The organism is Desulfotruncus arcticus DSM 17038 (genome assembly GCF_900113335.1).
GTDB classification, from domain to species: Bacteria; Bacillota; Desulfotomaculia; order Desulfotomaculales; family Desulfallaceae; genus Desulfotruncus; species Desulfotruncus arcticus.
The window spans coordinates 115,344-282,046 of record NZ_FOOX01000004.1; the positions used below are offsets into that span (position 1 = coordinate 115,344).

Annotated in this window: 171 protein-coding genes, 2 pseudogenes and 2 riboswitches (1 of these 175 only partly in view); of the genes and pseudogenes, 136 read left to right on the top strand and 37 right to left on the bottom strand. The window is 48.1% G+C overall.

Going from position 1 to position 166,703, the window contains the following annotated elements; translation table 11 throughout:
- The 3 genes in view from BM056_RS07140 to BM056_RS07150 are tightly spaced (at most 1 nt apart) and all read right to left on the bottom strand, a layout consistent with a single transcriptional unit that may run on beyond the window.
- Nucleotides 1-233, bottom strand: partial view of a glycine betaine ABC transporter substrate-binding protein gene (locus BM056_RS07140; RefSeq protein WP_092470159.1) — the beginning only. Its footprint begins 664 nt before the window's first position; 233 of the gene's 897 nt are visible here — the first part of the coding sequence; it begins with the start codon at nt 231-233; the stop codon falls past the left edge of the window.
- A 1-nt stretch (nt 234) separates the two neighbouring features.
- The gene (locus BM056_RS07145; RefSeq protein WP_092470161.1) at nt 235-1,077 is read right to left on the bottom strand and encodes an ABC transporter permease; all 843 of its coding nucleotides are present in this window, start codon (nt 1,075-1,077) and stop codon (nt 235-237) included.
- On the bottom strand, nt 1,067-2,269 hold the full coding sequence (locus BM056_RS07150; protein WP_092470163.1) for a quaternary amine ABC transporter ATP-binding protein: 1,203 nt from the start codon (nt 2,267-2,269) through the stop codon (nt 1,067-1,069). The genes BM056_RS07145 and BM056_RS07150 overlap by 11 nt, the downstream gene beginning before the upstream one ends.
- A gap of 223 nt (nt 2,270-2,492) precedes the next feature.
- Nucleotides 2,493-2,617, top strand: a riboswitch (FMN riboswitch).
- A 102-nt stretch (nt 2,618-2,719) separates the two neighbouring features.
- Here BM056_RS07150 and ribD point away from each other — a divergent pair.
- From ribD to BM056_RS07175, 5 genes are all read left to right on the top strand, one after another.
- On the top strand, nt 2,720-3,853 hold the full coding sequence (gene ribD, locus BM056_RS07155) for a bifunctional diaminohydroxyphosphoribosylaminopyrimidine deaminase/5-amino-6-(5-phosphoribosylamino)uracil reductase RibD (RefSeq protein ID WP_274377528.1): 1,134 nt from the start codon (nt 2,720-2,722) through the stop codon (nt 3,851-3,853).
- Nucleotides 3,834-4,502: a riboflavin synthase gene (locus tag BM056_RS07160; RefSeq protein ID WP_092470165.1), complete on the top strand. Its 669-nt coding sequence runs from the start codon at nt 3,834-3,836 to the stop codon at nt 4,500-4,502. The genes ribD and BM056_RS07160 overlap by 20 nt, the downstream gene beginning before the upstream one ends.
- A 140-nt stretch (nt 4,503-4,642) precedes the next feature.
- On the top strand, nt 4,643-5,848 hold the full coding sequence (locus BM056_RS07165; RefSeq protein WP_092470167.1) for a bifunctional 3,4-dihydroxy-2-butanone-4-phosphate synthase/GTP cyclohydrolase II: 1,206 nt from the start codon (nt 4,643-4,645) through the stop codon (nt 5,846-5,848).
- A 150-nt stretch (nt 5,849-5,998) separates the two neighbouring features.
- A complete protein-coding gene (gene ribH / locus BM056_RS07170) occupies nt 5,999-6,469 on the top strand; it encodes a 6,7-dimethyl-8-ribityllumazine synthase (protein ID WP_092470169.1) in 471 nt (156 codons plus the stop codon).
- 30 nt (nt 6,470-6,499) lie between these two features.
- On the top strand, nt 6,500-7,537 hold the full coding sequence (locus BM056_RS07175; RefSeq protein WP_092470171.1) for a nicotinate phosphoribosyltransferase: 1,038 nt from the start codon (nt 6,500-6,502) through the stop codon (nt 7,535-7,537).
- A 31-nt stretch (nt 7,538-7,568) separates the two neighbouring features.
- On the opposite strand, the gene rpmB is transcribed toward BM056_RS07175, so the two are convergent.
- Entirely contained in the window at nt 7,569-7,760 is a 192-nt protein-coding gene (rpmB, locus tag BM056_RS07180; protein WP_092470173.1) for a 50S ribosomal protein L28, read from the bottom strand.
- Nucleotides 7,761-7,853: 93 nt separating this feature from the next.
- Here rpmB and recG point away from each other — a divergent pair, with 93 nt between their 5' ends.
- Nucleotides 7,854-9,953: an ATP-dependent DNA helicase RecG gene (gene recG / locus BM056_RS07185; RefSeq protein ID WP_092470175.1), complete on the top strand. Its 2,100-nt coding sequence runs from the start codon at nt 7,854-7,856 to the stop codon at nt 9,951-9,953.
- Nucleotides 9,954-9,965: 12 nt separating this feature from the next.
- Nucleotides 9,966-10,124: a CRISPR-associated endonuclease Cas2 gene (locus BM056_RS27600; protein ID WP_353740144.1), complete on the top strand. Its 159-nt coding sequence runs from the start codon at nt 9,966-9,968 to the stop codon at nt 10,122-10,124.
- Between the two features lie 411 nt (nt 10,125-10,535).
- On the opposite strand, the gene BM056_RS27605 is transcribed toward BM056_RS27600, so the two are convergent.
- Nucleotides 10,536-10,610, bottom strand: coding sequence for a hypothetical protein (locus BM056_RS27605; RefSeq protein WP_353740145.1), 75 nt, complete (start codon nt 10,608-10,610; stop codon nt 10,536-10,538).
- Nucleotides 10,611-10,680: 70 nt separating this feature from the next.
- On the opposite strand from BM056_RS27605, the gene BM056_RS26810 reads away from it, so the two are divergent.
- On the top strand, nt 10,681-10,965 hold the full coding sequence (locus tag BM056_RS26810; protein WP_238456345.1) for a hypothetical protein: 285 nt from the start codon (nt 10,681-10,683) through the stop codon (nt 10,963-10,965).
- Nucleotides 10,966-10,989: 24 nt separating this feature from the next.
- On the opposite strand, the pseudogene BM056_RS27610 reads toward BM056_RS26810, so the two are convergent.
- Nucleotides 10,990-11,235 (bottom strand): annotated as a pseudogene (locus BM056_RS27610) (type II toxin-antitoxin system HicB family antitoxin); the annotation flags it as partial.
- Here BM056_RS27610 and BM056_RS07205 point away from each other — a divergent pair.
- The 8 genes and pseudogenes from BM056_RS07205 (at nt 11,205) to BM056_RS27615 (ending at nt 15,502) form a co-directional block, all read left to right on the top strand.
- On the top strand, nt 11,205-11,861 hold the full coding sequence (locus tag BM056_RS07205; RefSeq protein WP_435050954.1) for a TM1812 family CRISPR-associated protein: 657 nt from the start codon (nt 11,205-11,207) through the stop codon (nt 11,859-11,861). The pseudogene BM056_RS27610 and the gene BM056_RS07205 overlap by 31 nt on opposite strands.
- Nucleotides 11,862-12,426: 565 nt before the next feature.
- Complete coding sequence (locus tag BM056_RS07215) at nt 12,427-13,062, top strand: hypothetical protein (RefSeq protein WP_092470186.1); 636 nt, start codon at nt 12,427-12,429, stop codon at nt 13,060-13,062.
- 2 nt (nt 13,063-13,064) lie between these two features.
- Nucleotides 13,065-13,109, top strand: a pseudogene (locus BM056_RS27855) (hypothetical protein); the annotation flags it as partial.
- 96 nt (nt 13,110-13,205) lie between these two features.
- Nucleotides 13,206-13,550 carry a WCX domain-containing protein gene (locus BM056_RS27860; RefSeq protein ID WP_492207419.1) on the top strand — a complete coding sequence of 115 codons (345 nt, stop codon included), beginning with the start codon at nt 13,206-13,208 and terminating at the stop codon, nt 13,548-13,550.
- Entirely contained in the window at nt 13,543-14,058 is a 516-nt protein-coding gene (locus tag BM056_RS07225; RefSeq protein WP_092470190.1) for a hypothetical protein, read from the top strand. Before BM056_RS27860 ends, BM056_RS07225 begins: the two co-directional genes overlap by 8 nt.
- A gap of 3 nt (nt 14,059-14,061) precedes the next feature.
- Entirely contained in the window at nt 14,062-14,598 is a 537-nt protein-coding gene (locus BM056_RS07230; RefSeq protein WP_092470192.1) for a helix-turn-helix transcriptional regulator, read from the top strand.
- A 77-nt stretch (nt 14,599-14,675) separates the two neighbouring features.
- Entirely contained in the window at nt 14,676-15,254 is a 579-nt protein-coding gene (locus BM056_RS07235; protein ID WP_207648155.1) for an RNA-guided endonuclease InsQ/TnpB family protein, read from the top strand.
- 29 nt (nt 15,255-15,283) lie between these two features.
- Nucleotides 15,284-15,502 carry a transposase gene (locus BM056_RS27615; protein WP_353740146.1) on the top strand — a complete coding sequence of 73 codons (219 nt, stop codon included), beginning with the start codon at nt 15,284-15,286 and terminating at the stop codon, nt 15,500-15,502.
- Between the two features lie 121 nt (nt 15,503-15,623).
- On the opposite strand, the gene BM056_RS07240 is transcribed toward BM056_RS27615, so the two are convergent.
- Both BM056_RS07240 and BM056_RS27620 read right to left on the bottom strand, forming a co-directional pair.
- The gene (locus BM056_RS07240) at nt 15,624-16,091 is read right to left on the bottom strand and encodes a PIN domain-containing protein (protein ID WP_092470194.1); all 468 of its coding nucleotides are present in this window, start codon (nt 16,089-16,091) and stop codon (nt 15,624-15,626) included.
- Between the two features lie 292 nt (nt 16,092-16,383).
- The gene (locus tag BM056_RS27620) at nt 16,384-16,728 is read right to left on the bottom strand and encodes a helix-turn-helix domain-containing protein (protein ID WP_092470198.1); all 345 of its coding nucleotides are present in this window, start codon (nt 16,726-16,728) and stop codon (nt 16,384-16,386) included.
- Between the two features lie 329 nt (nt 16,729-17,057).
- Here BM056_RS27620 and BM056_RS07255 point away from each other — a divergent pair, with 329 nt between their 5' ends.
- Nucleotides 17,058-17,627 carry a hypothetical protein gene (locus BM056_RS07255; RefSeq protein WP_174549937.1) on the top strand — a complete coding sequence of 190 codons (570 nt, stop codon included), beginning with the start codon at nt 17,058-17,060 and terminating at the stop codon, nt 17,625-17,627.
- A gap of 604 nt (nt 17,628-18,231) precedes the next feature.
- Here the strand turns inward: BM056_RS07255 and BM056_RS07265 are convergent.
- Together BM056_RS07265 and BM056_RS07270 are read right to left on the bottom strand one after the other, a co-directional pair.
- Complete coding sequence (locus BM056_RS07265) at nt 18,232-19,641, bottom strand: solute carrier family 23 protein (RefSeq protein WP_092470204.1); 1,410 nt, start codon at nt 19,639-19,641, stop codon at nt 18,232-18,234.
- 487 nt (nt 19,642-20,128) lie between these two features.
- The gene (locus BM056_RS07270) at nt 20,129-21,937 is read right to left on the bottom strand and encodes a sigma 54-interacting transcriptional regulator (protein WP_114319276.1); all 1,809 of its coding nucleotides are present in this window, start codon (nt 21,935-21,937) and stop codon (nt 20,129-20,131) included.
- A 156-nt stretch (nt 21,938-22,093) separates the two neighbouring features.
- Between BM056_RS07270 and BM056_RS07275 the strand changes: the two genes are divergently transcribed.
- From BM056_RS07275 to BM056_RS07355, 19 genes are all read left to right on the top strand, one after another.
- Nucleotides 22,094-23,272, top strand: coding sequence for an iron-containing alcohol dehydrogenase (locus tag BM056_RS07275; RefSeq protein ID WP_238456346.1), 1,179 nt, complete (start codon nt 22,094-22,096; stop codon nt 23,270-23,272).
- Between the two features lie 111 nt (nt 23,273-23,383).
- On the top strand, nt 23,384-25,132 hold the full coding sequence (locus tag BM056_RS07280) for an aldehyde ferredoxin oxidoreductase family protein (RefSeq protein WP_092470205.1): 1,749 nt from the start codon (nt 23,384-23,386) through the stop codon (nt 25,130-25,132).
- 160 nt (nt 25,133-25,292) lie between these two features.
- Entirely contained in the window at nt 25,293-25,553 is a 261-nt protein-coding gene (locus BM056_RS07285) for a TIGR04076 family protein (protein WP_092470207.1), read from the top strand.
- A gap of 248 nt (nt 25,554-25,801) precedes the next feature.
- On the top strand, nt 25,802-25,951 hold the full coding sequence (locus BM056_RS26130; protein ID WP_165613411.1) for a hypothetical protein: 150 nt from the start codon (nt 25,802-25,804) through the stop codon (nt 25,949-25,951).
- Nucleotides 25,902-26,018: a cytochrome c biogenesis protein ResB gene (locus BM056_RS27625; RefSeq protein ID WP_165613420.1), complete on the top strand. Its 117-nt coding sequence runs from the start codon at nt 25,902-25,904 to the stop codon at nt 26,016-26,018. Before BM056_RS26130 ends, BM056_RS27625 begins: the two co-directional genes overlap by 50 nt.
- A gap of 206 nt (nt 26,019-26,224) precedes the next feature.
- The gene (locus tag BM056_RS07290; protein ID WP_092470210.1) at nt 26,225-27,097 is read left to right on the top strand and encodes a helix-turn-helix domain-containing protein; all 873 of its coding nucleotides are present in this window, start codon (nt 26,225-26,227) and stop codon (nt 27,095-27,097) included.
- Between the two features lie 587 nt (nt 27,098-27,684).
- Nucleotides 27,685-29,349 carry an ABC transporter substrate-binding protein gene (locus BM056_RS07295; protein ID WP_092470212.1) on the top strand — a complete coding sequence of 555 codons (1,665 nt, stop codon included), beginning with the start codon at nt 27,685-27,687 and terminating at the stop codon, nt 29,347-29,349.
- A 231-nt stretch (nt 29,350-29,580) separates the two neighbouring features.
- Nucleotides 29,581-30,603, top strand: coding sequence for an ABC transporter permease (locus BM056_RS07300; RefSeq protein WP_092470214.1), 1,023 nt, complete (start codon nt 29,581-29,583; stop codon nt 30,601-30,603).
- Nucleotides 30,600-31,520: an ABC transporter permease gene (locus BM056_RS07305; protein WP_238456347.1), complete on the top strand. Its 921-nt coding sequence runs from the start codon at nt 30,600-30,602 to the stop codon at nt 31,518-31,520. The genes BM056_RS07300 and BM056_RS07305 overlap by 4 nt, the downstream gene beginning before the upstream one ends.
- Nucleotides 31,507-32,487, top strand: coding sequence for an ABC transporter ATP-binding protein (locus tag BM056_RS07310; RefSeq protein WP_238456348.1), 981 nt, complete (start codon nt 31,507-31,509; stop codon nt 32,485-32,487). Before BM056_RS07305 ends, BM056_RS07310 begins: the two co-directional genes overlap by 14 nt.
- 18 nt (nt 32,488-32,505) lie before the next feature.
- A complete protein-coding gene (locus BM056_RS07315; protein WP_092470218.1) occupies nt 32,506-33,483 on the top strand; it encodes an ABC transporter ATP-binding protein in 978 nt (325 codons plus the stop codon).
- A gap of 20 nt (nt 33,484-33,503) precedes the next feature.
- A complete protein-coding gene (locus BM056_RS07320; protein ID WP_092470220.1) occupies nt 33,504-34,289 on the top strand; it encodes an aspartate/glutamate racemase family protein in 786 nt (261 codons plus the stop codon).
- A 19-nt stretch (nt 34,290-34,308) separates the two neighbouring features.
- A complete protein-coding gene (locus BM056_RS07325; protein WP_165613421.1) occupies nt 34,309-34,836 on the top strand; it encodes a nitroreductase family protein in 528 nt (175 codons plus the stop codon).
- Nucleotides 34,833-35,129, top strand: coding sequence for a DUF6092 family protein (locus tag BM056_RS07330; RefSeq protein ID WP_092470224.1), 297 nt, complete (start codon nt 34,833-34,835; stop codon nt 35,127-35,129). The genes BM056_RS07325 and BM056_RS07330 overlap by 4 nt, the downstream gene beginning before the upstream one ends.
- Nucleotides 35,130-35,358: 229 nt before the next feature.
- Nucleotides 35,359-36,450 (top strand): M24 family metallopeptidase, encoded by a 1,092-nt coding sequence (locus tag BM056_RS07335; RefSeq protein WP_092470226.1) that lies wholly within the window; start codon nt 35,359-35,361, stop codon nt 36,448-36,450.
- A gap of 163 nt (nt 36,451-36,613) precedes the next feature.
- Nucleotides 36,614-36,964 (top strand): cupin domain-containing protein, encoded by a 351-nt coding sequence (locus BM056_RS07340; protein ID WP_092470228.1) that lies wholly within the window; start codon nt 36,614-36,616, stop codon nt 36,962-36,964.
- A gap of 17 nt (nt 36,965-36,981) precedes the next feature.
- Complete coding sequence (locus BM056_RS07345) at nt 36,982-39,036, top strand: hydantoinase/oxoprolinase family protein (RefSeq protein ID WP_092470231.1); 2,055 nt, start codon at nt 36,982-36,984, stop codon at nt 39,034-39,036.
- A 2-nt stretch (nt 39,037-39,038) separates the two neighbouring features.
- On the top strand, nt 39,039-40,787 hold the full coding sequence (locus BM056_RS07350; RefSeq protein WP_092470234.1) for a hydantoinase B/oxoprolinase family protein: 1,749 nt from the start codon (nt 39,039-39,041) through the stop codon (nt 40,785-40,787).
- 238 nt (nt 40,788-41,025) lie between these two features.
- On the top strand, nt 41,026-42,747 hold the full coding sequence (locus BM056_RS07355) for a PucR family transcriptional regulator (RefSeq protein WP_092470236.1): 1,722 nt from the start codon (nt 41,026-41,028) through the stop codon (nt 42,745-42,747).
- A gap of 38 nt (nt 42,748-42,785) precedes the next feature.
- On the opposite strand, the gene BM056_RS07360 is transcribed toward BM056_RS07355, so the two are convergent.
- The 8 genes from BM056_RS07360 to BM056_RS07400 form a co-directional block, all read right to left on the bottom strand.
- Nucleotides 42,786-43,622, bottom strand: coding sequence for a hypothetical protein (locus BM056_RS07360; RefSeq protein WP_131820739.1), 837 nt, complete (start codon nt 43,620-43,622; stop codon nt 42,786-42,788).
- Between the two features lie 904 nt (nt 43,623-44,526).
- The gene (locus BM056_RS07370) at nt 44,527-45,441 is read right to left on the bottom strand and encodes a radical SAM protein (RefSeq protein ID WP_092470242.1); all 915 of its coding nucleotides are present in this window, start codon (nt 45,439-45,441) and stop codon (nt 44,527-44,529) included.
- A gap of 196 nt (nt 45,442-45,637) precedes the next feature.
- Nucleotides 45,638-47,590: a methyl-accepting chemotaxis protein gene (locus BM056_RS07375; protein WP_092470244.1), complete on the bottom strand. Its 1,953-nt coding sequence runs from the start codon at nt 47,588-47,590 to the stop codon at nt 45,638-45,640.
- Nucleotides 47,591-47,960: 370 nt separating this feature from the next.
- Nucleotides 47,961-48,593: a response regulator gene (locus tag BM056_RS07380; RefSeq protein ID WP_092470246.1), complete on the bottom strand. Its 633-nt coding sequence runs from the start codon at nt 48,591-48,593 to the stop codon at nt 47,961-47,963.
- Nucleotides 48,590-49,654, bottom strand: a complete 1,065-nt coding sequence (locus tag BM056_RS07385) for a sensor histidine kinase (protein WP_092470248.1) — start codon at nt 49,652-49,654, stop codon at nt 48,590-48,592. The genes BM056_RS07380 and BM056_RS07385 overlap by 4 nt, the downstream gene beginning before the upstream one ends.
- On the bottom strand, nt 49,654-50,724 hold the full coding sequence (gene liaF, locus BM056_RS07390; RefSeq protein ID WP_092470250.1) for a cell wall-active antibiotics response protein LiaF: 1,071 nt from the start codon (nt 50,722-50,724) through the stop codon (nt 49,654-49,656). Before liaF ends, BM056_RS07385 begins: the two co-directional genes overlap by 1 nt.
- A gap of 141 nt (nt 50,725-50,865) precedes the next feature.
- Complete coding sequence (locus BM056_RS07395; RefSeq protein WP_165613422.1) at nt 50,866-51,585, bottom strand: PspA/IM30 family protein; 720 nt, start codon at nt 51,583-51,585, stop codon at nt 50,866-50,868.
- Nucleotides 51,586-51,655: 70 nt separating this feature from the next.
- The gene (locus BM056_RS07400) at nt 51,656-52,054 is read right to left on the bottom strand and encodes a LiaF transmembrane domain-containing protein (RefSeq protein ID WP_092470254.1); all 399 of its coding nucleotides are present in this window, start codon (nt 52,052-52,054) and stop codon (nt 51,656-51,658) included.
- Nucleotides 52,055-52,248: 194 nt separating this feature from the next.
- Between BM056_RS07400 and BM056_RS07405 the strand changes: the two genes are divergently transcribed.
- Nucleotides 52,249-52,473, top strand: a complete 225-nt coding sequence (locus tag BM056_RS07405; RefSeq protein WP_092470256.1) for a hypothetical protein — start codon at nt 52,249-52,251, stop codon at nt 52,471-52,473.
- A 6-nt stretch (nt 52,474-52,479) separates the two neighbouring features.
- On the opposite strand, the gene BM056_RS07410 is transcribed toward BM056_RS07405, so the two are convergent.
- Nucleotides 52,480-54,111, bottom strand: a complete 1,632-nt coding sequence (locus tag BM056_RS07410) for an alkaline phosphatase (protein WP_092470258.1) — start codon at nt 54,109-54,111, stop codon at nt 52,480-52,482.
- Between the two features lie 233 nt (nt 54,112-54,344).
- Here BM056_RS07410 and trhA point away from each other — a divergent pair, with 233 nt between their 5' ends.
- From trhA to BM056_RS07425, 3 genes are all read left to right on the top strand, one after another.
- Nucleotides 54,345-54,995 (top strand): PAQR family membrane homeostasis protein TrhA, encoded by a 651-nt coding sequence (trhA, locus tag BM056_RS07415; protein WP_092470260.1) that lies wholly within the window; start codon nt 54,345-54,347, stop codon nt 54,993-54,995.
- A 101-nt stretch (nt 54,996-55,096) separates the two neighbouring features.
- Entirely contained in the window at nt 55,097-55,801 is a 705-nt protein-coding gene (locus BM056_RS07420) for a M15 family metallopeptidase (protein WP_238456349.1), read from the top strand.
- 79 nt (nt 55,802-55,880) lie between these two features.
- On the top strand, nt 55,881-56,732 hold the full coding sequence (locus BM056_RS07425) for a DUF6544 family protein (protein WP_092470263.1): 852 nt from the start codon (nt 55,881-55,883) through the stop codon (nt 56,730-56,732).
- A 978-nt stretch (nt 56,733-57,710) separates the two neighbouring features.
- Here the strand turns inward: BM056_RS07425 and BM056_RS26135 are convergent.
- Together BM056_RS26135 and BM056_RS27210 are read right to left on the bottom strand one after the other, a co-directional pair.
- The gene (locus BM056_RS26135) at nt 57,711-57,884 is read right to left on the bottom strand and encodes a hypothetical protein (RefSeq protein ID WP_165613423.1); all 174 of its coding nucleotides are present in this window, start codon (nt 57,882-57,884) and stop codon (nt 57,711-57,713) included.
- 124 nt (nt 57,885-58,008) lie between these two features.
- On the bottom strand, nt 58,009-58,143 hold the full coding sequence (locus BM056_RS27210) for a hypothetical protein (protein WP_274377529.1): 135 nt from the start codon (nt 58,141-58,143) through the stop codon (nt 58,009-58,011).
- Nucleotides 58,144-58,712: 569 nt separating this feature from the next.
- On the opposite strand from BM056_RS27210, the gene BM056_RS07435 reads away from it, so the two are divergent.
- The 3 genes from BM056_RS07435 to BM056_RS07445 all read left to right on the top strand — a co-directional run bounded on the left by BM056_RS07435 (nt 58,713) and on the right by BM056_RS07445 (nt 62,452).
- Nucleotides 58,713-60,263: an L-aspartate oxidase gene (locus tag BM056_RS07435; RefSeq protein ID WP_092470267.1), complete on the top strand. Its 1,551-nt coding sequence runs from the start codon at nt 58,713-58,715 to the stop codon at nt 60,261-60,263.
- Nucleotides 60,264-60,300: 37 nt separating this feature from the next.
- On the top strand, nt 60,301-60,648 hold the full coding sequence (locus BM056_RS07440) for a hypothetical protein (protein WP_092470269.1): 348 nt from the start codon (nt 60,301-60,303) through the stop codon (nt 60,646-60,648).
- Nucleotides 60,649-60,727: 79 nt separating this feature from the next.
- Nucleotides 60,728-62,452, top strand: a complete 1,725-nt coding sequence (locus BM056_RS07445) for a sigma-54 interaction domain-containing protein (protein ID WP_092470271.1) — start codon at nt 60,728-60,730, stop codon at nt 62,450-62,452.
- 14 nt (nt 62,453-62,466) lie between these two features.
- Here BM056_RS07445 and BM056_RS07450 read toward each other — a convergent pair whose 3' ends face one another.
- On the bottom strand, nt 62,467-62,688 hold the full coding sequence (locus tag BM056_RS07450; protein WP_092470273.1) for a hypothetical protein: 222 nt from the start codon (nt 62,686-62,688) through the stop codon (nt 62,467-62,469).
- A 330-nt stretch (nt 62,689-63,018) separates the two neighbouring features.
- Between BM056_RS07450 and BM056_RS07455 the strand changes: the two genes are divergently transcribed.
- The 5 genes from BM056_RS07455 to BM056_RS07475 all read left to right on the top strand — a co-directional run bounded on the left by BM056_RS07455 (nt 63,019) and on the right by BM056_RS07475 (nt 66,494).
- Nucleotides 63,019-64,098: a Glu/Leu/Phe/Val dehydrogenase dimerization domain-containing protein gene (locus BM056_RS07455; RefSeq protein WP_092470275.1), complete on the top strand. Its 1,080-nt coding sequence runs from the start codon at nt 63,019-63,021 to the stop codon at nt 64,096-64,098.
- Complete coding sequence (locus BM056_RS07460; RefSeq protein ID WP_238456350.1) at nt 64,091-64,315, top strand: 4Fe-4S binding protein; 225 nt, start codon at nt 64,091-64,093, stop codon at nt 64,313-64,315. The genes BM056_RS07455 and BM056_RS07460 overlap by 8 nt, the downstream gene beginning before the upstream one ends.
- Nucleotides 64,312-65,370, top strand: coding sequence for a 3-methyl-2-oxobutanoate dehydrogenase subunit VorB (locus tag BM056_RS07465; RefSeq protein ID WP_207648156.1), 1,059 nt, complete (start codon nt 64,312-64,314; stop codon nt 65,368-65,370). Before BM056_RS07460 ends, BM056_RS07465 begins: the two co-directional genes overlap by 4 nt.
- Complete coding sequence (locus tag BM056_RS07470; RefSeq protein WP_092470277.1) at nt 65,360-66,097, top strand: thiamine pyrophosphate-dependent enzyme; 738 nt, start codon at nt 65,360-65,362, stop codon at nt 66,095-66,097. The genes BM056_RS07465 and BM056_RS07470 overlap by 11 nt, the downstream gene beginning before the upstream one ends.
- 139 nt (nt 66,098-66,236) lie before the next feature.
- Nucleotides 66,237-66,494: an alpha/beta-type small acid-soluble spore protein gene (locus BM056_RS07475; RefSeq protein ID WP_092470279.1), complete on the top strand. Its 258-nt coding sequence runs from the start codon at nt 66,237-66,239 to the stop codon at nt 66,492-66,494.
- A 172-nt stretch (nt 66,495-66,666) separates the two neighbouring features.
- Here BM056_RS07475 and gpr read toward each other — a convergent pair whose 3' ends face one another.
- The gene (gpr, locus tag BM056_RS07480; protein ID WP_238456351.1) at nt 66,667-67,617 is read right to left on the bottom strand and encodes a GPR endopeptidase; all 951 of its coding nucleotides are present in this window, start codon (nt 67,615-67,617) and stop codon (nt 66,667-66,669) included.
- A gap of 265 nt (nt 67,618-67,882) precedes the next feature.
- Between gpr and rsmD the strand changes: the two genes are divergently transcribed.
- From rsmD to BM056_RS07495, 3 genes are read left to right on the top strand one after another with little or no spacing between them, the layout of a single operon-like run.
- Nucleotides 67,883-68,458, top strand: coding sequence for a 16S rRNA (guanine(966)-N(2))-methyltransferase RsmD (gene rsmD, locus BM056_RS07485; RefSeq protein WP_092470281.1), 576 nt, complete (start codon nt 67,883-67,885; stop codon nt 68,456-68,458).
- Nucleotides 68,449-68,931: a pantetheine-phosphate adenylyltransferase gene (gene coaD, locus BM056_RS07490; RefSeq protein WP_092470283.1), complete on the top strand. Its 483-nt coding sequence runs from the start codon at nt 68,449-68,451 to the stop codon at nt 68,929-68,931. The genes rsmD and coaD overlap by 10 nt, the downstream gene beginning before the upstream one ends.
- A gap of 20 nt (nt 68,932-68,951) precedes the next feature.
- The gene (locus BM056_RS07495; protein WP_092470286.1) at nt 68,952-69,416 is read left to right on the top strand and encodes an ATPase; all 465 of its coding nucleotides are present in this window, start codon (nt 68,952-68,954) and stop codon (nt 69,414-69,416) included.
- 27 nt (nt 69,417-69,443) lie between these two features.
- Here BM056_RS07495 and BM056_RS07500 read toward each other — a convergent pair whose 3' ends face one another.
- The 3 genes from BM056_RS07500 to BM056_RS07510 all read right to left on the bottom strand — a co-directional run bounded on the left by BM056_RS07500 (nt 69,444) and on the right by BM056_RS07510 (nt 73,237).
- Nucleotides 69,444-70,496 carry a phosphotransacetylase family protein gene (locus BM056_RS07500; protein WP_092470288.1) on the bottom strand — a complete coding sequence of 351 codons (1,053 nt, stop codon included), beginning with the start codon at nt 70,494-70,496 and terminating at the stop codon, nt 69,444-69,446.
- A 10-nt stretch (nt 70,497-70,506) separates the two neighbouring features.
- Entirely contained in the window at nt 70,507-72,609 is a 2,103-nt protein-coding gene (gene acs, locus BM056_RS07505) for an acetate--CoA ligase alpha subunit (protein ID WP_092470290.1), read from the bottom strand.
- A 247-nt stretch (nt 72,610-72,856) separates the two neighbouring features.
- Complete coding sequence (locus BM056_RS07510) at nt 72,857-73,237, bottom strand: hypothetical protein (protein ID WP_165613425.1); 381 nt, start codon at nt 73,235-73,237, stop codon at nt 72,857-72,859.
- 267 nt (nt 73,238-73,504) lie between these two features.
- Between BM056_RS07510 and BM056_RS07515 the strand changes: the two genes are divergently transcribed.
- Genes BM056_RS07515 through BM056_RS07530 form a run of 4 tightly spaced genes read left to right on the top strand, consistent with a single transcriptional unit; the run spans nt 73,505 to nt 76,053 of the window.
- A complete protein-coding gene (locus BM056_RS07515) occupies nt 73,505-74,041 on the top strand; it encodes an RNA polymerase sigma factor (protein ID WP_092470294.1) in 537 nt (178 codons plus the stop codon).
- A 13-nt stretch (nt 74,042-74,054) separates the two neighbouring features.
- Nucleotides 74,055-74,540 (top strand): anti-sigma factor family protein, encoded by a 486-nt coding sequence (locus BM056_RS07520; protein ID WP_092470296.1) that lies wholly within the window; start codon nt 74,055-74,057, stop codon nt 74,538-74,540.
- Between the two features lie 21 nt (nt 74,541-74,561).
- Complete coding sequence (locus BM056_RS07525) at nt 74,562-75,398, top strand: bactofilin family protein (protein ID WP_092470298.1); 837 nt, start codon at nt 74,562-74,564, stop codon at nt 75,396-75,398.
- A 52-nt stretch (nt 75,399-75,450) separates the two neighbouring features.
- Nucleotides 75,451-76,053 carry a DedA family protein gene (locus BM056_RS07530; protein WP_238456352.1) on the top strand — a complete coding sequence of 201 codons (603 nt, stop codon included), beginning with the start codon at nt 75,451-75,453 and terminating at the stop codon, nt 76,051-76,053.
- Nucleotides 76,054-76,287: 234 nt separating this feature from the next.
- On the opposite strand, the gene BM056_RS07535 is transcribed toward BM056_RS07530, so the two are convergent.
- From BM056_RS07535 to ylbJ, 6 genes are all read right to left on the bottom strand, one after another.
- Nucleotides 76,288-77,736, bottom strand: coding sequence for a carbon starvation CstA family protein (locus BM056_RS07535; RefSeq protein WP_092470299.1), 1,449 nt, complete (start codon nt 77,734-77,736; stop codon nt 76,288-76,290).
- 158 nt (nt 77,737-77,894) lie between these two features.
- Nucleotides 77,895-78,608 (bottom strand): LytR/AlgR family response regulator transcription factor, encoded by a 714-nt coding sequence (locus BM056_RS07540; RefSeq protein WP_092470300.1) that lies wholly within the window; start codon nt 78,606-78,608, stop codon nt 77,895-77,897.
- A gap of 1 nt (nt 78,609) precedes the next feature.
- Nucleotides 78,610-80,361, bottom strand: a complete 1,752-nt coding sequence (locus BM056_RS07545; protein WP_092470302.1) for a sensor histidine kinase — start codon at nt 80,359-80,361, stop codon at nt 78,610-78,612.
- A gap of 189 nt (nt 80,362-80,550) precedes the next feature.
- The gene (locus BM056_RS07550; RefSeq protein WP_092470304.1) at nt 80,551-81,258 is read right to left on the bottom strand and encodes a class I SAM-dependent methyltransferase; all 708 of its coding nucleotides are present in this window, start codon (nt 81,256-81,258) and stop codon (nt 80,551-80,553) included.
- 170 nt (nt 81,259-81,428) lie between these two features.
- Nucleotides 81,429-81,980 carry a helix-turn-helix domain-containing protein gene (locus BM056_RS07555; RefSeq protein WP_092470306.1) on the bottom strand — a complete coding sequence of 184 codons (552 nt, stop codon included), beginning with the start codon at nt 81,978-81,980 and terminating at the stop codon, nt 81,429-81,431.
- A 188-nt stretch (nt 81,981-82,168) separates the two neighbouring features.
- Nucleotides 82,169-83,431, bottom strand: a complete 1,263-nt coding sequence (gene ylbJ / locus BM056_RS07560) for a sporulation integral membrane protein YlbJ (RefSeq protein WP_092470308.1) — start codon at nt 83,429-83,431, stop codon at nt 82,169-82,171.
- Between the two features lie 165 nt (nt 83,432-83,596).
- Between ylbJ and BM056_RS07565 the strand changes: the two genes are divergently transcribed.
- From BM056_RS07565 to BM056_RS07650, 18 genes are all read left to right on the top strand, one after another.
- A complete protein-coding gene (locus tag BM056_RS07565) occupies nt 83,597-84,142 on the top strand; it encodes a YceD family protein (RefSeq protein WP_092470310.1) in 546 nt (181 codons plus the stop codon).
- Nucleotides 84,143-84,267: 125 nt separating this feature from the next.
- Entirely contained in the window at nt 84,268-84,444 is a 177-nt protein-coding gene (gene rpmF / locus BM056_RS07570) for a 50S ribosomal protein L32 (RefSeq protein WP_092470312.1), read from the top strand.
- A 218-nt stretch (nt 84,445-84,662) separates the two neighbouring features.
- Nucleotides 84,663-85,253, top strand: coding sequence for a transcription factor FapR (gene fapR, locus BM056_RS07575; RefSeq protein WP_092470314.1), 591 nt, complete (start codon nt 84,663-84,665; stop codon nt 85,251-85,253).
- Entirely contained in the window at nt 85,237-86,253 is a 1,017-nt protein-coding gene (plsX, locus tag BM056_RS07580) for a phosphate acyltransferase PlsX (RefSeq protein ID WP_092470316.1), read from the top strand. The genes fapR and plsX overlap by 17 nt, the downstream gene beginning before the upstream one ends.
- The gene (locus BM056_RS07585; protein WP_092470318.1) at nt 86,243-87,250 is read left to right on the top strand and encodes a beta-ketoacyl-ACP synthase III; all 1,008 of its coding nucleotides are present in this window, start codon (nt 86,243-86,245) and stop codon (nt 87,248-87,250) included. The genes plsX and BM056_RS07585 overlap by 11 nt, the downstream gene beginning before the upstream one ends.
- The gene (gene fabK, locus BM056_RS07590; protein WP_092470320.1) at nt 87,237-88,223 is read left to right on the top strand and encodes an enoyl-[acyl-carrier-protein] reductase FabK; all 987 of its coding nucleotides are present in this window, start codon (nt 87,237-87,239) and stop codon (nt 88,221-88,223) included. The genes BM056_RS07585 and fabK overlap by 14 nt, the downstream gene beginning before the upstream one ends.
- Before the next feature lie 2 nt (nt 88,224-88,225).
- Nucleotides 88,226-89,161 carry an ACP S-malonyltransferase gene (gene fabD / locus BM056_RS07595; RefSeq protein ID WP_092470322.1) on the top strand — a complete coding sequence of 312 codons (936 nt, stop codon included), beginning with the start codon at nt 88,226-88,228 and terminating at the stop codon, nt 89,159-89,161.
- Entirely contained in the window at nt 89,162-89,905 is a 744-nt protein-coding gene (fabG, locus tag BM056_RS07600; RefSeq protein WP_092470323.1) for a 3-oxoacyl-[acyl-carrier-protein] reductase, read from the top strand.
- Between the two features lie 97 nt (nt 89,906-90,002).
- Nucleotides 90,003-90,239, top strand: coding sequence for an acyl carrier protein (gene acpP / locus BM056_RS07605; RefSeq protein WP_092470325.1), 237 nt, complete (start codon nt 90,003-90,005; stop codon nt 90,237-90,239).
- Nucleotides 90,240-90,311: 72 nt separating this feature from the next.
- Complete coding sequence (gene fabF, locus BM056_RS07610) at nt 90,312-91,583, top strand: beta-ketoacyl-ACP synthase II (RefSeq protein WP_238456353.1); 1,272 nt, start codon at nt 90,312-90,314, stop codon at nt 91,581-91,583.
- Between the two features lies 1 nt (nt 91,584).
- Nucleotides 91,585-92,289, top strand: a complete 705-nt coding sequence (gene rnc, locus BM056_RS07615) for a ribonuclease III (protein ID WP_092470508.1) — start codon at nt 91,585-91,587, stop codon at nt 92,287-92,289.
- A 3-nt stretch (nt 92,290-92,292) separates the two neighbouring features.
- On the top strand, nt 92,293-93,234 hold the full coding sequence (gene ftsY / locus BM056_RS07620) for a signal recognition particle-docking protein FtsY (RefSeq protein ID WP_092470328.1): 942 nt from the start codon (nt 92,293-92,295) through the stop codon (nt 93,232-93,234).
- A gap of 192 nt (nt 93,235-93,426) precedes the next feature.
- Nucleotides 93,427-94,209 (top strand): S-methyl-5'-thioadenosine phosphorylase, encoded by a 783-nt coding sequence (gene mtnP / locus BM056_RS07625; protein ID WP_092470330.1) that lies wholly within the window; start codon nt 93,427-93,429, stop codon nt 94,207-94,209.
- A 123-nt stretch (nt 94,210-94,332) separates the two neighbouring features.
- Nucleotides 94,333-95,367 (top strand): S-methyl-5-thioribose-1-phosphate isomerase, encoded by a 1,035-nt coding sequence (gene mtnA / locus BM056_RS07630; RefSeq protein WP_092470331.1) that lies wholly within the window; start codon nt 94,333-94,335, stop codon nt 95,365-95,367.
- Between the two features lie 25 nt (nt 95,368-95,392).
- Nucleotides 95,393-96,646: an adenosylhomocysteinase gene (locus BM056_RS07635; protein WP_092470333.1), complete on the top strand. Its 1,254-nt coding sequence runs from the start codon at nt 95,393-95,395 to the stop codon at nt 96,644-96,646.
- Between the two features lie 20 nt (nt 96,647-96,666).
- Nucleotides 96,667-97,344 carry a class II aldolase/adducin family protein gene (locus BM056_RS07640; RefSeq protein WP_092470335.1) on the top strand — a complete coding sequence of 226 codons (678 nt, stop codon included), beginning with the start codon at nt 96,667-96,669 and terminating at the stop codon, nt 97,342-97,344.
- Nucleotides 97,345-97,670: 326 nt separating this feature from the next.
- On the top strand, nt 97,671-98,996 hold the full coding sequence (locus BM056_RS07645; RefSeq protein WP_092470336.1) for an amidohydrolase: 1,326 nt from the start codon (nt 97,671-97,673) through the stop codon (nt 98,994-98,996).
- 268 nt (nt 98,997-99,264) lie between these two features.
- The gene (locus tag BM056_RS07650; RefSeq protein WP_092470338.1) at nt 99,265-99,774 is read left to right on the top strand and encodes a CBS domain-containing protein; all 510 of its coding nucleotides are present in this window, start codon (nt 99,265-99,267) and stop codon (nt 99,772-99,774) included.
- A 102-nt stretch (nt 99,775-99,876) separates the two neighbouring features.
- Here the strand turns inward: BM056_RS07650 and BM056_RS07655 are convergent, their stop codons facing one another.
- Entirely contained in the window at nt 99,877-100,701 is an 825-nt protein-coding gene (locus BM056_RS07655; RefSeq protein WP_092470340.1) for a stalk domain-containing protein, read from the bottom strand.
- 455 nt (nt 100,702-101,156) lie between these two features.
- On the opposite strand from BM056_RS07655, the gene BM056_RS07660 reads away from it, so the two are divergent.
- On the top strand, nt 101,157-102,173 hold the full coding sequence (locus BM056_RS07660; RefSeq protein WP_092470341.1) for an aldo/keto reductase: 1,017 nt from the start codon (nt 101,157-101,159) through the stop codon (nt 102,171-102,173).
- A gap of 66 nt (nt 102,174-102,239) precedes the next feature.
- Here the strand turns inward: BM056_RS07660 and BM056_RS07665 are convergent, their stop codons facing one another.
- Both BM056_RS07665 and BM056_RS07670 read right to left on the bottom strand, forming a co-directional pair.
- Nucleotides 102,240-102,509, bottom strand: coding sequence for an FmdB family zinc ribbon protein (locus BM056_RS07665; RefSeq protein WP_092470343.1), 270 nt, complete (start codon nt 102,507-102,509; stop codon nt 102,240-102,242).
- A 331-nt stretch (nt 102,510-102,840) separates the two neighbouring features.
- A complete protein-coding gene (locus BM056_RS07670; RefSeq protein WP_092470345.1) occupies nt 102,841-104,253 on the bottom strand; it encodes an aspartate aminotransferase family protein in 1,413 nt (470 codons plus the stop codon).
- 268 nt (nt 104,254-104,521) lie between these two features.
- Between BM056_RS07670 and ylxM the strand changes: the two genes are divergently transcribed.
- From ylxM to BM056_RS07775, 21 genes are all read left to right on the top strand, one after another.
- Nucleotides 104,522-104,869 (top strand): YlxM family DNA-binding protein, encoded by a 348-nt coding sequence (ylxM, locus tag BM056_RS07675; protein ID WP_092470347.1) that lies wholly within the window; start codon nt 104,522-104,524, stop codon nt 104,867-104,869.
- 4 nt (nt 104,870-104,873) lie between these two features.
- Nucleotides 104,874-106,241, top strand: a complete 1,368-nt coding sequence (ffh, locus tag BM056_RS07680; RefSeq protein ID WP_092470349.1) for a signal recognition particle protein — start codon at nt 104,874-104,876, stop codon at nt 106,239-106,241.
- Nucleotides 106,242-106,279: 38 nt separating this feature from the next.
- Complete coding sequence (rpsP, locus tag BM056_RS07685) at nt 106,280-106,546, top strand: 30S ribosomal protein S16 (protein ID WP_092470351.1); 267 nt, start codon at nt 106,280-106,282, stop codon at nt 106,544-106,546.
- Nucleotides 106,547-106,563: 17 nt separating this feature from the next.
- Nucleotides 106,564-106,791: a KH domain-containing protein gene (locus BM056_RS07690; RefSeq protein WP_092470353.1), complete on the top strand. Its 228-nt coding sequence runs from the start codon at nt 106,564-106,566 to the stop codon at nt 106,789-106,791.
- Between the two features lie 94 nt (nt 106,792-106,885).
- Nucleotides 106,886-107,401, top strand: coding sequence for a ribosome maturation factor RimM (gene rimM / locus BM056_RS07695; protein ID WP_092470510.1), 516 nt, complete (start codon nt 106,886-106,888; stop codon nt 107,399-107,401).
- Between the two features lie 3 nt (nt 107,402-107,404).
- Nucleotides 107,405-108,157, top strand: a complete 753-nt coding sequence (gene trmD / locus BM056_RS07700; RefSeq protein ID WP_092470355.1) for a tRNA (guanosine(37)-N1)-methyltransferase TrmD — start codon at nt 107,405-107,407, stop codon at nt 108,155-108,157.
- A 350-nt stretch (nt 108,158-108,507) separates the two neighbouring features.
- Entirely contained in the window at nt 108,508-108,852 is a 345-nt protein-coding gene (gene rplS, locus BM056_RS07705; RefSeq protein ID WP_092470357.1) for a 50S ribosomal protein L19, read from the top strand.
- Nucleotides 108,853-108,907: 55 nt separating this feature from the next.
- Complete coding sequence (gene lepB, locus BM056_RS07710; RefSeq protein ID WP_092470359.1) at nt 108,908-109,453, top strand: signal peptidase I; 546 nt, start codon at nt 108,908-108,910, stop codon at nt 109,451-109,453.
- A 208-nt stretch (nt 109,454-109,661) separates the two neighbouring features.
- On the top strand, nt 109,662-110,507 hold the full coding sequence (gene ylqF, locus BM056_RS07715) for a ribosome biogenesis GTPase YlqF (protein ID WP_092470361.1): 846 nt from the start codon (nt 109,662-109,664) through the stop codon (nt 110,505-110,507).
- Nucleotides 110,508-110,642: 135 nt separating this feature from the next.
- The gene (gene rnhB, locus BM056_RS07720) at nt 110,643-111,455 is read left to right on the top strand and encodes a ribonuclease HII (RefSeq protein WP_092470363.1); all 813 of its coding nucleotides are present in this window, start codon (nt 110,643-110,645) and stop codon (nt 111,453-111,455) included.
- A 231-nt stretch (nt 111,456-111,686) separates the two neighbouring features.
- Complete coding sequence (locus tag BM056_RS07725) at nt 111,687-112,040, top strand: NADH-quinone oxidoreductase subunit A (protein WP_092470365.1); 354 nt, start codon at nt 111,687-111,689, stop codon at nt 112,038-112,040.
- Entirely contained in the window at nt 112,031-112,621 is a 591-nt protein-coding gene (locus tag BM056_RS07730; protein WP_092470367.1) for an NADH-quinone oxidoreductase subunit B, read from the top strand. Before BM056_RS07725 ends, BM056_RS07730 begins: the two co-directional genes overlap by 10 nt.
- Nucleotides 112,621-113,067, top strand: coding sequence for an NADH-quinone oxidoreductase subunit C (locus BM056_RS07735; protein ID WP_092470369.1), 447 nt, complete (start codon nt 112,621-112,623; stop codon nt 113,065-113,067). Before BM056_RS07730 ends, BM056_RS07735 begins: the two co-directional genes overlap by 1 nt.
- 28 nt (nt 113,068-113,095) lie before the next feature.
- Entirely contained in the window at nt 113,096-114,199 is a 1,104-nt protein-coding gene (locus tag BM056_RS07740; protein ID WP_092470371.1) for an NADH-quinone oxidoreductase subunit D, read from the top strand.
- 29 nt (nt 114,200-114,228) lie between these two features.
- Nucleotides 114,229-115,281, top strand: a complete 1,053-nt coding sequence (nuoH, locus tag BM056_RS07745; protein ID WP_092470373.1) for an NADH-quinone oxidoreductase subunit NuoH — start codon at nt 114,229-114,231, stop codon at nt 115,279-115,281.
- Nucleotides 115,282-115,285: 4 nt separating this feature from the next.
- A complete protein-coding gene (locus BM056_RS07750; protein ID WP_092470375.1) occupies nt 115,286-115,819 on the top strand; it encodes a 4Fe-4S dicluster domain-containing protein in 534 nt (177 codons plus the stop codon).
- Nucleotides 115,820-115,822: 3 nt separating this feature from the next.
- Nucleotides 115,823-116,353 (top strand): NADH-quinone oxidoreductase subunit J family protein, encoded by a 531-nt coding sequence (locus tag BM056_RS07755; RefSeq protein ID WP_092470377.1) that lies wholly within the window; start codon nt 115,823-115,825, stop codon nt 116,351-116,353.
- Nucleotides 116,340-116,654, top strand: a complete 315-nt coding sequence (nuoK, locus tag BM056_RS07760; RefSeq protein ID WP_092470379.1) for an NADH-quinone oxidoreductase subunit NuoK — start codon at nt 116,340-116,342, stop codon at nt 116,652-116,654. Before BM056_RS07755 ends, nuoK begins: the two co-directional genes overlap by 14 nt.
- 33 nt (nt 116,655-116,687) lie before the next feature.
- On the top strand, nt 116,688-118,625 hold the full coding sequence (gene nuoL, locus BM056_RS07765) for an NADH-quinone oxidoreductase subunit L (protein ID WP_092470380.1): 1,938 nt from the start codon (nt 116,688-116,690) through the stop codon (nt 118,623-118,625).
- The gene (locus BM056_RS07770) at nt 118,625-120,145 is read left to right on the top strand and encodes a complex I subunit 4 family protein (RefSeq protein ID WP_092470382.1); all 1,521 of its coding nucleotides are present in this window, start codon (nt 118,625-118,627) and stop codon (nt 120,143-120,145) included. The genes nuoL and BM056_RS07770 overlap by 1 nt, the downstream gene beginning before the upstream one ends.
- Nucleotides 120,146-121,573 (top strand): NADH-quinone oxidoreductase subunit N, encoded by a 1,428-nt coding sequence (locus BM056_RS07775; protein ID WP_092470384.1) that lies wholly within the window; start codon nt 120,146-120,148, stop codon nt 121,571-121,573.
- A 46-nt stretch (nt 121,574-121,619) separates the two neighbouring features.
- Here the strand turns inward: BM056_RS07775 and BM056_RS07780 are convergent, their stop codons facing one another.
- Nucleotides 121,620-122,408, bottom strand: coding sequence for an enoyl-CoA hydratase/isomerase family protein (locus BM056_RS07780; RefSeq protein ID WP_165613427.1), 789 nt, complete (start codon nt 122,406-122,408; stop codon nt 121,620-121,622).
- 278 nt (nt 122,409-122,686) lie between these two features.
- On the opposite strand from BM056_RS07780, the gene BM056_RS07785 reads away from it, so the two are divergent.
- From BM056_RS07785 to BM056_RS07860, 16 genes are all read left to right on the top strand, one after another.
- A complete protein-coding gene (locus tag BM056_RS07785; RefSeq protein WP_092470388.1) occupies nt 122,687-123,544 on the top strand; it encodes an AAA family ATPase in 858 nt (285 codons plus the stop codon).
- A gap of 3 nt (nt 123,545-123,547) precedes the next feature.
- A complete protein-coding gene (locus tag BM056_RS07790) occupies nt 123,548-124,744 on the top strand; it encodes a vWA domain-containing protein (protein ID WP_092470391.1) in 1,197 nt (398 codons plus the stop codon).
- Nucleotides 124,745-124,759: 15 nt separating this feature from the next.
- Complete coding sequence (locus BM056_RS07795) at nt 124,760-125,209, top strand: C-GCAxxG-C-C family protein (protein WP_092470393.1); 450 nt, start codon at nt 124,760-124,762, stop codon at nt 125,207-125,209.
- 9 nt (nt 125,210-125,218) lie between these two features.
- The gene (locus BM056_RS07800) at nt 125,219-125,572 is read left to right on the top strand and encodes a YraN family protein (protein WP_092470395.1); all 354 of its coding nucleotides are present in this window, start codon (nt 125,219-125,221) and stop codon (nt 125,570-125,572) included.
- Nucleotides 125,573-125,691: 119 nt separating this feature from the next.
- The gene (locus BM056_RS27215) at nt 125,692-125,820 is read left to right on the top strand and encodes a hypothetical protein (protein WP_274377530.1); all 129 of its coding nucleotides are present in this window, start codon (nt 125,692-125,694) and stop codon (nt 125,818-125,820) included.
- Nucleotides 125,821-126,262: 442 nt separating this feature from the next.
- Nucleotides 126,263-126,781, top strand: a complete 519-nt coding sequence (locus BM056_RS07805) for an Lrp/AsnC family transcriptional regulator (protein WP_092470397.1) — start codon at nt 126,263-126,265, stop codon at nt 126,779-126,781.
- A 622-nt stretch (nt 126,782-127,403) separates the two neighbouring features.
- Nucleotides 127,404-128,627 (top strand): FAD-dependent oxidoreductase, encoded by a 1,224-nt coding sequence (locus BM056_RS07815; RefSeq protein WP_092470401.1) that lies wholly within the window; start codon nt 127,404-127,406, stop codon nt 128,625-128,627.
- Nucleotides 128,628-128,677: 50 nt separating this feature from the next.
- Nucleotides 128,678-128,938, top strand: a complete 261-nt coding sequence (locus BM056_RS07820) for a sarcosine oxidase subunit delta (protein WP_092470403.1) — start codon at nt 128,678-128,680, stop codon at nt 128,936-128,938.
- Complete coding sequence (locus BM056_RS07825) at nt 128,935-131,853, top strand: 2Fe-2S iron-sulfur cluster-binding protein (RefSeq protein WP_092470405.1); 2,919 nt, start codon at nt 128,935-128,937, stop codon at nt 131,851-131,853. The genes BM056_RS07820 and BM056_RS07825 overlap by 4 nt, the downstream gene beginning before the upstream one ends.
- Before the next feature lie 10 nt (nt 131,854-131,863).
- Nucleotides 131,864-132,502, top strand: a complete 639-nt coding sequence (locus tag BM056_RS07830; RefSeq protein ID WP_092470407.1) for an aminomethyltransferase family protein — start codon at nt 131,864-131,866, stop codon at nt 132,500-132,502.
- A 23-nt stretch (nt 132,503-132,525) separates the two neighbouring features.
- The gene (gene glnT, locus BM056_RS07835) at nt 132,526-133,857 is read left to right on the top strand and encodes a type III glutamate--ammonia ligase (protein ID WP_092470409.1); all 1,332 of its coding nucleotides are present in this window, start codon (nt 132,526-132,528) and stop codon (nt 133,855-133,857) included.
- Between the two features lie 421 nt (nt 133,858-134,278).
- Nucleotides 134,279-135,247, top strand: coding sequence for a class II glutamine amidotransferase domain-containing protein (locus BM056_RS07840; protein WP_092470411.1), 969 nt, complete (start codon nt 134,279-134,281; stop codon nt 135,245-135,247).
- Nucleotides 135,244-135,918, top strand: coding sequence for a GltB/FmdC/FwdC-like GXGXG domain-containing protein (locus BM056_RS07845; protein ID WP_165613428.1), 675 nt, complete (start codon nt 135,244-135,246; stop codon nt 135,916-135,918). Before BM056_RS07840 ends, BM056_RS07845 begins: the two co-directional genes overlap by 4 nt.
- Nucleotides 135,905-137,137, top strand: a complete 1,233-nt coding sequence (locus BM056_RS07850; RefSeq protein ID WP_238456354.1) for an FMN-binding glutamate synthase family protein — start codon at nt 135,905-135,907, stop codon at nt 137,135-137,137. Before BM056_RS07845 ends, BM056_RS07850 begins: the two co-directional genes overlap by 14 nt.
- A 373-nt stretch (nt 137,138-137,510) precedes the next feature.
- Nucleotides 137,511-138,923, top strand: coding sequence for an ammonium transporter (locus BM056_RS07855; RefSeq protein ID WP_092470417.1), 1,413 nt, complete (start codon nt 137,511-137,513; stop codon nt 138,921-138,923).
- A 97-nt stretch (nt 138,924-139,020) separates the two neighbouring features.
- Nucleotides 139,021-139,359, top strand: coding sequence for a P-II family nitrogen regulator (locus BM056_RS07860; RefSeq protein WP_092470419.1), 339 nt, complete (start codon nt 139,021-139,023; stop codon nt 139,357-139,359).
- Between the two features lie 101 nt (nt 139,360-139,460).
- Here the strand turns inward: BM056_RS07860 and BM056_RS07865 are convergent, their stop codons facing one another.
- The gene (locus tag BM056_RS07865) at nt 139,461-140,153 is read right to left on the bottom strand and encodes a B3/B4 domain-containing protein (RefSeq protein WP_092470421.1); all 693 of its coding nucleotides are present in this window, start codon (nt 140,151-140,153) and stop codon (nt 139,461-139,463) included.
- Between the two features lie 321 nt (nt 140,154-140,474).
- Between BM056_RS07865 and BM056_RS07870 the strand changes: the two genes are divergently transcribed.
- From BM056_RS07870 to BM056_RS07995, 25 genes are all read left to right on the top strand, one after another.
- Entirely contained in the window at nt 140,475-141,413 is a 939-nt protein-coding gene (locus tag BM056_RS07870; RefSeq protein ID WP_092470423.1) for an AEC family transporter, read from the top strand.
- Nucleotides 141,414-141,759: 346 nt separating this feature from the next.
- Nucleotides 141,760-142,443: a response regulator transcription factor gene (locus tag BM056_RS07880; protein ID WP_092470427.1), complete on the top strand. Its 684-nt coding sequence runs from the start codon at nt 141,760-141,762 to the stop codon at nt 142,441-142,443.
- Nucleotides 142,440-143,999, top strand: coding sequence for a sensor histidine kinase (locus BM056_RS07885; protein ID WP_092470429.1), 1,560 nt, complete (start codon nt 142,440-142,442; stop codon nt 143,997-143,999). The genes BM056_RS07880 and BM056_RS07885 overlap by 4 nt, the downstream gene beginning before the upstream one ends.
- A gap of 207 nt (nt 144,000-144,206) precedes the next feature.
- Nucleotides 144,207-145,652 (top strand): HlyD family secretion protein, encoded by a 1,446-nt coding sequence (locus tag BM056_RS07890; RefSeq protein WP_238456355.1) that lies wholly within the window; start codon nt 144,207-144,209, stop codon nt 145,650-145,652.
- A gap of 211 nt (nt 145,653-145,863) precedes the next feature.
- Nucleotides 145,864-146,616, top strand: coding sequence for an ABC transporter ATP-binding protein (locus BM056_RS07895; RefSeq protein ID WP_092470431.1), 753 nt, complete (start codon nt 145,864-145,866; stop codon nt 146,614-146,616).
- The gene (locus BM056_RS07900) at nt 146,613-147,833 is read left to right on the top strand and encodes an ABC transporter permease (RefSeq protein WP_092470433.1); all 1,221 of its coding nucleotides are present in this window, start codon (nt 146,613-146,615) and stop codon (nt 147,831-147,833) included. The genes BM056_RS07895 and BM056_RS07900 overlap by 4 nt, the downstream gene beginning before the upstream one ends.
- A 36-nt stretch (nt 147,834-147,869) precedes the next feature.
- Complete coding sequence (locus tag BM056_RS07905) at nt 147,870-148,265, top strand: PepSY-associated TM helix domain-containing protein (RefSeq protein WP_092470435.1); 396 nt, start codon at nt 147,870-147,872, stop codon at nt 148,263-148,265.
- Nucleotides 148,266-148,497: 232 nt separating this feature from the next.
- Nucleotides 148,498-149,307, top strand: coding sequence for an undecaprenyl-diphosphate phosphatase (locus BM056_RS07910; protein WP_092470437.1), 810 nt, complete (start codon nt 148,498-148,500; stop codon nt 149,305-149,307).
- 232 nt (nt 149,308-149,539) lie between these two features.
- Entirely contained in the window at nt 149,540-150,040 is a 501-nt protein-coding gene (locus BM056_RS07915; RefSeq protein ID WP_092470439.1) for a hypothetical protein, read from the top strand.
- Between the two features lie 354 nt (nt 150,041-150,394).
- Nucleotides 150,395-150,838 carry a MarR family winged helix-turn-helix transcriptional regulator gene (locus tag BM056_RS07920; protein ID WP_092470441.1) on the top strand — a complete coding sequence of 148 codons (444 nt, stop codon included), beginning with the start codon at nt 150,395-150,397 and terminating at the stop codon, nt 150,836-150,838.
- A gap of 71 nt (nt 150,839-150,909) precedes the next feature.
- On the top strand, nt 150,910-152,637 hold the full coding sequence (locus tag BM056_RS07925) for an ABC transporter ATP-binding protein (RefSeq protein WP_092470443.1): 1,728 nt from the start codon (nt 150,910-150,912) through the stop codon (nt 152,635-152,637).
- Nucleotides 152,634-154,529 (top strand): ABC transporter ATP-binding protein, encoded by a 1,896-nt coding sequence (locus tag BM056_RS07930; protein ID WP_092470445.1) that lies wholly within the window; start codon nt 152,634-152,636, stop codon nt 154,527-154,529. The genes BM056_RS07925 and BM056_RS07930 overlap by 4 nt, the downstream gene beginning before the upstream one ends.
- 195 nt (nt 154,530-154,724) lie before the next feature.
- A riboswitch (TPP riboswitch) is annotated at nt 154,725-154,833 on the top strand.
- Nucleotides 154,834-154,909: 76 nt separating this feature from the next.
- Nucleotides 154,910-155,110: a sulfur carrier protein ThiS gene (gene thiS, locus BM056_RS07935; RefSeq protein WP_092470446.1), complete on the top strand. Its 201-nt coding sequence runs from the start codon at nt 154,910-154,912 to the stop codon at nt 155,108-155,110.
- Between the two features lie 5 nt (nt 155,111-155,115).
- Complete coding sequence (locus BM056_RS07940; RefSeq protein ID WP_092470448.1) at nt 155,116-155,886, top strand: thiazole synthase; 771 nt, start codon at nt 155,116-155,118, stop codon at nt 155,884-155,886.
- A 15-nt stretch (nt 155,887-155,901) separates the two neighbouring features.
- Nucleotides 155,902-157,005, top strand: a complete 1,104-nt coding sequence (gene thiH, locus BM056_RS07945; protein ID WP_092470450.1) for a 2-iminoacetate synthase ThiH — start codon at nt 155,902-155,904, stop codon at nt 157,003-157,005.
- A gap of 12 nt (nt 157,006-157,017) precedes the next feature.
- Complete coding sequence (gene thiE, locus BM056_RS07950; RefSeq protein WP_092470452.1) at nt 157,018-157,701, top strand: thiamine phosphate synthase; 684 nt, start codon at nt 157,018-157,020, stop codon at nt 157,699-157,701.
- 66 nt (nt 157,702-157,767) lie between these two features.
- Nucleotides 157,768-160,971 (top strand): DNA polymerase III subunit alpha, encoded by a 3,204-nt coding sequence (gene dnaE, locus BM056_RS07955; protein ID WP_092470454.1) that lies wholly within the window; start codon nt 157,768-157,770, stop codon nt 160,969-160,971.
- A gap of 54 nt (nt 160,972-161,025) precedes the next feature.
- Nucleotides 161,026-161,814 (top strand): DUF72 domain-containing protein, encoded by a 789-nt coding sequence (locus BM056_RS07960; protein ID WP_092470456.1) that lies wholly within the window; start codon nt 161,026-161,028, stop codon nt 161,812-161,814.
- 17 nt (nt 161,815-161,831) lie between these two features.
- The gene (locus BM056_RS07965) at nt 161,832-162,401 is read left to right on the top strand and encodes a uracil-DNA glycosylase (RefSeq protein ID WP_337833492.1); all 570 of its coding nucleotides are present in this window, start codon (nt 161,832-161,834) and stop codon (nt 162,399-162,401) included.
- Between the two features lie 257 nt (nt 162,402-162,658).
- Nucleotides 162,659-163,093: a hypothetical protein gene (locus BM056_RS07970; RefSeq protein WP_092470459.1), complete on the top strand. Its 435-nt coding sequence runs from the start codon at nt 162,659-162,661 to the stop codon at nt 163,091-163,093.
- 134 nt (nt 163,094-163,227) lie between these two features.
- Complete coding sequence (locus BM056_RS07975; RefSeq protein ID WP_092470461.1) at nt 163,228-163,527, top strand: GNAT family N-acetyltransferase; 300 nt, start codon at nt 163,228-163,230, stop codon at nt 163,525-163,527.
- Between the two features lie 18 nt (nt 163,528-163,545).
- Nucleotides 163,546-164,004, top strand: a complete 459-nt coding sequence (locus BM056_RS07980; protein WP_092470463.1) for a DUF5680 domain-containing protein — start codon at nt 163,546-163,548, stop codon at nt 164,002-164,004.
- Nucleotides 164,005-164,032: 28 nt separating this feature from the next.
- Nucleotides 164,033-164,563, top strand: a complete 531-nt coding sequence (locus BM056_RS07985) for a GNAT family N-acetyltransferase (RefSeq protein ID WP_092470465.1) — start codon at nt 164,033-164,035, stop codon at nt 164,561-164,563.
- 584 nt (nt 164,564-165,147) lie between these two features.
- Nucleotides 165,148-165,780, top strand: a complete 633-nt coding sequence (locus BM056_RS07990; RefSeq protein ID WP_092470466.1) for a hypothetical protein — start codon at nt 165,148-165,150, stop codon at nt 165,778-165,780.
- Nucleotides 165,781-165,973: 193 nt separating this feature from the next.
- Nucleotides 165,974-166,609, top strand: coding sequence for a hypothetical protein (locus BM056_RS07995; RefSeq protein ID WP_092470468.1), 636 nt, complete (start codon nt 165,974-165,976; stop codon nt 166,607-166,609).
- Nucleotides 166,610-166,703 lie beyond the last annotated feature (94 nt).

The window sequence follows — 166,703 nt, forward strand, 5'->3', positions numbered from 1 at the left end:
ACGGCTTGTGCGTCAACGTCATAGCCCATGTCCTGCAGAACATTTTTAACAACATGGGTGCTGGCAATTTCAGAATCCCATTCCACATAGCCCAGGGTTACCTTGTCTTTGCTTTCATTACCGCCGTTTTCATTGCCGCCGCTTTCGCTGCCGCCTTGCCCGCAGCCAAACAATACCGCTGCCGACATAACTAGCACAGCTGCCAGTGACAGCACCCGCAAAAATCTCTTCATGTTAGTCTCCTCCTTTTATTTTTCTTTTATTGGTAAAGTTTTGAGTTATTCGGTCCAGAATAATGGCAAGTACCACAATGGCCAGGCCGCCTTCAAAGCCGACAGGCACGTTCAGGCGCTGGAGGCCGCGCAGCACCTCGGAGCCCAGTCCGCCTGCGCCGATCATGGCAGCAATAACGACCATTGAAAGCGCCAGCATGATGCACTGGTTGACTCCGGCCATAATTGTCGGCATCGCGACCGGTAACTGAACTTTAATCAGCTTTTGAGTTTTGGTGGCGCCAAAAGCCTCGGCTGCCTCTACAAGTTCTTCGGGTACCTGCCTGATGCCCAGGCCGGTCAGTCGGATGGCCGGCGGCATGGCAAATACCACCGTTGAAATTAAGCCGGGCACCTGGCCGATGCCAAAGAAAAACACCGCGGGAATCAAGTAGACGAAAGGAGGCATGGTTTGCATAAAGTCAAGTGCAGGCATTACAACCTTGTGCACGGAATCATTGCGGGCTGTCCAAATCCCCAGGGGGATGCCGACAACCAGGGCCACGATGGTGGCGGATATAATCATGGCCAGCGTTTGCATGGACGGGCCCCAGATGTTTAAATCATAAATCAGCAGAAAGCCCAGCGCGGTGCCGATGGCTGTATTCCTGCCGGCGATGAACCAGACCAAAGGGATGGAAATGATGATAAAAATCCAGGGGGGCGGCGCCATTAATATAAATGACAGGCCGTCCATCATGTAATTGACAATAACTACAACGAAGTCAAACAGGGGCTTTAAGTTGTCGATGGACCATTGGATCAGCAAGTCAACCCAGTGCCCGATAGGTATTTTAGGCAACAATTTGTCCGTTATCCCCCTTTCTTACCATGCCGGCCAGAACCGAACCCCTTACAATTACGCCCAGTAAGGTGTTGTTTTCATTAACGACCGCAATGGGATATCTGGAATCCGCAACCAGGGGAATCAGGTCCACCAGTGGTGTGTCCGGCAGAACGCGCGGGGTATCTTTGATTATGATATCGTCCAGGTTTTCCTTGTGTTCCTCAATTGCTGTTAATGCATCTTCGGCCAAAACCAGACCGGTCAATTTTCTGTCCCGGGTTACGACAAAAATGCTTGATATACCGTTTTCCTTCATCCGGCGCATGGCCAGCCTGGGGCCGTCTTTTAAAGAAACAACGGCGTCCGCCTTTTTCATGACCCCTTCCGCAGTAAGTATCTTGGAAATATCAACGTCTTCCACGAATTTTTCCACGTAGTCATTGGCGGGGTTGGTCAGGATTTCCTCGGGGGTGCCCACCTGGATAATCGCCCCGTCCTTCATCAAGGCAATACGGTCACCAATTTTCAGGGCCTCGTCCAAATCGTGCGTAACAAAAATTATCGTTTTATTCAGAGTCGCCTGCAGGGACAGCAGTTCGTCCTGCATCCCTTTCCTGATCAGAGGGTCCAGCGCACTGAAGGCCTCGTCCATTAACAAAATGTCAGGGTCACTGGCCAGTGCTCTGGCCAGGCCAACCCTTTGCTGCATACCGCCGCTAAGCTGCGCGGGCAGGCTGGACTCCCATTCCTTAAGACCTACTACTTCCAGCGTTTTACGGGCTTTTTCCAGCCTTGCTTCCTTTTCCAGGCCTTGAATTTCAAGGCCGAAAGCAACATTGTCCAGCACCGTCCGGTGCGGAAACAGCGCAAACCGTTGAAAAACCATGCCCAGTTTGCTCCGCCTGGTTTCCCTCAATTGGTTCTCGTCCATTTCGGTGATATCCCGGTCATCGATCAGAACCTTGCCGCTGGTTGGCTCGATCAGCCTGTTTAAACAGCGTAAGAGAGTGGATTTACCACTCCCGGACAGTCCCATTAAGACAAAAGTCTCGCCTTCGTTTATCTCAAATGAAACATCATACACGCCAACCGTTGTTTTGGTGGCGGCAAAAATCTCCTCTTTACTTTTGCCGTCTTGAAGCATTTTTAAAGCGCGATTTGGATTATCGCCAAAAATTTTTATCAAGTGCTCTGCTTGGACTTTGATCATGTTTTATCAGCCTTTCCAATCTTATAAAATAATACAAAATATTACAGGCATACGGTATCGAATTTTACGATTGCAGGCACACTTAAGTTGTGCATTGAGTTGTTGCGCACCACTTTTATTGTAACAAACAGTCAATGAAGTTGTCCAGAAAAAATACAAAACCTATTTTAAAAACTATTAATATTGACACCTTTTTTACATGTAACTATAATTAACATAAAATATGAGCCTTCAGGGACAGGTGAAATTCCGTACCGGCGGTAAGGTGATCCGAGCCCGCGAGCCCTAAGGGGTTGATCCGGTGTGATTCCGGAGCCGACAGTATAGTCTGGATGGGAGAAGGTGGATGTAGGTGTATTGTCCGTAAGGTTGGTATGCCTCTATCTGTATGCTGCCCTGAAGATCTGTTGCTTCAGGGTTTTCTGATGTTTAAAACAAGAAGGTGAGCTATTGGAAGACAAAGATTTAAAATATATGGAGCTGGCGCTGGAGCTGGCCGGAAATGCCCTGGGACGCACGAGCCCCAATCCCATGGTGGGGGCTGTGGTGGTTAAAGACGGCCGGATTGTGGGTAAAGGGTATCATGCCCGGGCCGGCACTCCACACGCGGAAATTCATGCCCTGCGTGAGGCGGGGGAAGACGCCGTTGGCGCAACTTTGTATGTGACTTTGGAGCCCTGTTGTCATCACGGCCGCACCGGTCCCTGCACGGAAGCCGTGATCCGGGCGGGCATTAAAAAAGTGGTTATGGCCATGACCGACCCCAACCCGCTGGTGGCGGGCAAGGGGGCGCGAAAGCTGCGGGATTCCGGTATCGAAGTTGTCTGCGGGGTGCTGGAAGCGCAAGCGCGGCGGTTAAACGAGATTTTCATTAAATATATCTCCACCGGAATGCCTTACGTGGTGCTGAAAACGGCAATGAGCCTGGATGGTAAAATCGCCACTGCCGGCGGGGAATCAAAATGGATCACGGGGCCCCGGGCCAGGGAACATGTTCACCTGCTGAGGGATAGATATGATGCCATCTTGGTCGGGATAGGAACGGTGCTGGCCGACGACCCGTCCCTTACCACCAGGCTTCCGGACCGGGAGGGCCGTGATCCGGTGCGGGTGATTCTGGACTCCGGGGCAGCTACCCCGCCAGGCGCTAAAATATTAACCCAAAACTCACAGGCGCAAACTATCATCATCACCACCGGGGAGGCGCCGCCGGATAATGTAAAACAACTGGAGAGCGCCGGTGCCGTGGTAATTAAAGTACCGGGAAGTGACGAGGGCATAGCCCTGGCCGACATGCTGCGCGAGCTGGCCGGGCGCGAAATAACCAGCGTGCTGGTGGAGGGCGGCGCCCGGGTTAACGGGTCATTTGTCAGGGACAAGCTGGTGGACAAGGTAAACTGGTATATTGCGCCAAAAATAATCGGCGGCGGCAAGGCGCCGGGTCCGGTGGGCGGCCCGGGCATAAAGCTTTTAAACGACGCTTTGCAGATTGAAAACATTGAGGTGCACGATTTGGGAAATGATATTTGTATAGAAGGCTATGTTGCAGTTCGGGGTGGTTTGGATGTTTACAGGATTAGTTGAAGAAAAAGGCAAACTGGTTTCCATCCGCCGGGGAGCTGATTCAGCCAAGCTGAAAGTCAACGCCCGGGTGATTATTGACGGGCTTCAGCTGGGAGACAGTATCGCCGTTAACGGCGTCTGCCTTACAGTAACCTCCTTTGACCGGCAGCAGTTTGAAGCCGATGTAATGGCGGAAACGCTGGCTAAAACGAACCTTGGTGGATTGCAGCCGGGTGACCGGATTAATCTGGAACGGGCTTTAAAGCTCGGCGACCGCCTGGGCGGGCACCTTGTTTCAGGGCATATCGACGGAGTAGGCACCATACTCGGTATGGAAAAACACGATATTGCCACTATTGTAACCATTGGCGCGCCCCCGGAAGTGATGAGATACATCATTAAAAAGGGCTCCGTAGCCATAGATGGCACCAGCCTTACAGTTGTAGATTTTAATGAGGACAGTTTTCAGGTTTCACTGATTCCCCATACCGCCCATGCCACTGTTCTGGGTGAAAAAAAGCCGGGTGACCGGGTTAATTTGGAAGGAGATATGATCGGCAAATACGTGGAGCGGTGGCTGGGAATGAAAAGTGACGATATAAGTCAACCTAAAGCTAAAACCGGCGGTGGGGTAACCACAGACTTTTTAGCCCGGAACGGGTTTTTGTAAACAGTAATAAGTAAACAGTTGTAAATAGTATTAAAAATGACAGCATTGGCCAAAAGAGAGGCATATAATTGAAGCGTTAAATAGCAGCGGTAAAGCGTATGGTGATGTACAGCGATAAAATGAGGGAAGGATGAAATAATATGACATTCAGTACTATCGAGCAGGCCATCGAGGATATCAAGCAAGGTAAAATTCTGGTTGTAGTAGATGACGAGGACCGCGAAAACGAAGGTGACTTGATTATGGCTGCGGAATTGGTTAACCCTGAGGCGATCAATTTTATGGCCACGCATGGCAGAGGCCTGATTTGCATGCCTATCGTCGGCTCCAGGCTGGATGAACTTGACCTCCCTGCCATGGTTACCCATAACACCGACCCTCACGGTACAGCCTTCACCGTTTCTGTGGACCATAAGGACACTACCACGGGGATTTCGGCACATGAGCGGGCGGCAACTGTACGGGCTATCCTTGACCGCAATACCCGGCCCGAGGACATCAGGCGCCCGGGACACGTTTTCCCGTTGCGGGCCAAGGATGGCGGAGTACTGCGCCGCGCCGGCCACACCGAGGCTGCTGTTGATTTGACCCGCTTGGCGGGGATGTATCCCGCCGGTGTAATTTGCGAAATTATGAAGGACGACGGAACCATGGCCAGGGTGCCGGAATTAATTGAATTCTGCAAAACCCATGGTTTAAGTATGGTCACCATAGCCGATTTAATTGAATACCGCCGTCACCACGAAAAGTTGATCCGCAGGGTTGAAGCTGCCAAGCTGCCTACCAAATACGGTAATTTTACAGCCATCGCCTATGAGAGCCTGCTGGATAAAAAAGAGCATATCGCCCTGGTTAAGGGCGACCTGTCCGGTGTTGAGGCGCCGTTGGTCCGGGTGCACTCCGAGTGCCTGACCGGGGACGTATTCGGCTCGTCCCGCTGCGACTGCGGCGACCAGTTGGCCCGGGCTTTGGAAATTATTGAAAATGAAGGTGCGGGCGTGCTGCTGTATATGCGGCAGGAAGGCAGGGGTATCGGCCTGACGAACAAGATCCGGGCTTATAAATTGCAGGATGAAGGGAAAGATACCGTTGAAGCCAACGAAGCTCTGGGTTTCCCCGCTGACCTGCGTGACTATGGCATAGGCGCTCAGATCCTGGTGGACCTGGGACTGAAAAAGATCCGGCTGATGACCAATAACCCCAGAAAAATTGCCGGTCTGGAAGGACATGGCTTAATGGTTGTAGGCAGGGTTCCCATTGAAATCTGCCCCGGCAAAGACAATAAATTTTATCTTAGCACCAAGAAACGCAAACTTGGCCACCTTCTTTCAATTGCGGAGAAATAAACAAGGAGTCAGGAGACAGAAGTCAGGAGTTAGAATGAGGAAACCTGGAAAATAGGAATCGTCTATAAGATAATGGTTTCTCAGCCTGTATGATTCGGAATTCTGAATTCTGACTCCTGGATACTTGAATACAATAAGGAGAGGATTTAGTTGGTAAAGCACTACGAAGGAAATTTAATCGGGGAAGGCCTGAGGTTTGGTCTGGTTGTCGGGCGTTTCAATGAATTTATCACCCAAAAACTGTTGTCCGGCGCTATTGACGCACTGAGCCGTCACGGCGTGGCCGATCAGAACATTGAAGTGGCCTGGGTTCCCGGCGCCTTTGAAGTTCCCATGGTGGCCCGGCAAATGGTGGACAAGGCGAGCTATGATGCGGTGATTTGCCTGGGAGCAGTTATTCGCGGCGCCACACCTCATTTTGATTATGTGGCGGGAGAAGTTGCCAAGGGTATTGCCAAGGTCGGTTTGGATACCGGTAAACCTGTGATCTTTGGTGTAATAACAGCTGACACCATTGAACAGGCTATTGAAAGAGCCGGTACCAAGGCAGGGAATAAAGGCTGGGACGCGGCGGTTACGGCTATTGAAATGGCTAACTTGCTCCGGTCACTGGGTGCCTGATCTGCTGGAACGTAAATACGGGAGGAAGATATGAATAAAAGGACTGTGCAAGATTTGGCGGAGGTGGCGGCATTTCAAGTTTCCGATCAGCGACTATTTTCAGCCACCCATGAGGAAATCATCTCCGGCCTGACCACTGATATTTATTTTATTCGTACCAGAGAACTCTTACGTCATCTGGGACTGGATCGCACCCGGGTTACCGCTGAAATTTTTGCCGGCAAGCCCGGTGTTCTTGCGGGTATTGAAGAGGCGAAAGTATTACTTAAGGGGTTGCCGATAGAAGTTTGGGCGCTGCCTGAAGGGACAGAATTCAAGGAAAAACAAGTAATCATGCGAATAACCGGCGCTTACGATGATTTTGGCATTCATGAGACCTCCCTGCTGGGCATACTGGCCAGTTCCAGCGGTTGGGCCACCGCGGCCAGGAGATGTCAGGAAGCTGCCGGTAATCACAAAATGATTTGTTTCGGCGCCCGCCATGTGCATCCGGCCGTGGCTCCTGTGATGGAGAGGGCCGCCATAATCGGCGGGGCGGACGGCGCCAGCTGCATCCTGGGCGCCAAATTGGCCGGGCAAACCCCTTCCGGCACGGTTCCCCATGCCGTGATGCTGATCGTTGGAGACACTTTGGAAGTAGCGCAGACCTACCAGCGAATCATGCCCCCGGAAGCGCCTGTAATTGTTTTGGTGGATACATTTAAGGATGAGGCTGAAGAAGCATTGCGGGTGGCGGATCAAATGGGTGAGAAATTACAGGGGATCAGACTGGATACGCCCAGCGAGCGGGGTGGCGTAACACCGGGACTGGTTAGAGAAATTAAGGCCAGACTGCGACAGGCCGGCCATGCGCACGTGAAAATTTTTGTTTCCGGCGGCGTTACACCGGAACGGATTACTTTACTAATTGAAGCGGGTGCGGACGCTTTCGGTGTGGGCAGTTACATCTCCGGAGCTCCTGCTGTTGATATGACTATGGATATTAAAGAAATTGACGGCCACCCGATAGCTAAGCGGGGCAGGATCCCCGGGATAACCGAATCGGCCGGCCTGGAAAAAATACTGTAAAAAGCAAAAACGGCTTAAATGCCGTTTTGTTTTATATAGCCCTTTGCACTTTACCGCTCCGGAGGCATCTGGTGCAAACCATTATCCTGCGGGGTGTGCCGTCAACTAAAGCTTTTACCCTTTGCAGGTTGGGAGCCCATTTTTTCTTGGTACGGATATGAGAGTGGCTGACTTTCATTCCAACAACTACACCCTTACCGCAAATTTCGCATTTTCTGGCCAAGGTCAACACCTCCTTTTCAGCAACACTTTATTATTTTAGCAGATATCGTCAGGCAGTGCAACCGAAGGTTTGGATATATTGGAGTGTTCAACCATGAATAATAGATTAACCGGCGAGCCGGCGGCGGCGCCGATACAGAGTGTTAAGGGCATTGGTCCCCGCCGTGCCGGCGAGCTGGCCAAGCTGAATATTTTTACCGTCAAAGACATGTTTTATCACTTTCCCCGGGAATACCTGGACCGGAGCAGCCCGGTATCGCCTTTCGGGGTTGCCTCAGGCAAAGCGATTACTGCTGTGGGCAAAGTAAAGGCGGTTAAAAAAGGGCGTCCCGGGCAAAAGCCTGCAGTAACCAAAGTGGCGCTGGAAACGGAGGGAGGAGTTTTTTATGCCGTTTTATTCAACCGCCGGTATTTGGAAAAGTCACTCAAAACCGGTATGACGATGCTGGTCAGCGGGAAAATCGAAAACAGGTTTGGGATTGCAGAGCTTCAGGTGCAGGACTTTGATATTGTCAATGACCATATCACTAACAGCAGTGCCGCGGCTTTACATACCGGGCGGCTGGTTCCGGTTTACCCCGCCACTGCCGGCATTACCCAGCGCATCATCCGGAGCACGCTGCAGGTGCTGCTGGAGCAGCGGCTGGATGCTATTGTCGAATTTTTACCGGACCGGGTGATGGAAAAATACGGCTTAATGCCCATTAAACCCGCGCTCCGGCAGATCCATTTTCCCGATAGCCCGGAGCAGGCCCGGCAGGCTAAAAAAAGGTTTGCTTTTGAAGAATTGCTGCTGTTCCAGGTGCAGCTGGCTTATGCCAAAAGTAAAATAGCCCGGCTGGAAAAGCCCCATGTCTATAATAATGAAACCAAACTGAAAAATAAACTTATCGCCTGCCTGGGCTTTGCGCTTACAGGCGCGCAGCGGAGGGTGTTGGCTGAGATCATGTCCGACCTGGAGGGCAGCCGCCCCATGAACCGGCTGCTGCAGGGGGACGTTGGGTCGGGCAAAACGCTGGTCGCTGTGCTAACCTTGCTGCGCGCGGTGGAAAGCGGCCTGCAGGGGGCACTGATGGCGCCAACCGAAGTACTGGCGGAACAGCATTACCTGGCGCTGACGGAGTTGCTTGAACCGCTCGGGGTCCGACCGGGCTTTTTAAGCGGGGGCATGCCCGCCGCAAAGCGCAAGGCTTTGCTGGAAGAACTGGCTGCCGGCTCTGTCCGCCTGGTGGTGGGAACCCAGGCGCTGCTGCAGGAAGATGTGATTTTCAACCGGCTGGGCGTCGTTGTTATCGATGAACAGCACCGGTTTGGCGTAAAACAAAGGGCCGGGCTAAGGGAAAAAGGCCTGGCGCCCGATGTTCTGGTCATGACGGCCACGCCCATACCAAGGACTTTAACCCTGACCTTGTACGGTGATCTTGACATCTCGATCATTGACCAGCTGCCCCCCGGGAGGCAGCCCGCCCGAACTTATTATGTCAACCACAGGGAACTGCCCGGAGTATATGAATTCATCCGCAAACAGGTCAAGGCGGGCCGCCAGGCTTATGTGGTCTGCCCGCTGGTGGATGAGTCGGAAAAAATGGATTTGCAGGCGGCTGTTCAATTATATGAGCGCTTAAAAGCTGAAGAATTGCGGGAGTGCCGGCTGGCGCTGCTGACCGGCCGCATGGGCGGCGATGATAAGGAGTTGGTAATGCGCGGTTTTCGGGAGGGCTCTGTCGACGTTCTGGTAGCCACAACGGTGATCGAGGTAGGCGTAGATGTGCCCAATGCCAACGTAATGGTAATAATTGACGCCGAGCGGTTCGGCCTGTCCCAGCTGCACCAGCTGAGGGGCCGCGTCGGGCGGGGCGGCGGGCAGTCACACTGCATCCTGGCAGCCCGCCCCGGCACCAGGGAGGCCCTGCAGCGGATCAAGGCGATCAAAACCTGCCAGGACGGCTTTCAACTGGCGGAAAAAGATCTGGAAATCAGGGGCCCCGGAGACGTGGCCGGCGTCAGGCAATCCGGCCTGCCCGAATTTAAAGCGGCAGACCTACTGCGGGACATCAACCTGCTCAAAGCCGCCAAAGCATGCGCCGAACAACTAATCGCAGCCGATCCGGAATTAAAATCTCCCCAAAACGCCGGCCTGAAACGCCACCTACAACAAAACTGGCAGAAAACAAACTTATATCATATCGGTTAACCCTGAGTGCGAGTGCAATATAGTGCTTTTGAATGCAAATTGAGAAGAGAGTACTTTATAATATTAAGATATAAACTGGAAAGCCTAATAAAGAAGAATGAAGACAGCATAATTTTTTATCGCCAGTGTAAACAGTGCTTCGGAAGGTTGCTCGTGTCGGTAAAAGTTTAGATCCGTTTGGAGACGGTATATATAATTTGATAAATTGTCAGACATCGAAAACCTCTGGTGTGTAAAAAAACCGGGAGGTTTTCGGAAAATAGGTTTTTTAAAGGGAGAGAAGGAAAACCCGCGTGAGTAGCGAAATGTAGGGGTGGAAAAAGTTTCATGGATATTTGACCATATTTGATCAATACAATGAATCTGCTATTATATGGAAATTTCAAAGAGGTTTTCGGAAATCGCTTTCGGAGCCCTTGGGGCACAAGGCCTGAACACACCCGCAGTCAGAATAAAAATAATTCCCTCAGGGGAATTGAAACTTGAACAGGCAGCCTTCAGGGTTAATGGGCTCATTCTGTTCTTGCCAGAATAAAATAATTCCCATCAAGGGAATTGAAACGCTCATGATACCAGTACCTTTTAACGGACCCTTTTATGTCGTACCCACGGGTTACCTGAAAGGTTTAATTCACGTTTCTGAACTTCCATATTCACTTCAAGGTGATTATTATTGGTCTGCCATTCACCATTAATAAATGCCTGGCCAATGTGGTGGAATCCTTTTTTGAGTGCCTACCCGGGCATTTTCAGAATGCAGAAAGTTGGCAGGGAAATCAGCGTAAAGTATATTATTGTTGGAAATGGGAGAGCCGCCCGGGGAGGGGCGGCTTCTTTGACTGATAATTTATACGCCAAGCTTTTCTTTCAGTGCATCCTGGAGGACCTTGGACAAGCTAATACCAGCCTCGGCAGCTTTTACGTCCAACCATCCGGGGATACTGACCGTACGGCGTATTGCGCGATTGTTGCGTATTCCAGCCCGGACAAGATTTACGAATTGATTCTTTAGGGGTTTGAGGTTTTTTATATCGCTGGAATCCGGAATATTTTCTTTTTCCTCTAACAGATATTCAATCCATTGTGTTAAGGCACTTTGCGCCATATCCATTGCGTTACTCAGTGATTTACCTTCACTGATACAACCAGGTAGATCGGGAAAGGTAATCGTGTAACTGCCGTCGACACAGCTTCCGTTCGCTGCCGCTGAGTAGTTTTTTAAGTATAGCCTATTTAAAGTTTGTAAAAGACGTGGATATACAAGCGTTATATTACGGGGCATACGAGGCCAAGAATGAGTCAAATGAAAGCCCGGTGTTTGATCTTACGGGGTTTTGCTCGTTATTGGACTGGATAATTGGCGTCAACTCCTTTGTTAAGCACGGAAGTGCCCGGGAGATCAGCTCTTTGCTTGCTGAAGCCCAGCGTTTGGCAAAAGAAGAACAGGGTCCGGCGCGAAGGGAGCTTAATAAGTTTGGCAAAATCATAGAGGGCATCTCACGGGCCCTATTTACCAACCGGCCGTTTGAGGTTGTTAATGAAACTCGTAAATTAAGTTATTATGCCGATAAATCAGATCGGCGCGAGCTGTTGGAGCGGGATACCAGGGAGTGGGCAGCTCCTTTTGGTGTACTGATTGATTATATTATAGATAAACTATCTCTTTTTACCGGACCGGCTGAGAAAAGCAACCCCGAGAATTTGAAAAGTCATTTTGAAATGGTGCGCTGGTACATAGAGCAAAACTATGCTCCCCAGGCATTATCCATGATGCGTGAACTGGTAATATCTGAACTAATGTATAGAAACAATTTGTATGATCAGGTTTTTGACCGTGATATGCGGGAAACAGCGGCCTTCAAACTGCTCCGTTTAGGGGCGGATACTATATTGATAGGCGGCCAATAAACGAACAGCAGGAAAACCCCTATGTTATCGGAGAAATTATTAATGTGGAATGAAGTAAGATTGAAATTGTCAGATATCGAAAACCTCCGGTGTGTAAAAAAAACGGGAGGTTTTCGGAAAACATCTTTTTTATAAGAGAAAGTAGGAAAAGCCACATGAATAGAGAAGTATAGGGGTGGAAAAAGTTTCATGGCAGGTTTGACTATGTTTGACCAAAACAAAAAAATTAACATGATATGGTATCCTCAAAGGAGTTTTCGGAAAACGCTTTAAGCGGCCTTGGGGCACAAGGCCTAAGCACCCCCGCAGTCAAAACAAAAATAATTCCCTTAGGGGAATTGAAACCCAGCCTGGTGCCCATGGGTATCGTTAACCTTTTTAAAAGTCGAAACAAAAATAATTCCCTCAAGGGAATTGTGTAAGCAAAAATTAGCCTCGTTAATAGCGGAGTTTTTTTGTTTAAAACAAATTATCCAATTTATACCAATAGGTTTCTATTACGCAAAAACTAAATGAAGTCGGTTTCAATGTTGGAGAACGCACTATCCGTGGTGACTGCAAAGAATTGATTAAGCAAGGATTTGTGGTTAAGATTAATAAAGGTGTTGCCTTAACGGGAGAAGTTGGAATTACTGTTGATAATCAAGGTGCAGTTAAGGAAAAAGTTAAGGAAAAATACTTAAAGCAGTTGGCCGTGCTTAAGTCATTATACGATTGTGAAATGAGAGCCAACCTGAACCTGGTTAAGGGATTGTTACCGGAGGATATCGCAAAGTTAAAGGGCATTGGGGAAGTGGAAACAGTTATAGATATTCTGCAAAAAATGGCAACGGAAGGGCTGGTTCAACAAAATGGCGGGCGCTGGTCTTTAGGTTCCCAATTTCCACGTCCGGTTGTGGTAGAGGGCAAAGCAGCCGCCAGTTTATTATATGAATACCTAAGTATTTTCTCCGGCCTGGTGCCGCTCCCCCCGGATTTGGCAATACTGAAAAGTAAACTAGCCCCTTTACTAGTAATACCCAGGAGGGACCGTTGGCGGGAAGAGCTGGCAAAGCTAGCCGAACGGGTTATTGTTCACGGCAGGGGTGCCGGAGATCAACAGGATATTCATCAGGTCATGGATTTAGTAGAACAAGCTGTTTATAATTGCCGGGTAATTATTGCCAATACCGGAGACGTTCTCTGGAACTGCGACCTTTAGGTATTGTTTATCTCTGGGAAAAAGGGCAGTGGTACGTAATTGCCCAAAATCGAAAACAAAGGACAATTATGTCATTCCTCTTAAACCGTTTTTCACATATAAAAATTAGTAATGAAACATTTACCAGACCCGGAGATTTCAACATGGAAAAAGACCTGGAGAAACGGTGGGGAATTAGCAGTGACCAGGAATTAGATGTAGTTATTCATTTTAAAAGTACCACCTGGCATCGTACCGCATTGGAAAGATTAAGGGCTGATGTATCCCGCAGGCAAGTATGTAATAATAACTGTAAGCTTGCGAACCAGGAGGACGGCTCAATCATTTTGTATGATAAAGTTGAAGGTTTATCAGAATTTGCTCACTGGATAAGAAGTTACGGTGATGCTGCAGAAATAGTCAAGCCCGAATCATTGCGCGAGATAATGGCCGGAACGGGACGAAAAATGTTAGAGAGGTACGGTCAGGGGGGGCGGGGTAATGAATAATAAAGTATTACAGCGTCTTATTAACGTACCTACCACCCTGGAATCTAATCCCCAGGGGCTTAGCGCCTCAGAATTGGCCCGGATAACAGGTTACCCGGAAGGTCTTATTCTAGATGACTTAAACCGGGTGTCGCTATACACTGATTTGGGAAACCATTTTCTTTTATATGCTGAAGATGTAATGGATAATCAGGAAGAACCTTGGGAGAACGAAGTAGTAGATTCTCCAGTTGAATATTTAGTGAAAGATCCTCAGATTAAGTGGAATCTGTCCATAACTACTGACCCTTACCCAACACTGGGGCTAACACCGCGTGAAGCAATGACTATATTGTGGCTGTTTGCAGAATTTCCTCCGCCGAAGGCTTTAAAGCCATTGCAGGATAGTCTTATGGAAAAGCTGCTTCCGAGTAAAGAAATAGCTGCTGCTAAAGAAATGTCTGAAAAGCTTTATACCCGTGGTGGAGTTACTTTTGTGGAAACCGAATATTTGAATAAGTTACGTTGAGCGGTGCTGGGTGAATTTAAGATTGAGCTAAAGTATTACGCCAAAAACAACAATCGCGAAGTTAAATGGCTTGTTTGGCCTTTAGGATCAGTGTTTCATACCGGCAATGGTACCTGGTATTTCGTTGCAAGCAAAGAGGAAACGCGAGAAGTAGTTGCGTGCCACCTTGGTAGAATACGAGGGGTAAAGGTTTTAGATGAGCAGTTTGTTTATCCGGAGGACTTTTCGCTTCGTCATTACCTCCGGCTGCGCTGGGGTATGGACATTAGCCGTTCGGAAGTCGTAAAGGTACGTTTTTATAATGAAGCAAATGTTGTAGAAAAAGTCCAAAGAGAGTTAAAAGCAAGGGGATTGGCAGAGCCGGTACAGTTAGCAGACAGGTCACTGGAATACCAAGGTAAAATTTATGGTATCCATAACTTTGCCAAATGGGTGCTATCTTCTGGATCATCGGTAGAAGTATTGGAACCGGAATGGCTGCGGAATGAGATGATTAGTATTGCCCGGGGTTGGTGTGAAGTGTATGGTGATAAAAATTAGAGGCTTTATTGACCAACTGCCCCCCTGGGAGGAAGCCCGCCCGAACTTATTATGTCAACCACAGGGAACTGCCCGGAGTGTTCGAGTTCATCCGCAAACAGGTCAAGGCGGGCCGGAGCAATGCCTGGCACGAAAAATCAATATTAGACCCACCGCTAAGGTCATTTGGTACGCTCTGTCGATGGCTTTACAACGCCGCCTTGGAACAGAAGGAAATTTGCTACCGGCAAAGAGGCAGATCGCCTTCCTGTATGCAACAAAAGAACGAGATGCCGGCGTTAAAAAAAGAATTGCCGGAATACAAACAGGTCAACGCTCAGGTCCTACAGGACTGCCTTCAGAGGCTGGATGACGCATTTCAGCGGTTTTTTAGTGGCCTGGCCGGATATCCCCACTACAAAGATCGGGATCATTACCGCTCTTTCACCTACCCGCAGGCAGATAAGCAAGATCATTTTAAAAAGCGTGGTTATATTTACCTGCCGAAGATAGGCTATGTTAAAATAAATGCTCACTTTGTCTTTGACCCTTCAAAAGTTAGCCGGATAAATGTCAAGTATCATAACGGCAAATGGTATGTCAACTTAACTTCGGAAATAGCAGAAGCCGAAGCCGTAGAAATCGTTAACAAAGTTGGTATTGACGTTGGGCTTTAACCTTTGCCACGCTTTCCGACGGCATTAAAATTGACAACCCGAAATACTTTCGCAAATCTGAAAAGAAATTAACCCGGTTGCAAAGGCGGCTTTCCCGCAAGAAAAAAGGTTCAAACAACCGGAGGAAAGCCAAAACCAAAGTAACCTGGTTGCACGACAAAATAGCCAACCAGCGCAAGGACTTCTTGCATAAGGTTTCTTACGGCATAGTTAAAAAGTACGACTTTAAAACCACCCCCATAAAATAAACACCCTACAAATAAAGTAAGGTGTTAAGGCGAAAGTACTTTTTTGCTAAAAAGTTTCAGTCGTCAATTCTAATATTTTATCTCATCTTCTTGGCCAGACGCTTAAATATTAGCTTTTTTATCATATACCATTTGCCCGTCGATAATCGTAAGGCACAACAATGTTAAGTGAAGGATCTTTTACATATTCGAAGTCCTTTGGGTTTTTTGTATAAAGAGGTAGCCTATAAGCAGCTGCTGTGGCTGCTATATAACAGTCTTCAATATGCTTTTCCCGGTATTCTGCAGATTCTCTGGAATAGAGTGCTGCGATCCTGCCGATACGCTCGTCCAGAGGTAGAACGGTACTAAACATCGGTAAGATTTTGTTTATTCTTTCTTCTTCTTCGCATGAGATATAAGGGTACTGCAACAATTCTTTTAATGTTACTACTGAAAAGAGTATATCCCGATCATCCTGGATCAATTGTTCAATAAGGGTTACGGCAGATTGCTGGTCAAACACAGCTTTTTCATTTTTTGGTCGGGATTTTCGTTGGGATCTTAAAAAATCAACGGCTATGTTTGTATCTAATAATACCCCACTCACCTATTATCAAAGAACGATGTGTCCTTACCTTCCCACAGGCCCACAAGTGAACGGAAGGCTTTTAATCTCCTTTTAATTCGAGCCTCTTTAGTTTCACACTGGGTACCAATGCTATTTCCTTTAATTCTTATTACAATCTTTTTTCCGGATGATTTTCTTGAAACGATTCGCTTTGGCATAATACTTCACCTCTTACTACAAGTATAACTGATCTCTGACTCTTTAGACAGCCCTTAATTTTAGACATATAAGTCAAGCGAATACTTGAACAAGGTTTTTTTTAAAATATTAATCATATAAGAAGTTGCCGTGGATTTTGCTGGCCATTGTCCGTGAAGATACTTATTAACCGGTGTTTCTCAATAAAATCTTCCAAGTCGGACTCTCTGATCCGGATCTGTCCCCCAGGGAGCTGGTAAAAGTTTAATAGTTGGTTTTTTGACCACCGCCAAATCGTTGTCCGACTCACGCCTAACCTTTTTGCCGCTTCGGATGCTATTAAAAGCCTATCATCTTTTTCCGCTAAGGCAGTGGCCTTTCTCACCAGATCATTGAATGCTTCCGGCGGGATATATTCCTTAATATATTCAAGTTCTTTAAGAAAACAGATTAGTTTATTATTCATATCTTGTTTCATTCCTTTTCAAAGTGTTTCACAATGTTTCAAATGTTGCAGAAAATGAATGTAGCTTACACAACCATTGGTTTCACCCCCCCTCAAAAAAGAAAAAACCCCGTATTCTTACGGAGATTTAAGTCTTGTTGTTTTACAGTTTGGATGTTATACGGCAATAATTTCCACCTAGTTAACCCCTCATATACAGTCCAATTTTGTTTTATAAACAAAAAAGAAAAGACAATTATTATATAGAATAATTAATAATCATTAGAACATAATATAAAGCCACAAACTCTTCGTTAATAAGCAACAAATGCAGATAGGAATAAAATATAGGAGAAAGGCAAATGGCTATTTATTATATTTACCCCATTTACACATTTAGCTTGATCATAATCGCTTATGCATTGGTTCCAAGGGTAGAAATCAGACGGCTTATTTTTTTTGGGATTATATTTGGTACAGTTTTTGACATAAGTATAATTGTTTTAGGCTCCAAGATATTGGAAATTTTCAACTATATTAATTACGGGCCTTTTGAATGTATGGGAATTCCTTTCTTTCCTCCCATAGCATGGGCAGCGTATTTTATTATATTTTTATACCATTTACCTGAAGAAAAACCATGGAACTATCTATTCGTTTTTACAGCCGCAGGTTATAGTACGCTGTTCTCAAACGTTTTACGTAATCTTGGTCTTTTTCAATGGAACTATGGGACATTAATAATTCCATTTTTGATTTACTTCTCTTGGCATCTAACTATTACCTGGGTTTATTATAAATTGACAAGTGGGATGGAAAATAATGTCCTCGGAATTACAAATTCTTTGTTTGAAAAAGAAAAAGCTAAAAATTTATTTAAAAAACGAGGGTATGCTATTCTGCGGCTTTCTTTTCGGTCTAAATTAAGATAATAAGATGAAGGGATCAAGCAAAACGATGGTCTAAAGATTCTGTGTCAGATTTTTTAGCTATTTCGCCACACAAACATAGTGCTCATCAAGCTGTAAAGCCTTTTTACTTATGGTAATGCGGGCTTTTTTAATAACCATACAAATTGTAGCTTGCTTATTGCAGCATATGAATGTAGGCTGCATATTCCAGTCAGAATAAAAATAATTCCCTCAGGGGAATTGAAACTCTCTTCTGAAGTCGCCAGCCTTTTTGCCAACTAATAAGAGTAAACTTAAATGGACTTTAATGATTATGAAAACGGCAACCTGATTTTGTGACAAACGAACTATTTGAACGGGTAAGAGAACAGTTGGAAGTCAATAAAGGCGGGGAATATTATGGCAAACTTCGCTTTGAAGAATTGACGAGGGGTTATAAGTACAAATTTTACAGATCAATACATATGATGGGGAACCGGAACACTACAGATGCTGGAATAATTTATTTATTAAAAGGTAAATATAAATCCTTAATCCTGACCAAGTTAGCTAGGCCATTCCCGAACGAAATTAAAAGCACCTCCCGCCTTATTCAGCAGGAGGTGCTTTGCTATTACACTGCATCTTAGCACTTGCAGCGCAGGGCGGGTTGGAGTTGTTCTTCCGTTGCAACAATACTATTATCCGCAGGTTCGCCTTTGAAGAAGTTTTTGCCATAAACCAGCAGGCACAGGATGATACCGGCTGCGAAGGCGAAAGCCGCGCCCTTGGCTATTAGAATGCCGCCGACAATGCCGGCGATACCCAGGTCTTTGATGTTTTGTGTTTGCCGGACGCCCACATATACCGAAACGAATCCTTGAATCAGCATGGTCAGCGACAGGGCCACGGGCAAAATAGGTCTTACCAGGCTGACGATAGGCAACAGGAAATATCCTGTCAAAGTGCCGAAACGGAAGGCTGCCACGCCGCTGATGGAGGAGTCCATGTCGTTACGCCCGTTTTTATACCGTTCATAGGTAACCACTGTCATGGCCGCCCAGATGGGGCCGCACATGGTTACATCGGGTCCCATAAAGCTCATGAAGGTGTTCCGTATGCCTACGATCAAGTGCGCCCGGTTGGGGTTGTAATCCACCGGCTCGTCAGGCCGCTCTTTGTCGGCGTCGCTGATGATGGCCTGGCACTGTACGGCATCACCGAAGATAACGATATAAGCGGCCAGCACCAACGGGATGGAGGTTAGAAACATATTCAGCGAGGGCCAGCCCAGAGTACCCCAGGGCACCCAGTCGGTCCACAGGGCGCCGAAATCCGGGCGGGAGAAGCCCCATTCCAAAGCCGGCCAGCCGGTTTCCTTTACCAGCGCAGCTATGACCACGGCGGCAAGAATTGCAGGTAAAATACCCAGGTTATTTAGAATTTTGGCAATTTTATTGCGCCTGGCCAGCTCTTTAAAATAAGATGAATACATCATGAAGAAGGCCAGACCCACGGCCAGGGTAATGGTAATAGGGAAGCTTTCAAACCGGCCACCCTTTTGGAAAATCAGGTTGATGGCGGAGATGCCCGCGCCGATAATCACACCGGCCTTGATGGCCTGGGGAATGGCGGCTATCACCTTGTTGGCCAATCCGGTGAAGCCCAGGAATATACACCACAGTCCCAGCACCATTTCAAAAGCGATTAAAGCGTGCATCCGTGCCGGCCCTTCGGGAAAGGTGGAAACGTAGGCAATCAATAACGGTATGGCCGGGGTGATCCAACCGGGTACCACCGGGTCGCCCAGCATGCCGTGCAGGCAATATAAAATGCCGTTTAAAATCACAATGGCCAGTGCTACTTCAAAGGGCATGCCCAGGGTGTCCTGCAGAATTGGAATAGCGGATAAGCAAACCGCGCACATGATCAAACCCTGGATGTAATCCGCCCATTCCCAGCGGTAATGGATGCCGGGGAACCTGACTTTGAATGGCCCGGCCGGAATGTATGGTGTTTCTGTGCCGTCCGGTCTTTTTTGTGTCCAGTCCGTCATTTTTTCACTCCTCGTTAAAATTTCGACCTTCAGTAAAAAAGCTTGTCTCCGGCCCTTAATAAACTTAAACATAAAACTTGAAACTTTAAATTTAAAGCTGGATGAGTTAAATAAAAGTTCGAAAATATAATAATTTTCTTGAATAATTTTGGCTAACAGGCCTGTCCGGTATTAAAAAAGGGCCGGTTGTAAATGCCAAACCTCCTTTGCCATGGATGATATCGGTCACTTATAATAAATAAAGCAAGAGGGGTGCCAGCGCGCTAGTAAACCCATGAATTCTGCGATTCGTTGTTTCTTGACATTATTTGCTGTCAAAAAAAACAGGCCGGCAAGTGTCGGAAGGAAATGGGCCTGTTTGTTTGATTCGAATATGGATCAAAAACGTATAATATTTCTGAAAAAGCGTGCAATTCTAAATTATGCTCCGATTTGCACAGGCTGATTCAAGAACAAATCAGTGAATCGTTTTTGAATCAGCCTAAATTCACGCCCCGGATTTGATACAGTATTTGGCGGCTTTTCGCACCACTGAAGGTTGGCTGATTCCCAGCGCCCGGGCCACCCGCCTGGTGGTGCCGAATTCCGCAAAAGCCCTGGTAATGAGCTCCCTTTCCAAATTTTCCACCGCTTCGTTCAGGGGCACCAGCACGTCCCCGCCTGCAATCTTGGGGCGCATAGTTCCGGCTGCCGGTTCCTGCAGGTTAATGGGTAAGCTTTTAGCGGTAATCATTTCGCCGGGCGTAATTACAATGACCCGCTCCAGCAGGTTTTGTAATTCCCTGACATTTCCCGGCCAGTCGTAGTGCATAAATAACTCCATCACCCGGGGGGAAATTCTCTTATTCATATCGTACCTTTGGTTATACTTTTCCATAAAGTGGGCCACCAAAGGCGGTAGGTCTTCTTTTCTTTTCCTTAAAGGCGGGACATTGACCGGCACTACGTTAAGCCGGTAATATAAGTCCTCGCGAAACTTTTCCTCCTGCACCATTTTTTCCAGGTTGCGGTTGGTGGCGGCGATGATGCGGACATCTATCTTAACCGCCTTGATACCTCCAACGCGCATAATTTCCCTGCTTTGCAGCACGCGCAGCAGTTTTACCTGAAGGTTTAAGGGCATGTCGCCGATCTCGTCCAAAAAGATGGTGCCATTGCGGGCGATTTCGAAATGCCCTGGTTTACCGCCCTTTTTGGCTCCGGTAAAGGCACCGGACTCATATCCGAAAAGCTCCGATTCCATTAGTTCCTCGGGGATGGCCCCGCAGTTTATTCTAATGAACGGGCCGTCCTTGCGGTGGCTGTGACGGTGAATCAGCTCTGCCACCAGTTCCTTGCCCACTCCTGATTCCCCCTGGATAAGCACGGTAGTATCAACCTGGGCCAGGCGCATGACCAAGTCCACCACGGCTTCCATCTGATTTGATTTAAATATCAGCTGATGCTCTGCGCCGTACTTTATTTTATACCGGTTAAGCTGGGTTTCGTAGTGCCGGGTCAACAACTGCGCCTCTTCCAGCTGCTGTTTCAACTGGTTCAACTCCGTGATATCCCGGACGTTGGTAACTACCCGGAAAACTTCCCCGTTTTCGTCGAATATGGGTGTTCCGGTTACTAAAACGATTTTGCCGGTTTTCCTAATCTCCTGGATGATGGTCATTGGTTCTTTCTTTTCCAGCACCAGCAGGGTCACCGACTGGTCATAGTATCCCTCCCGTACCAGGCGGGCCATATTTTTGCCTATAACCTCGCCGGCCTTGATACCCGTTGTCCGCTCGTGAGCTTTGTTTACCCGGAGGGTGTTGCCCTGCCCGTCAGTGACGTAAATACCGTCAAAGGAGTATTCGATAATAGCGTTAAGTTCATCGGTCAGTTGTTTGTTGCTGTCCGCGTTGTGCAGGGAGTTCAAAATGTCGTTCAGCTTGGCTGCTTTTTTTCTATAATTAAGGAAGAGTTTTTCGGTTAGTATGCTCCGGGTTATGACTCCGGCCAGACGGCCCTTTTGTATTACGGGCCACGGCCCCCTTTCGTTGATCAGGTTTTCTGCTTCGCTGCCGGGGGATACGCAGGTAATGCCTTTTTCTCTGAATGCTATTGCCGATTTTCCCGGCCCGTCTTCTGACAACGCGCCCGCCATCAGCCCTTTAATGGTGACCACTCCTTGAAAGGAGCCATCCTTATCTAGAAGCACCGCGAAATCCGCTGCCGAGCCCGCGATGGCTTTTATGGCATCTCCGGTAATGGTTTCGGATGGCAGCGTGAGAGATGGGTTAATCATGATTTCCCCGGCTTTCATTGTTTAGCTCCCCTCCTTTGGAATCAGTTATATTAATTTTTCAATATTCTTTTATTCATATTTCGATTCCTTCCGCTAAGATTTGACATTCAGCTTGGTAAGGAATTTGCATTAGCTATCTTGCAATAATCAAATCCAACATGGGAGGTCTTGTTTGTGTCTTGCGAAATGAGTAATTACCATAAACCATTTAACATGAACGCGCCCGAAAAAATCATCTTTGGCAACGGTACTGCCGGACAAGTAGGAGAACTGGTAAAAGGCATGGGTGGAAAATCCATCCTGGTGGTGGCTGATCCTGTGGTAGCTAAAATTGAAGCCGGGCAAAGTGTAATTGAGACACTAAAAGCGGCCGGGCTTAAGGTTTCTTTGTTTGATCAGGTGGAAATGGAACCCTGCTTTGAGTCAGTGGCCAGCGGTGTAAATTTGGGCCGTTCTTGCGGCGCCGACGTGGTGGTGGGGGTTGGCGGCGGCAGTGCGCTGGATTCAGCCAAGGGTATTTCCGCCATGATTAACAATGACGGCAACCTGAAGGATTACGTGGGCATCGGCCTGATTCCCAGGCCGGCCTTGCCGCTGGTGCTGCTGCCAACTACGGCGGGTACCGGCAGTGAGGTCACCAACATTGCTATTTTTACCAATAAGGAATCCGGGGTTAAGTCAGGCGTGGTCAGCGACTATATCCGGGCCCGGGTGGCGGTGGTGGACCCCGGCCTGACCGTAGGCCTGCCGGCCAAGCCAACTGCTTACAGCGGCATGGATGCCCTGTGCCACGCAGTGGAAGCATACACTTCGGTTAACGCGAACCCTTTAAGCGATATGTATGCATTGGAGGCCATACGCCTGGTGACTGAAAACCTGCGTACTGCGGTTTTTCAGGGTGTTAATGTTGAAGCCCGCACCGGTATGGCCGCCGCCAGCCTTTACGCCGGTATCGCTTTCGGCAACGCCGGGGTTACTGCGGTGCATGCCCTGGCCTACCCGCTGGGAGCCCGTTATCATGTGCCTCACGGGTTGGCCAATGCCATCCTGTTGCCTGCAGTGATGAGGCATAACTTGCCCGGCAACCTGGAGCGTTTCGCAGTGGTGGCCGACGTGATTAGCGCGGGCGCAGCCGCAGAAATGGTTCGTGACAAAGCACTGCTGGGTGTTGAGGAAGTAGCAGCCTTGTCCGCTGACGTGGGGATACCCTCCAGGCTGCGCGATCTTAGTGTGAAAGAAGAAGACCTGGCAGCGATGGCCGATGAAGCTTCTCACATTTCCCGGCTGCTGGCCAACAATCCTCGTCCCATGGACAGCGAAGCCATCAGGGTGGTCTATGAAGCATGTTATTAAGGAAAGGGAAACAAGGGCAAGGAGACACGCCTCCGGTGGAGGAATGTCCCCAGATTAGGAATGTTCCCAATTAATGATGACGACTGAATTTTAGGTGGTGATTAACCCGAAATGCATGGGTTTTACGGGCGTTTGCTGCGCATTGACCTGACTGGCGGCAGTTTCCGGGTGGAGGAAATTTCTGATCAAGTTCTGGCCAGCTGCCTGGGCGGCAAGGGACTGGGCACACTACTGCTGATAAAAAATGTCAAGCCTGGCGCCGATCCTCTGGGTCCGGACAACTGTTTGATTTTTACTGCGGGCCCCATAACCGGGACGGCGGTTCCGGGGTCCAACCGCTACGGCGTATTCGCCAAGTCTCCTTTAACAGGCCTGTACGGAGAGTCATATTCCGGTGGCGGGGTTGCGTCTGTTATGCGCAAGACCGGTTACGATGCCATCATCATCCAGGGGCGGTCGGACAAGCCTGTTTACCTGGAAATAAGCGACGGCTGCGTAGCCTTCCATAATGCTGAAAAGCTGTGGGGAAAAGATTGCTATGCCGCTGAAGACGCGGTACTGGAGCATGTGGGGGTTAAAGGCGCCCAGGCGTTGGTGATTGGTCCGGCGGGCGAAAACCTGGTGCGCTTTGCCTGTATTGAAAACAACTACTGGCGGTCGGCAGGCCGCACCGGGATGGGAGCCGTGATGGGGGCCAAGAAAGTAAAAGCCCTGGTGTTTCACGGCAGCGCCAGATGTGAGCCCGCCGACGGGGCCGGGTTGAAGCACTACGTTGCCGCCCTGGTGCAAAAGGGCAGGGATAACCCCGGGGTGCATACATACCGCAAGTATGGCACACCCCAGTTGGTTTCCCTGATGAATACTGTGGGCGGGTTCCCGTCCAAGTATTGGACTTTGGGCAAACTGCCCGGATGGGAGTCACTGACCGGGGATTACTTGCTGGAAAACTTCGAGGTACAGCCGAAAACCTGTGCACCGTGCTTTATGAACTGCGGTAAACTGACCAGGGTGACCAGGGGCAGGCACGCGGGCCTGGCGGTTGAGGGGCCGGAATACGAAACCATCTATTCTTTCGGCGGCCTCTGCTGTATCAATGACCTGGCGGAAATCATTTTCCTGAATGATCTCTGCGACCGGCTGGGGGTCGACACCATCAGTGCAGGCAACCTGGCTGCCTTCGCCATGGCCGCCTCGGCCAGGGGGGTGCTGGACGAAAAGCTCGAATACGGTGACGTGGACGGGGTGGCCGACCTGGTAACCCGGATTGCGCACCGCCGCGGAGTGGGCGACCTGCTGGCCGAAGGCGTCCGTCCGGCCGCTGATAAGTTGGGAGTGCCCGAGCTGGCCATTCACGTAAAGGGGATGGAACCGGCGGGCTACGATCCGCGAGTGCTGCACGGCATGGGATTGGCCTACGCCACCTCACCTCGTGGCGCCTGCCACCTGCGGTCTACTTTTTATAAGCCGGAACTGTCGGGCATGATTGACCCCAAGACCACGGCAGGTAAGGCTGAACTGTTTATTGAGTTCGAGGATAGGCTGGTCATATACGACACACTGATCCTCTGCCGCTTTTACCGTGATCTGGTGCAATGGGGGGATCTGGTCAACCTGGTCAATCTGACCACCGGCCTTGGTACGGATGAGAAACAGCTGCGCGAATTAGCCGGCGGCATTGTCAGGGCCACCAGGCTGTTTAACTTGTCCCAGGGACTCAGTATGGCGGATGATTTACTGCCGCAGCGCTTCCACCGGGAGCCTCTGGAAAACGGGGACGTTCTACCCGAGGACAATTTTCGGTACATGCTGTCCGAGTACTACCGCCTGCGCGGCTGGAATGGAGAAGGGCAGCCGGTATAACAAGGCGTATTTCACAGACCGGTAATTTTTGAACACGTTTTTCTGTTGACCGCCGCCAATTGAAGGATATGCAGGCCGCATGTCAAACTTCTATTAATGAGAAAAAATCTTTCATAGAAACCAGTTTGGGTTAACAAAAAGCAGAAAATGGAGGAAGGTTATGGAAAAAATTATTGTTGAAGTAATAAGTTCAGCCTGCGGCCACTATCAGCCCGGGGACAAAATTTTTATTAATGATGCCTTAGTTGATAAAGAAAGAAGCGGAAATATCTGCCTGATGGCAATGCAAGCTATTTTCCCCTATATATTCGCTTTTAGAAAAGGGGTAACGGCAGAACAAATGGGTTTTAAAGAAAAAATTCAAGTGCAGTGCCCCGACTACTGCGGACCAACAGTATTTGAACTAAAGTGGGAAGAATAAGTATTTCGAATTAAGTGTTAAAAATTAGGTGTTATCTACCAAAAAGCGCGTTTTAGGGCAATAACCCGGACGCGCTTTTTCGCTGCGCTTTTTTGACTTGGTTAAATATTACATCAAACTGCCCGTCAAAGCGTTTCACTTCACAAGCCGCTTTTGTTAAAGCTAAACTACTATAATACTTTAAGAGAATATGGAAACAATAAAAAATACTGGAAAAACGCTATGGCACAACGACAGGGGGGGGCCGGTTGAAGATGATGATGCCAATGAAAAAAACCGTCAAAAAACCTGCTATGTTTTTGGGGGTCCATGCGGCTGGGGATTTTGCTTTTATCTGTTATAACCATAGTGAGTATTTTAGGCAGCTTCATTCCCCAGCGGGAGGTCCCGGATTTTAATTATTCTATTTACGGTGGAATAATGGCCCCGTTGTTAATTAAGCTGGGTCTTACAAAGTCGCAATAAGTGAGTAGTGTGGCCCAAAAAATATCGTTTGCTTTTGCGCTTTCATTTAATCACTTCCTTGAGAAGCGTGAACGTTTTAAAGATGTTTTACTCGCAAAATGTAAGCATGTCAAGTAAAAATATGGTATAATCACTGGTAGTGAGCGGTTATTTAGTTTTTATAGATAATGGGATAATATGGTATTATTAAAAAGTGGTGGTTGAAAATGGAGTTAAAAGGTTTGCCTAAAAATTTGCGTATATGCCGCGATAAAACCGGGCTTAGCCAAAGGGAGCTGGCTAAATTATTAAAGATCGCTCCCAGTACCTTAGCCATGTACGAAACCGGCCGGCGCGCGCCGGATTATGCAACCCTGGAACGGATGGCCAATTTTTTCGCTGTTTCTGTAGATTATTTGCTGGACCGGGAAGAAAGAAAGTTGGATTTGCTGCATGTGCTGGAAGATGACAAGACAGAAATCATTGCCGGTGACAAGCCCCTGGGGCGGAAACAACGTCTGGCCGTACTGTGCGCGCTGGATAATTCGGCAACAGCTGTGCCCGGCCACAAACTGCCGATACTGGGCCAGATTAAAGCGGGCATCCCGTTGCTTTCCGAGCAAAACATCATCGGTTACCTTGAAATCCCTTCGGATCTGGTGGGCAATGTGGACTTTGCCTTAAAGGTTACAGGGGACAGCATGATCGGCGCAGGTATCAATGATGGGGACATTGTAATATGCAAAGAAGACAAAAACCCCTATCCGGGGCAAATTGTAGTAGTGCTTTTAAATAATGATGAAACAACCCTAAAATTTTTCGTCAAAGAAAACGGCCAGCCTTATATCAGGGCGGCAAATCCCAACTATCAGGATATTGCGCTGCAGCCCGGAGACCAAATCCAGGGCCGGGTGGTTAGGATTTGGAAAGACGCTCCATCATTAAACACTTATCGTGAATACCTATACCTTAGTGAAGAAACCAAGCTGGAATGGAATGGCGTAATCGAAAAAGCCATTGCCAACGGCGTAAAGCCGGCGGCACTGCGGGAGATTATCAATATGCAATTGGAATTTGCCAAAAGGCTGGCCGGTAAGTAAAACAATAGCAGAGATCTTCACGAAATTTACGGTTTTCTATCACGCGCTCTAATGATGTTGTAGGCATTTCGCTTCGCTCATCGCAATGAAAATTTGCGGAACACCAGTTCTCGAAGCACAATTTGGGGGATAGGTGCTCTTTTTTTATGTTAATTTTCATGTTGTCTCCGCTGTTTTACAACCTATTGTTAAACTTAGCTAAAATTTGGGACAAAATCTTGTGAGTTTTCTACAAAGGGATCTGCGGCGTATACTCTGAATAATATACATTTATCAACAGGATTGGCCTCTGACTAAGATTTTTAACGTAATTCATACTTTCTTTATAACTAAATTATAAATTAAAAATCAATCAATGTTTCATAATGCCGGTTGATAATACTGTATACAAGAATAGTGAAATGGGGTTAAAATACTTCAATTTCTGAAAATTGCGATTATATAGGAGGTGAACTGGTAGTCTGGTGTTAAATTGATTTTGCGCCGCTATTAAATTAGGAAGTTAGTGTGTTGTTTGGGGGTATCTGGGTGTGTGCTTTGTGTGAATTACCTAATTAAGTAAATATTAAAATTAGGAGGGAAAAGACTTGTCCAAGAGCAAAAAATGGACTCTTGCAGCTATATTGGTCTTACTGGTTGCATTATTGATAACCGGCTGCGGGGGCAATCAGGAAAATAATAATCAAGACGCGCAAGGGGATGCAACAGCGGCCGGTCAGGAAAGTATTATCAGAAGCACCGCTTCCGACGTCCCCAATATTGACCCGGGAGTCGGTTCCGATTATGCCAGCTCCATTGCTTTTGCCAATATTTACGATACCCTGGTTTTCCCTGCCCATGACGGTTCTTTAAAACCATGGCTGGCAACTGATTGGCAGCCCAGCGAAGACGGGTTGACCTGGGTGTTTAACTTGCGGCAGGGTGTGAAATTCCACAACGGTGACGAGCTGACGGCCGATGATGTGGTTTTCTCCATGCAAAGAATGATAACCCTTGGCGAAGGTTACGGCTATCTTTTCTCCAATGTCGTTAAAGAAGCCAAGGCCCTGGACCAGTATAAAGTTCAATTTACTTTAAATAAGAAGTTCGGCCCGTTTCTTTCCACTTTGGTAAGACTGTATATTCTGGACCAAGACCAGGTCATGGCCAATGTTCAGCAGGGGCCGTACGGTGACATGGGTGATTACGGCAAAGACTGGCTGGTGTCCAATGATGCTGGCAGCGGTCCCTATATGGTTAAAGAGCTGAAGAAGCAGGAATATTTGCAGGCCGTAAAATTTAATGATTTCTGGGGCGGCTGGGAAGAAGGCGCGCCGGAAGCCATTAAAATAATCGGCACCACCGCCGGACCTACCGTGCGTACCTTAATGACCCGCCAGGAGTTGGAGCAAACCGACCAGTGGCAGACAGAAGAAGCTCTGAAAGCACTGGATGACATTTCCGGTGTGTCCATTGACGCCGGATTTACCGGCAGCATGTTAAACATTATGCTTAACACTAAGATTGCGCCAACTGATGATGTGCATTTCCGCAAAGCGCTTGCTTATGTTTTTGATTACCAAACGGTAGTGGAAAAATTGTTCCCGGGTTGTAAAAAAGCTCAGGGCCCGGTGCAATTTAACCTGCCCGGATTCAACCCCAACCTGCCTCAGTATGAACGGAATCTGGACAAGGCCAAAGCAGAGCTGGCCCAGTCAAAATACGCCGGTGAGCTTGATCAATATCCCGTAGACATTGTCTGGATTGCCCAAGTGCCGGATGAAGAGAAAATTGCGCTGTTATTCCAGGCTAACGCAGCTGAGCTAGGCATTAAAGTCAACATCGTGAAAACTCCCTGGCTGTCTTTTGTTGACCAGGTGGCCACTCCTGAAAATACGCCCAATGCCAGCGTAGTATTTGTGGCTCCGCATTATAACGAGGCCGGCTCGATGTTGGAATCGCGCTATCATTCCAATTCCACAGGTACCTGGGAACAAGGCGAGTGGCTCAAGAGCTCTGAAATTGATGCTGATATCGAAGATGCCCTTGTTACTCTGGATGAAAATGAACGCTATGCCAAATACCAAAAAATCCAGGAAAAGCTAGTGGATCTTTGCCCAACTATCTGGGTATTTGACCAGGCTGAAAAGAGAGCTTTCCAGGATTATATTCAGTGGCCGGGAGCGGAATTAAATAAAGAAGGCAAACCGGTTAGCTCGGTAATGGGTTACAATTTCTATTACCATGATTACAAGATAGCAACTCAAAAGTAATTGCTCAGGAGTCAGAAGTCAGGAGACAGGAGTCAGAATGAGGGAAGAACAGCTTATCGTTTATAAGTATTCTGACTCCTGACTCCTGCATTCTAAAATACCTGAATAGTACTTTCACAATAAGTAAAAGGAATATGGTGGTTTCCCTTGATCCTTAAAAATTGAGGTTAACCACCATAATCTTTTAATGGTTTGTCTCTTATTTGCCTTGTCGCGGAAAAGGAGGTTGTTATGGATTTACGTTCGTACATTCTAAAAAGATTGTTTTTATCAATCTTTGTCCTGCTCGGGCTGTCAATAGTTATCTTTATTATCGCCAGGGTCGTACCCGGCGACCCGGCCCGCATGTCCCTTGGTCCAAGGGCCCCTCAATACGCCGTTGAGGAATTGCGGCAAGAGATGAACCTGGATAAGCCACTTCCCGCACAGTACTATTATTGGGTTAAAGGAGTGGTGGTAGGTGATTTGGGTAAATCACTAACCACTAAACGGGCGGTAACAGACGATGTGAAGGAATTTCTGCCGGCAACCCTTGAACTGGCATTGATAGCCGCCATTTTTGTAGTTGTTTTCTCGATTATTTTCGGAACCCTGGCTGCCAGGTACAGAAATAAGTGGGTGGATACCGTTATCCGGGTGATGGCTTATACCGGAGTCGCGGTTCCCGCTTTTGTGCTGGCTGTATTGTTTTTGCTCCTCTTTGGTTATATTTGGCCGGTGATTCCCGTGTTGGGCAGGCTTAGCCCGGAGATCCTGCCCCCGCCCACAATTACAGGCTTAATCACTGTTGACAGCTTAATCACAGGTAATTTAAGCGCTTTTTGGGATGCGCTGAAGCATTTAATCCTGCCGGCGCTCGCTCTGGCTATGGGACCGCTGTTTCAGGAAGCGCGGATCGTCAGGTCGGCGATGACCGATAATATGTCCAAAGATTACCTTGCGGCAGCGGTCGGGTACGGTATACCCAACAGCATTATTATGAGGAAGTATCTTTTAAAGCCGTCGTTAATTCCGGCTGTGTCTGTTATGGGTCTGGACATCGCCTCATTAATGGGGAACGCTTTTCTGGTAGAGGTGATTTTTAACTGGCCGGGCATCTCCCGCTATGGCATGGAGGCCATGCTGCGTAAGGATTTAAATGCCATCTCCGCCGTAATTATTGTATTTGGCGTGATTTTTGTCATCGTCAATATCATAGTTGATCTGATTGTGGCCTATCTTGACCCGCGGATCCGGTTGGGAGGAAAAGTATGATGGATATTAATACGCAAACAGCATTTGAGGCCAACATTCCATCAGCAGCCACCAGGTATAAAGAGAACTTGCGCAAAAACTGGTATAAGTTTTCGCGCAACAAGCTGTCTGTGATCGGGCTTGTGATAGTGCTGGCAGTGGTGGTGGTTGCTGTTTTTGCGCCTTATGTCGCCCCCTTTCCGGAACATGCCGGCAGTTTTGTCGATTATGAGCATGCCAATCTGGCGCCTTCGACAACATACTTGTTAGGTACCGATAATATTGGCCGTGATATTCTCAGCCGGATTTTTTTCGCCTTCCGCGGGGCGCTGTACATGGCTTTTTTGGTATTGGTCATCTCGCTGCCGGTAGGTGTTATTCTTGGCCTGCTGGCCGGATATTTCAAGGGAACCTGGATTGATACTGTGATTATGCGTACGACTGACATTTTCCTGGCGGTGCCTCCTTTGATTCTGGCTCTGGCCATCAGCTCGGTGTTAAAGCCCAACTTAACCAATGCCATGATTGCAGTTACAGTGATGTGGTGGCCGTGGTACACCAGGCTGGTTTACGGTATGGCCACCTCGATGCGCAATGAATACTTCGTTACCGCAGCGGAGCTGATTGGCGCCGGCAAGTTTCACATTCTGTTCCGGGAAATTTTGCCCAACTGTCTGTCTCCAATTTTCACCAAGATGGCCCTGGATGTGGGCTGGGTAATTCTGCTGGGGGCGGCTTTGAGCTTTGTCGGCCTTGGTGAGCAGCCACCCACCCCTGCTCTGGGACAAATGGTCTCCGACGGTTCACGTTATATGCCGGATCTCTGGTGGATGACGATATTCCCGTCACTGGCCATTATCATTATTATCCTGGGCTTTAACCTGTTGGGTGACGGTATTAGAGATATGCTGGCAAAGGGGGAACATGACCGTGGGTAACCCAATACTGGATATCAGAGACCTCCATGTTTGGTACCGCACCTACGGAGGGTATTCCAAGGTTTTGGACGGTGTGAACCTTTTTGTCCACCAGGGGGAAAAGGTTGGACTGGTTGGTGAGGCCGGCTGTGGTAAAACCACCACCATGCGGTCGGTATTGAGAATACTCCCGGAAGGCCAGGCGCATACGCCCCGGGGCCAAATTCTTTACCATGGAAAGAATATACTGCAAATGAACCGGCGGGAGCTGCATCAAGTTCGCACCAGCGGGGTGTCCATGATTTTTCAGGAACCCGCCGCTGCATTAAACCCGGTGTTCACCGTGGGAACGCAAATAACCGATGTAATCAAATTTTCCGGGTTAGGCAAACCGGAAAAGCAAAAGGATAATATTAAAAACCTGGCCATGCAGGCCATCAGGGAAGTGTATATAGCCGACCCGGAGCGAATTATGAGCTCTTATCCCAACCAGCTCAGCGGCGGCATGAAACAGCGGATTTGCATTGCCATGGCTATAGTAACAGCCCGCGAGCTGCTTATTGCCGACGAACCGGGGACGGCTCTGGATGTTACCATTCAGGACCAGGTGCATAAACTCCTCAGGGGGCTGGTAGAGAAGAAAGGCATGTCTTTGGTTATGATTACCCACTCCCTGGGTGTGGCCCGCGAAATGACGGACCGCATTTATGTGATGTATGCCGGCAATATCGTGGAGGTGGCCAAATCCGGCGAGCTGTTCCGCAATCCCCTGCACCCTTATACTTTGGGCTTGTTGGAATCTGTGCCCAAATTAACGGGGGGCGGCATGGCCGAGGGGATTTACGGGCAAATACCGGACTATTTGCGTCCCCCGGACGGCTGTCGTTTCCATCCCAGATGTCCCCGGGCTGTTGCCAGGTGCCGGGAAGAAAAACCCAATCTGGCAGACCTGGGAGACGGCCACCAGGTGGCATGCTTTCAGGTGTAGCAAAGGAGGTGGCATAAAATGACCGAACCGATCATGGAGATTAAGGATTTAAAAAAATATTTTTTAGTTAATAAGTCCAATGGCAAGCAAGTATTTGTGAAGGCTGTGGACGGGGTTAACCTGACCATCAATCAAGGGGAAGTCATGGGTCTGGTGGGGGAATCGGGGTCCGGCAAGAGCACCCTTGCTTATGCGGTCATGGGCATGTACAAGCCCTCCGGAGGCCGGATTCTTTTTAAAGATCGGGACATCAGCGTCAGCAGCGCCAAGCGTTCGCTTGGCTTAAAAAAAGACCTGCAAATTGTTTTTCAGGACCCCGGGTCATCTTTAAACCCCTCGCAAAACATTAAACAAATTCTGGAGCTGCCTTTAAAGGTGCATGGCCTGGCCCAAAACGGGGATTTGGATCAGAAGATTATTGATCTATTACAAACTGTTGAGTTATCTCCCAATTATATGTACAAGTCCCCGGCAACAATGGGCGGCGGAGAGCGGCAGATGGTATCCATAGCCCGGGCCCTGGCTACCGATCCCTCTTTTGTTATTCTGGATGAGCCTACATCAGCCCTAGATGTCTCTATTCAGGCCAAAATAATTAATATGCTGTTAAAACTGCAGCAAGTGAAACGTCTAACCTATTTATTTATTACGCACGACTTGAGTTTAATGCGGAACATTGCCACCAGAGTGGCGATCATGTACCTGGGAAAGGTTTGCGAAATGGCTGATACCGTGCAATTTTTCAAAAATCCGCTGCATCCTTATACCAGAATGCTCCTTTCCTCAATTCCGGTGGTTTCGGAAGAAGAGGAAGCTTTAAAACCACAAAAAGTAGTTTCCACCGGTGAAATTCCATCCCCGGTGGATGTTCCCCCGGGCTGCAGCTTCCACCTCAGATGCCCGGATAAAACCGAGCTGTGTGCCCAAGAAGACCCCGTGATGGTGGAAGCTGCTTCAGGCCATTTTGTGCGCTGTCATGCCTGCGCAAAGATGTGAAGTATTGGGAGGCTATAAAAATGAGCGGAAAAAGAATTTTATTCATTAACCCGGTTGGCCACGCCGCCTGGGACGATGAAGTTAAAAATTATCTTAACGGCGCCAGGGAAGAGCAAACAGTAGTTGATGTAATATCGCTGAAGCAGGGCCCCAAACACCTGGAATATCATTATTATGAGGCCCTGGTGGGAGTTGATCTGCTGCATACGATTAAACAAGCGGAAAACGACGGCTACGATGCAGCGGTAATCGGCTGTTTCTATGATCCTTTTTTGCATGAAGCAAGAGAAATTTGCGACCGCATGGTGGTAACAGCCCCAGCCGAATCATCTTTGCAGCTGGCGTCTGTGCTGGGGGACACTTTTTCCATTATTGTCGGCAGAAGAAAATGGATTGCGGCCATGCGCGGCAACGTTTTGAAATATGGTTACGGAAAAAAACTGGCCTCCTTCCGGTCCCTGGAGCTTGGTGTTCTGGATTTCCATGCCGATGAGGCGCATACTGAAAGTCGCTTAAAAAAAGAGGCGCAAAAAGCTGTAACTGAAGACGGGGCGGAATCCGTTATCCTGGGCTGCACGATGCAGTTTGGGTTTTATCGAGAACTGCAGGAGTTTTTAGGTGTGCCGGTTATTGACGTAGTGCTGGCGCCGTTTAAGCACGCCGAATTCCTGGTTGAAGTAAGGAATAAGTTCGGCTGGCAGACAAGCAAGGTGGGGGCCTACGAAACGCCGCCGGCAGCTGAAATTCAAGAATGGCGCTTGCAGGAAACATATCATGCGCCGGGACTCTGGGATAAAAAGAAATGACTGGGGGGCTTTAGCGATAATGGATTTGTTAGATGTAATTAAAGCCAGGCGAAGTGTCAGGTCTTTTACCGATGAACCGGTTTCAGAGGATATGCTCCGCCGGCTGGTGGAGGCCGGTTGCTGGGCTCCGTCGGGGAGCAACGCACAGGCATGGGAATTTATTGTCATAAAAGACAGCAAACAAATGAAGAAAGTGCTCCGGTTTTCCCCGGGACTGTTTGAAGTCCCGGCGGCCATGATTTTTGTCTGCCTGGACAAAAATCGCGCCTACGCCAAAGGGGGAGAGCTAGGACGTGATTTAATGGGACTTTTTGATGTGGCTATGGCTTCGCAAAACATACTGCTGCAGGCACATGCGATGGGCTTGGGTACTTGCGTGCTCAAGGGGTTTGACCAAGAGGCGATCCACGTGCTGCTTGAATTCCCGGAAAACATCTCTCCGGAACTGCTGATTATCACCGGCTACCCCAAAAAAATTCCCAACGCACCCCGCAGAAGGCCGTTGGAAGAAGTTATACATTGGGAAAGGTGGGGGGGCGGACAATGAATAACCCGGGTAATAAGGAAGCTTATTATGACTTGCTGGGTTACGTAGTAAGCAGCGCCAAGGAACTGGTTGTGGATCCAAAATTATATGGCCCTTTGCGCCTTGTGGATACGGCCAGTCGATTAATTGGCATTTTAATGGAAGAAGGTAGGTCGGACGATTTTTTAGTCTCGCTGAAAGATTATATTGATGAAAATAAGCATTTAGTTATGACTGATGAAGCTGAGTTTATAGCCTTTCTAAATGAATTGGTTGTCAAAGTAGCCGAATTTACCCTGAACAATAACGATTAGTAGTCAGTAGTCAGTAGTCGGAATAGATAACCATGCCGCTGATACAGCACCATCATAATGATGAAAAAGGTAGGGGCGGACGACCCTGTCCGCCCGGCGTGTGGTGAACACACAGACACCGATAAATTCTGCCGGAGTTGTTTCTGAATAAGAAAACCGGGTTCGGCAATTCTGACTCCTGACTCCTGAATTCTGACTACTGGAAGATCATTTTATATAGAGGTGACGTATGGATATCTACGCCAAAAGACTGGCTAATGTTAAAAAATTAATGTTTGAGGAAAATATTGATTACCTGGTGTTAGCTCCTACAACCAATATGTTTTACCTGACAGGGTTGAAAACTGTGGCCGACGAGCGCCTACAGGTGGCCGTATTGCCGGCGGAAGGGCCAATAACATTGATTTTGCCCGAAATGTACGGAGAAACAGCTAAAGAGATCCGGGTCTGTCATCAATTGCTGACCTGGGCCGACAACCAAAACCCGGTGGATCTGGTCAGGGCAGCGGTTGCAGGCCGGGAAGGCCGGGTGGCGGTTGATGATAGAATGTGGGCCGGGCATTTGCTGCAGATTATGCAGGCTTTTAGTGGTTTTCAGTTTGTTGCCGCCCAAAAAATAATGGGCCGGGCCCGTGTAGGCAAAGATCAGATTGAGCTGAGTTTGCTGAAGCTGTCCGGGGAACTGGCCGACGCTGTAATGAAGGAAGTAATGCAGGAAATAAAAGTCGGCATTACGGAAAAACAGCTGGCGGCTTTTATAGCTAACAGGATTAAAGTGCTGGGCGGAGACGATATTTCTTTTCAGCCCATTGTGGCATCCGGTCCCAATGGCGCTTTACCGCACCACCACCCCGGTGACAGAAAGTTTGAACAAGGCGACTTTATTGTTGTTGATTTTGGGGCTTTGCTGCAGGGTTACTGTTCAGATATTACCCGGACATTTTGTCTGGGCAAAGCCAGTGAGGAAAGCAAAAAGATTTATCTGGCGGTTCAGGAAGCAAATGAGGCGGGTTTTCAAGCGGTTTCCAACGGAGTTGCCTGCCAGAATGTGGACAAGGCCGCCCGCAATGCCATTAAGCGCGCCGGTTACGGGAATTATTTCATTCATCGTACCGGACACGGCATTGGCTTGGATTACCACGAGGAGCCGTATTTAGTTGCAGGTAATTTGACTCCCCTCCGGCCGGGAATGGTTTTCAGCGTGGAACCTGGAATTTACCTGGCGGGCAGAATGGGCGTGCGCATTGAAGACATCGTTGCTTTAACCGAGGACGGGCCCCGCCGGTTTAATAATTTCCCCAGAGAATTGATTGAATTGTAATTGTTTGCTTTGTAATTATGGCGCGCAGAAGGATGTTTTGTTGAAGATCGACAAAGCCGCGCGGTAGGTTTTAGCGGTAGCGGATAATGATTGCCGGTTGGAGATCCGCTAAAATATAAATTGGCATAGAATATTCTGCATAAAGAAAGGTGGTGACGTTTATATGAAGGTTATTCGCAAAGATAAGTGCCATTTTGATAATAACAATGAACAGCCTTTAAAGCTGTTGATTTCGCACAAAGAACATGGCGCGGTGAACTGCCAGGCCGGAATGGCGGTGCTGCAACCGGGGCAGAGATTGCCTGAGACCGGTTATTCACAGCACGCTTCAGAGGAAATTTTTTATATTTTAAGCGGCAAGGTCAGGGTTGAAACCGACCGGGGCAGCGAGATCGTTGAAACGGGGGATTTAGTGTTCATGCCCGGCGGACAACCTCATCTAAACGTGAATATCGCGGAGGAAGAAACAAAAATTTTGTGGTTCGTCACGCCGCTTACGGTGCCGGAAAACTAAGACAGGGAGGGCTGACTATGAGTTTAAGAATTGCAGTAGACATTGGTGGGACATTTACTGATTTTATTTGTTTAGATGAAAAAACAGGTCAACTAATTGAAGAAAAGACTCATACCACACCAGACAACTTTGCCAACGGTGTAATCAACGCCACCAAAAAAACCGGTATTAACTTGGAAGACACCTCGTATTTTGTCCACGGCACCACCGTGGTAATTAACGCAGTTACCGAAAGGAAGGGGGCTAAAACCGCGTTAGTCACCACCGGCGGATACAGGGATGCGCTGGAAATCGGCAGGGCCAACAGGCCCGACCTGTATAATTATTTCTATAAAAAACCAAAGCCTTATGTGCCCCGCCACCTACGATTTGAAGTAAATGAGCGCCTTAATTATAAAGGTGAGGTGCTGAAACCTGTATCGGAAGCAGAAGTCGTGGAAATTGCCAAAAAAATAGCCCAAGAAGGCGTCAGCGCCGTAGCCGTATGCTTTTTGCATTCCTACGCCAACCCTGAACATGAACGCTTGGTGGGCAAAATTTTAGCCCGGGAGCTGCCGGGAGTGGAAATTACTATTTCCTCCAACCTAATTAAAGAGTGGCGTGAATACGAACGTACCAGCACAACCGTACTTAACGCTTTTGTCAAACCGGCGGCAACCAAATATCTTGATACGCTGCAGCAGCACTTGGAAGGAATGGGACTGGGCATAGAACCGCACGCCATGCTGTCCAATGGCGGAACGGCCACCTTTGCCAGGAGTAAAGAAGTGCCGATAACTCTGATCGAGTCCGGCCCTGTGGGCGGCGTTATCGGCGCTGCCGCTTTAGGTAAGATTATTGATGAACAAAATATCATTACTTTTGATATCGGCGGCACAACGGCTAAGACCTCGCTGATCAGTAAAGGTGAGGTAAAGGTAACTACCGACTACAAATTGGAGTGGACGCCTAAATTTGCGGGCTACCCGGTTAAGACCCCCATTGTGGATATTATTGAAATTGGCGCCGGCGGAGGCAGTATTGCCTGGGTAGATGATGTGGGCGTGTTAAAAGTGGGCCCGCAAAGCGCGGGTGCGGACCCCGGCCCGGCTTGTTACGGCCAGGGCGGCGCGAAACCCACTCTAACCGACGCCAACTTGATTGCCGGAAGAATAGATCCCAACAGTTTTCTGGGCGGCGAATTCAAAATCAGCATCAAGCTGGCTAAAAAAGCCATGCAGCCCATCGCCGACTACTTTGGCATCAGCGTAGAAGAAGCAGCACTGGGTGTAATTAAAACGGCCAATTACAATATGCTTAATGCTTTAAAACTAATTTCGGTGCGCCGGGGCTACAACCCCAGAGATTTTGCGATGGTGGCCCAGGGTGGCAACGGCGCCATACACGGGCCTTTCCTGGCGGCAGAGTTGAAAATCAAAAAGCTGATCGTTCCTAATTATCCCGCAACCTTCTCCGCCTGGGGTATGTTAATGACCGACCTCAGGCAGGATTTCATTCAAACGCAAATCATGCCGGTGGCGGGGTGTGATCTGGAAAAAGTCAACGCCATTTACCGGGAAATGGAGCAAGAGTCGCTGGCAGTCTATGAAAAACAGGGCATTGCCCCGGAGGATGTGGTTTTTGTCCGGACCGCCGACCTGCGGTACATCGGGCAAGAGCACACGGTTAGAACGCCGGTTGGCGGCGGTATTATCAAAGAGGACGATCTGCCTTTAATCAGACAGGCTTTTGACCGCAATCACCACCAGCAATATACCTTTAGTTTGGAAGCTGCCTCCACGGAGTTTGTTAATTTTAATTTAACTGCTTTTGGCACGGTTAAAAAGCCGGAGATCAAGAAAATGGGGGTGGCCGGTGCTATTGACGATGCTTTTAAAGGAGAAAGAGTTATTGATTTTGACGAGCAGGGCAGGTTGAAATGCCGTGTTTACGACAGGGCTAAATTGGGACCGGGCCATAAAATCGAGGGGCCGGCCGCCGTTGAAGAAACCACGTCGGTGACAATTCTGTACCCCGGGCAGTCCCTGGTTGTTGACGAATACGGTAATATGATCATTGATACGGGGGTGTAGAGATGGCAAAGGTTAAGGTGGACCCTTTTACCAGAGAAATTATAGCTCAGGGCTTAATTGCGGCGTCGGAGGAAATGTTTCTGACCTGGGGCCGGACCAGCCAGAGCACAATTATTTATGAAGTTTTGGACTATGCCGCCGGTTTAACCGACAGCAAGGGCAATCTAATCGGGCAGGCCAACGGTGTGACCGCTTTTTTAGGCGCTATAACTTATTCTGTTACCGCCACACTTGATAAATTCGGCACCGAACAATTAAAGCCGGGGGATATCATCCTGACCAATGACCCGTTTACCGGCAGCGGCACGCACCTTTGCGACGTGTCGGCGGTGCTGCCGATATTTTTTGAAGGAGAAGTTGTCGCTTTTGCGGCCAACAAGGGGCACTGGAATGAAATCGGCGGCAAAAACCTTGGCAGCTGGTCTACCAACGCCACTGAGATTTACCAGGAGGGACTGCAGTTCCCGGTCATTAAAATTTACGAGGAAGGTAAACTCAATGAGGCGGTCAGGGATATGATTGCGGCCAACTGCCGTACACCTGATATGACGCTGGGCGATTTATACGCCCAGACAGCTTCACTGCGTATTGCCGAGAAAAGAGTTTTGGAGCTTTTTAATAAATACGGCAAAGAGGCTGTTTTGGAAAGCATTGAAAACTTACTGGACAACGGCAGAAAACTGGCCTTGAAAGAGCTGGCCAAAATGCCCAAAGGGTCTTTTGAAGCCGATGGCTATATAGACGCCAACGCCAACAATTTGGGGAATGTGCCGATTAAAGTTAAAGTTACTATCACCGATGATCAATTTATCGTGGATCTGACGGGCTCAGGGGACCAGGTGGCCGCACCGATCAACTGCTGCAAATACGGCGCCTTTTCCGCGAGCAGGATTATTTATCACGCCCTATTGAACCCTGACGCCGAGCCCAATGAAGGTTTCTATACTCCTTTGAAGGTGATCGCGCCTGAAGGCAGTGTGTTTGCCGCGGTGCGCCCGGCTCCCGTGTCAACCAACTGGGAGGCGACGTCACATCTCACCGACCTGGTGGCTAAAGCCCTGGCCCCCGTGGTGCCGGAAAGGATCACGGCCGGTCACTTTTTAAGTATTATCGGTACTATTTTAGCCGGGATCGAAGATGAGACCAAACAGCCGTATGTGCTCTGCGAGCCCCAGGCGGGCGGCTGGGGAGCAGGCTGCAATAAAGACGGGGAAAGCGGGCTGGTGGCCATTGGGGACGGTGAAACGTTTGTGATTCCGGCTGAGGTTGCCGAGTATAAATACCCCATTATTGTTGAGCAGTACGCCTTAAATACTAAAACAGGCGCCGGTAAATTCAGGGGCGGCTGCGGCTTGATCAGAGACTACCGGCTGCTTAATTCCAACGGCGAACTGACCACCATCGCCAGCAAGTACCAGTTTCCGCCCTGGGGTTTTGCCGGTGGCGCGGATGGCTCGCCTAACATTGTTGAAGTCCATCAAGCTGACGGCTCGGAGCCGGTGGCGGCTGCGACCTTCTCCAATTACCCCATGTATAAAGGAGACCTGGTCAGATTTATCAGCGGCTGCGGCGGCGGTTACGGGGATCCCTTGGAACGTCCGGTGGAGAAAGTATGGCAGGATATTAAAGATGAATATATTACCCTTGCAGAGGCTGCCAATGATTACGGAGTGGTCGTGGATCCTGATACTTTGGAAGTTGAACGGGCGAAAACCGGTGAACTCAGAGAAAAAATGCGAAAAACCATATAAAAGGCCGGCAAAAGGTATGGCAAAAGGCCATACCTTTTGCGTTTTTCGTTTTTGTCATTGCAGGCGGGGGGGGGGACAATGTACCTGTCCCACCGGGCAATCTGGGCTATTGTCATTGCGAGCGCAGCGCGGCAATCTCATCTTCGCCTATTTTTATCCAAAGGTTATTAACTGGCAAACAAAGAATTATACCAGGTAATTACTTAGGAGTCAGAATGAGAGAATAGCTTCTCGAAGTATGAAAGGTATTTATACCCGAAACACTATTGAAAGGGTGAAACCATTGCTTGGCGTTACTGTTAACGAGCTTTTAGAGTTGTTAAAAGGCTATGGCGCTATCTTAAAAGCCGGCGGTAACAGTCTGTCCAAAGTTATTGAAACAGTAAGTGTTTTAGAGGTAATTGAGTACCAGCAGTGGTTGCGGGGCGGGGAATTATTTATGAGCACACTAAGTTCTTTTACCAGCGATGAACAAGTTTGCAACCTGGTAAAAGATTTGAGTGAGGCCGGCTCGGCAGCGCTGGCCCTCCACCCGGGGGTTGGATTGGAAGTAAACATTACGGAACAAGCATACAAAATAGCTGAAGAATATGATTTTCCAATTATTATCTTACCCAGAACCATCCCATACAGTACCGTATATTCCGTTATGATGAACGCAATGGTTAACAAGCAGGAAAAGCTGCTGGCCCAATCAAAACGGATAAATAAATACCTTACAGAGATTTTATTAACCGGCGGCAGTTTCGAAAAGATTGCCTCATCTTTGCAAAAATTAATCCAGAAACCGGTCTTTATATCTAACAGCGCTTATAAAGTGGTGGCGGTGTTGGGAACGGATGCTTTTTCCACCGAGTATTTTATCCAGTGCGCCAAAGAGGTTTTAAGATATTCTAATGGACATGCCAACGAAAAAGGGGCCTGGCAGGAGGGAAACCTTAGTATCCAGACGTACTTTAGCACGAACTCCGACCGTAAAGTTAAAATGCTGGTAGCAAGGGTGGCTGTCGGACGGGACGTCTATGGATATGTGGTTACCACGGGAGACGATATTAATAAAGATGAAGTCAGTTTTATAAACATGGCTTTATCCCATGCTGCTACAGCTGTAGCACTGGAAGTATCAAAGCACAACGCCATTAAGGCAATTGAAGACAGGTTGATTGTAGAATTTCTGGAAGACCTTTTAAACGGCAATTATAATAATGAAGAGGCGATAATACAAAGGGCGGCCCAACGAGGCATCGACTTAAAGGACAAATACGTGGTGATGCTGGTAAATATAGACCGTTCTAATATGGAAAATGATGATGTTAGATTTATGGAAATAAAGGAAAGGCTGCATAAAAACGTTCAGTTTTCAGTTACTTTTTTAAATAAAAAAAATGTCGTCATTCCAAGAAAAGACAGTTTAATTGTTTTGCCGCACTTTCTGGACGGAACCCGGGTTGAAGAAGTTAAGCCTGCGCTTCTTTACTTGGCCCGTGAGATTATGGACGAAGTAAAAAAGTCGAAGTATCCGGCTGCTGTTTCAATTGGTATCGGGGGATACAGTGAGAAGCTTTCCGGGCTGGCCCAAAGCTATTATCAAGCGGAACAGGCATTAACAATAGGCCGCAAGATAAAAGGAATAAGCGGGATTTTTGATTACGAACAGTTGGGGGTATATTCTTTCCTATTATCCTTTGGCAACGAGGAGTTAAAAGAAAACTGCCGCCAGTGCCTGGCCAAGGTAATTGAATATGACCAATCAACCAATGGTGAATTAATTAAAACCATGGAAATGTATCTTGACTGTAATGAAAACATATCCAAGACCGCGGAAAAATTATATGTTCACCCTAATACAGTAAAATATCGCTTGGAACGAATTAAGGAAATTTTGGGAAAAAATCCTTTCAGCAATGGAGAAGAAAAACTATACTACCATATAGCAGTAAAAGCTATTAAAATTTTATAGTGATATGGCAGGGTTACAGCCGGTTTTTGTCCGCCGGTTTACTGCAGGGCTCCGGGCTTAAAAGACGGTTCCAGGTGAATGGTTATTGGGTCGTAGTAATCTTTTTCATCCCGGGGGTAAGAAAAAATAAATGTATTGGTAGAGTCCCGCCCCACGAAGGATTTTAAATAATAAATCGAGCTGTCTTTTTGCCATGAAAGCACGAAATAGCTGCTGCCTACCTTTTGGTAGGCTATTTCTGTTTGGGCGGATTTTTTTGACGCCTGTAATACATCCTGTAAAGAGCTGCCCTCCGGATTGTTGGAGCCAAAAGCCATTAATTTGGCCTGCCCGTCCGGCGAGGTAAACACCATGCCATCGCCGTTAGCCGGGGGTTCACCCTTTTCAAAGTCTCGGGGATAATCAATGGAAAAGCCAAACCGCTTATTTTGATATTTCTTATAATCTATCTTTTTTTTTAATTGGCCTTTTTTCTTGCCGGAATTATCTTCGGTTTTATTCTCTTCTTGGCTAGCCTCTTGACTTTCTGTCTGATTTTCCGTTTGAATTTCCTCTTGGTCCTCTTGGTTAAAAGATTCCTGAACACCATTCTGTTCCGGTGCAATTTTTTTTACCGGTTGGGCACCGGTTGTGTCTTCCAGCGCAGCCCGGTTGTCCTGCCTGCCGCCCATGGCTAAAAATAAAGCGCTGTTAGCTATACCAAACCCGGCAGCAAACAATAGGAGCAACAGTCCTGCAGTGCCGATGACAGATTTTAAATTTGCTGTTTTTATTTTGTAGAGCGCCTGGTTCAGGCTGCTGCCAGCACCGGTCCCCAACCGGTACCCGCATTGACCGCAATAGATATTATCAGCAATATTGTCATAATCGCACATAGGACATTTAGGCATTATAAAATAAACCCCCGCTACATATAATACTCTGCATATAATTGCCAATAATTTTATATACGCGGCGGGTAGGTTTTTTCGATGGTAAACTTTAAATTCTTTGCTATTTAATTAGCGCTTATGCTCCCGGTCAGGCGCTTGGCCAGAGCCCTGCCGTGGCTTCGGAAAAAATTAATCCCTCCTGTGGGTTTGTTAATATACCCGGTGGTTAAGTATATATTACCATTGCTGGAAACAAAAATCAGCAGAAAATTTAGTCGATTTTTGCCGACCATGCATTCAACAGAACAAATATTCCAACATTCAGGTGTATTCATGAAGTTCTTGTATTCAGGTAAATTTGTAAATTGCTGACCTGGCGAATGCAATAGCTGGTAAAACACCAACATATGCTAGTTTACAGGTTGGTATTTTACCAACGTGAGGGTTGGTATTTTACCAACCACGAAGTTGGTATTTTACCAACTTTCAAAATCACGCAGCCCAACAGCGGCAAGGGCTAGAGCCATGTCTAAAGAAATATTAAAGACAATTAAAGAAAAATAAATAAAACATACTGTTGGTTTGACCTGGTGGATGCATCGAATTAAAATAAGGTGCCGGGTGCTTTCACAAGTTCTGCAAATTAAAAGATTTATATTTGTTTTTTATAAAATTTTACTTGATCATTGTATTGAACTGTGCTAACTTAAAGTCGGCCAGAAAATTCAGCCTTTTTCTTTTTAACGGGGGGTTCGGCCACGCCCGCCGTTAAAAAGAAATTCCGCCGGTGGAAGCTCGCATACTATTCAGCCTATAGAATAATGATCAGTACAATGCTTTTTATTACGCGATGGAAATTTGGCGCCTGGTAAAAGAGCCGGAACAACCAGCAACAAGGCCAGGAGGCTTATGGCCTAATCAAATTTAACCCCAGTGTTTTGGCATAATCAAGTGCTTTTTGGTATTCACCGGGGCTGAGCCTTTGGGCCAATTCCTCATACTTATAGGCCTGGTGAGCAGGAAAGTATTGGCCCATTAGGTTGACCAGGCAGTCCGGTGACAGTTCATCTTTGATGAACTTCAAAATTACTTTAGTGTCATCCAAGCCCCCCGGCATTGCCAGATGCCTGACAATCAGGCCTTGGTAAGCAACACCCTGGTTGTCTGTTTTTAAACCTCCCACCTGGCGGTCCATCTCTTTCAGCGACTTTTTGACAATGGCAGGGTAATCTTTTATACCGGAATACTTTTTTCCCCGTTCAGCCTGGTGATATTTAAAATCCGGCATGTAGATGGCGATTACATCATCCAATAGTTGCAAAGTTTCTATTTTTTCATAACCGCCGCAGTTGTAAACCAAAGGAAGTATTAACCCTTTCTCTGCCGCCAGCAATAACGCTTCTAGAATATTCGGCACAAAATGGGTGGGGGTTACAAGGTTAATGTTGTGGCACTTGTAGAAGTTTTGCAGTTCCAACATAATATCCGCTAGCTGTTCATTGGTGATAAGCTCTCCTTCTCCACCAAAACTAAGCTCGCAATTTTGGCAAAACACGCAGCGCATATTACAGTAGCCAAAAAAAATTGTACCGGAACCGTGTCTGCCAACCAGTGGCGGTTCTTCCCCCATATGCGGGCCATAACTGGAAAGCACTACTTTATCCGTGGCGCGGCAGAAACCAATTTTTTCTTGACGATTCACCCCGCAATTATGCGGGCACAGGTTGCAATTGGTCAGGTGTTTGCGAGCTTGCTCAACTTTGTTCTGTAATATTTTATTGGATAGTATGTTACGATAACGGGGCAAATAATTTGGCTGCATTGCTCTCACCCTTTCTTAAAAACCAAAGGTTATATAAATATTATTCTTCCCTAATTTTTATGGCGGAATGAAAATAGAGCGGATCGGAAGCTATAAAGCCGGGCATAATGCCGGAATTAATAAAAAGCCCCGGCAATACCGAGACTTTTATTTTATTGATTATAGATACAGCATTATCCTATATGGAGTGTCTGGTTTACATACTTTCTTGATTTAAATCATCTTCCGGCAACAGGTTCTTCGAGGTTGCCGCGTCTTCGGGTGGCAAATCGGGAGCGGCATTCTTTTCTTCTTCCGTTATTTTAAATGTCAATACGTGTTTTTGCAATTCCTCGGCGATATTGGCCATTTCCTGGGCGGCGCCGGACACCTGCTGTACGGTGGCGGCAATTTGCTCACTTGCCGCAGTAAGCTGCTGGGTCCCATAGTTGACTTGTTCGGAACCGGTGGCAATATCCTGGATCATTGCCGTATTTTCTTCCACTACATTTTGAATCTGCTCCAATGCAGCGCCGGCGTTATTGGCCACCTGAACTCCTTCATTTACTACATTGATTCCAAGCTCTATGGCTTTTACTGCTTCGCTTACATTTTGTCGGATATCATTAATCAGGGACGTAATTTCCCCGGCGGCGTTGGCGGACTGCTCGGCCAGATGCCGTACTTCTTCAGCCACAACAGCAAACCCCCGGCCGTGCTCCCCGGCCCGGGCGGCTTCAATGGCCGCATTCAAGGCTAATAGGTTGGTTTGGTCTGCTATGCTGGTGATAGTGCTGATAATTTCCCCGATCTGACCGGATTGCTGCCCCAGCCTTTGGATAGCATTGGCCACATTCCGGGAGACATCGGATATGGAGTTGATTTTGTCTATGGTTTCCTGCACAGCCCGGTTACCCGTTACGGCTACTTCCTGCACCCGCCCGGATTTTCGAGCGGCAGTTTGTGCGTTTTCAGTACTTTGACCGGAAGTGGCGGCTACTTCATTAGTAGTACTGGCTACTTCTTCAATGGTAGCGCTCACTTGTTCGCTGCTGGAGGCCAATTCCTGGCTATGTGAAGACAGCTGGTCGGAGCTGTTGCGAATGCTTACCAGCACTGATCTCAGGTTTTCCACCATCGTGTCAAAGGACGCGGCTAAAACACCGAGTTCATCTTTTCTCATGCCAATATTGTTTATTTTAACGGTCAGATCACCCTGTGCTACAGATTCTGCCATACTGCTTAAAGCTTTGATAGGCTTGGATATGTAATTGGCAATGGCAATAGATAGCAGCAGCATAAGCGCAACGGCCGCCAACGTTATATTTATCGCTGATGATTTGGACCTGTCAAGTGGCGCCATAACATCGGCGGTATCAGCAGTTTGGGCAATGGACCAACCTGTTAATTTTATGGGCGCGTAGGCCAGCTCTTTATCCACGCCGTCCACGCTGTATTGGCCGTAACCCGCTTTCCCTGAAACCATATTATTGCCCAGTGCTTTTAAGGTGTCGCTTGTTTCCCAAATTTTGGTGCTATTTACCCATTGCTTTTCCGGGTGCGCAATTATTTTCATGCTGCTACTGACGATAAACCCGTAACCGTTACCCCCGATTTTCATTTTCTCCACGAGGATGTTAAGGTACTTAGTGCTTACGGTGGCTGTAATAACACCAACCAGTTCACCGGAATTATCGGATGCAAAAATAGGGGCGGCCACGGCAATAACTGTTTGCCCGGAGGCCTCATTCAATACGGGGTCGGATATTACAGATTTACCGGTTTGTAAAACCTTCTGAAAATATTCCTGATCCGCAATATTTGTATCCGCCCCGGAAGTGGTGTGGGTATAACCTGAGGTATCCGACACCATAAACATTTCCATACCGCCGGTACCGTTGGCACCCAGCAACGAATAAAATTGTTTTTTCCAATCCATGCTTTGCATGTCCGGTATCTTTGATAAAGTAATCACCTCGTTTTGTATACCCTGCAGCCAGTTGGTAATTACCTCGGCATTATGCATGGCGCCATTATTGGCGGCAGCGACAAGTTGCTCCTTCAAAACCGCAGCCATTTGGTTATAACTGAACCAGCTTATGGACAATAAAATTACCAAAGTAGCCAGTAAAATAATTAATGTCATTTTGGCTTTGATGCTATTAAACATAGTTCTCCCTTCTTGCTGTAAATTTAATGTTAATAACTTTTGGTTTTGCTACAAATTACCTGAGAATTTGGCATATGTCACCCAAAGAGGAAATTATATGTACTTTCTAAACAATATTCTCTTTTTTCTGGCAAATTCCTTTATAATAATTCTAATTTTTATAGGTATGGTGCTGTTAAAAAGTACACCGAAATCAAAATAATATAACAACAATGATACCATCGTTTGCAAAGGGTAATATTAATTCCTTTTCTAATAAAATATATCGGCAGAAAGAGCCGGCACTTAATATTGAATTACAGCAAAGCTGGTATGGAGTGGTTTGGGTTGGGCCCTAACTCAGATCCGTTCAGTATTCACAGCATAAGGACTATTTAACCAGGGAATGGCGGTGGGCATAAATGGCTGCTTGTGTCCGGTCTTCCACCCCAAGCTTATACAGGATATGGCTGACATGCGTTTTAACGGTTTTAATGCCGATGATCAGAGCATCCGCGATTTCCTGATTGTTCTTTCCTTCCCCAATCAGGCGCAGTACATCGAGTTCCCTGTCCGTCAAATCTTCATGCGGCAGTTTCTGGTCTGCTGCGCGCATGCGCTGGATCATTTTTCCGGTCACTTTTGCCTCCAGGATCGATTCTCCTTTGTATGCAGCCCGAATAGCCTCGGCAATCCGGGGTGCCCGGGCTGTCTTCAATATATAACTCATCGCACCCGCTTCAATGACCGGATAAACTGTTTCATCGTCAATAAAACTAGTCAACACAATGATGCGCGCTTCCGGGTTTTCCTTGATAATCCGGCGTGTCGCTTCGATCCCGTCCATACCTTCCATGACAAGATCCATCAATATGACATCGGGACGCAAAGACAAAGCCAACTGAACCCCCTCTTCCCCATCCGAGGCCTCACCGATCACTTCGATTTCCTCATCCGTGGCCAAATAAGCAGCCAGTCCCATACGGACCATTTCGTGATCATCAATCAATAAAACGCGAATCATGTATTACCCTCCTCTTTTATTTGAACGAGCGGCACCTTGACATCGATTTGTGTTCCCTTTTGAGGCAAAGAGAAAATATCCAATACCCCGCCTATTTCATTGACTCGTTCATACATAGTACGCAGTCCGTAAGATGAATGCTTATCTTGCCCGGAGCTGAACCCAATGCCGTCGTCTTGAATTTTCATCCTGATCTGGTTTTGCACAACCGCCAAATTCAACTGTAATGATTTTGCTTTGGCGTGTCTGAGCACATTGGATATGGCCTCTTGAATGATTCTAAAGAGGTGATCTTCAATACCTTTGGCCATTTGAGGCAGCGGTTCAACAGACCATTTGATCAGCAGGTCATGTTTCTGCTCCAATTCCTGCAAAAGGTCTTCAACACCTTCCTTCAATCCTTTTCCTTCAAGATGGGCGGGGCGAAGATGCAGTAGCAAAGCGCGCATTTCGGATTGGGCAATACCAGCCATTTCCTCAATCATGGCCATCTGCCTGGCAGCTTTTTGCGGTTGTTGCTTAATTGTTTTTTGTACCGCTGAAGTCATCATGGATATGGCAAACAACTGTTGGCTGACTGCATCGTGCAGTTCACGTGCGAGTCGCTGCCTTTCTGCTGTCACGGCGGCTTGTTTCAACGTTTCGTTCCATTCCGCTTTTTCCGCTGAAAGGCGCTGCATGGAAGCAATTTGCTCTTCCACTCTGCTGCTCATATTATTTAACCTTTTGCCGACAACCCCGATCTCATCCGTGCCCAAATCGGGCACACGGTATGAAAATTTTCCTCTTTCATAGGCCATTGAGGCTTCTTCCAGCTCATCCAGCCTTCTTTTCATGCGCTTGCCGGCCATGAAGCCCAGCATCGTTCCGAGCAGCATGATGATGAACATCAACACCAACAGCAATGGAATCCCCAACACGTTTTGCAAGACGACTTCCAAGATGTACCGCCCTTCAACGATCCACAATAATAAGAGCAATAATACGGTGTTGATCATACCGAAGCCAATCGTATATCGAATCCATTGCCACTGGATATTGGACAGTTTCATGCGATTCATCAGACATACCTCACATCGACGTCGCCTATCCCGAGCGTTACAACAATATTGACACGCTTGGTCGCTTCATCATAACCGGCAGATTTAGTCTGGGTTCTTCTCGTGAACCCGTCCTGCTTATAATTTAACACATCCAGGGTGCCAATCAGAACACTGGCTTGCACACAAACATCCAGGTCGTATGGAACATATAATTGTACGTCACCTAATCCCGCAAATATTTCAACCGTTGTATCACCGTGCGCAATAATAGCCTGGGACAGATCAATTTTCACATCTCCCAAGCCGTTGTTGATTTTCATATCATGCAACTCAAAGCGATGACGGAGAATAAAATCACCTAATAGGCTGGACACTTCCTGACGGTAAGAATTCCGTTGTTTTCGATACTGTTTCGTGTATTGTTGCCCCTGATAATTGTCTTTATCGTCATATTCCCACTGTTTTTCATGCCGCTCATCTTCTCCGGGATGATCAGCCCGGTAGCTTGCAGAGTTAGGTTCACGATGCGTTCTCTCCCCTGTATGCTGGAAGTGTGTTTCTTCGGAATATCCGTTGGATGCGGAAGAAAAAGCGTTTTTCATTTTATAAATTAATTTTTCGATCTCTTCGTCAATGTCGTCTTCCAGTTTCCAGGTCTTCCTGTGCTTATGATGAGGGCTTTTCTCTTTCCTTTTCTTTTTCCACTTCATTTGTTTCTTCTCCCTAACTGCTTCAACTCCCGCATCCGTGTTTTCCCGGAAATCTTCTTCATACCATTCTGTCCATTGTTTCTCTTCTTCGTCTTTGTTTCCATCCCGGCGCAGCAGTCGAAACCCAATGTAGACCATTAAAACAGCTATGATAACCCCGCCGATATCGATGTTTAAAAAACCATTGAAAAATATGATGGCCCCCAGGGCAACAAGGGAGACACCCCCAACCTTATGGTTGTTACGCCATAAATTCATACCGAAAAAGAATGCGACAAGCGCAACCCCCAAAGCACCTAAATTTAATACGCCGAAAAGAACGATAATGCCGGTGCTTAATATGATCAATCCCGTTAAATTGCGGCCTGATGGTTTCATGTCGGTTTCCTCCAATATGACGAATACAGCCCTGGTCAGCGGCCCCGCTTTTCGAAAAAAATCTCACGCTCTCTCCTCACGTGTTCTTAAAAAAACGTCAAGCGGGTAACAGAATCTTTGCTACCCGCTTACCGGGAAAAATCATGCCTGTGTTTTTTCTTTTTGCAGTACAAAATCGTTTACCCCGGTGATATCGGACTGATCTCGCGCAGCATTTCCGGCTTTTAAGGCAGCCAGCTCCTTTTCCACTTCTTCATCCGGTTCCAGGGCGGCCAGTTGCTGCACGTATGTATCCTGCGGTCCCACCCTGCGTACTTCCGCTTCTGTTTCCCATTCCATAATGCGCTCCTCCATGCGTTTAAACCCTTTCAAGGCACTTTCACTGTCAAATTTGCTCAGGACGGCGTTCATCTGCTTTTTCGTTTTGGCTGCATTGGCCCGGGAAATAAGTTCAATCTTGCGGTCCCGCAGCTGGTAATATTTTTCCTTCATTTCTTTCAACTGCTCTTTTAATTCCAGCACTTTTTGATGTGCTTCAGTACCCATTTCTTCGTACTGTTCCGCTTTTGCCGCATATTGCTTTTTGTCGCGAAGTGCCCGGCGGGCCAATTCTTCTGCTCCCGCTCCCACGGCCAGCGTTGCCTGGCGCATGCGTTTTTCCGCCATGTGCTTGGCATCGTTTTGGTATTCGTTAAACTTCTTTTCAATCATGATTTGCTTGACAACGGCTTCCTGCGCTTTTTCAATTTCATCCTCCAGATCCCTCAAATATTGATTTAACATGGAAACCGGACTTTCCATCGCATCCAGCCCGTCGTGGATCGTTGCCAGGGTAAGGTCTCTGATTCTCTTGAAAACCATCATGATTCCTCCTTTAAAGTATAGCCTTTCAGCTTTAGTTTTGTGTACTTGTATTTTTGATTTGTGCCAATTATATTTTTGCGGATTTCATCAACCGCTCCCATTCCTCATCAAACGGATCGTCCAGCCCACTATCTTCAGTGTGTCTTTTGCTTTCGCTCCTTGTCTTGCATGAGCTTCCTGAATCCTCGTTACCGGTCAACATTTGGTATCCAAAATAAAGCAACACCGCGGCGACAAGCATACTGACGGCCATCGGAATGGAACCGATGAGGAATAGAATACCCAGCCCCAACAAGACAGCACCGGTAAACCTGTGTTCCTGATTCCGCTTTTTCCAACCGTAATAAACCAGCAATATGCCAAGCACAAACGGAATGAGCCCCCCCATCGAAAAGCCCAGAACACCCAGTAAAGCGACGATTCCAAGGACGAGCAAAATCAAACCGAAAAACTTTTTACCAGACATGTTTTAACATCCCTCCTTCAGCGTTATGTACTATGAAAACGTAACATTGTTGCCTGGCTTAACTACATTGTATCCCGAGTGAAAATAAGCTACGACGAGCTACAGTTTGATTTTTGATCCGTCTTGAGTCTGATCTTCCAGTCAGTCCTACAGGGATGTGTGCAGGAGAAGAGTTAAAGAACAGCTGAAAAAGATTGGCGGCATGGAATTTCAAGAAAATTTGGGTGGGAAAGATATGGGACATGCTATTTGACCTCCATTATGGGTATCCGGCAGTGATCTTGCGAAACGGTGTAGCGGGTGGTGAGGTAATTGAGATCCAAAACGTGAATGCAGCCTTACGGATATTAGACAGTTTAGAAGAAAATAGAAAACGCGCGCTCAAAGGATTAATTCAAGCGCGCGTTTATTACGGTTAAATGCCATTATTGAATTAAATTAACGGCAGCTTGTGGTACAAAAGTTCTATTACTACTGTGTACAATTACACCCTCCAATTCAACAGTTTCGCCGTTTATTTTAGCGATATTGGTGTTGACTGGTAATTCCAATGTGGTCTCGCCCTTGGTAACTACCAATACCAAGTTATTATTACCGGTATCTTTCAATTCGGTGGTGGCGCCTATTTGTTCAAAAGCCGCGTCAGCGTCCACGAACAGCTTTTTATTAGCGTTATTTAAATTGAGGCCCATTACTTCTTCCATGTGCTTGGCCACATCAGTGTTCTCAATTACCCCGGTGAGGCGCTCAACCTTATTGGGAGCGTATTCGTAAAGCACCACGTCTTCCCCGGTGTGACCACCCGTAGTCCAGCCTAGGTGGGCGCGCTTGCTGATCATGGGGCCGACAGTGTAATTCAGACTGCCCGCTTCAGCCTGTTTAATAGCCTGGATTTCATCCGCAGTGAGATCATTAATGCCGTAATACTGGGACATAACCTCCACAACATTGCTCCGGTCGCCGTTTAACTTGGACTCCAGGCCTTCCCCGGTTAAAGTTGCTTTCTTTAAGGGGCTGATAAAAGTGCTCAGGGGTTCTTTGTCATAGGTACTGTTAGTGCCGGTATCACCAATGGTTAAGCCGCCATTGCCGTGATCCGTCACTGAGATTACCACGGTGTTTTGATTCTTTTTGGCAAAATCCAGGGATACTTTAACTGCCTGGTCAAACGCTAAAATATCGCTGATAATGCCCACCGGGTCATTGGCGTGAGCTGCCCAGTCCACTTTGCTGCCTTCTACCATCAGGAAGAAGCCGTCTTTATCCCGGGACAAAACTTCAATGGCTTTTTGAGTCATTTGGGCCAGGCCGGGTTGCTCGGCTGGATTGCGGTCCATATCATAAGACAGGGCTTCGGGGGCAAACAGCCCCCAGATCTTATCTGACATGCTTGCTTGCAATTCCTGGGGGGTTGTTACGTAGTCGTAACCTTTATCCTTAATAACTGAGATTAAGTCCGTTTGGTCATCTCTTTTGGTGCCTTCTAAAAAGTCCCAACCGGCTCCCAGCACTACATCAATACCATTGTAAACCTGCTGCTCGCTGAGGTCGTCGTAATTTTTTCTGCTGGGCGAGTGGGAGGTAAAATCAGCCGGCGTGGCGTGCATAATTTCGGATGTGGAGATTATGCCGGTGGCTTTGCCGGATAATTTGGCCGCTTCCAGAATGGTGGCCACGGGTTTGTTTCTGTCTTCATCTTTTATAGGATCCAGACCTGGCATATCAGCCACTTCTGGTAGAGTGGCGACATAGCCGGTGTGGGATTTGTAACCGGTGGCAAAAGCTGATCCGGCGGGAGCGGAGTCAGCAATGGCAGCATCTGACGAATAGGTTTTTACCAGCCCGCAGGCCATTTCATCCATAGCCAGCGGGGTGCCGCCGTTATACCATCTTGCCAGGGTTGTGCCGTCAACGCTCATGCCGTCCGGGATTAGCAGAATAACATTTTGCACTTTGCCGGTTGTTTGGGCAGGGGCTGCGCCTGTCCATAGCAACTGGCTAAAAAGCAGGGAGAAACACAGAAACAGAAGCAAACTCCGGGGAACACGTTTCTTCACAAAAAAACCTCCTTTTATTATAAAAATTCGGGCATTCTCATCATAAATAAGAAATGTTAAGTGAATAAGTAAACTTTAAAGTAAAATTTAACATTTGATTAAAAATTAGTAAGGGTATGGTTAATAATTATTATTTGAACGGGCTTTGGTCTCAATTAAATTTTTAAATTTCATACCAATGGACTATAATAGCTGTAGCTGCATTAACCATTATAAGGAGTGGAGAATTATAAATGAAAAGTTTTCTGGGTATGAAAGAACCCGTCAATACGTTGACCCATTTTATCGCATTTTTAACCGCTATTGCGGGATTGGTGTTGCTGATTATCGCTGCCAGGAATGAACCGGTTAAGCTTCTGGTCATGACGGTTTACGGAACCAGCCTGGTGCTGCTTTACGGAGCCAGTTCCCTGTACCACTGGATTAAAACGTCGCCGCACAAGGAATTGTGCCTTAGAAAAATTGACCATATCGCCATTTACATATTGATTGCGGGTTCTTACACGCCGGTTTTTTTCTACGGCCTGGGCGGAGCCTGGAAGTGGACAATGCTGATAGCCGTTTGGGTACTGGCGTTTATCGGTATTATTCTGAAAATATTTTTCCTGAACGCCCCGCGGGCCGTTTCCACTGCTTTCTATTTATCATTGGGCTGGATAGCCCTGGTGCCCTTTGCCATGCTGGTTAAAACCATACCGCTGGGCGGTATTATCATGATGGTGGCCGGTGGAGTGGTTTACACCGCAGGGGCTCTGATATATGCCACCAAGTGTTTTAATTTTTTCCCCAACCGGTTTGGCTTCCACGAAATCTTTCACCTGTGTATCGTGGCCGGCAGTGTAACCCATTATTTAATGATTTTCTTTTACATTCTGCCGGAGTAATCCCCGGGCCGAGTTAATATAAGATAGTTATCAAGACATAATAAGCATAATCACAGTGTAAAGGGTTTTTGATTATGTTTATGAAACCATCTAAAAGGATTTTGGCGTTTATAGTTTTATTAGTAATTACGGGATTTTTCATTGCAGATTACACTAAGGCTCCGGAGAAGAAAAGGCTTCAACCGGTAGAAGCCAGTATTCCTGATAGATTTGTCTACCTGGATGAAATTATTCCTGATGCCGAGTATGATATCAGGTATGCTGGTGACAACAATTTTGTAGGCAGGCCAATTGATGGTTATCTGGCACCTAAAGCAATCGCAACAGATCAGGTTGCCATGGCGTTGAGGAATGTTCAGGAAGAGCTGAAACAACAGGGGCTGGGTATTAAGGTTTATGACGCTTATCGCCCTCAGCGGGCTGTCGATGATCTTGTGCAGTGGGCCCGGGATGCAAACGATACTAAAATGAAAGCAGAGTATTATCCCAATATTGACAAGAGCGAGCTATTTAATCAAGGTTATCTGGCCTATAAATCAGGACATTCCCGTGGCAGTACCGTCGATGTAAGTATCGTAAACCTGAAAACTAAAAATGAAATTGATATGGGTGGTCAGTTTGACCTGCTTGATCCTATCTCCCAACACGATTCCCCCTTAATCACAGAGGAACAACGCCAAAACCGCAATTTTCTTAGGAGTGTAATGGAAAAACATGGTTTCATAGCCTACTATAAAGAATGGTGGCATTACACTATTAATAATGAACCGTACCCTGGGGAGTATTTTGATTTCCCGATTTTATAAGGAGCGCTCTTTCCCTGGTGCAAGCTATAATTGGAGATTATAAGAAGACAATGTAATTTCGGATCAAGGGGGTTGGCGATTGTCTAAGATTATGCTGGCGTTACTGGTTGTCCTGGTGATTGTAGCATTGCTGATAGCAGTTTCATTAATAGCTGATTTCTTATTTAACCAAAATACAAAAAAAGAGGTTAAAGATTTATTTAGTGACGCGGAGAATAAAGATGACATTATCCAGGAAAAGGATTTGGCGGGATTGCCGGTTTGTGTGCAAAAGTGGTTGGAGAACTCGCAAGTGATCGGTAAAGAAAAAATTAGCACAGCCCGGTTAAAACAAAGAGCTGAGTTGAGGCTAAAAGCGGATCAGCGGTGGATGCCTGCTGATGTGGAGCAATACTTTACCACAGAAAGGCCTGGATTTATCTGGAAAGTGAAGGTGAAAGCCGCACCACTGGTATACTTTGCAGGAAGAGATAAGTATGTTGAAGGCAGCGGGCACATGCTTATCAAACTTTATTCATTAATAACTATTGCTGATGGCAAAGGCAAAGAGATAAACCAGGGTACATTGTTGCGCTATCTCGCTGAATCGGTATGGTTTCCAACTGCGGCGTTAAGCAGCTATATCTCGTGGGAAGAAATTAATGCCAGTTCAGCAAAGGCCACGATGAGTTACGGAGGAACAAGCGCATCTGGAGTATTTACGTTTAATGAAAACGGTGAAGTGGTTAACTTTGCCGCTGAAAGATACGGCGACTTTGATGGAAAGTATCGTTTGGAAACATGGTTGGTCCAGATGAAGGATTATAAAGAGTTTGAAGGTTATAGGATTCCGACCAAAGGGGAAGTTATTTGGAAATTACAATCAGGAAATTTCAGTTGGTATCATTTCGAGATTACGGATATTGAATATAACAAACCGGTTGTTTATTAGCAAGAGGGAGGTGTGGTAGTTTTTGCAATTATGGTAACACTTACCTTGCATTATGCATAATATGATTAAAAAAAATAAGTTGCCGTCGAGCCGTAGGCTATTTATATATTTTGAAGCCATCATTTGTTGATGGTTATTTTTTTGTACTTTAGGCGTATGCCAAATCAAAAGCTGCTAACTATACTGTTAGCAGCCAATAGTGTAAGGGTCTTAAACTTCTTTTTGCTTTTGTAACAGGCAAAAAAGCGTCTTCTTAGGGGCGCTTCTTTATTTTTGCGGTGGTGCAAGAGGAAGGGGGGTTACCGCTCCCTTCCTCTTGCACAATTTCATTTAATTCCAAGATTCCCATTTTACCGGGGACATTTCTCCTCAGGAGGTGTGTCCCCTTTCCTCTTTAGCCCCGATGTTCGGCTTTAGCTGAACGAGTTCATTATTCAAAGGATTATTTGTCGGCGCTGTAAGCTCCGCCGTAACCGAAGAACCCGGTGCCAAATACCAGCAGGATCAGGATAAGAAACAGGATAAAACTTCCGTCAAAAAAAGTTCCACCACCATAACCCATTTTAAAATCCTCCTTTTCAGTTTTATACTGTTATAAGTATGTGACTGCAGAAGAAAGTGTTACAAACCAAAATTTTTACCGCCCTTTATCTTAAATAACGTAACAAATTTATCATCTATATTTTTGCATTTCTATTAACATATGGTATCTCAGATAAATATAATAGTCTATAAAGGAATATTTCGTTTTTTTGACAAGCTGTTTTGGAGGTGATTCGTGTTGGCAAGTTTACAAGCTAACCCCTTTATGTTATTTCTAATCCTTATTTTGCTGATATTAAGTAATCCTCAAACTACAGAAAGTCTGAATAAAGGATTAAAAGCCTTTTTCTCACGATAAGAAGTTGTAGTTGCCTGTGACCCCGCTTTTGAACAAGAGATTCACGTTTATAATGGCGTGGTGGAAAAAATCGGCATTTAGCGGCCGGCCATAGGCCTGCAGACTTTCAATGGGGCCGAAAATGTGGCGCAGTCCCACCAGTCCTGTACACCGGTATCGGTAAAAGCGCCGCCGGGAAATTCCTGGTGCTGCTGCCATTTCCGGGCTGAAAACTTATTTTGCAGCATATCTTCCGGAAAATAATGTAGCAAGAGACCTATGCAATTGTTCACCCGTTGGTATGGATTTTCCCTGACTTACCTTGATTGTGAAGTGGATCAAGTTGAATAGTAAACAAAAGCGCCCCCTACGGAGCGCCTCTGCCGCGAGTATTATTTACTTGCTACATACTCCACCACCATATCCAAAGAACCCCATGCCGAATACCAGCAATATCAGGATCAAGAATAAAATGAAACTACCATCAAAGTTTGTGTAGCCCGGTACAGATACTCCTCCACCGTAACCCATTAATACATGCCTCCTTTTTTAAAGTTTTTGTTTTACCCGGTTTATAATATGAAACCAATACGGGAAGTGTTACCATCTGTAATTAATTTTGTAAACCTTTGTTTTTTCACAATACAAAATATTGGCTTATGCTAACAGGTGTTAAAAGATATAAACCCAAGTTTTGGTTGAGAACTTGGGTTTATAGCTTTTGCACATTATTGTTCCGTAATTCTACTTACTTATCGGCACTGTAACCACCGTATCCAAATCCAAAGAATCCCATTCCGAATACAAGTAGAATCAGAACCAGAAATAAAATAAAACTGCCGTCAAAAAAAGTGCCACCCATGTAGAACCCTCCTTTGTTCATTAATGATATACAATATTCATTGACTGAAAAAAGTGTTACAACTACAGTATCAATTAACATTTCTTCGATGATTAATTTTATAATAATAGCAGCTATGGTTTTTTTACTGTTCCTGACTATAAATTTATGGTAGCGACACTTGTGCTCCCGGTTTTTTGGCCGGATGTTCCCACCTACATCCCGGAGTGCTGATGAATAACTAACAGGAGGTGCATAGATGCAACGTCCTTTTGTCACAATGGAAGAATATACTGATGTGCTGATTATAGGCGGCGGGCTGGCAGGTTTAATGGCCGCGGTGGAAGCGGCCGGTATAGCCCGGAAGGTTACGATGGTTACCAAGGGGAAGGCGGGTAAAAGCGGCAATACAATTATGTCCCGCAATGGGCTGGCTGCCGTTTTGGAAGAAGGCTGCGACGGAGATTCCATAGAGCTGCATGTTAAAGATACGATGAAGGCGGGTCAGTACATCAACAACCCCGACCTGGTCCGGGTTTTTGCCGGCAGTGCTTCAACCGCTATCAACCGGCTGGTGGAATTGGGCGTGCCCTTTTTAATGGAAAATGGCAAGATAATGCGCAAGGGTTCGCCCGGGCATTCGCGCAAGCGGTTTTTAACTGCCGACGGCAGTTCCGTCAAATCTCCCCAAACCCAGGGTCTGGCCCTGACACTGCCCCTGGCCCGGGAGGCTGCCAGGCTGGGGGTTCGCCATGTTGAAGGTGTAATTATTACCGATTTGCTTAAAACAAATGACAGAATAGCAGGCGCGCGGGGATATTCAAAGCAGGGCGATTGCCGGGTATTCAGGGCGGGCACGGTAATACTTGCCTGTGGCGGTGCGGGAAGCTTGTACCCGGTAACGACCAACACTGCGGATGTTACCGGCGACGGTTATGCGCTGGCCCGTTTGGCGGGAGCGCGCCTTACCGGTATGGAATTTGTGCAGTTTCATCCCGCCGTAGCCCTCGGAAAACCAAGAATGGTGATGTCCACGTCACCCTTCTCCGATGGCGCAGTTTTAAAAAACCAATTGGGTGAAAGGTTCATGGCGCGCTATTCTCCTGCTCTGGAAATGGCTACCAGAGACATCATGGCCAGGGCTAATTACCGGGAAATTAAAGAGGGAAGAGGTTCTGCCGCCGGAGGGGTTTGGATGGACTTTAGCCCTATTTCCGACCAGGTGATGCAAAGTAAATACAGTGATCTGCACAGGTATCTGGGGGGCAGGAAGAAAATAGAGGTTGCGCCGGCAATGCATTTTATGATGGGTGGCGTTGAGATAGACGTTAGTTGTCGTACCGGTGTTAAGGGACTTTATGCCGCGGGAGAAGCAGCCGGTGGCCTGCACGGGGCCAACCGTCTGGCTGGCAACGCTCTGACGGAGGCGGCTGTTTTTGGTATGATTGCCGGAAGAGAGGCTGCAGTAGAGGCAATGGCGATACATGCCCCCCCTGTGTTGGCTGCAGAGCAAATTATGCCGGCAAGTGCCGGCGGAAACAGCAGGAACCCAAATGAAATAAGGAAAGAGTTAAGACGGCTTTTGGGCGCAAAAATAGGATTAATACGCAGCGGCGCTGAACTGAAAAGCGCCATAGACCAAATTAGTAACTTAATGGAAGAAAATGCCCACGCCCGAGTCCAAAATTGGCTGGATTTGATTGAATACAGGCACGTTGCATTAATGCTGGAAACAGCTATGGCTATTACCAGGGCCGCCCTGGGTAGAAAAGAAAGCCTGGGGGCTCACTACAGGGTTAATGATTGCTAAACACTATTATATTATAGAAAGGAGAGGGGGACTGGCGTTGAGAAACCGTTGGGAACTTACGGCGATTAAACTTGGAATGTTTTCTTCTGTGTGTTCTATGCTCTTTTGGGTTATATTTATTTTTTTTAATCCAACCCATCGTATTGAAACAGATGTTTTAATTAATACATTTTTAATGCTTTTTGCTCCTGCTTGTTTAGCATTATTTGCCTCAATAAAAAAGAAACCCGCCCTGATGTATCTGGTTTTCATATGGTCGCTGCCAATCAGCCTTTACCTGGCCTTATATCCAAGCATTATATTAAAAATGTTTAGCCTTACAGCTTTTTTATATTTATTGTCAGGCATTATTATGAGTATTAGTGCCAAAAAATCAACAGGGTGACCCGCTAGTTTTGACATTAGTACATATAATACAAAAGAACATTTCTGTTCTAACAGCCACCTGATCGGGGGAGGTTATAATGAGCGAACACCGGAAAAACACTTTAGGCATTGAGATGCTTCTTGATTCTATCCACGAAGGAGTAGTGGCCATTGATAAAACCGGCCGGGTGATAATTTTTAATCAAGCCGCGGGAAAATTGATGGGTATCCCAACCGGCAAAGTTATTGGCCGACTGGTGGAACAAGTAGTGCCCAATACGAGATTGCACCTAATACTTAAAACCGGTCAACCGGAATTAAATCAGCTCCAGCGCATAGGAGAAAATACCATTATGACCAACCGGATGCCTCTTAAAGATGAGCAGGGGGAGTTGGTTGGGGCGATAGCGGTTTTCCGGGACGTCAGCGAAATTAAAAAGTTGGCTGAAGAAGTTACCAACCTGCGTGAAACCAGGGCTATGCTCCAGGCAATTATCAGCGCCACCAGCGATGCGATTTCGGTTGTGGATGAAAGGGGGCTGGGTATATTAATCAACCCCGCCTATACACGTTTGACCGGTCTGCGCGAAAAGGATGTGATTAATCAGCCGGCTTCAGTGGATATTGCCGAAGGGGAAAGTATGCATATGAAAGTGCTGAGTTCCCGCCAGGCGGTAAAGAATGTACCCATGAAGGTAGGTCCCAACCGGCGTGAAGTGCTGGTGGATGTAGCTCCCATTTTATTGGATGATAATATTAAAGGCAGCGTTGCGGTTATTCACGATGTTTCAGAAATACACCGGCTGTCTAAGGAGGTAGACCGGGCCCGGCGGCTGATTCGCAAGCTTGAGTCCAAATATACTTTTGGCGACATTATTGGGGAAAGTAAAAAAATAGATTGGGCCATTAAAGAGGCCAGAAAGGCCGCTCAAACACCGGCAACCGTACTGCTCTGCGGGGAAAGCGGTACCGGTAAGGAATTGTTTGCCCACGCCATTCACCACGCCAGCTCTCGTCGCGGGCAATTTATCAGGGTAAACTGTGCGGCTATTCCGGATTCCCTGCTGGAAAGTGAATTATTCGGTTATGTGGCAGGTGCGTTTACGGGAGCAAAAAAAAACGGTCACCGGGGTTATTTTGCGGAAGCCGACAAGGGGACAATATTTTTAGATGAGATAGGTGAGATTAGCAACAGTGTCCAGGCAAAATTACTCCGGGTTTTACAAGAAAAAGAAATTGTCCGGCTGGGTGATTCCCATCCCCTGCGGGTCGATGTAAGGGTAATTGCCGCCACCAACGCCAACTTGGAGCAAATGGTGCGCCAGGGGCAGTTTAGGGAAGATTTATATTACCGGCTGAATGTCATACCTATTTATATTCCGCCTCTGCGCAGCCGCAGGAAAGACATTCCCTTAATTGCTGATTTTTTATTGCAAAAGCTGAATAGCGACTATGGCAGGAATGTTGCGGGCATTTCTCCTGCTGCCATGAGCTGTTTAATGAAGCATCATTGGCCCGGCAATGTGCGTGAGCTGGAAAACGTTTTAGGACGTGCTTTAATTAATATGCGTCCGGTGGAATTAATAATTGAGCCCATTCATCTTTCTTTGAACTTAAATGCCGGAATGTTGGTGGAGGAATCGGCTTCCGGCGATTTTCCTTATCAAGGGGAAACCTTGGCCCGGTTGATCAACGGCTATGAACGACAGGTGCTGCTGTCGGCGCTGGCACATAATGGGGGCAACAAAACCAGGACAGCCCAACAGCTGGGTATTTCCATACGCAGCCTGTACAATAAACTTAACCAGTATGGTCTATCCTGAAAAAAGTTTTTAAGTTACTTGTATCTGGCGCTCCGGTGGTTCCCTCCATGCGCTGCGCAATTTTCCTTTTTGCTCGTGTAGTTATTTGTGCATAACGCTTGCAACAAGCAGCCCGGCGTAACTTTACGCCCTTTGGGGGTCAAGCTACTGGGATTTGACGGGCTGCTGGCCGCATCCAGTGCTTCGCTTACTCCGGGAACCACCGGATCACCTTGCCTACGGTATCTATTTTCCATCCTCTTTTGGTGCCGTGTCAGCGGTATGGCGGTCTTTATCCTGAAAAAATATATCATGCAAAGAATTGCATGCAAATATTTGCATAAGTATAAATCTGCATACTATTAATTCCTTAAAGCAGCAGTGATTTCGGGTTTTAATTCCGGCATCATTGTTGCTTTTCTTATTATAAAAATTATTGTTACTACTCAGTAATCAGTAGTCAGAATACCACTTGACCGGTTCTCTTATTCTGACTCCTGACTGAATTCTGACTCCTGGCGTTAAGAACGCCCAGATGCTCAATAGTTACAAATACTAATGACAATCTCCAAAGGAGGTTCAACAAATTGAAGATTATAGACCATATGGCTGCAGATGATTATGAGCAGTTGGTAATTTGTCAGGATCGGGAAAGCGGTTTGCGAGCCATAATTGCCATCCATGATACTACATTGGGCCCTGCACTGGGAGGGACGCGTATGTGGCCCTATCAAAGTGAAAAAGAGGCTTTTAGGGATGTGCTGCGCTTATCCCGGGGGATGACCTATAAAAATGCGCTGGCCGGCTTGTCCCTGGGGGGCGGTAAGGCTGTAATTATCGGCGACCCGGCCCGGGGTAAGGGGGAAGGGCTGCTTCGGGCCTACGGGCGTTATCTGGAAGCTTTAAATGGACGTTATATAACAGCTGAGGATGTTGGCACCTGCCAGCGGGATATGGACCTTATCCGGGAGGAAACACGTTATGTGGTAGGGGTTTCCCCTGCTAAAGGCGGCAGTGGCGATCCATCTCCCTTTACTGCCCTGGGGGTGCTGTTTGGCCTGCGCGCAGCCGTTAAAAAAGTATTTGGCAGCGAAGACTTATCCGGGCGGCATGTGGTGGTTCAAGGGGTTGGCAATGTCGGTTACCATCTCTGCCGACTGCTTGCCGGGGCAGGCGCCCGTTTAACTGTTACCGATGTCAATAATAAGGCTTTACAAAGAACCGCTGCCGAATTTAATACGGTAATCGCGCCTCCAGAGGAAATTTTCGGGATAGAATGTGATATTTTTGCCCCCTGCGCTCTGGGAGCGGTGATTAATGACCGGACGATCAACCGGCTGCGGTGCCGTATTGTGGCCGGGTCGGCCAATAATGTTCTGGCTGAAGCCAGGCATGGCGACCTGCTGCATCAAAACGGAATCATGTATATCCCTGATTATGCCATTAATGCCGGCGGGGTAATTAATGTTGCCGATGAATTGGCCGGCTACGATCAACAGCGGGTGGAGAAAAAAGTTGCCGGCATTTATGATACCGTGGAACAAATTCTGCTAATAGCCGACCAGGAAAATATTCCTCCGTACCAGGCGGCGGATAGGCTGGCCGAAGCACGTATTAAAGGTTTCCGGCTGGTGGCGCCCGGCGAGGGGGGGAGTCAGGTTGGTTAAAACAGCAAGTTTAAGCTTGGACCGGGGACGCTGCAAAGGCTGTGGTCTGTGTATGGCGTTTTGCCCCGGGGAGGTATTGGGAATTGAAAAAGATTTAAACGACCTGGGTTATTATCCAATTCAATTAACCAGTCCGGACCGGTGCACCGGCTGCGGGCGCTGTGCCGCCATGTGCCCGGATTTGGTCATTACCGTTACCAGGGAGGAATCGGCATGAAAAAATTAATGAAAGGCAATGAAGCTATCGGGGAGGCAGCGGTGCTGGCCGGCTGCCGGTACTTTTTCGGCTATCCCATTACCCCCCAGACAGAAATACCGGAATACCTGGCCCGCCGGCTGCCTGAAGTGGGAGGTGTTTTTCTGCAGGCTGAAAGCGAAGTGGCGGCTATTAACATGGTGTATGGCGCAGCCGGCGCCGGCGCCCGGGTGCTGACCTCCTCTTCCGGACCGGGAATCAGCCTTAAGCAGGAAGGCATTTCCTATATCGCTGCCGCTGAATTGCCCTGTGTTATAGTAAACATTATGCGGGGTGGCCCCGGGCTGGGAGGTATTCAGCCGTCACAGTCGGATTATTTTCAGGCTACCAGAGGTGGCGGACACGGGGATTACCGGTTAATTGTACTGGCGCCCTGGTCCGTCCAGGAAATGGCGGATTTAACCGTTCTGGCCTTTGACCTGGCGGATCAATACCGCAACCCGGTGCTGATCTTGGGCGACGGCAGCTTGGGGCAGATGATGGAGCCTGTAGAACTGCCGCAGTCGCAGGCAGTGCACTCTCTTAAAGATTGGGCTACCACCGGCTGCCGTAAACGGACCCGCAATGTTATTAATACCCTTTACCTCGACCCTCAGGAGCTGGAAAAACATAATCAGCATTTACAGGAAAAGTATTGCCTTATTGCCCAAAGTGAAACACGTGCTGAACAGTTTTTAATGGAGGATGCCCGAATTGTGGTTGTTGCTTTCGGCCTTAGTGCCCGCATTGCCCGGTCTGCCATCCAGGCTGCCCGTGCTGACGGCATTAAGGCCGGTTTATTTCGCCCGGTTACCCTGTGGCCGTTTCCGTATCACCAGCTGCATACTGCGTCGGCAGGTGCCCGGGCGGTGCTCACTGTGGAAATGAGCGCGGGGCAGATGGTGGAAGATGTACGTTTAGCCTTGGAAGGACGGGTGCCGGCGTATTTTTATGGCAGGTCCGGAGGAATGATCCCCGATTTTCGTGCCGTATTGGCAGAAATACACCGCATAGGGGGTGACGATAATGGCAATTAAGCATAGCCGTCCGGAGGCGCTGACAGACAATAGTTTTCATTATTGCCCCGGTTGCACACATGGTATTATTCACCGGCTGGTTGCAGAGGTTATAGATGAACTAAAGGTGCGTGAAAATACCATAGGGGTTGCCTCTGTGGGGTGCTCCGTGCTGGCGTATAATTATTTCAATGTTGACATCCAGCAGGCGGCGCATGGCCGGGCCCCTGCCGTAGCAACCGGGATAAAAAGGGTGCTGCCGGACCGGGCGGTTTTTACTTACCAGGGGGATGGCGACCTGGCTTCTATTGGCCTGGCAGAGGTGGTGCACGCTGCGGCCAGAGGGGAAAAAATTACTGTTATTTTTGTTAATAACGCCAATTACGGTATGACCGGCGGTCAAATGGCGCCAACAACTCTGGTCGGCCAGGTAACTTCAACCTCCCCCCTGGGCAGGGACGAGAATCAAACCGGTTATCCTGTTAAAATGGTGGAACTGCTCTCCACCCTTGATGGCCCGGCTTATTTAGCCAGAACGTCTGTCCATAATCCCGGCCACGTTGCTAAGACAAAAAAAGCCATTAGGCAGGCCTTTGAAGTTCAGATTGGGGGTCTTGGCTTTGCATTGGTGGAAGTGCTGTCCACTTGTCCAACCAACTGGGGCAAGAAACCCACCGAAGCACTCGACTGGCTGGAAAAAAATTTAATTCCGTATTACCCGTTGGGCGAATTTAAAAAAACTTTTTAAAACCTGCATTGTCCTTACAATGCAGGTTTTTTTTTGAGTTGCTCTTATAGTGCACCAAACAGTGAAAAATGTACCTCACATAAAGAAGATTATAAAGTTAAATAATACTGTCAACAACAGCAAAGGAGGTGAAAACATAATGGCACAAGGACAAAGAACCAACAGAAAAGTTATTCCTGCCGCTTCCGCGGCAATGGATAGCTTTAAGTGGGAAACCGCCAGCGAACTTGGCGTACAGGTCCCGCAGGGCGGTTACATGGGCGACCTGCCATCCAGAGTTAACGGAGCTATCGGTGGCAACATGGTTAAGAAAATGATCGCGGCTTATGAACAAAGTTTGGCTCAGGGCAATAAGCCGCCTACACCACAGGTCACCAACCAGACTACTACTCCTTAATAAGGTAAACAAAGTTCCTGGCAGGTGACTAGTCTAAGCAGGCGTTAAAACAAGGTCACCTGTCAGGAGGCTTTGACAACAAGCGGTTTGAGGCCGCTTGTTTTGTTTTTTTTAGGAAAGGGTACCCACTTCCTCTTGGGGAAAAAATTTGGAGGCGAAGCTATGGCCGCAATTAATGGAGATAATAAGCGTAATCGTCGGGATTGACTTCCGGGTGCAGCGCCATTGATATCCCGCCGGCGATAATATGTGCTGTATCCTCGATCAGCGTGTCAATTTCTTTTGGCGTTACAGTCAGGTTGCCGCCGAAAGGTTCCAGAACGCTTTTAATAGCTTCATTGGTAACTCCGGCTTGGGCATTGGTGTTTTTAAGATACTTTTCTATGGCGTCCTGGGCAATTAACGCAGCCGACGCCACTGTGGGAACACCGATGGCAATAACTTTTACGCCCATGGTTTCCTGATTGATGCCGGCCCTCTTGTTGCCGATCCCGGAACCGGGATTAATTCCGGTATCCGCCAGCTGGATGGTGGTGGCAATACGGTCGACGCTACGGGCTGCCAGGGAGTCAATTGCTATAATTAGCTCCGGCTTTACTCTTCCTGTGACGCCTTGAACAATTTCAGCCGTTTCAATGCCGGTGATGCCCAGAACGCCGGGAGCAATGGCGCTGACCGGCCGCATGCCGCCCTGCAGCGACTGGGGGGCGTAATTAAAAAGGTGCCTGGTTACGAGGCAATTGTCCACCACTCTGGGACCTAGCGCGTCGGGAGTGGCATTCCAGTTGCCAAGTCCCACCACCAGAATATTGGCCTCCATGGGTAAATCAAACATTTTTTTAAGCTGTTCTGCCAATACTTCGGCTACCTGACGGTGCGCATCAGGGTCGTTTTCCCTGATTACCGGAGCTTCTATGGTTATATACTTGCCAACGGGCTTACCCATAATGGCCTGGGCGCTTTCATCTTCGATATAAACAGTTGTAACCGAGGCATGGTCATAAGTTTCTTTATCAACTCTGACACCGGGAACTTCCTGGCCCGTTTCACCCCTTACAATCTCTCTTGCTTCCAGGGCCAGGTCCAGCGAGACGCCCATTGATTTTAAGAATTCTCTGTCCAAAACAAAATCACTCCGTAAAATAGTTTTTTATATATTTACCCAATTTTGTTGTTACTATTCAGGTAGTCAGAATCGCTGCTTGGAATTCTAAGCCAGTAGTCAGAATTCAGGAGGGATTTCTTGTATTTCACTTGAATTATACCCCCAAAATATTCTGACTCCTGATTCCTGACTCCTGACTCCTGAGTGATTTATTGTATAAAAATCGACTTTTTTACAGCTATTATGTTATAATTATTTCGTTTAATGGAAAGGAAGGAAATTATTGCGGGTAATTGCCGGATTAGCCAAAAAAAGGCGTTTGAAATCTCCAGGTAAGCTGCCGGTAAGGCCAACTTCAGATCGGGTTAAGGAAGCGTTATTCAATATCATCGGCAACCTTGTTCCCGAGTGTGATTTTGCTGATCTTTTTGCCGGAACAGGTGGTGTGGGTCTGGAAGCTTTAAGCCGGGGAGCCCGTAAAACCGTCTTTATTGAAAACCATCCTCAGGTAGCGCGTATTCTGAAAGATAATATAGCTTTAACGGGTTTACAGGAGGGATCTGAAATTATCCGGCGGGATATTGCCTCAGCGTTGGAGCATATGCACCGGCGCGGGGATAAATTCGATATTATTTTCGCAGATCCTCCATATCGGCAGGGACTGGCCGAGCTAACATTGAATACATTATGTAGATATCCCGTGCATCATCAGGGCGGCGTGTTGGTGATAGAAACCGGGGCCGGCGAAGCTGTACCGGAAAGGACAGGTTGCTATATTATGACACGGCGTGAGAAATATGGGGATACGGCTCTATTATTCTATAAACACAGTACAGAGGGGGATATGTTTTGCGAATAGCCGTTTACCCGGGTAGCTTTGACCCAGTTACTAACGGGCATTTGGATATTATTGAACGTGCAGCTTTGTTGTTTGACAAGTTAATTGTTGCGGTTTCACGAAACCCGGGCAAACAACCGCTTTTTAGCGTTGATGAACGGTTGGACATGCTCGAAGAGGTTACGCATTCCATAGATAACGTCGTTATTGACGCCTTTTATGGCTTAACGGTAAATTATGCCAAGGAAAACAATGCTCAAGCTATTATCAGGGGTTTAAGGGCGATATCGGACTTTGAAAATGAATTTATGATGGCGCTTACCAATAAAAAATTGCAGACATCGGTGGAAACCGTTTTTCTTATGACCAGGGCGGAGTATTCATTTATTAGCTCCAGTGCGGTTAAAGAGGTAGTTTCCTTCGGCGGTTGCGTCAGGGATCTAGTGCCGCCGTTTGTACAGGATAGGCTTCGGGATAAATTTAAGAACCGATAACGGGCGGGAGGGATCTTGTTTTGGAATTGTTTAATATTTTAAATGAAATGGAGGAGTTGATTGATAGCAGTCCCAGGGTTCCCATGACCAAAAGGGTTCTGGTGGACGAGGACAGGCTGCTTGATTTTCTGGACCGGATTAGGACATCCTTGCCGGAAGAACTTCGCCAGGCCAAGTGGGTTATCCAGGAAAGGGAAAAAGTAATTACAGACTCTAAACGCGAGGCATTACGCATTATGGAGGATGCTGAAAAACAGCTGGAAAAAAGAGCGGACGAATCCGAAGTAACCCGTAAAGCCCAAGAGTTGGCCCATGAGATTGAGGCTCGTGCCGAACAAGTTGCTATTCAGATAAAACAAGGCGCGCGGGAATATGCAGATGAAATTTTATCCGGCCTGGAGGGTGATTTATCCAAAATAGTTGAGGAGATCCGCCAGGGCAGGATGGAATTAAAAGGGATGAAACAAAACAAACAGGCTGTATAAAAAAATAAGCCGCGGCAGTCGCGGCTTTTATTTCTTAAGCTGATCCACAATATACTGCCAATTCACGTGATTATCAATTATCTCCCTGGCTGCATTGATCGCTTGATTATCCCCGGGCCGGATGTTTTTTGATACTTCGGACAGCTTTTCCATAGTGGCGTAAGTATCGTAATGCACCAGTATGACCGGAACACCTTTTTCAGATGCCCTGGCTATCACCTTTACATCCGGATATAACCCCCCGGTTAAGATAATGACCGAGGTGCTGGTTTCCAGCGCGGCCAGAGCCAGGTCGGCACGGTCACCGCCGGTGATAAAGGCCTTGTTGGGGGAACGGCGCAAGTACCCCAGCGCGCTTTCAATAGTCATGGCACCGATGATCAGGTCTTCGACCGGGCGGTCCAGCTTGTCTTCACCCGCCAGCACCTCTCCGCCAAGTGTATCAAAGTATTCCGCCACCGTGGGAAAAGCGAAATCATGCCTGGCCGGTATAATCCCCAGCGTGCGGTAGCCCCTTTCCGAAAGCCGCTGTTGATAGATCCCTTCGGTTTTCGCCAGCAGTGGCCGCGGTACGTTATTAAATATATTGCCGATAACAGGAATGTCCTGCCCGGAAAATTGATTGTTCAGGAATACCGTCTGGTCCAAGCTATAATCATTTTTAATTTTGATGATAAATAAGGCGGCCGCGTTAAGTCTTCGGGCCAGGGTGATTGCATCCAGACCCAGGGTAGACATAATGGAGGGGTCGCTGGCTCCTCCGATAACAACTATGTCTGCGCCGGACGAAACCTTTTCAAAAGTGGCGGTAAGCTGCTCAATTGTTTCACTGTGACGATAAGTTGAAAGATAAGAAGGTCCCGCCTTATAAGGGGCTATCTCGTCAGCATCCGGCTGCATTTCCAGCACCTGTTTCATCAGCAGGGCGTCTCTGTCTTTCCTGGATGCAGCGCCGGTCAGGTTGGCTACCGGCTTGAAATAGGCCACTTTGTAACCCAGGTCTTTTAACTTTAGCGCCAGGCCCACAGCAACGGCAGTTTTTCCGCTTTCCGCCGTTCCCAGAATGAACAGGTTTCTCATTATTAACACCTCACGATACCGTTATTTTAATATCTAGGGCCGATGCGCCCTCTGGATAAGCAAATATCGGATTAATATCCAATTCGGTGATCTCACTGAAATCTGTTACCAGGCGGGCCGTTCTGGCGATGATATCCACAATGGCGCTTATATCGGCCGGCTGTTCACCGCGATATCCCTTCAGCAGCGTGTAAGCCTTTGTTTCTGTAAGCATTTTTTGTATTTCCTTTTCGGTTAGGCCGCGGGCCAACCGGAAGCTTACGTCTTTCATCAGGTTAACGTAAATGCCGCCCAGGCCAAAGGCAATTAAAGGTCCGAACTGCACATCCCTGGACATGCCCACGATTAATTCCGTCCCTTTGGGCATCATTTTTTGAATTTCTATGCCGTGAATAATCACATCCGGCAGGTAACGCTGGATGTTTTCAGTTATTTCAATATACCCCCGCCGTACTTCTGCCGCACTTTTTAAGCCAATCAGCACCCCGCCCACATCGGTTTTGTGCATTATTTTGGGTGACGCCACTTTAAGCACCACCGGGAAGCCGATTTGCTCCGCTAGCTGAACCGCCTGGTCCGGTGAAGCGGCCAGCAACACCGGCGCGGCCGGGATACCGTAAGCCGTGGCTGCCTGGTAAGCCTCACTGCCGAGTAACACAAGCCTGCCGTCCTGCCGGGCGTGTTCAAATATATTTTTAACTGTTTCATGGTCAGCGTTAATAGTTGTTTCCCGGCGCTCTTCCGGCCGTGCTTTCATTTCCGAGTAACGGGACATGCCGCTGATGGCGTTGATGGCAGGTTCCGGAAAGGTAAAGCACGGAATCCCGGCTTCGGATAACAGTTTGGCTCCCGGGGCCAGCATGGGCCCTCCCATATATGCCGCCAGCACGGGTTTGTCCGGGTGTTTTTGGTGCAAATCCACGATGGCCCGGGCTGTCGGCACCGGGTCGGTGACTGCCGTCGGGCAAACCAGTACCACTGCGCTGCCCACGGACGGGTCGGCCAGTACTTTTTCCAGTGCTGTTTGGTAGCGGTCGGCACCGGCATCTCCCAAAACGTCTACCGGGTTATAGATATTTGATTCCGCCGGGAGGCTTTGCCGTAAAGCATCAATAGTATCCTTGGTAAACCGGGCCATGGCCAGTCCCTTGGTTTCAACTGTGTCCGTGGCTACAATACCCGGCCCGCCGGCGTTGGTTACCACGGCAACGTTGCGGTTGGGCGGCACGGGCTGTTCGGCAAAAACCACGGCCAGGTCGAATAGCTCCGGCATGCTGTGGGCCCTGATAATGCCACACTGGTTAAAAGCGGTTTCATAGGCCAGGTCGCTGCCCGCCAGCGCCCCTGTGTGGGATGACGCAGCCATGGCGCCGGCCTGGCTGGTCCCGGACTTTAAGATGATCACAGGCTTTTTACGGGTTGCCCGTTCGGCTACATCCAAAAAATAGTCGCCATTGGCGACATCTTCTATATAGCAAAGGATAACTTTGGTGGTTGGATCATTGGCGGCGGCAGCAATAAAATCCGCCTCGTTAAGCTGGGCTTTGTTGCCCAGGCTGACCACCTTGCTGAAATTGAGCCCGGTGAGGACGCTCCAGTCCAAAATAGCCACCAGCATCGCCCCGCTTTGCGAGATAAAGGTTATATCACCGGTGCGGGCAGGGTAGGTGGCGGAAAAGGACGCGTTAAGATTGGCGTGGGTATTCATCATGCCCACGCAGTTTGGTCCCAGCATGTTCATTTGATAGCTGCTGCAAACCTCAACAAGCTTTTTCTCCAGCTCCAGTCCTTCCCGGCCAACTTCTTTAAAGCCGGCGGTTATTACAACCAGGTGTTTAACCCCTTTTTCCCCGCAGGCTTTCGCCAGGTCCAGGGTCCTGGCTGCCGGTACGGCAACCACCACCAGCTCCGGCGCCTCCTGGATCGCCCCTATATCGGGATAACAGGGCAGGCCTTCGATTTCATCGGCTTTGGGGTTAACCGGGTAAATAGCACCTTTAAATCCGCTGCTGATGATGTTTTTAAGTATGGCGTTGCCAATTTTGCCGGGTTTTTGGGACGCGCCGGCAATAGCAACGGACCGGGGATTAAAAAAACCGGTCAAATCGGTCATTATTTCACCTTCTTAGGGAACGTGATGATTTTAAGCTTTTGATATCTTTTCCCGCGGCAGGATAAAAAATGTATCAAAACAATAAAGCGCCCCTTGGCGCTAATAAAATATTATGTTTGTCATCCTCCAATGCCTTGCAATGAATAAACTTGACGAATACTCAATGGCGATTACTTATCTGATATTATGGTAAACTTAAAAAATAACAAGGGTGAATTTCAGTCACCCTTGTTATTTTTAGGAGCAGTTATTGGCTGCTGATATTGTCCATTTTATGGTAATTATTGCTTGTAACTGCAAACCATGACTTAAATAACCATAATATTAATAAGGCCAGCAGGATTACAATAACGTGTCCGTAGTAGCCTCGTATCAAATTGAAAGCTGCATCCAACCAAAGTACAATGATAGCTGCACGCCATGATTGCCATTTTTGCTGGATCAAACTCCAAGATAGCAATATTTGTATAGTTCCGGCTAATAGGTCAATTAACCAGCTTCCCTTAGTAACTATCCATGGCAAATATTGTTTTAACCATACTATACGGGCCGGTTGATAAAATAGGCATGCGGATAAAATATTTTCAATGCCAATTATAAGGATTAATATGACAGCAATTTTATACAATTTAAATGGGTTATTATTCAATATTTAGTCACCAACCTGTAAGCAAATAAAGCTCTACTTATTTATACAAGAAGGACTTCATAATTATTAAAAAAGTTCATAAAAAATGATAAAGTCCTTTATGGCTATTTTCCATAAATAAAATAAAGTATTTTCATGAACTTTTTAGAGAGTATTCTAGTCCTTTATTAAAAAAGCTTGTGTAAAATGCAGGAATATAAATTACCGAATTAGCAATGTTTCGGGGCTATAATGGGGTTGACCTGATTGGACCAGGAACTTTTTGAGATAATACGCAAGGCAAAACAGGGGGAAAAAGAAGCGTTTGGGCAATTGATGGTTAGGTTTAAGGGGACTGTATTTAGGCAGGCGTACGCCATATTAAATGACCCTGCTGAAGCAGAAGATATTGCACAAGAAGCTTTTCTGAAAGTATACTACACCCTTGGAAAATTAGGGAATGAATATGCTTTTGCATCCTGGCTATCCAGAATTGTAGTGCATTTATGCTATGACCGGATTAAAAAAAGTAAAAAAGAAAAAGAGGCCTTTAACCGTTGGCGGGATGAAGGAAGAAGGAATGATAGCTGCAGGCAAGGTGCAATAGAACATAAGCAGCTTCAGCTGAATATTGCGGAAGCTATGCAAGAACTTTCACCCGAGCAGCGAGTGGTGGTTACGCTGCGTGATGTGCAAGGATTTACTTATGATGAAATAGCGGATATTGTTCAAGTTCCCGTCGGCACGGTTAAATCGCGCATTCATACAGCCAGAAAAGCTCTAAAAAATCTACTTTCAGGATAAAGAGGTAAGGCAAATGCAACAGCATCAACAAATACAAGAGCTAATTTCTGCTTATCTGGATAATGAATTGCCGGATAATGAGCGGTTGATGGTGAATGAACACTTGAACGGCTGCGAAGAGTGCCGTAGCTTGTTTCAAGAATTGTCTGCGCTTAAACAGAGTGTCTTTTATTATTACAACTCTATCGAAGTTCCTGATGTGGAAAACGGGGTAATGGAAAAGATTAAGCCGGTGCATGCGGTTAAATACCCTATCCGGATGATACTGCCATTGTCCTGGGCGGTGATTGCGCTACTAGTAGCATCGCTGCTGCTTTATATCTTTTCACCTGTTGCTATTCTTGGCTCTTCTATTTATAAAATCATGCCGAGTTTATTGCACTTAATGCCAAGGCTTATCAGGGCAATACCTATCTCGCCGGATGGAATTGCATTTACCGCCATCTTAATGTTACTGATTTCGGCATGGTCTCTTCATCGCCTATTGACAGCTAGATAAACCGGATAAAAGGTGGTCTGGATGAAAAAGAAATTCAACAGATTAATTTTATTAATCATAATAACCTTGCTTTTTTTCTGTACCGCTGCAAATGCTTTTGCCGCAGAACAAAGTTTAATCAGGCACCAGGATACCGTGATTTCCGAAGATCAAATGGTTGAAAGCGTCGTGGTGGTTGGGGGCGATGCCACAGTTTACGGATCAGTACGGGATGTAGTAGTTGTAATTAACGGCAACCTGGACATAAAAAAATCGTCTCGCATCATGGGAACGGTTCTGGTGATCGGTGGTAACATCAGGCAGGAACCGGGGGCACATTTAACCGACAATGTGTTGAACATTTCCTTCGACCGGGCAACCAGCAATAGCTTATTGCTTGGAGGGATGCTATTTATTGGTGTCTGGTTTATGCGACTTGTGCTTAGCTTGTTATTTACTTTGTTGCCGTTCATTATAGCAACTATTAGCAAACACCGTTTAGAACCTTTGGTAATATTGGTGCGCCGGTCACCGGAACGTTTGCTGTTAATCGGTTTTGTGTCAAGTTTATTATTGACCGCTATTATAGCTCTTCTGGCTATTACTGTTGTTGGGCTTCCTTTGGTAATATTGCTGCTGCTGGCTTCATTGGTAATTTTCTTACTGGGACTTGCGTCAATAAGTTTGGTCGTGGGGGAATGGCTGCCGGGAAATGACAGGGCACCATACCTTAACACCCTGGGCGGTTCAATTATAATTATATCGGCAATTAATTTTCCTTTCCTCGGCAGCCTGCTTTTATTGAGTCTATTTTGGATTTCCCTGGGGATAGTAATTTTATGGTATTGGGAGAACCGAAAGAATAACAAAGGAATATAAGCGCAACGCAATTGTCCTTTGGTCATTTAAAGGAAGAGAGAGGAATAACAAAGTGGAATTGATTACAGCATGGGTGGACCAGTATGGTTATATTGTATTATTTATTGTGCTAATGCTTGAACCTCTTGGTCTTCCCCTACCCGGTGAATTTATTATGAGTTATTGCGGCATTCTTGCTGCTACAGGACAAATGAACCTGGCTATCAGCTTTGTAATAGCTGTTTTGGGTTGCTTAACCGGCCGAACCGTTTCATATTGGGCAGGTTATAAATTGGGTGTTCCCTTTTTCCAAAAAAACGGTCACCGTTTCCACATGGGACCGGAAAAGATGGAAAAAACCGCCTGGTGGTTCCGTAATTACGGTAATTGGGTGTTGATTATCGGATATTTTATACCTGGTGTTAGACATATTAGTGGTTATTTTTCTGGTATATCTCAAATGCCATTTAGCAAATATGCGGTTTATGCATATACCGGAGCGGTAATATGGATTGGCACATTTGTTGTTTTAGGTAAATTTTTAGGATTACAGTGGAAGCTGCTAAGAAGTAATTTTGATTTAGATGCTTGGGCTCTAGTTATAGTTCTAATGTTAATTTTCATTTTTTACTTATATAAGAATATAAGATATAAGGGAAAATACATGGGAAAATAATGAATTGATGAAAATGGATGAGAAGGGGCCTTGAAATATTCTCTTATTTGCAATTCTGAGAGTGGCAAAATGTAAAGTAAAATAGCAGCTAAAACACCAAAAACACCGGAGGAACGAAAAGATATTTCTCCGGTGTTTTTTATTAAAGCAAGAAGGTAACAGGATGCATTATACCCCTGTCACCAAAAAAACACATTAAGATATCGTACCATTTTTCAAAGGGAGGTGCCAAGTTTAACGAACGGGCTTTTTAGCCGGTGATACAGTCAGTTGGTTGTTTTGGGTGCCAATGGCTTTCTTAATAAACAGTCCAATGGGAATCAGCGCTAAGCCAAAGCCCAGGGGGTAGGCAATGCCGGTAGCCAACTGGAAGCCTTCCGGAGCCATCAGGATATAAGTGAAGGTTACCACGGTCATGAAGGCAGCCGGAATCGAAGCAATGTAATGAAGCTTTTTATTTTGCACCAGGTAAACAGCGGCCGCCCACAGCATAATCATGGCAGTTGTCTGGTTGGCCCAGGCAAAGTAACGCCACAGGAAGTTGAAGTCGATTAAGGTCAGCAGGTAACCCACTGTGAACAGCGGAACCGCAATGGCCAGACGTTTCGTTAAGGGTTTTTGGTTAATTTTTACAAGGTCCGCAATCAACATCCGGGCTCCGCGGAAGGCGGTATCACCGGAGGTGATGGGCAGTACGATAACGCCCAGCACCGCAAGGGTTCCACCCACGGCGCCCAGCATGGTAGTGGCTACGTCTTTTACCACACCGGCAGGACCGGGGCCTCCGGGAGCCAGCACTGCGGCCAGACCCTCGTAACTACCGTAGAAGGTCATACCGGCGGCGGCCCAAATCAGGGCGATGATACCTTCGCCAATCATCATGCCGTAGAATATTTTGCGTCCGTATTTTTCATTTTGAGTACAGCGGGCTATAATCGGTGATTGAGTCGCATGAAAACCGGAAATAGCGCCGCAGGCAATGGTGATAAACAGCAGCGGCCAAATGGGGGATCCTTGCGGGTGCATGTTGGCCAAAGTCAGCTCAGGAATGTTATAGCCCTGGACCATCATGGCGACGGCAACACCAACGGCCATAATCAGCAGCAGTGCGCCGAAGAAAGGGTAGAAACGGCCAATGATTTTGTCAACCGGCAGCAGAGTGGCCAGAATGTAGTAAACCAGGATAATTCCCACCCATACGGATAAAGTCATCCACCCCGGGGTTAAGTTGGCCAGCAAGTTTGCCGGGCCGGTCATGAAAACGGTGCCTACCAGTACTAACAGAATAAGTGCGAATACGTTGGTAAAGGCCTTCATGCCTTTGCCCAAATATTTGCCAACCATGTCCGGTAAACCTGCTCCGCCGTTTCTTATGGAAAGCATACCGGAAAAGTAATCATGAACACCACCGGCCAGGATGGATCCCAGCACAATCCAGATAAAGGCCACGGGACCCCACAGGGCACCCATAATGGGTCCGAAGATGGGACCCAACCCTGCTATGTTCAGCAGTTGAACCAGACTGGCCCGCTTCCATTCAATAGGGACATAGTCCACACCGTCTTCTTTGGTGTATGCGGGGCAGGCATTATTTTCGTTGACGCCAAATACTTTTTCAACGAATTTACCGTAGGTAAAGTATCCCACGACCAGCAAGATAATGGCTGCAATGAAGGTAATCATAACGGCTTCCCTCCTCTGATAATTTGGATTAACTGAATTAATTGATTAATTAGATTTTAATCCAGAAGGGAAACCCTTTGTTTGAATCCTGTATACTTGGTCAAAAAGCCTGTATGGTTGGTCAAAAGCCCGGCCCAAACTGCACACCACCGGACGGCCTAAATATCCAACAGCCGTCTAATCTCTTTCATGCCGCTGCGGCTGACCGGCACTCTGGAAGATTCATTGTCTTTCATCACCAATTGATAGCCTTGAAACGCGGGCTCAATTTTTTCAATCTTATCCACATTGACCAAATAACCATGATGGGGTCTGAAAAACCGCCGGTTGGCCAGGCGCTGTTCCAGGCTTTGCAGTGTATGGTTGGCTGTATAGCAGCTGTTGTCTGTTTTGATCACCACATCTCTGCCCTGGCGTCCGGCGTACACAATATCTGACGGATCCAACAGCTTAATCAGGTCATTATCATGAACGGCAATTTTCTGCCGCAGGAGGTTGTTGCTTTGGTCCTGGTTAACCAGGCGCCGCAATTTTTCGATGGTCTCAGCCACTCGTTCTTTGGAAAAGGGTTTTAACAAATAATCTACAGCATTGACTGTAAAAGCTTTCAGGGCATGCTGGTGATAGGCGGTGGCAAAGACCACCAGGGGAGGATCCGTAAGCCGGGCAAGCTGCCTGGCCACTTCCATGCCATCCCCGCCGGGCATCGCTATATCCAAGAAGACTACATCCGGGCGCTCTTTGCGCAGGACCTGCAGGGCGCACTGGGCGTCATCCGCTTCCCCCACAACTTCCAGACCGGAGTGTTGGTTCAATAAATAAATTAGTTCATCCCGGGCCGGCGCCTCATCGTCCACAACTACTACCCGCATTTTATCCCACTCCTTTCTGTGTTGTTAGGGGAATCTTAAACTGAACCGTGGTTCCTTCATGGGGGGTACTGGCGATAGAAAGACCGTACTCCTGCCCAAAGACACCTGTTAACCTGCTGTGCACATTGATCAGTCCAATGCCGTCGGTATTTTGCCGTTTATCTTCATCCAACAAATCTTCTATTTTTGCCCTTGCCATCCCCACACCATTATCTTGAACGGTTATCAACACATCGTCGCCTTGCTCCACCGCCTTGACCATAACGGCAGACTGGGGGGTAATTTTCGCAAACCCGTGCCGGACAGCATTTTCTACCAGGGGCTGCAGAGTTAATGGCGGTAGGGCAATGTCATGCAGACTATGGGGTACATCAATAATTACTTTTAACCGGTTGGAAAAGCGTGCCTGCACCACCGCCAGGTAAGCCTGCACATGTTTAATTTCAGTTTCCAGACTGGTCCACTTGCATAAAGAGCTTTTTAAATTCTGTCTGATGTAATTGCCCAGTTCGATGAGAACCCGGCGGGCTTCATCAGGATTCGTCCGGATTAAAGAGACCACCGTATTCAGGGCATTAAATAAAAAGTGCGGGTTTATCTGGGCCTGAAGGGCCTTGATTTCTGCATTCTGCAGCAGTTTGGCCTGTTGCTCCGCCTCGCCCAGCTCCAGTTGGGTGGAAAAGAGGTGGGCCAGCCCTCCGGCCAATTCCACCATTAGCTTGTCCGGCTTGCGGCGCTTTACGGAATACAACTTAAGGGTGCCTATTACCTTTTTGCCGCTGTGCAGGGGAACTACAATCGCTGATTGCAAGGGACAGTCTAGATTTTTACATAGGATTTCCGAGGGATTGGAGGCTGTCTTCAGTTGCCCCTGTTCCAGCACTTGCCGGGTGACTTCTGTTAAAATAGGGGTTCCGGAAAGATGGTGATTCGCTCCTTCGCCCACGTGGGCTAAAATAACCCTGTCATCGGTGATAGCCACCGCACCGGCCCCGGACTCCTCATAGATGATGCGGGCAGCGACCAGGGCGGAGTCATAGTTCAGCCCGGTCCTCAAATGGGCCAGAGTTTTATCTGCAATGGCTAGGGCTTTTTGGGCCTGGACAGCGCCAATAGCTCGCTCGCGCTCCAACACGGTTAAAACAATGGCAATAAATAATGCGATACCAAAGCTGTTGGCCACAATCATTGGAACGGCTATAATTTTTACCAGGGCCAAAGCTTTATAAAAGGGGTTGGCCACTAGTAAAATAATAGCCATTTGACCCAATTCTCCGGCAATACCGGTGGCCAGGGCTACGCCAGGGGAAATTACCGTGTGCTGCCGCATCCGATAATAGACCAGACCGGCCAACAGCCCTTCATAAACGGTGGAAATACCGCAGGCGATATCGGTGAAGCCCCCGAGGGACATTCTATGGATACCGGCTATCAGGCCTGCTCCCAGCCCGGCCGGCAGACCGCCCAACAGACCGGCTACGATAACCCCGATGGCCCTGGAGTTGGCAATGGCGTCCTCATAGGAGAGGGAACCGGGAAACTGGTGTTGCACCTCTCCCGGGCTGACGGTGATACCGGTATAGGTTCCGGTTATACCGAATAAGCCAAAAATGACTGCCAGAACCAATTTGTTTTTCAGACTGGGTTTGTGTTCCAGCAAAGAACGAAAACCTGTCCAACGAGTAAATAAAAACGCTATGGCCACAATAAAACCCATTCGTTCGGCCATAGAGATCAGTAGCAGCCAGGACAAACAAGACACCCCTTATTATAGATTTTCAAAAAGAAACGAAACTTATTATATTAAAAAAGGGGGCAGGCTTGAAATATTCACTTATATGCTATACTAAGAGCGGTAAAGTGTAAAATAAAAGAGCAGCTAAAACGCAAAAAACACCGGAGGAAGCGGAAAGATGGTTCTCCGGTGTTTTTCTCCATGATGTTATTTTTTTGTACACACATAGACTCCCATAAAACCTTCATGGTAGTCCAGTTTATCAATACTAAATCCCGCCCTTTGGATTAAGCCTTCCATTACCCAGTCGAGAGTCGAATATTCATTTTTAATATGAGCCTCTATGTCCCGGGCAATTTTATCGTCAGCAGAAAGACTTATGTTACTAATCCAGTTACTAAAGAAGTCATCATAATCATTGACCTTTGAAGTGTAGACTATATCTCTTAAGTAAAATTTACCACCCGCGCTCAGCATTTTATAGATACGCCTAAGAGCTACCAGTTTCCAAAAATCAGGAAGATGATGCAGTGCAAGCTGCGAAACAACGGCGTTTAAAGGCATACCCTTGTGCTCATAAGTTAAAAAGCCTGCATGACAAAATTTAATGTTGCTTATGCCCCGGTTTTCTGCCTTTTGCCTTGCAAATTCCAGCATTACAGGTGAAATATCCACAGCATAAACTTTTTCACATAGCCTGGAAGCCTCAATTGCGAATTCTCCCGTTCCACTTCCGAATTCCAGAACCAGATCATTTTTATTCAATCCAATGATGTCTATAACAATACGGATTTCTGTTTTAATATCCCTGATTTTCGCATGTCGCGTGTCATAAGCCTGTACTTCTTCAATGTTCGCATAATCTTTGCCAATTTGCTGAAATTCATCATACTGCCATGCGGGATAGGTACTCATGATTAGACCTCCTTGAAAACATTAATATTTTTTGACGCTGATTTTGGGACCAATGCGTTCTGTTCGTAATTTGCGGTCTTGGAGTTGAAATTTACATCAGACATAAACACCCCTTCTGTTTATTGTTGATTAACACGGTTTATTGTCGATAAACTTACAGCGTAAAAAAATTACGGACACAGAAGAGCAAGGTATTTTACCTTTTGTCCCGATAGCGGTGAAGGGCCGTGTGTATTTTCCGCATTGAAATAAATGGAGTCTCCTTCCGAGACGAGGTATTCTTCATCCCCGTAAAGGTACTTCATGGCTCCCGCCAGAATATATATAAACTCCTGTCCGGGGTGATTATACAGCTTTGTTTTGTAATTATCCGGATCTTCGATGCTGATCATCAACGGCTCAATCTTTTGCCGGGGGTATCCGCTTACCAGGGTCTCTATCACTTGTCCGTTCGGCAGGTTTTCCGGGCTGTATTTCAATCGCTGTTCTTTGCGAACGATTTTAATTTGCAGCGCGTCAGACGGACTGAACAGGTCCCCCAGGGAAACATCCAGAGCCTTTGCTATTTTCACTAAAGTGGAAACCGGGGGAGAGACTTTATTATTCTCTATCTTGGATATCAGACCTTTCGTAAACCCGGTTCTTTTAGCCACTTCTTCAAGAGTTAGCTCTTTTTCCGTTCTGATACTTTTAATTCTTTGGGCGATAATGTTTTCTTCCATTTTTTTAGTCCTTGTGTTTATTGATATGAAACATATTATTGTGGCAGTCAACGCATTGTCAAGTATTGATTAGGCTAAAACTTATACGTTTTTATTTTTTAAAGCCCATTCCATTACATCCTTGAAGTTGTTTGCCCTTCCTTGCATTGATACCGGTTAAAATTTATATACCATGCCAAATTAACCGGTTAAAAAAGACGCAGCACCGCCCGCAGGCTATGCACAATTATTCTGTAAACCAGAGCCAGTGCGATCAGCAGGCCCAGCAGCATTCCCATAGTGCAAAAGGCTCCATAAACCATTTTAAAGGTTGAACCGTGTGCGGCGTGCAACAGGGGAGAAAAGACCGGTGTGGTCAGCAGCGCACCGGCTATTCTTTCATTACTATATAAAAATTTGAGTAAGACTGCCGCCAGAAAAGCGTGGGCCACGCGGGTCAGGACGAATATTTTCATGTTCATGTCTGTTCCCGAGATCATGCTGGCCACCTGCGCCTGGATACAAAGCCCGCTCCAGCCCAGGATCATGGCCACCGCCATTAACTTATCCAATTGGCTGCCGGAAGCTTCAGAAGCCAGTTTGGTGCCCATGGTCATTTCAAACATGCCGCTGGCCAGGGCTTTTAATATGTCGGGCGGGAAGCCGAGAGGAGCCAGGATCAATCCGAGCACGGAAGCAATGGCTTGTATGGCGCCAACATCCTGCATAATTCGAATAATTACGGCAAATAAAATGATAAAGCCTCCGATATTGAGCAGCTTGGTAACGGAAGAGGCCACCGCTTCCCCCAATAATTTGCCCAGCGGTATTCGTTCCTTGCGCTGGTGCTCGATCAGAGCATTAATGGCGGCAATAACGGAACGGTTCTGGTTGCTGCTGTTATGAGACATACCTTCACGGTCATGTCTTTTATAAAATCTCAGGCCAATACCGAGCAAAAGATTCGCCAGGTAGTGGGAACCGGCTATCAATACCCCAAATTCCGGCCGGCCGAACATGCCCACGGCAACTGCTGTTAACATGAACAAAGGGCTGGAATTATTGGTGAAGCTCATTAAGCGCTCACCTTCGGTTTTAGAACATAATCCGTCCCGGCGCAGTTGGGCTGTGACCATACCACCGATGGGAAAGCCGCTGGTAAAGCCGATAACCATTACGAACCCGCCTGTCCCCGGCACATTGAAGATTGGCCGCATTACCGGCTCCAGCAGCGTGCCGATAAACCTGACCAGACCCAGCCTCATCAATATTTCTGAAGTTATAAAAAATGGCAGCAGAGAAGGGAACACAATTTCCCACCAGGCTTTCAGCCCTGCAATGGCCCCCTGGAAAACCAGCACCGGCCGGTGAACCATGCAAAATACAAAACATACGGCCAGCAGAGTCCAAATTAACCCGGGAATGTCTTTTCTCTCAATGCCATTTGATAAATGGCCGCGCCTCAGTGGCATCGGGCACCCCCCCCCACTGTATAACAATATGCATCATTAGCTAATACAAGCACTTTAAAGATTGCCTGGCTGCAATGTTAGCGAAAACGGTTACATTACTTTATCTTGACAAAGAACTCACATGTTTATATAATTTTACCTGTTGAGTAGCAGGAGGGGTTATCTGTGCCCTTTTTGAATGTGGAGCACTTAAAAAAGGAAGAAGGCAAACGAGAGCAGGTTAGTTTTACCGGCGAACTGCCGCCCATCCCGGCGGACGGGGGCGATATCAAGCATGCCCAACCCGCCAGGTTTGATCTGGTTCTTACAAATATCGGTGATGCTATAGCAGTGGAAGGTCAGGTGGATGCTGACCTGGAAGTTGTGTGCAGCCGGTGCCTGGAGAACTTTGTTATTACAATTAGCTCTGATTTTATGGAAACCTATTACGACCCGGCCAAGTATGCCGGCGGGCCCCGGGAAGATGACTGGATTCCGTATTCAGGCGACAGCATAGATATTACCCCCGAGGCCAGCAATACGATCCTGGTCAACTTGCCGCTGCGGTTTATCTGTGATGCCGGTTGCCAGGGCCTGTGTTCCTTATGCGGAACCAATTTAAACAAAGGCAAATGTAATTGTGAACAAGAAGATATCGATCCACGTATGGCGAAATTAAAGGAATTAATAACTTCTCAGGAGACAGGAGTCAGAAGTCAGGAGTCAGAATAATTTTGGCGTAAAATTCAATTGGAATGAATTAAATTCCTACTGAATTCTGACTACTGAATTTTAGTTTTAACATTTCTGACTGCCTGAAATAATTTAATCGGAATTATTATAAAGGGGGTGTAGACATGGGAGTACCCAAGAGGAGAATGTCCAAACAAAAGAAACGTCAGCGCAGGGGAGCAAATTGGAAAATTGAAGCCCCCAAGCTGGTAGAATGCCCGCAATGTCATGTTTTGACGGTACCGCATCAGGTTTGTGCGGGATGCGGTTACTACAAAGGCAAGGAGATAGTGGCAAAATAAGGCTGAAATAGTGCTGGAATAATCTGGAATATACTAGTAATATATTGGATAGTAACTAATTTAAGTAAACCTATAAGAAATAAGCTCGAAAGAGGGCTTATTTTTTTGTGTTTATCTTTATTGCTTTTTATTGCCTGCTAAGGTATACTCTGTTTTAGCACCTGGTGCTAAGCCAAGGTGCTTAGCTGCCAGCAAAACTTATCGGTTGGGTGTGCGGTATGGCCAAGAACGGTAACGGGAAAGCAGACAGACACAATTTGATGCAAAGGTATTTAGAGGGAAACCCCTTTTTAACTGACGAAGACCTTGCTCATATTTTAAAGGTCAGCATTCAAACCGTGAGGTTGGACCGGGCGGAGCTTAAAATTCCGGAAATGCGTGAGCGCGTAAAAAATATGGCCCGGGGTATTTACCGTAATATACGGGCCATTGAAGAGAGTGAAATTGTAGGTCAACTGGTAGACATTGAGATGGGGCGGGAAGGTTTGTCCATACTCACTGTTAACGAAACAATGACTATGAGTAAAACCAGGGTGCTGGACGGTCGTTACCTTTTTGCCCAGGCCAATTCACTGGCCCTGGCGCTGATTGATACAGATGTGGCGCTGACCGGCACCGCCAAGCTGAGTTTTAAAAGGCCGGTGTTTAAGGATGAAAAAGTGCTGGCCAGAGCGACTATCACCAGGAAAAAGGGTAATAAATATATGGTAAGAGTTTCGTCCCATGTTAAGGAAGACTTGGTATTTCAAGGCAAGTTGTTGGTTTTTGACTTATCCGAGGAGGTCAATAAACTTGAAAATAGCCCTTGACGCCATGGGTGGCGATCATGCTCCGCGGGAAATAGTGCGTGGTGCCTGGAATCTATGCCGGGAAACCGGACAGAAAGTTATTTTGGTAGGAGATCAAGAAATCATCAATAAGGAACTGGAGCTGCTGGAGTCCTGCCAAGGGTTGGAAGTTGCTCACGCGCCGGAAGTGATCAGCATGGATGAAGCGCCGGCAACGGCGGTGAGGCGCAAGAAGAATGCTTCCATTGTTATAGCAGCAGAGCTTGTACGCAGTGGTGAGGCTTCCGCACTGGTTTCCGCCGGAAGTACAGGGGCCACTATGGCGGCAGCGCTGCTGCGGCTGGGTAGAATCAAAGGCATCGACCGGCCGGCCATTGCCAGCGTATTGCCGGTGGAACAGGGAACTACCGTTTTGCTGGACGTGGGTGCGAATGTGGATTGCAAACCCAAAAACCTGCTGCAATTTGCCATTATGGGCTCACTTTATGCGCATAAAATTTTAGGTTTACCAACTCCCAAAGTTGGATTAATCAATATTGGTGAAGAGAGTTCCAAGGGAAATGAGCTTACCCTGGGGGCTTATCCGCTGCTGTCTAATTCAGGACTTAACTTTTATGGCAACATTGAAGGCCGGGATGTATTCCACGGGTCGGTGGATGTGGCGGTTTGTGACGGTTTTGTTGGAAACGTTGTACTAAAAACAGGCGAGGGGCTGGCTGCAGCCTTGATGAATATGATCAAAAAGGAATTGCAGCAAAGTGGCTTAGCCAGACTGGGCGCTGTTTTGTCACTGCCGGCGCTAAAAAATCTAAAAAGAAGATTGGATTACTCCGAATACGGCGGTGCGCCGTTGCTGGGGGTTAACGGAGTGGCGATAGTTTGCCACGGCAGTTCCAAGGAACATGCGATCAAGAATGCTTTAATCAGAGCCAAGGAATCAGTGGATACCGGGCTGATTAATGCCATCAGTGCCAGCCTGGTAGGCCAGGCCAGAGAGGTTGATATTGCCAATGAATGTTGAACAAAAAATAAGGGCCGGAATTGTGGGACTGGCAACATACGTTCCAGAAAAGGTGTTAACCAACAGCGACTTGCAAAAGATGGTTGATACCAGTGACGAGTGGATTGTTTCCCGGACCGGCATTCGCGAAAGAAGAGTGGCCGCACCGGAAGAAGCTACGTCGGACATGGCCTATCAAGCTTCAGTAAAGGCGTTGGACGATGCGGGCATCAAACCGGAGGAAATCGACTTAATCATTACGGCCACCAACACCCCTGATATGATCTTCCCTGCGACGGCGTGCCTGCTCCAGGACAAGTTGGGTGCTAAAAACGCCGGCGCTTTTGATTTGCTTGCCGGGTGTACGGGGTTTCTTTACGCAATCTCTGTGGCGTCACAGTTTGTTGAAGCCGGTAATGCCGGGACGGTGCTTGTGGTTGGATCTGAGGCCCTGACCAAAATTATGGATTGGCAAGATCGTAATACCTGCGTTTTATTTGGTGACGGTGCAGGTGCGGCGGTAATCAGGCAGGTGCCGGGTGACAGGGGCATTTTATCCAGCGCACTGGGCGCGGACGGATCCGGCGCATACCATCTTTATATACCGGGGGGGGGCTCAAGATACCCCATATCTGCGGAAGTAATCGAACAGGGGCTGCAATACACCCGCATGAACGGGCGGGAGGTTTTTAAATTTGCCGTTAGGGCCATCGAGGAAGGCTCGGCTAAAGTTTTACAGCAAGCCGGGCTGAGCGTGTCGGATATTGATTATTTAATCCCGCACCAGGCCAATATCCGGATTATTGAACATGCTGCAAAAAAACTGAACCTGCCGATGGATAGGGTCGCTGTCAACATTGACAGGTACGGTAACACGTCAACGGCGTCAATTCCGCTGGCTCTGGAAGAAACATTGAACAGTGGAAAAATAAAGGATGGAGATAACGTAATTATGGTTGGTTTCGGCGCCGGCTTGACCTGGGCCTGTATGCTAATAAAATGGTATGATTACAAGTAATAAAGAGGTTTTGGGGGAGGGAGAGGCTATTAGAACTCGCGTTTGCGATTTGCTGGAAATAGAGTACCCTGTACTGCAGGGTGGCATGGCCTGGGTTTCAACGGCCGAACTCGTTGCCGCTGTCAGTGAAGGGGGCGGGCTGGGCATTATCGGCTCGGGCCAGGCGCCGCCTGACTGGGTCAGGGAACAGGTCAAGAAAACCAAGGCCATAACCGGCAGGCCGTTCGGCGTAAATGTTATGCTGCTTTCACCCTATGCTTCCGAAATAATGGAACTGCTGGTGGAAGAAAAAGTGGCGGTTGTAACCACGGGGGCGGGAAACCCCGGTAAGTTCGTGGAGCGATTGCACGGCGCAGGGGTAAAAGTTATTCCGGTTGTTTCATCTGTGGCACTGGCGAAGAGACTGGCCCGTTCCGGTGTGGATGCGCTGATAGCCGAGGGTATGGAGTCGGGCGGCCATATCGGAGACTTAACCACCATGGCTTTGGTACCCCAGATTGTTGATGCGGTTGATTTACCGGTTATAGCAGCCGGAGGCATCTTTGACGGCCGGGGCATGGCCGCGGCAATGATGCTGGGAGCCGAGGGCGTACAGATGGGGACCAGATTTATTTGCGCCGCTGAATGTACAGTTCACGCGCGGGTTAAGGATATGGTTATCAAAGCCAGGGACAGGGATACCATAGTAACCGGAAGGCCCACGGGGCACCCGGTCAGGGTTTTAAAGAATAAACTAACCAGGCAGTTCCTGGAATTGGAAGAGCGCTGCGCCGGCGGCGAGGAGTTTGAAAGACTGGGTGCAGGGCGCTTAAAACTGGCCATGCAGAGTGGAGACGTGGAAATGGGTTCGGTTATGGCCGGGCAAGTTTCCTCAATGGTAAGGAATATACAGCCGTCCCGGGATATCATTGCAGAAGTTGTGACCGGGGCGGAGCAGGTGATAAAAGGCGTTTCCGGCAGGGTGGTGAGCTAAGGATGCTGTCATTTGTCTTTCCGGGACAAGGCTCCCAGTTTGTGGGCATGGGTAAAGCATTTTATCAACAATATGCTTTTATCCGTGAGATTTTTGCAGAAGCGGACCAGGCCCTGGCTTTTTCGCTTACTGAGCTAATTTTTGAAGGCCCCGAGGAAGAGCTGAAGAAAACCGTTAATGCTCAGCCGGCGATATTAACTGTTAGCGTGGCCATGCATGAAATGCTTAAAAGAGAAGGATATAAGCCGGATGTTGTTGCCGGCCACAGCCTGGGCGAATACTCGGCGCTGGTGGCTGCCGGTGCGCTGAATTTTTCGGACGCAGTACGCCTGGTCAGGTTGCGCGGCCGGTTTATGCAAGAGGCTGTGCCCCTGGGACAGGGCGGGATGCTGGCGGTGCTGGGGCTGTCCCGGCAGCAAGTTGTGGAAGGCTGCCGTCAGGCGGCGGCATTTGGAGTTGTTGAAGCCGCCAATTTCAACTGTCCCGGACAGGTGGTGGTGGCAGGCGAAAGCCAGGCACTGGAACGGGCCGGGGAATTATTTAAGCAGCTGGGGGCCCGGCGGTGCATTCCACTCCAGGTTAGCGCCCCCTTCCACAGCAGCCTGATGGTTCCCGCCGGTGCCAGACTGGCCCCGGAACTTGAAAAAGTGGAAGTCAAAGACCCTGACATTCCCGTTATCGCCAATGTTTCGGCAGATTACGTTAAGACCGCAGCCGGCGTTCGTGATGCACTGATCAAACAAGTTTCCAGCCCGGTGCTATGGGAACAATCAGTTTTGCGTATGATAGAAGGCGGCGCAAAAATACTGCTTGAAGTCGGGCCGGGGCAGGTGTTGACCGGGCTGATCAGAAAAATAAGTAAAAATGTTACCGGCGCCAGCTTTAATGATCAAACAGAGCCGGCTGCCATATATAATCTGTTAAAGGAGGCGGTATAAATGGAACTTGAAGGCAGGGTAGCCATGGTTACCGGTTCCTCCAGGGGTATAGGCAGAGCCATTGCCATTGAACTGGCCAGGCGCGGAGCTGCGATTGCAGTCAATTACGCAGGTAATGCCGCGGCGGCACAGGAAACAGTGGCCGCTATAACCGATGCCGGCGGGCGGGCCATGGCCATACAAGCTGATGTTGCCGACCAGGAACAGGTTGACGCGATGATGAAACAAATACTGAATGAATATGGGCGGCTGGACATTCTGGTTAATAACGCCGGGATTACCAGGGATAACCTGTTGCCAAGGCTGCGCGAGAGTGATTGGGATGCCGTGCTGAACGTCAATCTTAAAGGGGCTTACAACTGCGCCAAAGCGGTGATGCGCCCCATGCTTAAAGCAAGGTGGGGGCGAGTAATCAATATCAGTTCGGTAGTCGGGCTGACGGGCAACGCGGGGCAGGCCAATTACGCCGCCGCCAAAGCCGGGCTGATCGGCCTTACCAAGTCACTGGCGCGGGAACTGGGTTCACGCAGCATTACCGTTAACGCTGTGGCCCCGGGTTATATTATGACCGATATGACTGACGGCTTGACTGAGGAAAATAAAAACAAAATGCTGGCCGGAGTTCCTTTAAACAGGTTTGGTTATCCGGAAGAAATTGCTTCCGCCGTTGCCTTTCTGGCCGGGGAAGGGGCCGGGTATATTACCGGTCAGGTTATCGTGGTTGATGGCGGCATGACTATGTAAACAGTAAAAAACGGAGCATAGCTTCCGTTTGATGATACCAATTAAGTTATCCAAGGTTTTAAAGGCTTAAAAAATTGAATACTTGAAAGGAGGTGGCATGGTGTCAGCAGTGTTTAACCGCGTAAAGGAAATTATTGTGGAACAGCTTGGTGTCGAGCCGGAAGAAGTTAAATTGGAAGCTTCTTTTGTGGACGACCTGGGAGCGGATTCCCTGGATATAGTTGAACTGGTTATGGCTCTGGAAGAAGAATTCGATATCCAAATTCCGGATGAGGATGCTGAAAAGATTCGCAAGGTGGGGGAAGTAATTAAGTACATTGAAGAACACAAATAATCAAAAAAGACCCGCCGGCACCAACCGGTGGGCTTTTTTAAAAATATGTATTGGCACCGGGGAGGTGCGGTTTTGACAAACAAAAGAGCAGTAATAACGGGCATCGGTGTTGTTACTCCGCTAGGAAACAGCCTGGAGGCATTTTGGAGCAATCTGGTGGAAGGTAAAAGCGGAGTAGGACCGATAACTCATTTTGACACCAAGGATTATACCAGTACAATAGCGGCCGAAGTCAAGGATTTCAATCCCAAAGACTTTGTGGCCCATAAGGAAGCCCGGCGGATGGACCGCTTTACCCATTTTGCCCTGGCGGCTACAGCAATGGCGGTGGAAAACGCGGGGCTGAATATTGATAAGATTAACCGCGACAGGTCCGCAGTAATCCTGGGCACCGGGGTAGGCGGATTGCAAACGCTGGAAGATCAGCACAAAGTGATGCTGGATAGAGGGCCGGACCGGGTTAGCCCGTTTTTCATCCCCATGATGATCGCTAATATGGGTGCCGGTCAGATAGCCATCAAGTACGGGCTGCGGGGCTGTAATATTACAACCACGAGCGCCTGCGCTTCCAGCACCAACGCTGTCGGTGAGGCCTTTAAGCTGATACAGCGCGGTCAGGCCGATGTGGTTATCAGCGGAGGCGCCGAAGCTCCTGTAACACCTCTTGCCGTGGCGGGCTTCTGCTCCATGAAAGCCCTGTCCACGCGTAACGATGATCCCGCCGGAGCCAGCCGTCCTTTTGATGCCGGAAGGGATGGGTTTGTCATTGGCGAAGGTTCGGTTATCCTAGTCCTGGAGGAAATGGAGCACGCTCTGGCCCGGGGAGCCGATATACTGGCAGAAATTACCGGTTACGGGGCGTCCTGCGACGCCTATCACATCACAGCCCCCGACCCGGAAGGGTCCGGCGCCGCGCTGGCAATGAAAATGGCCATACAGGACGCAGGTATACAACCTGCCGGTATAGATTATATTAATGCTCATGGCACATCTACGCCACTGAACGATAAGCTGGAAACCGTAGCAATTAAGGAGGTTTTTGGCGAGTACGCCTATAAAGTGGCGGTCAGTTCCACCAAGTCCATGACGGGACACCTGCTGGGTGCGGCCGGGGGGCTGGAGGCCGCCGTGTGCGTGTTGGCGATCAACCGGGGCATCATTCCGCCCACTATCAATTTGGAGACTCCTGATCCCGAGTGTGACCTGGATTATGTGCCCAACACGGCGCGCAAAGCCGGTATTGCGGTTGCCTTAACCAATTCTATCGGGTTCGGGGGGCATAACGCCACGTTAATTTTCGAAAGGTTTAATCTTGAAAGGGCAGCAGCTGAAAGGGTATTATAATATGGGTCGAGTCTATCCGGAACTGGATGAACTTCAGCAGCGGGTAAATTACTCCTGGCAAGATACAGGGCTTTTACGCCAGGCGCTGGTCCACAGCTCTTATACCTATGAAAACAAGGACCGGGGCGACAAGCATAATGAGCGCCTGGAGTTTTTGGGAGACGCCGTGCTGGAGCTGATAATCAGTGAATATTTCTACCGGGTTTATTCCGCAAAGCCTGAAGGGGAACTAACCAAAATGCGTGCCATGACCGTTTGTGAACCGTCGCTGGCGGGAGTGGCGCGTCGTTTAAATCTGGGCAAGTATATGCTGATGTCCAGAGGGGAAGAAAAATCCGGTGGCAGGGACAGGCCCGCCTTGCTGGCGGATGCCTTTGAGGCTTTGCTTGGGTCGGTTTACCTCGACGGAGGGATTGAAGAGGCCCGCAAGGTAGCGTTATCCCAACTTGGCGACGTCATTAAACAGGTTGTTGCAGGACAAACCATCCGCGATCACAAAACTATGCTGCAGGAATATTTGCAAAGCAAGTCCCAGGACCCAATTTCGTATAGTGTCATTGACGAAGCCGGACCCGACCATGATAAAACCTTTACCGCAGTGGTTGAATATCAGGGTAAAATAATGGGCAAGGGACGGGGCAGAACCAAAAAAGAGGCGGAGCAGCAGGCGGCCAGGATGGCCCTGGAATCCTATCTTGGGAGGTAGACTATGGGTTTTTTCGGTAAGCTGAAAGATAGCTTGACTAAAACAAGAAAAAACTTTGTGGAAAAAGTTGAAGCAGTCGTTACGGGACGGACAATTATAGATGAAAACCTGTATGAGGAGCTGGAGGAAACTCTGATTCAGGCTGATGTCGGCATTGACACTGCTTTGGAGTTAGTTGAAAATTTGCGGGCTGAGGTCAAAAAACGCAAAATTGGCAGCCCCGAAGAGCTGCCCGCAGTACTCAAAGAACTGATCCAGAATGCTTTGGGCATTGAAGCAGGCGGAATCGAAATCAGTGCCGAGCAGCCCTTTGTAATTATGGTGGTAGGAGTTAACGGTGTGGGAAAAACAACCACCATCGGCAAGCTGGCCAATTTTTATAAGGAACAAGGGAAAAGCGTGATCATGGGTGCTGCCGATACTTTCCGGGCGGCTGCCATCGACCAGTTGGAGATATGGGGAAACCGTGTTGGTGTCCCGGTTATTAAGCACTCCGAGGGATCGGACCCCGCAGCGGTAGCTTTTGATTCGCTGCAGGCGGCTAAAGCCCGTAACGCTGACGTTTTAATTATAGATACTGCAGGACGTTTACATACCAAAAGTAACTTGATGGACGAACTGAAAAAGGTCCGCAGGGTAATTGGCCGGGAATTACCTGGCGCTCCTCACGAGGTGCTGCTGGTCGTGGACGCAACCACAGGGCAAAACGCCATCAGCCAAGCCAAACTGTTTAAGGAAGCAGTTGATGTGACAGGATTGGCGTTAACTAAATTAGACGGCACCGCCAAGGGCGGAGTAGTCGTAGCTGTAAAGCAAAGTTTGGGCATACCAATTAAAATGATCGGCGTCGGTGAAGGAATTGACGATTTGCGACCCTTTAGTGCCAAGGAATTTGCAGACGCGCTGTTTGCCCGAAGCGATCAAACAGAAGTGCAGGCAGTTTAAAGCGGGCGGAGCTAATCCAGCCCGTTTTTTACATTCGAAAGTAACTACGATGAAGGCGAAGCTAATTTGGTTCGTCTTATTGTTTTTAAAACCCGGGTTAAAATTAAAAAGTAAAAGGAATGATTGGAAAAAACGCGAATAGTAGGTAATGTTAGACGTTATGCTAATAACAAAAGCGAATGGAGGGTGCCCATGAATACAAAAATAGCTATAATTGGCGGTACCGGTGTCTACGATCCCAATATTCTAACGGATATAGCCGAAGAAAAAGTGGACACTCCTTTTGGGCAGGCTAAAGTAAAGATAGGCAGTTATCTCACAAAACGGGTGGCTTTCATGGCCAGGCACGGGGAAGAGCATTCCGTTCCCCCACACCTGGTAAATTACCGGGCCAACATTTATGCCTTGAAAATGCTGGGGGTAAAAAATATTTTTGCCACCGCGGCTGTAGGTTCACTTAACCCGGAGATGAAACCGAAGGATTTTGTTTTTATGGACCAGTTTCTTGATTTTACTAAAACCAGGGCCCAGACATTTGTGGAGGATGGGGTAATCCATTTGGACATGACAGATCCTTATTGCCCCAGGATAAGAAAGGTACTGCGTGAGGCTGCGGAAAAATTAGGGTTGGCCCATCATAATTACGGTACGTATGTTTGCGCTGAAGGGCCGCGCTTTGAGACGCCGGCCGAGATCAAAATGTATAAACAGCTTGGCGGTGACCTGGTTGGCATGACCAGCGTGCCTGAAGTGGTTTTGGCCAGAGAAGCTGGAATTTGTTACGCCACTATTGCCATGGTTACTAATTTTGCTGCGGGGATATCCCCGACTAAGCTATCACACCAGGAAGTAGTGGACATCATGGATGAAAATGCCCAGAATTTGCGTAACCTTGCCATGGAGGCCATTGCCAATCTAAATGAGGATGAAGCTTGTCCGTGTATTCCCCGGGAAGATCCTGCCGCTCTTAAATAACTACTCAGGAGTTAAAAGTCAGGAGCCGGAATAATGGAACCGGGCTAATGCATTCTGTTTATTGACTACTGAATAGTAATCATTATTCTTGTTATCTTGCTTGTAAGTTAAGGGGGAAAAATTTTGGAAACCATGCGGTGGGCCGACGGCTGCCTGGAAATACTGGATCAAACCAAGTTGCCGGGTAAAGTGGAATATATCAATTGCACTGAGCACAGAACTGTCTGTGAGGCCATCAAACGATTAAGCGTCAGGGGTGCCCCGGCCATCGGTGCCGCGGCGGCATACGGCTTGGCACTTGGCGCGGCGTCTGTAAACGCCGGCACCAGGAAAGAGTTTCTGACAGCGGTCGAGGATATTGCCGCAGAATTGGCAGCCACCAGGCCGACAGCGGTTAACTTGAAATGGGCCGTGGACCGGATATTAGCAAAGCTAAAGAACTGCGATTGCCAGGCTGTGAATGAGTTAAAGGCATTATTGGTGCGCGAGGCCGACGACATTTACAACGAGGACCTGGCAAGCAACAAAAAAATGGGTGAATTTGGCCGGGAACTGGTGCCGGATAATGCGGCGATTTTGACTCACTGTAACGCCGGTGCTCTGGCCACGGCGGGATTGGGAACCGCCCTGGGGGTGATCCGGGCTGCCCGGGACGCCGGTAAAAAGGTCAGTGTTTACGCCGATGAAACCAGACCGCTGCTGCAAGGCGCGCGCCTGACCGCCTGGGAGATGCTGCAGGAAAACATTCCGGTTACTTTAATTTCTGATAACATGGCGGGATACCTGATGTCCCTGGGTAAAGTAAACCTGGTAATTGTGGGGGCGGACCGGATTACCGCCAACGGTGACGTTGCCAATAAGATAGGCACTTACGGGGTAGCTGTTTTAGCCAAAGAACACAATGTGCCTTTTTATGTAGCCGCACCTATGTCCACCATAGATTTTAATCTGGCTTCAGGCAAGGATATTCCCATAGAAGAACGGGCTGCCGGGGAAATTACTCATTTCGCCGGTATAAGAGTTGCGCCGGAGGGAGTTGGGGTGTGGAACCCGGCATTTGACGTTACTCCGGCTCGCCTGATCAGCGCGATCATAACAGACCGGGGAGTGGCAAAACCGCCTTACGGGCAATCACTGGCGAAATTGCGCCTGCCCTAAAAAATAAAAAATGAGGTGATTTCTTTTGTCCGATTACATAGTGCGCGATATTAATTTACACCCGGGGGGAAGGCTGAAGATAGATTGGGTGCGGGCTCATATGCCCGTGCTAAACGTACTGCGGGAAGAATTTGCCAGAGAGCAACCATTTAAAGGACTTAAGCTGGCCATGAGCATTCACTTGGAGGCCAAAACAGCCTACCTGGCGGAAGTTTTAAACGCCGGGGGGGCCGATGTTTCCGTCACCGGCTCAAATCCGCTTTCTACCCAGGATGACGTTGCCGCCGCCCTGGCCAATGCGGGAATTAAGGTTTATGCCTGGTATGACGCCACCCCGGAGGAATATAACGATCATTTGCGCCGGGTGTTGAACAACCGTCCCCAGATAGTGATCGACGATGGCGGAGATCTGGTGCATCTTTTGCACACCGAATTCCGGAATAACGCGCCGGAAGTATTGGGCGGCGCTGAGGAAACCACTACCGGGGTTTTAAGGCTGCGTGCCCTGGAGAAGCAAAATAAACTTCTTTTCCCCATGATTGCCGTTAATGATGCCCGGTGCAAGCACTTGTTCGACAACCGGTACGGTACGGGGGAATCCACCTGGTCGGGGATATTGCGCACTACCAATTTAGTAGTGGCCGGCAAGTCGGTTGTGGTTATGGGCTATGGCTGGTGCGGCAGGGGTGTTGCGCTGCGCGCCAAAGGCCTGGGGGCCAATGTAATTGTGTGCGAGGTGGACCCTGTAAAAGCCATCGAGGCCTATATGGATGGTTACAATGTAATGAACAGCTATGATGCGGCTGCAGTAGGCGACTATTTTATAACGGTAACCGGCTGCCGCGATTTACTGCGCGAAGGGCATTTCAAGAGGATGAAAGACGGAGCCATTATGGCCAATGCCGGGCATTTTGATGTGGAAATCAATATTCCCGAACTGGAGCAGGCTTCAGTATCCCGCCGTACGGTTCGTGCCAATATCGAAGAATTTTTATTGCCTGACGGCAGGCGCCTGTATCTTTTGGCTGAAGGAAGGCTGGTCAACCTGGCGGCCGGTGATGGCCACCCGGCTGAGATTATGGATATGTCTTTTGCGCTGCAGGCGCTTTCGGCCCTGTATATTGCCCGGAACGGTAAAGGCTTGGAAAATAAAGTGTACAATGTTCCGCCGGAGCTCGACCGGCGGGTGGCCGAGTTAAAGCTCAAATCCCTTGGCCTGGCCATAGATGAGTTATCGGAGGAACAAAACAGATATATCAATAATTGGCAGTTTGAATAATATTTGCGGGGGAGCTAAATATGTCTGTAGCAGTGGAAAAGAGTAAGGAAATGGTGCTTAAGGCAGGATCGCGCATGGCCTACGCAGGGCTGGTAACGGGCACCTGGGGCAATATTTCCGTCAGGGTGCCGGGGACCAACCTGTATGTTGTGACACCGAGCGGAATTTCCTATGACAGGCTGGTCAAGTCAGACCTGGTAATTGTTGAAGGTGGCGGCCGGGTTATCGAGGGAGAGCGCAAACCCTCCACAGAGCTAAAGCTGCACCTGGCGATCTATCATGCCAGGGAAGATGTAATGGCTATCATGCATACCCACAGTACTTTCGCCAGCGCCATGGCCGTAGCCGGACAGCCGCTTCCCCCTATTTTGGAGGATCTGGCCCAATTAGTGGGAGGGCAAGTACCTGTTACACGTTATGCCCGGGCCGGCACACCAAACCTTGCGGCCGCTGTGATCGAAGTGTTGGGACAAAGCAATGCCGTGCTTTTGGCCAACCATGGTGTCGTTGGGATGGGGAGAACACTAGAAGAAGCCTTGCAAGTTTGTATGGTGGTGGAAAAGGCGGCTCAGGTTTATGCTTGGGCTTCGCTGTTGGGGCAAGTCAAGGAGATCCCGGAAGGAGAGGCATCTCTGCTCAGGGATTTATATTTAACATCCTACGGTCAACCAAAACATTCCCCGCCTGCCAGATCATAAAAACAATAACCAGGCCGCAGCCAAAACAAACAGACCACTATGCCGCAGCAGCGGCACCATCAGAGAGATGAAAAATAGATAACGTTGGCAAGGTGATCCGGTGGCTTCCCGGAGTAAGCGTAGCACTGGATGCGGAAAGCAGCCCGTCATAGCCCCAAAGCTTGACCCCGAAAGGGCGTAAAGCAACGCCAGGCTATTTGTTGCAAGCGTTAGATACAAATAACTACACGAGCTACAATGGGAATTGCGCAGCGCACGGAGGGAACCACCGGAGCGCCAGATATAAGTAGCGTGAAACATTCAGGGTAGAACCGGGAGGTTTTAGCATGTCAAATCTGTTAATTAAGTGTATGGCCGTGCTCACTATGACAGGAGAGGACGGAATTATTCACAGAGGAGAAATAGCGATACGCGGCGGGGAAATCTGCCATGTTGGCGCATCGGGCTCCACTCCCGGTGATTTTAAAGCCGACAGGATACTGGACTGCCCCGGGATGGTGGCCATGCCCGGGTTGGTTAACTGTCATACCCATGCCGCCATGACCATGCTCAGGGGCTATGCTGATGATATGCCTTTGATGCAATGGCTGAAAGAAAAAATTTGGCCCATGGAAGACCATCTAACGGCTGAAGATATCTATCAGGGAACCTTGCTCAGCTGCGCTGAAATGATTAAAGGCGGCACTACAACCTTTGTCGATATGTATTTTGAAATGGAGCAAGTTGCCCGGGCAGTTGAGGAAAGCGGACTGCGTGCGGTGCTAAGCCGTGGTATGGCTGGCTTTGGACCCAATGCTGAAAAAGCAATGCGTGAGAACATAGAATTAGTTGAAAAATGGAATGGCAGGGCCGGCGGGAGGATTACAGTCAGGTTTGGCCCGCACGCACCGTACACCTGCCCGCCGGACTACCTGAAAAGGGTGATTGAAGAAGCAAAAAGGCTGGGGGTTGGAATTCATATTCACCTGGCCGAAACCTTGGATGAAATTAACGAAATTAGCGAAAAATACGATAAATCGCCAATTAGGCTGATGGAGGAAACCGGTCTGTTTGAATTGCCGGTATTGGCCGCCCATTGTGTTCACGTAGATGATAAAGATATTGAAATACTGGCCAGGCGTAAGGTGGGGATAGCCCATAACCCGCAGAGCAATATGAAACTGGCCAGCGGTATAGCGCCGGTCAGCAGAATGTTGGAGGCCGGGGCCACGGTCGGACTCGGCACTGACGGCGCCTCCAGCAACAACAATCTGGACCTGCTGGAGGAAGTGCGAACCGCTGCTTTTTTGCAAAAACTCAGTACCGGTGACGCCAGCGTGCTGCCGGCTTACCAGGTATTGAGCATGGCCACTGCCGGGGGCGCCAAAGCACTGGGTCTGGAGGAACAAATAGGGTGCATCAAGCCTGGCTATAAGGCAGATATGATACTTTTTGACATGCACAAGCCGCATCTTTACCCGTTGTACGATATTTACGCGCAAATTGCCTATGCCGCGCTGTCCTCGGACGTGGCTACAGTGATTATCGACGGGCAAATTGTTATGGAAAACCGGCGTATTCTGACCCTGGATGAAGAAGCTGTAATGCAGGCCGCAGGGCGCAGCGCTAAAGCTCTGGTGGAAAGAAAAAACGCAAGCCAAAAAAATAAATAGGATCGAACCCGTTTATTTAACGGCGCATCGGCAGGACGAAAACGGGGGTTGCCTTAGGTAGGGGTGAACGACCTTATGCGGCTTGTCCCCACCCTACCTGTGATGTTAGGGTAGCTGGGAATTTTTTTAGCTGCGACAGGTTTGTGAAAATGTAGACACCGGCTTATTGCAGTTTAGTGTTTAAATAATGCATCAGGCGTAGCTTTTATTGCCCCGTGTCCATGATATTGGTAATATTTACGCAACACTATTGGGAAGGGGTTTGCTTATGCCGGAACGAGCTAAAACCGTTGGGGACTATATGGTGCCGCTTTCGGATTACCCGCGGGTCAGCCATAATACTACTTTGCACGAAGCTGTAAATATTATTTCCCAAAGGTCCAGGGAAAAAGGTTACCGCTGGCTGGTTGTTATGGATGATGACAATGAAATTGCCGGGTTTCTTACCCTCCGCAACATTTTTGAAGCTGTCAGCAACCTGGCTCCCAAAGCCAGCGGCATGTTCAGTATTTTTATGAGCCTGAGCAGGCAGGACTTGTTTTATCTGGAGGGAGTTCAGCTTATCAAAGATACCCCTTTAAAGAAATGCATCAAGCCGCTGGTTAAGGCTGCGGTGCATGTTGACGATCCCCCGGGAACTGCTGCCGAACTGATACTGACGCATCGTATCACCATAACTCCGGTTATGGATGCACAGGGCAACATTGTGGGCATCATCAGGCCGATTGATTTGCTGCCTTACATTAAGGAACTGTTTGATAACGCGCCGGAAAAATAAAATCGAACACACCTTCACCTTTAAGAGTGGGGTTTAGTTGCCGAGCTGCGCAAAAGGTTAAGAAAAAGCCGGGGTAACCCCGGCTTTCTAACTAAATTATCGCTAGTTCCATCTTATAAACCAGTCATCATGATATTTCTGCAAGCCCCATAATCCGTCTACGGTTTCTTCGGACGAACCATCAGTATATCTTACTTTGTAATAGACAACAGCGGCATCCGTAGTTCTGGCCACAACCCGGCTTTCCATAAACTCAATTGCTCCCCAACTGGTGGGCGTGTTGATGGTTGCACTTAAATTTTGGCAAAATACATCAATGTCATCAGGGTGGATGATTTTCGTAAATCTTTTGTGTAATTCCGAGTCATCTTTAGACAGGTTATAAAGGTTGGTAGAGAGGTAATTCTGTAACTTGTCGGTGATTAGATTGTTTTCTTTGTAATCACCTTGTATGATAGGGCAGGAGAAAATTGCTATTATAGCTGACTGTGTATATTCCTTAACCGGGCAGCCAAGCACATTTTGAATAAACTCCAGGGGTACGTAGATTATTTGATCATTTAACCATGGACCGCTCATTAATTCAAGCTCAACCTCGTCAACCCGTACCCTGGGAGAGTTAAAACTAAAATTAATCACGGTTGTGCCGGTGGTAATAGTACACTTGGAAGCATTACTGCTTGTTTTTACCTGTGTGTCTTTTAATTGATCAATTATTATCGGCATAGGGATGTATATAATTCCATCATTGGGGGAAAGAGTAATTTGGCCGGTTATATCAACCCCGTCATAAAAAACGGTAACCGGTTTAGGTGTAGCTGGATTTGCACCGGACTGAATTTGATTCTTTAACGCCCGAGCCGATCCCGGCGCTATTATAAGAAATATAAGCATAGATATTATAACCAGCAGCTTGGCCCATTTCATGGAAACACTCCTCTCTAAATCAAAAGGTATAATAATTGTTTACTAATATGGAATAATTTTACATCAAATAGCCAATTAATTCAATAGTATTAAAGTAGATTGCCATGTCGCTTCGCTTTCGCAATGACAATTTACGGAATCCAACAAAAAAACAGGTAACGGCTGTGCCTTACCTGCTTTTTACATTTATGGATAATGTATTTTGTTATATATATATGGCAAGAGCTGGATATATAAAGTATTAAAACGTGCGTGTGTTTCAATATTGCACTGTCGGGGTTGACCCGCATAATCTGGGCTCATATAATTTAAAGGTAACCTCAATACCGCTGATGCGGCACTAGCAGCAGGATAAACAAGGGGGATTGTAGGGGTTGGACGACTCTGTCTGCTCGGGGGTAACTGCAGCAAACCTGACAACAATAACAAACAATAAACTTTCTGGAGGAAACGTTATGAAATATAGAGTACTGGGTAAAACAGGGCTAAAAGTTTCGGCAATTGGTTTTGGGGGCATCCCTATTCAAAGGGTTTCCGTGCAGGAAGCAACACAAATAGTGGAAAGGGCCCTGGACCTGGGGATCAATTTTTTTGATACGGCCAGGGGCTATATTGATAGCGAGCCCAAACTGGGTGCGGTATTAAAAAGAAGGAGAGCGGAAGCCATTATTGCATCCAAGTCGATGGCCAGAACGAAAGAAGCGATGACGGCCGACATAAAAAAAAGCCTGGCGGAACTTGGTGTAGATTACATAGACTTGTATCAGCTGCATAACGTGAGATATGACAATGAACTGGACCGGGTGCTGGCACCGGATGGCGCGCTGGCTGCTCTATCAGAGGCAAAAAAAGAGGGACTAATCGGGCACATAGGTATTACCGGTCATATTAAGGGCTTATTGGTTAAAGCCTTAAAGACAAGTGATGTGCTGGAAACCGTGCAATTCCCTTTCAATGCTGTGGAGGAAGCGGAGAGCCGCGAATTGCTGGACGTTGCGCAAAAGGTCAATGCCGGGGTAATTGCCATGAAGCCACTGGCCGGGGGAGCGCTGAAAAATGCCGGGCCGGCGCTGCGGTTTATTCTGGAGCATCCTGCAGCAATAGCTATTCCCGGTATGGATACGGTGGAGCAGGTGGAAGCCAACGCCCTTATTGGAGATAAGCTGGAACCGATGTCCGATGCGGAAAGGGAGCTTTTAAACAAAGAAGCTGTAAGTCTGGGAACCGCCTTTTGCCGGCGCTGTGAATACTGCCAGCCTTGCCCCGAGGGCGTGGAAATCCCCATGGTATTTTTGCTGGACGGTTATTTTACCAGATATAACCTGCAGGATTGGGCCAGGCAGCGCTACAGCGAGCTGAAAGTAAAGGCGGGTTCCTGCATTGAATGCGGCCAGTGCGAAGAGAAGTGCCCCTATGAACTTCCCATTCGTAAGATGCTGGCAGAAGCGGCTGCCAGGCTGGACAAGCAATAAGCTAAAAAGCCCCAAACCATATTGGTTTGGGGCTTTTCCGGCAGCATTATCAGTTTTCTTGGTACTTTAATGTACGGGCTCTGTTTTATCCGCACCACAGCAGGAGCCCGGCGTGCAGCCTGCTTTATCCGGGCTGCTGCCGCAGCAGGAGCCTGAACCCGAACCTTTAAGGTCGGCAGGCGCTCCAACCGAGCTGGGTAAAAATGGCTTGGAAATCAACCTGGAAACTTCTTTTGCTCCGCAGGCCGGACAAATAACATCACCGTTATCTTTGCCCGGCAGATGCAAAACATCAAAAATTTTACCGCATTTACACTTGTATTCATAGAATGGCACCGCTAATCCCTCCAATGGCTTGTATCTTTATGTTTCCAAAAATACATTTTTCGACGGCAGATGAAATTATCCTCCTAATAAAACGCTGCATATAGCTTGTATCAGGATAATCGATTATTCGGCAGACTACCATGCCGCAAAAGCTGCACCAACAAAGGATGAAAAGTTCTGTAAAGGCGGACGACTCTGCCCGCTTGTCTTTACATATGTTCCGCTTACTCCGGGAAACCACCGGATCGCCTTGCCTACGGTATCTATTTTCATACTCTGATGGTGCCGCTACAGCGGTATGGCAATCTATCCAAATGAAAGTTTTTTAAAGAAGTAATTATTATTTTGATGTTAAACGTTTTATTACTGTTTTGGCACTGGCAGCGGTGAAGCCCCAAAAACCCTTATTCCGTTTTAAAACACTATCCAGGGCATTCAGCACATAATCCAGGTCTTCCCTGGTTACTGTCAGGGGTGGCTCAAGCCTGATGACGTTGGGGTTGTTTAAAGTATAGGCTGTAATAATATGATGGCGGTTCAGCAGCTCTCCCGCAACCATGCTGCCCAGGTATTCATTCGACAGCTTGGAGGCCAGTCCCAGGGTCGCTTTATCTGTTAACCCGCCGGGCTGGGTGAATTCCACGCCGATTAACAGGCCGCGGCCGCGCACCTCTTTGATTAGGGAATATTTTTTCTGCAGTTCCAGCAGTCCGGAAATAAAGTAGCTCCCGTTTTCGGCGGCGGCTGCGTCTAATTTTTCAGCCAGCACCACCTCTATGGCAGCAATGCCGGCAGCCGCCGCCCAAGTGTTGCCGCCAAAGGTGGAAGTGTGCAGGGTGGCTTTTTCCACGGTGCCATAGGCCTTTTGCCAGATTTCCTCGGTGGTGATAAACGCCCCGATGGGCATAATTCCACCACCCAGGGATTTAGCCAGGCACATAATGTCCGGCTCCACGTTGTCGTGCTGACAGGCAAACAGTTTACCTGTTCGTCCGAAACCGGTTTGTATTTCATCAGCAATAAACAAAGTCCCGTTTTCCCGGCAATCACGGGCGGCTGTGGCCAGGTAGCCGTCGGGCGGCAAATTAATCCCGCCTTCACCCTGAATAGGTTCCACGATAAAGGCAGCTGCCTGGTGACTTATCAGCGCCCGGCGCAAAGCTTCGTTGTCTCCGTATGGTACTTCCACACATTCCGGCAGCAGGGACTCGAATTTAGTGCGGTATTTTTCCCGGCCGGTAACGGACAGTGCTCCGAAGGACTTGCCATGAAAAGAGTTTTGACAATAAATAAAAGCCTTTCTACCCGTAGCCGCCCGGGCCAGTTTGAGTGCCCCCTCAACAGCTTCAGCCCCGCTGTTGCATAAAAATGACCTTTTTAATTGGCCCGGCGTGATCACAGCCAGGTTATGCAGCAGAGCTCCGGCAACGGTAGGAACGGTTACCTGAAGGATGTTGGGGATTTCTCTGACGCGTTCGATAGCACTGATAACGCGCGGGTGATTGTGTCCGATGTTAAGTGACCCGTAGCCGCCAAGGAAATCAAGATAGGCGGTGCCGTCGCTGTCCCAAACTCTGGTGCCTTCCGCCCGTATAAATTGGCGGTCGAAATTAAGCATGCCCATTAAGGTAACCAGGCTTGAATTCCCATAGTTCTTATGCAGCGAACGTGTTTCGTTTCTATTTAACTTCAATGAGTTTTCCAATGATATAATCAATTCAGGGGAAATTACGCTTGCGTTTATATTATCCATAATAATCCCTCCGACAGGTATTGTGCATACTTCTGTGCACACTTTTAATTTAACACTATTGAGCTGCCAAGTCAATTTTTAGTAACTGTCAATTGTGTTAATCTCGTTAACCGCCGCTTAACTCGAAATAAGTGCGACTAAGGTTCAGGTGGGGGCAAAACCCCACCTGAACCAAGTCTTCTTTATTATAAAGGCTTGACAGGTGCTGATTTTTTAAGTAAAATTTTTCTGTAAAGTATTATTGCTTTATACTTGGGTGGGGTTGTTTTTGGATAAGGTTACAAAAATTACGTTGATGTTTGATTTTTACGGCCAGCTGCTGACAGATAAGCAGCGGGATTTTATTGAGTTATATTATGGAAATGATCTTTCCCTGGGGGAAATTGCTGAAAAATACGGTGTTAGTCGCCAGGCGGTGCACGATACTTTAAAGCGCACCGAGAATATGCTGCAAAGTTACGAAAGTAAGCTGCAGCTCGTAAATAAATACCTGACCCAGCGGGCCAGGCTGGCTGAGGCGGCCAGACTGCTGGAAGAGTGTGATAGCCCGGTGTCACAACAGGTGTCCCGGGCCAGGGAGATATTGCAAGAAGTGCTGGAGATGGACGGGGGGTAATTTAATGGTTTTTTCCGGTCTCGCAGAAAGGCTCCAGGAAACATTTAAAAAGCTTAAGGGAAAAGGGCGACTGACCGAGGAAGATGTGGATCAGGCCCTGAAAGAGGTGCGCCGGGCGCTAATCGGTGCTGATGTCAATTTCCTTGTGGTTAAGGATTTTATCGCCAAGGTCAAGGAGCGGGCTATCGGCTCTGATGTTTTGCAAAGCCTTACACCGGCCCAGCAGGTTATTAAAATAGTTCATGACGAGCTGGCCGAACTGATGGGCGGATCAAACAGCAAGATTGAACTTGCTCCTGCACCGCCTACCGTAATTATGATGGTGGGGCTGCACGGTGCAGGAAAAACGACCACTACGGCCAAGCTGGCTAATTTGCTGCGCAGACAGGGCCGCCGCCCCATGCTGGTAGCCGCTGATATATACAGGCCGGCTGCGATTAAGCAGCTGCAGGTGCTTGGCGGCCAGCTGAATATGCCTGTATTCAGTATGGGTGACAGCGTTGCCCCGCCGGATATTGCCAGGGCCGCCGTGGATAAGGCCAAGCGTGACGGCAACGACCTGATTATAATTGATACCGCCGGCAGGCTGCACATTGACGAAGAGTTAATGGCGGAATTACGTAGAGTTGTTGACGCCGTACATCCCAATGAGATCCTGCTGGTGGTGGACTCGATGACCGGCCAGGACGCGGTGAATGTAGCCAAGACTTTTAATGAGATGCTGTCCCTAACCGGTGTTGTATTAACCAAGCTGGACGGGGATACCCGGGGCGGGGCCGCGCTTTCGGTCAAGGCTGTAACCGGCTGTCCGATTAAATTTATCGGCATGGGCGAAAAACTTGATGCGCTGGAGCAGTTCCACCCGGAGAGAATGGCCGACCGCATTTTGGGTATGGGCGACGTTATGACACTGATTGAAAAAGCCCAGGCCAATTTCGATGCCGAGCAAGTGGAAAAGCTGAACAAACGCATCAGGAGTATGGAATTTACTCTGGACGATTTTGTCCAGCAAATTAACCAGGTTAAGAAAATGGGACCTTTGGACCAGATTTTGGGTATGATACCCGGACTGGGTAATATGAAAAAGCTGAAGGACCTTGATTTTGATGAGAAAGAGCTGGTTTTTGTTGAGGCTATTATAAGTTCAATGACCCCCTGGGAGCGGCAAAACCCGCAGGAAATCAAAGGTAACAGGCGTAAACGGATAGCCAGGGGCAGCGGCACTTCGGTGCAGGATGTGAACCGCTTGCTAAAGCAGTTTGATCAAACCAGAAAGATGATGCGCCAGGTAATGGATATGGAAAAGAATATTAAAAAGGGTAAAGTCGGTAAAAACCCCTTTGGGTTCGGTAAGAAAGGATCCCCTTTTTAAGAGAGAATTGCCCACATTATTTCAAGGAGGTGATTATTATGGCTGTTAAGATCAGGCTAAAAAGAATGGGGGCCAAGAAAAATCCTTTTTACCGGATAGTGGTTGCCGATTCACGTTCCCCCAGGGACGGTCGCTTCATCGAAGAAATTGGTTATTACGACCCGTTGAAGGACCCGGCAGTGATCAAAATTGACGAGGCCAAGGCTGCGGAATGGCTCCGCAAAGGAGCGCAACTTACCAACACCGCCAGAGCGCTTTTCAATAAAGCCGGAATTAACAAGAGCGTTGCCAGCGAGGGCCAGTAAGTGAGGAGGTTAACCCGATGAAAGAACTGGTTGAGCTATTGGCCAAAGCCCTCGTAGACCATCCCGAGATGGTTACTGTGGATTTGATTGAAAAAGAAAAATCCTGCGTCATAGAATTGAGAGTTGCTCCTGATGACATGGGCAAAGTTATCGGCAAGCAGGGCCGGATTGCCAGGGCCATACGAACCGTGGTAAAGGCGGCGGCAACGAAGGAACGCAAAAAAGTAACCGTTGAAATCATCTAACTGCTGCCGGCTTTTGAAATTATCATACTTTATGCGTAAAAGGGGGCTCAAAAGCCCTCTTTCGTCCAATTTTTGGGGTGGGTTGGTTTTGGCGATGGAAATTGATGGGTATATTGCTATCGGAAAAATTGTCAACACGCAGGGGCATCGGGGTGAATTGCGGATAATCCCGACAACTGATTTTCCCGAGCGCTTTAAAACTATGAACAGGGTTCATGTAAATCAAAATGGTCAATTGGCTGTTTTGGAAGTTGAAAAAGCATATCCGCATAAAAGTTTTTTTATTTTGAAATTTCGTGGTATTGATAAAATGAATGCTGCAGAAACGCTAAAAGGTTGTTATTTGCTTATTCCCAAAGAAGAATTAATGCCGCTGCCTGATAATACTTTCTACATATTTGATATTATCGGCCTGAAGGTATTTACCACTGACGGGCGTTGCTTGGGTGAAATTACGGACGTTCAGCAAACGGGAGCCAATGATATTTATTTGATCGACCGGGAGTCCCAAACGCCGCTGATGGTGCCGGCATTAAAGCAGGTGGTGCTCGAGGTGGATCTGGCTGCCGGTAAAATGATTGTTGAACTGCCTGCAGGGCTGGAGGACTAGTGGATGATCGTCGATATTTTAACTTTGTTTCCCGGGATGTTTGACGGGCCCTTTGACAGCAGCATTATCAAGCGGGCCAGGGACCGGGGACTGTTGGATATAGATATTACTGACATACGCCTGTTTTCCGGCAATAAGCATAATACTGTGGATGATACCCCATACGGGGGCGGCGCGGGTATGGTTATGCAGGCACCGCCTATTTTACGTGCTCTGGAGCACGTTCGCGGACGCAGGGGCGCAGCAGCGCCAAGGGTGGTCCTAATGTGCCCCACGGGGCTGACCTTTAATCAGGTCTGGGCCAGGGATTTGGCCCAGGAGGAACACCTGGTAATTATTTGCGGGCATTACGAAGGGGTGGATGAACGGGTGCGGGAACTGGCGGTGACCGATGAACTGTCCATTGGTGATTATGTGTTGACCGGCGGGGAACTGCCGGCCATGGTGGTGGTTGACGCGGTAGCCAGAATGATCCCGGGGGTGCTGGGTGAGAGTGCCTCGGCTGAAGACGATTCATTTTACACCGGCTTGTTGGAGTATCCGCAGTACACCAGACCGGGCGACTATAACGGCCTGACCGTGCCGGATATTTTGCTGAGCGGTCACCATGAAAATATCAGACGCTGGCGCCGCCGGCAGTCGCTGCTGAAAACTTTGGAACGCCGCTCCGACCTGCTCCGCCCGGAAACGCTGGCCGATGAGGACAAACAGATTTTACGTCAATTGCTGGATGCCATCCGTGATATTGTTAAGTAGAGGAAGAATAGGCTACCATGGACAAGGCGATCCGGTGGCTTCCCGGAGTTAGCGGACCACTGGATGCGGACAATAGCCCGTCAAATCCCCAAAGCTTGACCACGTAGGGCGTAAAGTTACGTTAAGCTGTTTGTTGTAAGCGTTATAAAAAATAGCTACGCGAGCTACAAGGGAAATTGCGCAGTGCGCGTAGGGAACCACCGGAGCGCAGATAGAAGTAGCGTGAAAAGTGAGGCACGTTTGTTGCACCGGCGGGCCTGTTATGATATAATTTTTCTTGTTGATTACGGGTGGTCCGCTGTCCCGGATAGGGGATATGAACACCTTAGGGGGAAGGAGGCTATCAGAATATGAATCTGCTTAAAGTTGTTGAAGAAGGTCAGTACAAGGAAGATATACCCCAGTTTAAATCGGGAGATACAGTAAAAGTTCACGTCAAAGTCGTAGAAGGCAACCGGGAAAGAATTCAGGTTTTTGAAGGGGTAGTAATCAGGCGTCGCGGCGGCGGGCTTGGTGAAACCTTTACCGTCCGCAGGGTATCTTACGGTGTCGGTGTGGAAAGAACTTTTCCGCTGCATTCGCCAAAGATTGATAAAATCGAAGTGTTAAGACGTGGGCGCGTTCGCAGGGCCAGGTTGTATTACCTGCGTAAGCTGCGTGGTAAGGCTGCCCGGATTAAAGACATTCGCAAGTAATGGGGGGACTGTATAAACAGTCCCTTTTTAATAGCAATTGATCGAGGGGATGAAAATGGACCAACCGGGATACGAGCAACCGCGAGAAAAGAAAAAAAAGTCGGCGTTTATGGAGATTATTGAATCTATTGCCATTGCTGTTTTGCTGGCTGTAATTATCAGGATGTTTGTTTTTCAGCCATTTGTCATTCCATCCGGTTCCATGGAACCCACTATTCAAATTGGAGACCGGATCATGGTCAGCAAATTTGCCTATCACTTTGGTGAGCCCAGTCGCGGGGATATTGTGGTGTTTAGACCACCTTTCGATCCTGAGCGGATTTTTGTCAAAAGGTTGATTGGTACACCTGGAAATACACTGGAGATCCGCGATAGTAAATTGTTTATCAACGGGGAGCAGATTCCGGAGGAATATTTGCCGCAAGATTTGCGTTTTGATGATTTCGGCCCGGCGCAGGTGCCCGCAGACAATTATTTTATGATGGGCGATAACCGCAATAACAGCGATGATAGCAGGGTTTGGGGAAATCTGCCGCAAAAGAATATTATCGGAAAAGCGGTTATGATTTATTGGCCCATTAACCACATTAGATTATTTTAAAAAAAAGTAGTCAGTAGTCAGAAGTCAGAATAAAATAATTGCCTCGGGTAATTATGAATACTGAACCTTAATAGAACTCATAACTGCCGGAGCAGCGAATAAGTTAAAATAATGGCAGTGATTCAGAAAAAGTATTTTGATACAATAGTTTATGTTTTTATATTCTGACTCCTGACTCCTGCTACTTAAAATATGGACCGGTGAAGGTATGGATATCCAATGGTACCCTGGTCATATGACCAAGACGCGCAAGCAGATACAGCAAAATCTAAAGCTTATTGATGTGGTAGTAGAACTACTGGACGCCAGAATTCCCGCCAGCAGCAGAAACCCTGTTATTAATGATCTATTATTGAACATGCCCCGGGTAGTTGTGTTGAATAAAGCTGACCTGGCAGATCCTGAAAAGACAACCCTGTGGCTGAAGTACTTTGAAAAATTGGGTCTGCCCGGGGTGGCGGTTGACTCCCAGCGGGGCGTGGGCATCAAACAGATGCTCAACAAAACTGCAAACCAGGCCCGTCCCGCCATTCAAAAATATATGGATAAGGGAAGGCGGGCCAGATCTGCCCGCTGTATGGTGGTGGGCATACCCAATGTGGGCAAATCGATGCTAATCAACCGTCTGGCAGGCAGGAGCGCCACCCGTACGGGGAACCGTCCGGGGGTCACCCGGGGCGAGCAGTGGATTAAACTGGGGGACAGCCTGGAACTGCTGGATACGCCGGGTATTCTCTGGCCTAAATTTGAAGACCCTGAAGTAGCCTTTAAATTGGCTGTAACAGGAGCTATCAAGGAACAGATTTATGATCCCCAGGATATTTGTGTCCGTTTGGTGAACTGGCTCACCGAGATGGCACCTGGTGCCCTTGACGCCAGGTACGGAACCGGTGCTGTGACGGGTGATGTTGGTGCAACCATGCATGCCATCGGAGCCAAAAGGGGTTTCTACTTGTCCGGGGGCAAGATTGATGCTCATAAGACTGCGGTTTTAATTATTAAGGAATTCAGGGAGGGCAAATTGGGGCACTATACCCTGGATTTGCCTGAATAGTAAGCAAAAAACCCTTGTATCCTTCAGTTTGCGGAAAAAATATTTTGATGCGGGCAGGGATTTGGTCAATAATCGCGAAAAAAATATAAAGTCGCGAAAAAAATTTAAGTCTAGCTTTTATGTCGGAGTTATTGTGTGGATATTAGCTCTCTGACCGTATCGGAAATAAAAGTATTACTTGAGCAAGACGGTATTCCTGCTCAAGGACTGCTGTCAGCTATGGCGGTTGATAAAAGGTCCGCGGTAAAGGCTTTATACAACCGCTATGTGGTTTTGCAGCAAAAACACGCTGTTTTACTGCAGCGCCAAAGGGAAATGCAGCGTTATGAGCGAGGGCTTGCCGATTCCAGTCGTGGCATTGTTGCCGGAGTTGACGAGGCCGGCCGGGGTCCGCTGGCCGGGCCGGTTGTAGCTGCCGCTGTTATACTGCCGCCTGAGGTATTGCTGGAAGAATTGGACGATTCAAAGAGATTAACTCCGGCTAAACGTGAATTGCTGGATAACAAAATTAAAAAAGTTGCCTTGGATTGGGCTGTTGGCGTAGCAACGGTAGGCGAAATTGAAATGTTGAATATTCATCATGCGTCTATGTTGGCCATGCTGCGTGCGGTTGGCGGGTTGGGTATCAAACCCGGCTTTTTACTCGTTGACGGTAAGTTTGAGCTGCCGGATACAAATATAGCTCAAAAGGCCGTGGTGGGGGGGGATGGATTGTGTCCCTCGATAGCTGCGGCTTCAGTGGTGGCCAAGGTGACCAGGGACAGGTTGATGGAAATTCTGCACCTGCTGTATCCCGAGTATGGCTTTGATCGCCACAAAGGATATGGCACCGCCTTTCATCTGGCCGCTCTTTCGGAGTTTGGGCCGTGCCCCGTTCACCGGCGTGACTTTGCGCCCGTTAAGCAGTTAATTAATAACCTTGCGACATTATTATGCAAAAAAAGGTAATTTATTTTAAAATCCTATCATGGAAATAGCAAATAATTCTGTCAAATGTGCGACATTTGTCGATTAATGCAATAAGTTTTTTTTCAAATGACCAAAATATTATAGCTGTAAGACATTGGTTTTTGCGCCAGGGAGTTCCCGAATTCACAAGACGGATTTTTTTGATAACTCCTTGGTTTATATAACAGCGTTTTTATGGTTCAAAAGTTTATTATGAAAGGGGGGAGAAAAGTGTCAGACTGGGCGGGTGTATTTATCTTCTTAGCAGTAGCACTTGTTTTTGGGGCAGGGGGAATTGTAACCTCTTTTTTAATTCACCCCAGGCGAAATAACCCGGTCAAGCTGGAGGAGTATGAATGCGGCTTGCCGACGCAAGGCCCCACCTGGGTCCAATTTAGAACCAGTTATTTTCTTTATGCATTACTTTTTGTCATCTTCGACGTTGAAACCATTTACCTCTATCCCTGGGCAGTTAAATTCCAGAGCCTGGGATTATTTGCGTTTATCGAGATGATTATATTTATTTTCATTTTGATTGTGGGCTTGTGGTACGCCTGGAAGGAAGGTGCGTTGGAATGGAAGTGAACAAAGGGAAAACACAAATTGAAACAGTTACCAAAGATATTTGGGCTCCCGAATACTTCGGGTCAAATCCGGATTATCACAATATGTATGAGATAAAAAGGGTGGTTTCCGCGGAACCTTTGGAGAAAATATTGAATCTGGCCAGGGCCCACTCCATTTGGCCGCTTGGCTTCGGTTTGGCCTGTTGCGCCATTGAGGCCCTGATGGGCGCCAACGGTCCCCGCTATGACCTGTCTCGTTTTGGTTACGAAGTTATGCGCAGCACACCGCGCCAGGCCGACGTGATGGTGGTAGCCGGCACAATTACCAAAAAAGCCGCGCCCTTCGTGGTCCGGCTGTGGGAACAAATGTCCGAACCCAAGTGGTGTATTGCTGTAGGCAGCTGCGCTATTTCCGGCGGCCCGTTTGTTGATTCTTACTATGTAATACCCGGCGCTAATAAAGTCGTGCCCGTTGATATTTATGTACCTGGCTGCCCACCCAGGCCCGATGCGATACTGGAAGCATTTCTAATGTTGAAGGATAAGATCCTGGATAAAAGGGAACGGCTCCTCAACCAAGGTAAGGCGGTGACGGGATAATGATTAAAGAAAAGATTGCGCCTGTAGACGAAATAAAACAAAAATTCGGCTACATTGCAGTTGACGAGGCGATGGCCGTCACTGTTCCCATGGATAAGCTGCTGGAATTCATGCAAGCTTTAAAAGATGAATTTGCGCTGGACTATTTAACCAACGAAACAGCGGTGGATTATCCCGAGGAAGATAAGTTTCAAGTAGTTTACAACATCAATTCTATAGAAAATGGCTACTCGCTGACGGTCAAAACTGACGTCGACAGGGATAATCCCGAAATGCCTTCCGTATTCCCCGTTTGGGGCGGGGCCAACTGGCAGGAAAGAGAAATATTTGACCTGTTGGGTATCGTTTTTACGGGGCATCCCAATCTTAAACGCATATTGCTGGACGATCAATTTGAAGGACACCCGCTGCGCAAAGACTTCCAGTGGGAAGGCGGCAGGGAGTAACCAAAACGGGGGATAAGAGGTGTAGCAAATGTTAAGGACACAAGAATATTTATTGAACTTTGGTCCACAGCACCCCAGTACCCACGGTGTCTTTCAGATCATTCTTACCCTGGATGGGGAAAGAATCGTCAAAGGTGAGCCGGTTTGCGGCTACTTGCACCGGGGAATTGAAAAACTGGCCGAGGCGCGCACTTATACCCAGGTAATTCCTTATACCGACAGGATGGACTACCTGGCGGCAATGCTGCAGAACTGGGGTTATGTGCAGGCTGTGGAAAAATTAATGGATATAGAAGTGCCGGAGCGGGCGGAGTACCTGAGAGTAATTTCAGGCGAGCTTTCACGCCTTACCAGTCACTTGATCGGTATTGGCATTAACGCTCTGGATATAGGTGCCTTTACCGGTTTCCTGCTGTGTTTCCGGGAGCGGGAAAAATTGATGGACTTGCTGGAAGAGTTAACCGGTTCCAGGATGACCCTGAGTTATGCCCGTATCGGCGGTGTTGCAGACGACGCGCCCGAGGGCTGGCTGGACAAACTTAAAAAGCTGATGGACGAAATGCCCGGCTATATTGAAGAATATCAGGGATTAATTACCGGGAACGAAATTTTCCAGGCCCGGACCAAGTTTATTGGTAAACTAACCCCTGAAACTGCGATTAACTATAGCCTGAGCGGACCCACTTTAAGAGGCAGCGGAGTTAATTACGACCTGCGGAAAGCCAAACCTTACAGTATCTACGACCGGTTTGACTTTGAAGTACCGCTGGGCGAAAATGGCGACTGCTTTGACCGGTTCGTATGCCGGATGCTGGAAATGGAGCAATCCGTGCGGATTATTCAGCAGGCTATTGAGCAGATCAAGGAAGTTGACGGTCCGGTTATCGGCAAAGTGCCCAAAGTCTTAAAGCCGCCCAAAGGAGAAGCTTACCATGAAATTGAAAGCTCCAAGGGTATCATTGGGTATTATGTTGTAAGCGATGGAAGTAATAAGCCTTACCGTGTGCACGTCAGGAGACCGTCATTTATCAACCTGGGTTATCTGGATGAAATGGTGCGCGGTTACCTGCTGGCAGATGTTGTGGCTATTCTTAGTAGTATTGATATCGTTCTTGGTGAAGTGGACTGTTAACAAATACGGGATCATAGGGGAGAAGAGGCATGTTGGAAAATTTATTTGTAGGTGTAGCCCAGTGGCTTAGAGCTCTTCTCGGTGGTTTCGGCGCACCCGTGGAGATAAACGAGGCCATCGTGATGCTGGTCAAGCTTGTGGCTATCCTCGTATTTATATTAGTTAACGCTCTGTGGCTGGTTTACATGGAGCGCAAGGTTGCCGCCTACATGCAGGCCCGTATTGGCCCCAACCGGGTCGGCCCCAAGGGACTTTTGCAAACCACGGCTGATATTGGCAAATTAATCAGTAAGGAGATAATTATACCCAAAAAAGCGGATTTAGCATTGTTTTTACTTTCTCCCGTGCTGATTTTTGTGCCTACGCTGATGGTTTTTGCAGTAATTCCTCTTGGAAAAAACATGGCCGCCATAGACATGAATATCGGGGTATTTTACCTGTTGGCCATAGCTTCGCTGTCCACGTTGATTTTCTGGATAGGCGGCTGGGCGTCAAACAGCAAATATTCCCTGATCGGCGCCATGCGTGTTGTGGCTCAAATGGTCAGTTATGAACTGCCGTTAGTGTTGGGCATATTGGGCGTGATTATGATTGTCGGTAGTTTGAATATGAATGATATTATTGCAGCTCAGGAACATACCTGGTTTATCTTTACCCAACCAATTGCTTTTCTCATTTATTTTATTGCCGCCGTCGCGGAAACCAACCGCTGTCCTTTTGACTTGGTGGAAGGTGAGTCGGAGATTATCAACGGCCCATACACCGAGTATGGCGGAATGGCATTTGCCATGTTCTTCCTGGCCGAATATGCGAACATGTTAGTTATTTGTGCCATGGCGACCGTTTTTTTCTTTGGCGGCTGGCACGCTCCCTTCGGCCTGATCTTCATTCCTTCCTGGGTATGGTTTTTCCTGAAGATGTATGTCCTGATGTTTTTAGTAATGCAGCTGCGCTGGACGTATCCACGCATCAGGGTGGACCAGCTCATGGGGTTCAGCTGGAAGATATTGGTACCCCTTGCCCTGGCCAACATCTTTATAACCGGTATAGGGATGAAAATTTACCAGGCGATGGGGTGGTGATTACATGTTTGGAAAAGGGTTAATCAAAGGTCTGCAGATTACCTGGAAGGAATTCTGGGCGCCCAAGCTTACCGTGCAATACCCGGATGAGCAGCATACGGTTCCGGAACGGTTTCACGGCAGGTTTGTCCTGGATGTTGATAAATGCATTGCCTGCGGGTTATGCGCCAACGCCTGTCCCAACAAGGTAATCAGCTTGCAAAAGCAAAAGGTTGGCAAGAAACAGTTTATGACTGATTATGTAATGAAAGTTCAGTATTGCCTGTTCTGCGGTCTTTGTGTGGAAGCTTGCAACAAAGATGCGCTGCATTTTTCCAAAGACTTTAATATGAATCAGTATTTCTACAAGAATATCCCTCTGGTGTTGGTCAAGAGGGAGGCGCCTGCTGAGCCGTTGGAAGAGGAAGAACCGGCGGCCAAGGCCGGGGATAAAGAAAAACCCAAGCCGAAGCCCAAAGCAAAGGCCCAAAAGCCAGCTGAACCCGCAGCCCAGCCCGAGGTTGCCGCCGGCAAGGCTTCCGATAAGGAGGGTCAGTAACAGATGGAAACTAGTATCTACAGTGTAATCGCTTTTTACGGCCTGGCCATAACTATATTGGGTAATGCCACTTTGGTGATATTTGCGCGCAACATTGTACACTCAGTTTTGTTTTTAGCAGTTACCTTTATTGCCATGGGCGGACTGTTTTTATTGTTGGATGCCGATTTCCTTGCCGCTGTGCAGGTGCTGGTATACGCAGGCGCGGTCTGTATTATGGTGGTTTTCGGTATCATGTTGATTCAGCGGGCAGACATGAAGGCAACCAACCTGTTTAACCGGCAGACTTTTGCCGGGGCCGGCCTGGTGGCTTTGGTTGTGGCCATGTGTGCTGTGTTTGCCGGCCGCACCGCCTGGACCGATTTGGTTGCGGCGGGAGAAGTTCCGGCCAACACCGTTCAGGCAATCGGGGAACTTCTGCTGAGCAAATACGTGATTCCTTTTGAAGTAGCCGCGCTGCTGCTGCTGGTAGCTTTAATCGGCGCCATTGTTATAGCCAGGGATGAGGAGGTGAAGGCCAATGTTGGCGATTAGTCTGACGCATTATGTGGTGCTTTCAGCTCTCCTCTTTAGTATCGGCCTATTCGGAGTACTGACCAAAAGAAACGCCGTGGCTGTTCTGATTTGTATTGAACTAATGCTCAATGCGGTGAATATCAACCTGGTGGCCTTCAGTAAATATATTACACCGGCCGACTTCGTCGGACAGATTTTCTCCATTTTTGTCATTACTGTGGCCGCTGCCGAAGTGGGGATAGGATTGGCCATCATCATCGCCATCTACCGCAATAGGCTGTCTGTAAATCTTGACGATTTCGACTGGCTAAAATGGTAGGATTTTCAATAGTGAAGGTAGGTGCTTTAGATAATGCTTGTTGAATTTGCAATGCAGCATGCATGGTTGGTGCCGCTCCTTCCCGCCCTTGCCTTTGTGGTTATAGTGTTCCTAACCCGGCCATGGCAATTATTAAGTGCTATTGTCGCGGTGGGTTCCATGGCGACTGCCTGCTTCTTTGCCACTCTGGCGGCGATCGGGATTTTTACCAATCATGAATATATTGAAAAACCGCTGGTTTATGCAACACGCTGGTTTTCCCTGGGCTTGCCCGGAATGCCTGACTTACGGATAGACGTTGGGGTGCAGCTTGACCCCGTATCGGCCATGATGCTGTTTATGGTGTCGTTTATAGCCACGTTTATCTTCCTATATTCAGTGGGTTACATGAAGGGTGACCCCGGTTATTCGGTTTTCTTCTCCTATCTGTCTTTGTTTGGAGCTTCCATGCTCCTGCTGGTGCTTTCCAGCAACCTGCTGCAGATGTTTGTGGCCTGGGAATTAGTGGGTCTGTGTTCTTACCTGCTGATCGGGTTCTATACGCATAAAATATCAGCCAGGGAGGCGGCCAAAAAAGCCTTTGTCACCTGTCGTGTGGCAGACTTCGGGCTGTTGCTCGGCTTGCTTTCCCTGCAAATTGTATTTGGCACCTTGAATTTAACCGAGCTTGCCGGTAAAATTGAGCATTTTGAACAGTACACCACTTTTGGCATGCTTACATTAATCGCGGTGCTGGTGTTTATCGGCCCGATCGGAAAATCAGGCCAGTTTCCGCTGCATGTGTGGCTGCCTGATGCTATGGAAGGCCCTACACCGGTCAGCGCCCTGATCCACGCCGCCACCATGGTTGTCGCGGGTGTTTACCTGGTAGGCCGCACCATGTTCCTGTTCCATGAAGTGCCGTCAGCTATGCAGCTGGTGGCTGTGACAGGCGGCTTTACTGCTTTATTTGCCGCTACCGTTGCCATAACGCAGAGGGAGATTAAAAAGATTCTGGCCTATTCCACCGTCAGCCAGCTGGGTTATATGATGCTGGCCCTGGGCGTCGGCAGTTTGAGCGCCAGTATGTTCCACCTGTGGACGCACGCGTTCTTTAAAGCCCTGATGTTCCTTGGCGCCGGTAGTGTACTCACCGCACTGCACCATAAGGCGGACGTTTGGGAAATGGGCGGTCTGGTTAAGAAAATGCCCATCACTGCCTGGACCTTTGTGATCGGCGGCTTGGCCATTGCCGGTATTCCGCCCTTTGCGGGCTTCTGGAGTAAAGACGAAATTCTTGTCTCCGCTCTAAGTACCGGGCATTACGTACTGTTTGCCATGGCTGCGTTTACCGCGTTCCTGACCGCCTTTTATATGTGGCGCATGATTTTCCTGGCTTTCTTCGGTGAAGAGAACCCGGCTAATCATCCTAAGGAGTCGCATTGGACCATGACCGTGCCCCTGCTGGTATTGGCCGTTGGCGCTTGTTTTGTCGGTTTGCTGGGAACCCCGTGGCACAACGTTTGGGGTGAGTGGATCCGGTTCGGGCATGCCCACGAGGGAGCACCCAATTACGGAGCCATGCTGCTGTCTATCGTATTGGCCGGTGCCGGTATCCTCCTGGCCTATACCCTGTACCTAAAAGACGCCAAGAAGAAGCGCGCCAGGAAAATGGCTGAATGGTTCGGCCCGGTATACCGGATGCTTTACAATAAGTACTATATTGACGAACTATACCTGTGGTTCAACCACGCTCTGGTCGATGGAACCGCCAAGCTGTTCTATCTGTTCGATATTTACGTAGTTGACGGCATAGTCAATAGCATCGGTGCCTTTGCCAGACTGTCCGGCGACGGACTGCGGGTGTTCCAGTCCGGCCGGCTGCAAAACTATGTGCTGGTTTTCTTCCTGGGTGTTTTGGCTGTTGCCGTACTAATGGCGTTTAGCGGCTCGTCCACTGCCGCCGGCCTGGTTCTGGGAGGTGTTAAGTAATGGATTTTCCAATCCTGTTAACCATACTGCTGGCTCCGGTGGCTGCGGCATTGATACTTGCTTTTGTGCCCAAGGAAGAGCATACGCTGATCAGGTGTATTGCCGCGGTGGGAACATTTGTATCGCTGGCGCTGAGCCTGTTTGCCTACTTTACCTATAATCAGGCGGTAGGCGGGCTGCAGTTTGCCTTTGGCAATGATATGCCCTGGATTAAGGACCTGGGCGTGACATTTTTCCTGGCTGCCGACGGCATCAGCCTGCCCATGCTGCTTTTAACCAACTTGATTGGTTTTTCAGCGATATTTGCCTCCTGGAACGTAAACAACCGTCCCAGAGAATTCTTTATTCTGCTGCTGCTGTTAATCACCGGGGTTATGGGCACATTTATCGCCCACGACCTGTTTATCTTCCTGCTGTTCTATGAAGTTGTGGTTATCCCCATTTACATCATGGTGGTAATCTGGGGCAGCTCCAAGCGGGTGACTAAAGAATACGCCGGTATGAAGCTGACCATCTACCTGCTTATCGGTAGTGCGTTCCTGCTGGTTGGCGTAATCGCGCTGTTCGTTAAAACAACAGCCATTACCGGGGCTCCGGATATGAGCTTTACCGGGCTGGCCGCGGCGGCGCAGCAGTTGTCGCCCTTTGATCAAATCTGGCTGTTTGCGCTGATGCTGTTGGGCTTTGGTTCACTGATTTCAATGTGGCCGTTCCACTCCTGGTCACCTGACGGCTACGCCGGCGCTCCCACAGCCGTTAGTATGATTCACGCCGGTGTTTTGAAAAAGATCGGCGGTTACGGTTTGGTTAAAATAGCGTTGTACATGCTGCCGCTTGGCGCTAAATTCTGGGCTCCTTATATGGCGGTGTTCGGCGTAATCGGGGTGGCCTATGCTGCCATGGGCGCTCTGGCCCAAAAGGACCTGAAATACGTTGTTGGTTATTCCAGCGTCAGCCACATGGGGTATGTGATCCTGGCTGTCGCCTGTATGGACGTTATCGGGCTTAACGGTGCCGTGGCCAACATGTTTGCCCACGGTGTAATGGCGGCCCTGTTCTTCTCTATGATCGGCTTTATTTACGAAAAGACTCATACCCGTTGGATTCCGGATATGGGAGGTCTGGCCAGGCAAACACCACGCCTTGCCGCGGGATTCATGCTGGCCGCTATGGCTTCGCTGGGATTGCCCGGCCTGGTCAGTTTTATCCCGGAGTTCACTATCTTTATCTCCGCCTTTAACAATTTTGGCGGACTGGCTGTAGTTGGTATTGCAGGTATTATCATTACAGCTCTCTATGTGTTGCGTGCCGGTGCCAACACGCTGTTTGGACCACCGCGTCCGGAATATGACCATCTACAGGACATTAAAGGTCCGGAACTGGTGCCTCTCGTGGTGCTGGGTACCGTGCTGGTAGTCGGGGGATTCCTCCCCTCCCTGTTATTCGATATGATTAATAGCGGCGTCGTGCCCCTGCATGCGGCAATAAGCGACGTGCTTCAGTTAGGGGGGAGTTTCTAAATGCCATTTGATCCTTCTGCTTTAACCCTGGAAATGCTGGTGGCTGCCCTTGGACTTGGTATTCTGATTCTGGGGCTGATTGTGCCGAAAGGTTCCAAGCACGGCCTGGGCTGGCTGACCTTGTTCGGACTGCTGGGCATACTTGGTGTGGCTATTTCCCTGTGGGGCGACAGCCGTGCTTTAATTGGCGGTATGTACCTGGTGGACAATTATGCCCTGTTCTGGAAAATTACCTTCCTGGTGGCGGCAGTCCTGGTTGTACTGGGCAGCATGCGCTATGTTGATGATATGGGGAATCAGGCTGAGTACTATAGTATGACGGTTTTTGCCGCGCTGGGCATGATGGTTATGGCCTCAGCCGGTGACTTTATCACCCTGTACCTTGGTCTCGAACTGATGACCATTGCGTTTATTATTCTGGTTTGTTTCCGTAAAACGGAAGCCAAATCAGTGGAAGCGGGCATGAAGTATGTGCTGCTGGCGGGAATGAGCTCAGCAGTGCTTCTATATGGTATGAGCCTGCTGTACGGCCTGACCGGCAGTGTAATTATGCTGGATGTCAGCCAGGTAATTGCCATGCAGCCATTAACGCCCGCGCTGATACTTGCAGTTGTATTCCTAATTGCCGGACTTGGCTTTAAAATTTCCGCGGTTCCCTTCCACATGTGGTCACCCGATGTTTACGAAGGAGCGCCGACTCCGGTAACCTCCTTCCTGGCCATGGGCTCAAAAGCAGCATCCTTCGCAGTGCTGCTGAGGCTGTTTGTAACCGGCCTGCCGGGTATCTGGGCCAACTGGGCCATGGTAGTGGCGATCCTGGCGGCAGTGACTATGATCGTGGGGAACCTGGTAGCTATTCCCCAGACCAATGTGAAAAGACTGCTGGCTTATTCCAGTATCGCTCAGGCCGGCTATATCATGGTTGGTTTAGTTACTGCCAGTGAGGCGGGAATTAAAGGTGTTATGTTCTATGCGTTTCTGTATGTGTTCGCTACTGTTGGAGCTTTCACCGTGGCGGGGTACTTTTACAATGTTACCGGCAGCGATGAGTTGAAGGATTATGCCGGTTTGAGCCAGCGCTCGCCTCTGATGGCAGCGGTAATGCTGGTAGCGCTGCTGAGCATGGCCGGTATTCCTCCGCTGGCTGGTTTTGTGGGCAAATTCTATTTGTTCAAGACCATCGTGGACGGCTATCTCTGGCTGGCCTTTATCGGGCTGATTATGAGTATGGTGTCGGTGTATTACTACTTGCGCGTGGCCCTGGTTATGTACCGGGACGAGCCGCTGGACCCGACTCCGATAAAATTACCCAGCCCGGTGGCGGTAACCTTAATTTTAGCCATGGTGGTTACCCTGGTAATAGGGGTTTACCCCGGCCCGCTTTCGGAAGTAATCAACAACGCGGCCCATTCATTCTTCCTGCATTAAAGAATAAAAAATGCCCTCTCGCCAATTAAGGTGAGAGGGCATTTTTTTATTTCCCATGAAACTTAGGGGAGCGTTTTTCCAGGAAGGCATGCATTCCTTCCTTATAATCGCTGGTCAGTGCCGCAGTAACTATTTCCCGGCGCTCCCGGCTTAATTGGGCTTCCAGAATGGATAGCATTGAATCATTCAACAATTCTTTGGCCCGGGCATATGCTTCGGACGCACCTGCTTTCAAGCTTTCAGCCAGACGTTCAACTTCTTCTGTAAAAGCTTCGTCTTCCGCAACAACGTTAATCAAGCCCATTTGCTGCGCTTGCTCAGCTGTTAATACCGGGTCCATGAAGGCCAGCTCGCTGGCCCGGCCAAAGCCTACCAGCAGAGGTACAAACAGGGTCCAGGCGCCATCAGGCACCAGGCCGATACTGGTCCAGGCCTGCTTGAAAATTGAGCTGCGGCTGGCAATGCGCAGGTCGCAGGCGGCCATGATGCTCATGCCGGCACCTGCTACCGGTCCATTGATGGCGGCAATAACCGGTTTACGCACATATCTTATATCAACGATAATACGGTTCAGCCGGCGAGTTAAGTGTTTCCAATAATCAGAGGGATCCGAATTTTCCGTTTCCAAAGCAGCCTCCAAATCGCCGCCGGAACAAAAACCCTGGTTTAATCCCGTTATCAGCAAAACTTTTACGTTTTCATCCTCACAACAATTTTCCAGCGCCTGAATTAAATCATTAGCCAGTTCCAGATTTAGGGCGTTAAAATGTGGGCGGTTAAGTTTGATATAGCCTTTGTTATCTTTCTTTTCCAGAACCAGCGCTGTAAAGCTCAAGAACAAATACCTCCTTGTTGTTTTTTTAATACAGTATTCTTACCAACTTTTTAAATTCCTGCCGCGGGGCAATTATATTGTAAATGATCAGGAGTCAGGAGACAGGAGTCAGTAGTCAGAATGAAACGGTTTAACCATCCCGAAATATTCTAAATTCTGAATTCCTCAGCATATAATCAGCTTATTATCTGAATAATATATCGATTAGAGTTACATATGTTCTTAGACATGGTATAATTGAACTATGCTAATAACTGAATGCTTTTTGCGGAGGTATTATGAACATAAATTATCATTACCAGGGATCGGCAAAATACATCGCTTCTTCAGAATTGATTAATGCTGTAAACGTATCGGCGGCATTAAACAGACCGCTGTTGATCAAAGGTGAACCGGGCACTGGTAAGACCATGCTGGCACAAAGTATTGCTGATAACCTGAAAATGAAATTAATTATCTGGAATATCAAGTCAACTACCAAAGCGCAAGACGGTCTATATATGTATGATACTGTACAAAGGCTTTACGACAGCCAGTTTGGTGAAGGCGATGTCCGGGATATCAAGCGGTATATCAAGTTGGGTAGGCTTGGCGAAGCCTTTGATTTCGAGGAACGGGCCATCTTGCTGATTGACGAAATTGATAAAGCTGATATAGAATTTCCCAATGATTTGCTCTGGGAACTTGACCAGATGAATTTCTATATTCCGGAGACAGGTGAAACGATTACTGCCAAACACCGCCCCATAGTTATAATTACCAGTAATGCTGAAAAAGAATTGCCCGATGCTTTCCTGCGCAGATGTATTTTTCACTATATTGCCTTTCCGGATGAAAATATGATGAAAGAAATAATTAAAGTTCATTATCCCGATTTGGACAATAAACTGGTTCAGTATGCAATTAACGGCTTTTACAAGATTAGGACGCTGCCGGGCCTGCAGAAGAAACCAAGCACCAGTGAACTGCTGGATTGGGTGCGAGCCCTGGCTATCGGAGGAATTGAGCCTGAACTGATCGAGAGGGAGTTGCCCCTGCCCGGGCTATTGCTAAAAAAGGATCATGATATGGCTCTGCTAAAGCGAAAATACGGCGGAGGGGCAACTAATGCACGGGTCGGATATTGGCGGGGATAATTAATGTTTGTTAACTTCTATTATACGTTGCGCGCAGAAGGTTTGGATATTACCATCGTGGAATGGCTAACCCTGATGCAGTCATTAAAGCTGGGACTGGCTAAAAACAGTTTAACCGGCTTCTATTACCTGGCACGCTCGGTTTTAGTCAAAAGTGAAAGCAGATATGATGCCTTTGACCGTGCTTTTTTACGTTGCTTCGAAGGTATTGAAACACCGCCGGAGATAACTGAAGAGGTGCTGAATTGGCTGGAAAATGCTTTGCCGCCATTGAAAATGGCGGACGGTGAAAAAAATCCGGATGATGATTGGAGTCTGGAAGAACTTAGGAAGAAGCTTGAAGAGCGGCTGCTGGAACAACATGAGCAGCACCATGGGGGCTCTCACTGGATCGGTACCGGAGGCACATCTCCCTTTGGTCATTCCGGCTATCACCCCGCCGGGGTGCGCATAGGAGGGGAATCGGTTAACCGGTCCGCGGTCAAAGTGGCTGCGCAGAGGGCCTTTAGGGATTTTCGGGCCGATGAGACACTGAGCACCCGCCAGTTTGAACTGGCTTTGAGGAAACTAAGGCTATTGAGTACCGCTGTGGATGGCGCAAGAGATTTGCTGGATATTGATGCCACGGTTGACGCAACCGGCAAAAACGCGGGTATGCTGGAACTGGTTTGGACAAGGGGACGCAAAAACAATGTTAAGCTGCTGATCCTAATCGATTCAGGTGGTTCAATGAATCCATACCAGCGCCTGTGCAGCCTGCTTTTTAACGCAGCTAATAAATCCACTCATTTTAGGGATCTGCAGTTTTATTATTTTCATAACTGCGTATATGAGCTTATTTTTAATGATCCGTTTTGTTTAAGGCGAAATTCATTAGACACATATGATTGGTTGGGTAAGTATGGGCCGGATTACAGACTCATAATTGTAGGTGATGCCAGTATGGGGACGGGCGAGTTGTTAATGCCTTACGGGGCTTTGGACTGGTGGGCGCAAAACGAGGAACCCGGTTTGGCCTGGATGCAGAGATTGGCCGGACATTTTGAGCATTGCGTCTGGCTCAACCCGATACCCGGACAGTACTGGGGGGATGTTGAGGGAGCCCGGACAATTTCATTGCTTAAAGATGTTTTTCCTATGTATGAATTTACCCTTGACGGCTTAAATGCCGCTATTAAAAAGCTAATGGTCAAAAAATAACAGGAGGTGCAGCAAATGGAAAACGATCTCGCTACCGAAATGCGCAATAAGGCCGGGGGAAATTTTCGCAACGGCTATAATTGTGCCGAATCAATTTTTGATGCCTTTAGGGAACTGATTGAGCCGGACCTGGATAGAAATCTGGTCAGGCTATTTACCGGCTACGGGGGAGGCCTGGGTCATGCCGGCTGCATGTGCGGCGCGCTCACTGCGTCCGCAGCTATTCTGGGTATGCTGAAAGGCCGGACATCTGCCGAAGGAGACAGGGAGCCCTGTTATGATTTGGCCCGGGAGTTCCACGATAGATTTGAGGATCAATATTCAGTAACCTGCTGCCGGGCGTTAAACCCGCATCCTTTTGACACTAAAGAACATTTGCGGCATTGCTTGAAAATTACCGGTAATACCGCTAAATTATTGACAGAATATTTAGTTGAAAAGAAACTGATTCAGCAGAAAGCATAGGTATGATAGTTGTCTCAGCAAAGAAGGAGCCTGGGAATACAAGGTGAGGATATAGCCGCGCAATATCTGCAAAAGAAAGGGCTGGTAATTCTAGAGCGCAATTTCAGGTGCCGCCTGGGGGAAATTGATATCATTGCCAGAGATGGTGATTGCCTTGTGTTTATTGAAGTTAAAACCAGGAGCAGCGACAGATTCGGTTTGGCCCAGGACAGTATCACCAGACAAAAGATTTATAAAGTAAGGCGGCTGGCGCAGGCCTATTTGGCCCAACGGTCGTTTTCGGGGTTGAATGTGCGATTTGATGTGGTAGCTGTAAATTCAGCCCGGGAAATTAAGGTGACGCACATTGAAAACGCTTTTTAAAGTAGTTAAAGGCCTATAATGTATTTTAAACACTTTTATCCGACAATTAAAAGGCTAATCATTGTTAATGCCCTCCCCTGGTTATAAAATTATGTTAATAATTTTAAGGAGGGCTAATTATGGCACCGTTAGCCAAAGGTAAAGAAGAGATTTGTCTGGAATGCACACTTTGCAGCTTCTACTGGGGAGAAAGCTGTCCCGGTATTAATAGCTATACCATAGAGGATTGCATTGAACTTGGTAAGTAAAACCAAGGTAAAGGTTGATTTGATTCCAAGACTCCCACTTTTATAAGTGGGAGTTTCTATTTTTACTTCAGGTGGGGTGGAATCCCCACCAGTTGGGGACATTCCTCCTAAGAGGTGTGTCCCCTTTCCTCTTTAACCCTGATGTTCAGCTTTAGCTGAACGAGTTCACTTTACTGCCTGACTGCGCAATAATGATTGAAGGCAACCGTTACACAAATAATGTGTTAACCGGTTGCCTTTTTATATTATTCAGCTGACCTGTTTACGTGACATGGCTTAAGCGTCTTAGAAAAAACAGGAATTGGATATATAGCAACGAAGTAACATATGATTAGGGGTCAGATAATCTAATGTTTCCGGATGAATCTGCTGATAATTCAATAAGCGGTGGAACACTAAAGCTTGGGTTCTATGACCACGAAAAAAAGTAAAGGATGATTAAATGCAACCGTTAGATGACATGGATTTAACTATCATGAAAACTCTCCAAGAAAACGCCCGTTCCTCTTATCAGGATATCGCCAATAAGATTGGTGTCTCACGGGTCACAGTACATGAAAGAATCCGTAAGCTTATTGAAAGCGGCATTATCGAGGGGTTTCATGCGCGAGTTAACGCCCGCCGCATTGGTTACCCGGTAACGGCGATTGTAGGGTTAAACACCATTCAGGGCAGCGAGTCGTACCGTACGATTGAGGAGCTGCGACAACTTCCCGAGGTGGAAGAAGTACACGTTGTAACAGGAAGATACGATTACCTGGTCAAAGTTCGGGCTATGGATAACGGGGATCTTCAGCGTATCCTGTTCAACAAAATTGATCAGGTTTATGGTTTTCAGCGGGCCGAGACAATGGTGGTACTTTCCTCGGCGGTGGAAAAGTGCGGAATCGACATGCGCCGGGTGATCAATGACTCCCAGGATGGGTTGGGGGAGGGGAGAAATAGTGTTAACAATAAGTAAAGCAGGTAACAAAGATAGAAGCGAATTGCTATAAAAAATTTTCCATCGGCTTAACATAACAAATGTATAGTAATATGATAAGAAGTTTTTCAAAAAGTAGTTGACTAAGCTTACTCGCTATGCTAATATAAGGCAACACAAAAATATAGTTATCATATGTAAAAAACAACTCGGGCGATGGCTTGAAATGGGTTAAATAATAAACATGATACATGGGTGTATCAATGCGGCGAAGGCGCCTTTTGGGGGAACAACCCTGCGAAAGGTGTTTTTTATTGTTTTGTTTAAGATTTGTGCATTACCAGGGCTGGAAAGCGGGCATCGGGGCCTTTTTCGGAATTGCTGTTACATCAGGTGAGCAAGGGCGCTTTTTACAGGGCAGTGATGTCCTGTGGGAAGCGCCTGTTTATTTTATAAAAACTGGTAAAAGGAGTGAAGCAATTTGTCTGGATAACGCTGATTCCTTTCGAAATTTAGCTAGTTAAAAAGAATTGCAGCCCTATGATGTAAAATTTCGTTTGTTCTGATGATCTTGACATATCTTGTTTCATTTACACAGGTGAAGCGCCTTGGTTCTAAAATGTGCTTCGGCGCAAACAACTCGAAAAGATAGGTGGACGCTATGTTTGGCAGATTTAAACCCCTGTGGGGAAAAAAGCCCCGGCTCAAATCAAGCTACGATGCTGTGATTATCGGAGGCGGGCTGCACGGTTTGGCCACCGCGTATTTTTTGGCCAAGGAGCATGGCATGTACAACATTGCCATCGTCGAAAAGCGCTACATCGGTTTTGGCGGCGCCGGTCGCAACACCGCCATCGTACGCGCCAACCAAAGAACGCAGGAGAATGTGCCTCTATATAAAGAGGCTTTGGATCTGTGGCCTGTTCTTACCAAAGAGCTGGACTATAACCTGATGTTCAACAACTGCGGCAATTTGAATTTGATGCACAGCGAAGCAGCTATGAATGCGGCCCGCATGAACGTCTGTACAGCCCAGTTTCACGGGGTTGAGAGCCATCTGTTGGACGTCAAGCAGCTCAAGGAACTGGAACCGGCGATCAACACTTCACCGGACATCACTTATCCAATTCACGGGGCTATGTTTCACCCGCCAGGCGGTGTGGTCCGGCACGACGCAGTGGTATGGGGTCTGGCCAAAGGCGCGGCCCGGTATGGGGTACATATCCACCAGCAAACCGAAGCTACTGCGATCCATACGGAAAAGGGCAAAATCACAGGGGTGGATATCGGCCGCGGCCGGATCCATACCCCGCGGGTGCTGGTATCAGCGGGCGGCTACTCAGCGGGGATCATCAACAAGATGCTTGGCATCCGGCTGCCCATCAGCGTACTGACCATTCAGGCCATGGTCACCCAGCCGCTCAAACCGGTTCTTCATCACGTGGTTTCATCCGGCACGTATCACGCCTATGCCAACCAGACCCTCAAGGGTGAAATCGCCACCGGCGCGCACATGGACCCCTGGCCCAACTACACGACCCTGACCACGGCGCATTACATCAAACACCAGGCCGAGGCTTTATCTGACTTTCTGCCTTTCCTGCGGGGCGTGAAGTTCATGCGCACCTGGGCCGGACTGGCCGATATGACGCCGGACATGGCTCCCATCATTGATGGCAACGACCCCATCGACGGTTTCTACATGAATTGCGGCTGGGGATACTTTGGCTTTAAATCAAGTACGGCATCAGGCCGCAACATAGCCAAGTTCATGGCCAGCGGCAATTGTCCGGATATGCTTAAACCGTTTAACTTGCGCCGCTATGAAAAACACAAATTAATGGGCGAAACCGCTGCCCTGGTCAGCTACACTGCTGACAATTAGGGGAGTTAACCCGGGCTCCCGGTCAATTTGAACGATAAGGAGATACAGCGATGGCACTGACGATTACCTGCCCCAATTGCGGTAAACGCAATGGCTACGAATTTCGTTATGGCGGTGAAGACAAGGGGCCGCGGCCCGCGGAAGCAGGATTGACCCCGCGCAGCTGGTGCGACTACGTGCACCTGAATAACTGTGTGGCCGGCATTCAAAAAGAATGGTGGTGTCACAAGAACGGATGCGGTGCCTGGTTTACTATTCATCGCAACACCCTGACCAACCTTGAAGTGGGAGAACCGGAGGCAAAATTATGAACAGGCTCACCCAATTGCCCACATTACGCATTGACCCCTCGGAAACAAGATCCCTGCGGTATCAAGGAAAAACATACCAGGGGGTGGCCGGCGATACGGTGGCGACAGCGCTGTACGCCAACGGTGTCCGGGTCTTTGCCCGCAGCTTGAAATATCACCGCCCCCGCGGCCTGTACAGCCTGGATGGGGAGTGCAGCAACACCTGCATGCAAGTGGATGACATTCCCAATGTGCGCACTGAAAATACGCTGCTGAAAAACGGGATGCAGGTCAAGGATCAGAATGTCAAAGGTTCGGCCGAGTTTGACTGGCTGGGCTTCATGGACAAACTCGATTGGCTGATGCCGGCCGGTTTCTACTACCGGACCATGCACAAGCCGGCCTGGCTGTGGCCCATTGCCATGAAACAAGTGCGCAAGGCCGCCGGACTGGGAAAAATTGCACCGGATTTCAGGATGAAGGGCAATTATGCCGAAATCTTTCCCCAGGCCGATGTCTGTGTGCTCGGCGGCGGTGCGGCCGGCATGACGGCGGCCCTGGCAGCGGCCGGGAGCGGCCTGCGGGTGGCGTTGCTGGAAGCCCTGCCCTGGCTGGGCGGCTGCTTTGACTACCGGGTCAGCGCCTATGATCAAGAAAAGGCGCTCTATCAGCGGGCGCGCGAGTTGACTAAAGCAGTGGAGGCCACAGCCAACATCCGCGTGTTCAAACATACGGCGGTGGTGGGCGTTTACAACAACAACCTGATTACCGCCTTTCAGGTGGGCTGTGAATCCGACAGTTTCGATCAACGCTACCTGGAAATCCGTGCCCAAAGCGTGGTGGTGGCCACCGGCTGCATGGAAAGGCCCCTGCTGTTCGATAACAACGAACGTCCGGGCATTATGCAGGTCGGTTGCGCCCACCGGCTGGCCCGTACTTACGGGCTGCTGCCGGGCAGCCGGGCGGTATTCAGCATCGGACATGATCTGGGGCTGGAGGCCGCGGCGGACCTGTTCGACCTGGGACTGCAGATTGCCTGTGTGGCCGATATCCGTGCAGACGGGCAAGACCCCCAACTGCTGCTGGCACTGGCCGAACGCAAGATTCCGGTCCTGCGGGGATGGGTGGCGTACAAAGCCCACGGATCCAAGCAGGTTCAAAAAGTCACCCTCGGCACCATTGACGGCAGCGAAAAACGCCAGTTCGGGTGCGACCTGCTGGTTGCATCGGCCGGTTTCACACCGGTTACGGGGCCTTTAACGCTGGCCCGGGCCAAACTGCAATACGACATGCACACCGGTTACTTTCTGCCGGTGGACCTCCCGGCCAAAACCCACATGGCCGGCCGTATGACCGGCCTGCAGCAGGCCCAGGCCATCGAGGCGTCGGGAAGGTTGGCCGGGCTGAAGGCGGCAGCCGATTGCGGTACCGACACCGTCAGGGCTGCTGCCGAAGCCGGCGAGCAGCTCAACGCACTGCCCGGCCCCGAGCGCGGCACCAAGCTGGTAAGCTCCCCGGTCAAGGGCCGCAAGAGTTTCATTTGTTTTGACGAAGATACCACCTTGAAAAATATTAAACAGGCCATCGAGATGGGGTTTGATGTGCCCGAGTTGATTAAACGTTTTACCTCGGCCGGTACCGGCCCGGGGCAGGGCGGCATCCCCGGTCACAACCTGCCCCTGTTCGTGGCCGAATACCAGGCTCTCACCGGTGCCAGGCCGGTTCCCACGACGGTACGGCCGCCCCTGGTGCCCACTTTCGTCGCGACTTACGCCGGGGCCAACCACGATATGTGCAAACGCACGCCGCTGCACGAAGTGCAGAAAAAAGCCGGCGGTGTGTTCCGGCGTATGGGTGTGTGGCGCCGTGCCCGCTATTTTTCCGAAGACTTCAGCTGCCGTGAGGAAATCCTCAATGTACGCCACAACGTCGGCCTGCTGGATGCCTCGACACTGGGCAAATTCCGCATCCACGGGCCGGATGCTCTCAAAGCCCTGCAGCGCGTCTATGTGAGCAACATGGCCGGGGTGACCGGGGGGCGAGTTAAATACTCGGCCATGTGCAACGATGACGGCTGCGTGATCGACGACGGTGTGGTGGTCAAACTGGCTGAAAACGACTATTACTTCACCACCTCCACCAGCCGCGCCGGTGAGACTGTGGAATGGATCCGCTATCACACCCGCTACGATGGCTGGGATTTCCACCTGGTCAACCTGACCGACGCCATGGGCGTGATCAACATTTCCGGGCCCAACGCGCGCAAGGTTCTGGCCAAGGTTGCCGATATGGATCTATCCAATGACGACTTTCCCTTTGGCAGTTATCGCGAGTTCACTGTCCGGAAAACGATCCCGGTGCGCGCCATGCGGCTGGGGTTTGTCGGTGAACTCTCCTATGAGCTGCATGCACCGGCCTCCTATATGCCGGCCTTATGGCAAATTATAGAAGACGCCGGCCGGGAGCTCGGCATCCGCAACTTCGGCGTGGAAGCCCAAAACGTCCTGCGTTTGGAAAAATGTCACATCATCCTGGGCCAGGAATCCGAACAACGCACCAACCTGCTCGATCTGGGGCTGGGCTTTCTGTGGGATCGCCGCAAAACGGACGCTAAGACCGTGGGTGCCGTGGCTTTGCGCCAGGCGGAAAACGATCCGGATCGTTTCCGGCTGGTGGGTATCAAGATGGAGGATCCCCAGCGACCACCCAGAGACGGCTCGATCATCGTCGACCAGCGTATCCGCGGATATGTTTGCACCGCCCGCTATAGTTTTACCCTGAATGAATCAGTGGGCGTGGCGCTGGTGGATGCCGAGTTGGCCGCCGAGGGCACCCGGCTGGAAATTTATGAAGACGAATGCAACGGCAAACGGCTGTATGCCCGGGTCGTGTCCATGCCGTTCTATGACCCCCAGGGCAAACGGATGAAAATGTGAGGTGATGACCATGACGGAGCTGCAAAGACGATCGCCCGTTCAATTCAAGACCGGCGCCCAAAAGATCGAAATGCGGGACAACTGGCCCGTGGTGTTGGAGTATAGAGACGAAGGCCGGGGCCCCTTTCTGGTGGATTTGACCCATAAGGCCAAGTGGGACCTGCAGGATAAGCATCTGGCCCTGCGGAAACCGCTGGGGCTGGATATTCCGGACTTGCCCGGCGCCTGCACCTTTCAGCAAGGCGTACTGATCAATCGCCTGAATCGCACCCAGTCCGCCATGTGGCATCTGCTGGCAGATGCGCCCGCATTGCCGGGCGAGCCGGGATATACCGATGTGACCGAAGCCACGGTGCTTGTGGCGCTGTTCGGTCCCAATGTCCTGGCCATCACCGAAAAGCTGACCGCCCTGGATCTGCTGGACCCCCTGAAACAAACGCCTTTTCTGCTGCAGGGACCGTTTTCAAACGTCCCCTGCCAGGTGGTCACCCTAGCAAGGGGCCGCGGATTCGACGGCGGATTGCTGCTCACCTGTTCGCGGGGGTATGCCCAAAGCATGGTGCATGCCATCCTGGATGCCGGCGCCGAATTCGACCTGCGCCCGGCCGGAGAGCAGCGCTTTAGCGCTTGGGCCTCTGGTTTATGCTGAATGAATTTAAGGAGGTATTTACAATGACCCAAACCGAAGTAGCGGCGCTGGTCCGCGAAAAAGGCATCCGATATTTCATGGTGTCATTTGTGGAGATGAACGGGATCAGCCGGGCGAAACTGGTGCCGGCGGAAACCCTGGAGGACATAGCTTCCGATGGCGTTGGTTTTGCAGGTTTTGCGGCCGGCGACCTGGGGCAGGGGCCGCACGACCCGGACATTATGGCCATTCCGGATTTTTCATCACTGCATGTCCTGCCCTGGCAGCGGGAGATTGCCTGGGTTGCTTCAAACCTCTATGTCAATGGCCGGCCATGGCCGTATTGTCCGAGAACAATTCTGACCAAGATGCTGAAAAAAGTCAACGATAGGGGATACCGCCTGATGGTGGGGATGGAGCCCGAGTTCTTTCTGGTAAGGCGGGAGAACGGCGGCATCGTACCCTTTGATCCGTTGGACAGCTCCGCCAAGCCCTGTTACAACCAGCAGGCGCTCTCGCGGAACCTGGACTTTGTAACCCGGTTGGTGGGTATCATGAACGAACTGGGCTGGGGGGTTTACCAGTGCGATCACGAAGACGCCAACAGTCAGTTTGAAGTTAACTGGCAGTACTCTGAAGCGTTAAACCAAAGCGATCGCTTAACCCTGGCCAAATTTTTAATCCGGAGCCTGGCGGAACAGCAGGGACTCACGGCTACCTTTATGCCCAAGCCGTTTAAAAATCTGACCGGAAACGGCTGCCATTATCACATGAGTCTATGGGACGCAGAGGGGGGGACCAACCTGCTCCTGGACCGCAGTGACTCCCACGGCCTTTCCAAGCATGCCTACTGGTTTCTCGGCGGGCTTTTGAAGCATGCCCGGGCGTTGGCCGCCATCACTTCACCCACCGTCAACTCCTATAAACGGCTGGTATCCCGGCCCACCACATCAGGGGCGACCTGGGCGCCGGTTTATATCACCTACGGCGGAAACAACCGCACTGTGATGATCCGCGTTCCTGCTCCTGGCCGGATTGAAAAGCGCACCGTTGACGGCGCGGCGAATCCGTATCTTGCGGTGACGGCCATCCTGGCGGCGGGGCTGGACGGGATCGAAAACCAGATCGAACCGGGGCCCCGCTTTGATGAAAACACGTACACGTACACAGTGGAGGAACTGCAGGGCCGTGGGATTAAGGTGCTCCCGGCCAATTTGAATGAGGCGCTGGATGAACTGGAGGCGGACGAAGTTCTGGGTGAAGCTCTGGGGAGTGATTACATCAGCCTTTACCTTCAGGTCAAGCGCCGGGAGTGGGATGAGTATCACAACACCGTTTCCGACTGGGAAGTAGAGCGTTACCTGACGGCAGGATAGGCAACATACCCACTAACGCGGCACCATCAGAAGGATGAAAAATAGATACCGTTGGCAAGGCGATCCGGTGGCTTCCTGGAGTAAGCGAAGCACTGGATGCGGAAAAGCGGTCAGGGGACACATCTCCTCTTTGGTGTCATGGTTTTGGGTCGGAGGTATGTCCCCAATGATACCGTCAAATCCTCAGAGCTTGACCCCAAAAGGGCGTAAAGTTACGCCGGGCTATTTGTTGCAAGCGTTATATACAAATAACTACACGAGCTACAATGAAAATTGCGCAGCGCACGGAGGGAACCACCGGAGTGCCAGATACAAGTAACGTGAAAAATTTTCAGGATAGAGGCAGTTAAAGCACTCGGAAAAGCCTGAAACTATTTTGGGTTGAAAAAAGGTAGCTTGATAAGGTAAAGGAGGGAAATGAATGTGCGGCATAGGAGGTGTCCTTTATAAAAACGCCAGCGGCAAGGTGGGCGCCGATCTGGAGCGGCTGATCTACGGAATTCGCCATCGTGGTGAAGATTCCAGCGGCGTTGCCATCTTCAGTGCGAAGGAAAAGTCCGGACAGCGGGATATGCTGCTGATGAACGTCCGGGTTGAAAGCGATAAAGCGGCGGAAGATGTTTTGACTACCATCGAAGAACTGTTGAAAAAAGCGGGCGGAGCGATCCTGGAGGCTCAAACCAAAGGTTCAATAATGAGCATGCAAGCCGTATACGGGGGATCGTTGCTCGACCTGTGTTATGAATTGGACAAACGCAGCGTTCAGACCATCAGTATCGGCAATCAACTGCGGATTTACAAAGACCTCGGAACATCCGACCGGCTTGATCAGATCTATCACTACAGCGATATTGACGGTACCCACGGCATCGGCCACGCCCGGCTGGCCACCGAGAGCATTGTCAGCCCCGATCGTGCTCACCCATTTTGGGCCTATGGTTTCAGCGATGTAGCCATTGTTCATAACGGGCAGCTGACGAATTACTGGAAGCTGAGAAGAAAGTTTGCATGTTGGGGCTACCAGTTCCGGACCGATAACGATTCTGAACTCATTGCCATCTATACCGCCCACTATCTTAAAAAGGGCATGAAACTTCAGGATATCCTGGAACAAAGCCTGGGAGATCTGGACGGTACTTATACCTTCCTGGTATCAACGCCGACGGAGATTGGTTTTGCCAAAGACAAACTGGCGGCCAAACCCCTGGTTTATGTGGACCTGGAGGACAGGGTGGTGCTGGCTTCCGAGGAAATAAGCCTGCAGGCTTTGCTGCCGGACATGGACAACATTACTGTGGTGGAGCCGCCACCGTATTTGACCGGAACATGGTCCGTTACCGGAGAGCATTACTTTACGAAATTAACCTATCAGGCGGTGGGACTGGAATGATCAACCTCGATGCAGACAAGTTATCTGTAACTGAAATTAACCGGGCTTTGCGGGAAGCAGCGCAAGCGGGAGAGGAAGTGGAGGTCCTGAACCCCCGGGCGAGGCATCATCTGGGGGTGGGGATCCTGAGAGCATTGCAAATGACCGTTCGCGGCAGCGCCGGCTATTTCTGCGGCTGCCTCAATGAAAACGTCAAACTCCGGGTGGAAGGCAGCGTGGGCTGGTTTGCAGCCGACAACATGATGTCGGGAGAATTCATCGTGGAGCGCAATGCCGGCAGCTGCGCCGCGCCTGGTATGCGCGGCGGCAACTTGGTAGTCAAGGGGAATATGGGTTCCCGCCCCGGACAGGTCATGAAAGGCGGCACCATCATTGTCGGCCAAAACAGCGGCTTTATGACCGGTTTTATGATGATCAACGGTACCATCGTGGTACTGGGCAATGCCGGTGACCTGGTAGGTCACTATATGGTGGGCGGTACCATTTATGCGGGCGGCCAAGTGGAAAGCTTGGGGGTAGATGTTCAAGAAGCGGTTTATACAGCTGAAGACGATTGTTACCTCAGTGAATTGCTGCACTGCTACGGTTTGGAGAAGCCTCCTGCCTTCCGCAAGTTTGTTTCCGCCCAAAAGCACCACCGGTATGGAAAGAGGGTGTATGAAGGTGAGTAGTGCACAGCTATGGAATCATGATGTCCGAAAGCAGATTCTGGAGAGGGCGCGTCTGGGCCACAACGTGATCGAAGGCTTCGGCATCAAACGCCCGATTCCCTCATTTGATGATCTTACCTTCCTGGCCGCCGCCTTAAGTCGTTTATGTATTGATGTGCACCGGGAGGAATGCGACACCACCACGGTTCTGGGAGCGCGGTTTGCCAAACAGCCGCTGCAGCTGGAAACACCGGTCATCATTGCGCCCATGAGCTACGGCGCCGTTTCCAGGGAAGTCAAAATGGCCTTTGCCAGGGCCTCTACCCTGGCCGGAACGGTGGATAACACCGGTGAAGGAGGTATGCTTGAAGAAGAGAGGCAGCTGGCCAGGCGGTTGATCTACCAGTGCACACCGGGGCGCTATGGCTTTAACCCGCGGGACTTGCAGCGGTCGGATGCCGTTGAGTTGTTCATCAGCCAGGGGGCAAAGCCAGGTTCCGGCGGCCATTTGCTGGGCTCTAAAATTACACCGGACATTGCCAAACAAAGAGGCCTGCCTGTCGGCATCGACCTCCGCAGCCCCAGCCGGCACCCCGATTTTATGGGACCGGACGACCTGGTTTTAAAAATCCTGGAATTGCGCGAAGCCACCGACTGGCAGTTGCCTGTCTCTTTAAAGATCGGTGCCAGCCGGGTCAAAGAGGATGTTAAAATCGCCTGCAAGATCGGAGCCGATATCGTGGTGCTGGACGGTATGCAGGGCGGTACGGGCGCAGGGCCGGAAACCTTTAAGGATAACGTGGGCATCCCCACCATGGCGGCGTTGGTTGCGGCGATGGAAGGACTGCGGGAAGAAGGAATGGAAGACGAAATTGACATCGTGGTTATGGGAGGGATTAAGGACGGCCCCGATGCGGCGAAGGCACTGGCCCTTGGGGCCAAGGCGGTAGGTATCGGCACCGCCGCCCTGATTGCTCTGGGCTGCAAAGCCTGCCGCCAGTGTGCCACCGGCAACTGCCCCGCCGGCTTGTGCACCCAGGATCCCGAATTGCGCAAACAGTTTGACTGGGAGCAGGGGGCGGAGCGGCTGGCCAATCTGATCCAGGCCATGACCGAGGAAGTGCGGATGATTACCCGTATTTGCGGCAAGACCAACTGCCACAACCTGGAGCCGGAGGACTTGCGGGCGCTTTCGGTGGAGGCCTCGGCCATTACCCGCTTGCCGCTGGTGGGATCTTAAAAAATTTAGGTGCGTAGAAATTTTCTTAATGAAAAAATAATTCAGAACAGGTTCTTGACAGTTAACCAATGATAAGTATAATAAGTAATATAATAACATAATGTAACTAATTGATACGGAGTAGTATCAATCTGGCAATGACGCTTTTCAGGAAAGGCAGCTTTTCTGAAAAGCGTTTATTATTAAAGTAACAAGGATGTAATGAATTTGGGCATTGACGCTCTCAAAACAAGATTTTAATCTTGTCGCGAGGGCGTTTTCTGTTCTAACTTAAACTGGAAAATAAACGCACCTTGCGAAGTAAGGGCCCACTTCGGGAGAAAGCGTTATTTGGACAAGACTCAATGAAAAAGTTTAATAAGGAGGTAAAAAAATGGGAAACCGGTTTTGGCGAATTGTACTCATAGCTGTTACTTTTTTAACGACACTGCCGGCTCTGGCCTGGGCGGAGGAGGCTGCTGCAGAAGCAGCTCCGGCAATTGATACGGGTGACACAGCATTTATCCTGGTTTCGGCTGCTATAGTTTTGTTGATGACGCTGGGCCTGGCTCTTTTCTACGGCGGCATGTCCCGCAAGAAGAATGTTCTAAGCACCATTATGTACAGCTTCATTGCGATGGGCATAATCAGCATCCAGTGGGTGTTTTTCGGTTATAGCCTGGCTTTCGGCCCGGATCTCGGCCACATTGTCGGCAGCCTTCAGTGGTTTGGACTTAACGGTGTGGGAGTGGACCCGAACCCGGACTACTCAGCTACCATACCCCACCAGCTTTTCATGATCTTCCAGATGGTTTTCGCCATCATCACGCCGGCGATAATATCCGGCTCCGTCGCTGAGCGGATGAGATTTCCTGCTTACCTGATTTTTATCGTCGCCTGGGCTACACTTATCTATGACCCTGTTGCCCACTGGGTATGGGGTGTGGGCGGATGGCTGCGAGAACTGGGCGCCCTCGACTTTGCCGGCGGCACGGTGGTGCACATCATTTCCGGTGTATCCGGCCTGGTGGCCGCGCTGATTATCGGCAAGCGCAAAGGGTATGGCTCCGAGCCGATGATTCCGCACAACCTGCCCATGACGATTACCGGAGCTGCTTTATTGTGGTTCGGCTGGTTCGGCTTCAACGCCGGCAGTTCACTGGCGGCCGGCAGCCTGACGACGATAGCTTTTGTTAATACGCATATTGCTACGGCTGCGGGGATGATGTCCTGGGTGATTGTTGAGTGGCTTCGCCACGGCAAGCCGACTGTGCTTGGCGCGGCCAGCGGTGCGATAGCCGGCCTGGTGGCCATTACCCCCGCCTGTGGCTTTGTTACTCCCATGTCGTCCGTTATTATCGGTTTGGTGGTAGGGGTAATCTGTTACCTGGCAGTAAGTACGCTCAAAGCGAAGTTGGGCTACGACGACTCTCTGGATGCCTTCGGCATCCACGGTATCGGCGGTACCTGGGGCGCTCTGGCTACCGGCCTTTTTGCCAGCAAAGCAGTCAACGAGGCTGGCAATAACGGCCTTTTCTACGGCAACCCCGACCAGGTAGTCACCCAGTTGATCGGCATTGCGGCAAGCTGGGCCATCGGTGCAGTCGGTACTTTTATCATCCTGAAGGTTATTAATGTCTTTTGTAAACTACGCGCCACCGATGCGGAGCAGGAGGCCGGCATGGATTTCACCCAGCATGGGGAAGACGCCTATACCGATCTTGCCCTGGCAGGTTCGCCTTTTGGTGGCGGGATAACTGCCGCGCCCGCTGCCACAGGTGTTGTAAAACCAGCCATGCAAAAATAAATACAGGAGTCAGAATGAGAGAACGATTTATAGTCCCGAAATATTTTATTTACTAATACTAACTACTAACCACTAAATACTAAAAGGGGGGACTTGCTTGACTAAGCTTGAATGCATCTTGCGTCCGGGGAAGCTGGAGGATGTCAAAGACGCCCTCAACAGGTTTGGCATCCACGGAATAACCGTCACCCAGGTGATTGGCTGCGGCCTGCAAAAGGGGCGCAAAGAAGTATACCGAGGTACAGAGTATAGCATCAATCTGCTGCCTAAAGTAAAGTTGGAAATAATAATTGATGACAAATATGTCGACGATGTGGCGAAAATCATCAGTGAGACGGCTAGGAGCGGGGAGATCGGCGATGGCAAGATCTTTATTTATAAAATCGATAATGCCGTCAGAATCAGAACCGGAGAAACAGGGGAAGCGGCTATATAGAACATTCAGTATTAAGAGGAACAGAGGCCGAAAGCTGTAAGCTTTTTCGGCCTCTTGACATTTTTAGGTGTTTTCCATAGTATAACAACCTTGTTGCTATTTTAGCTGGCGTAAACAAAAAAATCCGTTTCTTGACCTCCGCAATATTTTTTTAACAGCTCCAATAATTTATATGTAGAAGATAAAATATATTCCTTCGATGTATTTTCGTTTCCCTGTACAATAAAAATGCAATTTTTAGTTCCCAGTTCAATTTTAGTTTTTTCTGACTGGTGACATTCCATCCGGCAAAGTATTTCATTACTGTCATCTAGATAACAATATTCTCCGGAATTTACCTTTTTGGCTTCACTTTTGCCCAGTTGAAGAAAATTTTCATTACCATTGGTCATCCGCAATGTAATATTGCCATGTACCTTTTCAAGATCATGTGCCCCTAACGATAATCTTGTTTCCAATGAAATACAATTATAAATATCAACAATAAGATTAATTGATGGAAATTTTCCATTCCTAAGCAAAATGCCAATTAAACTCTCTATCGATGAAATATATTTTTTATTTGAACGGCCAATTTTATTGTGGAGAATACGAAAACCCTGGATAATTGGGTCTTCTTCTATTATATTGGACGAATAATTTGTCTTTAGATCTTCCAAAAGCTTTTGTCTGAAGAAATTAAAAGCAGAATTTTCCCTTTCATTTTTCATGCCGTTGACTACAACACTTGCGACTTTAATTCCTAGTTGGTTTACTTCTGAATCCGCACGAAATTTAAAAGGGCGGTTTGGCATTACTAGAGCCTCCTTAAAATGCAATATTGTTTATAATTACTTTCAAGATGCTTAAATGAATAATAACATTTTAGGTGAGTTTAACTGGAAAAGCAACAGTATATGACAATTAAAAAGCTAATCATCGTTAATACCAAATATTTATGAGGGCTATTAAAACTCCAAACTGAATTTGAGCCAAGCCCCTTATTGACATAAAATAATATAATGGAGGGGGTTGAAAAAATTGCTTGGAGAATAACCTTACCCCTGGGAAAAAGGGTTTTACAAAAATGAAAATTATGCGGCTGGCTATAGCTAAAAAGGGAAAGGTTTAAACGAATGACTGAACAAATAGTTATTGTAATTAATCAGATTATTGTATTTACAATACTCATGTTAATAGGATTTATTGCCGCCAAAGCAAATATTTTTACCAAGGACGCACTAAATTTTCTATCCAAGCTGATAGTTAAAATCATTCTTCCCGCTTTGATATTTAGTATTGTTGCAACCGGAGTTACAGCAAAGGATTTTTTGATTAGCGGCAGATTTGCCTTAGGAGTAATATTTTGTTTTTCCTTGCTTATCCTGGTCGGGGTGGTAATGAGTAAACTGTGCCAACTTGAAGGTAAGACTGCAAATATCTTTGTGGCTCTCGCAACCTTTGGCAATATGGGCTTTATGGGGATACCGCTGATCCTGGAAATATTTAAAGAGCCGGTTGCGCAGGTTTGTATATCTGTCTACACTATAATTGACATGGCGCTGTTGTGGACATTGGGGGTTTATTTATGCAGCAGGCATCAGAAAAGTTCAAATTCTTTGAGTGCTGTTAAAAACATGATAAATCCCACTACGGTTGCTTTGTTTAGCGCTTTTTTCGTAAATATTTTTCAGATTCCCGTGCCGGTTCTACTTATGAATATGATATCAGGAATAGGAGGTACCAGCAAATATTTAACGCTAATGTATTTAGGTGGCGCTCTGGCTTATGTTGCGGTGGCAAAAGTGATCACAAAGCCGAGTATATTTGTTTTGACAATAGGTAAAATGCTGTTAATGCCCGTTATTGTATATTTGCTGCTGGGCTTGTTCTTGCCGCAGACGCCGAGAACAATTTTAACAATAATTGTCGGACTTCCGTCCATGACTACGGTTGCTATGATAGCCACATCCTATCAGTCGGATGTTGAATATGCAACAGAAATGATTTTTGTTACTACTTTAGCCAGTATAATCACCATTCCTATTATAAGCGTTATCACAAGCAGGATGTGATGCATCCATATTGTTACGTCATGCTAACAGTTGCAAGCGTTATACTACAAGTAACAATATCAGCTATAAGGAAAATTGCGCAGCGCACGGAGGGAACCACCGGAGCGCCAGATACAAGTAACTTAAAAACTTTTTTCAGGGTAGGAATAAATGATATTCAACAAACTTTCAGTTTTTATTCAGTTCTGTTTCAGTTATGGCCCAGATAATATAAACATATTGAAACATTTTGACTTAAAACATTTTTGACGGTAATTAGAAAAGGGGACGCGCCCTTTCGGGGAATGTCCCTAGCTGTGAATGTCCTCAATATAAAGGTGCCTGGATAAAGGTGGTTGGCCGGTAAATGCGACAATTAAAGGGAATTAAGATATTATTGGTGGACGATGAGCCGAATATATTACAATTTTTAGAGCTGGGTTTACAAAATGAAGGATTTGAAGTACAAACCGCCCAGGATGGCATGACAGCCATTACACTGATGAAACAATTCCAGCCTCATGTCGTCATACTGGATGTTATGATGCCCGGTATGGACGGTTTTGAAGTGTGCCGGATGATTAAAAAAATGGAAAATGTGGCGGTGATTATGCTTACGGCCAGGGACGAAGTGGATGATCGGGTGAAGGGACTTAATCTAGGAGCCGATGATTACATGGTAAAACCCTTTAGTTTTGAGGAACTGCTCGCCAGGATCTATGCCAGAATACGCAACCAATTTCCAAACTTATTTGGGGAAGTCGTAATCGGGTCGTTTCATATTGATGACCGCCGCAAAGAAATCAGGTTCGAAAACCGGGTTTTGGAGCTGTCTCCAACAGAGTATGAGCTCCTTAAATTTTTAGTTCTTAATCACGGGCTGGTTTTAAGTAAGACTATGATTTTGGATAAAGTCTGGGGCTATGATTTTGCAGGGGAGGAAAATATTGTTGAGGTGTATATAAGGTCATTGCGGGATAAATTACATGACAAAGAACATCAACTGATAAGAACATTGCGTGGGTCGGGGTACCGGGTTGATTTACCATGAACCAAAATAAAAGCACTCGATTTAAATCTTTTTTTGCTCCCAACTCACTCCGAATTCAACTGTTATCCCGGTCACTGCTAATCCTTGCCGTTTTGCTGATGCTTATTGGCCTGCTGCAATATATTTTTATGCGGGAGGTCATTTACAGAAATAAGGCTGTCAGCCTGCAGACCCAGGTCACGTCAATTCCCCGCAAGGTTTGGCAATATCACGGCGTAAGCCCGGAAAACGACCCTGAGCACCCTCCTATTTTTATTCCAGAGGCAGGTTTGGCATTTATAGATATGGAGGGGAATTATTCCATATTATCAACCGGGCCTGGCAGCAGCAAGCCTCCGAGATTGGCTGCCGAGGAGTATTTGGCTGAATTGAGCAAAATCCCCCGGGATGAGCTGCCAAGAATTAATGATGCCGGAGGAAACGGGCCCGGCAGTATAGAGCCTCCTGGTTTGATTACGCCGGAGCATTTGGATGAAAGGGAGAAAAACCCCGGGCCGAGCTATAAAATAATTGATGCCGGAGGAGTGGAGCAATTACTGGTATTGCAGCCGGTTATTGACCACGGGCAGGTGTTTGGCCTCATTCAAGCAAGTACTTTGACCAGCCCGCTCAAGGAACTGCTTATCCGCCAACTGCTTACTTTTTTATTCCTTTCTCTCATTGCCATGCTGATTGGTTTGCTTGGCTTTTCACCGATACTTAAAAGAACGTTGGTTCCCTTATTTAACATGGTGGATACCGCGGAACAAATCGATGCCGGCAATCTGGCCAAACGTTTTCCAACCCGGCAGGGACAGATGGAGATCGATCGTTTGGCAGAATCCTTTAATAGAATGTTGGAGAGGCTGGGAGCTTCCTTTGCAGCGGAGAGGGAGACCAAGGAACAGATGCGCCGTTTTATAGCGGACGCTTCGCACGAGCTTCGTACTCCGCTAACCTCCATTCACGGATTTTTAGAGGTACTGCTCCGCGGTGCGGCCAATCAACCGGATCAGCTGCATAAATCGTTAAAAAGCATGCACGGTGAATCGGAGCGTCTCAATAAATTGGTGCATGATCTTTTGCTCCTGGCCAAGCTGGACCGCACACCTCGCCTTGAGCTTGCAGAAGGCATGTTGGATGCCGTTATCCGGGATATGGAGCCGCAGCTTCGTATTCTGGCCGGTAACAGAAGATTTGACTTACAGATCGAACCAAATGTGAAATGCCAATATGATTCGGATAAAATGAAACAGGTGATTTTAAATCTGTTTTACAATGCGGTGCAGCATACCGACCCTGAAAAGGGCCATATCCACATTTCATTATGCGGCGGGAACAACGGTGTGGAATTGTCCGTGCAAGACAACGGACCGGGGATCGGCGCTGCTCACCTTCCTCACGTCTTTGATCGTTTTTATCGCAGCGATTCCTCCCGGACACGCAAATATGGCGGGTCCGGTTTAGGCTTGGCGATCACCAAATCAATTGTAAACGCTCATGGAGGAACCATCAGCGTTGAAAGCCGGGAAGGAGAAGGCTGTGCGTTTCATATCCGGCTTCAGCGCATAATCTGAGTGTTTCTAAAACGTTATATCGGCCAAACATCAATTACGGCATGCTTACACGGTTTTATCCGTGTATGAATGCCGTTGTTTTTTTCAGCATATATTCAGCCATTATTCAATTAATGTTCAGTTATTTTTAAGCGACAATTCAGTTTTAGGGAGTATGATCCAAAGAAGACAAGGGAAAAAATGTTTTAGTAACTGGAGGATGCCAAATTGCAAAACGTTAACAAATCATTGTTCATGAGCTTGGGGTCTCTAACCGGCCACATAAAAAAGACAAAGCTCATATTGGGTTTTTTAGCGGCCGCCGGGATTTCGCTGGCCCTTTATTTTATTCTGGGCGCGCCCTCGAAAGCGTCCGAAAATTACCTGACCGGTACCGTGCAGCGCGGCAACATCACCAGCACCATTTCCGCCAGCGGAACGGTAGAGCCGGTGGAAACAATCAGTATGAGCTTCAAGGATGCTGAAATAGTCAAAAAGATTTATGTCAAAGTCGGTGACAAAGTAGAACCGGGTCAACTTCTGGCCGAGTTGGCAACCGATAACCTGGAGGCGGACGTAATGCAATCCCGGGCAAACTTTGATAGCCAGTCGGCTAATCTGGCGCTGCTGAAGAACGGCGCCACACAGGAAGAATTGGCAGAGGCTGAGGCAAAAGTGAGCATGGCTCAGGCAAGTTATAATCTGGCCCAAGCCACTCTGGAAAGAAACCAGGCTTTATACCAGGCCGAGGCGTTAGCCCAGTCGGAGCTCGATCAGATAAAAGCGGATTATGATAATGCGGAGGCCAGTTTAAAACAGGCCGAGGCGTCATTGAAAAGCCTGCAGAAAGGGAACCGCGCAGAAAGTATTGCTTCCGCGGCTGCACAGGTGGAAAGCGCCGGCGCGCAGTTGCAGGTAGCTCAAAGGTCGCTTTCCGATGCCAAATTGATCAGTCCCATTAATGGCATTGTCAGCTCGATTAACGGGGCGGAGGGCCAGCGGGCAACCGCCAATAACAACAACACCAGCGGCGATGGCTTTATGGAAGTGATTTCTGAAGCACTACAGGTGGAAGCCAAGGTAAACGAAGGGGATATCGGTAAGACCAAGGTGGGGCAGCAGGTGGAATTTACGGTAAACTCATACCCGGATAAAACATTTGCCGGGAAGGTGAGCAGCATTTCCCCCACGGCCACTACGGAGTCCAACGTCCAAATTTATGACGTGATGATACAATTGGACGAAAATTACAGTGAATTAAAAGCCGGTATGCCCGCTGACGTGACAATCATAGTGGAGCAGAGCGAAGATGTTCTGACCATTTCCAAGGGAGCCGTAACCTATGCGGAAAGTTACGCAGCTAAACCAATGGGCGCCCCGGCGGAAAAAAATGCCCCGGCAACTGAAGAAAGTGAACCGGGTAAAAGCGCTGTTGTTTTGGTGCCGGGCAAATCAGGCTCTCCCGAGCCCAAGCAAGTGCAGCTGGGATTGTCCGACTTGACCAACTATGAAGTGGTTAGCGGGCTAAGTGAGGGAGAGACAGTTATTGTCGGTTCCACAGGCCAGGCTGCGGAACCAAAAGCCGCTTCCACCAACACCAGGGAAAAGTCCGGAAGCAGCCAGGGCATGCCCGGCGGCATGCCCGGCGGAATGCCGCCGCCCGGTGGAAATTGAGTTTTATCTCGTTAACCGCCGCTAAGACTCCCGCCTCGCATAAGGAAAGGGGACACACCTGCTGAAGCTTGGGTATTTCTCTGGGGACAGGAATGTCCCCAACTAATGGAGTTAAGCGGCGATAAACTCGAAATAAGTGCGACTAAGGTTCAGGTGGAGTCAAAACCCCACCTGAACCAAGTCTTCTTTATCAAAGAAGGAGTGGCGGGTATTGAAAACTATAATTAAGCTGGAAGGAATAAAAAAGGTCTATCAACTGGGGGGGACCCTGATTCATGCGGCAAGAGGCATCGGCCTGACCGTAAGGGAAGGTGAGATGGTGGCTATAATGGGAGCTTCAGGTTCCGGCAAAAGCACGTTGCTGAATATAATCGGCTGTCTGGACAGACCCACCGAAGGGGCATACTACCTTGATGGCCAGGATGTGTCGCAGCTGGATAAAAAACAACTGGCTGCCATTAGAAACAAAAAATTAGGCTTTGTATTTCAGGGATTTAACCTGTTGGGCAGGTCTACTGTAAAGGCGAATGTTCAACTGCCGATGATTTATGCCGGCGTGGAAAAGGGAGAAATGGAAGATAGAGCGCGGGAAGCCCTCGGCTGGGTGGGGCTTTCAGCTTACCTGGATCATCTTCCCAGCCAGATGTCCGGCGGCCAGCAGCAAAGGGTGGCTATAGCCAGGGCACTGGTGAACAATCCTGCAATGGTTCTTGCGGACGAGCCCACCGGCGCGCTGGATTCGAGGACCAGTGTCGAAATAATGTCCGTTATCCAGAAATTGAATTGGGAAAAGGGCATTACGGTGGTGATGGTTACTCACGAAGAGGATATAGCCCTGCACTGCGGCAGGATTATCAGAGTAAAGGACGGGCGCATAGTCAGTGATGTCCAGGTTCCCAATCCCAGGAGCGCCGCAGAGGAGCTGGCGGCCCTTCCGGTGGATGATGCGGAGGTAGAGGCATGAATTTTAAAAGTAACCTGGAAGTGGCTTTAAACGGCATTAAGGCCAATAAACTGCGCTCCGTTCTGACCATGCTGGGCATAATCATCGGCGTCTCCGCAGTGATAATTATGATTTCTGTAGGGCAGGGGGCCGGCAAAAGAATAACCGACCAGATTTCCAGTATGGGCTCAAACATGCTGATGGTGATGCCCGGAGCTGAGCAGCGGGGGCCCGTTCGGGGAGCGGGGGGCAGCGTCAACACCCTTACTCTGGATGATGCCCGGGCCATAGCAAAGCTCGATATGGTGGCCAATGTGGCTCCCGTAGTAGGGGGCAGCGCCACCATCGCCTATGGCAGCGGGACCTGGACCTCCCAATACAGCGGAACCACGCCGGAACTGCAGCAGATAAGAGATTTTGCCACTGCCTCAGGCTCTTTCTTTACGGATGAAGATGTTAACGAGGCTACTCCGGTGGCGGTGTTGGGCCAGACCGTGGTGGATAACCTTTACCCGGCAGGCACAGACCCCGTGGGGACCAAAATCCGGATTAATACGCTATCCTATACGGTGGTGGGGGTGCTGGCCAGTAAAGGAGCCTCCATGATGGGTCAGGATCAGGATGATGTTGTTTATATCCCGGTGACCACGGCCCAGCGAAAGATGCTGGGGCAAAAATATGTCAGCCAGATCAACGTGCAGGCGGAATCCCAGGATAGTATGGAGTTCGTTGAGAGCAGTATTGAGACCTTGCTCAGGGAAAGGCACGATATTCAAAATAATGAAGATGACGATTTTAACGTTCGAAATCAGGCTGAACTGATTGAAACGGTGGAAAGCACCTCGGCAGTAATGACGATGATGCTGGCCAGTGTTGCCGCAGTTTCCCTGCTGGTGGGCGGCATAGGGATTATGAATATTATGCTGGTATCTGTTACGGAAAGAACCAGAGAAATTGGGCTGCGCATGGCGGTGGGCGCCACTGACAGCAACATCCGCAACCAGTTTCTGGTGGAAGCCCTGGTGCTCTGTATGTTGGGAGGAATCGCCGGGGTATTGCTGGGGGTGACGGGGTCAAAGCTATTGTCAGTGCTGGGCGGCTGGTCGACTTCAGTAACTTTAGCTTCAATTTTGATGTCAGTTGGCTTTTCCGCGGCCGTTGGGGTATTTTTCGGATATTATCCCGCCAAGCAGGCTGCGGCGCTGGATCCCATCGAAGCGCTGCGTTTTGAAAAGTAAATCCTACTAATTCGTTCTTCTAGGAGGAAATGAGTATTGTTTAAAAAATGTCGTCAATTACATTTATGGATTGGCCTATTTACTTCTATTTTAATACTGATAGAGGCTGCAACAGGGCTTATTATGCTTGAGCCGTGGCTTATCGGATTAAACCAACCAGCGATAGAGCAGGGCAGCCATTGGGAAAAAGCGAATATGGTTAACTCTTCTAAGGAGTCAGTACTTGTTGAGGGACCGGTACCACAAGGTGGAGGCTTTAGCAATAACAATAGCCTGATGGGATTTATCAGGAACCTGCATCAAGGAAGAATAGGTAGTACAAACATTGCTGTTTTTCTTGATATAGCAGCTATTGGTTTAATTATGCTATCAATAACAGGGATCATATTATCCGTTAAAATATTAAAAGCACAATTTTTTGCTAAAAACTGATATAAGTAATAAAAACTGATATAAGTAAAATTAAGGACAGATTATATCAATTGCCGGGGCATTTTTTTTGACCTGCTGCCGGTATAAGCCGGGATACTCTGCAAAACCGAGGTAAGTTTAGCTATTTTTGTTCGGCAGTATCATCCTAATCTTGTTGCTTTAGCAGAACTGTAATATACTTATACTTGACTTGCTAAAAAACTAGAAAGGGAACGAAAGAAAGGATTTGCCGATGGAACAATATATAGTGCCTGTTATTCTTGGTATTGTGGAAGGCCTCACTGAATTTATCCCGGTTTCCTCTACCGGTCACTTGATTCTAAGTGGGGAATTGCTGAATTTTACAGGAGCAAAGGCTGCCACCTTTGAGGTCTTTATCCAACTGGGAGCGATTTTGGCCGTGGTGGTGTTATACCGGGAAAGATTCAGGCGTTTTTTCACCTTTGAAAACATTATGAGCGGTTTCAAGATGAAGCAGCATGAACTCAACTGGATGCACATAGCTGTTGCTATCCTGCCGGCATTGATTTTAGGTTACCTGGTTCACGATATCATTAAAGAATATTTATTCTCAGCAGAGACTGTCCTCATTGGTTTGCTTATCGGCGGTATTGTGATGATTGTGGCAGAACGCATACCCATCCTAACCTTTTCTACTGACCTGGATAAAATAAACTTCAGGCAGTGTTTGGTTATCGGGCTGGCCCAGTGTCTATCCCTCTGGCCTGGATTTTCCCGTTCCGGTGCCACCATTTCAGGTGGTTTGTTGGCGGGGATGGATCATAAAACAGCGGCTGAATTTTCCTTTATCATCGCTGTGCCGGTAATGATTGCTGCCACCGGATATGATTTGCTTAAATCCTGGTCCTTGATTACCCCGGATTTTATGGTAACGTTGCTCATTGGTTTTGTGGTTTCTTTCGTGGTCGCTGTGTTGGCCATCGTGGGCTTTTTAAAATTGCTGCAGCGGGTTAAACTAACACCTTTTGCAGTTTATCGCTTTATTTTAGCGGTTGGTTATTATCTAATTATCTTGCGCTAAATAACAAAGTAACAGAGAAAAGCACGCATCATTAAAGCGTGCTTTATTTGATATATCCTCAGGCTAACTCGGATGTAAACGACTCCGTCTCCTTGTCATTCTCCAGCCCTGCTTTCAACGGAAAGTGCGGTCAAGTAACAGGCGACCGGGTGCTTAACCGGAGATTGTTTGGTTGTACTTACCAATTAACTCATGTATAATATTAACCACCAGCCAAACGGGGGGATGCCGTATGGAAGAAATACTGAAACAAATACTGGGAGAAATAAAAACTTTAAATGGTAAATTTGACAATTTTGAGGCCCGTTTTGACAATCTTGAAACCAGGTTTGACAATCTTGAGGCCCGGTTTGACAATCTCGAAACCCGGCTTGACAATCTTGAAACTAGGTTTGACAATCTTGAAGCCCGGGTTGACGGTCTTGAAACAGAAATCAGGGGCCTTAAAAGCAGACAGGATGAAATGTATCAGATTATGAGGGGATTAGAAGAAAACGTATCTATAACCAAAGCTATTGCCCAAAGAAACGAGGAAAGATTGAATTATTTGGAGGGCAGCGTAAAACGCAATGAAGAAAGAATAAGCAATATTGAAAATAGCGTAAACATGATCTTAGACCACTTAAAGCATAAAGAGGAAATTGATAATGAAACTAAACGCTACACATTGGAAAAGATAGGTCAACACGATATAGATATTCGCCTATTAAAAAATAAACTGGTCAATTATTGACAGCTGAAGCAGCAGCCCTTGGCAGACTTCGAACCTCCGGTTCGTAAATCAAGCGCATAAAGTATCGGTTCTTTAGCTTCGATAAAAACTATATACATAGAATAGACAGTCAGGTGTCCCGTGGAAAAATTGTGATTGATTCCGGGACTTTTTTTTATACTTTAGGAAAGTATACTGGCCATATGTATGGCCAGTGTTAAGGAAAAAAGTACTGAAAAGCGCGCGCTAAGGGAACTGATTTAGCGCGCTTTTCTTGTGGGAAATAAAGGTTGCTTGACAAAGGATAATATAACCACTATAATGTGTTGTGGTACGACACGTCGCAATGCGACGTAAATATAAGGGGTGCGGATAATGTTAAAAGAAGACAGGGTAAGTCAAGAACTGGTTGAGCATTTGCTATTTCTGCATAGGGCGTTGCGTCACGGAGTAAAGTCCCGGGCAATGGCAGACGGATATACAATCCCTCAAAGAATTGTTATGGGATACTTATTCAGACACGGTGATTTGAGCGTGAAGGAATTGAGTCAACAAGTCGGTCTTTCGCACAGTACCATATCGGGAATCGTGGACAGGTTGGAACGTAAGGGACTGGCAACACGTATTCAAGACCCCCGGGACCGGCGTATTACCAAAGTATCGTTAACCGATTTGGCCAGAAACCACTTTAATAGCATGATGACGCAGCGGATGTTTTCAGGTGTTGTGGGTGTATTTAACCGGGCCACGGCCGGGGAACAAATGAAAATCCTTGAAGGATTTAGAACCCTGAGGGAACTATTGGACAGGGAAGAATAAAAACCGGACTTAGCTTTATTTGAAACTTGCCTTTTTAGGTGAATTACTAACTAACAGGAGAAGGTATAGCAATGATTAAGCTATTAAGATTCTTAAAACCATTCGCCTGGTCTGTTGCTGCCGTCCTGGTGCTGGTGCTTTTGCAATCCCTTGCCGACCTGTATCTGCCGACTTTGATGTCCGATATTGTGGACATTGGTATCGTCAATGGCGATAATCAGTACGTTCTCAGGATCGGCGGATTAATGCTGCTTTTCGCCGCTGGTAGTGCTTTATGTATGATTACAGCGAGCTTTTTATCTTCCAGAGTAGCCACAGGATTGGGAAGAAATCTGCGCAGCATGGTTTTTTCGCGGGTGGAGAGCTATTCGCTCCATGAGTTTGATCAACTGGGCACAGCCTCTCTGATTACCAGGACCACCAACGATATTACCCAGATACAGCAAGTATTGGTTGTTATGATGCGCATGATGGTCAGCGCGCCCATGATGAGTATCGGCGGCATTATTATGGCGGTTTCCAAAGACGCCGTGTTATCGCTGGTCTTCGTCGTGGTGTTGCCGGTACTGGCCGGTACGATCCTGCTCATATTTCGTAAGGGTGTGCCGCTTTTTAAGGCCATGCAGGTTAATCTCGACAAATTGAACCGGGTTGTGCGCGAAGGCCTTACCGGCATAAGAGTCGTCCGCGCCTTTAACCGCCTCGACCATGAGCGGGAACGTTTTCTCGCGGCCAACAGCGACCTGACCGGCACAGCCATTAAGGTCAATAAGCTTATGGCCGTCTTAATGCCTGTGATGATGCTGGTGATGAACCTTTCCACCATCGCCATTGTCTGGTTCGGCGGTATCCGGGTTGACCACGGCGATATGCAGGTAGGTGATATGATGGCATTTTTGCAATATGCCATGCAAATTATGTTTTCGCTCATTATGATCTCCTTTATGTTTATTATGCTCCCCCGGGCGGAGGCTTCCGCCGTAAGGATTAATGAAGTGCTTGATATCGTGCCCGAAATCAAAGACGCTGAAAAAGTTAAGCATGCCGCCGGCCAGAGGGGTTTTGTAGAGTTTAAAAACGTTACCTTTAGCTATCCCGGCGCCGAGCAGCCCGCGATCAGCAATATTTCCTTCACAGCCGGCCCCGGCGAGGTCACGGCCATCATCGGCGGTACCGGTTCGGGGAAATCGACTTTAATCAACCTGATCCCGCGTTTCTACGACATTGACAGGGGTAGCATTTTAATCGACGGCGTTGACGTGCGGGAGATGTCCCAGGCAGGCCTGAGAGCCAAAATAGGGCTGGTACCGCAAAATGCAGTGCTTTTTACGGGCACCATTGCTGATAACATCCGGTACGGCAAAGAAGATGCCGCGGATGAAGAGGTCAGGCGTGCCGCTGAAACAGCCCAGGCCACCGAATTTATCACCGGCATGAAGGATGGCTTTGATTCAGTGATCGCACAGGGGGGCACCAACGTTTCGGGTGGACAAAAACAGCGTCTTGCCATCGCCAGAGCGTTGGTGAGACGGCCGGAAATCTATGTTTTCGACGATGCCCTCTCTGCTTTGGACTATAAAACAGATGCCAGGCTGCGCGCCGCGCTCAGAAAGGAAACAGCCGACGCCGCCGTGCTGATTGTGGCCCAAAGGGTCAGTACAGTGATGGGTGCCGACCGGATCATCGTCATGGAAGAAGGTAAAATTGCCGGTATCGGCAGCCACAGGGAACTCTTGGATACCTGTGAAGTATATCGTGAGATTGTATTCTCACAGCTTTCCGGGGAGGAGATAGCATGAGGACGGAACGTAGAGCGCCGGGACCACCGGCCGGAGGGCCCGGCGGAGGCTTCGGCAGAGGCCCGATGCGGGGGCAAATGGGTATGCCGGTGCAAAAAGCCAGAGATTTTAAGGGGACCATGAAAAGGTTGCTCGGCTATTTGAAACCCCGCAGATTCAGGTTGTTGACCGTGTTTGTGATGGCCATTCTCAGCACCGTTTTCAGCATCGTGAGCCCGAAAATACTGGGTAAAGCCACCACCAAACTGTTCGAGGGCGTCATGATGAAATATCATCATGTGCCCGGAGCGATGGTCGACTTTGAGTACATTGCGCAGATACTGTTTCTTTTAATCGGGTTATATATTTTCAGCGCTTTCTTTAGCTACCTGCAGCAATATATCATGGCCGGGGTGGCTCAGAAGACGGTCTTTGATATTCGCAATGATGTTAATGACAAACTGGCCCGTATGCCGCTCAAATTTTTTGATTCACGCACGCATGGTGAAATATTAAGCCGTGTTACCAACGATGTTGACAACATCAGCTCTACTTTGCAGCAAAGTTTGACCCAGTTAATCAGTTCGATTGTGACAATTGGCGGTATTCTGATTATGATGTTGACCATCAGCCCGCTAATGACTTTAATTGCGCTTGTCACCCTGCCGCTTTCATTTGTTGTGACGGCGATAATCGCCAAGCGCTCTCAGAAATACTTTGCGGCCCAACAGAAAGAACTTGGAATACTCAACGGGCATGTTGAAGAGATGTACACCGGTCACCAGATTGTCAAGGCCTTCGGGCGGGAGAGTGAATCCATCGCCAAGTTCGATGATATTAACGAAAGGCTCTATCATGCGGGCTGGAAAGCCCAGTTTGTTTCCGGCATCATCTTTCCGCTGATGAACTTTATCAGCAACATCGGGTATGTTTTGGTCTGCGTTGTGGGAAGTATTCTGGTCATGAAAAAGACAATTGAAATCGGTGATGTGCAGGCCTTTATCCAATACTCCAGGCAGTTTACCCATCCCATCATCCAGATGGCCAATATCGCCAATATCATCCAGTCTACGGTGGCTTCCGCCGAGCGGGTGTTTGAGCTGCTGGACGAGGTCGAACAAATTCCGGACAGGGTAGATGCAAAGAGGGTCGATTTCCCGCAAGGGGAGGTCCGGTTCCAAAATGTTCGGTTCGGTTACCAAGAAGACGTCACTCTGATGGAGGATATGAATATCGATGTCAAACCGGGTCAAACCATTGCTATCGTAGGCTCGACCGGCGCTGGCAAAACCACCTTGGTCAACCTTTTGATGCGTTTTTATGAGATAAATGCCGGAAAAATCACCGTGGACGGTGTCGATATCAGCGATCTAAAACGTGGTGATTTGCGTACACTTTTCGGCATGGTGCTGCAGGACACCTGGCTTTTTAACGGCACCATCAGGGAAAATATCGCCTATGGCCGGGCGGGAGCCACAGAAGAAGAAATTGTGCGGGCAGCCAAAGCGGCGCACGCCGACCACTTTATCCGGACCCTGCCCGATGGTTATAACACCATCCTCAATGAGGAAGCCTCGAATATTTCGCAGGGTCAAAAGCAACTGCTGACCATTGCCAGGGCAATTCTTGCCGATCCGGCCATCCTGATTCTGGACGAAGCCACCAGCAACGTCGACACCAGAACCGAAATCTTGATCCAAAAGGCGATGACAGCACTGATGAGGGGACGGACGAGTTTTGTGATTGCCCACCGGCTATCCACCATCCGGGACGCTGATTTGATCCTGGTAATGAATAACGGCAGTATCATTGAAACAGGCAGCCACCATGAGCTGCTGGCGCAGGACGGCTTCTATGCGGACCTTTACCAGAGTCAGTTTACAGGTGCAAATATAGAAAAAGAAGCGGGATAGGCCGATTGACTCGCTGCTTAAATGTCAGGGGGCCAGGGTTGTTGACATTAACAACTCTGTCCCCCTGACCTTCTAAAGGAAAAACCTTTCCCTAAAAAATGCTATACAGGTTGAATATGTGTTTGCTTACTAGATCTATAAAATAAGGTAGCGTATTGACTAAGTGGTATTAGAATCTATATAATAATAGAAATTGAATATTTATTGGGGAGCTCATTTTATGGGCTGAGAAAGGGCTGGCGAGCACCTGACCCATGAACCTGATCGGGGTAATGCCCGCGTAGGGAAGGAATAATAAGTGATGCGCACCTGACCTATGGGGTGCGCTTTTTGATTTTCCCGCAGTTTTCATCTTAATTAAATTATTCGGGAGTGGTGGCATGCAAATTATTTTAAACGGTAAAGCTATTGATGTTGAAGACGGTCTGAGCGTAGCCGACCTGGTGGTTCAAAAAAAGTTTAACCCCAACATAATCATAGTTGAATATAATCACCAGCTAATTAAAAAAGATGTTTGGCCAGAAATCAAATTGCAAGATGAAGATAGGTTGGAAATCCTGCAATTGTTAGGAGGAGGTTGATAATAGTGCAAGAGCCATTGGTAATCGGTGGACGGGAGTTAGCCAGCCGCCTATTCCTGGGGACGGGAAAATTCCCTTCCCATATGATCCCCGATGTAGTTAAAGCCTCGGGGGCGCAGGTGGTGACAGTGGCCCTGCGGCGGGTGGACCCCGATTTCCCCCAGGAAAACATTATCAATTATGTTCCCGGGGACTGTATTTTAATGCCAAATACATCAGGTGCCCGCAACGCCCGGGAAGCTGTGCGCATTGCTAAACTCGGGCGGGCGGCGGGATGCGGTAGCTGGGTTAAAATCGAGGTGATATCAGATAACAGGTATCTGTTGCCCGATAATTATGAAACGATTAAAGCTACAGAGGAATTGGCTGCCGACGGATTTGTCGTCTTGCCTTATGTAAGCCCCGATTTAATGGTGGCCAGGAAATTGGAAGCAGTAGGCGCTGCGGCGGTTATGCCTCTGGGTGCGCCCATAGGGAGTAACCGCGGTTTAAAAACAAAGGAAATGATCAGGATTTTGATTGAAGAGATTTCCCTGCCGATTATAGTTGACGCCGGGATCGGACGTCCCTCCCAGGCGGCTGAAGCCATGGAGATGGGGGCTGCCGCGGTGCTGGTGAATACCGCCATTGCAACGGCCGGCGCTCCCGTGGCCATGGCCCGGGCCTTCTGTAAGGCTGTGCAAGCGGGGCGGGCCGCGTTTTTGGCGAATCCCGGGGATGTGCACGAATATGCCCGGGCCTCTTCGCCGCTCACGGGGTTTTTAAGGGACGAGTAGAAGGAGATGGGTTCGATGAGTTTTTGCCATGAGTACCAGCGCTATAAAACTTTTGACTTTACATCTTTTTTAAATCAATTGACGGATAACGATATATTAAAGATTATCAACAAAAACCGCCTGTCAGAATTGGATTACCTGGCCCTGCTATCGCCCCGGGCTGAAAACTGCCTGGAAGAGATGGCCCGGAAGTCTCGCCAGCTTACGGTACAACATTTCGGCAAAGTCATATTTCTTTATACTCCCCTGTATTTGGCCGATTACTGCGTGAACAGTTGCATCTACTGCGGTTTTCGAATCCAAAACAAGTATCAGCGGAAAAAACTGTCCTTTGAAGAATTGGAAGCCGAGGCTAAAATCATCGCGGGCACGGGATTAAAACATATTTTAATCCTGACCGGCGAGTCCAGGAAACATGCTCCGGTTAGTTATATCAAACAATGTGTCGGTGTTTTGCAAAAATACTTTACCTCCATAGGTATTGAAATATATCCCCTTACAGAAGAAGAATACGCCGAGCTGTTTTCTGCGGGGGTGGATAGTCTGACCATTTACCAGGAGGTTTACAATGAAGAGGTTTACCTGGAAGTGCATCCGGCAGGACCGAAACGGGATTACCGCTTCAGGGTGGAAGCCCCGGAGCGGGCCTGCCGGGCGGGGATGAGGTCGGTGAACGTCGGCGCTTTGCTCGGATTGAACGACTGGCGAACCGAGGCTTTTTTCACCGGGCTGCACGCCAACTATTTACAAAACGGCTTTCCCGATGTCGAGGTCAGCATGTCCCCTCCACGGATGCGGCCGTACCCGGGCGGATTTTCACCCCGGGTGCCGGTTAGCGACAAAAACCTGGTGCAATATATTCTGGCCTTCCGGCTTTTTATGCCCCGGGGAGGGATTACCATTTCCACCCGGGAAAGCTCGGAACTACGGGAACATTTAATTAAATTGGGAGCTACTAAAATGTCCGCGGGGTCCTGCACGGCGGTGGGGGGACGTACTGATTCGGAAAAATCCGCCGGGCAGTTTGACATTTCCGACGACCGGGACGTGGCAGCCATGACCAGGGTAATCTACAATCACGGTTATCAGCCTGTTTTCAAGGACTGGCAGATGATATAAGGAGGGGATACCATGAACAATAAACCCGGATTGGCCGGTTTGCTGACCGCGGATATTTACGGCATTACCGCCGGGGAATATTCCCGGGGCAGAAGTAACTTTGAAGTGGCGCGGCAAATGATTGCCGCCGGGATCAAAGTGATCCAGTACCGGGAAAAAGAAAAAACGCTTCGCGAGAAATACAATGAATGCCTGCAGATCAGGGAAATAACCCGGGAATCCGGAGTCACTTTTATTGTTAATGACCACGTTGACCTGGCCCTGCTGGTTGGGGCGGACGGTGTGCACATCGGCCAGGATGACCTGCCGCCGGAACAAGTCCGCCAACTGGTGGGGGATGAAATGATTATCGGCATGTCCACCCATTCCCCCGCCCAGGCCCGGGCAGCCATAAGCAGCGGAGTGGACTACATCGGCGTGGGGCCGATTTTTGCCACTAAAACCAAAAAGGACGTGTGCGCCCCGGTGGGGCTCGAATATTTGGATTATGCCGTAAATAACGTGGATATACCCTTCGTTGCCATTGGCGGAATCAAAGAACATAATATCAGTGAGGTTGCCCGGAGAGGTGCCCGCCGTATAGCTCTGGTAACGGAAATTGTCGGGGCCGAAGACATAGCGGCCAAAGTGCGCGTTTTACGGGTCGCCATCGATCATAGCCATATCTTACCGTCTTCCACAATTTGCTTCTGTTAACCAGCCTTGCCCCCGAGGTATAATCAAGCCAGAACCCATGTTCTCCTTAGAAAAGGGGGCTTTTTGATGACCTTTGTGCACTTGCATACCCATTCTGAATACAGTTTCCTGGACGGTGCCTGCAGACTGAGGGAACTGGCCGCCCGGGCCGGGGAATTATCCATGCCTGCACTGGCCCTCACAGACCATGGTGGTCTTCATGGAGCCATCGAGTTTTGCCAGTTGGCGCGTCAGGCTGGGATTAAGCCCATTATTGGCTGTGAGATTTATCTTGCTCCAGACTTTCACTTAGTTCTGCTGGCAAAAAACCGTACCGGTTACGAGAATCTTGTTCAGCTGGTGAGCCGTTCTCATTTAGAAAGACTTGATTATAAACCAAGGGTGGACAAGGATATGCTCGCCTGCTATGCAGGCGGGCTGATTGCCTTGAGTGGCTGTTTAGCGGGAGAGATCCCCCGTTTGCTTCTCCAAGGGCAGTACGCCCGGACCCGGGAAAAAGCCATGGAATACCAGGCCATCTTCGGTCCCGGCAACTTTTATCTGGAACTTCAAAATCACGGCTTAAGCCGAGAAATCAGGTGCAACCAATTACTTAGGGAACTTGCCGGGGAAACGAAGATACCTTTGGTGGCCACCAACGATGTTCACTACCTTGACCGTAAAGACGCCTCTGTCCATGAACTACTGGTCTCCATCGGTACATTGCCAACCATTCAGGCTCCGCATCCCCTTAAACTTCCTAACGGAGAGTTTTATCTTAAATCTGCCGGGGAAATGAGGTATCTTTTTCGGGAAATTCCGCAAGCCATTGAGAACACGTTAAAAATCAGTGCTTCATGCAACCTTGCGTTACCTCTTGGCTCTCTCCGTTTACCTTTCTTTCCGCTGCCTGAAGGGGTTACCCATGATGACTATCTCGCTTCTCTTTGTCAACAAGGGTTGAGCAAGCGCTATACCAACCTGACCGGGGAAATCCGGCAACGCCTGGAGAGGGAACTTCAAATCATCGGCGCAATGAAACTTGCTCCTTACTTCTTAATTGTTGCCGATCTGGTGGACTTTGCCCGGCAAAAGGGGATCCCTGTAGGGCCGGGCCGGGGCTCGGCGGGTGGCAGTTTGGTTGCCTATGCCCTTGGGATTACCAGCATTGATCCGATTGAAAATCAGCTCTTTTTTGAACGTTTTCTGAACCCTGAAAGACCAGACCTGCCGGATATTGATTTGGATTTATGCCAACGACGCAGGGGCGAAGTGCTTTCCTACATCCATCAAAAATATGGGGCCGGGCATGTAGCACAGATAGGAATCTTCAGCACCATGGGAGCCAGGGGGGCCATCCGGGATGTAGGAAAGGCTTTGGGTGTTCCTCAGCGAATCATTAATTTAGTGGCAAATAATTTGCCTCACTTCTCCGGTAAGGGGGGGCTGGAACATGCTCTTTCCACCCTCCCCGAGTTTAAAACACTCCCCATCCACCAAGAACCCTGGCGAACTTTAATTGAAAAGGCCAGAAGTATGGAAGGGAGGGTCAGACATCGCTCCATCCATCCCGCGGGGGTCGTGATCAGCCAGGAGAGTCTTCAAAAAACAGTTCCTCTCCAACTCGCCCCGGGAGGGGAAATCGTCACTCAGTACGGTCCCGAAAGTCTCGAAGCCTTGGGTCTACTCAAAATTGATCTGCTAGGTCTCAGAAACCTCACTATTATCGACGATACGCTGAAACTTGTGGCAAAAAACAGGGGACTTCAATTAACGCCGGAGCAAATACCTGCCGATGATCCAGCTGCTTACCGTTTGCTGCAAAATGGCGAGACCCTGGCTTGTTTTCAGTTGGAAAGTTCCGGTATGCGAAGCCTTATGAAAAAGCTAAAACCAATCAACATAAGGGATCTAATTGCTCTTTTGGCTTTGTACCGTCCCGGACCCTGGGACAGCGGTATGGTGGAACGATTTTTAAAACGCCGGCACGGAGAAGAACCTGTTGTTTACCCTCATCCAAGCCTGGAGCCGGTCTTAATAGATACGTACGGGATCGTTTTGTTCCAAGAGCAGGTGATGCAGGTGGCCAATTTTGCGGCCGGGTATCGGATGGGGGAAGCGGATCTCTTGCGCAGGGCAGTTGCGAAGAAGTCAACAGATTTGCAAAGGCACGAGCAGAAGTTTATCCAGGGATGCCTGAATAATGGTTTCAGTGCGGAAGAAGCCCGGAAAATCTATACATCTTTAACTCGATTTGCGGGGTATAGTTTTAATAAAGCGCACAGTACGGCCTATGCCTGCATTTCTTATCAGACGGCTTTTTTAAAAGCCAACTATCCCGAAGAATATTTTGCTTCTCTTTTGAGCAGCCAGACGGGATACTATAATCTTTCCGTCTACATTGAGGAGGCCAAAAGAAGGGGCATCAAGATTTTGCCCCCGGATATCAACCGCAGTTCAGCCTATTTTACGGTTGATCGGGAAGCCGTCCGGGTAGGGCTGGCCATCATTAAAGGGGTTGGTGAGCACTCCGTGCGTGAAATCCTGCAAGCCAAAAAACAGGGAGCAGAGTTTACTTCTTTCTATGACTTTTGTTCCCGGGTAAATACAAGAGTGGTCAACAGGAGGGTTTTAACAAACCTGATCAACGCCGGCGCCTTTGACTCCCTGGGCTTAAACCGGCCTCAATTGCTGGCAAGTGCAGAAGGGGTCCTAAAAGCCGTAAGAGCGGCACAAAAAACCAGACAAACGGGACAGCTAAGCTTTATGGATCTCGGCCTGATGGCTAAAGACTCCGGGATTGAGTACAACTTAAATGTCCCGGACTACTCCCGGGAGGAGAAAATGCGCCTGGAACGGGAGCTGTTATCAATTTCGATCGCGGAACATCCCTTTGCCAGGTATCAACGGATGATCACCAGGCATAAAATCACCATGACCGGTAAACTAAAAGGTCTCCGTGAGGGAAACAGCGTAACTGTTGCCGGGACGGTGGTCAGCAGCCGGCGGCAACCGACCAGAAATAAGGATTATATGCTGATTCTTTTGCTGGAAGATCCCTTTGGACAGGTGGAAGTAATTTTATTTCCCGGCACTTACAAACAATACTTATATGAACTGAACCCCGAAGGCATACTAATCAAGGGAAAACTATGCTTTGAAGGTGAACAGCCCAAGGTCATAGCTGAAAGCATCCGCTCCCTGACACTACTCAGAAGTCAGGAGTCAGAAGTCAGAAGTCGGAATGAGGGAACCGGTGAAAACATTGCGCAAGGTTCGCTTGAAGAATGAAGGATACGGTGATATTTGCTAAACAAAACTTCTTAGTTCTGAGGGGATATGGCCATGATTCTGGTTGGTACGGCGGGATACAGTTACGATAGTTGGATAGGTCCGGTTTATCCCAAGGAAATCAATAAAAAGGAAATGCTGAACTTTTATGCCAAGGAATTTTCTTTTGCCGAAATCAATTCCAGCTATTACCGCATGCCCAACCGGTTTATGCTTTATCACATGCAGGCTAAAACTCAAGAACATTTTCAATTTGTGATCAAAGCCCATAAAAGCTTAACCCACGTACGGGAGGACAACGAAAAGGAATTTACCGAGTTCAAGGAAGCCCTCAAGCCCCTGGTGGAGGCTCAAAAATTCGGATGTGTGCTGGCCCAGTTTCCCAGCAGTTTTCGCTACCGGGATGAAAACATTGACTACCTGAAGGAATTCCGGAACCAACTGGGAGACATTCCGGTAGTTGTGGAGTTCCGCCATGAAGAATGGATGGATGAAAACGTATTCGAGCTTTTGGAGGATCAGGACCTGGGTTATGTTTGCGTGGACGAGCCTCAATTCAAAACGTTAGTGCCTCCGGTGGTGAGGGCTACCAGCAGGGTCGGTTACGTTCGTTTTCACGGGCGGAACTACAAAAAATGGTGGCAGCACAAAGAAACCCACGAGCGTTACGATTATCTTTATTCCGAGGCAGAGTTAAAAGAGTGGGTGCCCTGGATCAAAAAGCTGGCCGCCAAAACGGAGAAAACCTTCATCAGCATGAATAACCACTACCGGGGCCAGGCGGCCATCAACGGCCGCATGCTGCGGGAAATGCTGGAAGAAGAGTGGGGGGAAGTCCGCTGATCACAAACGAATTGACAGTGGAGGATTTAACTGCCCGCGCGGTGGGCTGCAAGCGTTGTACGTTGGGAGAAACCAGGCATTCCGTGGTGTTCGGAGAGGGTAACCTCCGTGCCGGCTTGATGTTGGTGGGCGAGTCCCCGGGAGAGAAGGAAGATGAGACCGGGAGGCCCTTTGTCGGCCCTGCCGGGCGCATCCTGAACAAAATTCTTGCTGAAGTCGGAATCCGGCGGGAGGATCTTTACATTACCGGGGTGATCAAATGCAGGCCACCCCAAAACAGGCTCCCCAAGAAGGCGGAGGTCAGTGCATGTGTGCCCTTTCTGAAAAAACAAATCGAGCTGATCAGGCCCAAGATCATTATCTGTCTCGGTTCCCTGGCCACAAAAACCTTGCTTGATCCCAAAGCGAAAATTACCGAGGTGCGCGGCAAGTGGTTTGAAAGAGGTGGCATCATGATGATGCCCACCTATCACCCCGCTGCTGTGTTTCATGATGAAGAGAAATTAGCTGCCATCAGAGAAGATTTCCGCCAGGTCAAAGAAGCTTACAAAAAGGCAAGTGGAAACGGTCCCAAAGCGCCGGGATAAACCGGCATAGCGGAGGAACAAAGTTTGCACTTTCTTTTAAACAGGGTTCCGTTAAACTCATTTTTTGCTATGATATATGCTATAAGGTTAATCGCACTAAACCATATATTGAAAACAATTTAAAGGTGAAATCTGCCCGGCCCCTTGTCAATTATGGTACCCGGTATTAGTTGCTATTTGCAAGAATATATTTTTGCCATGTTGCCATTGTCTGTTGATAAGTTGTTTATATGACTTATAAAGGATAGTGGGTGTTAATGCGCTACCAAGAAATGGATGGAAGGATATTGGAGCAGTTAAGGGAAAATTCATTGGTACATCTTACCAAAGATAAGGCGAGAAATATCAATATCATTAACTTTATAAAAAAATATCCAGTACATAGGATATCTATTGTTGGCGAATCTGTGTTGATTTGCGGTAGAAGTGATGAGGATTGGGTCTATATCAGCAGCAAATCGGAAGATGAGTTTCAACAACTCATACAAGATTTGGATGAAGAAGATAAGTGCTTTGCTGTATTGGAGGACTGGATGCTTCCGTATATCGTAAAGGACAGGGAGATTCGGTCCCGGTTAACTTGCATAAAACTGGTGTATGACAGCAATGCCCGGCTGCAGCCAAGTCAATTTAAATGTATTCCACTATCTATCTCCGATGCTCCAACGATTTATCTCGTTAACCGCCGCTAAGACTCTCGCCTCTATAGGCGGGAGTTAAGCGGCGATAAACTCGAAATAAGTGCGACTAAGGTTCAGGTGGGGTCAAAACCCCACCTGAACCAAGTCTTCTTTATAAGTATTCTAAATATCAAGAATATATCTCAATGGATTATATTGTTGAGAGGATTCAAAACGGCATAGGATGTGGTATTTGGCAGAACAAAAAACTAGTAGCCTGGGCACTTACACATGATGACGGAGCAATCGGATTTTTAAATGTGTTGGAAGGATATAGGAGAAAAGGGTACGGTAAGGATATAACTGTTGCTATGATTAAGAGGTTGTTGGAAATTGGTGAAGTACCCTATGCGCATATTGAAGAGGAAAATGAAAAATCCATGAGCCTTGCCCTTAAAACGGGCTTCAGGAAGGATAGAAGGATTCATTGGATTAAAATGAAATAGTTGGGGTTGATATAGACAATGAATTGTACAGAACTGGCTTTAAAAGAATTTCTGGTTAAAGCAAAAAAGAATACATACGCCGGAGACGGTTCCTTATCTGTTTCATCAAGGCTAAGTTCAAAGGATTTGCATTATGCTGAAGGCGACTTGCACTATATAGACACATATCTTGGGAGTGCGAATTTTATCGGTGAGGAAGCGGTTTTTGAAAATCAAGTGCCTGTATGGGGGATGAACTACTATGGCAAGATGCTGGTCCCTGATATCCCGGAAGGATTTAGCCATTGCTTAAAAAGTGCTTTAAAGGTAGTTCCCCTGGAATATCCGTTTAGAGGGCCGGCAGTTTTTGAACACAAGGAATTCACCTATAGATGTTTTTGGCAGGGGAATTTATCAAATTTTACCGGGAATGAGGAGATATATTTTAATGTAACCGGCATATACAAATTAAGTTTTCACGGCGGTATGATAAGGTAAAAATGGAGGGCGTCAGGGGAGTAATATCATGAGAGTAGAAGAAAAAATTAAGAATGCCAATAATGAACATTTGATAAGAGAGCTTTCGTTAAAAGATGAAATCGATATCCAGCAATTATGTATTCGATGTGGGGATTACTTCTTAATTATGGAAGAAAGAATCCCTGATAGTAATTGTGGCAATGAAATCCTAAATGAATTGCCGCCGAATAAGGCAAAAAAAGATAAATTGGTTCTAGGTGTATACAATGATTGTGCAAGGCTAATTGCAGTAATTGATATTATAAGAGGCTATAAAATTGAAGATGAATGGACTATAGGCTTGATGATAATAGATCCCGATGAAAGAGGAAAAGGTTTGGGAGAACAAATTAATGATTTTATAAAAAAAATTGCACTTGAATCGAAAGCTGCAATATTAAGATTAGGTGTTGTGGAGGGTAATCACAGAGCGTACAAATTTTGGACTAATATTGGATACAAAGAAGTTGGTAGGGTAAATAAAAAGTTTGGAGATAAAGAAAAAACAATTTTTGTAATGAACTATAACTTAAGATAAGTTGTAGTATAAAATGGAAATATAAAACGGCAGGTGATAACCTATGCAAAAATATATTGCTGATGTATCCAACAAACCAATAGCTTAATTGAAAGCCCTTCGTTTCAGTAAAACGGGGGGCTTTTAATTTTCCGGTTACCTGCATGCGAAAAAGGACGCTTTACTCTTTCAGCATGAATTTATTAATATTGGTATTTTATTTTTCACATAAATACTCAAAAGGTAGGTTTGTTATGGGGAAAATTGTCATGGTGGCGGGGTTGCGGTGCACTCAATAACTCTGTCTCTCAAAAACCTCGCCCCTTGTATCCTCTTTAATTCCCTTCAGTAAAAATCAATAACGAAAAATCGATAACATTAGATTCTTTGCTGGGATATTAATCCTATTAAGGGGTATTAAAAAATTTTCAATTCGATCCTACGATTTCTCCATTTCCAACGTCTATATTTATAGAAAGGAGTGAAACTTCTTGATTTTAATTTCGCTTGCACCATCAGACCCCTAAAATATTTTAACAAGTCAGGTTATTATTAGCAGTAGATATTTGAAGATAAACAAAATTAATTAAGGAAGGTAACCTTCTGTGAAAAAAAACATGGCTGTAGCTTATTCAGTATTCTTTCTTTTATTAATTATTATTTTAGATACGGCTTGCGGAACAACTAATGATGAAATTAATCAAACAAATCCCAATACTGTGTCCGACACAAGCTCAGCAGAGTCAGCCGTTACGTACTCAGAAGAACAAAGAATACTTTATAAGATTGTGATTCAACGGGGAAAAGAAAGATTCTCCTTTGAAGAAAAAGATTCGAATTATTGTACTCTAGTTTCAGATGTTGAAAATCTTTTAATAATAGCTCCCCGTGGTGGTGCTGGCATTGACTCATCGACTCTTGAAAAAAACGTTGACGTTAAGGATATTGATATCATAAGAGAAAGCGAAAAAGATAGCGGTAACAAAGTTGCAGTTGTTGAAAATGAAGGAGTCTGGATTCGCCTTTATTATAATCCATACCGGCCTGGACAGGGTATGAATGATTTTAAGCACAAGGACGTTATGGTGTATATTGATCCCAATGATATCACCAATGCCTATCTCGCAAGGCAGAATCCGGATGATCTATCGAAATGGGATTTGATTTTATTGCCCGGCTATGGCCCGTGGCTTCAGAAAGAAATTGACATGCTATTGAGATTAAAAACTGGGTTTTAAAACTTGTTTGTTTAATGCAAAGGTTAAGCGGGATTATTGTTTGCTCGTCAGTTAAAAAGGGGTAAGGGGATTAATAGATCGCAAAAAATAGCAATTTTTCTCAATGAGGCTTGTAGTCTAAAAAATTAAGGAGTGGTTTAATGAGACATTTAGTGATTTTAGTTTCAATGGTTATTTTTTTATTTACACTCGGTTGCGAAATAGTGCCGAGAATCAGAAAACCGCAGATGTAGCTGAACAACAATCAGACCTATTAACACAATCCGATGGACAGGAATCCAATATTTTAGATAAAAACAGAAACGGGCAACAAACCGGTCAAATAGATACTTCACTTTATTACTTTCGCGACTATAACCCCAGAAAGGAACTCAATGAAAATAAAATTACCTGGAAAGAAGACGAGATTACGTTTATTGCAAATAAATCAAAGTCACAAGGGGAAGAAAAATATGAATCGGATACGGTTATAATCTCCATGACCATAGAAAAAGGTAACAAAAAGTATGATATTAAGCTTGATGAAAAGCCGATTTCCATTTCTGCCCTAAACCTGTCCGCCAGTGACGAATATTTAGCAGTGAATGCGTCTTATCACTATGGTGATAAAGTAATCATTATTAATCTAAATAGCGGAGAAAACTTCATATTAAATGATTATATTGAATCCAATGGGGAAGGATTTGTAGAGACGATACATTCCTATAATTGGTCACCTGATGGCAATAAGCTGGCCTTTTCTTTTGGCAACACCTCTAAAAGCAGGCTAGCAATATATGATTTGGACAATAGAAATTTTACATTAATCGGTTTAACCCCCTATTATTAGAGCCTGTATCCCACAATCTCCAAATTACATAGAATTTCATCAAAGTAGGGGTAATAGGTTTTTTTAAATGGTAGGCCGGCGGCCTTGACAGCCC

Coding starts and splice junctions, on each gene's coding strand:
- BM056_RS07150 (WP_092470163.1), bottom strand. CDS start 2,269: ATGATCAAAGTCCAAGCAGAGCACTTGATAAAAATTTTTGGCGATAAT.
- BM056_RS07160 (WP_092470165.1), top strand. CDS start 3,834: ATGTTTACAGGATTAGTTGAAGAAAAAGGCAAACTGGTTTCCATCCGC.
- BM056_RS07165 (WP_092470167.1), top strand. CDS start 4,643: ATGACATTCAGTACTATCGAGCAGGCCATCGAGGATATCAAGCAAGGT.
- BM056_RS07175 (WP_092470171.1), top strand. CDS start 6,500: ATGAATAAAAGGACTGTGCAAGATTTGGCGGAGGTGGCGGCATTTCAA.
- recG (WP_092470175.1), top strand. CDS start 7,854: ATGAATAATAGATTAACCGGCGAGCCGGCGGCGGCGCCGATACAGAGT.
- BM056_RS27860 (WP_492207419.1), top strand. CDS start 13,206: ATGGAAAAAGACCTGGAGAAACGGTGGGGAATTAGCAGTGACCAGGAA.
- BM056_RS07225 (WP_092470190.1), top strand. CDS start 13,543: ATGAATAATAAAGTATTACAGCGTCTTATTAACGTACCTACCACCCTG.
- BM056_RS27620 (WP_092470198.1), bottom strand. CDS start 16,728: ATGAAACAAGATATGAATAATAAACTAATCTGTTTTCTTAAAGAACTT.
- BM056_RS07255 (WP_174549937.1), top strand. CDS start 17,058: ATGGCTATTTATTATATTTACCCCATTTACACATTTAGCTTGATCATA.
- BM056_RS07265 (WP_092470204.1), bottom strand. CDS start 19,641: ATGACGGACTGGACACAAAAAAGACCGGACGGCACAGAAACACCATAC.
- BM056_RS07270 (WP_114319276.1), bottom strand. CDS start 21,937: ATGAAAGCCGGGGAAATCATGATTAACCCATCTCTCACGCTGCCATCC.
- BM056_RS07280 (WP_092470205.1), top strand. CDS start 23,384: ATGCATGGGTTTTACGGGCGTTTGCTGCGCATTGACCTGACTGGCGGC.
- BM056_RS07285 (WP_092470207.1), top strand. CDS start 25,293: ATGGAAAAAATTATTGTTGAAGTAATAAGTTCAGCCTGCGGCCACTAT.
- BM056_RS07290 (WP_092470210.1), top strand. CDS start 26,225: ATGGAGTTAAAAGGTTTGCCTAAAAATTTGCGTATATGCCGCGATAAA.
- BM056_RS07300 (WP_092470214.1), top strand. CDS start 29,581: ATGGATTTACGTTCGTACATTCTAAAAAGATTGTTTTTATCAATCTTT.
- BM056_RS07305 (WP_238456347.1), top strand. CDS start 30,600: ATGATGGATATTAATACGCAAACAGCATTTGAGGCCAACATTCCATCA.
- BM056_RS07310 (WP_238456348.1), top strand. CDS start 31,507: ATGACCGTGGGTAACCCAATACTGGATATCAGAGACCTCCATGTTTGG.
- BM056_RS07315 (WP_092470218.1), top strand. CDS start 32,506: ATGACCGAACCGATCATGGAGATTAAGGATTTAAAAAAATATTTTTTA.
- BM056_RS07320 (WP_092470220.1), top strand. CDS start 33,504: ATGAGCGGAAAAAGAATTTTATTCATTAACCCGGTTGGCCACGCCGCC.
- BM056_RS07325 (WP_165613421.1), top strand. CDS start 34,309: ATGGATTTGTTAGATGTAATTAAAGCCAGGCGAAGTGTCAGGTCTTTT.
- BM056_RS07330 (WP_092470224.1), top strand. CDS start 34,833: ATGAATAACCCGGGTAATAAGGAAGCTTATTATGACTTGCTGGGTTAC.
- BM056_RS07335 (WP_092470226.1), top strand. CDS start 35,359: ATGGATATCTACGCCAAAAGACTGGCTAATGTTAAAAAATTAATGTTT.
- BM056_RS07340 (WP_092470228.1), top strand. CDS start 36,614: ATGAAGGTTATTCGCAAAGATAAGTGCCATTTTGATAATAACAATGAA.
- BM056_RS07345 (WP_092470231.1), top strand. CDS start 36,982: ATGAGTTTAAGAATTGCAGTAGACATTGGTGGGACATTTACTGATTTT.
- BM056_RS07350 (WP_092470234.1), top strand. CDS start 39,039: ATGGCAAAGGTTAAGGTGGACCCTTTTACCAGAGAAATTATAGCTCAG.
- BM056_RS07355 (WP_092470236.1), top strand. CDS start 41,026: ATGAAAGGTATTTATACCCGAAACACTATTGAAAGGGTGAAACCATTG.
- BM056_RS07360 (WP_131820739.1), bottom strand. CDS start 43,622: ATGTGCGATTATGACAATATTGCTGATAATATCTATTGCGGTCAATGC.
- BM056_RS07370 (WP_092470242.1), bottom strand. CDS start 45,441: ATGCAGCCAAATTATTTGCCCCGTTATCGTAACATACTATCCAATAAA.
- BM056_RS07375 (WP_092470244.1), bottom strand. CDS start 47,590: ATGTTTAATAGCATCAAAGCCAAAATGACATTAATTATTTTACTGGCT.
- BM056_RS07380 (WP_092470246.1), bottom strand. CDS start 48,593: ATGATTCGCGTTTTATTGATTGATGATCACGAAATGGTCCGTATGGGA.
- BM056_RS07385 (WP_092470248.1), bottom strand. CDS start 49,654: ATGAATCGCATGAAACTGTCCAATATCCAGTGGCAATGGATTCGATAT.
- liaF (WP_092470250.1), bottom strand. CDS start 50,724: ATGAAACCATCAGGCCGCAATTTAACGGGATTGATCATATTAAGCACC.
- BM056_RS07395 (WP_165613422.1), bottom strand. CDS start 51,585: ATGGTTTTCAAGAGAATCAGAGACCTTACCCTGGCAACGATCCACGAC.
- BM056_RS07400 (WP_092470254.1), bottom strand. CDS start 52,054: ATGTCTGGTAAAAAGTTTTTCGGTTTGATTTTGCTCGTCCTTGGAATC.
- trhA (WP_092470260.1), top strand. CDS start 54,345: ATGAAAAGTTTTCTGGGTATGAAAGAACCCGTCAATACGTTGACCCAT.
- BM056_RS27210 (WP_274377529.1), bottom strand. CDS start 58,143: ATGGGTTACGGTGGAGGAGTATCTGTACCGGGCTACACAAACTTTGAT.
- BM056_RS07435 (WP_092470267.1), top strand. CDS start 58,713: ATGCAACGTCCTTTTGTCACAATGGAAGAATATACTGATGTGCTGATT.
- BM056_RS07445 (WP_092470271.1), top strand. CDS start 60,728: ATGAGCGAACACCGGAAAAACACTTTAGGCATTGAGATGCTTCTTGAT.
- BM056_RS07450 (WP_092470273.1), bottom strand. CDS start 62,688: ATGGAAAATAGATACCGTAGGCAAGGTGATCCGGTGGTTCCCGGAGTA.
- BM056_RS07465 (WP_207648156.1), top strand. CDS start 64,312: ATGAAAAAATTAATGAAAGGCAATGAAGCTATCGGGGAGGCAGCGGTG.
- BM056_RS07470 (WP_092470277.1), top strand. CDS start 65,360: ATGGCAATTAAGCATAGCCGTCCGGAGGCGCTGACAGACAATAGTTTT.
- BM056_RS07475 (WP_092470279.1), top strand. CDS start 66,237: ATGGCACAAGGACAAAGAACCAACAGAAAAGTTATTCCTGCCGCTTCC.
- BM056_RS07500 (WP_092470288.1), bottom strand. CDS start 70,496: ATGAGAAACCTGTTCATTCTGGGAACGGCGGAAAGCGGAAAAACTGCC.
- acs (WP_092470290.1), bottom strand. CDS start 72,609: ATGACCGATTTGACCGGTTTTTTTAATCCCCGGTCCGTTGCTATTGCC.
- BM056_RS07520 (WP_092470296.1), top strand. CDS start 74,055: ATGCAACAGCATCAACAAATACAAGAGCTAATTTCTGCTTATCTGGAT.
- BM056_RS07525 (WP_092470298.1), top strand. CDS start 74,562: ATGAAAAAGAAATTCAACAGATTAATTTTATTAATCATAATAACCTTG.
- BM056_RS07535 (WP_092470299.1), bottom strand. CDS start 77,736: ATGATTACCTTCATTGCAGCCATTATCTTGCTGGTCGTGGGATACTTT.
- BM056_RS07540 (WP_092470300.1), bottom strand. CDS start 78,608: ATGCGGGTAGTAGTTGTGGACGATGAGGCGCCGGCCCGGGATGAACTA.
- BM056_RS07550 (WP_092470304.1), bottom strand. CDS start 81,258: ATGAGTACCTATCCCGCATGGCAGTATGATGAATTTCAGCAAATTGGC.
- BM056_RS07555 (WP_092470306.1), bottom strand. CDS start 81,980: ATGGAAGAAAACATTATCGCCCAAAGAATTAAAAGTATCAGAACGGAA.
- ylbJ (WP_092470308.1), bottom strand. CDS start 83,431: ATGCCACTGAGGCGCGGCCATTTATCAAATGGCATTGAGAGAAAAGAC.
- rpmF (WP_092470312.1), top strand. CDS start 84,268: ATGGGAGTACCCAAGAGGAGAATGTCCAAACAAAAGAAACGTCAGCGC.
- fapR (WP_092470314.1), top strand. CDS start 84,663: ATGGCCAAGAACGGTAACGGGAAAGCAGACAGACACAATTTGATGCAA.
- BM056_RS07585 (WP_092470318.1), top strand. CDS start 86,243: ATGAATGTTGAACAAAAAATAAGGGCCGGAATTGTGGGACTGGCAACA.
- fabK (WP_092470320.1), top strand. CDS start 87,237: ATGATTACAAGTAATAAAGAGGTTTTGGGGGAGGGAGAGGCTATTAGA.
- fabD (WP_092470322.1), top strand. CDS start 88,226: ATGCTGTCATTTGTCTTTCCGGGACAAGGCTCCCAGTTTGTGGGCATG.
- fabG (WP_092470323.1), top strand. CDS start 89,162: ATGGAACTTGAAGGCAGGGTAGCCATGGTTACCGGTTCCTCCAGGGGT.
- acpP (WP_092470325.1), top strand. CDS start 90,003: ATGGTGTCAGCAGTGTTTAACCGCGTAAAGGAAATTATTGTGGAACAG.
- rnc (WP_092470508.1), top strand. CDS start 91,585: ATGGGTCGAGTCTATCCGGAACTGGATGAACTTCAGCAGCGGGTAAAT.
- ftsY (WP_092470328.1), top strand. CDS start 92,293: ATGGGTTTTTTCGGTAAGCTGAAAGATAGCTTGACTAAAACAAGAAAA.
- mtnP (WP_092470330.1), top strand. CDS start 93,427: ATGAATACAAAAATAGCTATAATTGGCGGTACCGGTGTCTACGATCCC.
- BM056_RS07640 (WP_092470335.1), top strand. CDS start 96,667: ATGTCTGTAGCAGTGGAAAAGAGTAAGGAAATGGTGCTTAAGGCAGGA.
- BM056_RS07645 (WP_092470336.1), top strand. CDS start 97,671: ATGTCAAATCTGTTAATTAAGTGTATGGCCGTGCTCACTATGACAGGA.
- BM056_RS07650 (WP_092470338.1), top strand. CDS start 99,265: ATGCCGGAACGAGCTAAAACCGTTGGGGACTATATGGTGCCGCTTTCG.
- BM056_RS07655 (WP_092470340.1), bottom strand. CDS start 100,701: ATGAAATGGGCCAAGCTGCTGGTTATAATATCTATGCTTATATTTCTT.
- BM056_RS07660 (WP_092470341.1), top strand. CDS start 101,157: ATGAAATATAGAGTACTGGGTAAAACAGGGCTAAAAGTTTCGGCAATT.
- BM056_RS07670 (WP_092470345.1), bottom strand. CDS start 104,253: ATGGATAATATAAACGCAAGCGTAATTTCCCCTGAATTGATTATATCA.
- ffh (WP_092470349.1), top strand. CDS start 104,874: ATGGTTTTTTCCGGTCTCGCAGAAAGGCTCCAGGAAACATTTAAAAAG.
- rpsP (WP_092470351.1), top strand. CDS start 106,280: ATGGCTGTTAAGATCAGGCTAAAAAGAATGGGGGCCAAGAAAAATCCT.
- BM056_RS07690 (WP_092470353.1), top strand. CDS start 106,564: ATGAAAGAACTGGTTGAGCTATTGGCCAAAGCCCTCGTAGACCATCCC.
- rimM (WP_092470510.1), top strand. CDS start 106,886: ATGGAAATTGATGGGTATATTGCTATCGGAAAAATTGTCAACACGCAG.
- trmD (WP_092470355.1), top strand. CDS start 107,405: ATGATCGTCGATATTTTAACTTTGTTTCCCGGGATGTTTGACGGGCCC.
- rplS (WP_092470357.1), top strand. CDS start 108,508: ATGAATCTGCTTAAAGTTGTTGAAGAAGGTCAGTACAAGGAAGATATA.
- lepB (WP_092470359.1), top strand. CDS start 108,908: ATGGACCAACCGGGATACGAGCAACCGCGAGAAAAGAAAAAAAAGTCG.
- ylqF (WP_092470361.1), top strand. CDS start 109,662: ATGGATATCCAATGGTACCCTGGTCATATGACCAAGACGCGCAAGCAG.
- BM056_RS07730 (WP_092470367.1), top strand. CDS start 112,031: ATGGAAGTGAACAAAGGGAAAACACAAATTGAAACAGTTACCAAAGAT.
- BM056_RS07735 (WP_092470369.1), top strand. CDS start 112,621: ATGATTAAAGAAAAGATTGCGCCTGTAGACGAAATAAAACAAAAATTC.
- BM056_RS07740 (WP_092470371.1), top strand. CDS start 113,096: ATGTTAAGGACACAAGAATATTTATTGAACTTTGGTCCACAGCACCCC.
- nuoH (WP_092470373.1), top strand. CDS start 114,229: ATGTTGGAAAATTTATTTGTAGGTGTAGCCCAGTGGCTTAGAGCTCTT.
- BM056_RS07750 (WP_092470375.1), top strand. CDS start 115,286: ATGTTTGGAAAAGGGTTAATCAAAGGTCTGCAGATTACCTGGAAGGAA.
- BM056_RS07755 (WP_092470377.1), top strand. CDS start 115,823: ATGGAAACTAGTATCTACAGTGTAATCGCTTTTTACGGCCTGGCCATA.
- nuoK (WP_092470379.1), top strand. CDS start 116,340: ATGTTGGCGATTAGTCTGACGCATTATGTGGTGCTTTCAGCTCTCCTC.
- nuoL (WP_092470380.1), top strand. CDS start 116,688: ATGCTTGTTGAATTTGCAATGCAGCATGCATGGTTGGTGCCGCTCCTT.
- BM056_RS07770 (WP_092470382.1), top strand. CDS start 118,625: ATGGATTTTCCAATCCTGTTAACCATACTGCTGGCTCCGGTGGCTGCG.
- BM056_RS07775 (WP_092470384.1), top strand. CDS start 120,146: ATGCCATTTGATCCTTCTGCTTTAACCCTGGAAATGCTGGTGGCTGCC.
- BM056_RS07785 (WP_092470388.1), top strand. CDS start 122,687: ATGAACATAAATTATCATTACCAGGGATCGGCAAAATACATCGCTTCT.
- BM056_RS07790 (WP_092470391.1), top strand. CDS start 123,548: ATGTTTGTTAACTTCTATTATACGTTGCGCGCAGAAGGTTTGGATATT.
- BM056_RS07795 (WP_092470393.1), top strand. CDS start 124,760: ATGGAAAACGATCTCGCTACCGAAATGCGCAATAAGGCCGGGGGAAAT.
- BM056_RS27215 (WP_274377530.1), top strand. CDS start 125,692: ATGGCACCGTTAGCCAAAGGTAAAGAAGAGATTTGTCTGGAATGCACA.
- BM056_RS07805 (WP_092470397.1), top strand. CDS start 126,263: ATGCAACCGTTAGATGACATGGATTTAACTATCATGAAAACTCTCCAA.
- BM056_RS07815 (WP_092470401.1), top strand. CDS start 127,404: ATGTTTGGCAGATTTAAACCCCTGTGGGGAAAAAAGCCCCGGCTCAAA.
- BM056_RS07820 (WP_092470403.1), top strand. CDS start 128,678: ATGGCACTGACGATTACCTGCCCCAATTGCGGTAAACGCAATGGCTAC.
- BM056_RS07825 (WP_092470405.1), top strand. CDS start 128,935: ATGAACAGGCTCACCCAATTGCCCACATTACGCATTGACCCCTCGGAA.
- BM056_RS07830 (WP_092470407.1), top strand. CDS start 131,864: ATGACGGAGCTGCAAAGACGATCGCCCGTTCAATTCAAGACCGGCGCC.
- glnT (WP_092470409.1), top strand. CDS start 132,526: ATGACCCAAACCGAAGTAGCGGCGCTGGTCCGCGAAAAAGGCATCCGA.
- BM056_RS07840 (WP_092470411.1), top strand. CDS start 134,279: ATGTGCGGCATAGGAGGTGTCCTTTATAAAAACGCCAGCGGCAAGGTG.
- BM056_RS07845 (WP_165613428.1), top strand. CDS start 135,244: ATGATCAACCTCGATGCAGACAAGTTATCTGTAACTGAAATTAACCGG.
- BM056_RS07850 (WP_238456354.1), top strand. CDS start 135,905: ATGAAGGTGAGTAGTGCACAGCTATGGAATCATGATGTCCGAAAGCAG.
- BM056_RS07855 (WP_092470417.1), top strand. CDS start 137,511: ATGGGAAACCGGTTTTGGCGAATTGTACTCATAGCTGTTACTTTTTTA.
- BM056_RS07865 (WP_092470421.1), bottom strand. CDS start 140,153: ATGCCAAACCGCCCTTTTAAATTTCGTGCGGATTCAGAAGTAAACCAA.
- BM056_RS07870 (WP_092470423.1), top strand. CDS start 140,475: ATGACTGAACAAATAGTTATTGTAATTAATCAGATTATTGTATTTACA.
- BM056_RS07880 (WP_092470427.1), top strand. CDS start 141,760: ATGCGACAATTAAAGGGAATTAAGATATTATTGGTGGACGATGAGCCG.
- BM056_RS07885 (WP_092470429.1), top strand. CDS start 142,440: ATGAACCAAAATAAAAGCACTCGATTTAAATCTTTTTTTGCTCCCAAC.
- BM056_RS07900 (WP_092470433.1), top strand. CDS start 146,613: ATGAATTTTAAAAGTAACCTGGAAGTGGCTTTAAACGGCATTAAGGCC.
- BM056_RS07910 (WP_092470437.1), top strand. CDS start 148,498: ATGGAACAATATATAGTGCCTGTTATTCTTGGTATTGTGGAAGGCCTC.
- BM056_RS07915 (WP_092470439.1), top strand. CDS start 149,540: ATGGAAGAAATACTGAAACAAATACTGGGAGAAATAAAAACTTTAAAT.
- BM056_RS07920 (WP_092470441.1), top strand. CDS start 150,395: ATGTTAAAAGAAGACAGGGTAAGTCAAGAACTGGTTGAGCATTTGCTA.
- BM056_RS07925 (WP_092470443.1), top strand. CDS start 150,910: ATGATTAAGCTATTAAGATTCTTAAAACCATTCGCCTGGTCTGTTGCT.
- BM056_RS07930 (WP_092470445.1), top strand. CDS start 152,634: ATGAGGACGGAACGTAGAGCGCCGGGACCACCGGCCGGAGGGCCCGGC.
- thiS (WP_092470446.1), top strand. CDS start 154,910: ATGCAAATTATTTTAAACGGTAAAGCTATTGATGTTGAAGACGGTCTG.
- thiH (WP_092470450.1), top strand. CDS start 155,902: ATGAGTTTTTGCCATGAGTACCAGCGCTATAAAACTTTTGACTTTACA.
- thiE (WP_092470452.1), top strand. CDS start 157,018: ATGAACAATAAACCCGGATTGGCCGGTTTGCTGACCGCGGATATTTAC.
- dnaE (WP_092470454.1), top strand. CDS start 157,768: ATGACCTTTGTGCACTTGCATACCCATTCTGAATACAGTTTCCTGGAC.
- BM056_RS07960 (WP_092470456.1), top strand. CDS start 161,026: ATGATTCTGGTTGGTACGGCGGGATACAGTTACGATAGTTGGATAGGT.
- BM056_RS07970 (WP_092470459.1), top strand. CDS start 162,659: ATGCGCTACCAAGAAATGGATGGAAGGATATTGGAGCAGTTAAGGGAA.
- BM056_RS07975 (WP_092470461.1), top strand. CDS start 163,228: ATGGATTATATTGTTGAGAGGATTCAAAACGGCATAGGATGTGGTATT.
- BM056_RS07980 (WP_092470463.1), top strand. CDS start 163,546: ATGAATTGTACAGAACTGGCTTTAAAAGAATTTCTGGTTAAAGCAAAA.
- BM056_RS07985 (WP_092470465.1), top strand. CDS start 164,033: ATGAGAGTAGAAGAAAAAATTAAGAATGCCAATAATGAACATTTGATA.